At 33.6% G+C, this 230,686-nt stretch carries 215 protein-coding genes, 3 tRNA genes and 1 pseudogene (2 of these 219 cut by a window edge); 141 read left to right on the top strand and 78 right to left on the bottom strand.

Translation table 11 applies throughout. From position 1 onward, the window contains the following. From JS605_RS02115 to JS605_RS02105, 3 genes are all read right to left on the bottom strand, one after another. Positions 1-1,735, bottom strand: partial view of a hypothetical protein gene (locus JS605_RS02115; protein ID WP_203256027.1) — the 5' portion only. The gene continues 1,724 nt to the left of window position 1, outside the view; 1,735 of the gene's 3,459 nt are visible here — the first part of the coding sequence; its start codon is at positions 1,733-1,735; its stop codon lies beyond the left edge, outside the window. Positions 1,736-1,888: 153 nt separating this feature from the next. After that, on the bottom strand, positions 1,889-3,067 hold the full coding sequence (locus tag JS605_RS02110) for an acyl-CoA dehydrogenase family protein (RefSeq protein WP_203256026.1): 1,179 nt from the start codon (positions 3,065-3,067) through the stop codon (positions 1,889-1,891). Positions 3,068-3,176: 109 nt separating this feature from the next. Then, positions 3,177-3,893: a tRNA1(Val) (adenine(37)-N6)-methyltransferase gene (locus tag JS605_RS02105; RefSeq protein ID WP_203256025.1), complete on the bottom strand. Its 717-nt coding sequence runs from the start codon at positions 3,891-3,893 to the stop codon at positions 3,177-3,179. Positions 3,894-4,041: 148 nt separating this feature from the next. Between JS605_RS02105 and JS605_RS02100 the strand changes: the two genes are divergently transcribed. Further along, positions 4,042-4,491 carry a DUF2383 domain-containing protein gene (locus JS605_RS02100; protein ID WP_203256024.1) on the top strand — a complete coding sequence of 150 codons (450 nt, stop codon included), beginning with the start codon at positions 4,042-4,044 and terminating at the stop codon, positions 4,489-4,491. Positions 4,492-4,493: 2 nt separating this feature from the next. Here the strand turns inward: JS605_RS02100 and rimM are convergent, their stop codons facing one another. From rimM to JS605_RS02085, 3 genes are all read right to left on the bottom strand, one after another. After that, the gene (gene rimM / locus JS605_RS02095; protein ID WP_203256023.1) at positions 4,494-5,018 is read right to left on the bottom strand and encodes a ribosome maturation factor RimM; all 525 of its coding nucleotides are present in this window, start codon (positions 5,016-5,018) and stop codon (positions 4,494-4,496) included. Positions 5,019-5,167: 149 nt separating this feature from the next. Further along, positions 5,168-5,683 (bottom strand): 30S ribosomal protein S16, encoded by a 516-nt coding sequence (locus tag JS605_RS02090; protein WP_203256022.1) that lies wholly within the window; start codon positions 5,681-5,683, stop codon positions 5,168-5,170. Positions 5,684-5,827: 144 nt separating this feature from the next. Beyond that, the gene (locus tag JS605_RS02085) at positions 5,828-6,886 is read right to left on the bottom strand and encodes a lactonase family protein (protein ID WP_203256021.1); all 1,059 of its coding nucleotides are present in this window, start codon (positions 6,884-6,886) and stop codon (positions 5,828-5,830) included. A gap of 225 nt (positions 6,887-7,111) precedes the next feature. Between JS605_RS02085 and JS605_RS02080 the strand changes: the two genes are divergently transcribed. The 3 genes from JS605_RS02080 to JS605_RS02070 all read left to right on the top strand — a co-directional run bounded on the left by JS605_RS02080 (position 7,112) and on the right by JS605_RS02070 (position 13,173). Continuing rightward, entirely contained in the window at positions 7,112-7,561 is a 450-nt protein-coding gene (locus JS605_RS02080; protein ID WP_203256020.1) for a ferritin-like domain-containing protein, read from the top strand. A 291-nt stretch (positions 7,562-7,852) separates the two neighbouring features. Then, positions 7,853-12,238, top strand: coding sequence for a DNA polymerase III subunit alpha (gene dnaE / locus JS605_RS02075; RefSeq protein WP_203256019.1), 4,386 nt, complete (start codon positions 7,853-7,855; stop codon positions 12,236-12,238). A 77-nt stretch (positions 12,239-12,315) separates the two neighbouring features. Next, entirely contained in the window at positions 12,316-13,173 is an 858-nt protein-coding gene (locus JS605_RS02070; protein ID WP_203256018.1) for a hypothetical protein, read from the top strand. Between the two features lie 26 nt (positions 13,174-13,199). On the opposite strand, the gene JS605_RS02065 is transcribed toward JS605_RS02070, so the two are convergent. The 3 genes from JS605_RS02065 to JS605_RS02055 form a co-directional block, all read right to left on the bottom strand. Next, entirely contained in the window at positions 13,200-13,514 is a 315-nt protein-coding gene (locus JS605_RS02065; RefSeq protein WP_203256017.1) for a hypothetical protein, read from the bottom strand. A 126-nt stretch (positions 13,515-13,640) separates the two neighbouring features. Then, positions 13,641-13,964 carry an ArsR/SmtB family transcription factor gene (locus tag JS605_RS02060; protein WP_203256016.1) on the bottom strand — a complete coding sequence of 108 codons (324 nt, stop codon included), beginning with the start codon at positions 13,962-13,964 and terminating at the stop codon, positions 13,641-13,643. Further along, positions 13,954-14,385, bottom strand: a complete 432-nt coding sequence (locus JS605_RS02055) for an SRPBCC family protein (RefSeq protein ID WP_203256015.1) — start codon at positions 14,383-14,385, stop codon at positions 13,954-13,956. The genes JS605_RS02060 and JS605_RS02055 overlap by 11 nt, the downstream gene beginning before the upstream one ends. A gap of 385 nt (positions 14,386-14,770) precedes the next feature. Between JS605_RS02055 and trxA (JS605_RS02050) the strand changes: the two genes are divergently transcribed. The 19 genes and pseudogenes from trxA (JS605_RS02050) (at position 14,771) to JS605_RS01965 (ending at position 35,588) form a co-directional block, all read left to right on the top strand. Beyond that, on the top strand, positions 14,771-15,112 hold the full coding sequence (trxA, locus tag JS605_RS02050; RefSeq protein WP_394369018.1) for a thioredoxin: 342 nt from the start codon (positions 14,771-14,773) through the stop codon (positions 15,110-15,112). A gap of 85 nt (positions 15,113-15,197) precedes the next feature. Next, on the top strand, positions 15,198-15,743 hold the full coding sequence (locus tag JS605_RS02045; protein WP_203256013.1) for a ClpP family protease: 546 nt from the start codon (positions 15,198-15,200) through the stop codon (positions 15,741-15,743). A gap of 146 nt (positions 15,744-15,889) precedes the next feature. Then, positions 15,890-16,819 carry a DUF58 domain-containing protein gene (locus JS605_RS02040; RefSeq protein ID WP_203256012.1) on the top strand — a complete coding sequence of 310 codons (930 nt, stop codon included), beginning with the start codon at positions 15,890-15,892 and terminating at the stop codon, positions 16,817-16,819. 140 nt (positions 16,820-16,959) lie between these two features. Then, positions 16,960-17,033, top strand: a tRNA-Asp gene (locus JS605_RS02035). Between the two features lie 414 nt (positions 17,034-17,447). Then, entirely contained in the window at positions 17,448-18,446 is a 999-nt protein-coding gene (locus JS605_RS02030) for a type IV toxin-antitoxin system AbiEi family antitoxin (protein ID WP_203256011.1), read from the top strand. Then, the gene (locus JS605_RS02025) at positions 18,421-19,272 is read left to right on the top strand and encodes a nucleotidyl transferase AbiEii/AbiGii toxin family protein (protein ID WP_203256010.1); all 852 of its coding nucleotides are present in this window, start codon (positions 18,421-18,423) and stop codon (positions 19,270-19,272) included. The genes JS605_RS02030 and JS605_RS02025 overlap by 26 nt, the downstream gene beginning before the upstream one ends. A gap of 43 nt (positions 19,273-19,315) precedes the next feature. Then, a pseudogene (locus tag JS605_RS17755) lies at positions 19,316-19,396 on the top strand (DUF7737 domain-containing protein); the annotation flags it as partial. A gap of 252 nt (positions 19,397-19,648) precedes the next feature. Next, positions 19,649-20,038: a hypothetical protein gene (locus tag JS605_RS02020; protein WP_203256009.1), complete on the top strand. Its 390-nt coding sequence runs from the start codon at positions 19,649-19,651 to the stop codon at positions 20,036-20,038. Positions 20,039-20,334: 296 nt separating this feature from the next. Continuing rightward, entirely contained in the window at positions 20,335-25,203 is a 4,869-nt protein-coding gene (locus tag JS605_RS02015; protein ID WP_203256008.1) for a LamG-like jellyroll fold domain-containing protein, read from the top strand. 134 nt (positions 25,204-25,337) lie between these two features. Next, entirely contained in the window at positions 25,338-25,982 is a 645-nt protein-coding gene (locus JS605_RS02010; RefSeq protein ID WP_203256007.1) for a GntR family transcriptional regulator, read from the top strand. Then, entirely contained in the window at positions 25,975-27,021 is a 1,047-nt protein-coding gene (locus JS605_RS02005; RefSeq protein WP_203256006.1) for an isocitrate/isopropylmalate dehydrogenase family protein, read from the top strand. The genes JS605_RS02010 and JS605_RS02005 overlap by 8 nt, the downstream gene beginning before the upstream one ends. A gap of 11 nt (positions 27,022-27,032) precedes the next feature. Beyond that, positions 27,033-27,665 carry a cyclase family protein gene (locus tag JS605_RS02000; protein ID WP_203256005.1) on the top strand — a complete coding sequence of 211 codons (633 nt, stop codon included), beginning with the start codon at positions 27,033-27,035 and terminating at the stop codon, positions 27,663-27,665. A 3-nt stretch (positions 27,666-27,668) separates the two neighbouring features. Next, positions 27,669-29,078: a four-carbon acid sugar kinase family protein gene (locus JS605_RS17660; RefSeq protein WP_203256004.1), complete on the top strand. Its 1,410-nt coding sequence runs from the start codon at positions 27,669-27,671 to the stop codon at positions 29,076-29,078. Further along, on the top strand, positions 29,075-30,331 hold the full coding sequence (locus tag JS605_RS01990) for an MFS transporter (RefSeq protein ID WP_203256003.1): 1,257 nt from the start codon (positions 29,075-29,077) through the stop codon (positions 30,329-30,331). Before JS605_RS17660 ends, JS605_RS01990 begins: the two co-directional genes overlap by 4 nt. Then, positions 30,324-31,349, top strand: coding sequence for a Gfo/Idh/MocA family protein (locus tag JS605_RS01985; RefSeq protein WP_203256002.1), 1,026 nt, complete (start codon positions 30,324-30,326; stop codon positions 31,347-31,349). Before JS605_RS01990 ends, JS605_RS01985 begins: the two co-directional genes overlap by 8 nt. Positions 31,350-31,426: 77 nt before the next feature. Beyond that, complete coding sequence (locus tag JS605_RS01980; protein WP_203256001.1) at positions 31,427-32,431, top strand: LacI family DNA-binding transcriptional regulator; 1,005 nt, start codon at positions 31,427-31,429, stop codon at positions 32,429-32,431. Positions 32,432-32,797: 366 nt separating this feature from the next. Next, the gene (locus tag JS605_RS01975; RefSeq protein ID WP_203256000.1) at positions 32,798-32,944 is read left to right on the top strand and encodes a hypothetical protein; all 147 of its coding nucleotides are present in this window, start codon (positions 32,798-32,800) and stop codon (positions 32,942-32,944) included. Positions 32,945-33,059: 115 nt separating this feature from the next. Continuing rightward, positions 33,060-34,904, top strand: coding sequence for a tetratricopeptide repeat-containing sensor histidine kinase (locus JS605_RS01970; RefSeq protein ID WP_203255999.1), 1,845 nt, complete (start codon positions 33,060-33,062; stop codon positions 34,902-34,904). A 3-nt stretch (positions 34,905-34,907) separates the two neighbouring features. Further along, positions 34,908-35,588 (top strand): response regulator, encoded by a 681-nt coding sequence (locus JS605_RS01965; RefSeq protein ID WP_239000230.1) that lies wholly within the window; start codon positions 34,908-34,910, stop codon positions 35,586-35,588. Between the two features lie 261 nt (positions 35,589-35,849). Here the strand turns inward: JS605_RS01965 and JS605_RS01960 are convergent, their stop codons facing one another. Then, positions 35,850-36,353: a DUF456 domain-containing protein gene (locus JS605_RS01960; RefSeq protein ID WP_203255998.1), complete on the bottom strand. Its 504-nt coding sequence runs from the start codon at positions 36,351-36,353 to the stop codon at positions 35,850-35,852. A gap of 136 nt (positions 36,354-36,489) precedes the next feature. On the opposite strand from JS605_RS01960, the gene JS605_RS01955 reads away from it, so the two are divergent. The 4 genes from JS605_RS01955 to JS605_RS01940 all read left to right on the top strand — a co-directional run bounded on the left by JS605_RS01955 (position 36,490) and on the right by JS605_RS01940 (position 40,046). Continuing rightward, on the top strand, positions 36,490-36,852 hold the full coding sequence (locus JS605_RS01955; protein ID WP_203255997.1) for a BlaI/MecI/CopY family transcriptional regulator: 363 nt from the start codon (positions 36,490-36,492) through the stop codon (positions 36,850-36,852). A gap of 1 nt (position 36,853) precedes the next feature. Then, the gene (locus JS605_RS01950; protein WP_203255996.1) at positions 36,854-38,356 is read left to right on the top strand and encodes a M56 family metallopeptidase; all 1,503 of its coding nucleotides are present in this window, start codon (positions 36,854-36,856) and stop codon (positions 38,354-38,356) included. Then, the gene (locus JS605_RS01945) at positions 38,357-39,499 is read left to right on the top strand and encodes a tetratricopeptide repeat protein (RefSeq protein WP_203255995.1); all 1,143 of its coding nucleotides are present in this window, start codon (positions 38,357-38,359) and stop codon (positions 39,497-39,499) included. Positions 39,500-39,569: 70 nt separating this feature from the next. Beyond that, on the top strand, positions 39,570-40,046 hold the full coding sequence (locus JS605_RS01940; protein ID WP_203255994.1) for a hypothetical protein: 477 nt from the start codon (positions 39,570-39,572) through the stop codon (positions 40,044-40,046). Here JS605_RS01940 and JS605_RS01935 read toward each other — a convergent pair. Genes JS605_RS01935 through JS605_RS01925 form a run of 3 tightly spaced genes read right to left on the bottom strand, consistent with a single transcriptional unit; the run spans position 40,043 to position 42,907 of the window. After that, entirely contained in the window at positions 40,043-40,777 is a 735-nt protein-coding gene (locus tag JS605_RS01935) for a Bax inhibitor-1/YccA family protein (protein ID WP_203255993.1), read from the bottom strand. The genes JS605_RS01940 and JS605_RS01935 overlap by 4 nt on opposite strands. An 18-nt stretch (positions 40,778-40,795) precedes the next feature. Further along, positions 40,796-41,938 (bottom strand): glycosyltransferase family 2 protein, encoded by a 1,143-nt coding sequence (locus JS605_RS01930; protein ID WP_203255992.1) that lies wholly within the window; start codon positions 41,936-41,938, stop codon positions 40,796-40,798. Then, a complete protein-coding gene (locus tag JS605_RS01925; RefSeq protein ID WP_203256723.1) occupies positions 41,939-42,907 on the bottom strand; it encodes a lysylphosphatidylglycerol synthase domain-containing protein in 969 nt (322 codons plus the stop codon). It lies immediately after the preceding gene. Between the two features lie 31 nt (positions 42,908-42,938). On the opposite strand from JS605_RS01925, the gene JS605_RS01920 reads away from it, so the two are divergent. From JS605_RS01920 to JS605_RS01880, 9 genes are all read left to right on the top strand, one after another. Beyond that, positions 42,939-43,577, top strand: coding sequence for a cell envelope biogenesis protein OmpA (locus JS605_RS01920; protein ID WP_203255991.1), 639 nt, complete (start codon positions 42,939-42,941; stop codon positions 43,575-43,577). Continuing rightward, complete coding sequence (gene ruvC, locus JS605_RS01915; protein WP_203255990.1) at positions 43,577-44,128, top strand: crossover junction endodeoxyribonuclease RuvC; 552 nt, start codon at positions 43,577-43,579, stop codon at positions 44,126-44,128. Before JS605_RS01920 ends, ruvC begins: the two co-directional genes overlap by 1 nt. Positions 44,129-44,200: 72 nt before the next feature. Continuing rightward, positions 44,201-45,076: a hypothetical protein gene (locus tag JS605_RS01910; protein WP_203255989.1), complete on the top strand. Its 876-nt coding sequence runs from the start codon at positions 44,201-44,203 to the stop codon at positions 45,074-45,076. Between the two features lie 58 nt (positions 45,077-45,134). Beyond that, on the top strand, positions 45,135-46,268 hold the full coding sequence (hemW, locus tag JS605_RS01905) for a radical SAM family heme chaperone HemW (protein ID WP_203255988.1): 1,134 nt from the start codon (positions 45,135-45,137) through the stop codon (positions 46,266-46,268). Continuing rightward, positions 46,265-47,014, top strand: coding sequence for a cyclase family protein (locus JS605_RS01900; RefSeq protein WP_203255987.1), 750 nt, complete (start codon positions 46,265-46,267; stop codon positions 47,012-47,014). The genes hemW and JS605_RS01900 overlap by 4 nt, the downstream gene beginning before the upstream one ends. Beyond that, positions 47,015-47,623: a DUF4230 domain-containing protein gene (locus tag JS605_RS01895; RefSeq protein ID WP_203255986.1), complete on the top strand. Its 609-nt coding sequence runs from the start codon at positions 47,015-47,017 to the stop codon at positions 47,621-47,623. Beyond that, entirely contained in the window at positions 47,620-48,024 is a 405-nt protein-coding gene (locus tag JS605_RS01890) for a GNAT family N-acetyltransferase (RefSeq protein WP_317194103.1), read from the top strand. Before JS605_RS01895 ends, JS605_RS01890 begins: the two co-directional genes overlap by 4 nt. Then, positions 48,021-48,395, top strand: a complete 375-nt coding sequence (locus tag JS605_RS01885) for an MmcQ/YjbR family DNA-binding protein (RefSeq protein WP_203255985.1) — start codon at positions 48,021-48,023, stop codon at positions 48,393-48,395. The genes JS605_RS01890 and JS605_RS01885 overlap by 4 nt, the downstream gene beginning before the upstream one ends. A 49-nt stretch (positions 48,396-48,444) precedes the next feature. Next, positions 48,445-49,023: a PhnA domain-containing protein gene (locus JS605_RS01880; RefSeq protein WP_203255984.1), complete on the top strand. Its 579-nt coding sequence runs from the start codon at positions 48,445-48,447 to the stop codon at positions 49,021-49,023. A gap of 156 nt (positions 49,024-49,179) precedes the next feature. Here the strand turns inward: JS605_RS01880 and JS605_RS01875 are convergent, their stop codons facing one another. Then, positions 49,180-49,611, bottom strand: a complete 432-nt coding sequence (locus JS605_RS01875) for a YybH family protein (RefSeq protein ID WP_203255983.1) — start codon at positions 49,609-49,611, stop codon at positions 49,180-49,182. Between the two features lie 218 nt (positions 49,612-49,829). Here JS605_RS01875 and JS605_RS01870 point away from each other — a divergent pair, with 218 nt between their 5' ends. Both JS605_RS01870 and JS605_RS01865 read left to right on the top strand, forming a co-directional pair. After that, a complete protein-coding gene (locus tag JS605_RS01870; RefSeq protein WP_203255982.1) occupies positions 49,830-50,108 on the top strand; it encodes an STAS domain-containing protein in 279 nt (92 codons plus the stop codon). A gap of 153 nt (positions 50,109-50,261) precedes the next feature. Next, positions 50,262-50,543, top strand: a complete 282-nt coding sequence (locus JS605_RS01865; protein WP_203255981.1) for an anti-sigma factor antagonist — start codon at positions 50,262-50,264, stop codon at positions 50,541-50,543. A gap of 3 nt (positions 50,544-50,546) precedes the next feature. Here the strand turns inward: JS605_RS01865 and JS605_RS01860 are convergent, their stop codons facing one another. From JS605_RS01860 to JS605_RS01840, 5 genes are all read right to left on the bottom strand, one after another. Beyond that, positions 50,547-51,647, bottom strand: coding sequence for a DUF4407 domain-containing protein (locus tag JS605_RS01860; RefSeq protein ID WP_203255980.1), 1,101 nt, complete (start codon positions 51,645-51,647; stop codon positions 50,547-50,549). Positions 51,648-51,743: 96 nt separating this feature from the next. Continuing rightward, complete coding sequence (locus tag JS605_RS01855) at positions 51,744-53,447, bottom strand: M56 family metallopeptidase (RefSeq protein WP_203255979.1); 1,704 nt, start codon at positions 53,445-53,447, stop codon at positions 51,744-51,746. A 2-nt stretch (positions 53,448-53,449) separates the two neighbouring features. Beyond that, a complete protein-coding gene (locus tag JS605_RS01850) occupies positions 53,450-53,815 on the bottom strand; it encodes a BlaI/MecI/CopY family transcriptional regulator (protein ID WP_130937182.1) in 366 nt (121 codons plus the stop codon). Between the two features lie 81 nt (positions 53,816-53,896). Further along, on the bottom strand, positions 53,897-54,766 hold the full coding sequence (locus tag JS605_RS01845; RefSeq protein ID WP_203255978.1) for a DMT family transporter: 870 nt from the start codon (positions 54,764-54,766) through the stop codon (positions 53,897-53,899). A gap of 3 nt (positions 54,767-54,769) precedes the next feature. After that, the gene (locus tag JS605_RS01840) at positions 54,770-56,161 is read right to left on the bottom strand and encodes a dipeptidase (RefSeq protein WP_203255977.1); all 1,392 of its coding nucleotides are present in this window, start codon (positions 56,159-56,161) and stop codon (positions 54,770-54,772) included. Positions 56,162-56,333: 172 nt separating this feature from the next. On the opposite strand from JS605_RS01840, the gene JS605_RS01835 reads away from it, so the two are divergent. The 21 genes from JS605_RS01835 to JS605_RS01740 all read left to right on the top strand — a co-directional run bounded on the left by JS605_RS01835 (position 56,334) and on the right by JS605_RS01740 (position 84,824). Continuing rightward, positions 56,334-56,415: transfer RNA gene (locus tag JS605_RS01835), tRNA-Leu, on the top strand. 219 nt (positions 56,416-56,634) lie between these two features. Then, positions 56,635-58,215 carry a hypothetical protein gene (locus JS605_RS01830; protein ID WP_203255976.1) on the top strand — a complete coding sequence of 527 codons (1,581 nt, stop codon included), beginning with the start codon at positions 56,635-56,637 and terminating at the stop codon, positions 58,213-58,215. After that, positions 58,212-59,897: a hypothetical protein gene (locus JS605_RS01825; RefSeq protein ID WP_203255975.1), complete on the top strand. Its 1,686-nt coding sequence runs from the start codon at positions 58,212-58,214 to the stop codon at positions 59,895-59,897. The genes JS605_RS01830 and JS605_RS01825 overlap by 4 nt, the downstream gene beginning before the upstream one ends. Positions 59,898-59,901: 4 nt before the next feature. Next, positions 59,902-61,005: a DUF4238 domain-containing protein gene (locus tag JS605_RS01820; RefSeq protein WP_203255974.1), complete on the top strand. Its 1,104-nt coding sequence runs from the start codon at positions 59,902-59,904 to the stop codon at positions 61,003-61,005. An 89-nt stretch (positions 61,006-61,094) separates the two neighbouring features. Next, positions 61,095-61,508: an HYC_CC_PP family protein gene (locus JS605_RS01815; RefSeq protein WP_203255973.1), complete on the top strand. Its 414-nt coding sequence runs from the start codon at positions 61,095-61,097 to the stop codon at positions 61,506-61,508. Positions 61,509-61,616: 108 nt separating this feature from the next. Continuing rightward, the gene (locus tag JS605_RS01810) at positions 61,617-65,345 is read left to right on the top strand and encodes an efflux RND transporter permease subunit (RefSeq protein ID WP_203255972.1); all 3,729 of its coding nucleotides are present in this window, start codon (positions 61,617-61,619) and stop codon (positions 65,343-65,345) included. Further along, entirely contained in the window at positions 65,342-66,562 is a 1,221-nt protein-coding gene (locus tag JS605_RS01805; RefSeq protein ID WP_203255971.1) for a TolC family protein, read from the top strand. Before JS605_RS01810 ends, JS605_RS01805 begins: the two co-directional genes overlap by 4 nt. Then, the gene (locus JS605_RS01800; RefSeq protein ID WP_203255970.1) at positions 66,562-69,060 is read left to right on the top strand and encodes a heavy metal translocating P-type ATPase; all 2,499 of its coding nucleotides are present in this window, start codon (positions 66,562-66,564) and stop codon (positions 69,058-69,060) included. The genes JS605_RS01805 and JS605_RS01800 overlap by 1 nt, the downstream gene beginning before the upstream one ends. 3 nt (positions 69,061-69,063) lie before the next feature. Next, positions 69,064-70,836 carry an efflux RND transporter periplasmic adaptor subunit gene (locus tag JS605_RS01795; RefSeq protein ID WP_203255969.1) on the top strand — a complete coding sequence of 591 codons (1,773 nt, stop codon included), beginning with the start codon at positions 69,064-69,066 and terminating at the stop codon, positions 70,834-70,836. Between the two features lie 35 nt (positions 70,837-70,871). Next, positions 70,872-71,270, top strand: a complete 399-nt coding sequence (locus JS605_RS01790) for a heavy-metal-associated domain-containing protein (RefSeq protein WP_203255968.1) — start codon at positions 70,872-70,874, stop codon at positions 71,268-71,270. A gap of 147 nt (positions 71,271-71,417) precedes the next feature. Continuing rightward, positions 71,418-71,729 carry a DUF6660 family protein gene (locus JS605_RS01785; protein WP_203255967.1) on the top strand — a complete coding sequence of 104 codons (312 nt, stop codon included), beginning with the start codon at positions 71,418-71,420 and terminating at the stop codon, positions 71,727-71,729. Between the two features lie 97 nt (positions 71,730-71,826). After that, the gene (locus tag JS605_RS01780; protein ID WP_203255966.1) at positions 71,827-76,161 is read left to right on the top strand and encodes a CusA/CzcA family heavy metal efflux RND transporter; all 4,335 of its coding nucleotides are present in this window, start codon (positions 71,827-71,829) and stop codon (positions 76,159-76,161) included. A 4-nt stretch (positions 76,162-76,165) separates the two neighbouring features. Continuing rightward, positions 76,166-77,371: an efflux RND transporter periplasmic adaptor subunit gene (locus JS605_RS01775; RefSeq protein ID WP_069831879.1), complete on the top strand. Its 1,206-nt coding sequence runs from the start codon at positions 76,166-76,168 to the stop codon at positions 77,369-77,371. Positions 77,372-77,373: 2 nt separating this feature from the next. Beyond that, positions 77,374-77,790: a Fur family transcriptional regulator gene (locus JS605_RS01770; RefSeq protein ID WP_069831878.1), complete on the top strand. Its 417-nt coding sequence runs from the start codon at positions 77,374-77,376 to the stop codon at positions 77,788-77,790. A gap of 58 nt (positions 77,791-77,848) precedes the next feature. Beyond that, positions 77,849-78,442 (top strand): mercuric transport protein MerTP, encoded by a 594-nt coding sequence (gene merTP, locus JS605_RS01765; RefSeq protein ID WP_069832103.1) that lies wholly within the window; start codon positions 77,849-77,851, stop codon positions 78,440-78,442. Then, positions 78,442-78,651 (top strand): GDCCVxC domain-containing (seleno)protein, encoded by a 210-nt coding sequence (locus JS605_RS17475; RefSeq protein WP_083253427.1) that lies wholly within the window; start codon positions 78,442-78,444, stop codon positions 78,649-78,651. Before merTP ends, JS605_RS17475 begins: the two co-directional genes overlap by 1 nt. Positions 78,652-78,681: 30 nt before the next feature. After that, the gene (locus JS605_RS01760) at positions 78,682-80,646 is read left to right on the top strand and encodes a heavy metal translocating P-type ATPase (protein ID WP_069831877.1); all 1,965 of its coding nucleotides are present in this window, start codon (positions 78,682-78,684) and stop codon (positions 80,644-80,646) included. 301 nt (positions 80,647-80,947) lie between these two features. After that, positions 80,948-81,784, top strand: coding sequence for a DUF932 domain-containing protein (locus JS605_RS01755; RefSeq protein ID WP_069831876.1), 837 nt, complete (start codon positions 80,948-80,950; stop codon positions 81,782-81,784). 260 nt (positions 81,785-82,044) lie between these two features. Then, the gene (locus JS605_RS01750; protein ID WP_203255965.1) at positions 82,045-83,841 is read left to right on the top strand and encodes a ParB/RepB/Spo0J family partition protein; all 1,797 of its coding nucleotides are present in this window, start codon (positions 82,045-82,047) and stop codon (positions 83,839-83,841) included. Between the two features lie 258 nt (positions 83,842-84,099). Further along, complete coding sequence (locus JS605_RS01745; protein ID WP_165605868.1) at positions 84,100-84,267, top strand: hypothetical protein; 168 nt, start codon at positions 84,100-84,102, stop codon at positions 84,265-84,267. A gap of 11 nt (positions 84,268-84,278) precedes the next feature. Then, positions 84,279-84,824, top strand: coding sequence for a hypothetical protein (locus JS605_RS01740; protein WP_069831874.1), 546 nt, complete (start codon positions 84,279-84,281; stop codon positions 84,822-84,824). Here JS605_RS01740 and JS605_RS01735 read toward each other — a convergent pair. Genes JS605_RS01735 through JS605_RS01720 form a run of 4 tightly spaced genes read right to left on the bottom strand, consistent with a single transcriptional unit; the run spans position 84,806 to position 90,867 of the window. Then, positions 84,806-85,726, bottom strand: a complete 921-nt coding sequence (locus tag JS605_RS01735; protein ID WP_203255964.1) for a hypothetical protein — start codon at positions 85,724-85,726, stop codon at positions 84,806-84,808. The genes JS605_RS01740 and JS605_RS01735 overlap by 19 nt on opposite strands. Before the next feature lie 2 nt (positions 85,727-85,728). After that, entirely contained in the window at positions 85,729-88,854 is a 3,126-nt protein-coding gene (locus tag JS605_RS01730; RefSeq protein ID WP_203255963.1) for a coiled-coil domain-containing protein, read from the bottom strand. Between the two features lie 40 nt (positions 88,855-88,894). Beyond that, positions 88,895-89,584, bottom strand: a complete 690-nt coding sequence (locus JS605_RS01725; RefSeq protein ID WP_069831871.1) for a condensin complex protein MksE — start codon at positions 89,582-89,584, stop codon at positions 88,895-88,897. Continuing rightward, positions 89,554-90,867 carry a hypothetical protein gene (locus tag JS605_RS01720; RefSeq protein ID WP_203255962.1) on the bottom strand — a complete coding sequence of 438 codons (1,314 nt, stop codon included), beginning with the start codon at positions 90,865-90,867 and terminating at the stop codon, positions 89,554-89,556. Before JS605_RS01720 ends, JS605_RS01725 begins: the two co-directional genes overlap by 31 nt. A gap of 746 nt (positions 90,868-91,613) precedes the next feature. Here JS605_RS01720 and JS605_RS01715 point away from each other — a divergent pair. The 10 genes from JS605_RS01715 (at position 91,614) to JS605_RS01670 (ending at position 99,669) form a co-directional block, all read left to right on the top strand. Continuing rightward, on the top strand, positions 91,614-91,970 hold the full coding sequence (locus tag JS605_RS01715; protein ID WP_069831868.1) for a single-stranded DNA-binding protein: 357 nt from the start codon (positions 91,614-91,616) through the stop codon (positions 91,968-91,970). Between the two features lie 76 nt (positions 91,971-92,046). Then, positions 92,047-92,496: a JAB domain-containing protein gene (locus tag JS605_RS01710; protein WP_203255961.1), complete on the top strand. Its 450-nt coding sequence runs from the start codon at positions 92,047-92,049 to the stop codon at positions 92,494-92,496. A gap of 11 nt (positions 92,497-92,507) precedes the next feature. Continuing rightward, positions 92,508-92,705, top strand: coding sequence for a hypothetical protein (locus tag JS605_RS01705; protein ID WP_069831866.1), 198 nt, complete (start codon positions 92,508-92,510; stop codon positions 92,703-92,705). A 387-nt stretch (positions 92,706-93,092) separates the two neighbouring features. Beyond that, on the top strand, positions 93,093-93,485 hold the full coding sequence (locus tag JS605_RS01700) for a BfmA/BtgA family mobilization protein (RefSeq protein WP_203255960.1): 393 nt from the start codon (positions 93,093-93,095) through the stop codon (positions 93,483-93,485). 4 nt (positions 93,486-93,489) lie between these two features. Continuing rightward, positions 93,490-94,518, top strand: coding sequence for a MobB family relaxase (gene mobB / locus JS605_RS01695; RefSeq protein ID WP_203256721.1), 1,029 nt, complete (start codon positions 93,490-93,492; stop codon positions 94,516-94,518). Between the two features lies 1 nt (position 94,519). Further along, positions 94,520-96,115, top strand: a complete 1,596-nt coding sequence (locus tag JS605_RS01690; RefSeq protein WP_203255959.1) for a type IV secretory system conjugative DNA transfer family protein — start codon at positions 94,520-94,522, stop codon at positions 96,113-96,115. 45 nt (positions 96,116-96,160) lie between these two features. Then, on the top strand, positions 96,161-97,525 hold the full coding sequence (locus tag JS605_RS01685; protein WP_028283571.1) for an RNA-binding domain-containing protein: 1,365 nt from the start codon (positions 96,161-96,163) through the stop codon (positions 97,523-97,525). A 3-nt stretch (positions 97,526-97,528) separates the two neighbouring features. After that, complete coding sequence (locus JS605_RS01680; RefSeq protein ID WP_028283572.1) at positions 97,529-98,062, top strand: hypothetical protein; 534 nt, start codon at positions 97,529-97,531, stop codon at positions 98,060-98,062. Positions 98,063-98,076: 14 nt separating this feature from the next. Beyond that, a complete protein-coding gene (locus tag JS605_RS01675) occupies positions 98,077-98,682 on the top strand; it encodes an ankyrin repeat domain-containing protein (protein WP_028283573.1) in 606 nt (201 codons plus the stop codon). A gap of 3 nt (positions 98,683-98,685) precedes the next feature. Continuing rightward, positions 98,686-99,669 carry a hypothetical protein gene (locus JS605_RS01670; protein WP_203255958.1) on the top strand — a complete coding sequence of 328 codons (984 nt, stop codon included), beginning with the start codon at positions 98,686-98,688 and terminating at the stop codon, positions 99,667-99,669. A 54-nt stretch (positions 99,670-99,723) separates the two neighbouring features. On the opposite strand, the gene JS605_RS01665 is transcribed toward JS605_RS01670, so the two are convergent. The 9 genes from JS605_RS01665 to JS605_RS01625 are packed head-to-tail and all read right to left on the bottom strand — an operon-like array spanning position 99,724 to position 106,857. Further along, positions 99,724-100,089 (bottom strand): hypothetical protein, encoded by a 366-nt coding sequence (locus JS605_RS01665; RefSeq protein ID WP_203255957.1) that lies wholly within the window; start codon positions 100,087-100,089, stop codon positions 99,724-99,726. A gap of 7 nt (positions 100,090-100,096) precedes the next feature. Further along, the gene (locus JS605_RS01660; protein ID WP_203255956.1) at positions 100,097-100,924 is read right to left on the bottom strand and encodes a DUF4138 domain-containing protein; all 828 of its coding nucleotides are present in this window, start codon (positions 100,922-100,924) and stop codon (positions 100,097-100,099) included. Then, positions 100,921-101,850, bottom strand: a complete 930-nt coding sequence (traM, locus tag JS605_RS01655; protein ID WP_203255955.1) for a conjugative transposon protein TraM — start codon at positions 101,848-101,850, stop codon at positions 100,921-100,923. The genes JS605_RS01660 and traM overlap by 4 nt, the downstream gene beginning before the upstream one ends. Continuing rightward, positions 101,831-102,454, bottom strand: a complete 624-nt coding sequence (locus tag JS605_RS01650; protein ID WP_203255954.1) for a conjugal transfer protein TraK — start codon at positions 102,452-102,454, stop codon at positions 101,831-101,833. The genes traM and JS605_RS01650 overlap by 20 nt, the downstream gene beginning before the upstream one ends. Positions 102,455-102,465: 11 nt before the next feature. Then, entirely contained in the window at positions 102,466-103,308 is an 843-nt protein-coding gene (locus JS605_RS01645) for a hypothetical protein (RefSeq protein ID WP_133968887.1), read from the bottom strand. A 2-nt stretch (positions 103,309-103,310) separates the two neighbouring features. Beyond that, positions 103,311-103,892, bottom strand: coding sequence for a conjugal transfer protein (locus JS605_RS01640; RefSeq protein WP_203255953.1), 582 nt, complete (start codon positions 103,890-103,892; stop codon positions 103,311-103,313). A 4-nt stretch (positions 103,893-103,896) separates the two neighbouring features. Next, positions 103,897-106,299: a TraG family conjugative transposon ATPase gene (locus JS605_RS01635; protein WP_203255952.1), complete on the bottom strand. Its 2,403-nt coding sequence runs from the start codon at positions 106,297-106,299 to the stop codon at positions 103,897-103,899. Then, the gene (locus JS605_RS01630) at positions 106,286-106,570 is read right to left on the bottom strand and encodes a hypothetical protein (protein WP_083253425.1); all 285 of its coding nucleotides are present in this window, start codon (positions 106,568-106,570) and stop codon (positions 106,286-106,288) included. Before JS605_RS01630 ends, JS605_RS01635 begins: the two co-directional genes overlap by 14 nt. Then, positions 106,570-106,857: a hypothetical protein gene (locus tag JS605_RS01625; RefSeq protein WP_069831856.1), complete on the bottom strand. Its 288-nt coding sequence runs from the start codon at positions 106,855-106,857 to the stop codon at positions 106,570-106,572. The genes JS605_RS01630 and JS605_RS01625 overlap by 1 nt, the downstream gene beginning before the upstream one ends. 175 nt (positions 106,858-107,032) lie before the next feature. On the opposite strand from JS605_RS01625, the gene JS605_RS01620 reads away from it, so the two are divergent. From JS605_RS01620 to JS605_RS01605, 4 genes are all read left to right on the top strand, one after another. After that, positions 107,033-107,686 carry an N-acetylmuramoyl-L-alanine amidase family protein gene (locus JS605_RS01620; protein WP_083253424.1) on the top strand — a complete coding sequence of 218 codons (654 nt, stop codon included), beginning with the start codon at positions 107,033-107,035 and terminating at the stop codon, positions 107,684-107,686. Positions 107,687-107,985: 299 nt separating this feature from the next. Then, positions 107,986-108,912: an SMEK domain-containing protein gene (locus tag JS605_RS01615; RefSeq protein ID WP_203255951.1), complete on the top strand. Its 927-nt coding sequence runs from the start codon at positions 107,986-107,988 to the stop codon at positions 108,910-108,912. A gap of 3 nt (positions 108,913-108,915) precedes the next feature. Next, complete coding sequence (locus JS605_RS01610) at positions 108,916-109,155, top strand: ABC-three component system middle component 6 (RefSeq protein ID WP_203255950.1); 240 nt, start codon at positions 108,916-108,918, stop codon at positions 109,153-109,155. After that, entirely contained in the window at positions 109,148-110,875 is a 1,728-nt protein-coding gene (locus JS605_RS01605; protein WP_203255949.1) for a DUF2326 domain-containing protein, read from the top strand. Before JS605_RS01610 ends, JS605_RS01605 begins: the two co-directional genes overlap by 8 nt. Positions 110,876-110,986: 111 nt before the next feature. Here JS605_RS01605 and JS605_RS01600 read toward each other — a convergent pair whose 3' ends face one another. From JS605_RS01600 to JS605_RS01575, 6 genes are all read right to left on the bottom strand, one after another. After that, positions 110,987-112,108, bottom strand: a complete 1,122-nt coding sequence (locus JS605_RS01600; protein WP_203255948.1) for an exonuclease/endonuclease/phosphatase family protein — start codon at positions 112,106-112,108, stop codon at positions 110,987-110,989. Between the two features lie 13 nt (positions 112,109-112,121). Continuing rightward, positions 112,122-112,778 carry a P-loop NTPase family protein gene (locus JS605_RS01595; RefSeq protein ID WP_203255947.1) on the bottom strand — a complete coding sequence of 219 codons (657 nt, stop codon included), beginning with the start codon at positions 112,776-112,778 and terminating at the stop codon, positions 112,122-112,124. Then, positions 112,762-113,409: a hypothetical protein gene (locus JS605_RS01590; RefSeq protein WP_203255946.1), complete on the bottom strand. Its 648-nt coding sequence runs from the start codon at positions 113,407-113,409 to the stop codon at positions 112,762-112,764. Before JS605_RS01590 ends, JS605_RS01595 begins: the two co-directional genes overlap by 17 nt. 6 nt (positions 113,410-113,415) lie before the next feature. Then, entirely contained in the window at positions 113,416-113,697 is a 282-nt protein-coding gene (locus JS605_RS01585) for a helix-turn-helix domain-containing protein (protein ID WP_203255945.1), read from the bottom strand. 280 nt (positions 113,698-113,977) lie between these two features. Further along, the gene (locus tag JS605_RS01580) at positions 113,978-114,805 is read right to left on the bottom strand and encodes an RteC domain-containing protein (RefSeq protein WP_203255944.1); all 828 of its coding nucleotides are present in this window, start codon (positions 114,803-114,805) and stop codon (positions 113,978-113,980) included. Positions 114,806-114,997: 192 nt separating this feature from the next. After that, positions 114,998-115,912 carry a helix-turn-helix transcriptional regulator gene (locus JS605_RS01575; RefSeq protein WP_203255943.1) on the bottom strand — a complete coding sequence of 305 codons (915 nt, stop codon included), beginning with the start codon at positions 115,910-115,912 and terminating at the stop codon, positions 114,998-115,000. Positions 115,913-116,004: 92 nt separating this feature from the next. On the opposite strand from JS605_RS01575, the gene JS605_RS01570 reads away from it, so the two are divergent. Beyond that, entirely contained in the window at positions 116,005-116,985 is a 981-nt protein-coding gene (locus JS605_RS01570; RefSeq protein ID WP_203255942.1) for a D-cysteine desulfhydrase family protein, read from the top strand. Between the two features lies 1 nt (position 116,986). Here JS605_RS01570 and JS605_RS01565 read toward each other — a convergent pair whose 3' ends face one another. Beyond that, entirely contained in the window at positions 116,987-118,201 is a 1,215-nt protein-coding gene (locus JS605_RS01565) for a site-specific integrase (protein WP_203255941.1), read from the bottom strand. Positions 118,202-118,621: 420 nt separating this feature from the next. Between JS605_RS01565 and JS605_RS01560 the strand changes: the two genes are divergently transcribed. Next, positions 118,622-120,997, top strand: coding sequence for a GAF domain-containing protein (locus tag JS605_RS01560; RefSeq protein WP_203255940.1), 2,376 nt, complete (start codon positions 118,622-118,624; stop codon positions 120,995-120,997). Between the two features lie 8 nt (positions 120,998-121,005). On the opposite strand, the gene JS605_RS01555 is transcribed toward JS605_RS01560, so the two are convergent. From JS605_RS01555 to JS605_RS01545, 3 genes are all read right to left on the bottom strand, one after another. Further along, on the bottom strand, positions 121,006-122,133 hold the full coding sequence (locus tag JS605_RS01555) for a PepSY-associated TM helix domain-containing protein (protein WP_203255939.1): 1,128 nt from the start codon (positions 122,131-122,133) through the stop codon (positions 121,006-121,008). 93 nt (positions 122,134-122,226) lie between these two features. Continuing rightward, complete coding sequence (locus JS605_RS01550) at positions 122,227-124,647, bottom strand: TonB-dependent receptor (protein WP_203255938.1); 2,421 nt, start codon at positions 124,645-124,647, stop codon at positions 122,227-122,229. A gap of 173 nt (positions 124,648-124,820) precedes the next feature. Continuing rightward, on the bottom strand, positions 124,821-126,014 hold the full coding sequence (locus tag JS605_RS01545; RefSeq protein WP_239000228.1) for a Pycsar system effector family protein: 1,194 nt from the start codon (positions 126,012-126,014) through the stop codon (positions 124,821-124,823). Positions 126,015-126,218: 204 nt separating this feature from the next. Between JS605_RS01545 and msrB the strand changes: the two genes are divergently transcribed. The 9 genes from msrB (at position 126,219) to trxA (JS605_RS01500) (ending at position 135,887) form a co-directional block, all read left to right on the top strand. Continuing rightward, on the top strand, positions 126,219-126,668 hold the full coding sequence (gene msrB / locus JS605_RS01540) for a peptide-methionine (R)-S-oxide reductase MsrB (RefSeq protein ID WP_203255937.1): 450 nt from the start codon (positions 126,219-126,221) through the stop codon (positions 126,666-126,668). A gap of 4 nt (positions 126,669-126,672) precedes the next feature. Beyond that, positions 126,673-128,229, top strand: a complete 1,557-nt coding sequence (locus JS605_RS01535) for a protein adenylyltransferase SelO (protein WP_203255936.1) — start codon at positions 126,673-126,675, stop codon at positions 128,227-128,229. After that, entirely contained in the window at positions 128,229-128,480 is a 252-nt protein-coding gene (locus JS605_RS01530; protein ID WP_203255935.1) for a peptide methionine sulfoxide reductase, read from the top strand. The genes JS605_RS01535 and JS605_RS01530 overlap by 1 nt, the downstream gene beginning before the upstream one ends. Positions 128,481-128,511: 31 nt before the next feature. Beyond that, positions 128,512-129,015: a peptide-methionine (S)-S-oxide reductase MsrA gene (msrA, locus tag JS605_RS01525; RefSeq protein ID WP_203255934.1), complete on the top strand. Its 504-nt coding sequence runs from the start codon at positions 128,512-128,514 to the stop codon at positions 129,013-129,015. Between the two features lie 54 nt (positions 129,016-129,069). Continuing rightward, the gene (locus JS605_RS01520; protein WP_203256719.1) at positions 129,070-129,624 is read left to right on the top strand and encodes a peptide-methionine (S)-S-oxide reductase; all 555 of its coding nucleotides are present in this window, start codon (positions 129,070-129,072) and stop codon (positions 129,622-129,624) included. Then, positions 129,581-130,801, top strand: coding sequence for a bifunctional alpha/beta hydrolase/OsmC family protein (locus JS605_RS01515; protein ID WP_203255933.1), 1,221 nt, complete (start codon positions 129,581-129,583; stop codon positions 130,799-130,801). The genes JS605_RS01520 and JS605_RS01515 overlap by 44 nt, the downstream gene beginning before the upstream one ends. Then, positions 130,801-131,763: an aldo/keto reductase gene (locus tag JS605_RS01510; protein WP_203255932.1), complete on the top strand. Its 963-nt coding sequence runs from the start codon at positions 130,801-130,803 to the stop codon at positions 131,761-131,763. Before JS605_RS01515 ends, JS605_RS01510 begins: the two co-directional genes overlap by 1 nt. Positions 131,764-131,806: 43 nt before the next feature. Further along, positions 131,807-135,478: a metallophosphoesterase gene (locus JS605_RS01505; protein WP_203255931.1), complete on the top strand. Its 3,672-nt coding sequence runs from the start codon at positions 131,807-131,809 to the stop codon at positions 135,476-135,478. A 97-nt stretch (positions 135,479-135,575) separates the two neighbouring features. Further along, positions 135,576-135,887, top strand: coding sequence for a thioredoxin (gene trxA, locus JS605_RS01500; RefSeq protein WP_203255930.1), 312 nt, complete (start codon positions 135,576-135,578; stop codon positions 135,885-135,887). Here trxA (JS605_RS01500) and JS605_RS01495 read toward each other — a convergent pair. Next, positions 135,884-136,678 carry a hypothetical protein gene (locus JS605_RS01495; protein ID WP_203255929.1) on the bottom strand — a complete coding sequence of 265 codons (795 nt, stop codon included), beginning with the start codon at positions 136,676-136,678 and terminating at the stop codon, positions 135,884-135,886. The genes trxA (JS605_RS01500) and JS605_RS01495 overlap by 4 nt on opposite strands. 65 nt (positions 136,679-136,743) lie before the next feature. Here JS605_RS01495 and JS605_RS01490 point away from each other — a divergent pair, with 65 nt between their 5' ends. The 13 genes from JS605_RS01490 to JS605_RS01430 all read left to right on the top strand — a co-directional run bounded on the left by JS605_RS01490 (position 136,744) and on the right by JS605_RS01430 (position 146,563). Further along, positions 136,744-137,430 carry a glycerophosphodiester phosphodiesterase gene (locus JS605_RS01490; RefSeq protein WP_203255928.1) on the top strand — a complete coding sequence of 229 codons (687 nt, stop codon included), beginning with the start codon at positions 136,744-136,746 and terminating at the stop codon, positions 137,428-137,430. Then, a complete protein-coding gene (locus JS605_RS01485; protein WP_239000227.1) occupies positions 137,430-138,641 on the top strand; it encodes a BaiN/RdsA family NAD(P)/FAD-dependent oxidoreductase in 1,212 nt (403 codons plus the stop codon). The genes JS605_RS01490 and JS605_RS01485 overlap by 1 nt, the downstream gene beginning before the upstream one ends. A 4-nt stretch (positions 138,642-138,645) precedes the next feature. Continuing rightward, positions 138,646-139,053: a DUF4174 domain-containing protein gene (locus JS605_RS01480; protein WP_203255927.1), complete on the top strand. Its 408-nt coding sequence runs from the start codon at positions 138,646-138,648 to the stop codon at positions 139,051-139,053. Next, on the top strand, positions 139,046-139,576 hold the full coding sequence (locus JS605_RS01475; protein WP_203255926.1) for a DUF1697 domain-containing protein: 531 nt from the start codon (positions 139,046-139,048) through the stop codon (positions 139,574-139,576). The genes JS605_RS01480 and JS605_RS01475 overlap by 8 nt, the downstream gene beginning before the upstream one ends. A 145-nt stretch (positions 139,577-139,721) precedes the next feature. Then, entirely contained in the window at positions 139,722-140,831 is a 1,110-nt protein-coding gene (locus JS605_RS01470) for a diphosphomevalonate/mevalonate 3,5-bisphosphate decarboxylase family protein (RefSeq protein WP_203255925.1), read from the top strand. A gap of 70 nt (positions 140,832-140,901) precedes the next feature. Next, the gene (locus JS605_RS01465; RefSeq protein ID WP_203255924.1) at positions 140,902-141,831 is read left to right on the top strand and encodes a mevalonate kinase family protein; all 930 of its coding nucleotides are present in this window, start codon (positions 140,902-140,904) and stop codon (positions 141,829-141,831) included. Positions 141,832-141,898: 67 nt separating this feature from the next. Next, positions 141,899-142,801, top strand: coding sequence for a geranylgeranylglycerol-phosphate geranylgeranyltransferase (locus tag JS605_RS01460; protein ID WP_203255923.1), 903 nt, complete (start codon positions 141,899-141,901; stop codon positions 142,799-142,801). After that, entirely contained in the window at positions 142,802-143,752 is a 951-nt protein-coding gene (locus tag JS605_RS01455; protein WP_203255922.1) for a carbon-nitrogen hydrolase family protein, read from the top strand. It abuts the gene before it with no gap. Positions 143,753-143,819: 67 nt separating this feature from the next. Further along, a complete protein-coding gene (locus tag JS605_RS01450) occupies positions 143,820-144,653 on the top strand; it encodes a pseudouridine synthase (protein ID WP_203255921.1) in 834 nt (277 codons plus the stop codon). Between the two features lie 181 nt (positions 144,654-144,834). Next, the gene (locus JS605_RS01445; protein ID WP_203255920.1) at positions 144,835-145,182 is read left to right on the top strand and encodes a hypothetical protein; all 348 of its coding nucleotides are present in this window, start codon (positions 144,835-144,837) and stop codon (positions 145,180-145,182) included. A 301-nt stretch (positions 145,183-145,483) separates the two neighbouring features. Continuing rightward, positions 145,484-145,810: a hypothetical protein gene (locus JS605_RS01440; protein ID WP_203255919.1), complete on the top strand. Its 327-nt coding sequence runs from the start codon at positions 145,484-145,486 to the stop codon at positions 145,808-145,810. Positions 145,811-145,830: 20 nt separating this feature from the next. After that, complete coding sequence (locus JS605_RS01435) at positions 145,831-146,052, top strand: hypothetical protein (RefSeq protein ID WP_203255918.1); 222 nt, start codon at positions 145,831-145,833, stop codon at positions 146,050-146,052. A gap of 136 nt (positions 146,053-146,188) precedes the next feature. Next, positions 146,189-146,563, top strand: a complete 375-nt coding sequence (locus tag JS605_RS01430; RefSeq protein WP_203255917.1) for a hypothetical protein — start codon at positions 146,189-146,191, stop codon at positions 146,561-146,563. A gap of 23 nt (positions 146,564-146,586) precedes the next feature. On the opposite strand, the gene JS605_RS01425 is transcribed toward JS605_RS01430, so the two are convergent. Then, positions 146,587-148,065 (bottom strand): mannosyltransferase, encoded by a 1,479-nt coding sequence (locus tag JS605_RS01425; RefSeq protein ID WP_203255916.1) that lies wholly within the window; start codon positions 148,063-148,065, stop codon positions 146,587-146,589. A 187-nt stretch (positions 148,066-148,252) separates the two neighbouring features. Between JS605_RS01425 and JS605_RS01420 the strand changes: the two genes are divergently transcribed. Then, positions 148,253-148,717 carry a hypothetical protein gene (locus JS605_RS01420; RefSeq protein WP_203255915.1) on the top strand — a complete coding sequence of 155 codons (465 nt, stop codon included), beginning with the start codon at positions 148,253-148,255 and terminating at the stop codon, positions 148,715-148,717. A 133-nt stretch (positions 148,718-148,850) separates the two neighbouring features. Here the strand turns inward: JS605_RS01420 and JS605_RS01415 are convergent, their stop codons facing one another. The 5 genes from JS605_RS01415 to JS605_RS01395 all read right to left on the bottom strand — a co-directional run bounded on the left by JS605_RS01415 (position 148,851) and on the right by JS605_RS01395 (position 154,998). Then, positions 148,851-150,341, bottom strand: coding sequence for a cellulose synthase family protein (locus JS605_RS01415; protein ID WP_203255914.1), 1,491 nt, complete (start codon positions 150,339-150,341; stop codon positions 148,851-148,853). Then, positions 150,341-151,030, bottom strand: a complete 690-nt coding sequence (locus JS605_RS01410; RefSeq protein ID WP_203255913.1) for a glycosyltransferase family 2 protein — start codon at positions 151,028-151,030, stop codon at positions 150,341-150,343. The genes JS605_RS01415 and JS605_RS01410 overlap by 1 nt, the downstream gene beginning before the upstream one ends. Positions 151,031-151,202: 172 nt before the next feature. Further along, positions 151,203-152,105: a toxin-antitoxin system YwqK family antitoxin gene (locus JS605_RS01405; protein WP_203255912.1), complete on the bottom strand. Its 903-nt coding sequence runs from the start codon at positions 152,103-152,105 to the stop codon at positions 151,203-151,205. After that, positions 152,106-153,698, bottom strand: a complete 1,593-nt coding sequence (locus tag JS605_RS01400; protein ID WP_203255911.1) for a 4Fe-4S binding protein — start codon at positions 153,696-153,698, stop codon at positions 152,106-152,108. Position 153,699: 1 nt separating this feature from the next. After that, complete coding sequence (locus JS605_RS01395; protein WP_203255910.1) at positions 153,700-154,998, bottom strand: NAD(P)/FAD-dependent oxidoreductase; 1,299 nt, start codon at positions 154,996-154,998, stop codon at positions 153,700-153,702. A gap of 202 nt (positions 154,999-155,200) precedes the next feature. Between JS605_RS01395 and JS605_RS01390 the strand changes: the two genes are divergently transcribed. The 6 genes from JS605_RS01390 to JS605_RS01365 all read left to right on the top strand — a co-directional run bounded on the left by JS605_RS01390 (position 155,201) and on the right by JS605_RS01365 (position 160,850). After that, the gene (locus JS605_RS01390; protein ID WP_203255909.1) at positions 155,201-155,914 is read left to right on the top strand and encodes a DUF547 domain-containing protein; all 714 of its coding nucleotides are present in this window, start codon (positions 155,201-155,203) and stop codon (positions 155,912-155,914) included. A 73-nt stretch (positions 155,915-155,987) separates the two neighbouring features. Further along, positions 155,988-156,902, top strand: coding sequence for a transporter family protein (locus JS605_RS01385; protein WP_203255908.1), 915 nt, complete (start codon positions 155,988-155,990; stop codon positions 156,900-156,902). A 109-nt stretch (positions 156,903-157,011) separates the two neighbouring features. Beyond that, positions 157,012-158,007 (top strand): glycoside hydrolase family 113, encoded by a 996-nt coding sequence (locus JS605_RS01380; RefSeq protein ID WP_203255907.1) that lies wholly within the window; start codon positions 157,012-157,014, stop codon positions 158,005-158,007. Position 158,008: 1 nt separating this feature from the next. Next, positions 158,009-158,752: a hypothetical protein gene (locus JS605_RS01375; RefSeq protein WP_203255906.1), complete on the top strand. Its 744-nt coding sequence runs from the start codon at positions 158,009-158,011 to the stop codon at positions 158,750-158,752. A gap of 47 nt (positions 158,753-158,799) precedes the next feature. Continuing rightward, positions 158,800-160,008 carry a POTRA domain-containing protein gene (locus JS605_RS01370; RefSeq protein ID WP_317194099.1) on the top strand — a complete coding sequence of 403 codons (1,209 nt, stop codon included), beginning with the start codon at positions 158,800-158,802 and terminating at the stop codon, positions 160,006-160,008. Between the two features lie 110 nt (positions 160,009-160,118). After that, complete coding sequence (locus JS605_RS01365; protein WP_203255905.1) at positions 160,119-160,850, top strand: metallophosphoesterase family protein; 732 nt, start codon at positions 160,119-160,121, stop codon at positions 160,848-160,850. Here JS605_RS01365 and JS605_RS01360 read toward each other — a convergent pair. The 7 genes from JS605_RS01360 to JS605_RS01330 form a co-directional block, all read right to left on the bottom strand. Then, entirely contained in the window at positions 160,847-161,569 is a 723-nt protein-coding gene (locus tag JS605_RS01360) for a TIGR04283 family arsenosugar biosynthesis glycosyltransferase (protein WP_203255904.1), read from the bottom strand. The two genes, JS605_RS01365 and JS605_RS01360, sit on opposite strands and share 4 nt — an antisense overlap. Then, positions 161,562-162,434, bottom strand: coding sequence for a DUF547 domain-containing protein (locus JS605_RS01355; protein WP_203255903.1), 873 nt, complete (start codon positions 162,432-162,434; stop codon positions 161,562-161,564). Before JS605_RS01355 ends, JS605_RS01360 begins: the two co-directional genes overlap by 8 nt. A gap of 18 nt (positions 162,435-162,452) precedes the next feature. Continuing rightward, positions 162,453-163,424, bottom strand: a complete 972-nt coding sequence (arsM, locus tag JS605_RS01350; protein WP_203255902.1) for an arsenosugar biosynthesis arsenite methyltransferase ArsM — start codon at positions 163,422-163,424, stop codon at positions 162,453-162,455. 89 nt (positions 163,425-163,513) lie between these two features. Beyond that, positions 163,514-164,326: a purine-nucleoside phosphorylase gene (locus tag JS605_RS01345; RefSeq protein ID WP_203255901.1), complete on the bottom strand. Its 813-nt coding sequence runs from the start codon at positions 164,324-164,326 to the stop codon at positions 163,514-163,516. A 49-nt stretch (positions 164,327-164,375) separates the two neighbouring features. Further along, a complete protein-coding gene (locus JS605_RS01340) occupies positions 164,376-165,005 on the bottom strand; it encodes a TIGR04282 family arsenosugar biosynthesis glycosyltransferase (protein ID WP_203255900.1) in 630 nt (209 codons plus the stop codon). Between the two features lie 26 nt (positions 165,006-165,031). Continuing rightward, the gene (gene arsS, locus JS605_RS01335; protein ID WP_203256716.1) at positions 165,032-166,087 is read right to left on the bottom strand and encodes an arsenosugar biosynthesis radical SAM (seleno)protein ArsS; all 1,056 of its coding nucleotides are present in this window, start codon (positions 166,085-166,087) and stop codon (positions 165,032-165,034) included. Positions 166,088-166,232: 145 nt separating this feature from the next. Continuing rightward, entirely contained in the window at positions 166,233-166,568 is a 336-nt protein-coding gene (locus JS605_RS01330) for an arsenosugar biosynthesis-associated peroxidase-like protein (protein ID WP_130937115.1), read from the bottom strand. 203 nt (positions 166,569-166,771) lie between these two features. Here JS605_RS01330 and JS605_RS01325 point away from each other — a divergent pair, with 203 nt between their 5' ends. The 3 genes from JS605_RS01325 to JS605_RS01315 all read left to right on the top strand — a co-directional run bounded on the left by JS605_RS01325 (position 166,772) and on the right by JS605_RS01315 (position 171,062). Beyond that, positions 166,772-168,256, top strand: a complete 1,485-nt coding sequence (locus JS605_RS01325) for a xylulokinase (protein ID WP_203255899.1) — start codon at positions 166,772-166,774, stop codon at positions 168,254-168,256. Positions 168,257-168,259: 3 nt separating this feature from the next. Further along, complete coding sequence (xylA, locus tag JS605_RS01320; RefSeq protein ID WP_203255898.1) at positions 168,260-169,567, top strand: xylose isomerase; 1,308 nt, start codon at positions 168,260-168,262, stop codon at positions 169,565-169,567. A 64-nt stretch (positions 169,568-169,631) separates the two neighbouring features. Continuing rightward, complete coding sequence (locus tag JS605_RS01315) at positions 169,632-171,062, top strand: sugar porter family MFS transporter (RefSeq protein ID WP_203255897.1); 1,431 nt, start codon at positions 169,632-169,634, stop codon at positions 171,060-171,062. A 58-nt stretch (positions 171,063-171,120) separates the two neighbouring features. On the opposite strand, the gene yihA is transcribed toward JS605_RS01315, so the two are convergent. Next, positions 171,121-171,720, bottom strand: a complete 600-nt coding sequence (yihA, locus tag JS605_RS01310; RefSeq protein WP_203255896.1) for a ribosome biogenesis GTP-binding protein YihA/YsxC — start codon at positions 171,718-171,720, stop codon at positions 171,121-171,123. A gap of 30 nt (positions 171,721-171,750) precedes the next feature. Further along, a complete protein-coding gene (locus JS605_RS01305) occupies positions 171,751-172,515 on the bottom strand; it encodes an alpha/beta fold hydrolase (RefSeq protein WP_203256715.1) in 765 nt (254 codons plus the stop codon). Positions 172,516-172,813: 298 nt separating this feature from the next. Here JS605_RS01305 and mraZ point away from each other — a divergent pair, with 298 nt between their 5' ends. The 22 genes from mraZ (at position 172,814) to JS605_RS01195 (ending at position 198,020) form a co-directional block, all read left to right on the top strand. Then, positions 172,814-173,281 carry a division/cell wall cluster transcriptional repressor MraZ gene (gene mraZ / locus JS605_RS01300; protein WP_203255895.1) on the top strand — a complete coding sequence of 156 codons (468 nt, stop codon included), beginning with the start codon at positions 172,814-172,816 and terminating at the stop codon, positions 173,279-173,281. Further along, positions 173,262-174,164, top strand: coding sequence for a 16S rRNA (cytosine(1402)-N(4))-methyltransferase RsmH (rsmH, locus tag JS605_RS01295; protein WP_203256714.1), 903 nt, complete (start codon positions 173,262-173,264; stop codon positions 174,162-174,164). Before mraZ ends, rsmH begins: the two co-directional genes overlap by 20 nt. Beyond that, a complete protein-coding gene (locus JS605_RS01290) occupies positions 174,165-174,482 on the top strand; it encodes an FtsL-like putative cell division protein (RefSeq protein WP_203255894.1) in 318 nt (105 codons plus the stop codon). It abuts the gene before it with no gap. Between the two features lie 63 nt (positions 174,483-174,545). Then, positions 174,546-176,504 carry a penicillin-binding protein gene (locus JS605_RS01285; RefSeq protein ID WP_203256713.1) on the top strand — a complete coding sequence of 653 codons (1,959 nt, stop codon included), beginning with the start codon at positions 174,546-174,548 and terminating at the stop codon, positions 176,502-176,504. Next, positions 176,501-177,964 (top strand): UDP-N-acetylmuramoyl-L-alanyl-D-glutamate--2,6-diaminopimelate ligase, encoded by a 1,464-nt coding sequence (locus tag JS605_RS01280; protein ID WP_203255893.1) that lies wholly within the window; start codon positions 176,501-176,503, stop codon positions 177,962-177,964. The genes JS605_RS01285 and JS605_RS01280 overlap by 4 nt, the downstream gene beginning before the upstream one ends. Continuing rightward, complete coding sequence (mraY, locus tag JS605_RS01275) at positions 177,965-179,206, top strand: phospho-N-acetylmuramoyl-pentapeptide-transferase (RefSeq protein WP_203255892.1); 1,242 nt, start codon at positions 177,965-177,967, stop codon at positions 179,204-179,206. Between the two features lie 31 nt (positions 179,207-179,237). Next, the gene (gene murD / locus JS605_RS01270; protein WP_203256712.1) at positions 179,238-180,626 is read left to right on the top strand and encodes a UDP-N-acetylmuramoyl-L-alanine--D-glutamate ligase; all 1,389 of its coding nucleotides are present in this window, start codon (positions 179,238-179,240) and stop codon (positions 180,624-180,626) included. Between the two features lie 8 nt (positions 180,627-180,634). Beyond that, the gene (locus tag JS605_RS01265; protein ID WP_203255891.1) at positions 180,635-181,822 is read left to right on the top strand and encodes an FtsW/RodA/SpoVE family cell cycle protein; all 1,188 of its coding nucleotides are present in this window, start codon (positions 180,635-180,637) and stop codon (positions 181,820-181,822) included. A gap of 64 nt (positions 181,823-181,886) precedes the next feature. Beyond that, the gene (murG, locus tag JS605_RS01260) at positions 181,887-182,987 is read left to right on the top strand and encodes an undecaprenyldiphospho-muramoylpentapeptide beta-N-acetylglucosaminyltransferase (RefSeq protein WP_203255890.1); all 1,101 of its coding nucleotides are present in this window, start codon (positions 181,887-181,889) and stop codon (positions 182,985-182,987) included. Continuing rightward, positions 182,987-184,339 (top strand): UDP-N-acetylmuramate--L-alanine ligase, encoded by a 1,353-nt coding sequence (gene murC / locus JS605_RS01255; RefSeq protein WP_203255889.1) that lies wholly within the window; start codon positions 182,987-182,989, stop codon positions 184,337-184,339. The genes murG and murC overlap by 1 nt, the downstream gene beginning before the upstream one ends. A gap of 76 nt (positions 184,340-184,415) precedes the next feature. Then, positions 184,416-185,048 (top strand): cell division protein FtsQ/DivIB, encoded by a 633-nt coding sequence (locus JS605_RS01250; RefSeq protein WP_317194097.1) that lies wholly within the window; start codon positions 184,416-184,418, stop codon positions 185,046-185,048. A gap of 3 nt (positions 185,049-185,051) precedes the next feature. Further along, positions 185,052-186,374: a cell division protein FtsA gene (gene ftsA / locus JS605_RS01245; protein WP_203255887.1), complete on the top strand. Its 1,323-nt coding sequence runs from the start codon at positions 185,052-185,054 to the stop codon at positions 186,372-186,374. An 87-nt stretch (positions 186,375-186,461) separates the two neighbouring features. After that, positions 186,462-188,429: a cell division protein FtsZ gene (gene ftsZ, locus JS605_RS01240; protein ID WP_203255886.1), complete on the top strand. Its 1,968-nt coding sequence runs from the start codon at positions 186,462-186,464 to the stop codon at positions 188,427-188,429. A 117-nt stretch (positions 188,430-188,546) separates the two neighbouring features. Further along, positions 188,547-188,996 carry a GatB/YqeY domain-containing protein gene (locus tag JS605_RS01235; protein ID WP_203255885.1) on the top strand — a complete coding sequence of 150 codons (450 nt, stop codon included), beginning with the start codon at positions 188,547-188,549 and terminating at the stop codon, positions 188,994-188,996. Positions 188,997-189,030: 34 nt separating this feature from the next. Continuing rightward, positions 189,031-189,104: transfer RNA gene (locus JS605_RS01230), tRNA-Arg, on the top strand. A 603-nt stretch (positions 189,105-189,707) separates the two neighbouring features. After that, a complete protein-coding gene (locus JS605_RS01225) occupies positions 189,708-190,826 on the top strand; it encodes a glycoside hydrolase family 5 protein (protein ID WP_203255884.1) in 1,119 nt (372 codons plus the stop codon). A gap of 43 nt (positions 190,827-190,869) precedes the next feature. Beyond that, the gene (locus tag JS605_RS01220; RefSeq protein ID WP_203255883.1) at positions 190,870-193,113 is read left to right on the top strand and encodes a glycoside hydrolase family 3 N-terminal domain-containing protein; all 2,244 of its coding nucleotides are present in this window, start codon (positions 190,870-190,872) and stop codon (positions 193,111-193,113) included. 9 nt (positions 193,114-193,122) lie between these two features. Then, on the top strand, positions 193,123-193,599 hold the full coding sequence (locus JS605_RS01215; protein WP_239000224.1) for a gluconokinase: 477 nt from the start codon (positions 193,123-193,125) through the stop codon (positions 193,597-193,599). 1 nt (position 193,600) lies between these two features. Beyond that, positions 193,601-195,004: an NADP-dependent phosphogluconate dehydrogenase gene (gene gndA / locus JS605_RS01210; protein WP_203255882.1), complete on the top strand. Its 1,404-nt coding sequence runs from the start codon at positions 193,601-193,603 to the stop codon at positions 195,002-195,004. Then, positions 195,001-196,347: a GntP family permease gene (locus JS605_RS01205; RefSeq protein ID WP_203255881.1), complete on the top strand. Its 1,347-nt coding sequence runs from the start codon at positions 195,001-195,003 to the stop codon at positions 196,345-196,347. Before gndA ends, JS605_RS01205 begins: the two co-directional genes overlap by 4 nt. A 300-nt stretch (positions 196,348-196,647) precedes the next feature. Continuing rightward, on the top strand, positions 196,648-197,520 hold the full coding sequence (locus JS605_RS01200) for a zinc-dependent peptidase (RefSeq protein WP_203255880.1): 873 nt from the start codon (positions 196,648-196,650) through the stop codon (positions 197,518-197,520). Between the two features lie 80 nt (positions 197,521-197,600). Beyond that, positions 197,601-198,020 (top strand): CBS domain-containing protein, encoded by a 420-nt coding sequence (locus JS605_RS01195; protein ID WP_203255879.1) that lies wholly within the window; start codon positions 197,601-197,603, stop codon positions 198,018-198,020. Here the strand turns inward: JS605_RS01195 and rpe are convergent. The 4 genes from rpe to JS605_RS01175 all read right to left on the bottom strand — a co-directional run bounded on the left by rpe (position 198,017) and on the right by JS605_RS01175 (position 200,740). After that, entirely contained in the window at positions 198,017-198,679 is a 663-nt protein-coding gene (rpe, locus tag JS605_RS01190; RefSeq protein WP_203255878.1) for a ribulose-phosphate 3-epimerase, read from the bottom strand. The two genes, JS605_RS01195 and rpe, sit on opposite strands and share 4 nt — an antisense overlap. 41 nt (positions 198,680-198,720) lie before the next feature. Next, on the bottom strand, positions 198,721-199,131 hold the full coding sequence (locus JS605_RS01185) for a BLUF domain-containing protein (protein ID WP_203255877.1): 411 nt from the start codon (positions 199,129-199,131) through the stop codon (positions 198,721-198,723). Positions 199,132-199,342: 211 nt separating this feature from the next. Beyond that, positions 199,343-200,206 (bottom strand): sigma-70 family RNA polymerase sigma factor, encoded by an 864-nt coding sequence (locus JS605_RS01180; RefSeq protein ID WP_027137161.1) that lies wholly within the window; start codon positions 200,204-200,206, stop codon positions 199,343-199,345. A gap of 159 nt (positions 200,207-200,365) precedes the next feature. After that, positions 200,366-200,740: a hypothetical protein gene (locus JS605_RS01175; protein ID WP_203255876.1), complete on the bottom strand. Its 375-nt coding sequence runs from the start codon at positions 200,738-200,740 to the stop codon at positions 200,366-200,368. 568 nt (positions 200,741-201,308) lie between these two features. On the opposite strand from JS605_RS01175, the gene JS605_RS01170 reads away from it, so the two are divergent. Beyond that, a complete protein-coding gene (locus tag JS605_RS01170) occupies positions 201,309-202,232 on the top strand; it encodes a LysR family transcriptional regulator (RefSeq protein WP_203255875.1) in 924 nt (307 codons plus the stop codon). A gap of 38 nt (positions 202,233-202,270) precedes the next feature. On the opposite strand, the gene JS605_RS01165 is transcribed toward JS605_RS01170, so the two are convergent. Next, entirely contained in the window at positions 202,271-202,645 is a 375-nt protein-coding gene (locus JS605_RS01165; protein ID WP_203255874.1) for a hypothetical protein, read from the bottom strand. Positions 202,646-202,753: 108 nt separating this feature from the next. Continuing rightward, positions 202,754-203,752, bottom strand: coding sequence for a hypothetical protein (locus JS605_RS01160; protein WP_203255873.1), 999 nt, complete (start codon positions 203,750-203,752; stop codon positions 202,754-202,756). A gap of 178 nt (positions 203,753-203,930) precedes the next feature. Here JS605_RS01160 and JS605_RS01155 point away from each other — a divergent pair, with 178 nt between their 5' ends. Further along, positions 203,931-204,419: a hypothetical protein gene (locus tag JS605_RS01155; RefSeq protein WP_203255872.1), complete on the top strand. Its 489-nt coding sequence runs from the start codon at positions 203,931-203,933 to the stop codon at positions 204,417-204,419. A 93-nt stretch (positions 204,420-204,512) separates the two neighbouring features. Here the strand turns inward: JS605_RS01155 and JS605_RS01150 are convergent, their stop codons facing one another. The 5 genes from JS605_RS01150 to tamL all read right to left on the bottom strand — a co-directional run bounded on the left by JS605_RS01150 (position 204,513) and on the right by tamL (position 212,401). Then, positions 204,513-206,768 (bottom strand): polyribonucleotide nucleotidyltransferase, encoded by a 2,256-nt coding sequence (locus tag JS605_RS01150; RefSeq protein WP_203255871.1) that lies wholly within the window; start codon positions 206,766-206,768, stop codon positions 204,513-204,515. A 326-nt stretch (positions 206,769-207,094) separates the two neighbouring features. After that, the gene (gene rpsO / locus JS605_RS01145; RefSeq protein WP_203255870.1) at positions 207,095-207,364 is read right to left on the bottom strand and encodes a 30S ribosomal protein S15; all 270 of its coding nucleotides are present in this window, start codon (positions 207,362-207,364) and stop codon (positions 207,095-207,097) included. A gap of 216 nt (positions 207,365-207,580) precedes the next feature. Beyond that, a complete protein-coding gene (accD, locus tag JS605_RS01140; RefSeq protein WP_203255869.1) occupies positions 207,581-208,438 on the bottom strand; it encodes an acetyl-CoA carboxylase, carboxyltransferase subunit beta in 858 nt (285 codons plus the stop codon). 251 nt (positions 208,439-208,689) lie between these two features. Next, the gene (gene fbaA / locus JS605_RS01135) at positions 208,690-209,757 is read right to left on the bottom strand and encodes a class II fructose-bisphosphate aldolase (protein WP_203255868.1); all 1,068 of its coding nucleotides are present in this window, start codon (positions 209,755-209,757) and stop codon (positions 208,690-208,692) included. Between the two features lie 127 nt (positions 209,758-209,884). Further along, the gene (gene tamL, locus JS605_RS01130; protein WP_317194123.1) at positions 209,885-212,401 is read right to left on the bottom strand and encodes a translocation and assembly module lipoprotein TamL; all 2,517 of its coding nucleotides are present in this window, start codon (positions 212,399-212,401) and stop codon (positions 209,885-209,887) included. A gap of 168 nt (positions 212,402-212,569) precedes the next feature. Here tamL and JS605_RS01125 point away from each other — a divergent pair, with 168 nt between their 5' ends. Together JS605_RS01125 and JS605_RS01120 are read left to right on the top strand one after the other, a co-directional pair. Continuing rightward, the gene (locus JS605_RS01125) at positions 212,570-213,292 is read left to right on the top strand and encodes a TrmH family RNA methyltransferase (RefSeq protein ID WP_203255867.1); all 723 of its coding nucleotides are present in this window, start codon (positions 212,570-212,572) and stop codon (positions 213,290-213,292) included. A 112-nt stretch (positions 213,293-213,404) separates the two neighbouring features. After that, a complete protein-coding gene (locus JS605_RS01120) occupies positions 213,405-213,947 on the top strand; it encodes a hypothetical protein (RefSeq protein ID WP_203255866.1) in 543 nt (180 codons plus the stop codon). 15 nt (positions 213,948-213,962) lie between these two features. Here JS605_RS01120 and porT read toward each other — a convergent pair whose 3' ends face one another. Next, positions 213,963-214,691 (bottom strand): type IX secretion/gliding motility protein PorT/SprT, encoded by a 729-nt coding sequence (gene porT, locus JS605_RS01115; RefSeq protein ID WP_203255865.1) that lies wholly within the window; start codon positions 214,689-214,691, stop codon positions 213,963-213,965. 2 nt (positions 214,692-214,693) lie between these two features. Beyond that, the gene (gene ubiE / locus JS605_RS01110; protein WP_203255864.1) at positions 214,694-215,419 is read right to left on the bottom strand and encodes a bifunctional demethylmenaquinone methyltransferase/2-methoxy-6-polyprenyl-1,4-benzoquinol methylase UbiE; all 726 of its coding nucleotides are present in this window, start codon (positions 215,417-215,419) and stop codon (positions 214,694-214,696) included. Between the two features lie 147 nt (positions 215,420-215,566). Between ubiE and trkA the strand changes: the two genes are divergently transcribed. Together trkA and JS605_RS01100 are read left to right on the top strand one after the other, a co-directional pair. Continuing rightward, positions 215,567-216,916 (top strand): Trk system potassium transporter TrkA, encoded by a 1,350-nt coding sequence (trkA, locus tag JS605_RS01105; RefSeq protein ID WP_203255863.1) that lies wholly within the window; start codon positions 215,567-215,569, stop codon positions 216,914-216,916. 15 nt (positions 216,917-216,931) lie between these two features. Beyond that, entirely contained in the window at positions 216,932-218,425 is a 1,494-nt protein-coding gene (locus tag JS605_RS01100) for a TrkH family potassium uptake protein (protein WP_203255862.1), read from the top strand. A 4-nt stretch (positions 218,426-218,429) separates the two neighbouring features. Here the strand turns inward: JS605_RS01100 and JS605_RS01095 are convergent, their stop codons facing one another. Further along, entirely contained in the window at positions 218,430-219,086 is a 657-nt protein-coding gene (locus tag JS605_RS01095; RefSeq protein WP_203255861.1) for a response regulator, read from the bottom strand. 504 nt (positions 219,087-219,590) lie between these two features. On the opposite strand from JS605_RS01095, the gene JS605_RS01090 reads away from it, so the two are divergent. Beyond that, entirely contained in the window at positions 219,591-219,851 is a 261-nt protein-coding gene (locus JS605_RS01090) for a hypothetical protein (RefSeq protein WP_203255860.1), read from the top strand. 4 nt (positions 219,852-219,855) lie between these two features. Further along, positions 219,856-220,125: a hypothetical protein gene (locus tag JS605_RS01085; protein ID WP_203255859.1), complete on the top strand. Its 270-nt coding sequence runs from the start codon at positions 219,856-219,858 to the stop codon at positions 220,123-220,125. Positions 220,126-220,173: 48 nt separating this feature from the next. Here the strand turns inward: JS605_RS01085 and JS605_RS01080 are convergent, their stop codons facing one another. Beyond that, a complete protein-coding gene (locus tag JS605_RS01080) occupies positions 220,174-221,358 on the bottom strand; it encodes a pyridoxal phosphate-dependent aminotransferase (protein ID WP_203255858.1) in 1,185 nt (394 codons plus the stop codon). A 32-nt stretch (positions 221,359-221,390) separates the two neighbouring features. Beyond that, complete coding sequence (locus JS605_RS01075) at positions 221,391-222,488, bottom strand: fatty acid desaturase family protein (protein WP_203255857.1); 1,098 nt, start codon at positions 222,486-222,488, stop codon at positions 221,391-221,393. A gap of 146 nt (positions 222,489-222,634) precedes the next feature. Between JS605_RS01075 and rsmG the strand changes: the two genes are divergently transcribed. Beyond that, the gene (rsmG, locus tag JS605_RS01070) at positions 222,635-223,264 is read left to right on the top strand and encodes a 16S rRNA (guanine(527)-N(7))-methyltransferase RsmG (RefSeq protein WP_203255856.1); all 630 of its coding nucleotides are present in this window, start codon (positions 222,635-222,637) and stop codon (positions 223,262-223,264) included. Positions 223,265-223,271: 7 nt separating this feature from the next. Here rsmG and JS605_RS01065 read toward each other — a convergent pair whose 3' ends face one another. The 4 genes from JS605_RS01065 to JS605_RS01050 form a co-directional block, all read right to left on the bottom strand. Then, complete coding sequence (locus JS605_RS01065) at positions 223,272-224,255, bottom strand: tetratricopeptide repeat protein (RefSeq protein ID WP_203255855.1); 984 nt, start codon at positions 224,253-224,255, stop codon at positions 223,272-223,274. Between the two features lie 170 nt (positions 224,256-224,425). Next, positions 224,426-225,376 (bottom strand): tetratricopeptide repeat protein, encoded by a 951-nt coding sequence (locus JS605_RS01060; RefSeq protein WP_203255854.1) that lies wholly within the window; start codon positions 225,374-225,376, stop codon positions 224,426-224,428. 120 nt (positions 225,377-225,496) lie between these two features. After that, the gene (locus JS605_RS01055; RefSeq protein WP_203255853.1) at positions 225,497-226,741 is read right to left on the bottom strand and encodes an RNA polymerase sigma factor; all 1,245 of its coding nucleotides are present in this window, start codon (positions 226,739-226,741) and stop codon (positions 225,497-225,499) included. Beyond that, positions 226,741-227,088, bottom strand: coding sequence for a YciI family protein (locus JS605_RS01050; RefSeq protein ID WP_203255852.1), 348 nt, complete (start codon positions 227,086-227,088; stop codon positions 226,741-226,743). Before JS605_RS01050 ends, JS605_RS01055 begins: the two co-directional genes overlap by 1 nt. A 507-nt stretch (positions 227,089-227,595) precedes the next feature. Here JS605_RS01050 and JS605_RS01045 point away from each other — a divergent pair. The 3 genes from JS605_RS01045 to JS605_RS01035 all read left to right on the top strand — a co-directional run. Then, a complete protein-coding gene (locus tag JS605_RS01045) occupies positions 227,596-228,282 on the top strand; it encodes a GNAT family N-acetyltransferase (RefSeq protein ID WP_203255851.1) in 687 nt (228 codons plus the stop codon). A gap of 96 nt (positions 228,283-228,378) precedes the next feature. Beyond that, complete coding sequence (locus tag JS605_RS01040; protein ID WP_203255850.1) at positions 228,379-230,367, top strand: tetratricopeptide repeat-containing sensor histidine kinase; 1,989 nt, start codon at positions 228,379-228,381, stop codon at positions 230,365-230,367. Between the two features lie 2 nt (positions 230,368-230,369). Next, positions 230,370-230,686, top strand: the beginning of a protein-coding gene (locus tag JS605_RS01035) for a LytR/AlgR family response regulator transcription factor (protein WP_203255849.1). The gene runs 433 nt beyond the window's last position; the window shows 317 of its 750 coding nt (coding positions 1-317); it begins with the start codon at positions 230,370-230,372; the stop codon falls past the right edge of the window.

Raw genomic sequence — 230,686 nt, 5'->3', positions numbered from 1 at the left:
AAGAGCGTACATGAACGGGAATGTTATTTAGCCATTCGTTGAATTCATCGGAGTTGTCATCTGATGGTGTTAAAAGTTTTACAACAGAGCCTAAAGTACGTTTTTCACTTAATAAAGATCTGGATTTTGGACGTTTAATGCTTTTGTCTTTCCATCGTGTAGAATAGTCAAATTCTATAATTTCATCAGCTTTTTTAAAATCTTCTTCTATGTTGTGAATGTTAAAACGGCTGTAGGTTATGGCGTTTTGCATAGATTTGGAAATCTCCGACTTACCACCCCCAGAAACTGTACAGGGTTTATGGCAAAATACGCCCTCTGGATAGGTTTCTACCATGCGCCATAAATTAATCGATGTGTGTTTTTCCAGCCTTAGTTTATTTCCTGATGGGTGCATATAGGTTTTAAAAGGCGATAACTTTAGTTGTTGTTCTTTGCCTTTATGCGTCCAAGTAATACTATTGGTGTTGGTGTTGAAATACGACGACTCTGGGATGTAAACTACATTGGGATATTTTTTATCTACCGCATAGTTTTCTGGTTTTACCTCAATGCGATCTCCTAATAGGGTTTTAACATCTTCAATGGTGTGGTCTAAGCCATAGTACATCTTATAATCCTCGCAATTTACAGTATCTCCCATTACGCGTCTTGCATAAGCAATAGCACCACCAGCATGTTCCTCTTCTAAAACGCCATATAAATTTGCCGAATAACTAATTTGTGTTTTAATCTCCTTTTTAGAATAGCCATAGTAGTTATCAGCAATTAAGGTTACTACCACACCACTATTGTCCCTACAGGTAATTTTAAAAGCGCCACCATCATTATACAATTCATTGGCGTCTTTCCAGCACATGCCATCTTTTCTCTGGCGTTCCGTTGCGTCTTTATAATTAGGTAAGCCTACATCTTTCTTTTTAAGCTTTAACAGTTGAGGTGCAAGTATGATGCATCCCGTATGCCCCGTCCAATGCTCAGGATCTAGTGCAGCATCGTTATGCGCTAGGTTGGGGTTACCTGCATTACCAAAAATATTTTCCACAAAATCTAGGTTGCTCACTAAATTTCCTGGCGCAAAAAAGCGCACTTCTAAGGATTTTTTAGATGCGATACCTTTTACTTCAGGGCATACTGTTGGCCTTAAAAGCATGGAAACCATAGTTTTGGCTTTCTCTTTTTGGTTGGATGTAAATGGCAGTGTATTTAAATCATCCGATGGTTTAAAAGCTTCATTTAAAAAGTGAGCCAGAACAACTTTTGGTACTTCTTTTTTATCTAAAGGCACGGGCAATACTCCTTCTACAATATGAAATGTGCCTTTTGTGGTTCTCTTATCGTGTAAAGGGTTGTTTAAAATACCTTGTTTTAAACGTTTAGAGTTTACCAAATCGCTTTCAAAAGAAGTACCGTCTGGCGGTAAGCTGACCTCTCTTGCTTGTCCTTTTTTAGAAAGGATTAAAGTGTTATTGGGAAGTTTAAAGGATTTATCTATAGTAATATCCTTTAAATATCGGTCTATAAAATTTTGAATTCTAGCATCTGCTGGCGATAAATGATCCGCGAGTAATCTTGACTTCTCCCTTAAACTCATGATGAGTGGTTTGGTAGTTTTTTCAAACTCTGGGTCACAAAATTTAATACTGCTATCGTCCTTATCTTTAAATGTAGGCTGACCTAAAGCAGCGAGTTGTAGATTGGTAAACTGGATAATGTCTTTTCTTGAATCTTTCATGATGCTTAACTATTCAATGGTATAAAAACGCATTCTTATTCAAGACAAAATTAGCTGTAGCATTCATGAAAAAACCTGACAAAAATCACTTTGCAAGTATATTTTTTACTAAAACGATGTAGTGGGGAAGTATGTTTAAGAAATGAATATACTTTATTTAAACCCATTCAATCCCGTAATATCCAAACCGGTAATCAATAAGTGGATATCGTGTGTGCCTTCGTAGGTAATCACGCTTTCTAGGTTCATCATATGGCGCATGATACTGTATTCTCCGGTAATACCCATGCCGCCTAAAATTTGACGTGCTTCTCTTGCAATGGTAATGGCCATTTCCACATTATTACGCTTTGCCATAGAGATTTGTGCAGAGGTAGCTTTGCCATCATTACGCAAAACGCCTAATCTCCAAGCGAGAAGTTGAGCTTTGGTAATTTCGGTAATCATTTCGGCCAATTTCTTTTGCTGTAGCTGAAATTGCCCAATGGGTTTGCCAAATTGCATGCGTTCTTTACTGTAGCGTAAAGCAGTATCGTAGCAATCCATAGCAGCACCAATAGCACCCCAAGCAATACCATAGCGTGCAGAATCTAAACAGCCTAAAGGGGCGCCCAATCCAGATTTATTAGGAAGTAAGTTTTCTTTGGGTACTTTAACATTATCAAAAATAAGTTCACCTGTTGCAGATGCACGAAGCGACCATTTATTGTGAGTTTCAGGCGTAGAGAAACCTTCCATACCGCGTTCTACAATTAGTCCATGAATTCTACCTTCTTCATTTTTGGCCCATACTACGGCTACTTGAGCAAAAGGAGCGTTGCTAATCCATAGTTTTGCGCCATTTAAAAGATAATGGTCACCCATGTCCTTAAAATTGGTGGTCATGCCTCCTGGGTTACTGCCATGATCGGGTTCCGTTAATCCAAAGCATCCCATCCATTCCCCGCTGGCTAATTTGGGTAGGTATTTTTTTCGTTGTGCTTCGTCGCCATATTTCCAAATGGGATACATTACTAAAGAGGATTGTACTGATGCAGTAGAACGCACACCAGAATCGCCACGCTCTATTTCTTGCATAATTAAACCATAACTTATCTGGTCTAATCCAGCACCACCATACTCCATAGGAATGTATGGACCAAAAGCACCAATTTCTGCTAAACCTCCAATAATCTGTTTTGGAAATTCAGCCTTTTGTGCATAGGCTTCAATAATAGGAGAAACGTCACGTTTTACCCACTCTCTGGCTGCATCACGCACTAACTTGTGCTCATCACTAAGTAATTCGTCTACGTTGTAATAATCGGGAGCTTCGAATAAGTCTGGCTTCATGAATTTTGATTTTATTCATATTTAAGCCAAATTTATTGAAAATTTTAAATTAAAAACAGGGGTTTTTGAAGAATTTGTAATGAGTAAAGTTGGTAGTTGTATAAAACCTCTACATTTTTAAGTAAAAGTCTTTAGTAAGGTTGATATACGCATCGGTATATTGATGTCTATCTGTTTCAATAATCAGTTTACTTATTTTTATATCACTTTCGTGATAAGAAAACTCAATAAGACTTCGTTTTACGTTAGAAGTAGGATTGCCTTTAACATGTAGGATACGATTTGGAAAAAGATTAATAAGGCTAGCTTCTTCTATGTATTTTTGTTCTTCTTTATAAGGTATAATAATAGAAAATTTCCCTTGATCTGATAGAAAGTTAATAACTGCAAAAATGATATGTTCAAGTGGCATAGCGTCACTAAAACGTGCTAAATTTCTAGATGTTTCTTGTGTTTTATAATCTTCAGAATAAAAAGGAGGATTGCAAATGATAAGGTCAAATTTTTCATCTACAGCTTCGATATATTCTAGTAAGGAAGCGTGAAAACAAAAGAGTCTGTCATTCCATGGGGAATTTTCAAAGTTTTCAGCGCACTGTTCAAAAGCATCATCATCAATTTCTATAGCTTCTATTTGTGCTGCATTAGTGCGTTGCGCCATCATGAGGCTTAAAATTCCTGTGCCAGCACCAATGTCTAAAATATTATAAGGATTATGCTCCACCGAGGCCCATGCGCCCAATAAAACCCCATCTGTACCAATTTTCATGGCGCATCTGTCTTGCTGGACAGCAAATTGTTTAAATGTGAAAGTTGATGTCTTCATTAAAATAATTTAGAGACTGATCTGGTAAAAATAACTTGAAATTGTCATAAAAAATGTTAAAAATGATTTTTAAGACATACGTTTTCATGATAGTATGCGTATATACATATATGTATGTAATTACGTAACTATTTTAAAGAAAAAGAACATGAGGTCTCTTAAGAGAAATTTAGAAAAACTAAACAGTTTGTTGCAGTTAAACCATGAGATGAAAACCATTTATGAAATGTCTTCCCATATTGCTTTAGGTGCTGAGTTGGAAGCTTTGTTAAAACGGTATAGTTTTCAACGCAGAGAATTTAGTAATGCTTTAAAAGCACAAATTTTAGATATGGGAGGTGTGCCATCAATTCAAGATAGATTAAGCAGCGTAAATAATCAGTTTTTAGATGTCATCAATAGATTAGTGATGGATAACGAAGTAGATAAAATATTGCGACATATATGTAATGTTGAGCAGATGAGTATTGATAATTATAATAATTTTCTACAAGAACTGCATATACCAGTGTCGGTTTGTAAACTGTTAATAGGGCAGCGCGACAATTTTCAAAATAATATAAGTATCATAGAAACGAAAGCAGTTATAGAAGCTTAGGTTTACAAATAAAGATCTATTAAACCTTCTGGAGTTTCAACTAAAATGGTTTTATGCTCTCGGTTTACTTTTAAAATAAATTCATCATTCATAGGGATAAGTATTTCTGTTCCATTTCTATCAATTTCAAAAAGAGCCTGGGCTGTAGTATCATTTATGGTTTTTAGGATGCCAACGTCTCCAAAGTTTTTATCGGTAATGGTAAACCCAATTACTTCATGAAAATAAAATTTATTACCCTCTAGTTTTGGTAGTAAATCAAGTGGTAAGTATAGGCTGCTTTTAATAATGGCTTCTGCATCTGCTTCTGTATCCACGTCCTCAAATTTTAAACGGAGCAATGTAGATTTGTGTAACTGCGAGCGTTCTACAAAAAAAGGCACCAGATTATTTCTTAGCTCCAAGAAAATAGCATCTAAGTTTTCGTAAAGGTCGGGCTCATCGGTATCTAGTTTTGCTAATACTTCCCCTTTAAAACTGTATTTTTTTACAATTTTTCCTAGATAAAAACAGTCTTCTTTTTTCATGACAAATTAGTGATTTGTCATCCTGAACTCGTTTCAGGATTTTATTATTAGAGTTTGTGTACTGAAACACATTAAGTGTTTCAAGAGTTTATTTAATAAAAGAAAAAATCCCGCCATTGGCGGGATTAAAAGTATAAAAAAATTGTTTTTTATTCTTCCTCGTTTGAAGCTTCTGCTTCAGCAGTAGGAGCATCTTCTTCTGTTGCTTCTTCAACAACAGGAGCAGCTGCAGCTATTCTTGCATCATTAACTGCTTTTTCAGCAGCAAGTGCTTCAGCTTTAGCTTTAGCTTCAGCTTCAGATAATCCATCGGCTTTAGCTTGAATTTTAGCTGCTTTTTCCTCTAACCAAGCATTGAATTTCTCTTCGGCTTGCTCTTCAGTTAAAGCACCTTTTTTAACACCACCTGCAAGATGATTTTTTAACAAAGCACCTTTGTAAGATAAAAGTGTTCTTGCTGTATCGGTTGGTTGTGCACCATTTTGTAACCATTTTACAGCACCATCAACATTTAAATCTACAGTTGCTGGGTTGGTGTTAGGATTGTAAGCACCTAATTTTTCAAGGTATTTACCATCTCTTTTAGCGCGAGAATCCGCTGCTACGATCCAGTAATAAGGTTTCCCTTTTTTACCGTGTCTTTGTAATCTAATTTTTACTGGCATAATAATTAATTATTTGAGGTTCCCGACCTCGATTATTAATTGAAAAAAATTCCTTGAAGTTTTTGCTTCAAGGTTTCCGTTGTAATTAAGGGCGCAAATATACCATATTTTTTTAAAAACCAGTAGTTTATTTGCAAACGAATTTTAAAATAATAAACACACGGGTTCTGGTACTTTAAAATCATGTAAGTATGTAAGGGTTCCTGTGTGTTTATCGATACTAAAAACAGCGATATTTTCTGTCTTCATATTGGCTACCAATAAAAATTTACCTGTCGGGTCTATTGTGAAATTACGAGGCCAATCGCCATGAACAGATATGCTCTGTATTTTATTAAGTTTTCCGTTTTTGGTATTACGTTCAAAAACAGCAATAGTATTCTCGCCACGGTTAGAGCCGTAAACAAAACGTTCGTCTTCAGATATGTGGATATCTGCACATTTATTAAAATCTGTAAACCCAGGTTCTAGCGTATTGTCTTCATCAATTTGTTTAAATCCGTTTTTTGTGCGTTTTATAGAGGTAATGGTGGCGCCATATTCATTTATCACATAAATAAATTGTCCGTCTTTAGTATATTTAAAATGTCGTGGACCGGGATTACCTTTTGTTTTTACAAGCCCATCAGATTTTAATTCATATTCTTTATCCTTCAATACATATTGAAATACGGCATTTCTACCTAAATCAGCTACAAATAATTCATCTTTAAAAAATAGGGACGAATGCGCGTGGGACTGTCTTTCATCACTACTTTGGTTAAACACTTGTGTGGCTTCGGCCAAACTACCGTCTTCATTAACGGGATATAGGGCAATACTACCACCTACATAGTTAGATACGGCAACCGTTTTACCATCTTTGCTTATAGATATATGGCACGGGCCTTTACCCATACTGCTCACGCGGGTTAATAATAGCAAGCTGCCATTATCTAGTATTTTATATGAGGAAATAAAACCACTATCGCTACCATTGGTAGAATATAAATGTGTTCTGTCTGGCGAATAGGTTAAAAAGGAAGGGTTGTCAATAGGGATGGCAAGCTCTAGGTTGCTAAGTTCTCCAGTTTCAGTATTAAAGTCCAATCTATAAATGCCTTTGCTGTTCTCTCTTGTATACGTGCCTATATAAAGTGGAGATGTTTGAGCGTAATTATTTAAGCAAAATATAAATGCAATGAGATAGAGTGCTAATTTCATAGTCTAGTTTTGAGTTTTAGAAAACTAAATTATGTAAATTATTCTAACTATTGGTTTTGAAGCAGTTTCATGATACGTTATTTAAATGTTAAAGCATCTTAAAACTATCATAAAGGCTGTTAAATCCCTTGACAAGTACCTGTATTTCTTATATAATGTAGATGCAGATGTGAAACAATACGCATCTTTAAAGAATATATTGAAATTTAAAATGAAAACGATACAATGAAGTACACTGAAAAAATTTCAAACAGTTTAAACGAATTATTAATTAAGAATTATGATGCCGAAAAAGGCTATAAAAATGCTTCTGAGAATGTAGACAGTCATACTTTAAAGCAATTCTTCGAGAGAATGTCCAATGAGCGTGCAGAATTTGCCAAAGAGCTAAAGATTGAAATCTTAAGATATGGCGAAGAGCCGATAGACTCGGGAAGTTTTAAAGGGACGGTACACAGGAATTGGATGACACTTAAAAGTTTGTTCTCAAGTAACGATGAAGAAGCAATTTTAGAGGAAGTGATAAGAGGCGAAGAAAAAAGTCTAGATGCTTACTATGACATTCTAAGGGAAAGAGATTTACCAGCAAATATTGATGCGCTACTATTTAAACAGAAAAGTGCTATACAGGCTACCATTAATTCTGTGAAAGTACATGAGACTTTAGTGTCCTAGTTACAATATTTGCCCAATATATTACGTCTTTACAATTCGTTGTAAAGACGTTTTTTTTACAAGTACCCAGTACAAGGTATTTGATATTAAATTTTTTGTGGTAATTTTACCATGCTATTAATTAATTCTTAGGGAGAATTTAGCAAAGTGTCTCTGCGATAAAAAGTAGAGGCACTTTTTTGTTCACAACTCTTAAAAACTTCACTTTAAAAAAGTAGAAATTCTACCTATTTTTATATGCTCGTTGTTCACGAATCAACGACTATCAGGTCCAATAAATAAACACAAGAAATGTATTTAATCTTCGATACAGAAACCACAGGATTACCAAAGCGATGGGATGCACCAATTACAGATGTAGATAATTGGCCTAGGTGTATACAAATTGCATGGCAATTGCATGATGCTATGGGGAACTGTATCGACCAGCAAGATTATTTAGTGCAACCAGACGGGTTTAATATCCCATATGATGCAGAAAAAATACATGGGATTTCTACAGAATTAGCAGAAGAACAAGGTGTGCCTTTAGCCGAGGTTTTAGAAAAATTTAATACCGTTTTAGGAAAAACCAAATTTGTAGTTGGGCAGAATGTAAAGTTCGATTTAAATATTATGGGGGCTGAGTTTGTGCGTGGCGCTATTGCAAACCCATTACAAGAGTTACCCGTTTTAGATACCTGTACAGAACATACAGCGCAACTATGTAAAATCCCTGGAGGTAGGGGAGGTAAATTTAAATTACCAACCCTAACAGAGCTTCATGAGTTTTTATTTAACGCCCCATTTGCTGAAGCACATAACGCTACTGCCGATGTTGAGGCAACCACACGTTGTTTTTTAGAGTTGGTGCGTTTGGGCGAATACACCAAGGAACAGCTTGATGTTGAGCCAGATTATTTTGAGAGTTTTAAAACAGCAAATCCAGATACTGTTAAAACCATTGGATTGAAGCACATCAACCTAAAGCGGGAAAGTGCTAAAATCCGTGAGCGTATTGAGAAGTCGGAATCTAGTATTTCTAGAGAAGACATTCAGCAAAGTATATCGGATTTAGCGGATGTAGATTTTGTGCATTTGCACAACCATTCCCAGTTTTCGGTGTTACAATCTACCATGAGCGTGTCTGATTTGGTTAGTGCTGCAGCAGAGCACAACATGCCAGCAGTAGCCTTAACAGATCATGCTAATATGATGGGGGCATTTCACTTTGTAAATGCCGTAAATAAAGCCAATAGTGGTATAAAAGCAAAAATTGAAGCAGCAGAGGAAAAAGGAGAGTCTACTGATGCAAAATTGATTAAACCCATTGTAGGTTGTGAGTTTTTTGTTTGCGAAGACCATACCGACAAAACCAGAAAAGATAATGGGTATCAAATAGTGCTTTTGGCTAAAAACAAAAACGGTTATCACAATCTAGCCAAGCTGTCATCACATGCTTTTGTGGATGGATTTTATTATTTGCCAAGGATTGACAAAAAACTCATTCAGCAGTACAAAGAAGATATCATAGTGCTTACGGGAAACCTATATGGCGAGGTACCAAGCAAAGTGTTAAATATTGGAGAAAACCAAGCGGAAGAGGCTTTGGTTTGGTGGAAAAATGAGTTTGGAGATGATTTGTATGTAGAGTTAATGCGTCATAACCAAGAAGACGAAAATCGTGTAAACCCTACCTTAATTAAACTAGCCAAAAAACATAATGTAAAGATAATAGCATCAAATAATACGTATTATCAAAATCAAGAAGATGCCAATGCACATGATATTTTATTATGTGTAAAAGATGGGGAAAAGCAAGCCACACCTATTGGTCGTGGTCGTGGTTATCGCTACGGTTTGCCAAACCAAGAATATTATTTTAAGTCTTCTGAAGAAATGAAGGCGTTATTTCGTGATATTCCAGAAGCGATTTTAAATGTACAGGAAGTTGTAGATAAGATTGAAGCATTTCAACTTGCACGAGATGTTTTATTGCCTGCTTTTGATATTCCAGATGAATTTAAGCATGAAGAAGATTTAGTTGATGGAGGTAAGCGTGGGGAAAATGCATATCTGAAACATTTGGTATATGAAGGTGCAAAAAAACGATATGGTGAGCCACTATCAGAAGAGGTAACAGAGCGACTAGATTTTGAGCTAAGTGTTATTGAAAACACAGGATATCCAGGATATTTTTTAATTGTAGAGGATTTTATACGCGAAGCAAGAAATATGGATGTGTCGGTAGGTCCTGGTCGTGGTTCTGCCGCAGGCTCGGTAGCCGCCTATTGTTTATGGATTACCAATATAGACCCACTAAAGTACGACTTGCTTTTTGAGCGTTTCTTAAATCCAGATCGTATCAGTATGCCAGATATTGATATTGATTTTGATGACGAAGGGCGAAGTCGCGTCATGGATTATGTAATTGAAAAATATGGAGCCAACCAAGTGGCACAAATTATTACCTACGGTACCATGGCAGCAAAATCTTCTATTCGTGATACAGCACGTGTATTGGATTTGCCGTTGTTTGATGCAGACAGAATAGCAAAGTTAATCCCCAATATGTCTAAATTAAATAAGATTTTTGGTTTAGATGAAAAGGAATTGGGCAAGAAGTTTAGAGCAGAAGATTTAGAAAAAGTAAACCAGCTTTTAAACATCTCAGAAGGTAGTGATTTAGAAGCCGAAACTGTAAACACAGCTAGAACACTTGAGGGTTCGGTAAGAAACACAGGAATACATGCCTGTGGTGTTATTATTACACCTGATGATATTACCAAATTCGTCCCTGTTTCAGTGGCTAAAGATTCTGATTTGTACGTTACCCAATTTGATAACTCTGTAGTAGAAGATGCAGGGTTATTAAAGATGGATTTTTTGGGTTTAAAGACACTAACCTTAATCAAGGATACGGTTAAAATCGTTAAAGCCAAACATGGTATTCAGTTAGACCCTGAAAATTTTCCACTGGATGATGAAGAAACCTATGCATTATTCCAGAGAGGAGAAACGGTAGGGGTGTTCCAATACGAATCTCCTGGGATGCAAAAACACTTAAGAGATTTAAAACCAACGGTGTTTGAGGATTTAATTGCGATGAATGCCTTGTATCGTCCGGGACCTATGGAATATATTCCGAGTTTTGTTCGCAGAAAACATGGCGATGAGGAAATTGAATACGATTTGCCAGCCATGGAGGAGTACCTTAAGGAAACCTATGGTATTACGGTATATCAAGAGCAGGTAATGCTACTCTCCCAAAAACTAGCGGATTTTACCAAAGGTGAAGCCGATGTACTCCGTAAGGCAATGGGTAAAAAGCAGATTGCAGTACTAGATAAAATGAAGCCCAAGTTTATTGAGCAAGCCAGTGCCAATGGGCATGATGCTAAAGTTTTAGAGAAGGTCTGGAAAGACTGGGAAGCCTTTGCAAGTTATGCCTTTAATAAATCGCACTCTACATGTTATGCATGGATTGCATACCAAACAGCTTATTTAAAAGCGCATTATCCAGCAGAATACATGGCAGCAGTACTCTCCAATAATATGAATGATATTAAATCAGTTACCTTTTTTATGGAAGAATGTAAGCGTATGAAATTGGATGTTTTGGGGCCAGACGTAAACGAATCATATTATAAATTCTCTGTAAATAAAGATGGTGCCGTACGTTTTGGTATGGGTGCCATAAAAGGCGTTGGTCACGGTGCGGTAATGACGATTGTAGAAAATCGTAAAAAAGATGGGCATTACAAATCTATTTTTGATTTGGCAAAGCGCATAGATTTACGTGCAGCAAATAAAAAGGCCTTTGAGAATTTAGCTCTGGCAGGAGGTTTTGATAGTTTGGATAATACCCATAGGGCACAATATTTTCATGATGATGGCGATGGGATTACCTTTTTAGAAAAAGCCATTAAGTATGCGCAAAAGTATAAGGAGAATGAAAACTCAGCACAGGTAAGTTTATTTGGGGAGAGTAGTGATGTGCAAATTCCAGAACCAGAAGTACCACCCTGTGAAGAATGGGGTACTATGAAAACCTTGAGTAAAGAACGCGAAGTGGTTGGAGTTTATATTTCTGGGCATCCGTTAGATGATTTTAAAACCGAGATGAACACCTTTTGTAACGCCACAGTGGGCATGTTTAATAATTTAGAACCTTATGTAAATAGGGAACTGGTGTTTGGTGGAGTAGTTACTGATGTGCAACATCGAGTAAGTAAACAAGGTAAAGGTTGGGCACTTTTTACCGTAGAAGATTATACCGATAGTTACGAGTTCAGGATTTTTGGGGAAGAATATTTAAAACAACGGCATTTCTTACTGCAGAATAATTTTGTGTTCGTGAAGGCCTTTGTTCGTGAAGGTTGGGTAAATAAAGATACGGGTAAAAAGAGCGACCCTAGATTGCAATTTAACAGTTTTCAATTACTACATGATGTGATGGAACAATATGCAAAAAAACTATCCATACAAGTTGATATTAAAGACTTAACAGAGCAAAAGATTATAGCTTTAAAGGAGTTGTTGCATATGCATCCTGGAAATCAAGCATTAAATTTCTTGGTCTATGATACTAAAGAAAAAATGAAGTTGACCATGCCAAGCCGTAGACAAAAAGTAAAGGTGTCCCAAGAATTGTTGAATGAATTAGAGGCTCAAGATGTTAGGTTTAAGTTGAATTAATTTTTTAGTTGGTGGTAGGTAATTTTAAAGTTCGCCTGTTTTATTAATGAATAAGACAAATAAAAAAATTAATTACCATGAGAAAAATTTTAAGTTTAATGTTTTTAGTTACTCTTTTCTTTGTTGCATGTGATAAAGAAGAGACATCCCAAGATGATTTGAATACTGCTACAGAACTTTCTGTTGAAGCAGAAGTAGCAATTGAAGAAACCGAGGAGGTTTTAGATAATATAGTTTTATATTCTGAAAGTTCTTATGGTATCACTGCATCAAATAACGGATTAACATCTAAAGGTACAGATAGACATGGTTGGTCAGGGTTTTTTAAAGAATGTTCAGATATTACAGTTGTAGAAACTGATACTACTATAACAACTACCATAGTATTTAATGGCGAATGTACAGATAAAGAAGGGAACTCAATTACTGGTACGATTACTAAAGAAAGAGAAAAGACTGATGGTTCTAGAACAAGAACTGTAACTTTTACTGATGTTACTATAAATGGAAGAGTAGTAAACGGTACTAAACAGTATGTATTTACTGAAGAAAATGATAATGGTAACCCTGAGATGTCTGGTTCAGTGGATATTACAATTGAGACTGAAGATGGCACTGTATCTAAAGTAGGTAACAGAACTGTAGAAATTACTGCAGGAAGCGATACCTATTCGTGGTTTGATGACGAAAAAACTATTACAGGCGCTTCTATATATACTAATGCTGAGGGTAATACTTTTACAGTAGAAATTACAACCCCATTAGTAAAACCTGCCGAGTGTAAATATATTGCTTCAGGAGTTAAAGAATATACCAGACCAGAAGGTACTACGGTTATAGATTACGGTGATGGAACTTGTGACAATGTTGCTACAAAGACAGCTCCAGATGGAACAGTTACAGAAATTACCCTTAGAAAAAGAAAAAGGAAATAGTTAAATGTGTGCCCCGTTTATAATCGTCAACTAGTAGTTCTAGTTGACGATTTTTTATTTACATACGATTTTAGTTTTTGTATAATGAACATATCCCAAGTAGTAGAACAAACTTTGTAACATTGTAATAGGGGTGTTAGTCCGATTTGATGAAAATTTAGGAGGTTTTTTTGGTTTTCTTCTTTTATATCCCAATGCAACTCATGTCCAATCCATTCTTTATTGAATTCGGGTTCGCCATCAATACAGATCCAAGTTAATTTTTGGTTGGGCTTAAATTCTGTAATTCTAAACGTCCACCAATAACCGTTATCAAAAGTAATTGTAAACTTTCCATTCACTTCAAAATTAGCATTGCTTACAGCACCCCACTAATTGTTCATGCCTTCGTTTAAAGCTTCAAATATAGTCTTGGGATTGGCATGTATTTGAATATTTTGGGAATAGTTAAGAGGTTTATTCATAATTTAAGCTTTAGAGTCTAAATAATTGCCCAAGTTGCCTAATGTGTCATCCCAGAACTGTTCGTAGAATTTCAGCCATTTGTTTACTTCTTTGAGTTCTTTAGGGTTAGCATTGCAAAAACGTTCACGACCTTGAGCTTCAATGTATACCAAACCGGCTTCCTCAAGTGTTTTTATGTGTTTGGTAACACCTTGGCGTGTCATATCAAACTGGTTTGAAATTTGTGTAATGGATAATGCTGAGGTAGCAATAACCAAGGCGTGAAATATGTCACGCCTAGTTGGATCTGCTATGGCTTTAAATAGTTTTGTGATGTTATCCTGCATTCACTTCGTTTTTTAAGTAACTAGTTAATCCGCTAATACAGTTGTCCCATCCTCCATTAAAATTTTGGAACATGGCTATTGCGGTTTCTCCTGCATAATTAGAAATGCCAGAATGCTCCAAAGTGAGTTTTGTGCCTTGGGGAGTAGATTGTAACTCCCATTTTACAGAGGTTTCAACATCAGAGCTCCCTTCAATCCAAGTGTAAATAAGTGTGTAAGGGGTTGCGCTTACTATTTCTCCATGTATTGTTGTGCAGCCATTATCGTTTGGTGGAGCAGTAAAAACATATTTATACCCTTTTTTTGCTTTAAAGTCAGCCTGGATAAACCAAGTGGAGATTTCTTCGGCTTTTGTTATAGCATTCCATACTTGGTCTATGTTATGGCTAAATACCACTTCTTTAGTGATTACATCTTTCATAATAGTTCGTTTTTGTATTATATGCAACTTATTGGTTGCTAAACTAACAAAAAGATTTTTATTAAGCAACTTTTTGGTTGCGTATTTTTTCGTTTCATTTTAAAATGGTTAAGATATGGAAGATTGTACGTTTAGTAAAAGTGTGTACGGATAAGGTTGCGTTAAGGGATGTAGAGAAAAGCCACAGCGCAGGCGAGGATTAGGAATGGAAAGCCCAGTTGCCAGCAATCATGTTCTATTCGATAGGATAACCTACCTGAGATACCACAGGTAAGTAGGTATCAAAAAAAGAAATAAGCCTAACTAATGCCGTTATAGGGAAAACAAATTGATGATTTGTAAGCTTTGGATTTTTTTTTGACTAATTTTGTGTTATTAAAAAAGAATTAAAAATTTAAACAAATATATCATGGCATTAGAGATAACAGATGCAACGTTTGAAGAAACTGTATTAAATAGCGATAAACCAGTTTTGGTTGATTTTTGGGCAGCTTGGTGTGGCCCATGTAGAATGGTTGGACCAGTAATTGAGCAAATTAGTGATGAATATGAAGGTAAAGCCGTTGTAGGTAAGGTAGATGTGGATGCTAACCAAGAATTTGCTGGTAAATACGGTGTACGTAATATACCTACAGTTTTGGTATTTCAGAATGGAGAAGTAGTGGGCAGACAAGTAGGTGTTGCGCCAAAGAATGCGTATACAGATGCGATTGACGCGCTTCTATAAATAGAAAAAGAAAAGAAAGTATAAAAGGTTTGCCTTATGGTAAACCTTTTTTTATTTTAGATGCTTAATAAATTTAAAAACTACGATGAGTAAAAATAAAGTTCAAGACGCTATTGATAATAAATTATTAGAGCAACGTAAGGTGTTTTTATGGGGGATGGTTGAAGATAAATCGGCGAAACACGTTATAGATCGTTTGTTGTATTTAGATGCACTGGAAACAGCAGATATACAATTGTACATAAACAGCCCTGGTGGTTATGTAACTTCTGGTTTTGCTATGTATGATTGTATACAATCTCTAAATAGTGATGTGTCTACTATTTGTACGGGCTTAGCGGCTTCTATGGGATCTATCCTATTATCAGTTGGCACCAAGGGTAAACGTTTTATACAGCCGCATGCACGTGTAATGATCCATCAACCAAGTGGTGGGGCACGCGGACAAGCGAGTGATATTGAAATTACAGCACAAGAAATTTTGAAAACAAAAGAATTGAGTGCACAAATTTTAGCAGATAACTGCGGACAGAGCTTTGATAAAATAATGAAAGATTTTAATCGTGACCATTGGATGGGAGCGGAAGAGTCTGTGGCTTATGGTATTGTGGATGGAATTACAGCCCCCTAGCCCCCGAAGGGGAAACTCTCACTCTTAACGTATAGAAACGTTTTTTTAAATTAAATATATATTAATAGACCTAATGTATTTCATTCTTTTTTAGATTATGAGTGAAATTCTTCCCCATCTGGGGAGGTTAGGAGGGGCTTTTGCTTATGAACTTACAATCGGAACTTAATAAAGCAGAAGGTTTTAAAAACCTAGAACTACTTGCAAAGCAAGTGGTGGAAGGCTTTATTACTGGAATGCATAAGAGTCCGTTCCATGGGTTTTCGGCAGAGTTTGCTGAGCATAAAATTTACAATCGCGGGGAGAGTACACGCCATATTGATTGGAAATTATATGCGAAAACCGATAAGTTATATACAAAGCGTTATGACGATGAAACGAATTTGCGATGCCATATTATACTGGATAATAGTAGTTCCATGCATTATCCAGAGCAGGATACTTTTTCTATAGATAGCTTAAACAAAGTTGGCTTTTCAGTATTAGCAGCAGCATCTTTAATGCAAATTTTAAAGAAGCAACGCGATGCTGTTGGCTTAAGTATTTATAGTGATAATTACGATTACTATGCACCAGAGAAGGGTAGTGAACGCCATCATCAAATGTTATTAAATCATTTAAGCGATGCCGTAATTTCCAGACCTTTAAATGCTAAAACAGAAACCTATAAATATTTACACGAGATTGCCGAAAAGATTCATAGGCGCTCTATGATATTTCTCTTTACAGATATGTTTCAAACCTCAGAGGATGAAGTAAAGTTATTTGAAGCATTAAGGCATTTAAAATATAATAAACACGAAGTGATTTTATTTCATGTATTTGATAAAGAAAAAGAGTTAAAGTTTGATTTTGACAATACTCCCAAGCGTTTTATTGATGTAGAAACAGGAGAACATATTAACTTATATGCTGATACCGTTAAAGATAATTACAACAGAGCAGTAAACGATTATTTTGATGCATTACGTTTAAAATGTGCGCAGTACAAGATTAAATATGTTGAGGCAGATGTGAATAAAAATTTTAATTCTATTTTAACCACTTATATGGTGGAACGTCAAAAATTTGGATAAGCGCTACCTAACCTCTTCAAGAGGGATGGAAATCCACTCAAATCTAGGTATTCTTGGCTTCAAAAAATAAATTAAAAAACTTAAAAAAACATTTGACATATAAAAAAAGGCGTGTATATTTGCAACCGCAATAACGCAACGGTCTGGTAGTTCAGTTGGTTAGAATATCTGCCTGTCACGCAGGGGGTCGCGGGTTCGAGTCCCGTCCAGACCGCAACTATTGCAAAAAAGCTCTGAGAAATTAGAGCTTTTTTAGTATTACGATGTTGTGTTGTTTCCCAAGGTGTTGGGAAATGTAGTTTAAGATGCTGAAATAAATTCAGCACTTAGCCAATGGAAAGCTTTCCTTTTTTCTTTTTAGAAAATTGGGATGCTTTTTTGTTTTAGAGGTTACTTTCTTCCATACCTAATGAGCAAAATATAACTTGTTGAGATATTAGTTCTACAGATAAATGTTAAGATTTTGAAGAATTTTAATAAATCATAATGTTCAATAAAAATATGTGTTCATGTTACATGAACACATAAAAAAAATGAACAAAAATAATATAAAAGTTTGATATTCAATTAATGTTCAATATATTTGAGTGTTCATGTAACATGAACATAATAAAAAAATGAACAAATAATGGCTTTTTATAAAATAAAAGATTGGTTTGAAAATATAGATTTCGATATACAAATAACTGATGTTAGAGTAAAAGATAGAGGAGTAGATGCAGTAATAGGAATAAACAGTGAAACCGTATATGCTGAGGTTAAAAAAGAAGTAAGACCACGACACGTAGCAATTTTTGAAGCCATGGCCGAACACAAGCGGCCTTTGTTGGTGGCAGCAGATTATATTACTCCAAATGCGAAGATGCAACTAAAAGAAAGTAAGATAAACTATTTGGATAGCTATGGGAATGTTTATGTTAATCTACAGCATTTAAAAATTTATGTAGAGCAAGGTAACTCCAAACCTGTAGTTCGTAATCATTCTGCGCTTTTAACACAAAGTGGTGGGCAAGTTATCTTCAGTTTATTAAAAAATCCAGAACTCATAAATGCGACTCAAAGATTTTTAGCACATATAAGTAACGTATCGTTGGGTAGTGTAAGTAACACTATACAGGGCTTAGTAGATGAAGGTTTTGTAGTAAAATGGAACGGTGACCAAAAGTATCAACTTGTAAACAAAGATACTTTGTTAGAGAGATGGGTTGTTACACTTAATGAAAAAATATTGCCGGCATATAAGCTAGGTATGTTTACATTTTCCAAGACAAATAAAGGGTATTGGAGAAACCAACTAAAGCACCCAAATGTATTATGGAGTGGAGAGCCAGCAGCCGCATTAGTAACAGAGTATTTAAATCCAGAACAGTTTTCACTATTTACACATCTACCAAAGGCAGAGATTATTAAAAATTTAAAATTGCTGCCAGATAGCAATGGAGAAATTACCATATACAACCCTTTTTGGATAGAAAGTGATACTATGGAGCGTCTTGTAAATTATAAAAATCAGCAAAACGCAGTACATCCATTAATAATTTATGCACAATTGGTATATAGTGGTAATAGCCGAAATTTAGAAACAGCACAATTAATATTTAATGAGTATATCGAACCCTACCTATAAAGACTATTCCTTTGCAGATCATGGTAAGGTATATGGGATTTTAGAAACTATGTTTTCTAGGTTCGGTATAGAATACTATTTAATTGGGGCAAATGCTAGAGACGTTCATTTATATAAAGAAGGTATTCAACCAAATCGAAGTACTGCTGATGTAGATTTTGCAGTTATGGTTCCAGATTTTGATGCTTACAACGCCCTTTTTAAAGCGTTGTGCAAAGTAGGTTTTAGAACAGTAAAAGAACCATATCGTTTAATTTTTGATAAAACCGATACCATATTGGATTTAATGCCTTATGGGGAGATTGAACAGGACTATACCGTAAATTTTAACGAAAGGGAATTGACCTTATCCGTTCTAGGCTTTAAGGAAGTAGGAGAGCACATAGAGTTTGTAGAGGTACCAGAAGTAGGTCTTAATATTCCGGTAACACCCATAGAAGGTATTTTTATTTTAAAATTAGTGTCTTGGAGCGATAAACCATATCGACGTCAAAAAGATTTAGAAGATATCGCAGTGTTGTTGAAAAATGCCTGGGATTTGTATGAAACAGAAGCCTATGAAAATCATTTAGAAATATTTGACGATGATGATTTTAAAATGCAAACAGCTGCCGCTCATATCATAGGTAAAAAAATGAGGCCAATTTTGAATACTAATAAAGCATTAAAACACATAATTGTTGGCATTATAGAACGAAGTATAGAAGAAAAGCCAAAAGCTGAGCAACCAGAAATTACTATTGCCCAACAGCTAAATATGAGTATCGCCGAAGTACAAAATATAATGACATACCTATTGGCAGGTATAAAATCCCAAGTAACCTAGTGCCTAATAACTGGAAAATATATTCTTGTGATTTGAAGGCGACAGGGGATTGTCTCTAGTTTTAAGTAAAGCATTTTTATTGGCAGAAGATGATAAGATTACATATCCGACTATTTTGAGTTAGATTGGGGGTAAAAATTACATAGATGTTGTGTCAATATATTAATGAGCTTGAAAAGGTTATCAATGAAAAAAGTTTACAGGAATTGCAAAAGGCTAATGTTATCAACCAAATAAATGAGAAATAATAAGAAAGCTTTCCTTTTTTCTTTACAGAAAATTGGGATGCTTTTTTGTTTTATGGATGGTTTTCTTTACTTTTAAAGAGATAGAACAATCCCATCTACACAATATAACTTGCTTTAAATCAATGATTATGAAACTGCTTGTTATATTTGTTTTTTTCCTGTCCTATAACCTAAGTACATCCCAGGCTTTAGAGCCTTCAACACAAAAAACACCCCAAGAACTGTACGATTTTCATATCAAGAAGAAAAAAATCAATAAAACAATAGCATGGATTGCCCTAGGGGTAGGTAGCACAAGTGTTTTGTTAAATACCTTGTCTAATAGCGTAGATGTTGGGAATAATAACAACTCAGAATGGTTAAATTACGTTGGAGGAGCGGTTACATTTGCGAGTATACCTCTTTTTTTATCTGCAAGCCATCATAATAAAAAAGCTAAGTTCTACCTCTCACAAGGAGCTGTGGGGTTTAACAATAAGTATAAATTCTCTGGGTTGAGTATGAGTTATGCTTTTTAGCTGCTAATAAAAACTTTTCTTTAGTTACCTTAAAACCTCTCTTCATTTATATTAGTCGCGGAAGCGTGATTGGTAAAGGTTTTAATTAAAGTTACATGCCTAGATAATTGTTTTAAACAAGTTACAAATCAATCATTTTTAATAATCAATGAAAATAGATACTCATATGATATTTAAATATAAACTACAATGATTAACTTTTTCTTGCATGTATAAGAAAAATTACATACTTTTACCGAGTAAATTTGCTTTTTATCGATGAAAAATTGAGAATTCATGTTTTTGAATCCTTAATTATGAAAAAAGTTAATACCCTAAACTCTACCATAATAAAAACAATTTGCTTGTTTTTATTTGGAATCTTTTTTGCCAATAGTCAAACACCTCAAGTAGAAATTCTTGGAGGGGCTATTGTAACCCAAGGTTCTACAGTCACTATAAATGCAGGTAACACCATTGATTTTAGAATAACCAATACTTCAGGTGGTTGTACTAAACTTAAGGTGCAAGACGTTGATATTTCTAATACAACAGATTTTGATATAACTCCCAATAACCCCAGTAGAAATATACGTTCATCAGGATGTAGGAACTGGAGAAAATATTTAGATTTTGAAATAGAGAATATAAATACCACCTGTGTTACTACAAGTACACTAGTAACAATAGAGATAAAAGATCAAGCAGATTTTACATTTACCGTTGAGGTTAATTCTGCACCAGAAATTTATATTTTAGGAGGAGATCCTTATGCTGATATTTTACATGGAGATACAACAACCTCTGATACCAATGGGACATACTTTGGTATAGTAGATGAAGATAACACCGTAACAAGGAGATATTTGGTGTCTAACATAGGGAGCTGTGGATTAGACATAACTTCAATTACAAGTTCTAATACAGATTTTACAATATCATCACCATATCCCATTCCATATACAGGACTTGATCCATTTTATTTTATTGTATTTGATGTTACATTTACAGCTCCTGTTGGAGGTACGGGTATACAATCTACCACCATAAGTATTGCAAATACTGACAATACAACATTTACTTTTGTGGCAGAAGCCGAAATGTTTAATGAAAACATTCCAGGGCCAGGAGGTATTACGGCAGACTTTAGGCTTTGGCTTAAAGCGACAAGAGGTATAGTAGAATCGGCTTCAAAGGTTTCAGAATGGCGAGATTTGGGTACCAATGGTCAAGATGCGATACAGCCCACAGGAGCGAACCAACCCACATATTTAGACACTGCAGCAGACAATATTAATTTTAACCCAGTTATTCAATTTGAGAATGATGGTGGGAGTACAGAACAATATCTATACAATACCACCAATGGGTTTTACAGTCAGGATATATTTATAGTCATGATTCCAGATGCAACCATGAACAATGCTTCAAGCAGAAGTACAATTTTTGCAGGGGTTTCATCAGGAAACGCAGGAGATATTACAGGAGTAGGTTTTGGAGATTATTCTACAGAATTTACAGGAGAAACATTGTCCTATAACCAAGATGTAGATGGTGGCGGAAGTTTTAATGGCGAGGCAGAGTTAAATTCAACCTATTCCACCGCAGGTATAATTAACGTAAGGAATAATGCAGCAAGCTCTCCAACAGGACAAGATATTTTATATAATTCCCAAGTGTTAACCACAACATCAGTAAACGATATAGCCTTTGCAAATGTAGGTACTCCAGGACCACCAACTTTAGGAACAGAATATTGGATAGGAAGAAACTTTGATGTTCAAGGTAGTTTAAATGGTCGTGTTGCCGAAATATTCACTTTTGCCGAGCGTGTTACGGATGCAGACCGTCAGAAAATTGAATCCTATTTAGCCATTAAATATGGTATTACGTTAGGCAATGCTACTGAAGCTCAAAAGGACTATATTAATTCTTTTGATACCGAAGTTTGGGATATTTCAGCAAATACAGGTTACAATTACCATGTGGCTGGTATTGGTAGAGACTCTATTTCTGATTTAAATCAAAAACAATCAAAAACGCTTAACCTAACAAACGAAGTAACCATTGGTTTAAACGGAATTTTTACCACAAATTCGGTAAATACTAATGAATTTAATAATGATGGGGACTTTTTGGTTTGGGGTAGTAATGATTTGGCATATACCGCTTCAGGATCAAATACAGTTACCATTAGTTCTGGAATTACAACATCTTTTACGCGAATTCTTAGGCAATGGAAAATTATAGAATCCACAGAGGTTACAAGTGATGTAGAAAATATTTATGTAAGTATTCCGTCTGGAGCATTTAGTAGTTTTGCATTGGGTACAGATGAAGAGTATGTATTGGTGGTAGCCGATGCAGATACCTTCAATGATGCAGATATTATTGATGTTATCCCGCTAAAGGATGATGGTTCTGGTAACCTGCAAACCTGGTATGATTTTGATGGCACTAAGTATTTTACCTTTGGTAGAGCAGCAAAATATACCAATAATAGTGCTGTTAGTATTGGTTCTGGAGATTATCTTGTAGGAGAGTATGCACTCAATTTAAATGTAGACGATTTTACCATTTCCACATGGATAAAGAACAGTACCACTTCTGGTACAAGAACTATTATAGCTAAAGGCGAGAAATTACAATTAAGATTAAACGATAGCGAACAGGTGGAGGTAATGATGGACGATGCAGTAACGCCAAGGTTTACTTCTAATATGCAAATAAATGATGGGAAATGGCATCACCTTACATTAGTGTATGATAGTGGTACAGTATACATTTATATTGATGGTATTTTAGATAAATCAGAACAAGATGTGATACACCCATCTCCAAACTTTAACAGGTTTTCTGTAGGCGTGGTGTATATTGACAAGAACAATATCATCAATCCGTTTTTAGGAGAAATAGATGAGGTATATGTTTGGGATTGTGGTTTAAGCGCAGATCAAATTAGATACTTAATGAATCAAGAAGTAGAGCGATTTGATAATGCAGGTACAGATTTTATTTCAGGAAAAATTATTCCTTGGGCTAGTGCGAGCAATGAAATGAATACCTTGGAATGGTCACACCTTAGGGCATATTACGATTTTAATGCTTTTTATGGTTCAACAACAGAGGGCTTAACAGATGCAAGAAACTTTTTAAGGCTTAAATATTTAGATAAAGACAAAGAAATAACAAATGCACAAACTATTCCAGCACCTTATATAAGTGCAAATGATGGCGCTTGGGATACTGCTGCAACTTGGAGTAATAATGCGGATCAAATCATTCCAAACTCTGTTGGATTGGATGGTACTACAGTTGTAGATTGGAACATTGTAGAAATTGGCCATGATATAACTTCAGGAGATAGGGATATCTCTGTATTAAGTTTAATTCAAACAACAGGAACGCTAACAGTTGCAGATCCTGTAGATCCTCAAGATGAGACAAACTCAGGGCAAGAACTGCGTATTTCCCACTATCTAGAGCTCGACGGAGTAATCGATCTAGTTGGAGAGTCTCAATTAATACAAGATGAAGGTAGTATTGTAGATGCCGATAGTGGCGGATATATAGAGCGCGACCAACAAGGTATAGCAAACGGATATAACTATAACTATTGGTGTTCTTCAGTAGGGCCTATTACTGGTAACACAGCTACAAGAGGTACAGGTGTTTCCGCTACAAATTCAAATTATACTATTGCTGGCGTATTAAATGATGGCTCAAACTCTGCGATTTACCAATCACTTTTATACAGTGCTTCTCCTGATGGTAGTGGTTCTATACCGCCACCTGGTTTTGCAAAAACCATAAGTACCTTTTGGCTATATAAGTTTTATGGGCCTGCAGATGACTATGATTCTTGGCAAAAAATTGAGGAAACCACTGCGTTACTTCCCGGAGAAGGTTACACCATGAAAGGGCCAGCAGGCGCAGCACCTCTTAATATACAGCAAAATTATGTTTTTCAAGGTTTGCCAAACAATGGCGATATTACGCTAGAATTAGATAATTCTTTAGGACAAGTAGATCGATTAATAGGAAACCCTTACCCATCAGCAATAGATGCAACAGAGTTTATTTTGGATAATTTGAGCGTAGCAGACGGAGGAAATAATACCACAGGTACAATATTTAACGGAGCTCTGTATTTCTGGGACCATTTTGGAGAACAGAATTCCCATAATTTGGGAGAGTATGTAGGAGGATATGCCACCCGAAATTTAACGGGAGGGGCAGCGGCTATATCAAACGATACAAGAATTAACACCACATCAAATGGAGGAAGTCCAGCCACAGGAACTAAGGTTCCGGGGCAATATATACCAGTAAATCAAGGCTTTTTTGTAACTACAGCTCTGGATGGGTTTGATAATGGTAATGGCACACCAATCCTAACGGTTGATGGGGGCGATGTTATATTTAAAAATAGCCAGCGTATTTTTGCTACAGAAGATGGAAGTACCTCCCTATTTACCAAAGGAGCATCAAGTAAGTCTGCCAATCAGGTAGAAGAAAAACCGCTATTAAAAATAGTGTATGCATCCCCAGAGGGTTATTTACGCCAAATTGTATTGGGTGCAGATAATAATGCATCACAACATTTTGATGTGGGCTATGATGCTTTTATGATTGATATCGCAAAAGAGGATATGTATTGGATGCTAGAGGATAAAAAACTAGTTATTCAAGGTGTAAAATCATTTGAAAACAATCAAGAGTTTAATTTAGGTGTAAAAGTAAGTACAGCTGGGCTTGCTAAAATTAGTACCGAAGTTATTGAGAACGCAGATGTCTCAGTATTTATTAAAGATTTAAGCACCAATGAAATATTTGATATCACAAGTACACCTTTTGAAATATTTCTAGAACCTAACACTTACCATGAAAGATTTACAGTGATGTTAAGCTCACAGGCCAATCAATTAAGTACAGACGAGCTTAGCTCAGAATCAGATACATTTGAAGCGTATTTTGATAAAGAGAAATCACGTCTTGAAGTCAATGTCATATCAGATGCAATGGTATTAAACGCCGAAATTATCAACATAACAGGGCAATCCGTCCTAAATACAAATGTAAACTCTAATGCGTTCTTTTTACCTTTTGAAGGAAGCTCAGGAATTTATATTTTAAAAGTTGAAACTACAAAAGGTATTATAACTAAGAAAATAATTTTGGAATAGCTTTAACCCAAAGTAAGTCGTAGCTATATAAAGCATAACTTCTTCATCTATAATTTAATCAAAGGCACATACAAGTGTGTTTTGATTAAATTATTGTACTTTTGTATTTTGTATACAAAATACAAAAGTGATTTATGATAGAGTATACCGACTTAAGTCAACCCATATACAATCGTCTCAAAGAAATGATTCGCAGTGGCGAATTAAAGCAAGGCGAGAAAATAGTCCAAGAAAAAATTGCTGAGGAGTTAGGTGTGAGTAGAACCCCTTTAATGAAAGCACTTTTAGCATTAGAAAACGAATACCTTGTGGAGAGTATTCCACGCAGAGGGATGTATCTACGTGTATTGGATTACAAAGAAATTATAGATATATATGTATGTAGAGAAGCCTTAGAAGGCATGGCAGCTAGACTCTTAGCTAATAAAAGGGACAAGGCTATAGTAGAACAGTTAAAAGCGTGTTTTTCGCCATTTGTAAATCAGAAAACAATAGATGAACAGGCGTATGCAGAGGCTGATGAGCATTTCCATTCACTATTAATACAACTTACCGAAAACGCACCATTGGATAACATCTACTTTTTTAGTAACATACATGATAAAGTAGTAGGGCATGGTTTGGTAAGAACACCTGAAGAAACCTTAGAGGAACATTTTGATATCATTAAAGCGATAGAAGATGGAGATGGCGATAAAGCGGAAACATTAGCAAGGTTACACATTAACCAATCAAAAGAATTATTAATAAATCAACATAAAATTCAAAAAAGTGAGTAATTACAAAATTGCAGTTGTACCAGGAGATGGTATCGGAAACGAAATTGTACCTGAAGGATTAAGAGTAATTAAGGCAGTTGCTGAGAAGCATAACTTTTCAATTGATACCGAAGAATTTAATTGGGGTGCTGGTTATTATCAAAAACACAATAAGTTTTTACCAGATGATGGGATAGATACACTTAGAGCATTTGATGCGGTATATTTTGGCTCTGTTGGGCTTCCAGCGGTAGACGATACACTTCCGGCAAAAGATTACACGTTTAAGGTGCGTACGCATTTTAATCAATATGTAAACCACAGACCTGTTCGTACCTATCCAGGTGTTACTAGACCTATACGTTCTGAAAAACATATCGATTTTGTAATTGTAAGAGAGAACAACGAAGGAGAGTTTGTGCAGATGGGAGGGCAATATCTACCAGATTTTGAAAATGGTATGGGTATAGATACCAGTGTTTTTACTAGAAAAGGTATTGAGCGTGTGGCGCACTATGCATTTAAATTAGCAAGAACAAGAAGAAATAAGGTAACGCACATTACAAAATCTAACACCTTAATTAACAGCTTATCCTACTGGGATAGAGTAATAGGCGAGGTTGCAGAACAGTACCCAGATGTAGAGCACCAACAAATGTATATAGATAATTCTACAGCAATGTTTGTGTTGAAACCAGAGCAATTTGATGTGGTATTAACCACCAATCTATTTGGAGATATTTTAAGTGATTTAGGCGGTGCCATTATGGGGAGTCTTGGTTTAGGCGGTAGTGGAAACATCAATCCAGAAAAAGAGTTTCCTTCAATGTTTGAGCCAATCCATGGGTCTGCTCCAGATATTGCAGGACAAAATATAGCTAACCCTTATGGGCAAATATGGTCGGCTGCATTAATGCTAGAACATTTAGGAGAAACAGAAGCAGCAAATAACATTATGGAAGCCATAGATAAATCTACAACTCAAGGTGTTTTAACCGTAGATTTAGGGGGTAGTGCCAGTACTTCTGATGTGGCTGATGCCGTAATAGCTAACTTATAAGATTGAAAAAAATGAGTCGTGTTATTGATCTTACAATGCCGTATCACAATGGTGTCAATGGTTTTTCAAAAGAAATAGCAAAAACTAAAGATAAAGATGGCTGGAACGCTAGCACGCTCACTTTTTATTCGCATGTGGGTACGCACATGGATGCACCTTTTCATTTTAATGTAAGTAATCAAACCATCGATGAAATGCCAGTTTCAGATTTTGTAGGCAATGCATGGGTGGTAGATGCTCGTGAGGTAGGTTCTAAAGGATTGATTGGTGTTGAACATATTTCAGAAGACATCATTAAAAACTTTGCAGTTGGCGATAGTTTAATTATTTGGACGGGTTGGTCACAACATATGGGTACGCAAAAATATAGGGACGAATTACCCAGAATTAGCGAAGCCCTAGCGCATTGGTGTATTCATAATAAAGTAAAAATGATTGGGGTAGAGCCACCATCAGTAGCCGATGTGAATAATCTAGAAGAAGTTACTAAAATTCATGAGATTCTCCTTGAAGGTGTAGTGATCATTGAAGGCCTTACAAATATTGAAAGCTTAAGATCTAATAATGTTGAGCTCATTGCACTTCCGTTAAAAATAAAAGATGGGGATGGTGCTCCAGCACGTGTTATAGCAATAGAGAGATAAATAGTGAGCGTTAGTTTAAAACATATAACCAAAGGATTACCAAGTGTAGATACGAATGATTATCGTACTAAAAACAAAACACTTTTTTCAACCTTAAATAAAATTCTTGTTGTTATAGACGATGACCCAACCGGAAACCAAACAGTATACGATATACCACTATTAAGTTCTTGGAGCGTTGATGTTTTTGTTAAAGAATTTTTAGAAGGTACACCAGTATTTTATGTGCTTACAAATTCCAGAAGTTTAACCCCTGAGGCCACCTTTGAAATTTATAAAGAGATTGCCAAACATCTTTTAAAAGCATCAGAGTTAACACAAAAAAAGTTTATTGTTTTAAGTAGGAGCGATTCTACCTTACGTGGGCACTTTCCTTTGGAGCCAGAAACGCTTCAACAGTATTTAAACTTAGAACATGCTATAACTGTTTTTATTCCAGTGATGTTTGAAGGTAACAGGATAACTTTAAATAGTAACCACTACATTAAGGAAGAAGATGTGTTAACTCCAGTGAATGAAACCCCATTTGCTCAAGACCATTCATTTTCATATTCAAAAAGCAACTTAAAAGAGTACATCGAGGAAAAGTCCAAAGGAAAAATAAAGGCCTCAGAAGTATTTTCTTTTTCAATAGAAGAGATAAGAGAATACGACGTGCAAGAACTTGCAGCAAATATTTTAGAAATACCAGCCACATCCTATTGTGTTTTTGATAGTTTAAATTACAGTGATTTAGATAAAGTAACATCAGCACTTTTGTTAGCTGAATCCCAAGGAAAACACATTATATACAGAACCTCAAGCTCTTTTGTACCTTCATATATAGGTCTAAAACCCAAAGGAGTATTGATGCCAGAAGATATCTTGGATAAACGCAATAATAATGGCGGATTAACCATTGTAGGCTCATACGTAAAGAAATCCTCAGAACAATTAGCAAATGCGTTGTCTTTATTTAACGAAACACAAATTGTTGAGGTAGATGTGTCCAAAGTACTTTTAGATTCCTCAAATGCGTATATAGAATCATTGGTTTCTACCATTGACGATACTATCTCTAAAGGACAAGATGTAATTGTGTTTACAAGCCGTAAATTAATTACAGGAACAGATGCCAATGATACGGTAGATATCGCAAGTAAAATATCCAATGCTTTGGTAGATATTGTAAAAGGGATTACCGCAAGACCAAAATACCTCTTGGCAAAAGGCGGTATTACATCTCATGATTTGGCAACCAAAGGTCTGGGTATGAAGCGCTCTAAAGTATTGGGGCAAATACAACCAGGGATACCAACCTGGGAAATGGGCACAGAAACCAAATTACCAAAATTACCTTATATAGTCTTTCCGGGTAATGTAGGTGATACCACCACACTGCAAACCATAATAACTAAACTAAAAACACCATGATTAACAATTCCAAGCGTTATCGATTTTTCTTAGGTTCTTTTTTAATTACACTTCTATTATACATAGATCGTGTATGTATCTCTTCAGCAAAAGATGCCATTGCAGGAGATTTGAGTTTAACCGATAAGGAAATGGGTTGGGTATTAGGCGCATTTGCATTAGGTTATGCGTTGTTTCAAGTTCCTGGTGGTGCTTTAGGAGATAAGTATGGAGTTAGAAAGGTAATGACCTGGATCATGGTTTTATGGTCTGCCTTTACCTCTTTAACAGGGCTGGCATGGAATTATGTTTCAATACTATTTTTCCGATTTGTTTTCGGAGCAGGAGAAGCAGGCGCATTTCCAAACATATCCAGAGCAGCGTTTTCGTGGGTGCCAACAAAGGAGCGTGGGGCATTTCAGGGTATTAATTTTTCGGGATCAAGATTAGGGGCTGCATTTGCACTTCCTCTAGTTGCGTATTTAATAGCAGATTGGGGTTGGCGAAACATATTTTACTTCTTTGGAGCCGTTGGAGTTTTGTTTGCGGTATTGTTTTATCTATTCTTTAGAAATAAACCAGAAGATCACCCAGGGTTAAACGATAAGGAGAAGGCGTTTATAGTGAAAAACAGACAGCAAGAAGTAGAAAAAAAGGGAGGGAATTTACCTGTAGGTAAAATTTTGGGCTCTAAAAATGTTATACTCACTATGATACAATACATAGGGAGTAATTTTATCTTTTATTTTACGCTAACATGGTTGTTCCCTTATATAAAAGTAAAGTACGATTTAAATCTTGTTACCACAGGATTATATGCCATGTTACCACTTTTAGCAGGAGCTGTAGGTAACTGGACGTCTGGTTTTATGGTGGACGCCATTTATAAAAAAGGCAATTGGAAATTATCAAGACAATTACCAGCAACTATAGGTTTTATTCTTGTTGTTTTAGGGGTTTTATCTAGTCTGTTTATGGAAACGCCATTAGGAGCTGTATTGTGCTTATCAGTAGCCATTTTTGGAGCAGATATGACATTGAGTCCGTCGTGGTCTTTTTGTATGGATATAGGTGAGGAAAACTCAGGGAAAGTATCAGGAATGATGAATATGGCAGGAAATATAGGAGCTTTTATAACATCACTTGCGTTTCCTTATTTACGGGAATGGACAGGAACAGACCAAACCTATTTTTATATAGCCGCAGCACTAGGTTTTATAGCTATATTCTGTTGGTATTTTATGAATCCTAATCAAAAATTAAGCAATGCCTAAATTAAAAGGAGTCGCCATAGGCGCAGGCTATTTCAGTCAATTTCAATACGAAGCCTGGACACGCATACCAGAAGTAGAAATAACAGCTTTGTGTAATTCTAACCTAGGTCGTGCCAAAGGCATTATGGATGCATATGGTGTAAAGAAGCACTATACAGACTATAAAGAGATGATTCTTCAAGAAAAGCCAGATTTTGTAGATATCATTACACCTCCAGAAACCCATTTTGAGATGTGTAAATTCGCTGCAGATAATGGGGTACATATTATTTGCCAAAAACCATTAGCACCAACTTTAGAGGAATCACAAAAGATTGTAGATTATATTTCGCAAAAGGATGTGAGGTTTGTAGTGCATGAGAATTTTAGGTTTCAACCTTGGCATAGAGAGATTAAAAAGTTGATAAATAACGATGAAGTAGGGGAGCTATTCAATTTAAATTTTAGATCCCGTATGGGAGATGGATGGGGAGAAGATGCGTATTTATCCAGACAACCCTATTTTAGAGATTATAAAAAACTATTAATTTACGAAACAGGAGTACACTTTATTGATACGTTTCGTTATCATGCTGGAGAAGTAAAAAGCGTATTCGCTATTTTGAAACGTTTAAATCCAGTAATAAAAGGAGAGGACGCCGGGTTAATGCTTTTAAATTTTGAATCTGATACAACAGCGCTTTGGGATGCGAATAGGTATAATGAAAATAATTTTTCTAACCCTAGGTATACATTTGGCGAATATCTGGTTGAAGGTTCTAAAGGTACTATTCGTTTATACACAGATGGTAAAATAACCATACAAGCACTTGGGAAACCAGAAACAGAGCACATATATACGCATAACAATATAGGCTTTGCAGGCGATTGTTGTTACATTTTTCAAAAGGATTTTATAGATAATTTAATGACAAATACCCCTTTTGAAACCAACGGGCCTAATTACTTAAAAACGCTAAGAGTACAAGAAGCAGTCTATAAATCTGCCGAAACCAAGCTGCCAGTTACTGTAATTTAAACCTCAATTGCCGAAAATTTAGTTTTTTAGGGTTCTATTTTTGTAAATTGCATTCTCGTTTTAATCAATTAGTCCCTATGGTTACCCTAAAACAACTTGCCAAAGAACTAGGTGTTTCAATTTCAACAGTATCAAAAGCATTAAATAATAGCGAAGAAATTGGAGAAGAAACACGAAAAAAAGTTAAGGAATTAGCAGCATCTTACAATTATAAACCAAATAAAGTAGCGTTAAGCCTAAAGCAGAATAGAACAAAAACTATAGGAGTTATAATTCCAGATATTCTTAATCACTTTTTAGCCAAAGTACTTTTTGGGATAGAACGAGAAGCCAATTTACATGGTTACAATATCATAACATGCATCTCTAACGAATCCTTGCAAAAGGAAAAAGACAGTTTGCAGCTTTTGGCCAATGGAAGTGTAGATGGTTTTATTTTAAGCATAGCAGAAGAAACACAAACCAAAAACGAAATAAATCATTTTAAAGAAACCATTAGTCAAGGACTACCAATTGTAATGTTTGATAGGGTTGCACACGATGTAAAATGTGACAAAGTAATTGTTGATGATTTTGAGGCTACCTACAATGCCACAAAAAGCTTGATAGCCAAAAAAAGAAAGCACATTGTGTTTATTAGTAACATAGATAACATAAGCGTAGGTAAGCTACGAGAACGCGGTTACAATAAAGCCATGTTAGAAGAGGGGCTAGGTACTCAAGTACTACGCATAAAAAAAGGAGATGATACCCAGCAAAAAGTAAAGCGACTATATAAAAAGTATAAGGACATTGATGGAGTGGTATCAGCAGATAGTACTTCAGGGGTGGTTGCCATAAACATGGCGAGAGACTTTAAGAAGAAAGTACCAAAAGATATTTCTGTAGTAGGGTTTTCTAGCAAGTCCGTATCGGTGCATTCGGTACCCAAGTTAACAATCATTCGTCAACATGCTAAAAAAATTGGAGCAAAAGCAGCACAATTATTAATAGAACGCCTTAATAATGGGGCCGCATCCAAGGATGATTATACTACAAAAATAGTAAAGACAACTTTAGTAAAAAGTAAATCTACCCTATAATATTGATAATTAATAGCTTATCATTTAAGTTGTTCGTATTTGTCATTATTTATATATAGCATATATATTTCATGTATTTCATCGATAAAAATTACATTTCATCGATTATTTTGTAGTTATTGTATGTATTGAACGTAATTTAGCAGTGCTTTAGAGCAATATATCCCTCCGCTCATAAATAAAGCTTAATTAATCCTTTTTTTGACCCCTCGGTCTCAAATCCCCTCAAAAGAAAATAGCTTCGTTTGCTTCGTTGCATTCGATTTTAATTAATTATCCATTTTTCCCTCAGTCAAGATCAACATGTATTTGGTTTTGACTAAAAAAGTTAAGAGAAAAATTGTATAACCTTAAAATTGAATACATATGAAAGCCCTAAAAATTACATTAATTTTAGCAGTATTATTTGCATCATTAACTTCTTGTGTAAAACAAGATTTAAATGAAGATGATTTATTGACAGACCCAAACACACAACCGAAGATATATACCGGAGGTAATGCGGATGATTAAGTAGAACTTCATCTAAGTACAGATATAAGGTTTCCCTAAATTATTAGGGGAACCTTTTTTATTTTAATTAAAAAATTATAAATATTTTTGATTAAATGTATTAATAGCTATTAATTTGAAATCTTCTCTTTTTTATATATTTATTTTCTTCATTTTTGGTTTTGCAAACTGTCAAAAAAAGAGTTTAGATTTAATTGATTCTATTCAAACACATTATCTTAGGAATAAAAATATACAAGACTCGCTTCTTGTTGCTAAAGCACACTATTCGATTGGAGAGATATACAGAAAGACAACAGGTCAATCGGATAGTGCATATACCTACTACCACAGAGCAGAAAAAATTTTTCGAAAATTAAACAAGGACTTAGAATTAGGTATGACCTTGTATGGTATTGCGGTAATTCAAAAAAATGAAAAAGATTATTTAGGAAGTGAAGTTACTTCAATTGAAGTAATATCTCTTTTAGAGTCATTAGATGAATCTAATAAAGCTAAACAATATATAGCTTATGCTTATAATAATTTAGGTATTGTATATGACGAATTAGAACAATTTGAGGAGTCAATTAAATATTACCTTATAGCACTGGATATCAAACGAAATTTATCTGGAGATTTCAAAGCAAGTATAGATAATTCATTAAATAATCTGGCTAAGACCTACAGACGATCAGGTAAATACGAACTTGCTGTCAATGAGTTTGAGAAAATACTAGCTAATGAGGATTTAGTAAATCAGAGACCTGACTTTTACGCTCTAGTTCTTGACAATTATGCACATACACTTTTGTTATCAAAAAAATATGATGAACTTCCCGAACTCTACTTAAGAGCTCTGAGAATTGCAGAAAGTATTAGTCTCGACAATTATAATTCTATAATTATAAACCAACATCTTGCTGAGTACTATAATAATAAAGGAGAAAAGGATTCTGCTAGATATTATGCTTATAAAGCTAAAAGGATTTCAGATAAATACCATAATGATGACCTTTTAAAATCTTTAATACTTCTATCAAAAATAGAAGACGGGGAAAAGTCTGCGGATCATCTTAGGGCTTATGTTAAACTCAGTGATAGTCTGCAGAAAGCAGAACGAAATATTAGAAACAAATCAGCAAGAATACGCTTTGAAACACAACAAATAGAGCAAGAAAATATTCGTATAGCCAGAGAACGTATGTGGCTCTTTATACTATCTAGTGTTTTACTAGTATCTGGGGTGCTTATCTATATTATCATATCCCAACGGGCAAAGAACAAGGAATTAAAATTTGCAAAGCAACAACAAGAAGCTAACGAGGAAATATACAACTTAATGTTAGGGGAACACGAAAAAGTAGAAGAAGCAAGAACACTAGAAAAACAGCGTATATCCCAAGAGCTTCATGATGGGGTTTTGGGCAGGTTGTTTGGTACTCGATTAAGTTTAGATAGCTTGAATTTAAATAACACAACTGAAGCTATTAAAACAAGAGGACAATACATAAGCGAACTTAAAACCATTGAGGACGATATTAGAAAGGTATCTCATGAATTAAACACAGATTTTGTTTCTGGTGCAGGTTTTATAGACATCATAAAATCTATGGTAGAAACACAAACCACAGTATATAAATTAGACTATGATTTAAATTATGATGATACCATAAATTGGGATGGTGTATCCAATAAATCTAAAATTCACATATACCGTATTTTGCAGGAAACATTGCATAATATACACAAGCACGCTAATGCAAAACAAATAAATATTGGGATAAGACTAGAAAATAACGTAATTTGCTTAAAAGTGAAAGATGACGGTTCTGGTTTTGATGTGAATAAGGCGAAGTCTGGTATAGGTCTTAAAAACATGAATGCTAGAATTAAAGAACTTGATGGCACTTTGCATATTGCATCAGAAAAAAATATAGGAACAACCGTAAGTATTAAGGTTCCAACCCAATACCTATAACTTATGAACCAGCCCGAAAACATAAAAATCTTAATGATTGATGATCACCCTATTATTATCGAAGGGTATCAAAATACACTACAGTTTACCAAAAAAGATCACCAACAGTTAGATATAGACATAGCTAATAATTGTGATGAAGCATTAAACTATATCAGTAAAGCCGTAGATAATAACTTACCCTACGATTTATTGTTTGTAGATATAAGTTTACCGCCATCCTCTGATGGCCGTATGAATTCTGGGGAAGACCTAGCGGAATACGTACGCAAAGTACTGCCAAATGCAAAAATTATAATTCTTACAATGTTTAATGAATCTTTTAGGATCCACAACATCATAAAAAATATAGACCCAGAAGGATTCTTGATAAAGAGCGATTTAACATCAAGTGAATTAGCGAGTGCTTTCCAGGCTGTAATTAACAATCCTCCCTTTTACAGTGGTACCGTAAATAGTTTTATTAGAAAATCGATTACTAGTGATATTGTGATTGATGACAAAAACAGAAAAATATTGTATTTACTATCTCAAGGTGTAAAAACCAAAAATTTAGCATCACATCTAGATATATCTTTAAGTGCTGTAGAGAAAAGAAAAAAGCAATTGAAAGAACTTTTTGATATTGAAGACGGACAGGATGAATCCTTACTTAATGCTGCCCGTAGGCAAGGTTTTATATAATTAAAGCAAGTCTTGTTTTTTTGTTAAAATATTTTTTTCGACAACAAGTAGCTTTTTTAAATCTCTGTAAGTGTTTACATGTCAATACCTTACGATTTCACCGTAACAATATTACGGTTTTTCCGCAGCTGGAAGAAAAAACTTATTGGTATCTTTGATTTGTCAACATATCAGATTAATTAATCCCTCGATTTTTTTGTTGATAATAGCAATTTACAGGCCCTGTGGAGGTGAGAGACCCACAGGGCTACTTCATTATAGCTATATGCCAAAAAGAGGGGTACTATATTCGATTAATTTGCCAACATACAATCCTAGAAAAATCACAGCTACAATAAACTTTAAAAAGGTTGAGGTTAAAAACCCAATAAAGGAACCGAAAGCAGCTTTTATAGCAGTTTTAGAATCGTTTTTATTAATTAACTCACCTACCAAAGCACCAACAAAAGGTCCAATAATAATACTACCAGGAATAGGGGATAATAATCCAATAATTAAACCTACAGTGGTACCAATCATGCCATATTTAGAGCCTCCAAAACGTTTGGTGCCTATGGCGGGAATAATATAATCTAACACCCATATAAGAGCTGCAATTATAAATGTAATTACCAAGTAAGTTGTGTGCATTGGAATTGCATCTGTAAAATGTATAATGAGTAAACCTATCCAACTGGTAATAGGGCCTGGCAATACGGGTAAAAAGCTACCTATAATACCAAGCAACATAAAGAGTGCAGCAATTAGTATTAAAATAATGTCCATAAATGTTTGTTTCTATTAATTAAGACGCATTTATAACTATTATGTTACATTTTAAACTAAAAAATTAGTTGAAACTAAATTTTTAGTTATATTTGTTCAACTAACTTTTTAGTTGAACACTGTAATTCACAATAAAATGAAACAACTTACAAAAGCAGAGGAAGATATCATGCAAATTTTGTGGCGATTGAGAAAAGCTAATGTAAAAGCCATAATAGAGCAATTTTCAGAGCCGAAACCTGCATATAACACAGTATCCACAATAGTTAGGATTTTAGAAAATAAAGGGTTTGTAGATTATGAAAAACAAGGAAAAGGGCATGTTTATTTTCCCCTAATAGCAAAACAAGACTACAGCAACCAATCTATAAATAAATTGGTAGACAATTACTTTCAAGGGTCTTTTAAAAGTATGGTATCCTTTTTTGTTAAAAAGAATGATATGGATATAAAAGACTTGGAAGCCGTTTTAAAGGATATTAATAAAAAGGAGAATTAAAATGCTACATTATATCATACAAACCATAGTATTTCAGTTACTCTTTTTAATCATTTACGATGCGTTTTTAAAGAGAGAGACATTTTTTAATTGGAATAGGTGTTATCTCCTAATAACTCCAGTTTTATCTACACTACTTCCGTTGATTAAAATACCTCAATTTCGTGAGATAGTTCCACAGGATTATATAATTCACTTACCAGAAATATTTATTGGAGCGACCAAAACAGATGCTGTTTCTAAAATTCGTTTGGATGCTGTAGTTCCTGAAACAGCAAATTTTATGTCGTGGAAAACCCTGTTTATATTGGGAACGACTCTAGTTGCTGTATTATTTTTCTTCAAGATTTTTAGAATCATAAAATTGATAATAACAAGTCCGAAACTACGTCAAGGAAATTATACCATTATACAGCTTCCCGATAGTGTATCTGCATTTTCTTTTTTTAACTATGTTTTTCTCGGGGACAATATACCAGCAAAAGAAAAGGAGACCATACTTCAACATGAAACGATTCATATTAAACAAAAACACAGTTTAGACTTGTTGTTTTTTGAGGGGCTTAAAATTATGTTTTGGTATAACCCCTTGGTTTATGTCTACCAAAGAAGAATTCAGACCATACACGAATACATAGCTGATGCTAAAGCATTGCAATATCAGGGAAAACCCCAATACTATCAAAATTTACTATCACAAGTATTTGAGACTAAAAATGTCTCGTTCATCAATCCATTTTTTAAACAATCATTAATCAAAAAACGAATTATTATGTTACAAAAATCAAAATCGAAACAAAAAAATTTATGGAAATACGGTATACTACTTCCTGTAATTTTAATAATGCTTATCTATAGTTCTTGTGCAAAGGAAGAAACAAAAGAAATTGTTAGGCAAGATAAAATAGAAGATAGCCAGATTAAAGAAATCACTAGAGATGGTGTAATAACATTGAAGGTAAGTAGCTTTAAAGAGCTTTCAACTGATGCCAAAACAAAAATATTAGAAGATTATATAAATAGAAAAGTGCCAGGGACTGATAAATATTATAAGATTATTTTAAAAATAAATGGGAAAAGTATAGAATTTGATAGTAATAGGCCTGAAACCAAATTAAATAAAGGAGAACAGATGTTTAATGGAGTTGAAGTGCCCTTTTACGCTATTGAATACGCGCCAACTTTTCCTGAATGTGATTCTGAACTTAATGAAGAACGAAAAAAATGTACCTCTCAAACTATTTCAAGGTTTGTAAATAGAAATTTCAATACTGAACTTGCCAAAGATTTAAATTTAAAAGGCAGACAGCGTATTCATGTGATTTTTAAGATAAGTAAAGAAGGAGATATAATAGATGTAAAGGCAAGGGCTCCACACCCAGAACTGGAAAAAGAAGCTATTAGGGTTATTAACGCTTTGCCAAAAATGATTCCAGGAGAACAAAAAGGGAAAAAAGTAAACGTACCATATACATTACCAATAGTTTTTCAAGTAGTAGATTAGATGAGAATAATCTTTTTATTGTTTCTAACACTATTTTTTAAAACCGAAGCACAAACTTCGGTTTTAAACATTGCAGATAGTTTATTCCTAAATGGAAATTATACTAAAGCTATTAACCATTATAAATTACATAAAAATCAGGATGAAGTATTTGAGAAAATAGCAAAAGCATATGTAGCAATAGGGAATTATGATCTGGCTCTTAGCAATTTTGAAGCTGCTATTGAGGCATATCCCGATAACATTTTATTGAAATACGAATTTGCAAAATTACTTTCAAAGACTAAAAATTTTGAAACAGCTTTGGTAATGTATAAAACACTAATTTCTATACATGGAAACAACCCAAATTACCATTATGAGCTGGGTTTGGTACAAGAGCAAATTAAAGACTCCTTGGCGATTAAAAGTTTTATCAAAGCTTTTAATTTAGATAAAACACATCAAAAAGCTATCTATAAAGTCGCTAAATACAATTTACAAAAGCGTAGATACACTGCAGTAGATTCTTTGATAAGAATAGGACTGGAAACCTATCCTAAGAATATTGAACTCATAAATTTAAAAGCCCAAAAATACTATTGGCAACAAGATTACAGAAAGGCAGGTAAATGGTTCAAACAATTAATAGAACTTGGAGAAACTTCAGAGTTTATTTATGAAAAGTTAAGTCTTTGCTATGGGTATCATTACCAATACAAAGAAGCTTTAAAATATAGATTAATGGCATTAAAGTACAACCCAACTGATACTGATGCGCTGTATACAATAGGTGGTTATTATCTTGAATTGGAAAATTACCCTAAAGCAGAGGAGTTCTTAAGTAAAGCACTTTCTTTTTTAGATAAGCCCTTACACCAAGAGTATAGTACTCTAGCAAAAGCATTTAGTTACCAAAAAAAATATCCTGAGGCTATAAAGGCTCTAAAAAAGGCTATACGTGAATCGCCAGATAATGAATTTCTACATTTTAAATTAGCTGTAATTTTAGGAAAATATTATGAAGATTATGATGCTAAAATAAAAGCTTTTGAAGCTGTGAAAAAGAAATTTCCAAATGGTAGAATGAACGAAATGGTAGACCATTACATAAGTAAATTAAAAGAAGAACAGTTTAAAGACCAAAAAGATGGGACAGACTAAAAGCATATCTTGAAATAAATATTACATATAATTTCAAAAAAATTGTACTTTTCGGTTTCATAAGCTATTAATGAGACAGTGCTATATTATTCTTTTAGTTTTAGTGGTATATTCCTGCGATTACTTTAATGTAAAAAAAACTACGCCAGAAGCTATCTTAAAAGAAGACCTAAAAACATTTAATTGGGATGAGGTAGATATGTACCCAAGTTTTCCTCGGTGTGATAGCCTGATGTCTAAAACTGATAAAAAAGCCTGTTTTGAAAGTACTGTATATGCTGAGATTAGTGCCTTTCTTCAGAAGCAGATAATAGTAGTAACGCAAGATATTAATGATACTTTAATGCTGAAGTTAAGAGCCACAAATACTGGTAAGATTACTTTACTAGACGCTAAAATGGATGTGCTTACAAAGGCCGAAATACCTGAACTGGAAAAATTAATACTGCAAAGTTTAGAGGTGTTACCACAAATAAACCCTGCAATTAAGAGAAGCCAACCTGTGACAACGGAATTTGAATTGCCTTTAATCGTGAAGGTAGATTAAAATCTAATAGCTAGTTTTCGCATTAAACGCAATACTTCTAAGTACAGCCAAACCAGTGTTACCAGTAGCCCCCAAGTGGCTAACCATTCTTTATATTTAGGAGATTTGTTTTTGTGGCGTTCTATATAATCAAAATCCAGTAACAGGGATAATGCTGCAAAAATAGCAGCCACAACATTAAAAATTATTGCGGGCCATGAGGTGCCCCATATAAATACTTTTATTCCAAAAAATCCCAAAATCCAAGAGATAATGTAAATTACAAAGATGCTGGCAGCAACTGTAATTATTATACTTCTCAGTTTTTTAGTAACAACAATTATTCTGGTTTGGTACAGTACAAGCACAACAAAAAAAGTTATCATGGTAATGCCAATGGCTTGGTAAGGAAAATTAGGAAACCTAGCGTGTACATAAGCTGTAGTAGCTCCAAGAAAGAAACCTTTGGCAATAGCATAAAGAGGTACTAAAATATGTGCCCAATGTTGCCTTACCGAAATTACTATGCTAATAATAATGGCAGCTAACATACCTCCCATAGAATACCATTTTATGGTATGACCTTCACTGTAAAGTTTCCAAATACCTACAGAAATGATGATCATTAGGATTATGGACAACATAGACTTGATAAAAATCCCAGTAACTGTCATTGTTTTTGGTGCAGATTCATCGTTATTAAAAAAATAACTTGTAAAAGCAGGATTGGTAGTTTTATCAAATACTTTCATCTTGTTAAATCTAATAAATTATCTTTTAAAAGTTCTTCCTTTCCAATCATAGCTTTTAAAAACAGATAGAAAGACTATGTACACACTAAAAAAGGGATAGAGAAAAAAGCTGGTTAAAAAACTTCGAAATGCCTTTCGTTGATTGAAAAATGCCGAGGTTTTATAAAGTAATAAAAAGTCGATATTCAATTTAATAATTAAAATATACACCCATACTTTAATATTAAAAAATCCAAATAGCGAACCCATAGGGAGAGCAATAAATGTGAAGTTCATAAGGAAAACAATCGCCCCGGTAAATTTACCAAACCAATTGTTGTAATGTCCGGTTTTTGCTGCCCAACGCAAGCGTTGGGAAATTAATTGTTGCCAAGTTGGTTGGGGCCTTGTAGTTACAATAGCATGTTCATGTTTTAAGTATTTTACTGAAGTGGGATATTTTTTTATGATACTTTCTAGAAGGAAAATATCATCGCCACTTGCTATGGTATTGTTGTCATTAAAACCGTCTACCTCTCTAAAAGCAGCTTTTGTATACCCGAAATTCGCACCATTACACAAAAAAGGTTTTTTTATACCGAAACCACCTATTGTAGCACCTTGAAGGCTTAAAAAATCCAATTGTTGAAAACGGCTTAAAAATGTGTTGTCATCAGTGTAAGCCACAGGAGCTACAATACATGTGGGGTTGTGTTGCTGTATAAAAGCATCAAAACAATCCAGCCAAAATTCAGGTAAGATACAATCGGCATCAGTTGTTAAAATCCATTGGTGTGTTGCACTATTTATGGCGGTATATATGGCGTCTTTCTTAGGAGAGTTAGATACACGTTTGTTCTTGATAATTCTGATAGTGACCGTTACAGCATTGCCTCTGGTGGACGCTTCTAAAAATGTGTTTATAATTTCTATAGAATTATCTGTGGAGTCGTCATCCACCAAAAGTATTTCAAAAAGATGTTTTGGATAATTTAATTGATAAATAGATTGTAATAATTGTGGCAGGTTTTTACTCTCATCTCTAAAGGGAATAATAATAGAAAATTTGGTTTTGGCAGGACTATCAGTTAATACACCACTTTTTACTTTATCGAAACCCCAAATAAACCCACCAATTAAGAGTAGGTATAAGATGGTAATGATAATACTTGAAACGGCCATTTATTCGTTTTTAGGCAATTTGAAATTTAGTACATAAAAGCTACCAAAGCAACTTGGGATAACGAAATTTAAAATCCACATCAAGGTAACGGTACATATGATAATAAGTGGGTTGATGTTTAAAAATGAAAATAAAAAAACAGCAACACTACCTTTGATAACAGCATCAAAAATAAAAATAGATGGTATTATAGATGAAATTAGATACATAGAGGTTATAACTGTCATAGCTTCAAAATAATATATGCTTACATTAAATAAACGAAGTATAAAGAAGAATTGAAATGAAAAGGTAACATAACGAAAAAGTGATAATAATAAACCCAATAAGAGTCTGAGTTTTGGGAAACCCTTTAAAAAAATGTTCAATTTTTCAATAGAAAACCCTCTTATTTTAAATCGGTTTTTCTGTATGCCCAAAAGCGCAAAAACCAGAATTAGTAACCCAATTAAAACATATCTGGCAATTTTGTAATAGTCTATTCCAACATCATATTTAGTAACGAATACAGTAAAACCAATAATGCCAAGTATAAAGGTAATACTCATTTGAAGTACATTGCTAATTAAGTTTGTGAGCATGATTTTCTTTCTTAGAGCAGGAATAAAATACATAGCTTTGGCACCGTATTCTCCTATGCGATTTGGAGTAAAAAGAGATGCGGTAAGAGCTCCCAAACTCTGTTCGAGCGCTTTTTTAAAAGAGATGTGTTTCACTGGATTTACCAAGGTTTGCCATTTTAAGGTTTCTAAAAACCAATTAAAAATGGATAAAATCATTAAAAAAAAGACCTGTTTTGGGGTAAAAACACCATTTTTTGATGTAAATTGAATAAAACTTGAAAAACTTAATGTGTTGTTGTTAGTTAGCTTTTCATAAATAAAATATCCCGCTCCAACCACGATACTTAATTTAATAAGTACAAAAAAGAATTGTTTAGTTTTGTATGGTACCGAGTTATATAGCATTTCCAATTGCAAAATAATCATTAAACTAATTATGAACCCAAAAATAAACGTACTTAAATCTATTAGTTTTTTGGTGCTATTATTTGTTGGGGGTTTCAATGGTTTTTCACAAGTCGATACCAGCAAGATTAAAGCACAAATCGCAGTAGGGGTAAGTAGTCCGTCTTCAAGTGGATTTGTTACCACCTTTAAAGGGAAGCCTATTAACTTTCCTGCTGTAAATTTGGGTATGCAGTATATGTTTACATCGCAATTAGGGGCAAAATTAGATTATGGTTTTAGTAGGATCTCAAATGATAATACGTCGCCAGAATTTAAGTTAAACTACTCTCGCATCAATTTACAAGGTGTTTGTGATGCTTCTGGGGTTTTATCGTTTTCGCAAAGAATGGGTGTGTTTCTGCATGCAGGACCTGGTGTTAGTATGATAAAACCATTAGGGGATTATGCTAACAATAATGTCTCATTTATAAATGTTGTAACAGGTTTAGAATTGCACTATGGTGTTTCAGATAACCTAACCTTATATATGGATACATCTTATATTTTTGGTTTCGGAAAAGATTTTAATCCTGTATCTGATGGTTTTGGTGCTTTTAATGGTAATTTACTAACTGTAACTTTTGGTGTATCTATATCACTAAGTGGTTGCTATTTTTGTGGAAATTGATGCAAAAAGAAAGAATAATATTAGGGATAGATCCAGGAACAACAATTATGGGTTTTGGACTCATAAAAGTTGTTGGAAAAACAATGAGTTTTTTACAGCTTAATGAACTGGATTTAAAAAAATATGATGATCACTACGTAAAGCTGAAACTTATATTTGAACGTACTATTGAGCTTATAGATACTCATCACCCAGATGAAATAGCTATCGAAGCACCTTTTTATGGCAAAAATGTACAAAGTATGTTAAAGTTAGGCAGGGCGCAAGGCGTAGCTATGGCAGCAGGTTTAAGCAGACAAATACCTATTACTGAATACTTGCCAAAAAAAATAAAAATGGCTATTACTGGTAACGGAAATGCTAGTAAGGAACAAGTGGCAAAAATGCTACAAGGGTTGTTGGGGTTAAAAACCTTGCCAAAAAACTTGGATGCTACCGACGGCTTAGCCGCAGCGGTGTGTCACTTTTATAATTCAGGAAGAATTGAAGTTGGTAAGAGTTACTCTGGTTGGGCTAGTTTTGTGAAAAATAACCCTGATAAAGTTGGTTAATTTGTAAGACTATTCTTTTTTAAGTTAGTTATTTTGGTATATTTGGGGTAAACGAATTAAACTCCAAATTACATGAAAATTCTAAACGCGTTAAGTGCTCTATTTCTGTTTTTATTTATTGTTTCTTGTTCAAGTGATAGCAATTCTAATGAAATTGATAATAAAGACTCTTTTTTGTACAAATTTGAAAACCAAGATGTTAATATTTCTAATTGGACTGCGTTAAGATCAGAAAATACAATGGAGGTTCTTGGTACTACAGATAGTGGTGATAGTTTTGGTGTTCAATTCAATGTATATGGAAATTTAGGTTCAGCAACTGCACTTGCTAATGAAAGTGGATCTGGTGGATTTCCGAATTCGTACTGGGCTTTCGAATATTTTAAATCTAACTATTTTAATTTTGAACTGATAGGTATTGATGAAGCTAATAAGAGAGTAGCAGCTAAATTCTCTGGAAATTTATATGAAGATGAATATGATATTGATTCAGAAACTCGATATGCCGAGGGTAGTTTTAATGTAGAATATAGAGAAATTATGCCTCAAATATCTGGATTAGAAGTTTCTGCCGTAGTTGATGGGAACAATTGGTATGCTACTAGTTCAAGTTCTTCTGGAGGTTTTGCTGGTAGTCCTCGTTCTTATAACCACTATAGCGATAACGAATATAGTATATCTTATGTTATCATTTATGGTGATGTTGATTCTATAGGGAGTTTCCAGTTTGATGAGAATAGTACATACAATAAAATCTCTTTTTCAAGGTATGATCCTAGCATAGGTGAGTTTATTGAATATAAAACATCTGGGATATTTAAAATTGATGAGCATTTAACAGGTTTTGGAATTAATCAAATTAAAGGTTCGTTCTCTCTTACCGCTGTAAATGGAAATGAAACTATTGAGATTACTGACGGTTACATTAACGATGTATATCCATTTTAATCTAAAAATAATTTTATAAAGTTGTAAAAGACAAGAAGTTTAATATCTTGTCTTTTTTATGGCCGGAATCTATATTCATATACCCTTTTGCAAACAAGCATGTTATTATTGCGATTTTCATTTTTCTACGTCATTAAAAAAGAAAGAAGAACTTATTCAATGTTTAGTTCAAGAACTAATTTTGAGACAAGACGAACTTCAAAATAAAACAGTAGAAACTATATATTTTGGAGGAGGCACACCTTCGCTTTTAACTAAAAACGATATACAGTTGTTAGTTGATGCAGTTTATAACAATTTTAAAGTGGTTAAAGATCCAGAAATTACTTTAGAAGCTAATCCAGACGATTTAACAACCAAACAAGTAAACGATTTAGCAACTACTCGAATTAACAGATTAAGTATTGGTGTTCAATCTTTTTTTGAAAGAGATTTAAAACTGATGAATCGTGCACACAATGCAAATGAAGCAAAGGCAAGTTTGTATGAAGCAACAAAGTATTTCAAAAATATTTCTGTAGATTTAATTTATGGTATACCAGGTTTGAGTAATGCGGAGTGGATTGAGAATATAGAAACAGCACTGTCGTTTAATGTACCGCATATTTCATGCTATGCGCTTACTGTAGAACCTAAAACCGCACTAGAATCTTTCATAAAAAAAGGACTTATAAATAATGTGGATGACGCATTGGCTGAAGCGCAATTTCAAATATTAGTAGAAAAACTTGAAGCAAAAGGCTTTGTTAATTACGAACTGTCCAATTTTGGCAAACCAGACTGTTTTAGTAAAAATAACTCAGCATATTGGCAAGGAAAACCATATTTAGGTATTGGACCTTCTGCACATTCTTTTAACAGTGACCAACGTAGCTGGAATGTGTCCAACAATATAAAGTATATAAAGAGTATTCAACAAAACAAATTGCCTTTAGAAGTAGAAACGCTTTCCTTAACTGATAAGTTTAACGAATATGTTATGACAGGGCTTAGAACAATTTGGGGTGTATCACTACATAAGGTAGAAAAAGATTTTGGTAAGGTCTACAAGGCATACCTACTACAGCAAGCCGAAGTTTTTATAAATGAACATTTGTTGTATATTGATGATGATAAACTTTTAACCACAAAAAAAGGTAAATTTTTAAGTGATGGCATAGCCTCTAATCTTTTTAAATTAAATCTATCTTGATAGCAACAATACAATACAATTCTAGCAAGTTACAGATCGATTTATCTAAACCATTGGATATTTCCATGCCACTTCGCGCATCAAAAGACAATGTAAATGCGTGGTATGTTGATGCGCCTAAAATAACACCCGCTAAAGACGAAAATTGGATAGCAAGTGTAAAAGATGGCGCTTGTATTAACTTTAATAATATTGAGTTTAACCCTCATGCACATGGCACCCATACCGAATGTGTAGGCCATATTACAGAAGAGGTCTATTCCATTAATAAAAATCTAAAACACTTCTTTTTTTTATCAGAAGTGGTTACGGTAGCTCCCGAAAAATTGGGAGAGGACTTTGTGATTTCTAAAAAGCAAATACGATTTGCCTTGGGTAATAAAAAAAGGGATGCGATTGTGATTCGCACTATGCCAAATACTCTAGAAAAACTAACAAGGCAATATTCTAATACCAATCCTACCTATCTGTTGGAAGAAACGGCAATTTACCTAAAACAAAAAGGCATAAAACACCTTTTAATAGATTTACCTAGTGTGGATAAAGAAAAAGATGAGTGTCAATTATTAGCACATAACGCATTTTGGAATACCAAAGGAAAGTTACGTTTGGACGCTACCATTACAGAATTTATTTATGTGCCCAATCCTATAGAAGATGGGAAGTATATTTTAAATTTACAAATCGCGCCTTTTGAAAACGACGCTACACCAAGTAAACCCGTATTATATAAAGTTATTGAGTAAATGGAAATTTTTATAGCAATAATCGTAGCAATTTTAGTTACTCTTGGAGTCGTAACCATTGTAAAATCGTTTAAGAAAAAACAATTGGTTAATGCACAGTCTACTATTTTATTAAATAAGATTAAAAAAGTATGTAAATTTATTACTGTTGAAGGCGATTTTGCAGAGATTTACCATTATGAAGATGTAAAACAAAAGTTTTTAAAATTAATTTCGAGCAAGAAGAAGGCTTTGGTGGTAATTAATGCTAAAGCCCATGTGGGGTATGATTTATCTAAAATTCAGCTGATATCAGATACAGATAAGAAGAGGATAATCTTAGAGAAATTTCCACAGCCAGAGGTACTATCCATTGAAACCAATTTAAATTATTATGATAAATCTGATGGTTATTTTAATAAGTTCGAGGCTAGTGATTTAACAGATTTGCATAATGAGGCCAAGGTACATATTAAGGCGAAGATTCCTGAAAGTGGCTTAATACAAATAGCACAACAAGAAGCCTTAGAAACTATTTTGTTGATTGAAACTATTGTAGAGACCATTGGATGGAAGTTGGACTATTCAGCCTTACAAATTGAGAATAATCATATAAAGAAATTAGGGTGATAGTAGAAATCTCTACAGATAAAAGTAAGCTTCAATTAGATGTAATACATGGTTTTCTAACCGAGAGTTATTGGGCAAAAGGAAGAACTTACGATGAAGTTAAAACATCAATAGAACATTGTTTGTGTTTTGGTGTTTACATTGACGAGAAACAAATAGGATTTGCCAGAGTAGCTACTGATTATGTGGTTTTTGCCTACCTTATGGATGTTTTTGTTTTACCAGAGTACCGTGGAAATGGCTACTCTAAACAATTAATAGATACTGTAATTAAAGATGAGAAACTGCAAAACTGTAGCGTTTGGATGTTAAAAACAGCTGATGCTCATGGTTTATATAAGCAGTATGGATTTACTGAGTTAAAACATCCAGATAAAGTAATGGAGCGATTGTTAAAATGAACATAGAACAAATAAGAGCATATTGCTTAAGTAAAAAAGGAACCACTGAAGATTTTCCTTTTGATGAAGATACTTTAGTATTTAAAGTTTTAGGTAAAATGTTTGCTTTGGCTTCTTTAAAATGGTGGGAACGCGGCGAGGCCGCTATAAACTTAAAAGCGGATCCTGAATATTCTGAAACTTTACGTGAACAACACAATAGCATTCGCCCAGGATACCACATGAGTAAAAAGCACTGGAATACGTTGTATATTCATGAAGGTGAGTTACAGCCACAACTCATTAAAGATTTAATAGATCATTCTTACGAAATGGTAATTAAAGGTATGACCAAGAAAATGCGGGAACAACTTAATACTATAGAAGACTAGGTTTTGTGGATGTAAAAGCCTTATCATTGTAAAAACAAACCAAGCGAATATGAGTGTGCTTCAAACCCTAAAAGATAGAAGTGGTAATTCTTGCGAATTGTGTACTTCAAAAGAGCATCTAAGTCAATATACAATTCCGCCATCTTTAAATAAAAATGCTGATAACGCTATTTTGGTTTGTGAAACCTGTTTAAAACAAATACAAGGAGATGTAGACATGAACCCCAATCATTGGAGGTGTTTAAACGAAAGTATGTGGAACGAACATGTAGCAGTTCAAATCATATCTTGGCGTTTGTTACAAAGACTTAGAAATGAAGGGTGGCCTCAGGATTTGCTGGATATGATGTATTTAGATGGTGAAGCATTAGCACTAGCAAGAGCTACAGGCGAGGATAAAGATGATAGCGAGAAGATTATACACAGAGATGTAAATGGGGTTGTTTTAGAAAACGGTAATGCTGTTGTACTTATAAAAGACTTAAAAGTTAAAGGAACTAGTATGGTAGCTAAGCAAGGAACAACAGTTCGCAATATTCGTTTAGATTACGAAAATGCCAATTATATAGAGGGTAAAGTAGGTGGACAACAAATCGTAATTATTACCGACTATGTAAAGAAAACATAATTATTGATTTTCTTTTTAAATAAACCTACCCCAAATGGAAACATTATAACCAAAAACAAAAACTTTCCCGTTACTAATCCTTAAATAGTTATAATACTAATACTATCATCAATAGTACCTTATAGCTATATTGTTTCATGAATTAATGGATAAGAATTATGTAGAAGTATCTGCAATAATTTTCCAATCTCCATTAATCTTTTTAAACACTAACATAAAGAAGCCGTCGGCATTACCAACCTCCCTTTTAATATGATATTCCCCTAAAACATAATAAGCATCTGGAGCTATATTGTTTACCGCATTTATTTTAAAGCTTAATTTACCAGTGTAAGCTGCCGTAGGATAATAGGTTAAATAATGGTCTAGTGTATTTTCCCAGCCATAGGTTACGCCTTTGTTGCCGTAAAAAGCCAAGGAGTCACTTTTCCAATAGCCTTCCATATACCCTTCAATATCATTGTTAGACCAGGCAATGCGTTGTTTTTTTAATACCTTATTAATAGCTTTTATGTCAGAGTCTTTATTAATCTGCGCATGGGTAATACCAAAAGCTAAAAAACAAAAAAGTGTAATTAATTTTCTCATAACTGTAGGTGTGCAATAGTAATTCTTCGGTAAAAGTAAATAAAAAATCATGCCAATGTTGTATCTCGTCGATGAAATTGACATCAAAGATACTTTCAACGTGAGTAAAAATAGGTTTATCGAAAAATACTTATATGTATGATTTTAGTATCTATATTTACAGCCTAAGTCAATTGATTAATAGCCCAAATTTATTGTTGAATTAAAAATTATGTATTATGGATTTAAGAATTACTAGTTGTAATAATTTCTTCAAATTAAAAGGTATTCTAAACAAAAATAACGTTGAATCATTTCGTTTAGAATTCCAAGAAGCATTCAGGAAATTTGATAGCCTTACTATCAGTGTAGAAGGGTTGGAGAGTGTGGACCGTTTTGGTGTAAATGCTCTAGCTGATTTACATACTGAATCTTTAAAGATAAATAAGCAGTTATCCATCGTTGGTCTGGGATGTAAAGAACTTTATGACCATTTTAAATCTTTCGAGGCAGCATAAGAATGCGTGAATTTTTAAACTTCACGTTGTATAGGAGTATGTTATAAAAACAGGATTCTGTATAAAAAAGTAGGAATTTTAAAATATTTTTTTAACTTAGCAAATAAATTTTTCGATTAAAACCCAAATTTATCGATAAAATACATTTGTTGTATGGATTTAAAAATTACTACTTGCAATAATTTTTTTAAACTAAAAGGAGTTCTAAACAAAAGTAACACCTCAGTTTTTAAAAAGAAAATCTACGATGCGATAGACGCAAACCATAAACTTACTGTTAGTATTGATGCTTTGGAAGCTATTGATGCCCATGCCGTAGAAAGTTTTAGGAACGCTTATTTTTATGCAAAAAATCTTCAAAAAGAATTTACAATTGTGGGGGTAGGCTGTAAGGAGCTTTACGATTACTTTCAGTCTTACAAAGTAGCTTCTTGATAATTATAAAGCCGATTTTTGTTTTTTGTAAAATGCATCGGCCTTTAGTTGTATGAAATCGTGAGCTTTTTTGTGTTTGTATTTATAAAGCTCTTCATCAGTCTTAATATTGGTATATACACGGTCATCAATGGCATTTTCTGTACTTACCATTGCAGTTCTTTGGTTTTTATGCTGTAGGATGATATTTTTTACGGTATCTTCTTGGTCTTCTAAATTAAAATCATAAATCCCTTTGGGCGCCAGTAGCTTTGCGAAAATAGGGGCTGTTTCAATAGCTAAAAATAACAAGAAAATAAAGAATGATGGTAGCCATGGCAATTTATCTAATGCATTAATACGTGCCATTAAACCGTCAAAATTAGATATAATAGGTTGGGTATTGATTACTTTGGTGTTGTAACTGCCTTTTAATTCGGTAATTTTAGTTTCTGCTTCCAGTATCTTGGTTTTGTTTTTTTCTTTTAAGGTCTGTAAATCAAGAAGTGCAGCATCATGTTTTTCTCTTTTTTCTTTGTACACAGGACCTTTTCCTAGTAGTTTGGTACCTGCTGTACCTTCAGCTTCAGAAATATAAACATCGTATAGATTGTTTACTTCAATTTCTTTTGCCGTAATCTCATCTTTAAGGTTTGTTATTTCTGAACTTAAAGCGTCTATTTCTGGAGTGTATTGTGCAGCTATTTGGTTTTGATTAGCCAATGTCATAGCATTTTTTTCTTCTAAAAGGACTTGATTAATTTCCTTTTCAAAAATTTTTAATTCCAAAGGTTTTGCAATTACAATAGCTATAATTATTGCTAAAATTATTCTGGGAGTAGCTTGAATAAATTCATCAATAGTATTATTTGTTTTTTTAATGGTAGAAACAATATATCTGTCTAGATTAAATATGAGCAACCCCCAGATTAAACCAAAGAACACAGCTGTAAATAGATTGTCGAAAACAGTATAAAGGGCATAGCCAGCAGCTATAAATGCCATAATTGCAGTAAAGAAAACGGTAGCTCCAATACCTGCGTATTTATTTTGTTCCCCTTTGGAGCATTGTTGTAAGATGTCGGTATCTGCTCCAGAGCAGATAATAAAAAAACGCTTTAACATATCTGATAGTTTTTTGATTGATTGACTATTAGAACGTTAAAGCGTTTATTTTGTTACATTTTTTTTGGGGAAATTAAAACTCTATGTGAGTTGTGCTTATTTTTTATAGCTCTCGCTATACATACTTATAATACTTACTCCGTTTTCATGTTTAGTTGTTGCTTTTAAGAGTCTGTTATTTTTTATGATGGAAATAGCTTTTTCAGCATCAATTTTTTTATCGTTAAAAAAACAAGTTACACCTTTCTCAATCATTTCGATTATTATTTCTTCATCAGATTTTGGTGGGGTAAGAAAATCTGGGAAAGGTTTGAGATCTGCTTTTTTGTTTTGAGGTATTAAGCGGTACAACTCATGTAACCTTGAAAAATCTGTGACTTTTACAACTTTTTCATGATCAGATAAATTATTAAATTTTTCAACCAAATTATTGTATTCGTTTATATCTTGTTGGTTGATGCTTTTATTGGTGTCAAGATTATTATTTAATGTAAAATCTGCTGTGTTGAAGCCAACTTTAAGTTTCCACGGACCTTGTTTAGTTGAAGGTGTAAAGTTTATGGTCTGTTTATCTAAGATCTCTTGGGCTTCTATTGTTGTTTTACCATTAAATGGACTTTTGTATAAATTAAGATGATTAAAACCATTAACAATTACGATTTGAGAAGACTTAATGTCGCAGTTTAAACTTAAGAAGTTTGAGATTTTTTTTGTGTAAGGATACAACTTGTCATCCTCCATGAGTAGGTATGCAAATAAAAAATACTGTTTCTGTTTATTATCTAACAATGGATTTAATTTATTTACTTCGTCTTTTAAATTTTCAATGGTTACTTTGTTACCATTTAATACTAAATCGTCTTCATTTTTTATAATGAGTTGAATGTCCTTAATTGTTAATCCATTTACAACATTGGAATTATTTGATTTTATAATTGTTTCTTTTTGGCTAAATCCATAGACAGAAATAATACATAGAGGTAGTAACAGAAGTGCTTTTAGAAGAAGTTTAGATTTTGAAGTTTGTGTTTTCATAATTTTAAATCGTTTTTTGAGTGATGAATAATTTATTGGATTGACCAATGTTGGATATTTTATGTTTGATGAAAAAGAAAGGAGTGTCTTTTGGTATTCTGAAGTACTAATTCCGCTAGATAATACTGCTTTATCTGCTAAAAACTCATGATTTAGCTTAATATATCTTTTAAGTAAAATTAATAATGGGTTAAACCAAAATATAACCTGTACAATTTCTATTGCTAATATGTCAACTGAATGCTTTTGTATGGCGTGGGTTTGTTCATGTAAAAAAACTCCTTTATCAATATCATTTTTCTCATAGTCATTTTTATTTAAAAAAATATAATTGAAAAACGTGTGGGGAAGTGAGCTATCCTTTGATAGTACAATACATACATTGCCTACTTTTGTTTTTGGGGATGTTTTTATCTTTTTGACAAGAGTAGATATGTTTTTTAAGAATCTAAATAAAAAAAGTATAGCGCCTAAGTAATATATTGCCCATAAAATAATTGATACATAATCTACTGGATTAGTATAATTATTGATTATCTGTTGCTCTATGTCTTGTTTTATGGGGAATAAGTTTTTAGTATTGAGAGTTATCGAGGGGTCAACGTATTTTACTAGTGTTATAAGAGGTATTGCAATAGATACTGCGACAATACTTAACAAGTAAAATCTTTTTAAGGTGTGAGCATTTGTATTCTCTAAAGCCAGTTTGTAGAATATCATAAATACAGCTAAACAGATAATAGATTTTAATATGATTAGAAGCATAGTTATTTCTTTTTAATTTCACTATCAATTAATCTTTTTAAATCCTCTAACTCTTCTTTGGTTAGGTTCGTTTCTTTGGTAAAAAATGATGCAAATTGAGATGCGCTATCATTAAAAAAGTTTTTTATCAATCCATTTACATGCTTTGAGAAATAGTCTTTCTTTTTTACTAAAGGGTAGTATTGCCTTGATTTTCCAAACAACGTATAGCCTATGAAGCCTTTGTCAGTCATACGTTTTAGTAGTGTAGCTACTGTAGTGGTAGCTGGTTTTGGTTCTGGGTAAACGTCCAATAAATCTTTCATAAAGGCTTTTTCGAGCTTCCAAAGGTGATTCATTAATTCCTCTTCAGTTCTTGATAGTTTCATATTCTACAATGTTAGAATTATTTCTACAAACGTAGAATAAAAATTTATATTCTACAAGTGTAGAGTAAAAGATTTTTAGAATTATGCTTTTTTTGACCTAATACTTTCAATAATCACGGTAGCCAGAATTAAAGTGCCTCCAATATAAGTGTTTGACGTTGGTATTTCATTCAGGAAAAAATATGCCATAATAATGCCAAAAATAGGTTGCGCACTACCTATGATACTTGCTGTACTTACAGAAAAATGTTTTAAACTACTTATAAATAGGGAATGCCCTAGCGCAGTAGTAACTAATCCCAGTATTAGTAAGTAAGGTAATTGTGTTTTGGTTGCTGTTATGTCTAAATTAAATAAAACGGGTATTAGTAATAAGCTTACAATAATACATTGCTGCATCATAAGTACAGTACCGTCATAAGTAGTAACATGTCGTTTTAATATAAGATTTCTTAGTGCATAACAACAAGCAGAAAACACCCCTAAAAGAATACCTTTTAGATAAGTACTCTGGAAGTTAATTTCTGGCGCAAGAACATAAATGCCAAGTAACACCATAAACCCCAAAAGAATGTGTATTGGGTTTAGTTTAGTTTTGGTAAACAAAGGTTCTAGTAACGCTGTGATTACAGGGAAAGTAAACATGGAAAGCATGCCCACAGCTACGTTAGATAGTTTTAATGCTAGAAAGTATGTTACCCAATGTGCCCCCAATAATACACCTCCAATTATAATAGTAGGAGCATCTTTTTTGGAGTGAAGTTTAACACTTAACTTTTTATACTTGCAAAAGAGAAATAGAAATACAGCAGCCAAAACACTTCTAAACCATATAATTATGGGTGCGGGAAGGTTAATATATTTTCCTAATACTCCTGATGTACTTATAAATAAGGTAGCTAAACCTAATAATAGTAGATGGTTAGCATGCTGGTTTTTGAGGTAACTCACAAATTACGTTTTAGATAATTCTGTAAAATATTTATAAAAATAGGGGATAGTTTCTATACCTTTTAGGTAGTTCCATATCCCAAAATGTTCGTTTGGTGAGTGTATAGCATCGCTATCTAGACCAAACCCCATAAGTATGGTTTTGCTTTTAAGTTCTTTCTCAAAAAGGGCTACAATAGGTATGCTGCCGCCACCTCTTTGCGGAACAGGTGTTTTGCCAAAAGTAGTCTCATAGGCTTTACTGGCTGCTTTATAGCCTATATTGTTTGTAGGTGTAACGTAACCTTGTCCGCCATGATGCGGTGTCACATTAACTTTTACCCCTTTAGGAGCGATATTTTCGAAATGTATTTTAAACAGTTGTGTTATGTGTTCCCAATCTTGATTTGGCACTAAGCGCATAGAAATTTTAGCATATGCTTTACTTGCTATAACGGTTTTAGCACCCTCGCCTGTGTACCCACCCCAAATACCATTTACATCTAGTGTGGGACGAATTGAGTTGCGCTCGTTAGTGGTATAGCCTTCCTCACCGTAAACAGCTTCGATATCGAGAGCCTTTTTATAATCTTCAAGATTAAAAGGCGCTTTGGACATTTCGGCACGCTCTTCTTTTGAAAGTGACTCTACGTTATCGTAAAACCCAGGAATGGTAATGCGATTATTTTCATCATGAAGCGAAGCAATCATCTTAGAAAGTACATTAATTGGATTGGCAACAGCACCACCGTATAAGCCCGAGTGCAAATCCCTATTGGGCCCTGTAACTTCTACTTCAACATAGCTTAAACCGCGAAGTCCAGTGGTTATTGATGGAGTGTCTTTGGCGATCATTCCTGTGTCAGAAATTAGAATCACATCGTTTTCTAGTTTCTCTTGATTGTTTTTTACAAATGTGGCTAGGTTTTTACTACCTACTTCCTCTTCGCCTTCAATCATAAACTTCACATTGCATGGTAGCTGATTAGTTGAGGTCATAAATTCTAAGGCTTTTACATGCATATATAATTGTCCCTTATCATCGCAAGCACCACGGGCGAAAATTGCTCCCTCGGGGTGGAGTTCTGTTTTTTCTATCACAGGCTCAAATGGTGCAGAATTCCAAAGCTCTAAAGGGTCTGGAGGTTGTACGTCGTAATGCCCGTATACTAAAACCGTAGGTAGGTTTTTATCTAGGATTTTCTCTCCATAAACAATAGGGTAACCATCGGTTTTACAAATTTCAACATTGTTGCAGCCTGCAGTTTCTAAGCTTGTTTTTATAGCTTCTGCCGTTTTTAATACATCATTTTTATAAGCTGAATCTGCACTGATTGATGGTATTCTAAGTAGTGCAATAAGCTCGTTTAAAAACCTATCCTTGTGGGTTTTTATATAAGATTTAATATTCTCCATGTGAGCAAAAAAGGTTATGCCCAAAAGTATAAAAAAGAATACTTTTTAATGTGATAAGTTTGGAATTTAAAAATCTTGATTATATTTGCAGTCCTTTTGCGGGCGTGGTGGAATTGGTAGACACGCTAGACTTAGGATTTAACCTAATTATTAGTGTTAAAAAAAATAAAATGCAGGCGTGGTGGAATTGGTAGACACGTTAGACTTAGGATCTAATGCCGCGAGGTGTGCGAGTTCGAGTCTCGCCGCCTGTACAAAAGTCGAAGAGAAATCTTCGGCTTTTTTTATTTAAAATAAGCTCGGAAAAATGTTTGGGTACAACATAGGTACAACATTTTGTTTCTTTTTGTCCATTTAATAGTATTTGATATAGTTTGATTTCTTTTGGTAGAATGGAAAAAAACTTTGTTACTCTTTTTCAGAACGGTATCAATTCTTTTTTAACTTTAGTCAAAAATTATAACCCTTTTCATTTGCAATTTCTACAAGACTTATTAGACAATAAAGAGCCTTCCAATCGATGGCAAGATTATAGAACCTTTTGTGACAATATTAAAAATGTTGATATAGACCTTTATGTTAAGGCACTACCAGAATTGCTTAAAAACTTAAAAAGTAACTATCCTGTAAGAAATCTTCAAATAGCCATTACTCGCGAAGCAAAAGAGGATGCTTCTTTTGGTAAAGAAATTTATTTAAAAACACTTGAAACGAAAAATCCTGATTCGTATTTTACATTAATGGATATTCTATCCGGATTATATCATTCAGACCAAAAGTTTTCAATAGATGAAATTAAACGCCTAATCGAAGATGATAACATAAGCTTAAATGAAATAGGAATAAAATCTATCGTCAAAATTGATTTGATAGCGAAAACAACACCAAAAACATTTGTGAGCTGGATTGAGAAACAATTCAATAGTATTATTAATAATAAGACTCTTAAGGAGTTATGGCCATCAGTTTTCTTTACCATTAGAAATAAAAGAAATGAATTAAAAAATACAGATAAAATTATAGATAAGCTATCAAGTATTAAGACTATTGAAATTCAATTAGAGCTCATTTACTTTTTGGATTACAATATAGATTTAGGTAACGAAATACACCTCTTTAAAAAATATCTTCCATTGTTGCTTCACATTGATATAGAACATGCAGGAGCGTATAATCAATTGGCTTATCGATTGGAAAATGTGGCTAAAACCAATTTAGATTTGGTAGTTGGTTTTATTACAGATTGGGTAGGGATAAGTCCAAAAAATGCTAGAAAAATAGAATATTTCAGCCATTTGCTGAATACACTTTGCGATGATTTTTATTCAGATTTCCAAAAGCTATATACAAATTGGTTAAATAAAGACAATCCAAATTTTCATATTGCCATTTTTGAAATGAATAGTGCTAGATATATGAGAGATTTATCAGGATTGACGGTTTCAGAAGTTCTAATAAAGGACTTTTCAGATTACGATATTGAATATATCACGTACAAAATACTTGCCTATGTTTATGATAAAGACACCTCTTTATCTTTGATATATTCCATACTCGAACAAAAAGTAGACAATAAAGAGGTTGTAATTTTCTTAGCTGATTTATTTATTAACCACTTAATTTTTAATTATTATTCAACTATTGAGTTTTTAAATTTAAAAAAGAAGACTGCCAATAGAAAACTTAAAAAAATAATAAAAGATATTGTTGATGAAGGGGAAGATAAATACAAGGCGTATTCAGATCTAGAAAACCTAAAAGAGTTTGCGCCTTCAGAGAGAAGAATGATATATTATAATAAAATACAGAATAGAAAATTTAATAAATCCTATAAAGAGAGTGAGTCAGAAAGTTCATCATTTTTAAGTATGATTACGAATATCAATTACAGAACGGGAAAGTCTACATTTTCAAAATACCAAGGCAAATACACCGAAAAGATGACACCAGCACTTATTTCGCATAGTGGCGAAATGCCAAGAGGCGAATTTATAGACCCCATAGGTCAAGCAACAGAACGGTTACTATGGCAAAATTTTAAAAGAAGGCAATGAGATTTTTACTGAGTGAATATATTAATCTTTTAAAAGAAGATAAAGAACTTGATGTGTTGCTGACTGATCTGCTAGTTGGAATGAAATTTACAACTATCTCAAAGCCAATGAAAGGTCGTCAATTTGGTGTAGATATTTCAGCTGTAGGTATTGATCCAGAAGATGGTATTAAGAAGGTGTTTTTGTTCGCTGTAAAACAAGGTAATCTAACAAGAACCACTTGGGATGGAGATGTCAACGCCATACGCTCAACTCTAAACCAAATTAAAGACACGTTTATTCCAACATCACTTACAAATCGTTTAAAAAAACTTCCTAAAAAAATAATAGTTTGTACTAATGGTGTTATAAATCAAAATGTTTTAGTTGATTGGACACAATATATCGACCAGAATACTACAGATGCTGTTGAATATGATTTTTGGGGTACAGGCGAAATAACTGCAATGCTTGACGACTATCTTGTTAGTGAAAAACTATTTCCACAAGAATATCAATCATTATTAAGAAAGTCTTTGGCATTTTTAGATTTACCAGATTATGATTTATCACATTTCTATACGCTGATTCAAAAAATTTTAGACAAGCAACCCAAACAAAAAAGACAAATATTAAAAAAGTTAAGACTGGTACGATTATGCCTTAACATTATATATAAATGGTCTCAAGACAATAATAATTTGAAACCTTCAATTTATGCAAGTGAACGATGTTTGTTACTAAGCTGGCACTTTATGCAAGAAGGTAATCATTTGGAGAAAAATTTTGTAAGACAGGAATTTTACAAAATCCATTCTTTAAAAAGAAATATAGGTGTCTATTATTTTAACAAAGTTGCTAAACATTACAAAACAGAGCACAGTATATATAAATACAGCAGAAATAGTCTAGAGTACAGTCTTAATGTTTGGGAAGAAATAGGAATTATAGCAACAATAGGGTTAACGGAAATACAAGAGTTTAGAATCCATTATAGAGAAGGTAATGAAGAGCATGCTCAAACATATTACCAAAGCGCTCTTTCAATTAGTAACGGATTATGTTTGTTTATAAAAAACAATCCACCTTCAAAATATCCAGAATACGATGTGCATAGTATTGAAATAGCTTTAGCACTTAACTTAATGAATTTTACAAGAAACTTTAACCCAGCCAAAAAATGGATTTCTGAAATGACTTTAGGTTTTAATAACAGATATAAAATAAATAAGTTTTTCCCATTGTTTAGAAAAAGTTATGATAAGCTGGTGGATATTCATAATGGAGATGAAGAATGTGAAATTCAGTCTTCAATGATAGTTCTTATATTGGCAGAATACACTTTAGTTTTAAAGGATGAAGACCTATATCAGTTTGTCCGCAAGATCCCTACTGAACTTTTTCCAGATTTGAACTTGCAAATATGGTTTCCACTTGAAGAAATGGAAAATAAAATATGTGTTCAGGATTATAGTCGTGGCGAAGGAACACTAAAACATTCTGTAACAATATACGAGAATGTAGAAGAGTACAAAAAAGAAATGGTATCAGAAATGGAACTCTTCGGACCAGAAAAGGACTTTAAAATTTTTAAGCATAGTTTCGATATTGTTGCTCACGTTGCAAGTAGGCACTACAAAAGCCAGCCTTTTCCTTTAACGTGGCGAGTTTTAATGAAACAAGAAGTCTCAACAAAAGAATAGAATAATGTCAAATCCAATAAAGCAACATTATATACCACGTTCATATTTAAAGAACTTTGCAGTTGAAGGAAGAAAAAGAAATCATTTTGTCGATGTTTATAAAATGGACAATGATATGCTTTTAGAGCAAATAAGCACAAAAGATATTTGTTTTGAAAAAAACATTTATACAATTCCTGCCGAATCAGATGAAGTAAAATACGCCTTAGAAAAACATTATGCTGAAAATGTTGATAGCGAGTTTCCAAAAATATATAAATTACTTGTTGATGAAAAGGTATTGACAGTTAGTCAAGAGCAAAAAATTCAAATACTATATGTATGTCTATCATTATATTTTCGTACACCAAGAATTTTAAATCTTCAAAAAGGTATGAATAAACAAATCTTTGATAGGGCAGCTCATACAGCAAATGAACATGGTTTGATAAAAATGAATTTATTTGGAGAGAAAATGGAATTTCATATTGATGAAATAGAGGAGGTTAAAAAACAGTACGATGAACGTTCAAGAACTGCCTTCTTAGTTAACCATCTTGAACAATGGGGAAACTTTGTTAAATACAAATACGATTGTACAATAAATGTAATTAAAATAGAAGATTCAAATGCGCCAATAATTACTTGCGATAATCCAGTTTCAATTAGGCATTTTGAAACTAATAAATTTCAAGGTTTATATGATCCCAAAGCAGTTATTACTTTACCCTTGGATCGTTCACATTATTTAGAGATTCATCCTAATGATTACGCAGATGGACAAACGAGAATTAATAGACTTACTCAAGACAGAGACTATGTATTTACAACAAATGGAGTTACACAACAGAATGCTGAAAACTTATTAGTAGCATACAAAGGAGATATTGATAAACATTTTGATATTCAAAACCATTATGAAAACCCAGAAAATGGAGAAGAGTTTTTGAAAAAAGCTAAATATAGGGCAGAGCAAGCCCTCGTTTTATTTGATGTTTTAAAGAAAAAAGGGTTTGTTTCAAAAGAGTTTATAGGTAAACTTAAAGAACTTTTAGAACATCCATATTGTAAAGACGATATCCAAATGTTGAAGTACAAAAAGGTGCTATCAAAAATGGGTAAGTGGTAAATTGATTATTTGTTTTTTGCAGTTTTATATCTAAACTTCTGTTAAACAAAATTTAGGAATTGTTAAAATTTTATACCTTTGTACTCAATATGAAACAAGTATTCCATAAAGCAATGTCTTTGGCAATGGCTTTTGTAGTGTTACTCTCTACAATGTCATTTACGCTCAGTATGCATTATTGTGGAGATACTTTGGTAGAAACTGCTATGTTCCATAAAGCTGAAGGATGCGGAATGGAAATGGATAATCCTTCAACTGAAGGTTGTTCTATTACAAAAAAGAATTGTTGTAATGATGAACAATTGGTAGTTGATGGTCAAGACGAACTACAATTACAAGTTGACAAAATTTCTTTTGAACAACAAGTATTCATCGCTTCATTTGTTTATACTTATATTAACCTTTTTGAAGGTTTAGATAACAATGTATCTTCTTTTGAAGAATACAAACCGCCACTCGTCATAAGGCAACTCTACAAAATTGACGAGACGTATTTAATTTGATTTTTAAACAATAGACTGATTTATCCTATGACTTTATGTCATAAGGATAATTTGCTGTATTCGGTGTTTTTCTAACGCCAATGTCTAACTGTTTAATAATCAAAGCCAATGCTAAATAAAAGCATCAAATTTTTAATAGAAAATAAACTCGTAGCAGTTCTGTTACTCGTCCTTTTTGTAGGATGGGGAACTGTAAACGCACCTTTTAATTGGGATACAGGATTTTTGCCAAGCAACCCTGTAGCGGTTGACGCCATTCCAGATATTGGAGAAAACCAACAAATTGTATTCACAAAGTGGGATGGTCGTTCGCCACAAGATATAGAAGACCAAATCACTTATCCATTAACGACTTCTTTACTCGGTATTCCAGGAGTAAAAACCATTCGTAGTTCTTCTATGTTTGGGTTTTCAAGTATCTATATCATTTTTGAAGAAGATATAGAATTCTATTGGAGTCGCAGTCGTATTCTAGAAAAACTCAATTCATTACCAAGTGGATTATTACCAGAAGGTGTTAATCCTGCATTGGGACCAGATGCCACAGGTTTGGGACAAATATTTTGGTACACTCTTGAAGGTAGAGATGAAAATGGAAATGTTACTGGTGGTTGGGATTTACACGAACTGCGTAGCATTCAAGATTACTATGTGAAATATGCTTTATCTACTGCAAGCGGTGTTTCTGAAGTCGCTTCCATTGGTGGTTATGTACAGGAGTATCAGGTGGATGTCAATCCAGAGCTGATGCGTCAATATAACATTAGTTTAAACCAGATTGTAAAAGCGGTTAAAAGTAGTAATCAAGATATTGGTGCGCAGACTATAGAAATTAATCAAGCTGAATATTTAGTACGTGGTTTGGGTTATGTGAAATCTGTTGAAGATATTGAAAATGCTGTAGTTACTTCAGAGGATTTTACTTCAATTAAGATTAAAGACATTGGTAAAGTATCATTAGGTCCAGCAACACGAAGAGGTTTATTGGATAAAGAAGGTGCGGAAGTCGTTGGTGGTGTTGTAGTGGCACGATATGGTGCAAATCCAATGGAAGTCATTAATAATGTAAAGGCGCAAATTGAGGAGCTGAAAGGTGGATTACCTTCAAAGGTATTGGCAGATGGACGAACATCTCAATTAACAGTTGTTCCTTTCTATGATCGTACCGAGCTTATTGAAGAAACATTAGACACGCTTAATGAAGCGTTGACACTAGAAATATTAATTACCATTTTGGTTATTATTGTTATGGTTTTCAATTTAAGAGCTTCTATTTTAATTTCTGGATTGTTGCCTGTCGCCGTATTAATGGTATTTGTTACCATGAAACTGTTTAACGTAGATGCCAATATTGTAGCACTTTCTGGTATTGCTATTGCAATTGGAACTATGGTAGATGTAGGCGTCATTCTCGCAGAAAATATGATTCGCCATCTCGATGATGACAAATTACGATTACGAGAAGATGGTACAGAGTTAACTACGAATGAAGTAGTTTATAATGCGACTGCCGAAGTTTCTGGAGCGATTTTAACTGCGGTATTAACTACAATTATCAGCTTCGTTCCTGTATTTACAATGATTGGTGCAGAAGGAAAATTGTTTAGACCATTAGCATTTACCAAAACGATGGCGTTATCAGCATCTTTGGTTATTGCCTTATTTCTAATCCCACCATTAGCAGCTTATTTATTCAGAAAAACATCATTTAAAAAGTCATTTAAATACATCATAAATGGTGCTTTAATAATTGCTGGAATAGCAATTATGGTTACTGGATATTGGTTAGGGATTATTTTAATTGCTTTTGGTATTACTAGTTTACTTGGAGTCTTGGGTAAACTAAATAAGAAAAACAGCAATCTTGTAAATATTATTATTTCGTGTACTGCCATTATTTTTTTACTTGCCGAATATTGGAGACCACTAGGCTTTGACAGAAGTATTTTAGTCAATCTTATTTTTGTAGCTATTATTTGCTTCGGAATTTTAGGAATATTTTCAATTTTTAGAAGTTATTATGGACAGATTTTAAACTGGGCTTTAGCAAACAAACTTTTGTTTTTAATTATTCCAGCAACTGTGGTTGTTTCTGGAGGATGGATTATGAACAATACAGGAAAAGAATTTATGCCATCTTTAAACGAAGGCTCTTTTCTATTAATGCCAACCTCATTACCACACTCAGGTGTTGCCGAAAATAAACGTGTGCTTCAGCAATTAGATATGGCTGTAGCCACCATTCCAGAAATTGAAACCGTAGTAGGAAAGTCTGGTAGAACAGAATCTGCATTAGATCCTGCGCCTTTATCTATGTACGAAAACATGATTCAGTATAAGTCTGAATACATGCGTAACTCAAAAGGAAAAAGACAACGTTACAAAGTAAATGACGATGGTGCTTTTGAGTTGAAAGATGGAACATTTATCGCCAATCCTAATAATTCCGAAAATATTGTTTTTACAAAAGTTAGACATGCTCAACTTATCGAAGATAATGATGGCGAATTCTATCGTAATTGGCGACCAGAAATTAATAGTCCTGATGATATTTGGAATGAAATAGTTAGAGTTACCAAATTACCAGGCGTTACTTCTGCACCTAAATTACAACCGATAGAAACCAGATTGGTCATGCTTCAAACAGGAATGCGTGCACCAATGGGAATAAAAGTAAAAGGACAAGATTTAAAACAAATTGAAGCGTTTGGATTGCAGCTAGAAACCATTCTTAAACAAGCAGAAGGTGTAAAAGAGCAAGCTGTTTTTGCAGATAGAATTGTAGGGAAACCTTATTTACTTATTGATATTGATAGAGAAAAAATAGCACGTTATGGTGTATCTATAGAAGATGTACAAAGTGTGCTGAAAGTAGCCATTGGCGGTATGGCTATTACTCAAACCGTAGAAGGAAGAGAACGCTATGTTGTTAGAGTGCGATACCCTAGAGAGCTACGAGGTAATCCAGAAGATATAAAAGGCATCTATATTCCTGTTGAAAAAGGAAGTCCTATTCCATTAAGTGAATTAGCGACGATTCGGTATGAGCAAGGGCCACAAGTCATAAAAAGTGAAGATACTTTTTTAGTTGGCTATGTGTTGTTTGATAAATTAGATGGGTTTGCAGAAGTTGATGTTGTTGAAAATGCGCAAGCTTTATTTCAACAGAAAATAGATTCAGGAGAATTAACTGTTCCAAAGGGCATCAGCTATAAATTTACAGGTACTTATGAAAATCAGTTACGAGCAGAAAAAACGCTTTCTGTAGTTGTACCATTAGCACTTGCTATTATTTTCTTGATTCTGTATTTCCAGTTTAAATCTGTTACTACGTCACTAATGGTTTTTACAGGAATAACGGTTGCATTTGCAGGTGGTTTTATAATGATATGGTTGTACGGTCAAGATTGGTTTTTCAATTTTAGTTTGTTTGGGGAGAATATGCGAGACCTTTTCAATATGAAAACTATCAATTTAAGTGTAGCGGTTTGGGTAGGTTTTATAGCATTATTTGGTATTGCTACAGATGATGGTGTCGTTATGGCAACATACCTCACGCAAACTTTTGAGCGTGAAAAACCTTCTGATAAAAAGAGCATTAGAGCTTCCGCTTTACAAGCAGCCGAAAAACGTATTCGTCCGTGTTTGATGACTACTGTAACTACCATTTTAGCGCTGTTACCAGTATTGACATCCACAGGAAAAGGAAGTGATATTATGATACCTATGGCAATTCCAATATTTGGCGGAATGGTTATAGATATTACCTCTTATTTTATTGTACCGGTATTATATAGCTGGAGAGAAGAGTTTAAATTGAAAAGAGCAAACAAATGAAAAGAATAATTTATACACTCATAGGTTTATTAGCTTTTAGTGTTTCTAATGCACAAGAATTAGAAACGCTTATTAATGAAGCATTAAATAACAATCCTGAAATTCAAAAGTTTGAATTACAGTATAGTATTGCTTCCGAAAAAGTGAATGAAGTAAATACATTACCTAATACCGAATTTGGTGTGGGTTACTTCGTAAGCGAACCAGAAACCCGAACAGGAGCGCAACGCTTCAAAGTATCAGCAAAACAAATGTTGCCTTGGTTTGGGAACATAACCGCAAGAGAAAACTATGTGAGTGCTTTGGCAGATGCTAAATATGAAGACATTGTTATTGCCAAAAGAAAACTGATGGCTTCGGTATCGCAATCCTATTATAATCTTTACGCTAATAAAGCAAAACAAGAAGTTTTAAGTGAGAATATTAAACTACTTAAAACCTATGAAACATTGGCTTTAACATCGGTTGAAGTTGGCAAAGCTTCAGCTGTAGATGTATTACGATTGCAAATGCGTCAAAATGAAATGCAGCAATTGTTAGATGTTTTGGTTCAACAATTTTTAGCAGAACAAACTACTTTTAATAAGCTTTTAAATCGTAATAAGGATGTACAAGTTTCTGTTATTAATGAGTTAATAATTCCTTCAGAAGATTTTGAAATCAATTCTGGGAATTTATCTCTACATCCTGAATTACTAAAATTCGATAAACTCTATCAGTCGGTAGAGCAATCTGAATTATTGAATCAAAAAGAAAGTAGTCCAATGATTGGTTTCGGTTTAGATTATATCAATGTTGATGAACGTCCTAACATGGATTTTAGTGACAATGGAAAAGATATAATTATGCCAATGGTATCAGTATCAATTCCCATATTTAATAATAAGTACAAATCCCAAACCAAACAAAATGAGTTGCAACAGCAAGAGATTTTGGCACAAAAACAAGAGCGCACAAATGCATTAGAAATACTATTGGATAAAGCAGTAAACGATAAGATTTCAGCAAGAATAAGTTATGCAACCCAAACGAAGAACTTAAAGCAAGCTAAAGATGCTGAAGAGATTCTTATTAAAAATTACGAAACAGGAACGATTGATTTTAATGACGTTTTGGACATACAAGAATTGCAATTGAAGTTTCAAATGAATCAAATTGAGTCTGTTAAAACTTACTATGTGCAAACCACAATTATTAATTATTTAACACAGCAATAATGAAACATACATATCACATACACGGAATGACTTGCAACGGTTGTCGCAGTCACGTAGAAGAAAAACTTTCAAAAGTGGAAGGTGTTTCAAAGGCTTCAGTTGATTTAGAAAGAGCAGAAGCAACAATCGAAATGGAATCTCATATTCCCATAGAAAGACTTCAAGAAGCTTTAGAGAAGGATAGCGGAAATTATAGTATTCATAAATTAGGAGAACACCACCATAACAAAGTAGAAAAGGAAAAACAGCCACCAAAAGCAGGAACAGGTACTTTTTATTGTCCTATGCATTGCGAAGGCGATAAAAACTATGATAAACCAGGCGATTGTCCTGTCTGCGGAATGGATTTAGTTGAAGAACAAAATTTGTCCACATCTTCATCAGAACAATGGACGTGCCCCATGCATCCAGAAATAATTAAAGATGAAGCAGGTTCTTGTCCTAAATGCGGAATGGATTTAGTACCAATGGAAGCAGATAGTTCAGCAGAAGAGAAAACCTATAAAAAATTATTAAAGAAGTTTAAGATTGCTGTAGTGTTCACATTGCCAATATTCTTAATCGTAATGAGTGAAATGTTTTCCAACAATCCATTATACGATATAATGGAACAAAAATATTGGAATTGGATTCAGTTTGTCCTATCAATTCCAGTTGTGTTTTATGCGACGTGGATGTTTTTTGAGCGTGCCTATAAAAGCATAAAAACATGGAATCTTAATATGTTTACACTCATAGGAATAGGTGCAGGCGTCGCTTGGTTATTTAGTGTTTTTGGTATGTTTTTTCCAGATATTTTTCCAAGTCAGTTTAAAACAGAATCTGGAGCAGTACATGTCTATTTTGAAGCAGCAACCGTCATTCTAACATTGGTGCTTTTAGGTCAACTTTTAGAAGCTCGTGCGCATAGTAAAACCAATTCAGCAGTAAAAGAATTATTAAAGTTAGCACCCAATAAAGCTATAAAAATAGTAGATGGCGAAGATGTTGAAGTAACCATCGATGCTATTGAATTAAATGATATTCTAAAAGTAAAACCAGGCGATAAGATTCCTGTGGATGGCTCGATAACAGAAGGAGATACAACCATTGACGAATCTATGATTACAGGAGAGCCAATTCCTGTTAATAAAACAGTAAATGATAAAGTAAGTAGCGGAACAATAAACGGCAACCAATCTTTTTTAATGCAAGCTGAAAAAGTGGGGAGCGATACACTACTCTCTCAAATCATCCACATGGTTAATAATGCCAGTAGAAGTCGTGCGCCAATTCAAAATTTAGCCGATAAAGTATCAGGTTATTTTGTGCCTGTTGTGGTCATTATCTCATTACTAACTTTTGCGGTTTGGGCAATTTGGGGACCAGAACCCGTTTATGTGTTTGCGTTTGTGAATGCTATTGCTGTTTTGATAATAGCTTGTCCTTGTGCATTGGGATTGGCAACACCTATGTCAGTAATGGTTGGTGTTGGTAAAGGTGCTCAAAATGGTGTATTGATTAAAAATGCTGAAGCACTTGAAAAAATGGATAAGGTTACTACGCTAATTGTAGATAAAACAGGAACAATAACCGAAGGAAAACCAACCGTTGAAACAGTAGGGTCTTTTGATACTGATTTTAGTGAAAATGACATTCTGAAATATATTGTTTCGTTGAACAAAAACAGCGAACATCCATTAGCAGAAGCTACCGTTAAATATGGAAAAGAACAAAATGCTGAAATTTTAAAGTCAGAAGCATTTAGCGCAGTTACAGGTAAAGGTGTTGAAGCTACTATTAATAGTAAAAAAATAGCATTAGGAAATCCTAAGATGATGGATTATACTAATGCAGAGATAACCTCGCAAATGGAGGAAGAGGCAAAAGCTTATCAAAAACAAGGTAAAACAGTTTCTTATTTATCAATAGATAAAACGGTTACTGGTTATGTAGTAATAGGCGATAAAATTAAGGAAACTAGCGCCAAAGCCATTAAAGAACTTCAAGACAAAGGTATTGAAGTCATCATGTTAACAGGCGATAATCATGACACAGCACAAGCAGTAGCAACAGAATTAAATCTTACAGATTTTAAAGCAAGTATGTTGCCTGAGGATAAACTCAAAGAAGTAGAGGAACTACAAGAAAAAGGAAAAGTCGTTGCTATGGCAGGCGATGGTATTAATGATGCACCAGCACTTGCTAAAAGTGATGTAGGTGTTGCTATGGGAACGGGAACAGATGTCGCCATAGAAAGTGCCATGATAACCTTGGTAAAAGGAGATTTACACGGTATTGTTAAGGCGCGACATTTGAGTGATGCCGTAATGAAGAACATTAAACAAAATCTGTTTTTCGCTCTCATCTATAACACATTAGGAGTGCCTATTGCAGCAGGTGTTTTGTTTCCGTTTTTCGGAATTTTACTCTCGCCTATGATTGCAGCGTTAGCCATGAGTTTTAGTTCGGTGTCAGTAATAGTGAATGCATTAAGATTAAGAAATATTAAAATATAGAAAATGAAAAAATATATAATTTACATAGGAATATTAGCTGTGGGACTTCTATTAGGATGGTTCCTTTTTGGTGGTTCGTCAAATACAGAAACAGAACACAATCATGATGCAGTAACAGAAACCAATCAAATGTGGACGTGTTCTATGCATCCACAGATTATGCAACCAGAAGCTGGAGATTGCCCAATTTGCGGTATGGATTTAATTCCTGCTGCAAATGGAAGTGAAGGATTATTAGCAGACCAATTCAAGCTTACAGAAAACGCTATGGCATTGGCAAATATTCAAACCTCTATAGTTGGCAATGGTAAAGTAGAAGATAATACAGTTAAATTATCTGGAAAAATTGTAGAGAATGAAGAAGCCAATGCCGTTCAAGTCAGTTATTTTTCAGGAAGAATAGAACGTCTAAATGTGAGTTTTACAGGCGAGGAAGTTAGAAAAGGACAGTTATTGGCAACTATCTATTCGCCCGAATTATATGCAGCTCAACAAGAACTTATTACAGCAGCTTCATTAAAAGAATCACAACCTGCTTTATACAAAGCTGTGCGCAACAAATTAAAATTGTGGAAGCTCTCTGAAAATCAAATTAATCAAATTGAAACTTCTGGTAAGGTTAAAGAAAATTTTCCGGTATATGCAACGGTTTCAGGTACGGTTTCTGAGAAATTAGTCGAACAGGGCGATTATATCAAACAAGGTCAACCTTTACTTAAAATAGCTAATCTAAACACGGTTTGGGCAAATTTTGATGTGTATGAAAATCAAATCGATTTATTTAAAAAAGGACAAGAGATTTCAGTCACTACCAATACTTATGCTAATAAAGAATTTAAAGCTAAAGTAGATTTTATTGACCCTGTTTTAGATACAAGAACAAGAACTGTGAAATTAAGAGCGGTACTTAATAATAAACAGAACGTTTTTAAGCCAGGAATGTTTGTTGAAGGGAAAATTAAAGGAGTGACTTCAAGTAAAGAACAAGCATTAACCATTCCATCCACAGCCGTTTTATGGACTGGAGAACGTTCAGTTGTTTATATAAAAACAGACCCTGCTCAACCTGTTTTTGAAATGCGAAAAATTACATTAGGGAATCAAATTGGCGACAATTATGAAGTGTTAGATGGTTTGAAAATTGACGATGAGATAGTAACAAATGGAACATTTACCGTTGATGCAGCAGCGCAATTACAAGGCAAAAAATCAATGATGAATAAAGAAGGTGGTAAAGTTATGACTGGTCATGAAGGACATCTTGGAATGGAAAATAATCCTTCAGCAAATAACGCGAATCATTCTAATATGAATGAGAGGGTAAAAGTGTCCAAGGGTTTTCAGAATCAATTGAAAGTCGTTTTTAATGATTATATCAAATTAAAAGATGCTTTACTTAAAGATGAATCTAATAATGTAATAACTGAATCGAAAAGACTACTGGGTAATTTATCTAAAGTTGATATGAAGCTATTAAAAGATAAAGAGGCTCATGGTCATTGGATGTCATTAGAAAAAGAAATAAAAGCATCTGCCACATCAATTTCAAATGCATCAAATATTGAATCACAACGAAATCATTTTAAGCATCTTTCATCACATTTAATTAGCACGATTCAGACATTTGGTATCAATGAAAAAGTCTTTGTTGAGTTTTGTCCGATGGTAGACGATAACATTGGTGCGTACTGGTTGAGCAGGGAAGAAAAAGTAATCAATCCATATTTTGGTGGTGCAATGCTAACCTGTGGAGAAGTAAAACAAGTCATAGAATAATAAAAATCAAATAATAACAATTAAATTTTTTAACAATGAAAAAAGTAATTTTAAGTGTAGCTGTAATTATGGCTATAGGTTTAACGAGTTGCAAAAACGAAACCAAGCAAGAAACAACAGAAACAAAAACGGAAGTATCTAAAGACATGGCTATGGTAGACATATCTTTTGGTGTTAGAGGTAATTGCGGAATGTGTAAAAAAACTATCGAAAAAGCTGCTAACAAAGTTGAAGGTGTTGCTAATGCAACATGGGATGTCGATAAAAAGAAAATAGATGTGTCTTTTGATGATGCTAAAACAGATGCAATGGCAATTCACAAAGCAATAGCAGCATCAGGTTACGATACAGAAAAAGTTTCAGGAGATGAAGATGCTTACAGTAACCTACCAGGATGTTGTCAATACGACCACGAAATGATGATGAATCAATAAGGAGATAAAGGAAGAGGATCATTCAGACCATGACTATTAATAATAAATATAGAAGAGCCTTGTTATTTAAGGCTCTTCTATTATAAAAAAATCATACTAACGTTATTTGCAATACCATTGCATTAAATAATTTATATCTTTGCTACGATGAAATTTTTAGCTTTTATATTATCAATTTATATTTTCGCGCTTAATTTAGCACCCTGCGAAGATAATGTTACGCTTGATAATGAGGTTCAAACAGAAATTTCACAAGGAATGGACAAAGACCATCAACATCAAGATTCAGATTTATGTTCGCCTTTTTGTATTTGTCAATGCTGCCATGTAAGTGCTGTGCATTTTGATATACCGGATTTAAAATTAGAATTATCTTTTATTTCCACAAAAGATGTTTTATACCTAAGCGGTTCAGAAAAAGACTTCACGAATTCCGTTTTACAACCACCACAAGTGTAATGAGCACCTGCTACGCAGGTGTATTATAAATCTATGCTACCATCGATACTCTTTGGTAACTATTCTTTATTTATAAATTCATTATAACTATAATTCTATGATTAATAAATTCATTGATTTTTCAATCAATAACAAATTCATTATTGGTTTGCTAACGCTTACCATTGTTGGAGCTGGTATTTGGAGTATGACTCAAGTACCTATAGATGCGGTACCAGATATTACCAACAACCAAGTACAAGTCATTACGCAAGCACCAAATTTAGGAACAGAGGATATTGAGCAAATCATAACCTATCCAGTAGAGGTAGCAATGAGCAATCTACCTAATGTCCAAGAAATTCGTTCAATTTCTCGTTTTGGCTTATCAGTTGTTACCATTGTTTTTGACGATGATATGGGAACGTATCTGCCACGTCAATTAGTCGCTGAAAAACTCAACGACATCAAAGAACAAATTCCCGAGGGATTTGGAGAACCTTCAATGGGTCCTATTTCATCTGGTCTAGGAGAAATATATCAATACACACTTAAAGTCAAACCAGAATACAAAGAGAAATATTCAGTTACTGATTTGCGCACCATGCAAGATTGGATTGTACAACGTCAAATGGCAATGGTAGAAGGTGTTGTTGAAGTTAATGCTATTGGCGGAAAAATTAAGCAATATGAAGTCGCTGTTGATCCAAATGAGTTGCGAGCAATCGGATTAACAATTACCGATATCTTTGAAGCGTTGGAAAACAATAATCAAAATACAGGTGGTGCATATATTGAAAAAAATCATCAAGCTAATTTTATTCGTGGCGAAGGCTTAGTGCGTAGTTTGGATGATATTAAAAAAATCACAGTAAAAAACACCAATAATATTCCTATAACTATTGGCGACATTGCCAAAGTACAATTTGGGTCTGCTATTCGTTATGGCGCATTAACACAAGATGGAGAAGGAGAAGTTGTAGGTGGTTTGGTAATGATGCTTAAAGGCGCAAACTCAAACGATGTTATCGAGAATGTAAAAGAACGCATGGCTCTAATAGAAAAGTCATTACCAGAAGGTGTGATTATTGAACCTTTATTAGACCGAAGTAAGTTAATAGCAGAAACTACATCAACTGTAGCAACAAACCTTATTGAAGGTGCATTAATAGTAATATTTGTACTCATCTTTTTATTAGGAAATTGGAGAGGTGGTTTAATAGTGGCATCCACTATTCCGTTATCGTTGTTGTTTGCATTTATCCTTATGAATGTGTTTGATGTTTGGGCTAATTTAATGAGCTTAGGAGCAATAGATTTCGGTATTATTGTCGATGGTGCAGTAATTATAGTAGAAAGTACCGTTTTTCTTATTGCATCACAAGTGCTAAAAAAGAAGAAACTTACTGCAAAAGAAAGAGATAAAGTGGCTTCTAATGCTTCAAAAAAAATGATGAATGCAGCCTTTTTTGGTCAGCTAATTATTCTAATTGTCTTTCTGCCTATTTTGGCATTAGAAGGGATTGAAGGAAAAATGTTCAAACCGATGGCATTGACTTTCATTTTTGCAATGATTGGTGCAATGGTACTTTGTTTGACGTATGTGCCAATGATGTCTGCCTTGGTTTTAAGAGCACCAAAGTCAGACAAAAAATCTTATGGCGATAAATTTGTGCATTGGGTAGAAGAAAAATACCAACCTTTATTAGTTAAAGCGATACAAAAAGGAAAATGGATTATAGGCATTGCAGTCGTGCTATTCGGACTAACAGTTTTTATGTTTAGTCGAATGGGAGGCGAATTCATCCCACAACTCGATGAAGGAGATATTGCATTTCACGCCATTTTAAAACCTGGAAGCTCGCTTACAGAAACGATTGAAACGACCACAAAAATTGAACAAATTGTAAAAGCAAAGTTTCCAGAAGTCGAAAAAATTGTAAGTCGAATTGGTGTTGCAGAAATCCCAACAGACCCAATGCCAATGGATTTAGCCGATGTTTTTGTGATTTTAAAACCAAAAAGCGAATGGACAACAGCCACTACAAAAGATGAATTAATAGAGAAGATGAAAGAAGCGGTAGAAATGGTTCCTGGTGTTAACTATGAATTTACACAACCTATCGAAATGCGTTTTAATGAATTGCTGGAAGGTGTTAGAGAAGACATTGCCATAAAACTTTATGGAGAAGATATAAATGTCCTGTCTCAAAAAGCAGAAGAAATATCCAAAATCATTGCAGGAACTGAAGGTATTGGAGATATGAAAGCCGAAGCCACAACAGGGTTGCCACAAATGACTATTACTTACAATAGAAATAAATTAGCCCAATACGGACTGCAAATAAACACCTTAAATCAAATTGTGCAATCGGCTTTTGCAGGTGGTACAGCAGGAATTATTTTTGAAGGCGAAAAACGATTCGATTTAGTAGTAAGATTAAATTCCCAAAATCGAAAGGATATTTCAGATGTTCAAAATTTGTACATCAACTTACCGTCTGGTACTCAAATTCCACTTCGGGAAGTTGCAGATATAAGCTACAAAGCCGGTCCAATGCAAATAAGTAGGGATAATACAAACAGAAGAACCTATGTTGGTATTAATGTAAGGGGACGTGATGTAAAATCATTGGTAACAGAAATAAAATCCAAGTTAGATGCTAAACTAGAGTTGCCATCAGGTTATTTTATTCGTTATGGTGGTGCTTTTGAAAATTTAGAACGTGCTAGTAATAGACTGCAAACAGTTGTACCAATTGCGTTATTGCTCATTTTTGTACTTATTTATTTTGCTTTAAAATCATTGCCACAAACCTTAATGATTTATATCGCAATTCCTATGGCAACCATTGGTGGTGTCGTAGCGTTGTGGTTACGAGATATGCCATTTAGTATTTCGGCAGGAGTCGGTTTTATCGTTTTATTTGGTGTTGCGGTTTTAAATGGATTAGTAATGATTAGTGGTTTGAATGAGTTGAAAGATGAAGGTGTTACCAATCTTAAAGATAGAATTATAGAGGGAACAAAACGAAGAATTAGACCAATTATGCTAACCGCTTTTACAGATGTTTTAGGCTTTTTACCTATGGCAATTTCGGCATCAGCTGGTGCAGAAGTACAACGGCCTTTAGCAACGGTTGTAATTGGTGGTTTATTAACATCTACACTATTAACATTGTTCGTTTTACCTATATTATATCATTGGGTAGAAAACAAATCATTCAAGTTTAGAGCAGACAAAAAAGTGATTACAGTTACTGCTATGGTAGCTTTTATGTTTTTGTTACCAATAACAGGAAACGCCCAAGAAGTTAACGATACGTTGCCAATCATTTCGATGAATGAAGCGGTTAAATTATCAAAAGAAAATTTTCCACTTTTAAAACAAAAGCAATTAGAAATCAGCAAACAAGAGCAGTTAAAAAGTACAGCTTATGATTTTGGAACGACTCAAATTTTTACTGGAGGCGAGGAAATTAATAACGGAAATGGTATTTATACAACTATAGGAATTGGTCAAAGCAACATTGATGTGTTTGGTATTTCTGCAAAAAAACGATTGCAAGAACAACGCATTCAACTAGCTCAAAAAGCGTTTCAACTTTCAGAATTAGATTTAGAATTGGAAGTGAAAAAAGCCTGGGCAAATGCCTTGCAGAGTAAAAGGAATTATAATTTATACAGAGAGTTAGATTCAATTTATACCAATTTTGAAAAAGCAGTAGCATTAAATTATGAAGTAGAAGCGATTTCAAGGTTAGAATATTCAGCAGCTAAAAATCAAGCTTTACAGATTCAAAATAAATTTATGCAATCAAAAAGTGAATATAGTATTGCATTACAACAGTTAAACCTATGGTTGGTTTCTGATACATTCTATACCGTTCCCAATGATTTTGAAATCACTAGTGAAATTGATGTTGATACTTTTAACTTAGAAGAACATCCCTTATATGGTATAGCACAATTACAGGTAACAGAAGCAGAAGCCACATATAAAGCTGCCAAAGCAGATAATTTACCCAAGTTAAATTTTCAAGGTGGTTTACAAAACTTAAATGGTAATTCAGGGTTTTATACCTATCAAGCAGGTGTTTCCATTCCTTTTTTGTCTGGTACAAATAAAGCAAAGGTTAAAACCGCAAAAATCGATAAGGAAATTGCTGATACGAACATTCAGTTCAAAAAACAAGAAGTACAATCCAAGTTTGTACAATCAAAAGAGAATTATCAAAAATGGAAAACGTCTTGGTTTTTCTATAAAAATGAGGTGTTACCACTTGTGAAAGAACAAAAATTGGGGGCTTTATTTGCCTATAAAGAAGGAGAGATAGATTATACAGGGTTTACACAACTCATAAAAGAAGCTATTCAATCTGAATTACAAGCTCAAGAAGCATTAATAAATTATTTAGAAAGCACATTTCAACTACAATATTTTAATAAATAAGAAAATGAAAAACACACGATATATAATCTTAACATTACTAACAGTTTCACTTTTAGTAGTTGCCTGTGGAAATAAAGAAAGCCATAAAGAAGGCGATGGTCATGCACACAATGAAGATGTAAAGCCAGAAGCCGAAGAAGCTCATAGTGATGAAGAAGAAGTGATGCTATCACAACAACAGTTTGATGCCTTAAAAATGAAAACAGACACCCTAGCATTGCGTAATATGAGCGGTTATGTAGAAGCCAATGGCACATTAGAAGTACCACCACAAAACGAAGCAGCAATAACTTCTGTAGTTGGTGCAAATGTGGTATCAATAAAAGTTATTGAAGGCGATAAAGTTAATAAAGGTCAAGTGGTTGCATATTTATCTCATCCTAATATTATAAAAATGCAGACCGATTATTTAAATGCTTTTAGCAACAGTAATTTTTTAAAGAAGAACTATGAACGTCAGCAAAAATTATATGATGCAGGAGTTGGCTCTGGTGCAAGTTTTCAAAAAGCCGAAGCAGAATATGATGCCTCTAAAGCTATGGTAAATGGATTGGAAGCTCAATTGAGACTATTAAACATAAACACGTCATCAGTACGAAATGGAACCATTGCTCAAAGTATATCATTACGTAGTCCAATAGAAGGCTTTGTCCAAAAAGTTGAAGTAAAAACAGGACAATATGTAGAACCGCAAACCGAACTTTTTGAAATCGTAAACACGCATCACGTTCATGCAGATTTAATGGTGTTCGAAAAAGACGTTTATAAAGTAAAGAAAGGTCAAAAAGTGATTTTCAATTTACAATCTAATACAGACGAAGATCTTACAGCAGAAATCTATTCGGTAAGCAAAACTTTTGAAGATAATCCTAAAGCACTACACGTCCATGCTGAAATTGAAAACAAAAAAGGGAATCTAATTCCAGGAATGTATATTAAAGGTAAAATTCAAGTTGAGAACGCAGAAACTCATGCATTGCCAGAAAGCGCAATTATAAAAGAAGGCGATAGATTTTATGTCTTTTCAGTAGAAAAAGAAAATGACGATTGGAGTTTTAAGCCAGTTGAAGTGCTTTTAGGAGAAAAAGATGGTAATTGGATAGCGGTTAAATTTGCTGAAGAACAAGATAAAGCCACAAAATTCGCTTATAATAATGCGTATTATTTAATTGCTGAAATGAAAAAAGGAGAAGCAGAACACGAACATTAATTATGCAAACCATAGAACAATTATTAGAGTCAAAAAATATACGTGTTACGGCAATGCGTTTATTAATTTATAAATTTCTTGCTGAGAAACAAGTAGCAGTAACATTAAGTGATATCGAAAATGCTTTTGATAAAGCAGATAGAACTACATTGTATAGAACAGTAAAAACATTTGAAGAAAGTACGATTGTACATCAAATAGATGATGGCACAGGCATTACTAAATATGCGCTTTGTGAAAAAGGCTGTAACTGTGATATTGAAACCGATTTACACTTACATTTTCATTGTAATAACTGCAACGAAACGGTTTGTCTTACCGAGCATAAAATTCCACAAATAAAAGTGCCAAATGGCTTTATTTCCGAAGACATAAACTTGGTTGTAAAAGGTGTTTGTGATAAATGTAGTGGATTATAAATGCACTTCCGTTGCATTGTATTTTAACTCATCTTTGTTTTAATTAAGTACAATAATGATGAAAAGTAAATTAATAGGGACGAGTTTAATTTCAGCAATCGCAGCTTCATTGTGTTGTATAACACCTTTTTTAGCAATGATTGCAGGTACAAGCGGGATTGCTTCAATGTTTTCTTGGATAGAACCTTTTAGACCTTATCTAATAGGGTTAACAATTTTAATTCTTGGTTTTGCTTGGTATCAAAAACTAAGACCTCAAAAGAAAATTGACTGCGAATGTGATACTGAAGAAAACTCGAAATTTATACAGTCAAAAGCGTTTTTAGGAATAGTAACTGTTTTTGCAATTGTGATGTTGGCTTTTCCATTTTATTCAAAATTTTTTTACTCAAATACAGAGAAGCAAATAGTCGTAGTTGACAAATCGGACATTAAAACAACTAAATTTCAAATTAGCGGAATGACTTGTACGAGTTGTGAAGAGCATGTAAATCACGAAGTAAATAAACTTAATGGAATTCTAAGCTCAAAAGCGTCCTACGAAAATGGAAATGCAGTTGTTGAGTTCGACAGAACTAAAACCAATGAAACTGAAGTTGAAATTGCAATTAACGCAACAGGTTATAAAGTAATTAACAAAAAACAGAATTAATGGAAGTCATATTAAAATCAGAAATTACTTGTCCAAATTGCAAACATAAAAAGGTTGAAGAGATGCCAACAAACGCTTGTCAGTTTTTCTACGAATGCGAGAAATGTAAAACGGTTTTGAAACCGAATGAAGGAGATTGTTGTGTGTATTGTTCTTTTGGAACGGTTCCATGTCCGCCAATTCAAAAAGGAAAAAACTGCTGCTGCTAACAAAATAATTTCAATAAGTAAGGAAACCAAATGAAAAAAAAGAAAGTCAATTTACGAGATATAAAACCAAATTCTGAAATAGATCACAATCAAAACGATGGTCACAATCATAGTAGTTCAGAGAACATAGGGAAGTTTAATATTTATTTGCCGGCAATTTTCAGTTTTGTAATGTTAATGATTGGTATTGCAATCGACTATTTCGATATGTTCCCATATTTTAAAGGATGGATTCGCATACTTTGGTATGTTATGGCATATATTCCCGTAGGTTTTCCTGTTATAAAGGAAGGGTGGAAAAGCATTAAAAAAGGAGATGTTTTTACAGAGTTTTTCTTAATGTCTATAGCAACCATAGGTGCATTCGTGATTGGCGAATACCCTGAAGGAGTAGCAGTAATGTTATTCTATGCGGTTGGAGAATTATTTCAGAGTGCAGCAGTAAATAAAGCAAAGGGTAATATTAAAGCTTTGCTCGATGTTCGTCCTAATGAAGCTTTGGTATATCGCAATAATGATTACATTTCTGTAAGCCCAGAAACGGTTGAAATTGGAGAAAAAGTTCAAGTCCGTGTTGGAGAAAAAATCCCTTTAGATGGTATTCTGCTTTCCGAAAAAGGCTCATTTAATACAGCGGCATTGACAGGCGAAAGCAAACCTGATACGATTGCAAAAGGCGAAAAAGTATTTGCAGGAAGTATTAATATGGATGGAGTTATTGAAATAGAAACCACCAAAGAATTTAAGGATAGTTCCATTGCACGTATCCTCGATATGGTGCAGAATGCAACAGCTCGTAAATCGAAAACAGAATTATTCATTAGACAATTTGCTCGAATTTATACGCCAATAGTTGTGTTTCTAGCTATTGCAGTTACATTTTTACCATACTTTTTTGTAGATGATTATGTGTTTAGAGATTGGTTATACAGAGCCTTAATTTTCTTGGTAATTTCTTGTCCTTGTGCTTTGGTTATATCCATTCCGTTGGGTTATTTCGGGGGATTGGGAGCAGCTTCAAAAAACGGAATTTTGTTTAAAGGCGCTTCATTTTTAGATGCCATGACCAAGATAAATACATTGGTAATGGATAAGACAGGGACGGTTACGAAAGGCGTCTTTAAAATTAAAAAGATTGAAGCTATCAATTGGGATGAGAAAGAGTTTATGAAATACCTGATGGCGATGGAAGAACAATCCACACATCCAATCGCAAAAGCCATTTTAGAATATAAAGATGAAGGTACAGATTATGAAGCTTCAGAAGTATCTGAAATAGCAGGTAAAGGCCTAAAAGGTATCGTAAACGGTAAGACTGTTTTAGTTGGTAACAAAGCCCTAATGACAGCCAATAATATTAATGTTTTAGAAGAAACAGAAACTATTGTAGAATCGATTGTTTTGGTATCTATAGACAATACATTTGCAGGCTATGTGGTTATTGCAGATGAATTAAAAGAGGATGCAAAAGAAACGATTACAGCATTACATAAAGTAGGTGTCAAAAATATAATGATGCTCTCTGGCGATAAGGATTCCATTACTCAAAAAGTAGCTTCCGAGTTAAATATCGAAATCGCTAAAGGCGGTTTGTTACCAGAAGATAAGCTAAATGAAGTTGAAATTTTAAAACAAAACCCTAATAATAAGATTGCTTTTATAGGCGATGGCATTAATGATGCACCAGTTTTAGCAGCAAGTGATGTAGGAATTGCAATGGGTGGATTGGGAAGTGATGTCGCAATAGAAACCGCAGATGTTATTATTCAAACAGACCAACCTTCAAAAGTAGTTAGGGCTATTAAAATTAGTCGTTCCACTCGCAAAATTGTATGGCAAAATATCATATTAGCATTCGGTGTAAAAGTAATTGTTCTAATATTAGGTGCAGGTGGTTTAGCAACTATGTGGGAAGCGGTTTTTGCAGATGTTGGTGTTGCATTGTTAGCAATATTGAATGCTGTTAGATTACAGCGCATGAAATGGGTTGATTAAAGCTTATTGAAGCGTATTTTTGTAAACTAAAAACCCTCACAATTGTGAGGGTTTTTAGTTTTTAAATTATACCTGATTTTTATTTTATTAATCTATATTTAGTAACAAGAGCGTTATTAAAAAAAAGAGTTATTCATACAATATGTGAAGCAAGTTAAACTCGTAAAATACACCCATCAAAAGACTACGGCATAAAGCCATTGCAATATCCAACGCTTATTTATTCCGTTTCCTTTTGAGCTGTGATTTCAGCTTCCGTTTGGTTCTAGCTTAAATATTGTTTAATCTAAAATCAAATATTATGTATTTAAGTAATTTACAACAAGATGAGATTTTTGTTTCTTCAGAAATGAAATCCTTAAAAAGCCTCACGCAGATGGAATCTCGTAGAGGACTTGAAAATGCCATTATCTCAAATGGTAAAATCGTTAATGTGGTATCAAACAGTTATGGCCATATTCCCAATCAATTATTCTTCAAAAAAGCGGAACAGATGCTTTTGGATGCTGGACTAAACTATCACAAACGAAGCGTTAATAGAAATGATAGGTCTTTCATAATAGATTTTATCATTGAAGATAGCAATCAGTTTAAATTGAAAAACAAGGAAGATTTAATACTACCCATGCTACGATTTAAAAATTCTTATGATGGTAGTGAGAAGACTTCCGGACATTTTGGTTTTTACAGAAAAGTATGCTCAAATGGACTGCACGTTTCGCAAGCAGAAATTGAGTTTTCCATAAAGCATAGCAAAAATAATACAGAATTGATTATGCCAAGAATGAATGGCTTATTCGATAAGTTCCTGAACAATGAGTTTTATACCATCGTCAAGAAATTTGAAAAGATGAAAGACTTTAAAATCATCGACACAAAAGAATTTGTAAAAGCAATTTTGGATAAAACTAAGCTGTTCAAATATGAATGTAGTGATAAAAACGAAGAGCCTTCAAAGAAATCCCGTGAAGTTATTGAAACCTTGAACTACGAAGCACTACTGCTAAACGAGGAACCGAATTTATGGTTAGGCTACAATGCCTTCAATTCCATGTTACACAATACATTGAAGAAGACATTTTCACAACAAGAAAAGTGGGATAAAAAACTATTCAATGAAATATATGAAATGGTTTAATATCCAATAATTAAAGGTTGCTCTAGTACCTTAAAACTAGAGCATTTTTTAGATTCATACTTTATTTCTGTTAAAAAAGGGGAGAGATATCTATATCAATATTGGTACAAAGATAAACTCGCAAAATATTATCATCAAAAGACTACGGCATAAAGCCAACGCTTCGCCCACAACTCATTTATTCCGTTTCCTTTTGAGCAGAAATTTTGTCTTCTGTTTGGGTTCTGCAAAAATATTGTTTAATCTAAAATTTAAGTATTATGACAACAAAAGCAAGTACTACAAGCAAAAACGGAAAGGCAACAGCCACCATGAAAAATGAAGTCAAGAAGAAATTGACACAAGGCGCCATTGGACTTCAAGTTCAAGAACTACCTATCGGAAGGATTATTCCTGACCCAATGCAACCAAGAAAAACCTTTAACGAGGAAGCTCTAAAACAACTGGCTGAAAGCATCGAAGAACACGGTGTCCTACAACCTATTACGGTCCGAAAATCTGGAAAAGATTACATCATCGTCATGGGCGAACGTCGATATCGCGCAAGCAAATTGGCGAAAAAGAAAACCATTCCGAGCATCGTTAGAGCATTCGATAATAATGATGTTCTGGAAATTCAAATTATCGAAAATCTGCAAAGACAAGATGTTGAACCTACTGAAGAAGCCGAAGCTGTAGCATTCCTGAGCGAAAAATATGCGCCAACGGAGATTTCAAAACGGTTGGGAAGAACAGAAAACTTTGTAAGGCAACGTTTAAAATTAGCAGGTCTAATTGAAGGTTTTAAAGTCTTTGTTCGTAATGGCGAAATGACAATTTCGTTAGGTGTAGGTGTGGCGCTTTTCGAGCCAGAGGAACAGCAAATGATGCTGGAAACAATGGGAGAGGATTTTAATGCCCATCAAATTAATCAGATGATTAAAAACCAGACTTATGATTTGGAGAATGCACCTTTCGATGTGGTCGATGAAAAATTAATAACAAAAGCTGGTGCCTGTACAACATGTCCGTTCAACGCAGCAAATCAAGGCAATTTATTCGGCGATGATAAAATGGTGTGTACAAAATCAGCTTGTTATGAAACGAAGAAAAGCAAGTCATTTTTGAACCTGATAGAAAAATCGAAGAAAGAGAATATGCTGTTGATTCCTGAAATTCGCAAATACTGGGCAGATGACGAGAATAACCAGCTCATTATTTCGCAATTGGAAAAAAATGGATTGAAAGTCTATCTTCTGGACGATGTTGAAATAATCGAGGAACCTATTGAACCTACAATGGAAGCAATTAAGACAGAATACCAACATTACGACTATTCTGAAGATGAGCTGAAAGCTGAACTTGAAGAAGCGGTTGATAATTACAAGGAAGAATTGGAAGTGTATAATTCCGCAAAAGAAAATGGATTCGTAAAAGGTATTATGTTTCATCCAAAAACGTATGTTCACAAAGCAATCTTTGTGAAGGTAATAGAAGATTCAAAAACTGTAAATTCTACATACTCTGAACCGTTAGCAAATAGAAAAATGGCAGAGTGTTCGCCTGAAGAGCAAATCGTTAAAATCAACGAAAGAGAAATCAGAAAGCGACATATTGAGCACAACAAGCAATTTGAAGACATAGTTCAGATGATTCGTCAAACCGATTATATCGAAAAGAAGAAATCACTTTCGGTAGATGAAATGGTAGCTTTCTCATTAACCCTATATGAAAACAATGTGGATTATGTAGGTCGGCAAAAACACTTTTCAAAATTATTGGGTAACACATCTAAAAAGACTGATGTGGAAACTGTCGAGAACTTCAAAAAGAATTTCAAAAAGGAAACCTTTTATAAGTTGATTCGGTATATCCTTACCAAGCAAGTACATTTTGGCGAAAGCAATCACGTTAATAACTTAACGAACATTTCATTCTACAATGCGATGCAAGGGTATTATAAAACTAAAATTGCCAATATTGAAAAGGAATATGCAGAAGAGAGAAACAAGCGTGAAGCACGTTTGAAAGAGCGCATAGAGAAACTTGAAAAGAAAATTCAGGAATTAAACGATTAGCTTTTGTTGTTGGAAGTAAGGGTCAGCATTCGTGCTGGCTCTTATTTTTTTATATAGTTCTTCATAAAAAAGGGAAAGTAGAACCTATTCAATCAATATCAGCGCAAAGGTAAACTCGTAAAATACACCCATCAAAAGACTACAGCATAAAGCCTACGCATCATCCAACGCTTATTTATTCCGTTTCCTTTTGAGCTGTGATTTTAGCTTCCGTTTAGGTACTGCTCAAATATTGTTTAATCAAAAAATCTTAGAATTATGAAACAAGTATCTGAAAAACCCAGCATCTCATTACAAGAAGCAGAAGAACATTATCGAGTAAGTAGTGAAAATTACGATGTCGATAGTGGAGAAAGTCATTTGGCTTATTACAGGGAAAAGCATCCTGAAAATTACCAGGTATTATTAACTAATTGTTTAACCTAAAATCTCACATCATGGAAAATTTAAAAGTAGTTCAGTTCGATTTCGGTTTTGAATGTAAGCCGATTATAATAAAGGAAAAGGTAGTAAAACCAACTAAAAAGGAAAAGAGCGATTTCGTTTTCGATTTTATGGATTGCCTTGCGAGTCCAATAATAGTTTTTAAATGCGCATGGCAAGACACCATACCAAAAGACATTCTAGGTAAAATAAAATTATCAAGAATAATGTGCTCAATGACAGGAGATAAAATGGCATCGCTTACAGAGACTTTAGCCTACATGATGCCAAGAACTTTTGAAGCACCCATGCAAACAGAATGGGTAAATATTTATACATGGCTAGGACTTCAATATGCAATACAGACCAAAAGTAAAGACCAATTAGAAGCTATGATTGAAATAGCACCAAAAGAACTGTCGGATTATGAAAAAGGACTCTTAAAAAATCTGAGATTATGGATTTATGATAAGCGAAGAAAAGCGCTTAAGGGAATTTTGAAAAAGAATAAAGTGTCAAAAGACGATGGTATTTTAGATATTCAAGAGAAACTGTTTTGAATCATTTTTTTTAAGTCGTTAGATTCCTCAATAATCCAATGATTCGTCTCTATAAGTTTTTTAATCTTTGCTTTGTACTTCTCTGAATACAAATGAGAACTTAAATTTGAAAGTGCTTCTGGTTTATCTTGATTTTTCCAATGACTACTATGTTCAGTATCAACAATACTTTTTGATATGGCCGTTGGGAATAAAAGTTGAAGTTCCGGAATTTTTTCTTTGGCTAACTCATAAATTTCTAAACCATCTGCATCCCAATCCGCTGAATAAAAAATGGGAAGTCCTCTCGTATCTGCGTATTTTAATTTGGGAACATTTTTTCCACCTGCGTACCAAAGTTCATAATTATTCTCACGAGGCATTTTGTCTTTTCTTAAAAAGTCTAAATTTTCGCAAAGAACAATTAATTCTGGTTTTTCACATTGAAGTATGTATAGATACTGTTGGTCTTTGTTCTCTACAAGTGTAATATCAAGTATTTGATTAATGGCTTTTATTAATGAGTCTTTTTTATCTAAGTACTTGTCATTTTTAAAAAACATTGTTGAGAACCCTCTAACGGTTTCTTGTGCTTCAATTAATTGTTCTCTACTAGGTATTAGATTACCACTTTGCTTCTTTGATTGTAATTCAATTAGAGTCTTTATATCCTCTTCTTCAAATCGTTTCTTTAAAAGATTATGGGTTTCTAAAAAATCAAAATAAATAGGAAACTGGTTTAAATGATGTTTTTTATAATACGAATCAAAAAGAAGCCCAGGCAAATAGTTTTTACCTACTTCTATAATTTCTTTATTAGATACCAATAGTTGAAAGGATGAATCTTCTTTTAGAGAATGCTTAACTTTAGTTTTTCGGTCTAAAAAAAGCTGATGTAGAGATTTTAATACAGTCCAATTCATTCTTAATTTGATTGTGCTTTTAGATACGTTTCTAAATCTTCCCTGCCTTCATTGGTTTTAAAATAACTATTAGGAATAGGATAGTTAATATTTTTATCGCCAGCACCTTCTATTAAATGATGCAAATACCAACCTTGTTCGGTATCTGAGCCAAATGGTCGTGGTGTCATTGTAAGAATCTGATAACCGAATTCTTCAGCAATATTTGGGAAAGTGCTAAAATTCAAATTATCTAAATTTGAAACCTCTTCTAAAATAAGGAATCGAAGTCCTGGTAAATCAGCATTTAAAACTACGGACAATCTACCTATACCTAGCAGTACAATCGCTGCATAACTTTCGCCAGTACTACCACCAGATTTTTCATTATCAAACTCATCAGTAAATTTTGTCCTTAACTCAAAATACGTCTTCGGGTCAAGCAAATTAGAAAATTTTATTTTTTGATTAAAACTGGTGGTTTTCATGAAAAAATTCTCTACAAAACTCTCGACAGATTCACCTAAGGGAAGTTCACCTGCACTATGCACCTGTTGGGATGTGGCCTGTAAATCATTAATCCAGTTAATATCAAAGTCTGACGGTTTGTTAAATTCCAATTGAAAATAATATTTACCACTAATTTTCTTTCCTTTAAAAAATTTATTTAACGCTTTTATAGTTTCATGATATTCATCAAACTTTCCTTTGGTTTGCTTAAAAATATTTAACATCGTTTCATGGATAGCACCAAACATTCTATATCTACTACTGTTAAGTTGTTTAAGCTCTTCTGAAATATTAGCTGAGTGTTTTATTTTTGGACCTAAAAGGACACGCTCAAGTATTTCAAAGTTATATGTTACTTGTGTAATTTGTTCGTTAATTTCTGGGTCGTTTTTAATTTGTTCAAATGAGCTTATAATTCCTTTATAATCACCTATATAATTAGTTTTGTTGGATTGAAACTCAGTATATAAAGGATTTCTTTCAATACCTGTGTACCTCGATTTATCTATATTCTTGATGTCTAAATCTGGGAAATATTTGTAAAAATCTGTTTCAATTTTTTTACGTTGATTTTCTAAATCTGTAAGCGATTTTCCCAAATCCAAAGGTTGGTTTTTGAGTGATGGTAAAAATCGTAGTTTTTCTTCCAATTTACTTTTATCAGAACTATATTGAGAAGATAGGTTTCGCTCTTTTATGTCGATAGATTCTAACTCTTCTTTAAGTTTTTCTAGCTGATTAGCAAGGTTCTTTTTTTCAATGGGAATATTGATTTTTAGCTCTACTTTTTTTAATAGCTTGTTCTCATTAAAAATTTGAGTATTTAAGCTCTGTTTTTTAACTTCAAGATTTTGAATTAAACCTAAAGAAAGTTTTAAATCTTTTAGTTTAGAAAAGTCATTAATTCTTTGGTCTAACTTTTGGTCAATATGTATTGATTTTTGTTCAAATTTTTCACCTCTAAAAAAGGATTCAATGTGTGAAAGTTCTTTATCGATTAGACTAATTTGGTTGTTCAGTTTTGTTGTTTGATTAGAAAGTGCTTTCCCAAGTTTGTCTTTATCTTTGAATAATTGTTTATCTTTTGTTGAAGATATAAACTCTTTTATGCCACCCATACTAAACCAATAACCATCATTTTCAGAATCATTTTCAATAAATTTTTCATCCATAAATGCTAAACTTTCAACATACCTAATGCCAGCGATTATTTCATTTGGTTTCTTCCAATGAACACCTTTTAAGATTGCAAATAGAATTGCTTCTTGACTTTTAGTTAATGTTTTCTGTTGCGATAAAAGTTGAGCAAACAGAGAGTTTTTCTTATTTTTAGAGAGAAGGTTAAGTAATTCGCGAATGTCCGCTTTATTTGATTTGAGTGAACTCTTTCGATTATCAAGTGTCTCTTTTTGGGATTCAATGGTTTGCTCGATGCTTTCAAGAGAACCATAATCTTCAAAAACAGTTGTAAAATGAGATATTCTACGTTTTATTTCCGAAATTTCAAAAGTTTCGATATTCTTAATAGAGATTTTTGCTTCATTTTCAATTGCAGGTAACTTAATACATTCTAATTCATTCACCTTAGATTCTAATGCTTCTATTTTAGCGAAAATGTCGCTGTATTCTTTTAAGTGCTTTATGGTTTTATCAAGATTATCATGTTCTTTTTTAGCTTTTAGAGCTGCTTTTTTAACTTTTGGGTTATCAGTTTGTAATGATTTAATTAGTTTATTTTCTTCTAATAGTTGTGTGTTTATATCTTTTAATGATTGATTCTTTTTTAAAATTTCATTTTCAGTATGCGTGAATTCTACTAAAAGGTGTTCCTTAAATGAATTGAGGTAGAGGCTGTTTAAAGAACTTAAATTGGTAAGACGTTCTTGTTTATTTTCTATATCTGCAATTAATTCTTCAAGGTCTTTGTAATCATTAATGAGTTTTTCTAAGTCTGCTTTATGTTTTTCATATTCAGATTTAAGGTTGTCTGTTTTATCTTCAAAAAGAAAGCTCTTTAAGCTATCGTCACTATCTGTGTCTAACGTTTTTGCTTTTGAGAACGACTGTATGACTTTCGCAAAAGCGTCAAGATTAGATTCTATAGAAAGGTCGATTGGTAATACTCTATTTTCAAATAGGAAAGTGTAAAGTTCATTTTTTTGATTCTTATCTGAAAAGCTTCTAAGATATATTTGTTTTTCATCCCTTAGTTTAATGGCAAGTTTCTCTATTGGTGGGATACTATTATCATGAATAAAATCCTTAAAAAATGGTATGTTGTTTTTAGCAATGCTTAAATCACTTAATTCATTATTATCATTTATACCATGAGCTTTATTAAGAATCCAAAATGATTTGAGTGGTCTGCTTTTTTTATTGGGTATGTTAACGCCTAAAGTGATAAAGCTATCTTTTTCTACTTCAATATTAATAAAAATATAAGCGTCTGAAGTTTTATAAGGAAGTGTGTGAAGTAATCGCGTATTGTTCTTGAAGCTTTCAGTACCAAACGCTATTTTTTGCTTATCTGAGATAAAAAGAATTTGAAAAAGGTCGGCAATAAGTGATTTCCCTATTCCGTTCTTTCCTGTGAAATCTGTCCTAATAGGGTGTAATAAATAATCTTGGTTAAAATGCATTATGATTCCAACTGTAGAAAAAGAATATATTCGTGGGTATTTAATCATTTGTCTGTAATAAGTAGTTCTCTATAAATTCATCAATGTGGGTTATTTCTTTTTCATATAATTTTTGAAAACGATAAATAGGTTCTTTTAGCTTAAAGTGGATGTCTTCACCCTCGTCTTTAGCCATAGATTCTACCCATCCTAATTTTTCAAAATCTCGTATAGTATTTTTAATATTGGTAATCACACGCTTCCATTCGTTGGGCGAATATTCATCTCTTATTTCTTTAAACCATAATTTTTTGAAATGCTTACTGTTTTCACCAGATAAAATTTCCTTTTTAATATCTGGAAATGTTATTTCCTTAATATTTTCAAAGTACCTGTCATAATACATATTTAATAGCATTATGCCCATTACGGTCTGTAAGCTGGATAATTCTTTATGTCTTCTCGTTGAGCTTAAAGCACCCTTTGAATCTTCTGTAAAATCAAGAAAATAAAATGTGATGTCATCTTTATAGTCTCTTTCTAACTCTAAACCATAGAAGTTGGCATAGTAGAACTTTAGTTCTTCAAAATATTTTTTTAGTAACTGGTAGAGGTAATAATTTGAGTCCTTTTGAATGTGTCTGCCACTTAAAAGTTCTATGTTAAGGTTTGCAAATTTTTCTTTAACATCATTATTTTCTAAAAACTTAAAAGGATGTTCTAAAGAATTTGGTTTATTTTCATGTTCCATACTAATATTTTTTGTTCGGAATATGCCTCTGGCAAATCCTTTGTAATTTCTATTTGATATCTGGGATTGCTGTTTGCAAATTGGAAAAGGTCAAAACCAACGCTTAAAGCTATTTCACTATCATTTTCACGTTCTAGAATTTTATAGAAATGCTCTGTGAAATTCAGTTCTTTTTTCTCTTCGAGAATACTTTTATACTCTCTAAGTAATTTTGCAGCACTCTCTTGCCTAAAAAGGTCTTTTTCTACCTTTTCTCTTTCAGACCTTGCATATTCATTGTCGTAATGAGCTGGTAGTATTTCGTTTCTCTGAATTCCATATGTGTGGTAATAAGGTACTTCTATAAATTTAAATCTCTCAATAGGTATTGATTTTATTGGAAAGGATTTAGGTAAAGTGATAATGTGTTTATTGGAATACGAAGCTTGCTCTAATGTGAATTTCAATAATTTCTTTAAATTTATTCTTATCCTTGATTGGTTTCTAAAGCTATTTTGAAGATTTGTTAATTGGTTATTAGCATATAATGACTTATCCATCAATTGCTTTAATCGATAATCTACATCATAGAAAAAATCAGTTACTTCTGTTTTTATATGCAAAGCCTTTTTGTAGTCATCGTTTAGTTTTTCAAATTTTTCTCGTTCAGTACTATTTTCAGGATGCTTAAACTCATCTATTTCTTTATAGAAAAAATCAACGACTTTTTCAATTTCAATATTTAGAGTGTTTCCTAAACGAAGAGTATATTTTATTTCCTCGGACTTTAGCCCAATTTCATCAAAGATTAATGTAAATTCTTTTGTAATGGTCAAAAGGTCTTCTGATTCATTTTTCAATAAATCATTAAGTCGGCTTATGGATGAATTGACAACATCCTTTAAAGCTTCAAGGTGGTCAATAATGGTTTGTTTACTGTTATTGTGAAATTGTAAATCGTACCATAATTCAAAATCAGCTATAGTTTCAATTTCCGAAGATTTAAAATCTGCATATTTCTGAAACGTTTTCTTAAGTGGAAAATGTTTAAGTGGACTATGAAGTTTTTTATGGATTAAATCGATAAATTTTTTCGCATAGTTGGTAAGCGCAAATTTCAACTCTTCATTTGGTGGTCTTTCAATATAAAAATGAAGTAAGTTTCTAACAATTTTTTCTGTTTGTGGTATAGAGCCAACTTCTATTTTAGCACTTTCATTAATGCACTTCTCAATATCACGATAAGTAAAGTATTTAGAAACTTTACCTGCTTTAATCCTTGAATCTAAGATATAGATTACCATACCTTCTTCTTTAGTAAGAACAAGATGGTCATACAATTGATTTATGTCTAATATTTCGGACTCGATTTTAATTGAATTTAAGTGAATCACCTAATTTAAAAATAAAGATTACTCTTACCTAGAAAGTACAGTAATATTTGACAACATTTTATTTACCTAAGTCATTCAGCACATTTCCTTTCATTCCGTAAAAACTTCATTCCAGAAAAAGAGCTTCATTATAATAAGTCTTGGACATAATCCACACTTTTGACTTTTCATTCCGTTAACCCTTTCCGTTGCTCTGGAAAGGCACACTTCATTTTCAAGTAAAAAGTGCGAATTAAGTCCGCTAAATAGGAAAAAATTATTTGCATTTTGTTCCAATTCCTATGATTTTGTATTTCACAAAGAATTTAGGTTCACTTCCGTAATCCAACACCGTCATACCTTTTTTTGACAGCAAAATAACAACATTCAGCTTTGAACGACAGCATAACCAGGCTCGTACCTCGCACTTTTTATATGTCTATACAAAGCTGAATATTGGACAGCACTAAGCAACAAAAAGAAGGTAACAGCGTCGGCTCTATGGGAAGTAAATCTAAAATGAATCTTATGAAATCTTACAAAATCAATAAAAAGGAAGTAGAACAAAAGTTAAAAAAACAAAAAAAGGAAAACGCTCTGGATATAATAAGTAAATCAATAACAAAGCCTTTCTGAATAGTTTAGATAGGTCAATATTAATCTTTAAATTTTTTATTATGAGTACTCTAAGAAACAAAGTACAGTTAATTGGCAACGTAGGAAACGAGCCAGAAATCACAAATCTTGAAAGCGGAAAGAAAGTTGCAAAATTTTCAATTGCAACCAATGAATCTTATAAAGATTCTAAGGGAGAAAAAGTGACAAACACCCAATGGCACAATATTGTAGCATGGGGAAAGATTGCCGAAATCGTTGAGAAATATGTAGGCAAAGGAAAAGAAGTAGCATTAGAGGGAAAATTGACCTCACGCTCTTATGAAACCAAAGAGGGAGAAAAAAGATATGTTACCGAAGTGGTAATTGATGAAATTCTGCTTTTGGGAATTAAAGGCGAGGATAACGCTACTGAATAATTGAAATTAAAAGAGGGCGTTCCTGTGGAAAGATGCGCCCTCTTTTTCATTCTCACTATAACTAATAATAGAAACAATGAAGAACAAAGTTAATGAAATAAAAATTAGCTACAAAGGCGGTTTAAAATCATCTATGTGGCAAAAAATAAACAGTTCTCAAGATGCAGCCGAATTGTTGTTTGAGGATTGGGATAAAGATACTATTGCACTACACGAAGTATTTAAAATTGTACTTCTAAATAATAGTAATAAGGTAAAAGGCGTATATCAAATTTCACAAGGTGGAATTGTCGGAACGTTGGTAGATTTAAGAATTTTATTTGCGGTCATTTTAAAATCGCTATCGGTAGCAATCATTTTAACGCACAATCATCCAAGTGGAAAATTGATGCCTAGTGAAGCTGATAAAAGCCTAACGAAGAAGATTAAGAATGCTGCAAAATTATTTGATATTAAGCTTCTCGACCATTTGATTTTTGCACCTGATGGAGATTATTATAGTTTTTCAGATAACGGAATTTTATAAAACGAAAAGCTATGATTTATATAAATTTTACCGATTTGAGTGAAGAAGCGCAAGAGCGTTTGCTTAACAATTCTAAAGAAGATGTTAAGCATAAATATGGAAAGGACATTATCGAATATGCATCTGCTAATAATCAAAATTTGGACAAGATGCTAGACGAAGAAGCAATAAGAAATTTGTATAGTTACACATACGTGTTTAATATATAAACGTTCTTTAAAATTGTAAGACCTTTGAAAATTTCAGAGGTCTTTTTTTATGCCCATATTTTATATTCTGCAACAAAAAGAGCGGTTTGTTAAAGATACTTTTAAACTTCAATAATAACACTCTTAAAAAATCTAATTTCAATTTGTATTACAGAAAAAGCCATTACATTTTTGGATGTAATGGTATTTTTTTTGTCCAGCGAGCTGGACGAAAAGGAATAGCAAGAGGGTAACACGCTAGCGCGATGTTTCGATTTTCAGTTTTTCAAAACCCTAGTAAAATCAACACCTTTCGGCGATTGATTGTTTTGATATTTGAATGTGTAACATGGTTTTTTCAGAAAAAATCCTCGCAGCCCAATCAAAACAACAAATTTTTTCAGAAAAATGGATAAAGGATATGAAAAAGAGCGATTTGAGAAGCTCGGGATTAAAACTTCAGTAGCAGAGCGTTTTCGAGTGTTTTGTAAAAAATTATCTAAATCACAATCGATGACTTTGCTTCTGATGCTGGACTTTTTTGAGGACAATGGCATTTCACCAAATGAAACTTTAGGGCCAAATATGCAAACATTGGAGAGTAAAATTAAGAAGCGAATCAATGCTGTAATTGCCATTATAAAGGACATAGAAAAGAACCATGATAAACCCACAACTGCAATGTTGCGATCTTTATTTATGGAGTTTGAACCAAAGCAAGAAAAGTTGATTTTAGAAAAAGAGGTCAAAGAGAAGGAAGTGTTAATTGTAGAAAAAAATGATTCAAGTAATCAATTATAATATTATGTATATCACAATCACAGCTCAAAAATTAGGAGGAGATTATTCACAAAGTTCTGCGGATTTTGCTGAGTATCTGGAGAAAGAAAATCAAGGTTTGGAGCAAGAAGATGTGGAACATTTTTTCAATCAATATGGCGATGAAATTGAAGCCAAAGATGTGGTAAAAGAAATTGATGGCAATGCTGCAAAACTCAAAAAGAAAGAACCAAAATTTTATTCCATTACAGTTAGTCCAAGTAAATATGAATTAAGAAAATTACAGAATAATTCTGAAGATTTAAAGAAATATACTAGAGTCATAATGAACGATTATGCAACGTCCTTTAATCGAGAAATTAATGGTAAACCAATAACTGTTGACGACATAAAATATTTTGCAAAAATTGAGCATCAAAGAACATTCAAAGGCACAGATAAACAGGTTAAAGAAAACCAACCTTTTGCCACTAAAATACTTCAGCTAAAAACTGATATTCGGAAAATTGAACAAGGTCAATTAGATGGGAATATAAAGAAAATGAAATCCCAAATTAGCAAACTCGAAGCCGAGGCACCACATCGACAAAATGGTAAACGGATTGTTCAAGGCATGAAAAAAGCAGGTAATCAAAGTCATATTCATATTATCGTGAGTCGAAAAGATGCCTCAAATTCTGTTAGTCTATCACCAGGATCTAAATACAAAGGTTCGGAAGTTGAGATGCATGGTAAAATTGTAAAACGTGGTTTTGATAGAGATGCGTTTTTCACAAAAGCCGAAAGCACTTTTGATAAAACTTTTGGTTACAAACGCAACTATGCAGAATCCTATAAATCGAAAAAAGAGTTCATTAAAAATCCAAAACTGTACTTCACAACATTATTAGGATTGCCAGCAAGTGAGAAAGCAGTAGCATTTAAAATGCTTGCAAAATCTGGAGTCCCTATGGCGAGTATTCCAACCAATCAAGTGCAGTTAGCACTTAAAACCATAAAGTATTTAAAACGTGGTGTGGACATAGCAATTAAATCGGGTTCAATAGGTATATAATATGGAAATACAAGGAATCACGTTTACTATTGCATTACTGTTTGGAATGAGCTTGGTGTTTTCAAGTCTTTTCAAAATGACGAGATACGCCTTTTTTGTAAACCTGATTTTGATTGTTATTTGTTTAGGGTTGCTTTTTAAATTGAGTCCGTATTTAATGCATTGGGTTATCCAGATTCTTTATATCGGTTGTCCGCTTTTGCTTATCAATACAGTATTATATGTGTTTCTTCACAAGGAGAATGACATTTTGGATTCTAATGATAAGCACCAAGTTCATTTCAAAGTAAAACGAGGGAGTTTCAAAATTAATAACATCAAACGAGGCGCTTCAATTATTGGTTCTGCAGGAAGTGGAAAAACTGAAAGCGTGGTTTTTAATTTCCTTCAGCATTTCAGCAAACATAAATTTTCTGGTGTAATTCACGATTATAAAAACTTTGAAATCACAGAAATGGCATTTCCTTTATTTGAAAAAAATGAGATTGATTTTAAAGTAATTTCATTCGATAACATTCATGACCGAGTGAATCCAATAGCACCAAGATATATGACCAATGAAGAAAGCGTAAATGAGGTCGCTAGAGTGCTTATAGAAAACCTATTAGAACAAAGAGAATCCGGAAGTATAGGAACAACAAAATTTTTTAATGATGCAGCTGAAGGCTTAATTAGTGGATTGATTTGGAAGTTAAGAACCTCGCATCCACAATATTGTACATTACCTCACTTAATAGCTGTTTACCAATATCTCAACACTTCAAGTCTAATTGCATTTTTAAGTAAGAATACAACATCGAGAGCGATGGCTGACGCTTTTATTAGTGGTAAGGATTCAGACAGACAAACGGCTGGTGTAAAAAGCACTTTGGCCAATGCGCTCAAAAAAATAAGTACGCAACGTATTTTTATGGCTTTATCCGCAGATGATGTTCCGCTCGACATAAATAGCCAGGACAAACCTTTAGCGATTTCAGTAGTCAATAATCCAAAATACGAAACAGCTTATTCGCCAATCATTGCGACTATTATTCACACCATTACAAAGCAAATGAGCGTGCGAAATTCAAATGCTTCATTTTTGTTGATGGAAGAAGCACCAACAATCAGATTATTAAATATGCACAGAATTCCAGCGACATTGCGTAGTTATGATATTGCCACGATTTATGTAATGCAAGACAAAATACAGAATGATATGATGTATGGAGATAAGGCGAGTAAAGCAATTTTAAGTAATTTATCATATCAATTCTTCGGAAAGGTAAACGATCCAGACACAGCTAAATATTACGAACGCTTTTTTGAAATTGTAAAGAAAGAAACCACAAGCGTAAACAGAGGTCATAATCTTAATTTTGACACACGAATTACAACAGGAGAGCGTGAGGTTGCAAAAATTAGAGCTGATGTGTTTTTCAGACTGAAAGAAGGCGAATTTATTACGTTCGCAGATGGAAAGGACAGAAAAGTACAATTTAAATTGCCTAAAATTGAAAAGCGACTACCAACAAAGCAGCAGAACTATTCTGATGCTGATTTACAAGCTAATTTTGATAGAGTTTATAAAGAAGTTAGATCGATTTTCAAAAATTAATATCAGTATCTTTATAGCGTAATTAGTTAGACCATTTCAATTTTCATGACCGAGACCAATCGTATAGAATACAAACAAGAGCTTACTGAAGGATTAGAAAAAGAAGTCATTGCTTTTCTGAACTATCGCGAAGGTGGCATTATCTATATAGGTATTGATAAAACAGGAAAAACTTATGGTTTGGCAGATTCAGATAGTGACCAATTAAAGATAAAGGATCGGTTGAAACACAATATTAAACCATCTGCATTAGGCTTATTTGATATTGTTAGTGAAGAACGTGAGGGTAAGGATATCATAAAAATTATTGTAGCAAGTGGACCAGAAAAACCATATCATTTAAGAAAATATGGTATGAGTGAAAAGGGGTGCTTTATACGAATTGGAACTGCTGCAGAACCAATGCCTCAAAAAATGATTGATACGCTTTTTTCTAAACGTACTCGAAATTCCATAAGTAAAATCAAAGCAACGACACAAGACTTGACTTTTAGCCAACTGAAAATATATTATGAAGAATCAGGCTATAAACTAGGCAACGCATTTGCTAAAAATTTAGAACTACTTACTGAAGATGGCGCATATAATTATGCAGCTTATCTTTTGGCAGATAAGAATAATACGTCTATTAAAGTTGCTAAATATTCTGGTACAAATCGAACAGATTTAATAGAAAGTAATGAGTATGGCAATGAGTGTTTAGCAAAGGCAACTAAACAAGTCATAGATAAAATTGCTGTAGAAAATAGAATAGCTACAAAAATCACTTCAAAGGAGAGAGAACAAAGCCACCTATGGAATCCTATTGCATTACGTGAAGCCATTATTAATGCTTTTGTACATAATGATTATACCAATGAAGTACCGCCCAAGTTTGAGATTTTTTCAGATAGAATTGAAATTACATCTGCTGGAGGTTTACCTGAAGGATTGAGTCAGCAAGAATTTTTTGAAGGGTTTTCAGTCCCTCGTAACAAAGAACTGATGCGCATATTCAAAGACTTGGAGTTAGTAGAACAATTGGGTTCTGGTATTCCACGTATTTTAGATCATTATGGTAAAGAGAGTTTTAATTTTTCTGAAAACTTTCTTAGAATGGCTTTTGTTACTAAAGAACTTACTACTAAAGTAGATGATAAAGAAGATAATGGAGAAGGTGGTGCAATAGGTGGTGTAATAGGTGGTGTAATAGGTAGTGAAATAGACGATAATTCTAAATTGACTAAAAGGCAAAAAGAAGTACTTAAACTAATTGCTGAAAATAAAACCATAACTTATAATGAAATAGCTGAAGTTTTAGGTATCAATGAATCTGCTGTTGGTAAACATATAAATGCTATTAAAGAAAAAGGCTATTTAGAACGAAAAGATGGTACTAGAGGGTATTGGGAAATTAATATGAGTAAATAACCAATGACAGGAATTCTACTTATTTTATTAATATTATTCTTTCTCGGACTTCCATTCTATTGGATTTATAAACTGATTTCAAAAAAGAAAAAAGGAAATAAAACTAATGTTCAAAACTTATCGAAAGATGAATCTAAATTTGAAGCTTCAGATTTAATTAGGAAAACGAAGTTTATGTTTATGGACGATTATCGAATGTGGACAAAACTATCTGAGGCTGAAAGGAAAGAACGTTTAAACGATATTCAAGTCATATTTGATTATGGTAAAGACCATATCACAAGAGAAATGATAAAGAAAGGTTTTGAACCTGGCTCAAAAATAATTGATATTAAATATTTTACAGGATTGTCCGAACACGGATTTACAATTTCAACATTTATTATTCAACACAAAGATGGTGGGGAAATAAGAGCTTTAACAATGAATATAGACTTGAAGAAAATGGAATTTAAAGCCACTCGAAATGCTTATTTTAGTTCAGGAAAGGAAAAATATTACTATTTGAAAGATAGAGAAAATTTAATGGAAATATAAGACCTGTTTAATATATGACAGACCAAGAAAAAAGCTTCATAGAATCCTGTTTTGAAGGCAATTTAAGATTTATCAAGACATGTGTAAAACACGGAGTAGATATTCATGTTGCTAATGATTGGTGTATAGATATTGCTGCTAGAAAAGGATATTCTAAAATTGTCACCTATTTTCTAGAGAATGGAATTTCTCATGAATCTGCTGCTAAAAAAATGGTACTTGCATATACTTGTGATGCTCAGGACTTGGAACTTGTAAAGTATCTCATTGGGAAATCAGCAGAATATAAAAATGAGACTTCTGCATTGCAATGGACAGCAGCTAAAGGTAATCTACCAATTATGGAATTGCTACTTGGTTACTTTAACGAGTTTAACGGTATTTTTTGTAGTGCAGCTAGTACAGGTCAAGTAACGTTGTTACAATTCTTAATAGATAATGACCTTCATAATCTTGATAGTGGAGCAGAAAGAGCTGTTTACTGGGCAGGAGAGAAAGGAAAATGGAATGCGGTTGAATTACTACTCGAAAATAATATTGGAACTCTCGATAACTTAGGAGCAGACTATAGTGCTAAACTTATTGATTGGAGAGAGAAAACGAAAAAGAATAAATTATAGATATTGAGGGCACAAATACATTATTTAGAATTAGTATATCCACCCATTTCGAATCAAGAATCTGAGTGGCTGAAAAACGATACGGAGTCTTTAGATTGGTTTAAGAGAAGTAAAATTTATTTTATAGGACAAAGGGCAGAATCAAAATTCATTTTTGAAAATGAAAATTTAGTTTTGATGAATTTGAGTCTTTCAGGTAAAATCAACTTTAAATTTGAATCTGGAGGCAATGAAATGTCCGGAAGTATAGATTTAGTTGAATTGTTTAAAGCTCATGATTTACCACTTATGGAATTTGGAGATTTAGATATAGAACTTGGAGATAAGTTAATTAGAATATGGAAAAAATCTGAAGATCCTGAAGTAATAGATTGGTTCACAACAGAGAAATTTCTTTATAATCTTTCATATCAACCACCATTTTTCTCAGGGTTTGAAAATTACAGAGATTTTACAAAGTACCATTTGCACTACATAGGAATTTCTACGAAGAATGATAGCTTTAGTAGGCTTGTGATTAAACCTCATGACAAGCGACTTAGAATACTTTCAAATGAGCATCCGCATATTAAAGGTTCTAGGGTTACAGATGAAATGATATTGTTTTTTTTCGATATTAATTCATTAGAAATAAAGCAATATTTGCATCCGACAGATTTTAATGAACTTGGGAAAAATGAATTAGAAGATAGATTAAGAATTTTTAAAGATGCGGAGAAAGCATTTGTAAATATTCTTGATACCAACTATAATGAAATTAAATTTAAGGATTACCCAAATTATGCTGATACTTTAATTAATTCTACAGTAGAGCGATATTCTTTCTCGATTAATGAGGATATTGAATTTATAACAGATAAGACAACAATTTTTGGCGCAAGAGAAAATTATGGAATATCAAAAGATCAAGCAGATTTCATTTTTATTGATAAAGATACAGGCTCAGTAGAATTGATGAAATTGAAAGACAAAAGCACAAAGGGATGAAAGTAATTTCATCCCTTATAAGTTAATTTTATATTTAAAAAAAGTATCTAATTTTCACAACGGCGCTTTTTCCTTAGGATCTCTAACCGTAACTTTCCAAACACCATCTTGCTTTACCAATTTAAAAATGCCTGGTGTTTTGTCATAAGAGGTCGAGTATTTTATCCAAGCAACATCGCCTTCTGTAACTTCATCTATAAGTTTAAAATTTGATTCTGAACCTTTAGGTTTAGCAAACATTTTTTGAAGATTGGAAAATGTGGCAAAACCTTCTGGTGTTGTATGCTTTTTAAGCGTGGCTTCTTTGCCTTGATAAAAACTTTCTGCAACGATTTCTGCTACCGATGGAGGATCTGAATTCGTAGTTCCCGCACAAGAAATAAATAAGGCAACAAGTGAGTAAATGGCTATTTTTTTCATGATATTATTAATTTGGGTTATTGATATATTTATGTGATACTTTCATTTCAATATTTCGTTCGCCATCTTTCTCATTTAATTCTAAAACTACTCTTCTGTCATTAGATAACGAAAATTTAGGCATGACATATATAAATCTTACCGTTTCATTTACCACAATTTTAGAAGGCAGATGATGTTTAAAAATAGGCTCTATGTACAAACGTTGTAAAGATTTCTTTTTTCCTTTTTGTCGTGTTTCAACGGAAAGGTTAAGGAAATTCAAATCATAATCCAAAGTAGAATTATTCCTAATTTGAATAACGAAGTAGAGCTCTTCTTTATCAAAAACAATATTTTCAAGCCTCATGATAACACCGCTATTTCGCCTTGTATATCTTCCTAGATATTGTCTTCTATCGAGAAGATAAGAGCAGAATTTTTGATAATAATACGTACTGTTATCAATCTTTTTTTCAAAAGTTTCAGTCTGAATTGAATCTTTGACTTTTGGTTTTTCATTCCCAATACTACTTGTCATCGGGATGAAATAATTGAGCTTTGAAAGCTGCGCTTTATACCTTACAATATACGAAAAAATCGAACCATTTCTATTGATTACCAGTAGATTACTTTCTTTTCCTTGTTTAGCTTGTAGTAAACCAAAATATTGTTCTTTTTCACGATTGTAAGTGAATACAAAATTTTCTGAGCCAGTTATACCTTGACGTATAGGCTCAGGAAAAAAGAGTGCCACATTTTTTGTGTCATTAGCATAAATGGTGTCAAGTATTCTTGTTTGTGCTTCCACGAAAGTTGAAATTATCATAGCTAATATTAATAGTATTGGTCTCATAATTTTGGTTTTAGAATAAGTTTATAATTGTTCAGTACAGTAACCTTCACATTTCGATTACTACGTCTAAGGACTTTAGTGATGCCGCCTACTTGCGGAACAGTTGGAATATTGATATCGCCAATAACATCGTCCAGAACTTCACCTGTCGCTTCAGCTCTAAAGTTATTTTCCACATAAATACCTTCACTACCATCTTGTAAATCGAAAGCTTTGAGTTTTGTGGGATGATGATTGATATTCTCAATTTCAATTAAAGCACGATTGGGTTGAAAGCTGATGAAACCAAATACAAGTGTGTTCTTGGGCATTAGTTTACTGTTGATTGTTGCAGCTTTGGTAAGTCGCATTCTCAATCTGGTGTTTGCCTTTACAATTTGGTCGCCATCAACAACCACGTAAATGGTAGCATCCGTATTGCCAATAATAGAAAGTTCATTGGGTTTTGGTGCAGCTGCAAAAAACAGTTGATGTTCCAAGCCTAATTCTTTAGCTTGAATTTTAAGTTCTCTAAGTATTTCTGAAGAATCAATTTCTATAGGTTGCTTCTTTTCGACTTTCTTCTGTCCGAAGTTTTGATATTTTTTATCTGAGTATTGAATTTTACCTGCATCATAAATACTATCTACAATACGTTTTCTTTCACGTTCTGGAAGATCTGGATCGTAATAGCCTAAAGAATCAATTAATTTTTCATCATAGATGCTGGGTGCATTGTTTTCACGCACTTCTTTTAAATCATTAAGAGCATCTAACTTAGAATCATACTCTTTTTGATTTTCTTCCAAATCTGGTATTAAGGTTTGTTCAAGATTGTCATTCTCGCTTTCGTCATCGCCCATTACCATTACGGAATAGGAAATCAGGAATATGAAAACAATAGCTAATACTGCTATAAATACGATTTTATTCTTTTCTACTTTCATCGCTTAATTTTTTTAGAGTGTTTTCGAAATAATTTGTAATTAAAAGTCCGTGCGGATTGTTTGGGAAGTTTCGGTCAACCATAATTAAGTTTCCGGTGGAAACCAATTCATATGTGTCGATTATAGAACCTCTATTGATTTCAAAAATGGTTGTGGTAGTAAAACTATATGAACCATTATTTTCTGTTATCTGCGACTCGATGCTTAGTACTTTTTGGACTAATGAATATTGTAATAATCGATTATAGACACCATCCGCTTTTTTCTGACGATATAAGTTATCGACTGAACTATTACCAAGCCAAAGTGCCTTTTTAAGATTTTTTTCATAATTGCTTGCATCAATATTATAGAAGTAATTGTGAAACAGTTCTAAATGTGCCAAAGCTTCAACCTTAAAATTTTCTTTTTGGTTGACGAGTTTCAGCGGAATGATACTGCCATCTGTATTAATGGCAAAAGCACTATTCATCGCATTTTTATTTGTATTAAATGCCATCCAAACCGAAAAAGTACTAGATAGCAATGCGCAAACGACTACTGCCAAAACGATAAATCGATTCAATTTTAGAACGTTGTATATGTTTTTGTAAGGTGTTTTCATTGTGAGTTGAATTAGCTGGTAAACAATCTAAGAGTGAAAGATGTAGCGCGTTTATATAACTTGAACTTCAGGAATACGATAAAGCCTACCGAGCCTAATTGAACAACAGGTGCAAAAAAGCCCTGGCCAAAATCGGTACCAAACAAGTTGGTCCAGAAGTTGGTGTTTATTTCAGTATAGATAGCATTGACAAATACATTGACCAGAAAAAATGCTGGCACTAACATATAAACTGCTGCATAGAGTTTGAAAAATGTGTAGGCAAGAGAGCGGAATTTTTCAAATACAGCTAAACTTATAACCAATGGGAAAAATGCTTGCATAATGCCTAAAAGAAAGAAGCGTTCTGCTAAAAATAGAGGGTAGATAAACAGGTCAAGAATCCATAAAATGGTACTCAGCATAAAAGCTAATATCTTGAATCCATAAAGTGGTGTTACTAAAGCTTCATAAAGCAACGTCATTGCCATACTTGCAGCATCTAATAAACCGACTTCTTCTTCAAGCGGTAAATCCTGTAATTGCAATGGTAATAACGCAGGTGCTGTCCCTCGATATTGTCCTTCAATAGCAACTAAAATACCATCGAAAAACCCTAACACCTGCGTTGAAAAAATAACCAATAGCACCACAGCAAAATTCTTTGCGAGTTCGCCTGGACTCAATCCCCAAGAATAGCCATCTTTATCCGCAATACCTTCATTGTATTTTTTTAGGATATTGACCAAGAAAAACAATACAGCAAGCGTTTTCATTCCTGCAATGGTATATTGCGAAAAACTGCTGTTCTGTATGGTTTGAAATACCGTGTCGATATATTCTAGCCCAATTCCTAAAATGATGGTTGCGGTCATTTCTAATAGTTTGTTTCGCGATTATTGACTTTATCCTGCATTTTTCTGAAGGAAATAATGTCTCTGTATCGTTTTGTTTTTGTAGTTATATTAGATACCATTTCTTTGGATTCCTGTTCCTTCTTTTTAAGAACTTCTGCACGTTCGGCATCGGTCATTTTAAGATTATCGCTGGATAAAATTTCGCCCATAAATTCAACGGTGTCCAATGAGTTTTGGACTATCGCATCGAATGATTCTGCAATTCGTGTAACTTCTTCAGGTTTTATATAAGGCGAGTTCAAAATGTCTTGTAAATCATTTTGCATAACCTGAATAAGACGTTGATTATTTTGTGCAATTTCCTCAACCGCTCTAAGTTGTTGTACCACACTAGATACTTTTTCTATGGCTTCTTTTGCATCCTTCAAAAATTTAACAGACTTAATCATTTGAGCTGTCTGTTTACCAGATTCTACAAGTTGTTTTACCAAACTGATAAAATTGGTGTTGTCATAGGTAGGCATTCCTTGGCTAGTTGCCTTTGATGGAATTAATAGCATTAATGTTACTGCCATTACTAAAATTCTGATTTTCTTTTTCATAATATTACGTTTTAGATGTGAATTGAATTATTGCTTTTTGCATATCGTGATGGGCTTCGTAGAGCTTCATAATGTCTTCGTTTTCTTGTCCATCGGTTAAATAGGCTGCATACACTTCCTTCGGTACTTCGAGTCTAAAAATGTTGCTTTCCTTTCCAATTTTGATAAACATTTCGGTGTACTTTCTTGGACCAGAAAGATTGTTTTTAATGGATTTTAATTGGTTCAGATCATGGCTAGATAGATTGAGTCTTCTGACTAATTCGTCATAACCTTTTTCATTATTCAGACTGTAGATAACTTGCGTGTTTTCTAAGATGCTCGCTGATGTGGAATTATTCGGAAGTTGATTAATGGATTGCAGTATAATTCCAATAGCGCCATTCTGTTTACGAATAGCCTGATAATAGAATTCTACACTTTCTAGTACGTTTTCAAACTTCAGTTGTTTGGCAAATTCATCGAATAAAATGATGCCTTTTTCTGCTCTGTTTTTCCAAATAGTTCTTTGGATAGCAGATTTAATCAACTTCAACATTACGGACAAAATTTCCTTGTTGTCCTTTACTTCATCCAGTTCAAAAACAATCAATCGTTTGTCTTCTATTTTATAGGTTTGGTCTTCGCTGACCTCAAATAGAAAACTATATAGACCATCGCCAACATACTCAGACATGACGTGTAAAAAGCTCGTAACATTAAAGTAGTCGGGATGGATTTTAAGAGTAGTCAGAAGATCTTCCTGATTCCTTTCTATAAAGTTGTAATAACCTTCCAAAGAATGATTTTCAGAAGTGTTATTGTAATAATGGCGCAGTATCTTTTTAACGGAAACCGATTGCGCTTTGGTCACTTTCATATCTGAAGCAAACAATTCAAAAAGAAATACTGATAAATCCTCTAAGCGTTCAGGTGTCAAATCTTTTACATCACTAATGTAAAAGGGATTGATACCTAAGTTCTTTCCGCTTTCGTATCGTAATACGGTGTATTTTTCAGGATAGAGTTTTGCAAATTTGGTGTAAGAACCACCTAAATCTATAATGACCAATCTTACACCGCTTTCAAAATATTGACGTAAAATATTGTTTGCTAGAAAGGACTTGCCTTCGCCAGTAGGCGCAAAAATGGCAAAATTTCTAGCTTTGATTCGCTTCTTTTTTTCATCCCAAACATCTTTTAATACCGGAATGTTATGTTCTCTATCATTAAAGATAATGCCTGTTTTATCCGATTTGTAATTGGTGTTATTTATGAAGAGACAAAGTGCATGTTTTAAATCGGTTACGTATAAATCATTGTTTGAAAAATTGGAAGAGAAGCAACAGTAACTATTTAGGATATAATTTTTGCGTTCTTCGCCTCTTGGATAATAAGGAATGATATCTAATTCCTTGAATTCGGTTTTTATTTTAGAAGTGATTTTGTCTAGTTTTTTGACATCTTTCGACCAATAGACAATATTGAGATGACCACGTATAATACGTGAATTGTCATCTGCATTGATTTGATCTAGAATGTGTTGAATTTTTGTAAGAACCACTTTGTTCTGTGAACCAAAATTGGAACTTTTATTAAGTTCTTCTATTTTCTTATCCAATAGCTTGCGCCACTTTTGTTTGTCATCCAAATAAAGAATTTGGTTAACAATATGGTTTTCATTAAGTGTAAGTCCTAAGCCATCAATAAACCCTTGATGAAATACAAAATCGTCCGAAGTGAATTTCTCATTGGTTTTGCTACTTTGAACATTTTCGCCAAAGCATAATTCGCTGTTGATGGCGAGCGCATCAAAGTGGTTTTCGCCAATATTGACGCTTTTCTTTTCCAATAAAATATCGGTATCAAATCCTTCATTGAAACCATTAAAATAACTACTTGTTAATTGCTGAATATCTTCTGCATTTAGCGGAAGAAATTCTATTTTTCTACTATTATTTATAAAGGAAACCGAATCGTTTACAGAATTAGCGAAGCTCTTAATGTTATCATCCAATTCTTGTACAATTCCCTTTGAAATTTTTCTGAAGGGATTGACGTATTTCGGATTGTTGAGTGCTTTGTTCTTAGTTAAAATAAAGAACAAATAACATTTATGTTCTATGTGTCCACGACCTCTAAAATACTCGTGTGTTGCTTTTTCTAAAAAGGTGGTGTTTGGAAGTTTTTCTGAAGAATAAGATTTCTTAAGGTAGATGTCTTGTTTATGGACAACAGTTCCAATAGGTAACGATTTCAAAGCTTGAAACCATGCACCATGCATATCCTCAAAATCCTTTTCGGACAAGGAATAGATTTCTGGTAGATTCCCTTCATAACATAGAATCACATTGCCATTGTTGGCAAATACGATATTGTCTTGAATATCTAAAATGGGTTGATATGTTGAAATATTAATCTTGTTCATAATCGAAGCCGGAATTTCTTTTGTTGCTTATAATTTTTGGAAAGGCTTTTGCCATCTGAAAAAGTTGTGGATTGTTGGTTATGCGAGTCAAGGCAACATATAAGGCTGAATTGAAAATCAGAATGCCAATTATCAACCCAAAACTGAAAGAGAAAATGATGATTAATAATGAGGCAAGAATTGAAACCATCATTAAGGCAAACAGGGAAATGGGCAATCCAAAAATGACTGCCCGTTTCCTAATATTTTTATAGACTTCGTATCGCTTCATTAAACTACGATAGTTATTAAGTAAGTGAAGATGCCTACCACGGCACCAGCGATGAGAACAAATACTAAAACACGAGTAATACCTTTTTTAAGGTCTGCGTTCTCGCCAAAGAAATGACCAGCATTAAATAGGAATCCAACAAGAAAGATGACACCTAGAATGATTGGGAAAATGGTTCTAATGGTATCTGAAACATCGTTTACAGAATCTTCAATACCACCAATTTGTGCAAAGCTTGATGCTGATGTCATCAAGAATGTGAGTAAGATAAAAATTGATTTTTTCATAATTATTTGGTTTAGCCTGTAGAGGCAGTTTCTAATTTTATTTTGTGAAATCTATTATGAAATGAAGATGAAGGAAGAAAATCTCTAAATTTTAACGCTAGATGGTGTTAAACTTTTGAAGATTATTAAGGAAGTGATTGATTTCTTGAATATTGTGTAATCTAAAACGATTATTATGAACACATTAAATCAAATTACACTCTTACTATTCTGTACAGTTTTTTTAAATCTTACTTATGCACAAAATGTTAAAGACCAAGCAAGGAATCCTATTGTAATAATAGATCCTGGTCATGGTGGAAAAGATGCTGGTGCAACGAGCAGAAATGGTATAAAGGAAAAAGATATTACTTTGGATGTTGCTTCTAAAATAGTGGTACTCAATAATACCTTATTTGAAAACCTTTTAATGTTATATCTCACTAGATATAAAGACACATTAATATCTCTAGGCGATAGAACAGAACTATCCAAAAAACTAAAAGCTGATATATTTATTTCGTTACATTGTAATCAAGCCATAAACAGAACAGCATCAGGAACAGAAGTTTTCATTCATCCTAAAAGCGAAGTGCAAGCCGAAGAATCTGCCTATTTAGGATTTATGATACAAAAAGGATTGGCAGATATACTTGGCATTAAAAACAGAGGATTAAAATATGGAAATTTTCAGGTGTTACGAGATAACGACAATAGTAATGCAACGGTTCTTTTAGAACTTGGATTTTTATCTCAAACTGATGAGGCGATATATTTATCTAAAGAAGAGTCTCAAAGTGCTGTTGCTTTGGTTATACTTCAATCGATTATTAAATTTTTGGGGTTATGAGTCAGTTGTATTTAGAGGTTATTATTGTAATCAGAAAAATATTATTATCTATTATTAAATTATTTAAAGTAAGATCATTGTTCTAAATATATAATTATATATAATGTAGTTAAGAAAAGAAATGAATTTAACTTTACGCGATAGTGTTAATACCATAATTTCCGTATTTTCAATGAAGTATAAATGAAGCGATATGAGGTACTTTTAAAACATTGGTTGCCTGTTCAATAAATTTACAATAACAAATTAATTAATATTTATGAAGAACGAAATTTAGAAAAAGTATCTTTACAGCGAAAATGGACAATAGACAAACTTACATATCAATAATTACAAAAAGACTAACATATCTTCAGAAAGAAGTAGAAAATTTTAATTCATTAAATTTAACTGATATAAATGTTTTTGCTGAAAACTTTTATAGAGACCTATTCAATTTAATTGGATTTAAATTTAACAACACAAATTTTGAAAGTAACAATTTTGCCCATATAGACTTAATTGACGATGTTAATAAACAAGCAATTCAGGTTACTTCCCAAAATGATAATACCAAAATTAAAGAGGCGATAGATGGCTTTTTTGCAAAACCAGAAAATCAATACTATAAATTACAAATATTGCTCATTTCAAAAGACGCAAAAAATTACAGAACGAAGTTCGGAAAAAACTTTAATCATAGAGAAGATGTTTTGGACATTAAAAGACTTCTTGCAATCATCAATGACCTTCAAGAAATAGATAAGATTAAAGATTTAGCAGACTTTTTGAACAATAATATATTGACAGAAAGGCAAAAAACAGAATGTTCAGAAGTTGAAACCATAATGGAACTGATTAATTACCTTAGTTTAAATAAAAACAGAATAATTATTGACAAAACAGTAAATGTTGATCCAAAAAATAAAATTGAAAACAGGTTTAGTGAACATTCAGAATATCTCAAACAACAATACGCAGGTTTATATGGTAAATATAATGGTCCTTTAATCGAAGCAACATCAGAGATTGATAGCGTGGAAGCTGAAATAATTTCAGATTTTTTAAAAGATGAAAGTGACATTATTTTAACTAAAGAAAATAACAACCCTAAACTAGCTTTGCATTCACTTGTTGAATTATTTTATGAAAAACTTTCTTCTAATGGAGTTAAGTTTGACAAACAAGCTATTAAGTTTTATTTACTTGATGAATTAATTAATTGCAATGTATTTCCAAACAAATAATTTATGTTATTATCTAAAGACGAAAATATAAAGACTTCATCAATATATGTTGCATCTCTTATTTTGAAACAAATTCAGAAAAAGAAGGTGGATAAAATTTCTATTTTCGATGTTTCTAAAGAACTGAAAAAACATAATATAACTCGTTATCGACACTTGTTTTTTGGTCTTGCATTTTTGTATTCTTCAGGAATAGTAGATTTTCAAGAACCTTTTATTTATATCAAAAATAAAAATGATTAAAATCAATAAATTATATAGTGAGCCTGAAATATTCACACCAATATCATTTGATTTTGGAGTCAATATAATAATGGGAGAGAAATCAGAAAAGACAAATAAGAAAATTGGTGTTGGAAAATCAATATGTATAGAATTTATTAACTTTTGTCTATTAAAAAGGATATCAGATAGTCGGCTAAATTTAATACCTAAAAAAAATGCTGATATTATTGAAAGTCAAATTAAATTAGACTTCGATTTCAATAATAAAAGGGTTATAATTTCTCGCTCGATTAGTAATCCTGAGCAGGTTTCAATTGAAATTGATGATAAACAAATTTATTTTGAGAAGCTAGATGACGCTTCTGAATATCTCGGAAATCTTTATTTTGAGAATTATTCTGCAAAGACTACGCGTCTGAGTTTTAGAAATCTATTACAACCGATTATAAGAGACGAACGATCAGAATTTAAGGATTTAATAAAATGTTTTGACACAAACAAGTCGATTCCACCTGATTATAGTCCTCATCTTTTCTTTTTGAATGTGGGTCTTGAAAAATACAAAGAGATAAAAAAAGTTAATGATGCATTAAAAAAGAAAAGAGCTTTTTTCTCTGAAACTAAAAAACTCATAACAAATAACAACGAAATAAAAATTCAAGATGCTAAAGCTCATCTCAATGAATTAGAAAGTGAAGTTGACAAAGTTAATAAGGCAATTGAAAACTTGAAAACCAATGAATCATTTGAACTAGTTCAGGAAGATTTAGTTAAGTTAGAAGCGAAACTAGCACAATTAAGGACTAAACAACAAGCGATAAAATACGAGATTAAACAAATAGATTCGTTCCCTAAACCTGAAAGTATTAATGAAAACGAAATTCAAATAATTTTTAATCAGTTCAAGAAAGGTCTAGGAAATTTAGTTGAAAGGTCTTTGGAGGATTTGAAAGAATTTAAAAATAAGATTGATGGTTTTAGAAATTCAATTGTAAATGATCGCTTGATAAGCTTAAGAACTGAGCTTTCTGAACTTAATTCAATCGTTAGAAAAATTGATGAAGAGTATTCGGAAAAAATATCATTATTAGACAATGGAGAAGTCTTAAAAGATTTAAAAACATCGATTAATGTTTTCAATGAAAAGAATCGAGAGTTAAATAATTTACGTTCATTAATTCAAAAATACGATGAATCAGAGAGAGACAAGAAAAAAATAGAAGCAGATAAGGCTGTTTTGATTTCCGACTTCGAAGAAGAGTTATATAAAAACGAAAAAACATTAAAGAGTTTTAAAGAGTCAATACTAAACATTCACGAAAGAATTATGGGAAATCGTGAGGCACATTTTGAGATTAAAACAACAAAAAATCAAAGTGTGGTTGATTTTATAATGAGAACTGATGATGATGGTAGTCATTCAACTGAAAGAATGAAGGTGTTTATCTATGACATTGCATTAATGTTGAATGAATACACTCGAACAAATCACCTAGGATTCTTAATCCACGACAACATATTTGAAGATGATGATTCTATTGAAAAAAGTTTAAATTATTTATTTGAATACAATAACAAAACACCAAATGAATTTCAATATATAGTTACGCTTAATAGTGATTTGATTGAATCGGCTTTAAGAAATGGGAAACTATTATTTAAAGTAGATGATTTAAAACGTGAAGCATTTACAAAGGACAATAGATTTTTGGGGATAAAATATAACGAAACAAAATAGAAGACACAAGGTCAGCACCCAAAGCGCTAACAATTCAAATAAATAATTGATTTAATATATTAGGTCTGCTCTATTATCTAATTAATGTGTGCTTTTAGTTCAATTGAATGATTACATGTTTCTAATTCTTCCCCAAACCAAAGGATGCTCACTAGCAGCAACATTTCTATTAGAAACAGATTTATAGATAGACCATTGCGGATGCTTTTCTGGCCATATCGCTTTGCGATTTAAGCCACTATCTTCCATTTTATTGAATAAAGCTGGAGAGAACAACATGTAATCTTTCTGCTTAATATTTACACCCATTCTGTAAGCGCCTAATCTGAAATAAGTACCATCGTTTCCCTTATCAATATCCACTTCAAAAGAGAGATGTTTTGTAATATCTTTTAAGTCTGTGTCTTGAATTAAAGGCGATAAAGAATTACAATAAGATGGTGCGTTAAATGTACCTGCGATGATGACATTAGTTTTGCCTTCAGCTATTAGCTTTTTATAAACTTCAGCAATCTTGTAAACTTGTTTTTTTCGAATACTATCCGATTGTTTTCTGTTCTTTGTTGGCTTTTTTAAATAAGCATTTAATAGCCAAATGGTTTCTTTTGATGGTGTGCTAATTTCATATACAATCAAATTTTTGCCATCATCGTTAGTTGCTGCATTGATATTATGGGTTCTAACAGCTTTGAGATTATAGCCATGTCGCAGCGCTATTCCCATTTCTAAACTATCCATATCATTGCCTTGAATCACAAAAGAGTGTTCAAAAGGTTTACAGTCAAATTCTGGTAGAATGAGTTGGTTAAAGTCCTCAAATGAAGCTCTGTCCTCAATTTCTTGTAGTAGTAAAATATCTGGATTTACATTGGCGATAACTTGGGCTTTATGTTGTGTTGCTTTAGGATGAATGGGAACGGTTTGAAGTTTTATCCATCCATTCCAATCTGTGAGATTATTAGCTTTGCAGTCAATAGAATGGCTAAGGCCTTTCATAAAGAGAAAACCTGCTTTTCGTCTCAAAACTGCATAAGGTCGCGGACTTGATTTTTCAAAACCAATTAAAAATGATAGTTCTCTAATCCGATCCTGTTGAATCAAAGATTTAGAGGGTTCGACCATGAGTTTGTCAAGCTCTGTTGTCCAATCGGAAGTTGAATTTTCGATTAGTTTTTCTAAAAGGTTTCTGTCTCTGTGAAATAAGTTCTGAACATTAAAAGTTGCTATTTTCATAATTTCTAAATTTTTATTTTCGTTTATCGCTGGTATCTTGATCGAATGCTACGAGGTTAAATAATTCTCGCATTCTGCTTCGGACTCTATTGCCATATAAATCTTCCAATTCTTCAGCATTTAGGTTTGTAGTTCCGTGTGTTTTTATATGATGGTTTATAAAAAGTTCGTGTCGTGAGAGTAAGATTTCGCCCATGACGTTGCAATCCTTTCCGTAATGTCTTCCAATAGGTTCAACACCTAAATCATCGAAACAGAAAAACTGCCTACAACCATAATCCTCGATGGTTTTATAGCCAATATGATTAAAGCCAAATACGATATTTCTAGATGGAATTAGGATGTATGGCTTTTGTAACGGAACGATATTTTTCAATAAAATCATTAGGCTCGTTTTGCCACAACCAACAGGTCCAGAAAGTAAAATGCCTTTATTGGGATCAATCTCATTTTTCTCGCAGTTTTCTTTATCTTTTATAAAATAATGGCAGAGTTTTAAAATGATTGGATGGTCTTCTTCGTAGATTTTAAAACCATTTCCAAAGAGCATTTTTCCTTTAACATCGAGATAGATTAAAATTTTTTCAAAATCATACATCACTTCTTTGCCATCAAAAGTACCAATGTCATACGTTTTGTGTTCTTCGACTATTTTACAAGGGTTGACCATAATCTTTGTTTTTATTGGTTCGCAGATTGTCCTTTTTTTGAGGAACTGCATCTGCATTTTCATATTCATTGGCTTTTAACATCCAATTACTTGCTGTAGCATGCCAATCTTCAATTTTTATTTTACCACCAATTTTCCATCCGATGCCTTGGTAGTGGTTGTAGAATTTCTTGGCTTCATTATCAGGCCATTTTTTCTTTTTAAAAAAATCAATCACTTCAATTTCATTTTTTGGTAGCTTAGTTTTATTTATGTTTTCTATTTGTTTATTAATGTTTGTATTACGTATCAATGCTTGTTCAGTACTTGTTTCCAACTCATTCACAGCTTGTTCAGAGGTTGTACCGAAATTGAACAACTTGATCTTACTGCCTTTGTATGGATTATGTGAAGGCATATATTTTAGATAATTCCATGAATCCATTTGTTTTAAACAGCGATGATAAGTTGCTGTCGAACCAATTTTTGAGAGTTCCATAACTTCTTGCCTGTCTATGTAAAATTCTTCTCGAAATCGGTTTAAATTCCAAAACTGAAACAAAGCCATATACAAGCTGACATGAGTTGTGTTTAGCCTTTTGTCTGCATAGAATTTTTGAAATACAGCATTGAGATGTTTTATATAATTCATACATCCTTAATCGATTTTGTGGTGCACGCGATTATTGTCCATAACCTTCTGAATTTCTTCGGAATCATAAAAAATGATGCCACCAACTTTTGTATAGGGTAGTGTGCCTTTAATTCGGAGATTTTGTAGAGTACCAGGACTAATTTGAAGTAAGTCCATGAGTTCTGAAGATTTTAGATATTTCTTTAGTTTACCTTGCGCTTGTTTGCTTAAAAGTTTTTTGATGTCATCGAGCAATTCAAGTTTAAAATCCCTAAGATCATCTGTAGTAATAATTGTTGCTGGCATAGTAGAACTATTTTTAGAAAAGAACTACCATTTTGCTTTCGACTAAAATGATAGCCCTTGACCTGATTTGACTTTCATTCTACAAATTTGAATAGTATTGATGGATTTTAATCACAAGTATGACCAGAGTACGGTCAAATTTTAACATTATTAAATTTGATGCTATTTGGTGCGTTTTGAGGTTGTGATAAGTGAATTTTAGATTTAAAAAAGAAGATAATTGTAACAAAGTTATAAAAGCAGGAGGTCAACCGTATGTGGTTTAAAAAAAGAAGATATTTTATTCTTCTGCGCTATCCATTTGTAGAAGCAAACCATTGGATAAATCATCCAAAAATTTAGTTCTGCTTATTTTTCGAGATTTAATTTCAGAGAATATTTTGTAGAAATCCCCAAGGTCAAATTGTAATACTTTTTGTAATGCAATTGCTATTTCTTTTATATCGACGTTTCCATTATTTATTACACGATTAAAATAAAGTGCATAGATTAATTCTGTTAGTGCAGATTTAGAAGATGTCCATTTTAGATTTGTATTATTTATGTCATTGGTTGATTTTCTGTTTTTGATTTTATCAAGCCTTAATTTTAGGTAATTCATAAAAAGCTTGTAGGCTTTAATCTTACCTAAAAGCATATCACGTGGCGTACTAAAATCAGGATCTTGAAAATAGAATTTTGATGATGAGATTGAAAAACGGTCTAAATGGCCTCTTGTGTAATATTGCTTATCAAAGTGATGGAGTTTAGCTTCAACATATTGGTTGAAATCAATATTGTATAAATAGAACCGATTAAGCTTTCGAAGTTTTTTCTTTAAAGCTTTTTCTTGGTCTTGAACATTTGATTTTGGAAACTGAAGTTCAAAAGAACGTATTTCGGTATAATAGATAAGTTGAATTAAAGAGATTTGCTTTTGGTGTTTAAAGAATTCTACTTCCTTTGGAACTGAAACAAAATCCGTTTTAATAATAGCTTTTTTAAAATCATTTAAAGTGTTGCGAGATAGAATTATGATTTGTCTGGACGTGTCAAGAATGGATAAAGAACTTTGTTCGATTTTTTCAAGTTCATTAGTGTATATAGTATTGCGTAAAGTAAAATCCATCACAAAAGTTTAGTTATACACGCGGTATCCAATAGATTATCTATTGACTTTTAATAGTATTTGGTAGATTTTAGGTTAGTTTAATAAAGATGGTTAGAAATACATAAATGTAGGATAATAAACTGTGTAAATTTTGCGTATTTGCTATGTGAATTTTATACACAATTCATAAATGCTATTGAGATTAGTTTATTAATTCACTTTATCAATAAGTTCTTGTCTGCTCGAACAGTTTGATTTGTTAAAGATGTTAGAAGCGTGCTTTCTAACTGTACCATAGGATATAAACATATTTTCAGCTATTTTTTTATAACTGTAGCCTTCTATTATCTGAAGTACAATTTCATTTTCTCTATTTGTAAGACCGTATAGGTCTGCAATATCTTGATCTAATTTGTAGGTGTTCTTTAATCGATATAAATAGCTATTTACTTCCATTATAGTAACGAAAAAAAATGATGACGTCATTATGGAATGCGTTATGGGCTGAAAATCGCCAAAATAAGTTAATGCGGGAAGCATAACTAAAGAGAAAATTGAACTTAAACCTAGATTCGTTTGAATTTTAAAATAGCGATCTCTTTTAGTTTTCTTTTTAATCACTAGAAAGAAATATACAATAAAAACTATGGAAAGTATAGTAGGGAAAATTAGAAATAGACTTCTAGCGAAATCTAGAGAGCCTGTATAGTAATAGGGGATTATAAAAAGTAATGCAAAACAAAGGGAAAGAATGATAATCAAGTTCTTTATTTTGAAAAATGTATTTGGTGTTTTAATATTGAATTCTTTATATAAATACCAAACTAGATAGATGCACATTACAATTGAAATCGTATAAGTTATAACGTATTGAAGGATTCTAGGACCAGGAAAGTTATCATCTGGTAATAAACCATTCAAAACATTATATAGTAGAAAAATAATAGCTAAAATTAGATAGCGATACTTAGATTTAATGTTTTGATGCTTACCTAATCCAATATTAAAAAGTTGAAAAATAATAATTATACCAATAACTATGCACAAGAAAAGCACCACCCAATGCATAGAAGAAGCGTAGGTGTATTCTGGGACAAACCGATATTTTTGAATTAAGTAAAACATATAACCACATGCACAACAATATTTTAACTTAAAATTCCGAGAGTACTAAATATAACTTATCTTAGTGTGAATCAAAAATTATAAAGCGTAAAATGCTGAATAACAAGTATAAACTAGGTTTTTTCCCTACGGCTTTGGAGAGAATGGATAACTTATCCAAAGTCTATCCAAACTATAATTTGTATATCAAAAGAGATGATAACTCAGGTTTAGCATCTGGCGGAAACAAAGTAAGAAAGCTTCAGTTTTTTATTTATGAAGCTTTAAGTAAAGGATGTGATACGATTATTACTGCTGGAGCCCAACAATCTAATCATTGCCGACAAACAGCAGCAGCTTGTGCTAAAGCAGGACTAGAATGCCATCTACTGTTAGGTGGTAAGAAGCCTAAAAATTACAATGGTAATTTATTACTTTCTCATTTATTAGGAGCTAAAATTCATTTTACTGGAGATAATAGAAAAGGGGAAGATATAATTAAATTAAAGCAAGATTTAGAAGTACAGAAAAGAAATGTTTACGAAATTCCTTATGGTGGATCTAATTTACTTGGAGCTTACGGCTTTGTAGATGCTGTTAAAGAATTGAAGGAACAACTTTTAGAAAATAACTTGAAAATCGATTACATTTTCTTTGCATCAAGTTCTGGCGGAACACAAGCTGGGCTTAAACTTGGTATAGATTTATACGATCTTGATATAAAACTAATGCCAATTAGTATAGATAAAATTGGTTTAGGAGATAAAACACTAGACGATGCTGTTTTAGAGATACTGCATCAAGGTCAAAAAGAATTGAGTATTCAAAAAACGTACTCAATTAAAGATGCAACACTTATTAGAGATTATGATAAACCTGGTTATGGAGTAATTACTGAAAACGAAAAGATGGCCATAAAGCAATTGGCTCAAAGTGAAGGTATATTGTTAGACCCTGTTTATTCTGGTAGAGCGTTTTACGGAATGATAGACCATCTTCAAAATAACAAAATTGAGAAAAACTCTAATGTGCTCTTTTGGCATACAGGTGGTTTACCGGCAAATTTTTATTATTCCGAAGAGCTTTTAAAGTAACTTAAAAGTTGATTACACTTTCCAAAGCATCATCAGCTTCTGTATGAATGAAGTTAGCTTGATAATTAATTGTAGTTTTTAAATCACTATGACGATACAGCTTTTGAAGCATCAATGGGTGGATGGTGTCTCTAGCAATATTTCCGAATGAGTGGCGAGCAATGTGCATTGTTACTTTCTTATTTATTCCAGCTTTCAGAGCAATAGACTTTAAGTTCTTGTTGAATTTTTTATTAGCAGTTTTAATTTTATTGTATAAGTCTTTAGCATCGTCAAGATTAGCTTTTTTTAATTCTGGAAATATAAAGTCATCATCATAATTCTTATTGCAAACATATTCCTCTAAAATTATATCGATTTTTAATGGTATTTTGAGAGAAAGCAATTTGGAATTTTTACCCATTCTGTAATGTAATCTACCATCATAAATTTGAGACCATCTTGTTTTCAGAACATCTGAAACCCTCATTCCAGCAAAGTAAAAACTAAAAAGCCATACATTCAATGAATGACGTTCTACATCAGATAGGTTATCTAAGCTCTCGATGACTTTTAACTCTTTCTCTGAGAGTCCAACTTTGACAGTTTCTGGAAATTTTATTTTGAATTTTCCTGGCCCAAAACAATAAAGCTCTTTACTTACAACCTTATCCTTAATCGCTCTATTGAATAACAGACGAATAAAAACCATGACATTCATTGCGGTAGTTTCGGTAAGAGAACAGTTGCCTTTTAAATATATTTTAAATTTTTTGAGAAACCGTTCATCGATTTCTTGAAAAGTTAGATGTCTTACTTTACAATATTTTTCTATATAACTAACCCAAGCTGAGTCAGTAGAAAGACGATTCATTTTGCCTTCGACTTCTAGAGCTTCAAGGTGTTCATCAACAAAATCAAAAAATGTTAGGTTTGAAGTGGGTTTGTAAATCTCTTTTTTAATTTGATTTGCAGATGCATCTTTATTGTTGGTTTGTAGAGTAATAAGACCTTTCCTAGCTTCAGATAATTTTGATGTTATGAGGTTATTTAAACCTTCAGAATTTGGATGGGATTTTTTTATTTCATTATTTTTTGAATCCCAATCCTCTAAATCTATATAATGACCTAAAAGCTTATACGTAGAGCGTCGATTTTTAGTTATTCGAATTGCAAGTGGATAAAGCCCTTTGGTGTTGGGCTTTTTACGTAGAACTATTTTTGCACTTGCTGACATCGTTGACCTGTTTTGCGAAAGTCAAATCAGGATATCATTTGATTAAGTACTTATGTAAAGATACAAATTATTATCTGCGTTTGGGTACAACATAGGTACAACAAATATCGATATCATATGATATTATATGACTTTAAAGAAAATTGACAAACACTTAAATCATTGAAAATGAGTGTATTTGTGTTTCTTTGGTGCAATATACGCTAGACTTAGGATCTAGTGCCGCGAGGTGTGAGAGTTCGAGTCTCTCCGCCCGCACAAATAAAAAAGCTTCTTGAAATTATCAAGGAGCTTTTTTTAGTTTCAATTCTATAAAAATTTAACACAAATTCTTGTAACATTTCTTGTGTTAGTAAGTCTTGCATATAACGACTAACACAATAATTCGTAAATTTGTTACTTACCGAACTACATAGGATTATGGATATTAACGATAATATCGAATCGCCAATGCTGCTAAATGTTAGCTTTAACAAGCTACTGGAGCATTATGAAGAGCTGGCTGAAAGTAAAGATGAGTTTCTTTCTGCTAAGGCGAAGCGTGTGTTAAAAACAGCTGCACCTTATCCAGAGCTTCGTGAAGGATTCAGCAATATGCAAATATTGCAAGATAGGGAACAGGAAATAGGTGTGATACTTCAAGATTCTTTTGCGCCAGTTTTAACAAAAAATGAAATAAAAACGGCTTCGGTACCTTTTCATGATTTAATTTTTAATTCTTCAGAACGGTTTAAAAATATTATTAAAACTGCAGGAGAAGGCTTTGAATTAAACATCAAAAACATGCCAGATGATCATAGATACATTATTGCATGTACCGTTATTCTTAACTTTTGTTATGGGTATAGTTTAAATTTTAAGCGTCCGTTTTATTACGAGATTCCAGATGCTAATGGTATTTTAAGGTTTTACAAAATATTATATAATGCAGACTTCTGTGAAATAGTACCTACTGAAAAGGCTAAAAAAATTACCGAAGAAGACTATAAACAACTTCTAGATAATTTTGAAAATTTAGATTTGTGGAAAGAAAAGTTTCCGCCAGATAGTTATATTTTTAAAGGTTTTGTGATCTCTAATATTTTTGATGTTACAGAAGACCAATCTATATCCAATATCAAATCAAATTTAATTGGAGAGGATAAGCGGAGAGACGAAAACTTTATGCATGAATTTCATGATGTCTTTAGGTCTTTATTAGGCATCAACGATTTGCAAGTAGGGTTTTCTATATATAACGATGAGGAAAATGTGTTTGAACGCGTTTACGGTGTAGGAATTAATAGTTATTTACTTGGAGATAAAGAGCGTTTGGAATGTAATGATTCATTATGTAAGTGGTCTTATAATCGGTTGATTAAAGAGAATAAATATTTTTCTGTTTCTGATGTTGAAGGGATATATAATAAAGTAAAAGATAATTGTGCGCCTCATATAGAAGTGCTTCATAAACAAGGGTTTAAGAGTGCGATATTTGCGCCTATAGCCAATGATGAAGGCTTAATGGGCGTGATGGAAATAGTGTCTAATACACCTCATGCATTAAACAGTATTAATGCAAACAAGCTTATAGATATAATGCCGTTTATAGTTTCGGCAGTAGAGCGTTCTAAAAAGGAAGAAGAAAATTTAATTGAGGCCATTATCCAAAAAGAATGTACATCTATTCATCCCAGTGTACACTGGCGTTTTGCTAAAGAAGCAAAAAACTATATTAAAGCTGAGTTTGAAGGCGGGGAAGCCTCATTCAAAAAAATAGCGTTCGATAATGTGTATCCACTATATGGACAAATAGACATAAAAGGCTCATCCGAGGCAAGAAATAGTGCAACAAAACAAGATTTAACACTCCAACTTAAAGCAGCAAAGGATATTTTGGAGAAATCCTTAGAGCTAGAGAAGTTACCAATATACGAGCAGTTTATTTATCAGATAAATGAGTTTCAGAGAGGATTAGATGATAATTTTCAAGTGGATAGCGAACAACAGATTTCAGCATTTTTTAAACAAGATGTTGAGCCGCTTTTAGATCATTTAAAAAATAATCATCTTTTAAGTGAAGCTGTAGAAGCTTATTATGAAGATATAGATGATAAAGTAAATGTGCTTTATAGGCATAGAAAACACTATGATGAAACCATCGCTAAAATTAATATTGAAATGGCTTCATTATTAGATAAAAAACAGATGGGGGCGCAGCAAATGTATCCGCACTATTTTGAGCGTTTTAAAACGGATGGTGTAGAACATAATATGTATGTTGGAGAATCCATTACAAAAGAGGATAGTTTTAACAAAATATATCTGTACAACTTGCGTTTATGGCAATTGCAGGTAATGTGCGAAATGGAAAATGCCTATTACCAAATGCAGTCTGAGTTTCCTGTGGCATTAGATGTGGCCTCGATGATATTAGTGTTCAATCAACCATTGTCTATCAGTTTTAGAATGGATGAAAAGCAATTTGATGTGGATGGTACTTATAATGCGCGTTACGAAATTGTAAAAAAGCGGGTTGATAAGGCATACATAAAAGGAACTACAGAACGTATTACCCAAAAAGGAAAAATTACCATTGTATACTCCCAAAAACAAGATGAGCTTGAATATTTAAGTTATATTAAGTTTTTACAATCCAAACACTATTTAGACACTGATGTTGAAATTGTAGAATTGCAAGACTTGCAAGCTGTGACAGGATTAAAAGCTATCAGGGTAAGTGTATTATATCATAAAGATGAAAATGATAAAGCATTTTACACCTATGATGATTTAATGAAAGAATTAAAAGCTTAGTGTTTTTACTAAGCTTTTTTCTTTTTATAATGTCTACCATACCATAATAAGGTTCCCGTTACAGGTAAACTAGCTGTTAGTAAACTTACCAAAAATGCGATTATTTTTCCAGCAATGCCCCCAATAGCTCCAATATGTATGTCATAGTTCATTCTAATTATTTTTTCTGGAAGTTTAGCGTTTTTGTATTTTCCATAAATGCTGGTGGTTTCTAATTCTTCTAACGTATTTTGATCAAAAAAGCGATAATCAGAATCATAGTATAGGTCTTTACTATTTGAAACTTCTACATAGATACTTGAAGAATCAGATTCCGGATAATGCAGCTCAAAACTTTCAGCATGAGGATCTTCTTTTTGAAGTTTTAAGATGAGGTGGTCAATAGGAAGTACATCGTTCTCTTGTGATAGATGAGAACTGCTTGCGTTTTCTGGGATAATAAATTGAGGAGCCATGTCTCCACCAAAAGACTTGTACGTTATGTAATAAAACCAAGTGTAAGACATTATAGAGCCAGTAAAAGCAAGTATAAGCGCTAAAGAGCAGATGTAAAACCCAATAATAGTGTGTAAGTCGAAGTTTTTACGTTTCCATCGCGTAGTAGATTTCCATTCGAATTTTAAACGTTGTTTTAAGTTTTTACGCTTTTTAGGTAGCCATAATATGAAACCTGAAATGATAATTATGATAAATAATAATACTGAAATACCTACAACTTGCTCGCCAATGGCTTTAGGTAACCATAAACGCAGGTGTCCTTTTAATATAAAAGCAAAAAATCCTGATAGGTGGTTGTCTACTTGGATGATTTTACCTGAATATGGATTGAGAAATACACTTTGATAAAACTCAGGTTCTGCATCGTAAAAAATAACTTCAATAGCCTCATTAGGTTTCCCAAATACAGTACCATGAACCGAATTATTTGGGAATATATTTTCTGCTATAGTTTTAGCTTTTGTAGGAGTTAAGATTGGTGTGTTTTGAGGTGTAACTGTTTTATAATCATTATACAAACTTTCTATTTCATCTTTAAAAGCCCAACAACAACCAGTAATGGATACTATAAAAACCACAATACCAGTGGCTAGACCTAAAATTTTATGAAGTGTAAGTATCTTTTTTTTAAAACTCATATTTTTAAATGATTAAAAAGAACCTCCACGAATGGAGATTCTTTTCAGTGAAAAAAACTAAACTCAAACTAAATTGAAATTATAAATACTTTTTTAAAATTTGTAATCTAGAGTTGCTAATATAAATCTTGGTAGTTGAGGGGTTAATGTGCTCCAACCAGAGTAATACACTTCATCAGTAATATTATTCGCTTTAACACTCAATCTGTAAGCGTCGGTTTCATAATAAATAGAAGCATTAAAAATAGTATAAACAGGTAATGTAAAGCCACCAGAATTTGTATAGTCGCTCATAGTGTTATAATCGCTTGCACCGTTAAACCCTAAACCAAAACCTAAGTTTTTAGCAAAACCTTCTTGTATTTTGTAGTCACTCCAAAAATTGTAAAGGATGTCTGATCCAGATTCTGCTGGACGTACACCTACTAAATCTGGTCTTGATCTTGAAGCGGTTACTTCACTATCATTATAACTAAAACCACCAGTTAGGTTTAAACCATCAATAGGGTTTGCACTTATTTCTAGTTCAACTCCATTACTTTGTACGGTGCCATCTTGCTGTTTTCCAGCGCCAAATCCCATAACTTTATCGTCAACTTTTATATTGTAATAGTTAACAGTTGCAACTAATTTATCATTGAATAGATTCGTTTTTAAACCAAATTCAAATTGATTGGCTTGTTCTAAATCAAAAGACTGTATTTCAGTTCCTAACGTTGGGTCATTAATGTCAATAGGAACTAATTCAGGATTTACATAAGAAAAACTATTTTGGTAATTCCCGAAAATAGATAGTTCATTTAAAATAGGCTGAAATACAATGCCAAATTTTGGCGAAAAAGTAGATTCTTCATAAGCTTGAAAATCATCATCAGGATTATTAGCATCTCCTTTATATTCAAATCTGTCATAGCGTACACTTGCCATTGCAGATAAATTAGGTAGAATATTAATAACATTAGAAATGTAAGCACCAAATACATTTTGATTAACATCAGTATCAACATTTCCTAAGCCAGAAATTACGGTTCTTAAATTATTAGCGTTTACTGGAGGTTCTCCAAAAACAAGATCGCCTTGAGCATTTACAGTGTGTAAATATCCCCAATTAGAACTTTTATCAATAATTTGAGAATCTAAGTAATCTACACCTACTAAGAGTTTGTTTTCTAAGTTTCCAATTTTAAAGTTTCCAGTAAAATTCTGTTGTAAGTTTACCGTTTTGGTTCTAGCATCTGTATCTTGAACAAATAATTGGAAATTTGGTGTTGGTTGCGGGTTGCTAACATCTGTCCAATCTGCAGCATTCCATAAATAGGTGTAAAACCCTTTAGATTTTGCTAATCCTCCTGCAATTATGGTTTGAGAAGACCAGTTGTCTGAAATTTTATAAGCAATTTCTCCACGGTAGTTTTGTGTTGGGTTAGTGATAACAACATCATTATTTGTCAATGATAAATCTCTATTATAATTTAATGCTTCAACAGTATTAAAAACTAAAGGAACAGTTCTGTTAAAAAATAGAAATGTTTGGTTGGTTTGTTCGTTTGAAGACGCTTCATAAGCAAAGTTTAATGTTAGTTTATTATTTACTTTATAAGAAGCAGAAGGAGCCATAAATACAGATTTTCTAAATCCAGCATCTTGAAAACTATTTTCTTTTTGATAACCAGCATTCATTCTTAAAGAAAACTTGTCGTTAGGACTAACGTCGACATCTACATTTAGTTTTCTAAAATTAAATGAACCAGCAGAAACAGAAATACTACCACCAGTGCCGCTATACGGCTTTTTAGTAACAATATTAATTAAACCTCCATAAGATGTAATTGTACTACCAAATAATGTGGCAGAAGGCCCTTTGATGACTTCTACACGTTCTACATTAGAAGGATTTATAAATCCATTTGTAATTCCTGCAACACCATTTACGAGTTGAGGTTGAACGGAAAATCCACGAATTGAATAATAACCGGCACCATCGCCACTTCGTCCTGTGGAAGGCCAAAGTTTATCAACACCAACTGCGTTTTTTAAAGCATCTTCGAAACTGTAAACAGATTGAGAAACTAATAGTTGGTTGGTTACCGTACTATACACTTGAGAATTTTCAATGTTTTTTAAGGGCATTTTTGAGACATATGCACTTTTCTTTCTAGAAAACTTGTTTTTACGTTTAGTATCAATAACCACTTCTTGTAACAATTCATTTCCTTCAAAAAGGACTACTTTACCTAAATCTACCGTGTTGTCTTTAATAGAAAAGGCAATTTCCTTGGTTTTAAAACCCATATATGAAATAGATAAAATATAATCTCCATTTTTAATATTTGAGATTTGAAATGAACCATTTTCATCGGTCTGCGTTCCCTTTTGCGTGTTTTTAATAATAACATTTACTCCCAATATTGGTGTTTCATTATTATCAGAGATAGTACCTGTTATAGTTCCAGATTGGGAAAAGCACATCATATTCAGGGCAAAAAAGGTAAAATAAGCTAGTTTTAGTTTCATTTGTTTTTATTTAGACTAAATTTAAATAATAAATTGAGCCGCAAAAATATACTCCGTTAAGGATATATCCAAATTATTTAAAGTGATTCTAAATAGTATTTTACACGAGACTGATACTGTGTGGATTGTGGATAAAAAACCTGAGAAGAAACATAAATAATGCTTACGTGATTTTAAACTACCCCACTAGTTGCAAAAGCAATTCCAAAAGCAATAACACTAATAACTATACCTATCATAAAAACAGTATAGGTAGTTCTTAGTAAGTTGTATTTTCTGTTTAAAACAAGTCCTAAAAAGTATAGGTCTTTGGTTAATGAGCCATATAAATAATCTTTGTCTTTCATCATTTCCCCCATGGCCCATTCAAAATCATTGAGTTTCATTTGATGAAAGTTACCAAAGAATAAAAGGTTTACCTTTTTATTAGCTACATCTTCTTTTGTAAACTGGCCTTTGGTAACATTGGGTCTAGTAGCTAATACAGACAAAACAATCGAAGCAACAGTAAAGGCTAAGAAAATTAATGTTGGATATATTAAATAGCTGTTGGAAGGGTTGTCCAGTTTTGGTAACAAATTGGATAGTGCTACTGAGATTATAATGGCATTTACCGATAGTAAAATATTAGCCTTGGTATCAGCAATATCACTTAACGTTATATGGTTTCTTAATGCTACCCTAAACATGGTTTCAATACCTCTGTCGGGTAATTCTATTTTGCTTTTCTTAAAGTTTAATTCTTCTTTCTTCTGTTTTAATTTTTTAGAGGCAGCATCAATCTTCTTCTTCATTTTTATTAATTCCGAAAGATTTTTGCCTTTGCGTTTATCCCAAACGCCCGAAGCCTCTGTGGTATAAAACCGGTGTTTCGTAGAGAGAAAATTGATGTTTTCCTCTAACCATTCAATTTCAGAATAGGTTTTGTTACACTGTATTTCCCATTCTTTTCGAAGCAATTCAGAAATTTCTAAATAGTTTTTACTCCCTATATGCGAAGCATCTGCATCCCTGATTATTTTTTCCAATTGATTATCAGGAATAGCTTCCATTTTGGTGACAAGAATTAAGTCGCATATTTTATTGATGTCAGCTTCTGGGCAATTCTGTTGTGCTAAAAATGTCTTTGCGATCTTAACACTTTCTTCTTCATGATTCTCTATGGCTTTTGTATATCCTGTGTCGTGTAACCACGCAGCGATTAAAAGTAAATTTTTATCAGCTTCACTAATACCAGACATATTGGCTAATTCTGTTGCGCTCTCTACCACACGTTGTGTGTGCGGGATATTATGATACGTAAATGAAGTGTCTAATTTTTCATTTAGGAGATCAAGTGTAAATTTTTCAACTTCGGTAATCAACATAGAGATAATAGTAAATGATTATGAGTAAAAATACTAAACTTTAGTAACATAAAATTAAGTATGAAAACATATCAATTTGTCGTAAATTTATCTGATGCTTTCAAGTACTTTTTAAAAGTTTAAAAAAGTAATATTTTAAAGTTGTTTTCGACTAAAATTTAACTCGAAAGTACTTACGAATTTAAAGAAGAAAGGAAAAGAAATATGCTAACTTGGAAAGAAGTCATCGGTTTTTCTGTAAACGGAAATCCAACTCCAGACAAACGTGTAGAAAAGACGGAAACAGAATGGCAAACGCTATTATCTCCAGAGCAATTTAGAATTACTAGATTAAAAGGTACAGAACGTCCACATAGTGGTGCTTTGTGTAGTATTCATGAGGCTGGAAAATACAATTGTATATGTTGTAATGCCCCGTTGTTTGATTCTACCATAAAGTTTGAATCTGGCACTGGGTGGCCTAGTTTTACGCAACCCATAAAAGAAAATGCTATTAAATACGAACGCGATACCTCTTTTGGAATGGTACGTGTTGAGGTTATGTGTAATACTTGTGATGCGCATTTGGGGCATGTATTTCCAGACGGGTCTGAACCAAGTGGTTTACGTTATTGTATCAATTCGGAATCCCTACAGTTAGAGGCCAAGGAGTAAAATCATGAAGTTAAATATAAAAGATAAGTTCAATAAAGAATTACCTGCTGATCCCGTTCTTGAAAATTCTAGACGACAAGTATCTGAAGCTTGTTTTTCGTACGTAACACCAAAACAAACAGCAAGCCCTAGGTTGTTACATGCCTCCCCAGAAATGCTTGAAAACTTAGGACTGTTAAAAGGAGATGCCCATAGTCAAGATTTTTTAAATGTGTTTACGGGTAATCAAGTGTTGCCAGATACAAAGCCCTATGCCATGTGCTATGGCGGGCATCAGTTTGGGAATTGGGCTGGACAATTGGGGGACGGACGCGCCATAAATTTATGTGAAGTTGAGCATCAAAATAAAAATTGGGCATTACAGCTAAAAGGTGCGGGAGAAACGCCATATTCCAGAAATGCTGATGGTTTAGCAGTGTTGCGATCCTCAATTCGGGAGTATTTGTGTAGCGAGGCCATGTTTCATTTAGGAGTACCAACAACCCGAGCACTGTCTTTAGCATTATCTGGCGATCAGGTATTACGAGATGTGATGTATGATGGAAACTCTGCTTATGAAAAGGGGGCGATAGTTTGCAGAACAGCAGAATCGTTTTTGCGTTTTGGGAACTATCAAATTTTTGCTGCTAGACATGATGATAAAAACTTAAAAGTATTAGTGGATTATACGATAAAGCATCACTTTTCCCATTTAGGAACACCTTCAAAAGACACCTACATCGCATTTTTTAAAGAGGTTAGTAATCGTACTTTAAATATGATTATACATTGGCAACGTGTGGGTTTTGTGCACGGCGTGATGAATACCGATAACATGTCTATTCTAGGATTAACCATAGATTATGGGCCTTATGGTTGGCTCGAAGGTTTCGATTTTGGATGGACGCCAAATACCACTGACAGACAACATAAACGCTATCGCTATGGCAACCAACCCAATATTGGGCTATGGAATCTGTTACAATTAGCCAATGCGATTTATCCGTTAATTGAAGAAGCAGAACCTTTGGAAGCTATTTTAAACCAGTATAAAACAGATTTTGAACGTAAATCTTTTGAGATGATGAAGGCTAAACTTGGGCTTTGTCAAGATGTTGATAATGATAAATATTTAATTAAAGATTTAGAGGAAAATTTACAATTAGTAGAAACTGATATGACCATTTTCTTCAGGAAGTTGAGTGATTTTAAAGATGAAGAAACAAGTTTTCAAGTACTAAAAGATGCATTTTATGATTTTGAAAACATGCCAAATGATGTTAAAGAGAAGTGGAAAATGTGGTTTTTGCAATATGAGGTTAGATTGCAACACGAATCTGAAGTTCACGTAGAAAGAAAGAAAAAAATGAACTACGTAAATCCTAAATATGTTTTACGCAATTACATGGCGCAATTGGCTATTGATGACGCAGATAAAGGTAATTATGAGTTAATAGATGAATTATTTCAGATGCTAAAAAAACCTTATGATGAACAACCAGAATATGAGAAATGGTTTGCTAAACGACCAGAATGGGCGAGACATAAAGTAGGATGTTCTATGTTATCGTGTAGTTCTTAATGAGTGTACTTAAATATATTGATGCATTACCAGAAGGCTACTCAGAAGGGGTATACAAAGGAGTAAAATATGGGATTACCAAATCAGTGTTTAATAATAACAAATCATTTAAGGTATTTGCAAAGTCACTTAAAGGTGTAGATGTTATAAGTTTGAATTATTACATTACATCTCACGATGAATTTTTAAAACCATGTGAAATGCCAGAACAAAAAGTGATTCATTTTTTACAACATGTAAATTTGCAATAGAGAATATAAAAGAGATATAATATATATTAGAATGACAACATATAAAAAAGCATATTTAGCAGGCGGCTGTTTTTGGGGAATGGAAGACCTTTTTAGAAAACAAACGGGGGTTATAGATACAGAGGTAGGTTATCAAGGCGGGGAAAACGACAACCCCACATACAAAAATCATCCAGGGCATGCCGAGGGCATCGAGATTACCTACGATCCCAATAAAACTTCTTTTAAAGTGCTACTTGATTATTTTTTCAGGATGCATAATCCAACAACAGTAGATAGACAGGGTAATGATAGAGGGTCTAGCTACCGTTCGGCCATTTTTTATCAAAATGATGAGGAAAAACAAATTGCAGAAGAAATGATTGTTATAGTAGATGCCTCAGGTAGATGGGAAAATAAAGTAGTAACTACATTAGAGCCGTGGAGTACGTTCTGGAAAGCAGAAGACTATCATCAGGACTATTTAGTTAAAAACCCTAATGGGTATACCTGTCATTTTTTAAGGTTTGAAGTGCCTTTTGTGAATGAAGTTTAATTTAGGAATAGTTTTGGGTAAACGATAATGCGAGTTCATTAAACATGTTTTAAACTGAAAACATTAACAAAAATAGCATTTGGCGGTAGTTGCCATTGGTGTACCGAAGCTGTATTCCAATCATTGCTTGGAGTCTTAAAAGTAGAGCAGGGTTTTGTGGCATCTACAGATGGTAATAGTGAATTTTCAGAGGCTGTTGTTGTGTATTTTGATGCTGCTAAAATTTCATTGGGAGTACTTATTGAAATTCATTTGCATACCCACAAAAGTACATCAAACCACTCTATGAGGTCTAAATATCGTTCCGCCGTTTATACTTTTTCTGAAACACAAAAGCATGAGGCAAAATCCCAATTAGAATTGTTACAGTTTCAATTTCAAAATACTCTCGTTACTCAAGTTTTGCCTTTCAATAGATTTAAAGCTTCGCGAGTACAAATTCAAAATTACTATTACAGCAACCCAGAAAAGCCATTCTGTGAAAGTTTTATCAATCCAAAGCTACAAATACTACTGATGAAGTTTTCTAAGCATACTGATCACAATAAATTAAAGCACTTAAAAGATGAATCGCGAGAGACTAACCATAACCAACACCAAGGGTCATAATTTACAGGCTTATTTGGAATTACCGGCAGACCAAAAGCCACATTATTTTGCCATTTTTGCCCACTGTTTTACTTGCAATAGTAACTTATCCGCAGTAAAAAATATAAGCAGGTCTTTAACTGCCCATGGTTTTGGCGTGGTAAGGTTTGACTTTACTGGTTTGGGTAGGAGCGAGGGTAAATTTGCAGATAGCTATTTTTCTGCCAATGTAGATGATTTAATTGCTGTTAACGATTACATTGCTAAGCATTATAAAGCACCAGGTTTATTGGTAGGGCACTCTTTGGGCGGTGCAGCTGTGATTGTTGCGGCTTCAAAATTAGATAATATTAAGGCTGTAGCTACGGTTGGCGCGCCCTCTACCGTATCTCATGTAAAACATTTATTTTCTCATGGTATCGAAGCGATAAAACAAAAAGGTGAAGTTGAAATTAATATTGGAGGAAGACCCTTTAAAATTGACAACCACTTTGTAGAAGATTTTGATACTATAGATCTTCCAAAAATTACTAAAAACTTAAGAAAACCATTACTCATTATGCACGCGCCTTTTGATAGTATTGTTGGTATTAACAATGCACAAGAGTTATATTATAATGCGCACCATCCAAAAAGTTTTGTGAGTTTAGATGATGCAGACCACCTGTTGTCAAATTCAAGGGATAGTAATTATGTGGGCAATGTTATTGGTACATGGGTAGACCGTTATTTTGAGCCTCAAGACAATAAGATACTTAGCACACAAGGAGAGCAACTAGTAGCACATTTGAATATAGTTGAAGATAATTTTACCACATCCATTCAAACTAAAAAACATCATTTTATAGCAGATGAGCCAGAGAGCATTGGTGGCGACGATTTTGGACCTTCGCCTTACGATTTTTTAAGTGCGGCTTTGGCGTCTTGTACCGTAATGACATTAAAAATGTATGCAGAGCGTAAAAAGTGGGATTTACAAGAAGTGTATGCTTATATTACCTATTCTAAAAAGCACAGTGATGATTTAATGTTAGATGAAGAAACGCCTAAGCGTATAGACCATTTACAAAAACGATTGAAGTTTATTGGAAATTTAGACAATGTGCAAAAAGAAAAACTTAAAGAAATAGCCTCAAAATGTCCTGTGCATCGTACCTTGCTATCTGAAACTATTATTGAAACTGAAGTTATACAATAATGCATAAAAGCAAAACAAAAATAGGTTTGGGACTTGCAGCTCTTGGGCGGCCAGAATACATAAATATTAGAGATAATGCATCAATTGATAAGTCTGAAAACGCTTTTAAACAAAATACCTTTTCTGTTTTAGACGAAGCTTATAAACTTGGTGTACGTTATTTTGATACAGCACCATCTTATGGCAAAGGGGAAGCTTTTCTACAGGATTGGAATGATGCTAAGCAGTTTAAAGATATATTTTTAGGTACAAAATGGGGTTATACCTACGTGGCTAATTGGGAGTTGGGTTATAATGGAAAACATGAAATAAAAGAACACTCTTTAGAGAAACTGCTAGAACAATGGCAAGTATCAAAGCATCTACTGCCAAATTTAAAATATTACCAAGTACATTCTGCGACTATAGATAGTGGTATTCTTGAGAATGAGCCAGTATTACATCAACTACATAAAATCAAACAAGAAACAGGATTAAAGATTGGTATTACAACAAGCGGTGTACATCAAAAGGAAGTTATTACTTCAGCATTAAAAATTCAAATTGAAAACAAAGCCATATTTGATAGTTTTCAAGTAACATATAATGTGTTTGAACAAGATACCTTACAAATCCTAAAAGAAGTATTATTGCAAGGAAAAGATGCAATAATTAAAGAAGGTTTGGCCAATGGCAGGGTTTTTCCAAGTATAAAATTTAATAGGTACACGAAAGCATATCAGGTTCTAACAAAATTATCAGAAAAGTATAATGTAGGTGTAGATGCTATTGCATTGCGTTTTATAGTGGATACTTTACAGCCAACCTATGTACTTAGTGGAGCCTCTAATGTGCAGCAACTTGAGCAGAATATGAAAGTTTTAAATTTTAGTCTTACTGAAAAAGAGCTTTATGTATTACAAACTTTAAGTATTTCGTCTAACACCTATTGGGAAGAGCGTAGTCAGTTAACTTGGAACTAAATTCAATCCTTATTATTATCTTTAAGGAGTAATCCACTAATCCATGAAATTTCAAAAATTACTATTTTCAGTAGCCCTCATAATGATGCTGCATGCTTGTGCAACCTACAGCCCTCAGTACAATAAAGCAGCTAAGCAACCCAGTTTTCCTGATAAAGCCATTGCACACTCGTTTTACTTAATTGGCGATGCTGGTGTTTCTGCAGAGGCAGAATCATCACAAGCTGTAGCTAGCTTTAAAGCTGAACTATCGAGAGCTCCAAAACAAAGTACAGTAATATTTTTAGGCGATAATATTTATCCGAAAGGCTTACCCAAAAAGGGTCAGGAAGGTAGGGTTTCAGCAGAAAATCAATTAAACGCTCAAATTAGTGCGGTAGAGGATTTTAAAGGAGAAACGGTTTTTATTCCTGGGAATCATGATTGGTATAGTGATGGTTTAAAAGGATTGAAACGGCAAGAGAAATATATAGAAGATGCGTTGGGGAAGCATACGTTTTTACCCGAAAATGGCTGCCCAATAGAACGCGTGAAAATAGGAGAAGATATTGTGCTCATTATTGTGGATTCTGAGTGGTATGTAACGAATTGGGATAAACACCCCACGATAAACGATGATTGCGCTATAAAAACACGAACCAAGTTTTTTGATGAGTTAGAGGGGGAAATTAAAAAAGCACGCGGTAAAACTACCATTATCGCGGTACACCACCCTATGTTTACCAACGGATCTCATGGAGGGCAGTATTCTTTCAAGAGCCACATGTCCCCGCTTCCTATTTTAGGAACATTAAAAAATTTGATTAGAAAAACAGGAGGTGTTGTTACTGTAGATAATCAGAACAGCAAATATAACGAGCTAAGAAAACGCATGATTACATTAGCTCAAGAAAACGATAAAACCATTTTTGTATCTGGACATGACCATAATTTGCAATATATTATTGAGGATAACCTGCCTCAAATAGTAAGTGGTTCAGGCTCTAAAAAAATGGCGACCCGTAATGTTGGTGGCGGACAGTTCTCTTACGGAGCTATGGGATATGCACGTTTAGATGTGTTTAAAGATGGATCGTCCCATGTCCGTTTTTATGTAAATGATAAGGTGGTATTTCAAACACAAGTACTTAAGCCAAATGATAGAAAAGTATTTAACACGTACCCAAAATCTTATCCAGTAGATAAAACAGCATCAGTTTACACAGAGGAAGAAACTACTAAGGGCGGTTTGTATCAATTCTTTTGGGGCGATCGTTATCGTAAAGATTTTAGCACCAAAGTAAAAGCGCCAACAGTAGATTTAGATACCTTATTAGGAGGTTTAAAAGTGATTAGGAAAGGAGGGGGACATCAATCTAAATCCTTACGATTAGAAGATAAAAAGGGAAGGCAGTATGTGATGCGGGCACTCAGAAAAAATGCAGTGCAATACCTTCAAGCGGTGGCGTTTAAAGATCAGTACATCGAAGGGCAATTTAACGATACCTATACCGAGGGTTTGTTACTAGATGTATTTACGGGATCCCATCCCTATGCGCCATTTACCATAGGAACATTGTCTGATGCTGTTGGGATTTACCATACCAATCCAGTACTGTATTATGTGCCAAAACAAAACGCACTTGGGCATTTTGCTAGTGAGTTCGGTAACGAATTGTATATGATTGAAGAGCGTACCGATTCAGGACATGGCGATAAGGCGAGTTTCGGATTTTCTAACAAATTAATTAGTACAGATGATGTACTCAAAAAATTAAATAAAGACGAAGATTTTGTTTTAGATGAAGAAGCCTACATCAGAGCAAGACTATTTGATATGTTAATTGGGGACTGGGATAGGCACGAAGACCAATGGCGTTGGGCAGAGTTTAAAATAGATGGTAAAAAAGTATATAGGCCAGTGCCTAGAGACCGCGATCAGGCATTTTCTATAATGGCAGATGGGGCACTACTTAACTTGGCAACAAAAATAGTGCCTACGCTTCGCTTAATGCAGAGTTATGATAAAGAGTTAAAAAGCCCTAAGTGGTTTAATTTGGAGCCTTATCCCTTAGATATGGCTTTAATCAATCAATCAGGAAAGTCAGTTTGGGATGCCCAAGTAAAACGTATCGTAGAGAATTTAACAGAAGATGTTATTGATAGTGCTTTTAAAAGCTTTCCATCAGAAGTAGATCAAAATACTATTCAAGACATAAAACAGAAGTTACTTGGTAGAAAAGCAAATCTTCAAAAAATATCTGATGCCTATTATCAACACATGAATAAATACGGTGTGATTAAAGGAACCCATAAAGATGATTGGTTTGATATAGAACGTTTGCCTTACGGAGAAACCAAGGTTGTTGCCTACAGAATAAAAAAAGGTAAAAAAGCAGATAAATTTCATGAGCGCACTTATAATGCTACAGAAACCAAAGAAATTTGGATTTATGGTTTAGATGATGACGATCAATTTGAAGTGTTTGGATCGGGCGATAATCTCATTAAAGTTCGTATTATCGGAGGGCAAAATAATGATGTGTACAACATTAAAAATGGAAGACGATTAAAGATATACGACCATAAATCGAAAAAGAATACCTTTCTAACACAAGAAGGTGCAATAAAGTTAACAGATGATTACGAAACCAATGTATACGATTATAAGAAGCTAAAAAATAGTTCAAATCAATTTGTGCCTTCTATAGGAGCCAATCCAGACGATGGTCTAAATATAGGATTTGTAAACACCTTAACCAATTATGGTTTTGAGCGTAATCCGTTTAGCGCGCAACATACCATTTCGGCAGCGTATTATTTTGCAACAAATGGATTTGATTTAGGATATCATGCAGAATTTGCAAATGTAGTTGGTCATTGGAATCTTGCTGTGGATACTAAATTTACTAGTCCAAATTATGCCATCAACTTTTTTGGCTTTGGTAATGCAACAGTAAATCCAAATGCTGAAGATGATGATATGTTCGATTTAGATTATAATCGGGTAAAACTACGAACCTTTAAAGTGGCCCCAGCATTAATATGGAGAGGTAGGTTAGGTGCAAGTTTAAAGGTTGGGGTATCCTATGAATCTAACGAGGTGGATAGGACAGCAGGGAGATTTATTGCAGAGCCAAATGAAATAAACAATTCTGTTTTTGATCAACAAGATTTTTATGGGGCTGATGCCAAATATGAATATGCTAATACGGATAATGCGGCGTTTCCAACACTGGGGATGTTATTCGCAATTCAAGCAGGATATAGAAATAATGTGAGTACCTCAAAAGGCTTTGGGTATATTATTCCAGAATTAGGTTTTGATTATAAGTTGGTGCCCAGCGGACAACTAGTTTTAGCTACAAAACTAAGGGGGCATGTAAATTTAGGTAACGATTTTGAGTTTTATCAAGCAGCGAGTTTAGGTAGAAATAATGGTTTAAGAGGGTATAGGGATGAGCGTTTTATTGGTAACTCTGCTTTTGTGCAAACTACAGATGTACGTGTAAACCTTAGAAAAGTAAAAACAGGATTACTGCCTTTAAATATCGGTTTTTATGGAGGTGTAGACTATGGTAGAGTATGGTTGGATGGCGAAGATTCAAATACATGGAATAACTCTTTTGGAGGTGGTGTTTTTGCCAATGCTGCAGATATGATGACCTTAAACCTTTCAGTTTTTAATAGCGATGATGGTTTGCTCTTGGCTTTTAAGTTAGGTTTTGGGTTTTGACACAAAGTGCCACCCTGAACTTGTTTCAGGGTCTCATTTTTATACTGTAATGTTATCATGATTTTTACGTCTAAAAAGACATAAAAAATGAATAAAAATGAAAAGTAGTTTTAACGATATCATCAATTCAGAAAAAGTAGTATTAGTAGATTTTTTTGCAACTTGGTGTGGCCCATGTCAAGCTTTAATGCCTATTCTTAAAGATGTAAAAGATGAAGTTGGCGATGCGGTTAAAATCGTAAAAATAGATATTGATAAAAACAACCCATTAGCCATGAAATATCAGGTAAGAAGTGTACCTACAATGCTATTATTTGTGGATGGCGAACCTAAATGGAGACAGTCTGGCGTACTTCAAAAGAAAGATGTCCTAAATGTTATACAAACACATTCAGGCATAACCGTTTAGTTAATTTTAAATTCGTAAAGATTACCGCCCTCCCCTTTGGTTTTTTCATCAGTGATATAAACAGTATTGGGGTCTTTAAAACAAATACCTTCTTTTTGGGAATTATGATCGAATTTTAGTTCCTCTATGCGACCTTCAAAAAAATAATCATCATTAAAATTGGTTATTTTCCATAGTTTATCATGATTCAGTAATACAATGGTTTTACCATCATTACTAATGTCGGCAGAAGTTATTCTATGGTTTTTTCCGTCTAGATTAAAACTTTTAACAAGTGTGGCGGTATGTAGTCCAATTTTATTGGGGACCTTAAAGAGCATACTGGTTTTATGCTCTTTGCTGAAGATGTAGAAGTAATCTTTCCAGATAAAAAACGCTTCAAAATCTTTAGGTTTAACATGTTTTGGTAGCATGAAATTAATGCGACCGGCCTTGGTTTTATCTTTATTTAAATTGGATACTTTGTAAATAGTAAAATCGTCCCTATTTTTACTATTATTGCCAAAGTCGCCAATATATAAATTACCGTCTTTATCAGATGTTAAATCTTCCCAATCTATGTTACTGGCATTTTTTATGTCGATATCTCTTACAATTGTTCCTTTTAAATTAACCCCGTAAATATTGTTCTTATTTCCAGAGTCTTCAATGGTCCATAATATATCAGAATGCGTTACCTTTTCAATGGCAGATGCTTCTTTTAAATTTTTGGGTAAATCAGCAATAACCTTGAGTTTGCCAGTATGGCATCCTAAAAAAATCAAAAAAAATATAATGAGAAGTTTATTCATTTTAGGTAATCAAAATTTATAGGGTTAAATTTACGCAGATTTTATTAGTTCGTAAAAACGCATAAATGGATTTACCTGTGTTAAAAATTGGACATAGAGGAGCAAAAGGGCATGTGGCAGAAAATACCTTACCATCTATAAAGAAAGCATTAGCTTTGGGTGTTGATGGTATTGAAATTGATGTGCATAGATGTGCGTCTGGAGAGTTGGTGGTATTTCATGACTTTACTTTGGACAGAATGACTGACGGCTCAGGCGAAATTTCTAAATTCAAATATCGAGAATTGAAGCGGCTGAAAACCAAAGGAAATTTTGAAATTCCAACGCTATCCCAAGTTTTAGCTTTTGTCGATAATAAATGTTTGTTGAATGTGGAGCTAAAAGGTCGCGATACTGCCAAAGAGGCGGCAAGAATCATTACGTTTTATGTAGATAAAAAAGGCTGGGAATACAAAAACTTTATAGTGTCAAGTTTCCAATACGAGCTTTTAGAAACGGTATATAACATCAATAAAGAGATTCCTTTAGGTGTGCTTACTGATAATAATATAGATGCTGCAGTAGCTTATGCAAAAACCGTTAATGCGGTTTCAATACACGTGGATTATACGATGCTAACTGCCGAAATTGTAGAAACACTTAGAGAAAACTATAAGGTATTAGCCTTTACGGTAAACAATTTAAAACCACTGGCTAGAATTCAATCTTACGGTGTAGACGGTATTATTTCAGACTACCCAGATAGGATATAATGAAAAGCGATGTAATTATTGTAGGAGGTGGGGCAGCAGGCTTTTTTGCGGCAATAAACATTGCAGAATTACATCCAAACCTAAAAGTAACCATTCTAGAACGGGGAAAAGAAGGCTTAACCAAGGTAAAGGTTTCAGGAGGGGGGCGCTGTAACGTAACACATGCTGAATTTATTCCCAAAGACTTAACCTTAAACTATCCTAGAGGAGAAAAAGAACTACTAGGTCCCTTTCATCAATTTATGACGGGAGATACGATTGCATGGTTTGAAAAAAGAGGTGTACCATTAAAAATTGAAGAAGATGGTAGAATGTTTCCTGTATCCAACTCATCACAAACCATTATCGATTGTTTTTTGGATGAAGCTAAAAAATTTGGTGTTGAGGTTAAGTATAACCAATCGGTTAGAGCCATTACTAAAGCAAACAATCATTTTAAAATAGAAACAACGCAAGATTTGTTTTTAGCAGAAAAAATCCTTGTAGCAACGGGAAGTAATGTTAAAGTTTGGAATATGCTTGAACATTTAGGGCATACCATTATTCAGCCTGTCCCCTCTTTATTTACTTTCAATATAAAGGATGATCGCATTATTGGTATTCCAGGAGTGGTAGCCAAAGATGTAGAAATAAAGGTTTTGGGAACAGATTTATGGAGTGAAGGGCCGCTTTTAATAACACATTGGGGAATGAGTGCGCCATCCGTTTTAAAATTGTCGGCTTTTGGAGCGTTGGAATTAGCAAAACGAGATTACAAATTTCAAATAGAAGTAAATTTTATTAAACAATCTTTTGATGGGTGTCTAGATGTCTTAAAAGAATTAAAACAAGATTTAGCTAAAAAAACAGTTTTTAAATCTACGCAATTTGATATCCCAAAGCGATTATGGCATAAATTAGTCTTAGCTTCAAAAATTATGGAAGAGACCCGTTGGGCAGATTTAAATAAAACACACTTAGAAAACTTGGCGAGTCAATTAACCCAAGCTGTTTTTAATGTGGATGGCAAAAGTACTTTTAAAGAAGAGTTTGTTACCGCTGGAGGTGTAAATCTTAAAGAAGTCAATTTTAAAACCTTTGAAAGTAAGCATGTTAAAGGACTTTATTTTGCAGGCGAAGTACTAAATATTGATGCAGTAACAGGAGGTTTTAATTTTCAAAATGCATGGACTGGAGCTTATATTGCAGCAAAAGCTATAATAAATTCATAATGTTATGAAGTATCTGGTTTTGGTGTTTTTCTTATCACATACAGTGTGGTCTCAAGATCTAGATAAACATCTATGGGAAAATCGTGTGATTGTAATTTCAGCGGATAAAAACAATGAGACACGTGCCATAGAACAATTTAATATTCTAAAAACAGAAAAAGATAAACTTATAGATAGAAGGTTGGTGGTTTACAAATGTATAGGCGATACATGTAAATACTATGATTTTAACAATGATGCAAAAGTAGTTTTAGTGGACAAAAAACTAACGGGATTTAATAATATGTTGCTAGGGTTAGATGGTGGCAAAAAGTTTAATTCGAATAACGTAGAAAACGCAAATACGTTTTTTAATCTTATTGACAAAATGCCGATGAGACGACAAGAACTCAGAAACAAAAAGAATGACTAAATATATTGCACTTTTAAGAGGTATAAACGTAAGTGGGCAGAAAAAGATTCCCATGGTAGACTTGCGTGAATTGCTTACTAAATCTGGTTTGGAAGACGTACAAACATATATACAAAGTGGGAATGTAATTTTTAAATCTTTAGAAAAAGATAAAGTAGAATTAGAGCATATAATTCATGAAGCTATTACATCTTATTTTGGCTTTGAAGTGCCTGTTTTGGTATTAACACCAGAAACGCTAAAACAAATTTTTGATGATTGTCCGTTTCCTCAAGAAAAGAAAGAGAACAGTTATTTTATGATGCTATATTCTAAAGCAGATAAAATATTAGTTGATAGTGTGTCTCAGTTATCCTATCCCAATGAAGAGTTTAAAATAACAGATAGGGCGGTATATTTTTATTGCTCCACAGGGTATGGGACTGCAAAATTTAGTAACAATTTCTTTGAACGGAAATTAAAAATTACAGCAACAGCCAGAAATTATAAAACAATGGTAAAATTAATGAAGCTTAGTTTATAAAAGTCTGTAAGACGCATTATAAACTATAAGCTGAACTAATCCCGCTCTTTTGCGGGATCTAAAAAAAGCATAGAATTTGTTTTATGTAGTTTCTTAAAGGCTCTAATCAATTGAAACCTTATCTTTGTGCAGTTAAAAAAGATAGATGATAGAAAAAGAATTTATACCAAAATCCTACTCAAATACTGTTGATAAGGGATGCTTTAGCTGGTCTTCTCCTAGTAATATTGCTTTAATTAAATACTGGGGTAAAAAGAAACATCAAATACCCGAAAACCCTTCCATTAGTTTTACCCTTAGTAATTGCAAAACCATAACATCTTTAAGCTTTATAAGAAAACAAGATACTAATGATTTTTCTTTTGATATCTTTTTAGATGGAGAACAGAAAAACGATTTCAAACCTAAAATTGAAACATTTTTTAAAAGGGTAGAAGTCTATTTACCATTTTTAAAAGACTATCATTTTAAAATAGAAACCTCAAACACATTCCCGCACAGCTCTGGAATCGCCTCTTCTGCATCAGGCATGAGCGCTTTGGCATTGTGTTTAATGAGTATTGAAAAAGAACTTTTAAAGCCTGATGTCATTCCGAGCGCAGTCGAGGAATCGCTAAATGAAGAATACTTTATCAAAAAAGCATCCTTTATAGCACGATTGGGTTCAGGTAGTGCCTGTAGAAGTATAGAGGGCGATTTAGTAGTTTGGGGTAAGCATGCCGGCATAGAAGGGAGTTCTGATCTCTTTGGTGTAAAATATCCTTATGATGTGCACCAAAACTTCAAAAATTATCAAGATACCATTCTTTTAGTTGATAAAGGAGAAAAACAGGTAAGTAGCACAGTTGGCCATAATTTAATGCACGGTCATCCTTTTGCTCAAGAGCGTTTTAAGCAAGCCCATGTTAATCTTACAGATATGGTTTCTATCCTTAAGGAGGGCGATTTAGATAAGTTCATAGCTTTGGTAGAAAGTGAGGCTTTAACATTGCATGCCATGATGATGACCAGTATGCCGTATTTTATTTTAATGAAACCAAATACACTCGAAATTATCAATAAAATTTGGAGATTTAGAAAAGAAACTGACTCTAAGATTTGTTTTACCTTAGATGCAGGTGCCAACGTACATGTGCTGTACCCAGAACACGAAACGACTCAAGTTTTAGAATTCATTCAAAATGAATTAGTTGCATATTGCCAAAATGGACAGTATATTTGCGACGTTATTGGTTTGGGGGCTAATAAAGTATAAGGATATAAATTTTTTTGTTTAAAAAAATAGTATATTTGTTAAACATATTTTCTCAAACAAAATAGCCACTATGAAAGGACCTCTCTTTTACTCGAAAATTTTACTCTTTGGAGAATATGGTATCATAAAAGACTCTAAAGGATTATCTATACCCTACAGTTTTTATAATGGAGCCTTAAAAAAGGACGATAACGTTTCGGAGGAAGCTATAATATCAAATGAAAGTTTAAGAAAGTTTACAGAATACATCCAAAGTATTGATGATGCTGTAGTAAGGTTTGACATCGATAAGCTATTGCAAGATGTAAACTCTGGTATGTATTTCGACTCGTCTATTCCACAAGGGTATGGTGTAGGAAGTAGTGGTGCATTAGTTGCAGCTATTTATGATAAATATGCTTTTGATAAAATTACGGTTCTAGAGAATTTAACCAGAGAAAAACTTCTGAAGCTAAAATCTATTTTCTCAGCTATGGAATCTTTTTTTCATGGGAGTTCTTCGGGTTTAGACCCTTTGAATAGCTATTTAAGTATTCCAATCCTTATCAATTCAAAAGATAATATAGAGGCTACAGGTATTCCGGCACAGCAAAGTGAAGGTAAGGGTGGCGTGTTTTTGTTAGACAGTGGCATCATAGGAGAAACTGCCCCAATGGTAGGTTTGTTCATGGAAAAAATGAAGCAAGAAGGTTTCCGTAGTATGCTAAAAAATCAGTTCATCAAACATACTGATGCTTGTGTTGATGATTTCCTAAAAGGAGACCTAAAGTCGTTATTTAGAAATACAAAGCAACTTTCTAAGATTGTTTTAAACCATTTTAAACCTATGATTCCTCAACAGTTTCATGAACTTTGGAAAAAAGGTATTGAAACAAACGACTACTATTTAAAATTATGTGGTTCTGGAGGTGGAGGCTACATTCTTGGTTTTACTGAAGACATAGAGAGAGCAAAACAATCCCTTTCAGATTATAAATTAGAAGTAGTCTATAACTTCTAAATTTCAACTATCTTTATTCCTGTTAATTATTACCCAGAGCCTAGTTGAAGGGTTATAAGTCTATAGCATGCTTTCCAGAAGACAGAAACATATTTTACTCAAATTTTTCAGCATGTTTTCTGTTGTTCGTGGGTACAATATTCTAATAATTGTAATAGCGCAATACCTTACATCAGTCTATATTTTAGCATACAACAAACCCTTAAAAGAAGTTGTGTTTGATTTAAATCTATTAATGCTGGTATTAGCATCAGCAGCAACTATTGCAGGAGGCTATATTATTAATAGTTTTTACGATTCTGAAAAAGATTTGATAAATCGTCCCATAAAGTCAAGACTAGATAGGTTGGTTAGTCAAAACACAAAACTATCTTTTTACTTTGTATTAAATTTTGTTGCTGTAATCATGGCGAGTTATGTGTCCTTTAAAGCGGTATTATTCTTTTCAATTTACATTTTTGGTATTTGGTTTTATTCACATAAATTAAAGAGATTGCCATTTATAGGTAATCTTACTTCGGCCATATTAACCATAACCCCATTCTTCGCGATTTTTATGTACTACAAGAATTTTGAAACCGTAATTTTTGTACATGCGATTTTCTTGTTTATCATGATTTCTATGAGGGAGCTAACCAAGGATTTGGAAAATATCAAAGGCGACATTGCACAAAATTATATTACCATTCCAGTAGCATATGGAGAAAAAATGTCTAAAGTCATGCTTACAGTTTTAGCAAGCATGACATTGATACCAATATACCTGCTTTTATATCGTTTTGAAGTGGGTCACATGTACTTGTTTTTTTATTTAAGCCTGTTTTTGTTGGTAATATTTTTGTTATTGTTATGGATATCTTCGACTAAGGTGCAATACTTAATATTACATAACATTTTAAAATTTATAATTCTTGCAGGTGTATTCAGTATTTTACTGATAGATGTAAGCGTTATTTTAAATAGGATTTAAATGCAAAATTTACTAAAAGTGGCCTTAGCACAAATTTCGCCAGTATGGTTAAATAAAGCAGAGACCTTAAAAAAAGTAGAACAATCAATCATTGATGCTGCTAAAGAGGATTGTGAACTCATAGTTTTTGGGGAAGGATTGGTACCAGGGTATCCCTTTTGGTTAGCCTTAACAGGAGGTGCGGAATGGAACAAAGCAGTAAATAAGGCGCTTCATGCACATTACGTTAGAAATGCTATAACTATTGAAGATGATGATTTAGAGACTATTTGTAAACTAGCCAAAGCCAATAAAATTGCTGCGTATTTAGGGATTATAGAGCGACCACTTGATAGAGGTGGTCATAGTATTTACGCATCCTTAGTGTATATTAATGAAAAAGGAGAAATTAAATCTGTACACCGAAAATTGCAACCCACTTACGATGAGCGTTTAACTTGGGCGCCAGGAGATGGTAATGGTTTGCAGGTACATCCGCTAAAAAACTTTACCGTTGGAGGCTTAAACTGTTGGGAAAACTGGATGCCCCTACCCAGAGCAGCTTTATATGGATTGGGAGAAAATCTACATATTGCAGTTTGGCCAGTGAGCGATCATAATACCAAGGATATTACACGATTTATTGCTAGGGAATCCCGTTCTTATGTGATTTCGGTAAGTAGTTTAATGACCAAACAGGATTTCCCAAAAGATACGCCTTATCTAGAGGAAATATTAAATAATGCTCCAGAAGTATTGGCCAATGGAGGAAGCTGTATTGCTGGACCCGATGGTGAGTGGATTGTTGAGCCTGTATTGCATACATCTGGATTAATTATAGAAACTATCGATTTTAATAAGGTGTACGAGGAGCGTCAGAATTTTGATGCAGTAGGACATTACTCCAGACCAGATGTTACGCAATTGAGGGTAAATACAGAGCGTCAATCTACTGTAAAATTCAACAAATAGATAAATCGTCAATCCAAAACCTTTAATCGTAAATTATTAGGTATATCTTTGCGAAAAATTATTTATAATGAATAGGCAACAAGGCGATAGAAGTAAGGGGAAATCTAATAGAAAAGGTAGTGGGAAAAAGAGTTTTTCTACACACGCCAAAGGGAATACGTCTTCAAAAAAACAGCTCAAAAATCAAAATAATTCTAACGAAATAAGACTGAATAAATATGTTGCCAATGCAGGTGTTTGTTCGCGTCGCGAAGCAGATGTGCATATAGCAACAGGGTTGGTTTCTGTAAATGGTAAGGTAATTACCGAAATGGGCTTTAAAGTTAAACCTAGCGATGAGGTGCGTTATGATGGCTCTCGTATAAGTCCAGAGCAAAAAGCCTATGTGCTATTAAATAAACCCAAAGGTTTTGCTACTACAACTAGTGAAGGTAAAGGTAGAACCGTAATGGATTTGGTGGCTAACGCTACTAATGCTAAAATTAAGCCCATTGGTCGTCTAGGAAGAAACTCAAAAGGATTATTATTATTTACTAACGACGATACTATTCACAAAAAATTCACGAATTCTAAAAATGGTGTAGCACGTTTATTTCACATAGAATTAGATAAAAATCTGAAGTTAGAGGATTTAAAAAGAATACAACATGGATTTAAGTCTGATGGTAAGTTAATTGAAGTTGAGGAAATAAGTTATATAGACGGAGCTAGTAAAAAAGAAATAGGCTTAAAAATTAAAAATACAGGAAACACCATAATAAGAACTATTTTTGAGCATTTTAACTACGATATTCTAAATTTAGATTGTGTAGCTATAGGGCACCTCACCAAAAAAGATATTCCCCGTGGACACTGGAAGCATTTAACAGAACAAGAGTTAAATACCTTGAGGATGCTTTAAGATATTTTATGGATTAGTGTTAAATTTTTGATAAAGGAAGGTACTCTTAAATCTAAAGTTTGTCTTCATGCGTATTTATGATAATTGTATGTTGTTTTTGACGTCGAATGACTTACAATTATGAACTTAACCTAGCAGGAAATTCCTGCGATTTTTTATTTAATCTATAAATTTTATCAAAATGAAAGCAAAATTTTTGTTTATGTTATGTAGTTTCTTGATGATGTTTGTCACATTATCAAGTTTTACAACCGAAGTGCCCTCTAATGAATTGTCTTGTGTAACTCAGGAATCAGAAGAAATAAATGCCATATATAAAGGCAGTAGTAGTGATGGTTTTAATTTTGAAGTTGAAGAGGAAGGTGAAACTATTACCGTGGTTTTTCAGCAAATAGAAGAACCGGTGTTGAGTGTTTATGATTTACACTCTGAAACTTTTATCGATGTTAATTTTAAGGTAACATTCACTACAGGTATTGATGACAATGGTGACGCTGTTAAAACCATTACCAATTTAGAAAAATTGTAGACAGCACTTATTCTTAAGTATTAAGCGTAAAGCCATCTTTTTTAGGTGGCTTTTTTTAGTTTACTTATATGGATCTTAAAGAAGTTTTAAAAGCATATAAGTCTATTACCAATTTCTATTTAATAGTATTAATTTTTTGTTGACATAACGCAAAATTAACCTTAGGCATATAGTTTTATATTTAAAAAAATATTTAAATTAGAAAAAAGATTACTGTATAATAGCCTAGCTTTTGCTACATTTTATTTTTTCCGTATCTTTTTGCTAAGAAACTTTTGACCAAATCAAAATTTAACCAACCATGAAACAAAAAAATGATAACTTAAAGCGGGTTATTGTTGATTTTAAAAAATTAACCCCAGAGATTCTCTCACTGTTAGTTGAAAAGTATCCTGATGGATACGATGATGACCATATCATATCCTTTAGAAATCAGCATAATGAAATTATTGAAGCCGTTGAGGTTACTACCGTAGATACTAAATATCTGGTAAAAGTAAGTTCTAAATTAGCTGTAACCATGGAGAATTATGATGAGGACGATTATGAAGATTTTGATAATGATGATCCAGAAGCAGTACAACCGCCAAAAATGGAACAAGACCCCGAGGATGACAACAATGACTAAACTATTTTTATATTTAATCTATGAGAACAGCTGTTTTTAAGTCTTATAAAAACGGTTACTTTACCTTTTGGTTTGAGAATGGTGAAGAATTGGCCTTTGAGGAAGTACACCCGCGTGTTTTAAAGCAATTTGATTTAAAGAACGATAAAGATCTAATTGATAAGGATTTTAAAATCACATTTGTTGAAGATGGAGATGATGAAGATCCTATTTATAGAGTGGAAAGTTTAAAGCCTCTTTAGAGAGGTTTTTATCCTGCACAATTTAGATGGTAGCTTACCAAATTGGCTTGTGTTTTTAATTTTAAAAACAGCTAAGCAAGAATTGTCGTGGCAATTAATGTTTTATGATACTTAACGAAAATTAGAAAACATAAAAATGAAAACAAAAAATGTGTTGATTGTAACAAGTGTAATGTTCATGGTTGTAGTGCTCTCTAGTTTTAAGTCTATAAGAACTTTTGCTCATGAGTTTGGGGTATATCAAGAAGGTTTTATTGTGTATGCCACTTTTGATGGACATGAAGATTATGGTTATAATTTTTTAACCAAAGGAAAAGATGGGGAAGAGTACACCATAACGTTTCATGATATTGAAGAACCGGTTTTAAGCGTATTTGATTTGAATTCTGATACATTAATAGGTACAAAGTTTAAGGTAACTTTTAATAAACACATAAAAAAATACAAAGATGAAAATGGTATGGACGATGAGGACGAAATAAATACTATTACCAAGTTAGAAAAATTGTAATTGTAAATTTTTATCGATAAAAATCAAGCTTCCAAGGATTTGGGAGCTTTTTTTATAAAAATCTCATAGAGAAAAACACCATACACAATTAAGTATTCAATAGTTATTATCCATAGGTTTTCAGATTTGTCAGCTTTGTTAAGGTTTATATAAGCAAGATAGCTTAGTATTATTACAAAGCTCCATATTAATGGGAATTTATATTTTGTAAATACCGAAAGTATTAACAGTGTGGCAATATACCACGGATGTACCGTTGTACTGGTAAAGTAGTAGAAAGAGAGTACAAATAACATTGCTGTGATAAGTTCTACAATGGTTTTGTTTTTTCTAAAGAATGTAATAATCAATGTAACAACTATTACTACTATTGGAATAACTTTCCCGATAATAGCAATTTCATTATACCCTCTAAAGGAGTATCCTATAGCTCTAGCGATATAATAGATGCTGGCATTAAATTCAAAGTTTTGAAACCAAAGTGCTACGGTTTGCGAATAGTTACTTATAAACTGTGATGAGTAAAATGGAAGAAATAATAAAATGGTTGTTATTAAAACGATGCCGTAAAACCCAATTAACCTTGTCGTTCCTACGAAGGCAGGCATCCATTTTGAAGCTTTTTTATGTAATGTGTTATTCTGGTTGATATTAGGAGTATCCACTTGAGGAGACTTTAGAGGTGCTTCTGTAGAAGTTTTCGATTTATTATTAACAAACCACTGAAAAAATAGAGGTAGAAATATCAAAGGTATTAATTTTACTGATATGGAAAGCCCTAAAACCACAGCGCTCCATATCCATTTACCGCTATAGAGTAGATATAAACTCCAAATCAAAAAGAAAATCATTACGCCTTCAAAATGTAAATTTCCAGTTAGCTCGATAATGATAAATGGGTTTAAAATATACCAAAAGATATTATGGAGGGGGATATTGAGTTTTTCCAACAGTTTTTTACCAAAGTACAAAGTGCCAAAGTCTGCAGCTATAATTAGTAACCTCATTACAATTGCCGAACCTAAAATACTTTTTCCAGCAAATATCCCAGCGATTACAAAACACAATTGATTTACAGGTGGGTAATTAGTATAATGGCCTGCGTTTAGAGCACCCATGCCTTCTCTAAGGTCTTGTGCCTGAGTCACAGGCAATGTGCCTTGACTAATAAAGGACTCTACGGTATGTAGATACGGATTAAACCCTTCCAATATCATACGTCCGTCCCAAATAAAACGGTAAAAATCTTGGGATAAGTTGGGAATAGCCAGAATAAATATTGCTCTAAAACAAAATGCTAAATAGCTTAAAAATTCTATATCAGTTTTAAAAGCTTGAACGAGTTTATAAAACATAAAGAACAAGACAGCGTAAAGAGACACAAGTTTTATATAATCTGTCCTAACTAAGTTGTAAGCGAAAAACCAATATAGTACAACACTTATAAGGGTAATTATTAAGGGAATTTTACGGAGTTTAAAAAAGGTTGAATTTAAAAGCATGGAGTAAAAATATAATATTAATTGTTAGTCGACTTGGAATTGGTATTGCTTACTTGAAAATTGGAGTCTTTTAATCTCTATGAGTTTTAAATATTTATATAAGGTTTAATAAAAACTAAAGTTAGATTTGAGTTTTTACCTCTACAGATGTTTTATTTTCGTATTTTTAAACAAAATACTCTTCATTATGAAAACATGTTTTATTTATGGTTTAGCATTTCTTTTAAGTATAAGTGCCTTTAGTCAGAATTTTGAAGCACTTTCTAAATATGAGTTTAATGAGGTTGAAAGCTATAAAACAGAACAAGATAAGGTATTGGAATGTGCAAATTATTTGTTTAATAATCCTAGTAATAAAGATGAGTTAAACAGATTAACTGCTATACAATATATAATGAAATGGATGGAGGGTACGCCAGCTTACACTTTTGAAATTGGAGATAAAGCTATGGAGCTAACAAAAGGTAATTCTGATTTGCTGGGTCTTTATCTTGCTGGAATGACTAAAGTGGTTTTAGAAAATAAAGGAGAAGCATTGGATAGTTCTCAGATTCATGACAAAACAGAATCTTTACTTGTGAGCTATTGTGCCAATTCGGATAATAAAATGAAGCCTTCAAAAAAGATTAAGAAACTTATAAAAAATAAGTAGCAATTCTGTTATGTACTGCTTTGTATGTGCTAGTTATTAAAACGATACATTTAGTTTCGGAAATATTTAATCTAAACCTGTGTGAAATTATTAGTTGCGATATAAGGGTGAGTCAACTAACAATTTTGATAAGTTAAACTTTAGAAGCTAAAGATTTAAAAAACACGTAACCAAAACCTGCAAATAGCATCAGGTGAAAAGGAAAGAGCCCAAAATCGCCTCCTTGATCGCCAACAATAAATGCGCTGTACATTCCAAAACCAAAATATACCATAAGTATACCTTCTAATATAACGTTGGCAGAAATACTTTTTTTTATGTATTTGTTGTTTTTCCAATTGTCCTTAAATTTGCTTAAGTTGAATTTTGGTGTTCTAACAAACTCACTCTTTTTACCTAAATGCCCTTCTAGAACAGCAATAGAATTATGTAGTGAGAACCCCATGGCAATGGAGAAAAACACAAAAAACATACCTATGTAACCCACAAAGTTTTTTATGCCACCACCATAAATTCTGCGGTACATCATCCAATAGCATATAAAGAAAATTAATGTGCTTATCACGAAGAAACTCATGACAAAAAAATAGACCTTTAAATGTGCATACTCATTTTTAATATATAGCATTGGTATGCTCAATATAGCTACAACGAGAATGCTTAAAAACATGGTGCTATTTAGCAAATGTAACAAACCATGTACTTTGGTTTTTGCAGAAATGTTTCCATTTTTTAAAACACGCCATAGCATTTTTCTGAAATTCTCAGCACCACCTTTGTTCCATCTAAATTGTTGGGAGCGTGCTGCACTTATAACTATTGGTAACTCCGCAGGTGTTTCAACATCTTCTAGATATTTAAACTTCCAATTTTTTAATTGTGCGCGATAGCTTAAGTCTAAATCTTCGGTTAAAGTATCTCCCTCCCAATTTCCAGCGTCTATAATACATTCTTTTCTCCAAACACCAGCTGTACCATTAAAGTTGATAAAGTGGCCCTTGCTATTCCTCCCAACTTGTTCTAATGTAAAATGCGCATCTAAGGCAAACGCTTGTACTTTAGTAAGTAAAGAATAGTTTCTGTTAATATGCCCCCAGCGCGTTTGTACAACTCCAATATCTTTATTTTTAAAATAAGGTACAGTACGTTTTAACCAATCTTTTTTGGGTAAAAAGTCAGAATCAAAAATAGCAATGAATTCTCCTTTTGCAGTTTTTAACCCTTCTTTTAAAGCACCTGCTTTAAACCCAGTTCTAATTTCCCTAGTAATGTGTTGAATATCTAAACCTGTTTGTTGTAATCTTTTAATATGCTCACGGGTGGTTTCAACAGTTTCATCAGTAGAATCGTCTAATACCTGAATTTCTAATTTGTCTTTTGGGTAGTCTATTTGAGCAATATTGTCCAACAAGCGTTCCATAACATACATTTCATTATATACAGGAAGCTGTATGGTAACATAAGGAACCTCATTTGGGTCGTTTAAATCAAATGTCTCAGAAACACTATCTCTTTTTTGTGCTGAAATATAGTTGAAGAGTAGATTGAGTTGAGCTAGTGCATACATTAATATAAGCAATAGCGCGATGGTATAAATTACAATAATAACGGTTTCTAAAATCATTATTTGATACTGTATTTAAAAATCCAACCCAGTATTTTTATGCCTGCAAATATAGCACCTTTTACCGTACCTGAAACTTTTGATACCCCAATTCTGTTTCTATAGTTTACTGGTATTTCTGTGTAACTTAGATTTTGTTTAATTGCTTTTAGCTGCATTTCTACCGTCCAACCATAGGTTTTGTCTTCCATATTTAGTGACAATAACTTATCATATTTTATGGCTCTAAAAGGGCCTAAGTCTGAGAATTTTGCTCCAAAAAAGAGTTTCATTAAAGTGGTAGCTAACCAATTTCCAAAAATTTGAGGAAACGTCATAGACCCCTCTTCCCTAAGTCGTTTTACCCTTGCGCCAATTACAAAATCTATATCATTCTCGATAATCGGTGCTACTATTTTAGTTAATTCTTCAGGGTAATCACTATAATCGCCGTCTAAAAAAACTATGATATCTGGTGTGCTGGTTTTTTTGGAAATATAATCCATGCCCTTTAAGCAGGCATAGCCATAACCCTTTCTACTTTCTGTTAAAACCGTAGCTCCTGCTTTTTTAGCATTTGTTTCTGTTGCATCGGTAGAATTATTACTAACTACTATAACTTCATCAACAATTGAAGGGATATCCTTTATAACGTTTGCTATAGAGTCTGCTTCGTTATACGCAGGAATTATAACGTTTATTTTGGTCATTGTTTGGTGTTAGGTTGTAAAAATACAATAAGCTCTGTCGTTCATCAAATTCTTTGCTAACAAGATTTATTAAAGAATTTTAATAAAAAAACAGAGCACCAAAAACACTCCTTGGTTATAAGTGATTATACAAAAAAAATGAGATTAAAAGCAAAATAAGCCATAAGGTTTCTTACCTTAAATCACTTAATTTATTCTCCTTTTTAAAAGATTCTAAATCAGTCCATTCTTTAATTTTCTTACCTAAATGATATTTTCTAGCAGCTATTAATTCCTCATTGGTATACATCAAACAGTAGCCGTTTTTAATACCATCTTCTAGTTGGCATTTGTGGTTTATTTTGTTCATGTCATCATAAAACAGCCACCATTTGTTTTGTTTGCCATTTACCAGGTGTCCCTCTTTTTCCTTGTTTCCGTTATTTTTAAAGAACACCCAGTAACCGTTTGTTTTGCCATTGTAATAGGCACCTTTTTTCTTGAGGTTGCCAGTGTCAAAATAAAAATGCCAAAACCCAGTTTCCAATCCGTTATTAAAATTTCCATCCTTTTTTACCTTGGAATTAGAATGGTAAAACCTCCAATATCCTACTTTTTTATTATGAAGATAGCGACCCTCTTCTGCCTTTTTACCATTTTTATGATAGTGTATCCAATACTGTTCTTTGTAGTTGTTTAAAAAGTGGCCTTCCGATTCGAGTTTGCCAGAACTGGCATACGTTTTCCAGTAGTTTGTTTTAAGTCCCAATTTGTAGGAGCCTTCAACTTTTAAAAAGGTATTGTTGTGATAAAGTTGCCAGGATCCAGATTTTTTATTGTTTATAAATCTGCCTTTGCTTTTTAAGTTTCCATTTTCAAAATAAAAATGCCAAAAGTTTGTTTTTAAACCGCGTTTAAAAGAGCCCTTACTCTTTAGTTTGCCTGAAGGATAAAAAGAGAACCAAAAACCGGTTTTCTCATTGTTTTCTAGCCAGCCTTTCTCTTGGATGGTTCCATTTTCATAGTAAGTATGCTGATACACTTTTTGTGCACTGGCAATGGTAACGAATAAAAAGAAGATGACGAATAAGCGCATTTATTTTTGATTTACTAAATCCATTAAATCTACATCATTACCCAAAAGCACTTGGTTGGAATCTATTCTACCCTCTAACGGGCCATTTTCTAGTTTTAACACACCTCTTGGGCAAACTGCGGAACAAATACCACAACCTACACAACTAGCTCTAACTATATTTTCTCCTTTTTGCGCATAAGAACGTACATCTATGCCCATTTCGCAATACGTAGAGCAATTACCGCAAGAAATACATTGCCCGCCATTAGTAGTTATCCTAAACTTAGAGAACAAACGTTGTTGTAAGCCTAAAATACCTGCCATTGGGCACCCCATACGACACCAAACACGGTTACCCAGAATAGGATAAAAGCCTGTGCCTATAACTCCAGAGAATATAGAGCCGATTAAAAACCCGTAGAAGCTCCTTAAATCGCCTGCTTCAAAAATGAATATTTTATTATTTTGTGTGCCAGAGAAGTAATGTATGCCAATAAGGGCAATCACAATTACCAAGTACCCTATAGCTCCATATCGTGCATCCTTTTTTAGCTCTTCTTTTTTAAAGTACCAGATCACGGCGAATAATAGCCCCAAAAACACAGCAACACCAATTAAAAATATGTCTTTTGTTAACCAGTATTTTTCAGAATCGTAACCAAGATAAGTACTGATTACCGCTGTAGTCATCACAACCGAAAATACAAGCACAGAGTGAATTACCCAACGTTCTACTTTCCAAGCAAACATACTCTTGTCACTTAATTGTCTAAAGGAATCACCTGCGGTTTCGGCTAAACCACCACATCCGCATACCCAAGAACAGTACCAACGTTTACCGTACTTGTATGTTAAAAACGGAGAGATAACAAACACAGTGAGTATTCCAAAAATTAAAAATGCCAAACCTATATTACCTGCGTTTATAAACTGATCTACCCTCCAACCATCAAAAGCATAATAGTTTAGAGGCCACATGTTTTTCAAATCGTTATAGGGCAGAGAAAAATCATCACTATTTAACCTTGCCATTAACTCTGGAATAATAAAAGCGAAAGCGGTTTGAAAAAACATAACACTAACGGTTCTTAACTGTTCGTAACGGTTGTGTTTATATTTCCAGATAAATTTGATGCCAAATGCCAGTATAGCAACAGTATAAAGTGTACCGTACACAAACCATTGGCTAGCCGGATTACCGCTTAAAAACTTACTTAAGGGATCAAAAAGTGCTATTAATCCTGTGTTGCCGTCAGGGTTTGCCCCTAAAAGCCCTTCAAAAAAATATAGTATTACATAAAAACCTGTTAATGCGATGCCTGCTACCCATGCCCAAAAACCTCTGCTGGAAATGCTTTTAAACCAAACACCATGGTTTTTAATACCTTTTAGTTTATCGTTATACAAACCTTTTGAAAACAAAAGAATACCACCAGCCAGAGTAACTAAGGCGATGGTAAGCCAAAGGGCTTTGTCTTCAATATCACCAAAAAGTGAATAGGTTAATATTCCTAAGCCACCTAAACCTATAATGGTGCCTAGTTTTTGCAGAGGATTTAAATAGTCTGAAGCATCTCCCGTAAGAGACATGTTACGTTGTATAGTTGCCATGTTATGCTGTAATAAGATTGTTTTTAAATGCGTTTAAAATGTCCGTTTCGTAATGCTTGAAAAACTCAGGATCAAAATTAGCCTTTGCTAAATTTTGCATTACATAATCTACATCACGTCCCTCGGTAAGCCATTGGTCAAAAATTTCATGACGCATGCGTATACCAAAGGTGTTAATACCTAAAAATTTGTTTGTATTGGTGTCATAACATACGGTAATACACTTGGTGTCGTCTTTGTGTTTCCAGTGAAAATGTGTCTCGTTTTCTCTGGGTTTGGAGAATACCCACCCGTAGGTTTGATATTCAATATCAAAAAATTTGGCTGAATTAAACCAATGCCCAGGTTTGTATTGAATACGGTTACCGCAAATCGTCTGTGCTACAGTTTCTCCCATCATTCTACCAGTATACCAAACTGCTTCTATGGGTCTACGTTGGCCAATACCTTCATGTTGTTCAGCGCAATCACCTATGGCATAAACATCAGGAATGTTGGTTTCTAAGTACCTATTTACCTTAACACCTCTGCCTGTTTCTATGTCAGATTCTTTAAGGAAATCAATGTTAGGAGATACTCCTGCGGTCAATCCAACAACATCACAAGCTATTTCTTCACCAGTTTCAGCGATAGTAATGGATTTAGCCTTGCCGTTTTCATCGGCTTTAATTTCTTTAAGGTTTACTCCTAAACGTAAATCTATGTGATGATTTTTTATATGTCTGTTTATCATTGCGCTTTCGCCTTCTGGTAAAACACCATTCCAAAAGCTACTCTCACGCACTAAAAATGTAACAGGAATACCTCTAGAGCTTAACATTTCTGCTAGTTCTATACCAATTAAGCCACCACCAACAATAACCCCTCTTTTACATACTTTGTTGTTTGGGGCATATTTTTCCAGATTTTCTAAATCTTGTTTATGGTACATCCCCATAACGCCATCTAAATCTTGTCCTGGCCATCCAAATTTGTTGGGTTTACTACCAGTAGCAATAATCAATTTATCATAGTGAAGGCTGTCTCCATCAGCAAAATGAAGTGTTTTGGAAGCAGTTGCTATTTGGGTTACATAACCTTTTTTTAGATCTATTTTATTTTTCTTCCAAAACCAATTTTCGTAAGGTTGTGTATGCTCAAATTTCATATGTCCCATGTAAACGTACATTAATGCAGTTCGGGAGAAGAAATAGTCAGTTTCAGCAGAAACTATAGTAATTTTTTTATCGGAAAGTTTTCTAATATGTCTAGCTGCAGTAACGCCAGAAATTCCATTTCCTATAATAACGATGTGTTCCATAATTTTGGTTGTTATGTGTTATTAGGTCGCACATAAAGATAAGAACTTAACACAGCGTTCTAATTTAGAAAGGCTTTAAATTGGTTATTGTTTGTAAGGAATTGCAAAACGATAAGACGCCAAAAAACTTTAATTTTTTTTGAAAGTTTCTTGAAATAAGATAGACTTAGGTTTCAGAAAATTGTAATTAAAAGTAATTAACATGAAAAAATATATCTTAATATTAGCCATAGCATCAGTGAGTTTTTCCGTTACAGCTCAAGACCTTAATACTTTTTTTGATAAAGCAAATGCGTTTTTTAAAACCAACGTATCAAATGGAAAAGTGGCCTATGATGCTATTTATAGTAATCCAGCTCAATTAAACGAGGTTTTAAAAATTGCCGAAGGTATTTCGGTAACAAAAGACGATGCAAAAAATTACCAAGCATTTTGGATTAATGCTTATAACTTATCAGTAATAAAGGGATTAATTGATAAGTATCCCACAAAATCTCCGCTAGACCATGCTGGATTTTTTGATAAGACGAAGCATAGTTTAGGGGGTAAGAGTATTACCTTAAACGATATTGAGCATAAACTTTTAAGAGGCCAATTTAACGATCCCCGTTTTCACTTTGTATTAGTATGCGGTGCAGTAGGATGTCCTCCTTTAATAAGTAAAGCTTACCTGCCAGATACTTTAGATTCACAATTAGAAACACAAACCAAAAAAGCCATTAATGGTAGTTTTATTAAGGTAAATACTAAAAAAAATCGTGTGCAAGTATCTCAAATAATGGAATGGTATAAAGGTGATTTTACCATGGAAGGTACTGATGAGATCGATTTTATAAATAAATATAGAACAGAAAAACTGGAAGGGAAATGGAAATTAAGTTATTTTCCATATAACTGGACAATAAATAAACAATAATAAATAAAAACCAAAATACATCATTCTATCAAAATAGCAGAGAATGATATCGAATAAACCAAAAATCAAAATCATGAAAAGAATAATAGCAATAATAGTATTTGTACTTGTAACCTTTAATGGATTTGCACAAGAGGACGAAGATCAAGGGAGTGTTATACAAAATTTAACACCTTCAAAATTAATAGGAAAAGGGCAGGTAGATATAAAGTGGTTCAATAATATTTTTACCAGCAAGCGCCAAATAGATGCTAATGGCGATGCACAAGATATAGACAGAATTAATTTCTTCACATCAACATTAGAAGGTTTCTTTGGGGTTGGCGATAATAAACGTGTAGCATTGGGTGCAATTTTAGAATTTAGATCTAATACTATAGGTGGACGCGGTGTTTTTGATGTTTTTAGTTTTGATGGAGAAAGGGGTACAGCAAGAAGCGGCCTTACAAACATAGCACCAAGTGTTAAATGGGTACCTTTTAAAAATGTTGGTAATTTTTCTGTACAAAGTTCACTGTTTATACCCACTTTTGGTAGTGAGTCTGAAGAAGGTGTTTTTCTAGATCAAGATGGTTTTACTTGGCAAAATAGATTTTTCTATGATACATCTATAGGTGGAAATAAAAGCTGGCAGCTGTTTTTTGATTTAAATACAGAATATAATTTTGGAAAAAAAGCAGTAACTGCTGCTAACGGAGATACCATTGAAGGTAGTTTTGCAAATAACAGTATACGATTTATTCCAGGGGCTTTTGTGAGCTATTTCCCTAACTCTAAATTTACTGTACAGGCCTTATTGCAACATTTCCACTTGGTTGCATTAACCGATGGTAATTTTGAGGGGGATCAAACCGCAGCAGGTTTTGGTGTGAAGTACCAAATAAGTAAAACGCTTAATATAGAAGGGTTGTATACAAATTTCTTCAGAGGATCGGAGTTTACCAATACAGGTCAAACGTTTAATATAGGGTTGCGCTTTGTTAAATAATTTCAAAGTAACAAAAGCGGTAAACTAAACATTTAACATTGGTTTAAGAGCGCTATATTAAAATAGCATAAGGATTAATAGTAAATTAGGGGTTTAAAAGCTAAATTTAATGAAGCATTTTAAACTCCTTTTTTTTATATACTTTTTTTATTCCTGTAGTGCACAGCCTCAAAAAATTAATGGTGTAAGTTTTGTTGCTGCCAACACCAAAGTTTCAGAAAAGCATGTAACTCCCGTTAGTAATATAAATGCGAACTATGCAGCTGTTATGCCTTTTGGGTTTATTAAAGACTTAAAACATCCAGAGATTGTATATGATACGCAAAGACAATGGTTTGGAGAGACTGTAGATGGGGCAAAACAATACATTCAAGAACTTAGAAAAAAGCATATAGAAATAATGCTTAAACCTCAAATTTGGGTATGGCATGGCGAGTTTACAGGTTATATTGAAATGGATAGTGATGCAGATTGGAAACAACTGGAGGATGCCTATTCTAAATTTATTTTAGAGTATGCTATGTTAGGGGAAGCACTAAATGTCGACATATTTTGTATTGGAACCGAACTGGATCGTTTTATTGTGAATAGACCCTTATACTGGAACGATTTAATAAAAAAAATAAAAGCCATTTACAAAGGTAAACTTACATATGCTGCCAATTGGGATGAATTTAAGCGTACGCCTTTTTGGGATGCTTTAGATTTTATTGGTGTAGATGCTTATTTCCCTGTTAGTGATAGCAAAACACCAACCATGGACGAATGTTTAAAAGGCTGGCAAAACCATAAAGTAGTGCTGCAAAATATATCTAAGAAGTACAATAAACCCATTCTATTCACAGAGTTTGGATATAGAAGTGTAGATTTCTCCGGAAAAGAACCTTGGAAGAGTGATGGGGACATGGGAGCTGTGAATTTAGAAGCTCAGACCAACACAACACAAGCCCTATTGGAAACGTTTTGGAAAGAGGATTGGTTTGCCGGTGGATTTTTATGGAAATGGTTTATAAACCATGAAAATCGAGGTGGAAAAAACGATTCCAGGTTTACCCCACAAAATAAACCCGCAGAAAAAGTAATTGCCACATACTATAAGAATTGATATGAGAAAAATAGTGCCCCTAATAGTAATATGCTGTTTTGTTTTAGTGAGTTGTGTTACAGACGATGCGCCAGACATAGTTGGAGATAACGAGATTGTATTGGCAGATTTTATAAGCAATAAGGCGTTTATAGAAGATGAGGTTATTGCCTGTGCGGCGAGCGATAATGTTATTCCAGAGACTGTTAACGTCTATTTTTATCCTGAGGAAGGTGCTACAGATTTCAAACTCTATGAGTCATTTGCTGATGACGGACAAGATTTTTCAAGTTACCAAATAGCTCCAGTAAATTCTCAACCTTTATTTGGAGGAGCTTTGCGTTTTTTTCAAGCGCATTCCAACTGTAAATGGTTTGTAGTTGTTTTTAAAAAAGAGAATCAAATAGAAATCTCAACACCAATTCGTTCAAAGGTTACCGAGCGACCAACAGTTTGGAGCGAAAATACCATTACAATTAATCAAGAAGCATCCTTAATGCCTAAATTTTATTGGGATGTCAACTCCGTGGCAGAAAATGCTATATTCTTTCAAGTAATGGCTACCAAAGACTTAAGTTTTATTTCTGGGACATATACTACTGAAAATAATTTTCAATATTATAAATTAAATAATGTAGTTTTGAATATTACCCAAGGGGTGCCACCTCCACTTGTAAAAGATGAAACATACGTACTAACCATTATGGATGTTAGTCTAGATAATTGGGTAAATGAAGTGATTATGGCACCATTTATAGCAGAATGATGAAGAAAACCCTGTTGCTTTTTGCCTTGTTAAGTCTTTCGATCCACTTGAAATCGCAAAATGCTATAGTTTCTGATGTTAAAGTCCAAGGGAATGAAAGGTTAAAGTCTTCGTTTGTTAAGAAAATAGCCTCTGTAAAGCCAGGGGATAAGCTAGATTCTTTAAAGCTGAATGAAGATATTAAGCTGTTAAAACGTTTGCCATCAATATCTCATGCCTACTATCAGGTGTTCCATTCGCACGATAATGCATATAACGTATTTTATAATATTGAGGAGAATTTCACATTAATTCCATCAGTCAACTTTTATACTACTGATGAGGATGAATTCGCCTATAGGCTTGGGCTGTATGAGTTTAATGCTTTAGGTAGAAATATAATTTTAGGAGGTTTTTACCAAAAGGATATTTACGATTCTTATGCCCTAAACCTTCGTGCACCATTTTTGTTTTCTCGCAACTTAGGTTTAGCAGCAACCTATCAAGATCTAACAACTCTAGAGCCAGTATTTTTTAACGATGAGACCGCACAATACCGTTACAACAATAGAAGCTACGAATTATTAGGACTATTTAGGTTTAATTTTCACAATAGAGTAGAGGTTGGTTTTAATTATTTTACAGAAGACTATGCTTTTAGAGGTGAGAATATCAATAATAGACCAGAGTTAAATGTAAAAAAGTGGTTAGCTAAATTTATTTATGAGTATAATAACCTTAACTATTTTTATCAATATGTGTCAGGATTTAGGAGTCTCTTTAATTTTAAGTACGTAACTTCCACGGACGATACCTTACCAGATTTCCACATTGCATGGAATGATTTTTTCTATTACACCAGAATTGGGGAGCGTGGCAATTGGGCAAACAGGTTACGTTTAGGGTTATCTTCTAACGACGATACTCCATTTGCACCTTTTTCTGTAGATAATAATATAAATATTAGAGGTGTTGGTAATACCATAGATCGTGGTACGGGAGTTATAGTATTAAATACAGAATACAGACATGTCTTGTATGAAAAAAACTGGTTTTGTATTCAAGGAAATGCCTTTATAGATGCTGGTACATGGCGTAATCCCGGAGGGGATTTGGGAGATTTTGGGGAGAGTCAAAACTTAAGGGTATATCCTGGTTTGGGTGTGCGCTTTATTCATAAAAAAATATTCAATGCCATTTTTAGAATAGATTATGGTCATGGCATAACAGCAGATTCTACCAGAGGTTTTGTGTTTGGTATAGGGCAGTATTTTTAGTGTGGCTAACTAACCTCATACATTGTGTAGATGTGTTGTTAATCAAAACTTAACTTTATTCATTTTACTTTTTATTAAAAACCTATAGTTTTGCCAAAAACTACTGGAATATGAGAACTTTTGCTATTGGGGACATTCACGGAGGCTTAAAAGCACTTATCGAGCTATTGAATACGCTAGAGTTAAAAGAAGGAGATAACCTAATTTTTATGGGGGATTACGTGGATGGATGGAGTGAATCTGCGCAAGTTATCCAGTTTTTAATAGAACTATCAGATACCTTTAAATGTGTTTTTATTAAAGGTAATCATGATGTTTGGGCAGAAGAATGGTTACGAAGCGGAGAGGTTAATCCAACATGGTACATGCATGGAGGTAAAGAAACTATGGAAAGTTACGAATTGGTTAATGAGGAAGAAAAGCGTAGGCATTTAGAATTTTTTGAAAGTTTAATCATGTATCATATTGATAATGAAAACAGATTGTTTTTACATGCGGGTTTTACATCTATGCATGGCGTAGAAAAAGAGGTGTTCCAAACCACATTGTATTTTGATAGAACACTATGGGAAATGGCATTGACTATGGATAAACGCATTGAAAAAAACTCTGAATTATACCCAAAACGATTAACGCATTATCATGAAATTTATATTGGACACACACCAACAATAAATTTTGGAAAATATGAGCCTATGAATGCTGTAAATGTCTGGAATATTGATACGGGGGCTGCTTTTTTTGGAAAATTATCAGCTATAGATATTGATACAAAGGAGGTTTTTCAAAGTAGTGTGGTTAAGGATTTATATCCAAATGAAAAGGGGAGGAATAAGCATTAAGTTTTTGCCAAATATTGTGTGTAATATGATTTAAGTTCATTAGGAGAAGCGCCTAGGCGACTTTTTAAATGAATACGCCAAAAATGAAATTGGGTTCTCCAAACCCCATGTTTTTCATAGCATCTTGCTGATGTTGTTAGCCATTTTGGAATTACAACGTACTGATGTCTTGCATAAAGTTTTTTAATTAAATCATTATCCTCATAAATTGTGTACCGCTCGTCGTAACCTCCTATTTCGTTAAAGAGTTGTTGTGTAATGAATTGACTTTGGTCACCACCACGACTTGCTTTAATGGGTAAGGCAGTTAACCAACCAGCTAATTTTAACCACCAATGATTACTGTCAAACCGCATTCTAAAACACCCTGCTTTGTTGCCTTTTGTTACTTCAGCAATAATATATTTGTCAAAGTTTTTAGGGGGAAACGAGTCTGCGTGTAAAAAATAGAGAATATTGCTTTTAGCTGCTTTAGCACCTCTATTCATTTGCTTAGCACGACCTTTTTCAGAAGTTACCAGTTTAATATTGGTTTGAAGTTTTTTAAACAGTGGCAAAGTATCGATAACTACCTTTTCTGTATTATCTATACTTCCACCATCAACTATTATGATGTCTTCTATATGAGTATCCGAGGCATTTTGTACAAGGTGATGGAGCAATGTTTTAATATGCGCTCCCTCGTTTAATACTGGTATTATAATCGAGATTTTATTCATTTAAATCCCAGCTGTAATCCTTAAATTGCTTTTTTGCATTTTTTGAAATCTCTATATGGGTGTATGCGTTTAAAAAATCAATAAGATCACCATTTTGCTTAAAATCCTTAGCAAACCACTGAAATATTTTAGAAAGTTCTAAACTGTTTTTAGAAATGGCGTTTCGTTCTGGATCGTTTAAAAATTCCTTGGTAGCACTGGTTAACTGTTGCTCTAATTTTGAAGCTGTAAAAGCTTCATTTTGTAATTTTGGACAGGAATAAGAAGCACAAACGATAGCAAAATGAATACGGGGTTCATCCATTTTTCGTAAAATTTGATGTTCTATCTCATCTAAATTATACCATTTTTCTCCAAGCTGCCAATAGCGTTGTTTCCATGGGTTTTTTATGTCTTTAATGCTTTTTATGGGGTAATGACGTAAAATCAAATCAATAGTCATAGCATTGTAAGCGTTAATCCAATAGGCTAACTTTTCGTTTTTAGACCAATTATTATCTGGTAGATTTTTACCTAGCTGGTCTAAGTATTTTCTAAGAGCTTTCCAATCAGACTTTAGGCCTTTATAATTCACATTACCGTTGTTCGAGACATATTTTTTAAGCAAAGTATGAAACGTTTCATGGTTAAAAACTATTTTAAGAGGTGTTTCTCTAATAATAGGTTTTTCTATGATTTCAATATCTTTTTTGTCTTGAGGAACCACCAACGAGTCGGTCATTTTAATAACCTTTTTTGTGGTTGTAATAGTATCCATAACTTTTTTTTCTTGTTCAGATGTAGGGCTATCGTTAATGACCTTTTTAGCACCCTTACAAGAAGAAAACACTAGTAGTATTAGTGTAAAGAGATAAAACGATTTCATAGCAATTTGGGTTTTAGATTAACAACAGCCACCACCATCATAGTGATAGGTAGATTCACTAATGAAAATATCATGCCTATTTAAACTTGCCAATGCAGCTGCTGTTTTATCACAAATGGCTAGAGGCTGGTTTTTTAGTAAAACATGTCCTTTTTTGTCATCAAAGTAATCGTTGTCTCCGTAATAAATTGCCGCTTTTCCTGTAAAGATACATGGTCCATCTTCGGGCATTGGATCTTTAATCGCTGCTACTTCTATAGATTCTATATAAATCAACTCATCTGTTGGGTAATGTTTAGGGTCTAAAATACGGTAGGGTTTACGTGCTCTTATTTCTATGGTTCCAAAACCAGCATCTGTTAATGCTTTTACATAATCGGCAATGGGCAAACTACCGCTGAGGCATAAAGCTCTCAAACGTTCGTCGTTACGTAAAGTGTCATTCATAGGTTGTTCACAAGTAGGGTCGCTCATTACCAAACGCCCGTGAGGTTTTAGCACACGATACATTTCATCAATAGCTTTCTTTAAATCATCCGCTTTAAAAATATTGAATAGGCAATTTTGTGCTGCCACATCTATACTGTTGTCCTCTACAGGGAGGTTTAAGGCATCTCCTTTTTTAAGCTCTACAAACTCACTTTTAAACCAATCGTTTTGCGCTTCTGCTTCTTTAAAGTTTTTTCTCGATGCTTCAAGCATTTCATCTACTACATCTACACCTACTACACCTCCTTTTTGGCGGTTAAAATAGGAGAATTGCAACAGTTCCATACCACCGCCAACACCTACATAAAGCATTTTAGGATTGTTGGTTAAATCTCTGGCATGTACAGTAGAACCACAACCGTAGTTCATCTCCTGCATAATCTTTGGGATTTTTAATCCAGGTAGTTCCCAAATAGGATTTGTGGTACAGCATAAACCCACATCTGGTGTTAAGGCTGCTTCTTTATATACATCGTGGGTAGTGTCTAAATATGTGCTCATTTCTTCAATGTTCAGTTTACAGTAAGAAGTACGCAGTTAAAGTAGCAGCTGTGATTTTGCTACATACTGATGACTTGTGTACTGCTTAATTATAGTGTTTTAATTAATTCTTTAAATAGAGTGACCATATCTGGTTCAGCTTTTGCCGCCATAGCTATAATTTCCTCAATATTTACGGGTTCTAGATTATCTGGGTCGCATTCATCTGTTAAAACTGACACCGCAGCTACTTTTAAATTTAAATGATTGGCAACAATAATTTCAGGAACGGTACTCATGCCTACCGCATCTGCTCCAATTATTTTAAGCATTCTGTATTCTGCCCTAGTTTCTAATTGTGGGCCTACTACACTTGCATAAACGCCTTTGTGGAGTGTTATGTTGTTACTTTTGGCGATGTTTTTAAAGTTTGCGTTTATGGTTTTGTCATAAGGTGCGCTCATGTCTGTGAAGCGTTCTCCTAAAAGCTCTACGCCTTTAAAAGCTAAAGGTGAGCTGCCTTGAAGGTTAATATGATCCTCAATCAACATTAATTCCCCTTTTTTAAAGTTGAGATTAATAGCGCCTGCAGCGTTAGATACCAATAAGGTATGTATGCCTAATTTTTCCATGATGCGAACAGGATAAGTCACATCCTGTAAGGTGTAACCCTCGTATAAATGGAAGCGCCCCTGCATAACAATTACTGTTTTGCCAGCAAGTTTTCCAAAAACTAATTTTCCCTTGTGAAACTCTACCGTTGCCGTTGGAAAGTTGGGAATATGATTATAGCTTACCTCTTTTATAATCTCTACTTCATCGATTAGCTGTCCCAAACCAGTGCCAAGTATGATACCAATTTCAGGATTTTCAAAACCTTTGTCTTTTAGGAAGTCGACGGTTTCTGTTATAAATTTTAGCATGTTTAAATTTTAAAATAAAATTACAAACTAGTGTAACTCTGTGTTATGGTTAGTTGTTTAACTGTTTTATTTTGTCTTGTAATTCAAGATTGTTTTTATAGAATTTTGAAGTAACTAAATCTTCAAAAGTATCAATATCATTTAAAGTTTCTAATATACTATAATTGATGTTTTTAGATTGTAATTCTTTGATGGTGTTTTCAAATAAATCAGGTTTGCTCCATGGTTTATTGTTAAAAATACAATCGTGTAGTTTTGAGAGTCCAACAAGGTAATACCCGCCGTCTACAGCAGGACCAAAAACAGTATCAGTATCATTTAATGCATCTAATCCTTTTTCAATATGTAATGCATTAATATCTGGAAGATCTGATCCTATTAACACAATGCGATTATAACCATCTTCGAAACCTTTGGTAAACGCATTTTTCATTCTAATACCCAGGTCTTCTCCTTCTTGTACAAACTTTTTAAAGCCTTCCCATTTACTGTCAATAACCACATCTGAAAAATAAATACGTTTATCTACGGCTATATGTGAGGTTGCTTTTTCGGTAATACCAACTAGTTCTTTATAAACTTCAAAAGCTGCATGGTTCCCGATAGTTTTGGCAAGTCTGGTTTTTACGGTGCCAAGTTTTATGTTTTTTACAAAAACTATTATGAGTGCTTTAGACATATTTTTCTATGGAGTTAAGGGGCTTTTTATGCTACAGTACCTTGGCAGCTACTTCCTGCTCCTGCTGTACAACCATAACAATGTTGTGAAATTACAATGTTTCTGCCTTGTAGTAGCTCTTCATTGTATTCTGAAATGTGTTTTACTTTACTATTAACCGGTAGTTCTAGCATTTGGTTAAAATCACAATCGTATAAATAGCCATCCCAGCTTACGGAAATGGTATTGGTACACATTACATTTGCAACTGCTGAGGGATTGTAGGCCTCTACTAATTGATACATGTAATCTTCGTAATTTTCTGAAGCTATGAGGTAGTCTAAAAACCTTGAAATAGGCAGATTGGTAATAGCGAATAAATTGTGGAATTGAATACCAAAATCATCCATCAATGCTTTTTTAAAATCTTTCTCCATAGACATTTGGTCTCCTGGTAAAAATGCTCCTGAAGGGTTGTATACCAAGTCTAACTTTAATGAACTTTCTGGCATACCATAACCTACACTGTTTAATTGTTGTAGGGCTTCTATTGAGGCATCAAAAACACCATCGCCTCTTTGCTTGTCGGTTTTGCCGCGTGTCCAGTGTGGCATAGAGCTAACCACGTGTACGTTATGTTTTTTAAAGAACTCTGGTAAATCGTAATATTTTTTATTAGCACGTATAATGGTAAGGTTAGAGCGTACAATAAAATCCTTTATTCCTGCTTTTGAGGCTTCTTCTACAAACCACTTAAAATTAGGATTCATTTCTGGGGCTCCTCCTGTTAAATCTAAAGTATGTGCACCAGTTTTTTTGATAACTTCTAAGCACTGTTGCATGGTCTCCTTTGTCATTATTTCTTTTCTATCTGGACCTGCATCTACATGACAATGTTCGCAAACTTGATTACACATGTAACCCACATTGATTTGGAGGATTTCCAGCTTTTTTGCTTTAAGCGGAAATTGATTGGATTCTGCTATTTTTTTTGCAAACGTTGGTAATTCTCCGTTTTGAAAGATGCCATTAGATAGGATTTCTAATTGCTTTTTGCTTTTGGCTAATGCGCTTTCGCGTTTGTGTAGCGATTGTGTCTTTATCTTTGTCATATTCTTTCTAAAAGCTATTAATCTTTGTTGTTCTATTTTGCGTTAGGGATTGAAGTGGCAGCTTTTGGCGAGGCGCGCATCGAGCCAAAACTATTAACGGAAAGCCTGACCCCTTGTGGGTAACGCCCAAGAGGTTTTACCCATCTAATTTATTTACTTTATTCATCATTTGTACGCCATGTACTAAAGTAGCACCACTTTTTATAGCTGCCCCAACATGTATGGCTTCCATCATCTCTTCTTTAGTTACTCCACGTTGAAGGCCGTCTTTGGTGTAGGCATCAATACAGTAAGGGCATTGTTCTGTATGTGCAACAGCTAAAGCGATTAAAGATTTCTCTCTTGCTGTAAGCGCCCCTTCCTCGAATACTTTGCCATAATATTCGAAGAATTTATTGCCTAAATCTTCGCTCCATTCTGTTATTTTACCAAATTTTCTTAGGTCTGCGGGGTCGTAATATGTTTTTTGCATTGTAATGTTTTTAATGTAAATATAAACATCTTAACCTACTATGTCGTTAAAAATGGTAAGTACTTAACAAAAAAATAGGATAATTTTATTACTTAAATTTTTCGTAGAAACCACAATGATATTTTTAAGCTTTATGCTAGCTACAGGGACTATTTTTTAACTTTCCACATTAAAATTTCTGCAAACCAATTAAAATCTAAAACGTGTATTATATTGGATATGATTTAGGGAGTTCCTCTGTAAAAGTTGCTATTGTTGATGCTGGAACGGGAGCGAATATAATTACTCTAAACGAGCCTACCAGTGAAATGGAAATTGTAGCGCCCCAACAGCACTGGGCAGAGCAAGACCCAAATATGTGGTGGGAATATGTATATGCGGCTACAAAGCGTGCTATTAAAGAAGGAAATATTGATGCTTCTAAAATTGCAGGTATTGGTATTTCGTATCAAATGCATGGTTTGGTTGTAGTGGACGCCGCTGGCAACCCTTTGCGTAATTCTATTATTTGGTGTGATAGCCGTGCAGTGGATATAGGTAACGCTGCATTTGAAGATTTAGGCAACGATGTTTGTATGCGTAAATTGCTTAATTCTCCTGGGAACTTTACAGCTTCTAAACTAAAATGGGTAAGAGATAACGAACCAGGGGTTTACGATAAAATACACAAATACATGTTGCCTGGGGATTTTATTGCCATGAAATTAACGGGACAAATTAACACGACTAAAAATGGGTTGTCTGAAGGCATGCTTTGGGATTATGAGGCTGATACGGTTGCAGATTGGTTGTTGGAACATTATAGTATAAGCACGGATTTAACGCCAGATATTGTTGAAAATTTTACTGAGCAATGCTCGGTTAATTTGGCTGGAGCTGAAGCTACTGGTTTGCCAGAGGGTATACCTATTACATACAGAGCGGGAGACCAACCAAATAATGCATTGTCGTTAAATGTATTTAATCATGGCGAGGTGGCTGCAACAGGAGGTACTTCTGGTGTAGTGTATGCGGTAACCAATGTTTTGAAATCAGAGGAGCCTTCTAGAATTAACCATTTTGCACACGTAAATTATTCAAACAGCAATCCCAGTCTAGGGAAGTTGTTATGCATAAATGGTGCAGGGATACAGTACAGGTGGCTAAAGGATAATTTAGCTTCTAATGCTTATGAAAGTATGAATGCCAAAGCAGAGGTTGTTCCTGTGGGAGCTGAAGGTGTTTGCGTGATTCCTTTTGGTAATGGTGCGGAGCGTATGCTAAATAATAAAATAGTGGGTACCCATATTTTAAATTTAAATTTAAATACACACAGCGAGGGGCATTTATGTCGCGCTGCTTTGGAAGGTATAGCTTTTTCTTTTGTGTATGGAATGGATATACTAAAACGTGATAATGCTGAGATAAAAGTAATTAGAGCAGGGAATGATAATTTATTTCGTTCAGAAATCTTTTCAAATACTGTAGCTACTTTAATAGGATACGATATAGAGATTTATAATACAACAGGTGCTGTTGGAGCGGCTAGGGCTGTTGGTTTAACAGATGGCGATTTTAAAAAATTTGGCGATAATATTACTGCTAACGACCATGTGATGACCTATAAGCCTTTAGGGAATAAAACGCCCTATGTAGAGGCTTATAACAACTGGAAAAAAGAATTAGAAATTATATTAAAACATAAATAACAAATGGAATATTTTAAAGGCATTGATGCTATTAAATACGAAGGAAAGGAATCTGATAATCCTTTAGCGTTTAAATACTACAATCCAGAACAAGTGGTGGCTGGTAAAACCATGCGAGAGCATTTTAAGTTTGCTATTGCTTATTGGCATACGTTCTGTGGGCAAGGTTCTGACCCATTTGGGCCCGGAACACAAAACTTTGCTTGGGATAAAGCTAACGACCCTATTCAGGCTGCTAAAGATAAAGCTGATGCAGCATTTGAGTTTATATCTAAAATGGGCTTTGATTATTACTGTTTTCATGATTATGACTTAGTTCAAGAAGCGCCAACTTTCGCAGAGTCTGAGAAACGACTAGCTACTATTGTAGATTATTTGAAAGGTAAACAGGCGGAAACTGGTAAAAAATTACTTTGGGGTACAGCTAATTGCTTCTCTAACCCTAGATATATGAATGGTGCTGCTACCAATCCAGAATTTAGTGTGGTTGCGAGAGCAGGGGCTCAAATAAAATTAGCATTAGATGCTACTATTGCCCTTGGAGGTGAAAACTATGTGTTTTGGGGAGGTCGTGAAGGATACATGTCTTTGCTTAATACAGATATGAAGCGTGAGTTAGACCACATGGCCCAATTGTTAACCATGGCAAGGGATTATGCCAGAGGTCAAGGGTTTAACGGGACGTTTTTTATTGAGCCTAAACCTATGGAACCCATGAAGCATCAATATGATTTTGACGCTGCTACAGCAATTGGTTTCTTAAAAGAATACGGTTTAGAGAAAGATTTTAAAATGAATATAGAGGTAAACCATGCTACCTTAGCACAACATACCTTTCAGCATGAATTAGAAGTTTCTGCTGCTGCTGGGATGTTGGGAAGTATTGATGCTAATAGGGGGGATTACCAAAATGGATGGGATACAGATCAGTTTCCAAATAACATACAAGAAACAACTGAAGCTATGTTGGTGTTCCTAAAAGCAGGAGGCTTACAAGGTGGAGGTGTTAACTTTGATGCAAAGATTAGAAGAAACTCCACTGATTTAGAAGATGTGTTTTTAGCGCATATTGGTGGTGCCGATACCTTCGCTAGAGCCTTGATTACTGCTGATAAAATACTAACGTCTTCAGCTTACGAAAAATTAAGGGAGGAGCGTTATGCGTCTTTTGATGCTGGAAACGGTAAAGCTTTTGAAACAGGAAAGTTGAATTTTGATGACCTATATAAAATAGCTCAGGAAAATGGGGAATTACCATTAAAAAGTGGAAAACAAGAGTTATTTGAGAATATAATTAATCAGTATATTTAACGCTTGCTATATTTCTCATTAAAGTCCCTAAAGAAATATTATAAACATTTAAAACTTAATTATTTTGAAAACAGAAGAACAAGTAAATAAATTATATGTCATTGGAATTACCTTAGTAGCCACTTTAGGTGGATTTCTTTTTGGATTTGATAGTGGTGTTATAAATGGCACGGTAAAGGGACTTGAGATAGCTTTTGAGGCACAAAATATTGGAAGCGGATTTAATGTTGCATCTATGTTGTTAGGATGTGCTGTGGGTGCATTTTTTGCAGGTAAACTGGCCGATTTATATGGAAGAAGGTCTATGCTTATTGTTGCCTCTATTTTATTTATAATATCTGCTTGGGGATCTGGAATTTCAACATCATCAATAGAGTTTATCGTTTATAGGATTCTTGGAGGTTTAGGTGTAGGTGCGGCTTCAGTAATGGCACCAGCTTATATTAGTGAGATTGCGCCAGCAAAATATAGAGGGGCACTAGCTACTACTCAACAAATTGCAATTATTGCAGGTTTGTTTTTCTCATTTCTTAGTAATTATAAATTAGCTGATATTTCTGGTTCTGCCTTAAATCCATTTTGGTGGGATTATGAAACGTGGCGTTGGATGTTTTGGGTGGAATTAATTCCAGCTGCCATTTTCTTTGTTTCGCTGCTATTTATACCAGAGAGTCCGCGTTATTTGGTCGCAAAAAGCCATAAAGGAAAAGCGCAGAAAGTGCTAAGTAAACTCTACGGAGCAGTAATGGGAGAACAAAAAGTGCAGGAAATAGATGCTTCACTATCGGCAGATCATAAACCGCGCTTTTCTGATTTATATGATAAAACACTTGGGCGTATAAAACCGATTGTATGGGTAGGTATTGGGCTTGCAGCATTTCAGCAGTTTGTTGGTATTAATGTGGTTTTTTACTACGGAGCTGTATTATGGCAAGCGGTTGGTTTTGACGAAGGAGATTCGTTATTAATTAATGTGATCTCTGGTGCTTTGAGTATAGCTGGAGTAGTGCTATCGTTGTTTTTGGTAGATAAAATAGGACGAAAACCAATACTTATGATTGGTTCCATAGGAATGAGTGTTACTTTAGCTTTGGTGGTTTATGCTTTTTCTACGGGAGCGTTAGAGCTTAATCCGGCAACAGGACAAGAGACGCTACAGTTAAGTGATGGCATGGGGATACTTGCGCTAATTGCTGCTAATGCCTATGTAATGTTGTTTAACTTTTCGTGGGGACCTGTTATGTGGGTAATGTTAGGGGAAATGTTCCCAAACCAAATAAGAGGACTAGGGTTAGCAATAGCAGGATTGTCGCAATGGATAGCGAATTTTATAGTAACCTTAACTTTCCCTATGTTGCTCGGGTCTATGGGGCTTGCTTTTGCCTATAGCTTATATACAATAGGAGCTATTCTATCAGTGTACTTTGTGTTTAAAAAAGTTCCAGAAACCAAGGGTAAAACGCTTGAGGAAATGGAAAGTATTTGGCAAAAGTAATTTTTTTGCTACTAATGATATTTCACAAAAATGGCATTCTGAAATCTAGAATGCCATTTTAGTTTAAGTTGCTGTTTAGTTGTTCAATATAGTCTAAAACATCATCCTTCCCAATGCCTTTAGAGCTTGAGGTTATAAAATAATTAGGCATCTCTTCCCAATATTCTAAGATCGTAGTTTTGTAGTCGCTAACGTGCCTTTCTATGGCTTTAGGTTTTAATTTATCAGCTTTTGTGAATATAATTGAAAATGGAATACCGTTCTCCCCCAGCCATAGCATAAAATCTAAATCTATAGGTTGGGGTTTGTGGCGAATATCTACTAAAACAAAACCAGTAACCAGCTGTTCGCGATGTGCAAAATATTGGGTAATGAATTTTTGAAAGGTTTTTTTAGAACTTTTAGAAACACGAGCATAACCATAACCAGGTAAATCAACCAAATGCCAATTTTTGTTAATTGAAAAATGATTGATAAGTTGTGTTTTTCCTGGTTTCCCTGAAGTTTTTGCTAGTTTTTTTCTCCCTGTAAGCATGTTGATTAATGAAGATTTTCCAACATTACTTCTGCCAATAAAAGCATATTCAGGTAAGCTGCTTTTGGGGCATTTAGTAACATCAGAATTACTAACTACAAATTCGGCAGATTTAATCAGCATAGGATTTTAATTTGAATATGGATTACTGATTTATAGTTTCCTGTCCATCAGCCAGGAGTGTAAAATCTCATTGAATGTATCAGGGTGTTCCATCATTGCTGCATGTCCACATTTGTCAATCCAAAATAAGTTGGAATCTGGTAATAATTCATGAAATTCCTCTGCAACTTCAGGAGGTGTAACATTATCGTTTTTTCCCCAAATAATGCATGTAGGCGTGTGCATGTTTGGTAAATCTTTTGCCATATTGTGTCGTATGGCACTTTTGGCAATGGCAAGTGTCTTTATTAGTTTGTTACGATCGTTTACGGTAGCATAAACTTCGTCTACAATTTCTTTTGTAGCTACTTCAGGATCGTAAAATACATCCTGTGCTTTCTTTTTGATGACTTCGTAATCACTACGCTTGGTATAACCACTACCCATAGCACTTTCGTAAAGCCCAGAACTTCCTGTAATTACCAGACCTTTTACTTTTTTTGGGTATAGTTTAGTGTGGTAAAGACCAATGTGACCACCTAGGGAGTTTCCCAATAAAATAACGTCTTTAAACCCCTTAAATTCAATAAAATCATGAAGATATTTTGCAAAACTCTTTACATTGGTTTTTAAGAGCGACATGGTATAGATTGGTAGTTCGGGAATCACAACTTTGTATCCGTTAGTGCTAAAAAAGTTTTTAACGGAATCAAAATTACTTAAGCCTCCCATTAAACCATGAAGCACAATTATGGGTGTGCCTTCACCAACCTCTATATAACTATAACCTTTTTCTTTTCTTAAGCTTTCCCCCATTAATCTTGGTTCATCCATTTCGTTAAAAACAAATATAGTTAAATCATTCATATTTCAAGAGGTTATTTTTTTCTGGGGATTTGGTAATGGAATTAAGAGTTGTCAACAGTGGTTGATAAGATGTTTTACCACTTTGTAAGTGGTTGATATTGAATAATAAACTTGTGTGATTAGTTTAAAACAACACTTGAAAAATCCTTGTATTTTAAAAATTATCAACAAAAGTGGGATAAAGTGGTAAATCGTGGTAAATTTTGATATATTTGAAACTTAAACACCAAAAACTGAAATCGTTACAGTGCATTCATTGATAGGGACATACAATTGTAAGGTCGACGCTAAAGGGCGTATGATGATACCAGCAGGTATGAAAAAACAGTTGATGCCCATTTTAGATGATGGTTTTGTGTTACGTCGTTCTGTGTTTCAAAAATGTTTGGAGCTGTACCCTATGGCAGAGTGGCAGCTATTGATGCAAAAGATGAATAAACTGAATAGGTTTAAGAAAAAGAACAACGATTTTATTAGACGATTTAGTGCTGGTGCTAGAATCATAGAAGTAGATGGTAATGGCAGATTGTTGATTCCTAAAGATTTAACGGTTTTTGCTTCTATATCAAAAGACATTGTAATCTCTCCGTCGATAAATATTATCGAGATATGGGATAAAGATTTGTACGAGCAATCCATTGACGATGCGGCTCTGGATTTTGCTGATTTGGCAGAGGAAGTAATGGGTCAAGATGATGGAGACGATGTATCATAATCCAGTGTTGTTGAAGGAAACCGTAGACGGGTTAGATGTAAAACCTGATGGTGTTTATGTAGATGTAACCTTTGGCGGCGGTGGTCATAGCAAAGAAATTTTAAGTAGACTTGGGGGGCGTGGTAGGTTGTTTGCTTTTGATCAAGATTTAGACGCTTTAAATAATGCAATTGATGATGATCGATTTGTATTGATAAATGAAAACTTTAGACACGTAAAACGGTTCTTAAGATTTCACGGAGTTAAGGAGGTGGATGGTGTTTTGGCAGACTTTGGAGTGTCCTCTCATCAGTTTGATGTTGCAGAGCGTGGATTTTCTACACGGTTTGAGGCGAATTTGGATATGCGAATGAACCAGCAAAATGAATTATCGGCATATCATGTTGTAAATGAGTACGAAGAAGAACGGCTAAGACAAGTGTTTTTTCAGTATGGGGAGTTGAGGGCGGCACCGGCAATGGCAAGATTAATTGTGGCTCACAGACAAGATGAGCCTATCGTAACCAGTCAACAATTAAAGCAAGTGTTGCAAAAGTTTCTTTCGCCAAGGCATGAAAATAAAATTTTAGCTCAAATCTATCAGGCGATTCGAATAGAGGTTAATCAAGAAATAGAGGTGTTAAAAGAATTTTTGTTGCAAACACCAGAAGTTTTAAAAGTGGGTGGTAGGCTAAGCTTTATTTCTTATCACTCCTTAGAAGATAGGCTGGTAAAGCGCTTTATAAGAAATGGAATGTTTGAAGGCGAGCCAGAACGGGATGTGTTTGGGAATTTTGAGGTGCCATTAAAAAAAGTAAATGGGTTGATAGTGCCTACACAAGAGGAAATAAAATTAAATAATAGAGCGCGTAGCGCAAAGCTTAGAATAGCCGAAAAAATATAGATGAAAAATAAAATCTATAACATTTTAAAAGGGACATTTTTGGTAAGTGATGATTCGTTTAAGAATTGGCGCATTATACTTTTTATATCAGCATTAGCTATTGTAATGATTGCGAGTTCCCATAGTGCCGATAAAAAAGTACACGAAATAGCAAAGCTTAAAAATGAAGTGAAAGAAATGCGATCTGCATTTGTAGACGGGCGTTCTAGATTAATGCGCTTAAAAATGGAATCTTCGGTTGTGGTAAAAATGCAAGAAAAGGGATTGGTGCCCTCTGTGATTCCGCCAAAAAAAATAAAAGTTAAATCACAAAACTAAAGTTAAATCTTGGCAGTAAGCGAGAAGAACATATTAAATCGATTGTATTTCATAGCAGGATGTATGTTCATCTTCGGGATTGCTGTTATGGTAAAATTGGCAAATGTTCAGTTTGTGCAAGGCGATGAGTATCGCGCCAAAGCAAGTGAACGTATTGTAAAAGACTTTCCAGTTCCTGCTAACCGCGGTAATGTCTACTCCGTTAACGGAAATTTACTAGCGACTTCCATCCCGAAATATGATATTAGGATTGATGCACTTACGCCAAAAACATCAGTTTTTAAAGAGCATTTAAAAGGGCTTTGCGATTCTCTGGCAAAATTCCCAGGAAAGAGAACGTCTAGCCAATACCAGCAGCAATTGCGTAGAGCAAGGATTAATAAAAATAGATATTTTTTGCTAGCCAGAAATTTAGGCTACTCTGAATATATGCGTATGCGCACTTATCCATTACTGGATAAAAGTCCATTTAAAGGAGGGTTGATTGTAGAACAAAGAACAAAACGAGAACACCCTATGGGTGGTATTGCACAACGTACTATTGGTTACGAGCGTATTGATGATAATGGTAATGTAACACGTCCGGGAATTGATGGTGCCTTTGGGGTAAAGTATTTGCGAGGGGTAGATGGAAAACACGCCAAACAGCAAATAGGTAAAAATCAATGGAAACCTATAATTGACTATAATAAAATTGAGCCTCAAGATGGTTTGGATGTGTATACTACCATAGATGTGAATATTCAGGATATAGCGCATCATTCACTATTGAATCAACTTGAAAAGTATAAAGCAGATCATGGGTGCGCTGTGGTTATGGAGGTAGAAACAGGAGAAGTAAGGGCTATAGTAAATTTAGGTAGGAATGCAGAAGGAAAATATTACGAAAGAAGGAACTATGCGGTTTGGGAGTCTCATGAGCCAGGGTCAACATTTAAATTAATGGCACTCGCTGCTGGTTTAGAAGATAAAGTTATTGATACAAGTGATGTTGTAGATACGGAAAAAGGTGTTTTAACCTACTACGGTAAGAAAGTAAAAGACTCAAAGTGGGGAGGGTACGGCAAGATCTCTTTGTCTGAAGCCTTTGAAGTATCATCTAACACGGGAATAGTAAAGGCGATTTATAATGCTTACAAGGATAAGCCAGAAAAGTTTGTGGATAGGCTGTATGATATGAACTTAAATAATAAGCTTAACCTGCCTATTATTGGTGAGGGGGAGGCTATTATTCCAGATCCAAGAATAAAAAACAAACGCTGGAGCGGCATAGCATTACCTTGGATGGCTTTTGGTTATGGTGTGTCATTTACACCGTTGCAAACATTAACATTCTACAATGCCGTTGCAAATGATGGTATTATGGTAAAACCTAGGTTTTTAAAAGAAGTTAAGGAGTTTGATAAGACTATAGTGCCGTTTGAGCGCGAAATAATTAATAAGCAAATATGTTCTGAAACTACTATAAAAAAGCTTCAAAAATTATTGAAAAATGTGGTAGAGAAAAAGCATGGGACAGGGCATAGATTATATTCTAAAAACTTCTCAATGGCGGGTAAAACAGGTACCTGTCAAAAAGACTATAAAGATAAAGAAAAACTGAATTATATATCGTCGTTTGCAGGTTTTTTTCCTGCGGATAATCCAAAGTATTCCTGCATCGTAGTGATTCATGAACCAGATAAAAAAGTAGGATACTATGGCGCAGATGTGTCAGGTCCAGTTTTTAAAACCATAGCCCAAAAAATATTTACAGACACACCAGTGATTGAAGAGATGGGTTCTTTAGAGGTAAAACATGCTTCAGTAGAAGAACAGTTTGAAGATTATTTTAAAACAGCTCAAACCTACAAAACTATAATGCCAAATGTGGTTGGTTTGCCAGCAATGGATGCGGTGGCATTATTAGAAAATATGGGATTAAAAGTAGGCTTTAAAGGGGCAGGAATAGTAAAAAAGCAGTCTATTGCCAAAGGACAAAAAATAAAAAAGAATCAAAAAGTGATTTTAGAAATATCGTGAGTATTCTAAAGGACATATTGTATAAAGTGAATATTAATGCTGTTGTTGGTAATACCAACATAGTTATTAATGCCATACAATTCGATTCCAGAAAAATAGTAAACAAAGATGTTTTTGTTGCTGTAAAAGGAACTCTTGTTGATGGTCACAGTTATATAGATGTCGCAATAAAACAAGGTGCATTAGTTATTATATGCGAAACTTTGCCTACTAATTTGGTTGATGGTATTACCTATGTAGAAGTTAACAATTCAAACAAAGCACTGGCAATAATGGCTTCAAATTATTACGATTCCCCATCTGATAATTTGAAGCTAGTTGGTGTAACAGGTACTAATGGAAAAACCACGGTTACAACCTTGTTGTACCAATTGTTTAAAAATGCTGGGTATAAAGTTGGCTTAATATCTACAGTAAAAGTATTAGTTGATGATGCGGAGTATAAAGCAACCCATACCACTCCAGATTCACTAACCATTAATAAATATTTACAGCAGATGAATGAGGCGGGTGTTGAATTTTGCTTTATGGAAGTGAGTTCTCATGGTATTCATCAAGGTAGAACAGAAGGGTTAAAGTTTGAAGGAGGGGTGTTTACCAATCTTTCCCACGATCACCTTGATTATCATAACACATTTGCAGAATACAGGGATGTGAAAAAATCATTTTTCGATGGTTTGGATAAGCATGCTTTTGCATTGTCAAATACAGATGACAAAAATGGATTGGTAATGTTGCAAAATACTGCAGCTAAAAAATACACCTATGCTTTAAAAGGGTATGCCGATTATAAGTCTCAAATTTTAGAGAATGAATTTAGTGGACTTTTACTGTCTATTGATGGAAACGAAGTGTGGACGCGCCTAATAGGCAATTTTAATGCCTATAATGTCTTAGCGATTTACGCTACTGCAGAATTACTAGGACTTGAAAAAGTTGAAATTTTAAGATTGATAAGTGATTTGCAAAGCGTTAGCGGAAGGTTCCAATATTTAGTGTCTGATGAAAAGATAACTGCTATTGTAGATTATGCGCATACTCCTGATGCCTTAAAAAATGTATTGGAGACCATTAATAGTATCCGTACAAAAAACGAATCGCTTATAACGGTTGTGGGCTGTGGAGGAGATAGGGATAAAACAAAGCGTCCTGTAATGGCGCATATCGCATCAGAGTTGAGCACGAAAGTGATTTTTACAAGTGATAATCCAAGAAGCGAGGAGCCAGAGACTATCATAGAGGAGATGGAAAAAGGGGTGGAGCCTCAAAACTTTAAAAAAACACTGTCGGTTGTAGATAGAAAGCAAGCTATTAAAACAGCATGTCAATTGGCTCAAGCTAAAGATATTATTCTAATAGCAGGGAAAGGTCATGAAACCTATCAAGAAATAAAAGGAGAACGATTTGATTTTGACGATTATAAAACAGTTCAGGAATTTTTAAAACAGTTGCAAAAGTAAATGCTATACTACCTATTTGATTATTTAGAGAAAGAGTTTCAGTTCCCGGGAGCTTCGCTTTTTGGTTTTTTAACCTTTAGAGGCGCTCTGGCGATGATTCTTTCTTTGTTGATTTCTACCATTTATGGAAAGCGTATTATTCGTTTTCTTCAAAAGAAACAAATGGGAGAAACTATCAGGGATCTAGGATTGGCAGGGCAAGCGGAAAAAGCAGGAACACCAACTATGGGTGGTATCATCATTATACTAGCAACGCTCATACCTGTGTTCTTGTTAGCAAAACTAGAGAATGTTTACATTATCCTGCTTATCATTACAACGCTTTGGATGGGGGTTATTGGGTTTATCGATGATTACATCAAAAAATTCAAAAATGATAAAGAGGGTTTAAAAGGACGTTTTAAAGTTTTAGGCCAGATAGGTTTGGGGCTTATCGTAGGTTTAACATTGTATCTTAATCCAAACGTTACCATTAAGGAACAGTTGCCTCAACAAGAGCAGCAAGTACTGCTACAAGAAAACCCTAATTTACCGATAAGTAAACTATTTGGGGAGGAGCATCAATCCACTAAAACAACAATCCCCTTTGTAAAAAATAATGAGTTTGATTATGCAAATCTTATCACATGGATTAGTGAAGATTTAGCAAGTTATGCTTGGATAATTTTTGTGCTAGTGGCCATATTTATCATTACGGCGGTATCAAATGGTGCAAATCTTACCGATGGTATCGATGGTTTGGCAGCGGGAACTTCAGCAATAATAGTACTGACTCTTGGGATTTTTGCATGGGTATCAGGTAATATAGTGTTTTCAGATTACCTAAATATTATGTACATCCCAAGAGTTGAGGAGATTACTATTTACATAGCAGCATTCGTGGGGGCTTTAATAGGGTTCTTGTGGTACAATACGTTTCCTGCACAAGTATTTATGGGAGATACAGGGAGTTTAACCATAGGTGGAATTATAGCGGTTATTGCAATCGCAGTGCGTAAAGAATGGTTAATACCGCTAATGTGTGGCATTTTCTTGGCTGAAAACTTATCGGTGGTCATTCAGGTAAGCTGGTTTAAATACACAAAGAAAAAATATGGAGAGGGACGACGCATTTTTAAGATGTCACCATTGCATCATCACTATCAAAAACTGGGGTATCACGAAAGTAAAATTGTAACACGATTTTGGATTGTGGGAATTCTTTTAGCTATTCTTTCAATAGTAACCTTGAAAATTAGGTAGCAAATTTTAGTGAAAGCGGGAGTCTTAGATGATGAAGGAAAAAAAAATAAATAAGAGTGAGCAGCTCCAATCCTTTGGAGGGGTTGGAGGAGGCTTTCTTGTAATTCTTGGAGGAGGAGAAAGTGGTGTAGGTACAGCGCTTTTAGGAAAAGCCAAAGGTTATACTGTTTTTGTTTCTGATAGAGGAAAAATAAAAACTAAGTACAAAGACGTTCTTATACATAATGGGATTGAATGGGAGGAAGAGCAGCATACAGAAGCTAAAATATTAAATGCAGATGTAGTGATGAAGAGTCCGGGTATTCCAGATACAGTTGCACTTGTAAAAGCGATTAAAGAAAAAGGAATTACGATAGTTTCTGAAATCGAATTCGCATCAAAATTTACATCAGCTAGCATTATTGGGATTACTGGAAGTAACGGTAAAACTACGACAGCAACTTTAACGCATCATTTGCTAAAGGATGAGTTAAATGTGGGTTTAGCAGGGAATATTGGTGATAGTTTCGCAAAGCAATTATTGGAAAAAAATTATGAAAACTATGTTTTGGAGATAAGTAGTTTTCAGTTAGATGATGTTATTGACTTTAAACCAAAAATTGCTGTGATAACCAATATCACACCAGATCATTTAGATAGATATGATTATAAGTTTGAGAATTATGTGAATGCAAAATTTAGGATTGCGATGAATCAAACCAAAGGTGATTATTTGATTTATGATGCAGATGATGAGGTTATAACAAATCACTTAAAAGCCAATCCAGTTCAATCTACATTGTTGCCATTTTCATTAAAAAAGGAGATTGAAAATGGCGCATATTTTAAAAATAATAAACTAATAATAACGATATATAATAACCAAATAATTATGCCAACAACGAACTTAACTTTAGAAGGAAAGCACAATATTAAAAATGCTATGGCTGCCTCTACCGTAGCGCATTTACTAAAAATTAGAAAACAAACCATACGCGAAAGTTTAGAGAATTTTCAGGGCGTGGAGCATAGGTTGGAGCAAGTACTTAAAATTAATAGGGTGCAATACATCAATGACTCAAAAGCAACTAATGTAAATGCTACATATTTTGCTTTAGAAAGTATGGATGCGCCTACAGTATGGATTGTTGGTGGTGTAGATAAAGGTAATGATTACAGAGAGTTGTTTCCATTTGTAAATGAAAAGGTAAAAGCAATTATTTGCTTAGGGGTTGACAATGGAAAACTAATGGATGCATTTGGAAGTATGGTTGATGTTATTGTTGAAACCCAATTTATGAGTGAAGCAGTTAAAATTGCATATAAGATAGCTGAATCCGGAGATAACGTGCTCTTGTCTCCAGCATGCGCAAGCTTTGATTTATTTGAAAATTATGAAGATAGAGGGCGTCAGTTTAAAAATGCCGTAAGAAATTTATAAAGATTATTGTGCAGCAAGTTTTTAAAAACATAAAAGGAGACCGGTTAATTTGGGCAATAGTATCACTATTGGCTATTCTGTCGTTTTTGCCTGTTTATAGTGCTGCTAGTAATTTGGCTTACAAAGGAGAAGGTACAAATACCTTCGTTTATTTTGTAAAGCATTTTGTGTTTTTGCTTTCGGGGTTTTTAATTATGTATGGGGCGCATAAAATTCCTTATCGTTATTTTAAAGGGTTGTCTTTAGTCATGATCCCTGTTGTTCTTGTCTTACTTGCAATTACAGCGTTACAGGGAGAAACTGTTGGAGGGGCAACTGCCAGTAGATGGATAAAAATTGGAGGTGTGTCGTTTCAAACATCAGCATTGGCGGCAGTGGTTTTAATGGTTTATGTAGCGAGGTATCTATCTAAGATGAAAGATAAGGTAATAACACTAAAAGCTTCCATTTTACCACTATGGATTCCTGTGTTTTTGGTTCTGGCACTCATATTGCCGTCAAATTTTTCCACCACTGCTATAATATTTACAATGGTGTTAATATTGGTATATATGGGAGGTTACCCTGTAAAATATTTAGCTGTGATTTTAGGTTCAGGGTTAATTGCATTAACGTTTTTTGTTTTAATAGCAAGGATGACGGAAGGGCCTTTAAAAGTGAAAGTAAATACTTGGGAAAACAGGATTAAAAATTATTGGAACGGTGAGGATACCGAGGCAGATTATCAAATAGAGAAAGCTAAAATAGCTATAGCTTCAGGAGAAATATATGGTGTCGGTCCGGGGAAAAGTATTCAAAAAAACTTTTTGCCCCAAATTTCTTCAGATTTCATTTTTGCTATAATTATAGAAGAATATGGGTTGATAGGAGGTTTCCTAATTATGCTGTTGTATTTGTGGTTGCTCTTTAGGGTGGTTATTGTGGCGCAAAAGGCAGATACCGTTTTTGGGAAATTGCTGGTTTTGGGTGTTGGGTTGCCTATAATTTTTCAGGCATTAATAAACATGGCAGTAGCAGTAGAATTATTTCCTGTTACTGGGCAAACATTACCACTTATCAGTAGTGGTGGGACATCCATTTGGATGACTTGTCTTGCCATAGGCATCATATTAAGTGTAAGTGCTAGACGAGAAGAGGTAAAAGAACAGGAAATAAATAAAGACAACCCTTTAGAAATACTTTCTGAAACAATTTAGGTTGGTAGGCACTAGATGGCTATGGGTTTTGAAATTTAGTTTTTTGGAAATTTAAATAAGATTAGTGGCAAAAGAACATAAATATCGCATTGTATTATCAGGAGGTGGCACAGGAGGCCATATATACCCTGCTATTGCCATTGCTAACGAGCTTAAGTTACGATATCCAGAATCAGAGTTTCTTTTTGTGGGAGCTAAAGATAGGATGGAAATGGAAAAAGTGCCAAGAGCAGGATACGATATTAAGGGGTTGTGGATTTCAGGGATACAGAGACGGATAACCTTAAAGAATATGATGTTTCCATTAAAGGTATTGGTTGGTCTTTGGAAGGCACGCAAAATTATAAAATCGTTTAAGCCAGATGTAGCAATTGGTACAGGGGGATTTGCGAGTGGTCCGTTGTTACAAGTAGCAGCATTCAATAAAATTCCAACATTAATACAAGAGCAAAATTCGTATCCAGGGATAACAAATAAGATTTTATCAAAAAAAGCAGATAAAATATGTGTGGCATATGAAGGTTTAGAACGGTTTTTCCCAAAGGATAAAATTAGGGTGACGGGTAACCCAGTACGACAAGATTTATTGAGTATAGATGGAAAAACTGTGGAAGCAAAAAATCATTTCAATCTAAAACATGGTAAATATACCTTACTGGTTTTGGGAGGGAGTTTGGGTTCAAGACGTATTAATCAATTAATTGAGCAAAAACTTGATTTTTTAAGTACACAAAATGTCGAAATTATTTGGCAATGTGGTAAGTTATATTACCAACAATATAAATTATATGGTAATTCCAAAGGTGTTCAAGTGTATCTGTTTTTAAATGAAATGGATATGGCTTATGCGTCTGCAGATATTATCATATCCAGAGCAGGGGCAAGTTCGGTTTCAGAATTGTGTATCGTTGGAAAACCCGTAATCTTCATACCCTCTCCTAATGTGGCAGAAGATCATCAAACCAAAAATGCGATGGCAATTGTAGATCAAGGTGCAGCCATAATGATTAAAGAGGAGGATTTAGATGCGGATTTTGAAAATAAGTTTTCACAGCTTGTTGCATCACAGGAAAAACAAAAAGAATTAGGTGAAAAAATTAAAGCGTTGGCATTGGTAAATGCAACCAAGGATATTGTTGACGAGATAGAATTATTGCTTAAATAATGGAGTTAAATACATTACATAACATTTATTTTATAGGTATTGGGGGTATTGGTATGAGCGCGTTAGCACGTTACTTCAAATCCATTGGAAAGCATGTTTCGGGTTATGATAAAACACCAACCGAGATTACAGATAATTTGCAAAAATTAGGTATCTCAATTCATTTTGAAGATACAATAACGTTAATAGAAACGCCTTTTAAGCACCATGAAAATACTTTGGTTGTGTATACACCAGCAATACCTAAAGATCATGAAGAATTAAACTTTTTCAAGTCCAAAGGATATCAAGTTATGAAACGCTCACAGGTTTTAGGTTTAATTACAGAAAACACCTTTTGTTTAGCTGTGGCTGGAACCCATGGAAAAACCACGACTACCAGTATACTAGGGCACCTCTTGTATCAAAGCGATGTGAAGCTAACCGCATTTTTAGGAGGGATAAGTGAGAATTATAATTCTAATTTAATCTTAAATGGTAGTGAAGTGTCGGTAGTGGAAGCGGATGAGTTTGATAGATCGTTTTTAACACTATCTCCAAATTTAGCCTGTATAACCTCTATGGATGCGGACCATTTGGATATTTATGGAGATGCCTCAAAACTTATGGCATCTTTTGAGGATTTTTCAAAGAAAATAAAACTCAATGGTAAGTTGTTTGTTAAAAATGGGTTACCGATTGAAGGAATAACCTATGGTATAGAAGACGATGCTGATTACTCAATCCAAAACATAAAAATAGAAAATGGGATGTATGTTTTTGATATGAAAACTCCAGAAACTATAGTTGAGGGATTGAGATTTAATCTTCCTGGAAGACACAATTTATCAAACGCATTAATAGCAATGGCAATGGCTGCTGAATATGGCGTCTCTCACCAGCAGCTTGCCGATGCACTTTCTACTTACAAAGGTGTAAAGCGCAGATTTACATATCAAATTAAAACAAATGATTTGGTGTTTATAGATGATTATGCACACCATCCAGAAGAAATTAATGCTGTACATGGGGCGGTGCGAGAAATGTATCCAGATAAGCGGGTATTGGCGGTTTTTCAGCCACATCTGTTTACTAGGACAAGAGATTTTATAGACGGCTTTGCGAGTAGTTTGGCACAGTTTGACGAAATATTACTTTTAGATATTTATCCAGCTAGGGAAAAGCCGATTGAAGGTGTAAATTCAAATTGGTTATTAGGTAAGATAGATAATCCCAATAAAAAGCTAACAGATAAAGCTAATTTGGTTTCAGAGATACATAAAAGCTCAGCACAAATAATTTTGACAATTGGTGCTGGAGATATAGGAGAAGAAGTAAAACATATTAAAAGAGAATTAAGCGTTGCGAGTTAACTGGAATTACATAAAAATATGTCTGCTATTTATTCTAGTGGGGCTTTTGTATGCTTTTGCTTCAGTAAAAAATGATGTGAGAGAAATATCTAAAACCAATATTTCTTTTTCAGGCGAAAATGCCCTCTTTGTAACACATGAAACTGTTAGTAAATTGTTAATACAAAATCAAGGGGGCGTTAAAAATGTGCCTAAAGAAACTTTAGATTTGAATACATTAGAACAGGCCCTGAATTCTAACCCCATGATAAAGTCAGCTGAGGTATATGTTGCTGTAAATGGAACACTTAATGCTGAAATTGAACAAAAGCGACCTGTTGCCAGAGTGAGTACAAATGCATCATACTATATTGATGATGAAGGTAAGTACATGCCTTTGTCATCTAACTATACAGCAAGAGTGCCTCTAGTTACGGGTTATGTAGAGAAAAACAATTTGAAAAATGTTTTTAAAATAGCTCAAAAAGTACAAACAGATGCCTTTTTAAAACGGCATGTAGTGGAGATTCATCAGAGTTTAAAGGGAGCAATTGTTCTAAAACTAAGACAATGTAGGTTTACGGTAAATCTTGGAAGTTTAGAGTTTTTAGATAAGAAGATAAATAACTTAAAAGCGTTTTATAAAAAGAGCTTAAAAGAAAAAACGCTTAACAAGTATAGTAAAGTGAATTTGCAATTTGATAGTCAAGTGGTGTGTACCAAAACGTAAGATATGGAACATAATTTATCAGTAGGTTTAGATATAGGAACCACAAAAATTGTGGCAATGATAGGTCGTAAAAACGAATACGGCAAACTTGAAATTTTAGGTATTGGTAAATCTAAAAGTTTGGGTGTACATCGAGGTGTGGTAAATAATATTACACAAACCATTCAGTCTATACAACAAGCGGTTCAAGAATCAGAAACCACAGCGGAGTTAAAGATTGAAGAAGTAACTGTAGGTATAGCAGGACAGCATATACGTAGTTTACAACACAGTGATTACATTACTAGACCAAATTCTGAGACAGTTATAGATGAGGAAGATATAGATAGATTAATCAATCAAGTGCATAAATTGGTAATGCTTCCAGGAGAAGAAATTATCCATGTGTTACCCCAAGAATATAAAGTAGATGGTCAAGCCGAAATAAAAGAACCTATTGGGATGTATGGCGGCAGATTAGAAGCCAATTTTCATGTAGTTGTTGGTCAGGTATCATCAATCAGAAATATCGGGAGGTGTGTGCAAAGTTCAGGGTTAAATCTTGAAGGTATTACTCTTGAGCCTTTAGCGTCTGCAAATGCGGTATTAAGCCAAGAAGAAAAAGAAGCAGGAGTTGCATTGATTGATATAGGTGGAGGTACTACAGATTTAGCCATTTTTAGGGACGGTATCATTCGTCATACAGCGGTGATACCTTTTGGAGGAAATGTGATTACGGAAGATATAAAAGAAGGGTGCTCTATTATTGAAAAACAAGCCGAATTATTAAAAATAAAGTTTGGCTCGGCGTGGCCGGGAGAAAATAAAGATAACGAAATTGTATCCATTCCTGGACTAAGAGGTAGAGAGCCCAAAGAAATAACCCTCAAAAACTTGTCGAGAATAATTCATGCACGTGTAGTGGAAATTATTGAGCAAGTATTTGCAGAAATTAAAAACTATGGACACGAAGAACAAAAAAAGAAACTAATTGCAGGAATTGTTTTAACAGGTGGTGGTAGCCAGTTAAAACATTTAAAACAGTTGGTAGAATACATTACAGGAATGGATACCAGAATTGGATATCCTAACGAGCATTTAGCAGGAGATAGCGATGCAGATGTTACAAGTCCCCTTTATGCTACTGCTGTTGGATTGGTGTTGGACGGATTAAAACGAAAAGAACGCAAAAAAGTTGAGCAGCAAGAGCAAGAGTATTATGAGGAGCAGATTAAGGATGCAAATGTAGAAGAAGAACAACATATTGACAAACCTGTAAAAGAGCGCAAGTCGTTTTTAGACAAATTAACCGAACGTGTTAAGGATTTTTTAGACAACGCAGAGTAGGAAAGAACGAAGTTTGCAGATAGAGCGAAAAGGAGACAATTAACCATTGATTAAAATAATATTTAGAACCCCAGAAAAAAAGAATTTATGAGCAGCAAAAACGAATTCGAAAGTATTGCATTTGATTTACCTAAAAATCAGTCCAATGTAATAAAGGTTATCGGCGTAGGAGGAGGTGGTAGCAATGCTATAAATCACATGTTCCTACAAGGTATAAAGGGAGTAGACTTTTATATCTGTAATACAGATGCACAAGCATTGCAAAATAGTGGTGTGCCTAATAAAATTCAATTAGGAGTTAACTTAACCGAAGGGTTAGGTGCAGGAGCTAATCCAGAAATAGGAGAGCAATCAGCTGTAGAGAGCTTTGATGATATTTCCCAAATGCTAGATTCTAATACCAAAATGGTATTTATTACTGCTGGGATGGGAGGTGGTACAGGTACTGGTGCTGCCCCAATAATAGCAAAAATGGCTAAGGATAAAGATATCCTTACTGTTGGGATTGTAACCATGCCTTTTCAGTTTGAAGGAAAGATGCGTTTGGAGCAATCGCAAAAAGGAATTGAAAGGTTAAGAGGTGTAGTAGATTCATTAATTGTAATAAACAACAACAAACTTCGTGAAGTTTATGGCAACCTAGGGTTTAAAGCTGGGTTTTCTAAGGCAGACGAAGTGCTATCCACAGCTGCTCGTGGAATAGCAGAAGTTATTACACATCACTACACTCAAAATATTGATTTACGAGATGCAAAAACCGTTTTAAGTAATAGTGGTACGGCTATTATGGGGTCGTCTATAGCTTCAGGACAAAACAGGGCTCAAGATGCAATCCGTAAAGCTTTAGATTCTCCTTTATTAAATGATAATAAAATCACTGGAGCTAAAAATGTATTGCTGCTTATCGTTTCAGGATCCCAAGAAATAACAATAGACGAGATAGGAGAAATTAACGATCATATCCAAAATGAAGCAGGACATGGCGCCAATATTATTATGGGTGTTGGAGAAGATGAGACCCTTGAGGAGTCAATTTCTGTTACTATTATTGCCACAGGGTTTAATATAGACCAACAGGATGAAATTTCTAACACAGAAACCAAGAAAGTAGTTCATGCATTAGAGGACGATTCAGAGAAAGACAAAGAGCCTGTAATTATAGCGCCAATCGTGGAGCTAGAAAAGAAAGAGCCCAATCCAGTTGTAAGACATACTTTAGATTTAGATGAAGTTGAGGATGAAATTATTTCAGCTGAAAGAGTGGTGGTTGAAAAACCTAAAGTTTCTGAAGAACCAAAGGATACGACTTTAATTCCAACATCAGAGTTAATCAGAAATATGGATGTGGTGTATGATGAAGTGAAGGCACCAGTGGAAGAAGATGATTTTATCATAAAACCAGTAACAACAATGGAAGCAAAGGAGCCTGAAGTTATTGAGCCAGAAGAAGAGCAACAAATTACATTAACATTCGATTTGCCTTTATCTACAGAAAAAGAAGAAGTTAAAACAGAGGTTGAGGAAAAAGTTATGTTTGCTTTAGATGAAGAAGAGGATGTTAAAGATATGCCTGTAAATGATTATGTTGAGCTTATTACTGTAAATGAAACCAATGAAAATGGCGAGGAAGTACGTTATGCACTTGATGATTATATTGAGGCAGAATCGTCAATGAATAGCGCACAGTCCGTTGCTGATAAAGTAAAGGAAGAAGTTCAAGAAGATATCGTTTTTGAAAGAAAAGTAATTGAGGAGGAAACTCAAGAAGAGGTAGTGCAAGATGAAGTTGAAGCTACAGAATTACCAATTTCAGAAATTTTGAAGCAACGTACAGCAGAACGTAGAAGAAAAATGAAAGACTTTAATTATAAGTTTAATAATGCCAAAATTGATGATATAGAAAAAGTACCAGCCTATAAAAGGCAAGGTGTTAATCTAGATGAAGCCAAACATTCTTCTGAAACCGATATTTCCAGAACTAGTGTTGGTTTAGATGATAACGATGATATACAAATAAGAACAAATAACTCTTTTTTACATGATAATGTAGATTAGAAAGCACTTCTGTGTTTAACCTCACTTTAGTTATGATCCCGAAAAGTTTCCCTCATACTTTTCGGGATTTTTTATATCCTTTTTTTATCTTCGCATCTCTTTCGATATACTTAAATTATGAGTTTACAAAATGATATCATGGCAGCTTTAAAAGATGCTATGAAAGCTAAAGACCAAACAGCATTAACCGCATTAAGGGCAGTAAAGTCTGCAATTCTTCTAGCCAAAACTGAAAGTGGCGCTGGGGAAGAGTTATCAGAAGAACAAGAATTAAAAATTCTTCAAAAACAAGTAAAACAGCGTAAGGACAGTGCAGCAGTTTATATAGAACAAGGTAGAGAGGATTTAGCTGCACCTGAACTAGCTGAAGCTGAAATAATAAGTCAGTTTTTGCCAGAAGCCTTAAGTGAAGAAGAAATAGAAAAAGTGGTTGTAGCTACCATCGATCAAGTAGGAGCAGAGGGTATGAAGGATATGGGAAAAGTTATGGGAATTGTTAGTAAACAATTAGCAGGACAAGCAGATGGGAAAACTATTTCTACTATTGTAAAAGCAAAACTATCTTAAAAGAGATAACATCCCTGTTTTAGCAGGAGTACATGGCTGCGTAGTTCAACTGGATAGAATATCAGATTTCGGCTCTGAGGGTTGGGGGTTCGAATCCCTTCGCGGTCACACAATCGGAGAATTTGTCTTCACAAACATGTTCTCCGTTTTTAAATTTTAGACAAACCCTTTGTCTGTGAAGAGTTTTAGAAGAATGTAGGAACCATTCTGTTGGTTTTACGTTACTTTCTCTATTTCTTTTTTCTTTAAGTGTTTTATAGCTCATTTTGGAATTTTACATACCGAGTCATAGGTTATAAAAGAACCATTCAACAATTAACTTCTATCATTTTAATATATTTTAAACAAATAGGTGTATACATTTCCAATGTAAGTAACCTTCTGGTTTATATGTTTTTCAAATCTTCATGCTATTAAAACTATTTTATAAGATAGTAGAAATGTTGTATTATATAATATAAATCTTACATATAGGCTTAATGAGGTGTTTGGACGCTATAATTGTTTTATATTCTGAATCGAAAGTGACAAGTACAACCTTAATGAAATGTTAGATTTGAATATTGTCAATACGTAATTATGAGTCAAAAAAAAGTTAAATACAAAACTATTACTCGAAATTTTATTAATTGGATTTCTATTGTTTTAGGTTTTGTGAATTTTTGATGCTTATTATTAATTAACCAAGAAACATAAAATAGAACAGAACAGATGCAAACAAAAGGTAAAATACAAATATTTATAGTAGTTCCTATAGCGCTATTATTTACAACATTAATAATGTCTATTTCATGTTTAGAAGATGTTGAAACAGATAATTTCAAAGTTTATAAGGGTACTAATGTAGCGCATTGGCTATCCCAAAGTGATAGAAGAGGCATTGAGAGAGTATCCTTTTTTACTGAAAAAGATGTAAAGCGAATTGCTAATATGGGATTTGATCATATTCGCTTACCTATTGATGAGGAGCAAATGTGGGATGAAAACGGAAATAGATATAATGAGGCATTTAGTTTAATGGAAAATTGCATTAAATGGTGTCAAAAAAATAACCTTAGAGTTATTGTAGATTTACACATCTTAAGATCGCATCATTTTAATGCTAAAGAGAAGCCTTTGTGGACAGATGTAACTGAGCAAAATAAGTTTTTTGATTTATGGAAAGATTTATCAAAGACTTTGAGTAAATTTCCAAATAGTTTAGTAGCATACGAACTTATGAACGAAGCTGTTGCAGATGACCATGAATCTTGGAATACTTTGCTTGCCAAAGCTGTCGCTGCCATTCGTGAATTAGAAAGTGAACGTACCATAGTAATAGGCTCTAATAGATGGCAGGCAGTAGAAACTTTTGATGCATTAAAAGTACCTGAAAATGATAAAAACATTCTATTAAGTTTTCATTTTTATGAACCTTTTTTGTTAAGTCATTATGGAGCCAAATGGTTGAGTTTGAGAAATTACAATGGACCTGTAAGCTATCCTGGAACAATTTTAACCAGGAGAGATTTTGAAGTACTTCCAGAAGAAATGAAAATAGAGGTTGAAAAATGGGTAGATATGAAATACGATAAAGACGTATTGCTTGAGATGATGCAAAAGCCTATGCTTAAGGCTAAAGCATTAGGCTTACCATTGTATTGCGGGGAATTTGGTATAATATCTCATGCACCTGAAAAAGAAAGTCTTATTTGGTATCAAGATATGATTCAGCTTTTTAAAGAAACTGGTATTGGATATGCAAATTGGAATTATAAAAGCGACAATTTTGGATTAATATCTTCTGATAGTAAAGAAAATAAAAATCTTATCAAGATAGTATCTAATTAATATGTTGAAGAGTTTCTTTTTTGATTTTTAAATATACATTTTAATGAAATATTATTTAATAATTATTACCCTAGCTTTAATGAGTTGTTCTCAAACTAAAGTTGCTAACTCAGATAATGATGCAGAGGAAAAGCGTATTGATAGTATATTGGCACAAATGTCAATAGATGCCAAAATAGGGCAAACTAATCTTAGAGGAACTTCTAGTGGAGCTACTACATTATCTGAAGCGTTAAAAGAAGATGTTAGGCAAGGAAAGGTAGGTGCATTACTCAATGTAATGAACGTTGAATTTGTTGACGAGCTACAACGCATTGCAGTAGAGGAGAGCCCAAATAAAATACCTTTAATTTTTGCTAGAGATGTTATTCATGGTTTTAAAACTATGTTTCCTATTCCTCTTGGTATGGCAGCTTCTTGGGATGTTGATGTAGCCAAAAATTCAGCTATGGTATCTGCTAAAGAGGCGAGTTCTGTTGGTATAAAATGGACTTTTGCTCCTATGTTGGATATTGCCCGCGATAGCCGCTGGGGAAGAATTGCAGAGTCTCCAGGGGAAGACCCTTATTTGGCCTCGGTTTTGGGTAAGGCTTATGTAGAGGGTTTTCAGGGAGAAGATTTAAGTAGTACTAATAGTATTGCGGCCTGTGCAAAGCATTACATAGGATATGGCGCAGCAATTGGTGGAAGAGATTATAATACCACTTATATACCAGAGCCTTTATTGCAAAATGTGTATTTGCCTCCCTTTGAATCGGCAATTAATGCAGATGTGGCAACCGTAATGACAGCCTTTAATGAGGTAAATGGTGTTCCTGCTTCTGGGCATAAGTACCTTTTAAGAGACGTGCTTAAAGACAAACTAAAATTTGATGGTTTTGTAGTAAGCGACTGGGAATCGGTTACAGAGATGATTCCGCATGGGTATGCCAAAGATGAAAAGCATGCTGCCCAATTATCTGCAAATGCTGGATTAGACATGGAAATGACCAGTAAAGCCTATGAGCATCACTTAAAAAACCTAATTGAAGAGGGTAAAGTCTCTGAAGCGCAACTAGACGCTTTCGTAAAAAATATACTGAGAATAAAACTACGCTTAGGGTTATTTGAAACCCCGTTTCGCGACAAAAACAACACCGCAAACTTTTATAATAAAGAAGATTTAGAACTGGCTAAAGACGCCGCTGTTAAAAGCACAGTGATGCTCAAGAATGCGAATGTACTTCCATTAAACAAGAACACAAAAATAGCACTTATTGGGCCATTAGCAGATGCGCCCTTAGACCAAATGGGTACTTGGACGTTTGATGGTGAAAAAGAACATACCATAACACCTTTAAGTTCTTTTAAAACAGCAAATATTAATTATAACTATGTTGCTGGTTTAACGCATAGTAGAGATTTAAAAAAGACGCAATTCAATAAAGTGTTGGCTGCAGCAAAACAATCAGATGTTGTGGTATTTGTAGCGGGCGAAGAAGCCATTCTTTCTGGTGAGGCACATAGTAGAGCTTCTATAGGTTTACCAGGTGCTCAAGAAGATTTAATTAAAGCCTTAGCAAAAACAGGCAAACCTATTGTTTTGTCCATTATGGCCGGTAGACCAATCAGTATTACCAATATATATAAGGATGTAGACGCGATACTGATGTGTTGGCATCCAGGTACAATGGGGGGACCTGCCCTAACTGATATTATTTTTGGAATAACAGAACCTCAAGGACGGTTGCCGGTATCGTGGCCAATAACTGCAGGACAATTACCATATTTTTATAATCATAAAAATACAGGAAGACCAGCTGTTAAAGAAGATTATGTAGCTATATATGATATTCCTGTTGGTGCATGGCAAAGTTCGTTAGGTAACGATTCGCATTACCTTGATATTGGTTATAAACCACATTTTCCATTTGGTTATGGTTTAGGATATACCAGTTTTGAATACGAAAATATAGCGGTTTCAAAAGACACTATACATTTTGATGAGACCATCAAAATAAAAGCCAGTATAACAAATTCGGGACAACGTGCAGGAAAAGAAGTAGTACAACTTTACATTCAAGATGTTACAGGGAGCATTACTAGGCCTATTAGAGAATTAAAGCGCTTTAAGCACATACAGCTAAAATCTGGGGAAACACAAGAAGTAACATTTACATTATCCTCTAAAGACCTAGAATTTACAAATAGCGAATTAATTCGAGCTGCAGAAGAAGGTGATTTTAATGTTTGGATTGGCCCAAATGCTGCTACTGGATTAAAAGATAAATTCTATTTAGCGCAATAAATAAAGATTATGGTTATTGTAGTAATGGGCGTTAGTGGCAGTGGTAAAACCACTATTAGTAAACAATTGGCTAAAGCACTTAAACTTCCGTATTATGATGCAGATGATTTTCATCCGCAAGCTAATATTGATAAAATGTCTAGCAACAAAGCCTTAAATGATACAGATAGAAAGCCATGGTTGTTAGACTTAGCTAAACATATTAAGTTATGGTCTTCAAATACAGGTGCTGTTTTAGCATGTTCTGCTTTAAAAGAAACATACAGAGCGTTACTCTCCTCTCACTATAAATCTATAGTTTGGGTATATTTATCAGGAACAAAGGATGTAATAAAAAAACGAATTAACCAAAGACAAGGGCACTTCATGAGTTCAAATTTGTTAAGCACACAGTTTGATACATTAGAAATTCCAGATTATGGAATTCATGTTGATATTATGGCGTCGCCAGAACAGATAGTAAAAACTATAATTTCTCAATTGTAATATGAAACAGGCAGAGATAGGAGTTATTGGACTGGGAGTAATGGGGAGTAGTTTAAGTCTAAATTTTGCAAGTAAAGGATTTAACGTATCTGTATATAATAGATTAATACCAGAAGAAAAGCATGTTTTAGATAACTTTTCAAACCGAATAGAAGAAGGGATGTCAGTCAATATCTTTACAGATTTAGAGGATTTTGTTGCTTCTTTAGAGCGTCCTAGAAAAATACTAATGATGATAAAAGCTGGTAGCGCTATAGATGCAGTTACAGAAGTATTATTACCATTTTTATCAGAAGGCGATGTGCTTATTGATGGTGGAAATTCACATTATTTAGACACAAATAGAAGGGTTGCCGTTTTAAAACAAAAAAATATACACTTTATGGGTTGTGGTATCTCAGGTGGTGAGAGTGGCGCTTTAAAAGGCCCTTCTATAATGCCAGGAGGTACTAAAGATAATTATAAACATCTAGCTCCTTTTTTAGAAGCAATTGCAGCAAAAGATAAACAAGGTTTAGCATGTTGTACGCATATAGGGCCTGAAGGTTCAGGACATTTTGTAAAAATGATTCATAATGGTATTGAATACGCCGAAATGCAACTTCTTGCAGAATTATATGGTTTACTCAGTACATCTAAAACAAATGAGGACATAGCTCAAATTTTTAAAACGTGGAATACAACTTATTTAAACAGTTATTTGCTTGAAATTACTATTGATATATTAGAAAAAAAGGAAAACGAAGTATATGTTTTAGATACTATTTTGGATAAAGCGGGTAATAAAGGTACAGGGTCTTGGTCTGCAAAAACGGCTTTTAATTTGGGTACGGTAAATACAATGATGTCTGCCGCAGTTTTTGCACGATATATATCGTCTTTCAAGTCACGAAGAGTAGCTATGTCTAAACGTATTTATAAAAATATAGAGAGTAATGAGAGTTTTGATATAGACATGCTTGAGCGTGCTTATAGATTTGCCAGAATCATTAACCAACATCAGGGTTTTGAGTTGATAAAGGAAGCCTCAAATACATATAATTGGGATTTAAATTTATCCGAAATTGCAAGGATTTGGACGAACGGTTGTATTATACGTTCAAAATTTATGGAGGATTCAATAACTGTTTTTAAAGTACATGATAACTATTTGGATAGTAAATCAATATTAGAGCAGTTAATCTCTGATGAACCAGCAATTAAACAAAGTATTATGCTTAGTATGCTAAACCGTGTAGCGTTTGATACGTTTTGGGCAGCATACAGCTATTGGGTAGCTATGTCTTCAAAAAAGCTTCCAGCAAATTTAATTCAGGCACAGCGAGATTATTTTGGAGCACATACGTATGAACGTGTGGATGCCCCAGAAGGACAATTTTTTCATACAAATTGGTATTCATCATGATAGATGTTTCTCTTTTAACGTCTGTATTAATAGGTGTTGCCTTATTGTTAGTTCTTATTTTACGATTTAAAATACAAGCATTTATTGCATTACTTATCGCGAGTATCATTGTTGGTGTATTAGCTGGAATGCCTCCCTTAACCATCGTTAAAACCATGCAGGAAGGTATGGGGAATACGTTAGGTTTTGTAGCAGTTGTTGTTGGTTTGGGAGCTATTTTTGGTGCTATTTTAGAACACTCTGGAGGCGCAGAGTCTTTGGCAACTTATTTATTAGAAAAGTTTGGTTCCAAACGATCATCTTGGGCGTTAATGTTAACAGGTTTTGTTGTAGCAATTCCGGTGTTTTTTGATGTGGCCTTTATTATTTTAGTGCCAATGCTATATGCGTTACAAAGAAAAACAGGTAAATCATTATTGCTTTACGGTATTCCTTTATTGGCAGGTTTGGCAATTACACATGCATTTATACCACCAACACCCGGTCCAGTAGCAGTTGCAGATATTTTGAAAGCAGATTTAGGGTGGGTAATTCTTTTTGGATGTATTGCAGGGATTCCAACTGCTGTAGTATGTGGCCCTATTTTTGGAAAGTATGTAGCAAAGAAAATACAGATAGAAGCGCCCCCATTGAATGAAGCTGCCGAAATAGAAAAACACAAACCACCTGTTGGTATCATAATTAGTATCATAGTAGTTCCAATTTTTTTAATTGTTTTAAATACAGTAATTAGAAGTCCATTATTTAAAAGCTATAACCTTTCAGAAAGCTTGCTACAATGGGTAGGTATGATAGGACATCCATTTTCGGCTTTAATAATAGCAAACCTTATAGCATGGTATACATTGGGCATACGAAGAGGATTTACAAAACAACAGCTTTTAGATATTAGTACACAATCTATGGGACCTGCTGGTATTATTATTTTATTAACCGGAGCAGGTGGTGTTTTTAAACAAATGTTGGTTAATACAGGAACAGGAGAGATGTTGGCTAATTATTTTGCAGATAAAGGTGTGAGTATTTTATTATTTGCGTTTTTGGCAGCAGCTTTAGTTCGTGTCTTACAAGGTTCTTCCACCGTTGCTATGATTACAGCTGCTGGACTTACAGCACCGCTTTTAACAGCTGCATCTATTTCAGAGCCTCAAAAAGCCTTAATGGTTGTTGCTATAGCATCAGGCGCAAGTATCCTTTCACATGTTAATGATAGTGGATTTTGGTTGGTTGGTAAATATCTTGGATTATCAGAACAGCAGACTTTTAAAAGTTGGACGGTTATGACAACCTTGTTGGCTTTAATTGGTTTTACGAGTGTTCTTGCCTTATCAATACTATTTTAATGATCGATTTTTCTAATTCTTACAATTCTAATAGTATCAAGTTCGATATTTTTATGTGAACTCTAGATGTTATTGTATTAATAGGCCTTTAAAATTATTCTAAATATCCTTACAAAAGTTTGAACTATTACCTCTTAGGATCACAAATAAAAAACTTCATGTTAAATTAACTATGCTTGAATTTATAAGTGTGCTTGTTCTTTTTGAAGCTGAACTTTAAGTATATAATTATCTATTGATAAATAACATTTAAAAACCCAAAATTTACTTTGCATATTTGTATTATTTAGAATTCCTACTATGTTATTAATACTCGAATTTGATGACTATTCTTTTATTGGTAATATAATTCTAGGTATACTTTTATGCGGTGTATTATTTCTGGTGTTTTTATTTATTAGAAAAATTATAACTACTGTTTTAGATGGAATAGAGATGTTGTATGCCTCATTTACGAAGCGTCCTATTTTCATCCATTTTTATCTATTTAAAAGAAAGTTAACGCCAGGTCAGCGTTTTATATTAGAAAGCGAATTTAGTTTTTATAATAAATTAGATGATAGAAATAAGCGTTTTTTCCAACATCGTGTTGCAACGTTTTTAAAGAAGAAGATTTTTGAAGGAAAAAAAGGGTTAGTAATTACCGAAGAAGTTAAAGTGTTAGTCTCGGCAACTGCTATAATGTTAACTTTTGGTTTTAGAAATTATTTAATTCAGTTTGTAAAACGCATTGTAATCTATCCAACAGAATATTATTCAAGATTTAGCAAGACACTAAATAAAGGAGAGTTTAACCCTCGCCTTAAAACACTTGTGCTGTCATGGGATAACTTTTTAGAAGGCTATAGGATTGATAATGATAAGCTTAATTTGGGAATTCATGAATTTGCTCATGCTATTCATTTTAATAGCATAAAAGCCGAGGATATCAACTCTATTATTTTTGTAGATACGTTTAATGCACTAAGAACAAAGTTAAATGAGGATGTAAAACTCAAGCAAGCTTTGGAACATTCAGAGTTACTGAGAGATTACGCTTTTACTAATGATTCTGAGCTACTGGCAGTATTGATAGAAACTTTTATTGAATCTTCGGTTGAATTTAAACAACAATTTCCAAGTATTTATGCTCTGGTAAAACAAATGTTGAACTTTAAATTTTCTGGTTATTAGTGCTTAAATGACTTTTGTCATGCTTTTTTCGTCTTTCTGTTTTTAATTTTAGGCATAGCTAAACTAAAGATATGGATGTTATGATACGAAAAGCACCAGTTTCAATGATAATGACAGAGCATGTTATTACATTAAAAAGCAAGGATAATCTAGAAAAAGCTGAAAAGCTATTTAAACAACATCATATAAGGCACTTACCTGTAGTACAGGATAATGTTATTATTGGTATGCTAAGTTATTCCGATTTATTAAGGTTGAGTTTTGCTGATGTAACTGATGATAATGATAGTGCTGCAGATGTAATGGTTTATAATATGTTTACCATAGGTCAAGTAATGAAGAAAAAAATAGTTTGTGTCTCTCCATCAAATACAATAAAAGAGGTAGCCGAAATATTTGCGCAAAAAGAGTTTCATGCGCTTCCAGTAGTAACTAATAATAAGTTAGTAGGCATAATAACTACTACGGATTTAATAAATTATTTGCTAGAACAGTTTTAAGAATTAGCGATGTGTTTTAAGTTTTTTATAGTTTCAGTTTGATTACTACTTTTAAATACATGGCTTCCGGCCACAAAAACATCTGCCCCGGCATCAACCAATTGTCTTATATTTTTGTCGGTTACACCACCATCAATTTCAATGCGGGTCTCTAAACCTTGTTCGTCAATCATTTTTCTGAGCTTTTTAACACGATTGTAAGTCATGTTCTCAAATTTTTGACCTCCAAACCCCGGGTTTATAGACATTAATAATACCATGTAACATTCTGGCAAAATATCTTCTAAAACAGATACTGGTGTTGTTAAGTTTAGAACTACACCTGCTTTACATCCAGCTGATTTTATTTGCGTAAGTGTTCTGTGAAGATGCACAGTAGATTCATAATGTACCGTAATAATATCTGCACCTACTTTAGCAAACTCCTCAATGTAGCGCTCTGGCTTTTCAATCATTAAATGAACATCTAAAGGTTTGGTAGCATGCTTTTTTATAGCTTGAATTACAGGCATCCCGTAAGAAATATTAGGGACAAAGTGCCCATCCATTACATCTATGTGAAACCAATCTGCTTCGCTGTTATTAACCATTTCAGTGTCTCTCTGTAGATTGCCAAAATCGGCAGCCAACATAGATGGGGCTATTAACTTAGACTTCATAAATAACGATTTTGTGCAAAAGTAAGTTTTTAATACTAGTGTTATCCAACTGTTTTAATAAAGTTTTCCACCATGGTTATTAATTTATTTGCTAATTGGTGATCTGCATTTTTTAACCAGTTTAAGTATTCGTTCAGTTCTTTAAATTCAGTACTGGTTTTTACCACGGTAAAGCCAAAATTGTAGTCTTCGAAAATACGTTCTTCAATATTTGTATTAATGACTTTTATGATATTGCTATGTCTAGTATCATTTTTAATTTTATTGAAAGTTGTATCTACCTGTTCTGCTCTGCCCTCAAGAATTTGTAAAAAATTACCTTTATGAAATATTAAAATACCACTGATATGGTGTTTAAGATTATTAGCTTTTGCTTTATTGTAAATACTTTTGATACTATCAATGGACTCAGTAATGGAGCAACTGCTTACATAGCATATGGTTTTTAACATCAAATTAGTTCTTTCTTAGTTTGTCGTTGGTATGGAAAAACAGAAAAAATCTGTTAAGTAAATATAAAACTCTTTTTGATTTTTTTATATTCTAAAACTAATAGAAAAAATAAACCCGCGGTAATCAGCCGCGGGTTCTTTCATCAATCAAAAAACGAACAGTTATGTGTAACTGTTGTTACCGTAATTTAGTCGTAATTGTTTGTAATTACTATCCTAAATAAGTTTTTAATATTTTACTTCTAGACGTATGTTTTAATCTACGAATAGCTTTTTCTTTAATTTGCCTTACACGCTCACGCGTTAAATCGAAAGTCTCACCTATTTCTTCTAGAGTCATGGGGTGTTGGTTTCCTAAACCAAAATATAAACGAATCACATCTGCTTCACGAGGTGTTAATGTTTCCAATGCACGCTCAATTTCAGTGCGTAGAGATTCGTGTAATAGCTCCTTGTCAGGATTTGGCGATTCTCCAGAGTTTAATACATCATATAGGTTAGAATCTTCTCCTTCAACTAACGGTGCATCCATGCTTACATGACGGCCTGAGTTTTTCATGGACTCTTTAACATCGTTAATGGTCATATCCAACTCTTTAGCAATCTCTTCAGCAGAAGGTGGGCGTTCATGGCTTTGCTCTAAAAATGCAAATGTTTTATTAATTTTATTAATAGAACCAATTTTATTTAGAGGTAAACGTACAATACGCGATTGTTCAGCTAATGCTTGAAGAATGGATTGACGTATCCACCATACCGCATATGATATAAATTTAAAACCACGGGTTTCATCAAAACGTTGTGCTGCTTTAATTAAACCTAAATTACCTTCATTAATTAAATCAGGTAAAGTCAATCCTTGGTTTTGATATTGTTTTGCTACAGATACAACGAAACGTAAATTAGCCTTAGTTAATTTTTCTAAAGCTACTTGATCACCAGCTTTTATACGTTGTGCCAATTCAACTTCTTCATCGGCAGTAATCAAGTCTACCTTACCAATTTCCTGTAGATATTTATCTAACGAAGCAGTTTCTCTATTAGTAACCTGCTTCGTAATTTTAAGTTGTCTCATCTAAAATTCTCCTGTAATTTAAATTGTGAAATATACCACTCAATAGTTATACGTATAAACATCACATTTTGTTACAAAATAGCTAAATTATTTTTAACTCTTTGTTATTTGGACACAAAAGTTATTGAAAAGTCACTTCCATAACTCAATAGTTTTGCATTATATTTTTAATAGGGTTTTGTTGTTCAGGTTAAGGTCTTGTAGCATGTTTTTGGAATATTGTATGTGCCCTCGTGTTGTAATGAGCTTAAAACGTGCAGATTTTAATGTGCTTAGAGTATTTAAAAATAGCCATTTAGATTTTAAAAGCTTAGGTTTTTCTGATTTTAAGCTAATGTCAAAAAAGTATTTTCTACCTTCTTTACTAGCAACTATATCTGGTGTTATTGAGATGTTACTTCCTTTTTTCGTGTAAGATTTCGGGCTTTCATAGCCATCTATATCTGCTTTTAAATTTTCAAAACCACGGTTTTCAAGATAGTTAATGGATTCTTCTAAGATGTCTGAGTATTTTTCTTTATCAGCGTAAATCATTTGTCTTGGTATTTACTTTTAGATTAAGCTATTAATATACAGGTAAAAACGAAAAAGTCAAGTTTTTAACAAGTTTTAACTAAATCCAGATAGTAAAGCACTTTTAAAAAAATAACAATAGGCTAAGGAATCTTACCTTGTAACCCGCTGTCAAACTAGACCAAATTTAACTTGAGTTTCATTAAATAATATTCTGTCTTTTTCTAATGTATAGTCATTAGTACTGGGTTTAATACAAGTATTTATAGAATAACAAATAGTGCAATTCTTATGACAGTATATTTATTTGCTTGAGTTTTGAATCTTAACATTTAAGAGTAAGAGATAAATAATAAAACCACATGCTAGAATCTCCTTGAAAAAAAGCAGGTCGCTTTTTAATGATAGCATAATACAAAACAAATAAAGGGTTGAAAATACAAGCATTCTAATTGAGATTCCTTTTTGTTTTACTCTTTTAATACTGTGTAAAATTTTTTCTTTCATCTTTTTTAATTTTTTACAAATTTCTTATAAATATTTCATATAATTTTATTTATATTTATTATGAAATATATAAACGATTATTATGAATTATACTTTACATCAATTGGAAGTTTTTTTAAAAATAGCCGAATTGCAAAGTGTTACCAAGGCTTCTGAAGCTTTGTATCTTACTCAACCTGCAGTTTCTATACAGCTAAAAAAGTTTCAAGAACAATTTAAAATTCCATTATTTGAAGTTGTGGGGAGGCGTATTTATATTACAGAATTTGGTCAGGAAGTTGCTGATGCTGCTTCAAAAATTATGGAAGAAGTAAAGGCGATAGATTACAAGGCACTTTCTTATCAAGGCGAATTGGCAGGTAAATTAAAGATAGCCATAGTGTCGACGGCAAAATATGTAATGCCTTATTTTCTTTCAGATTTTATTAATGAAAATAGAGGTATAGATTTGGTTATGAATGTTACAAATAAAGCATCAGTTATTAAAGCTTTAGAGAATAATGAAGTGGATTTTGCCATGGTTTCAACCATTCCCAAAAAGCTAAAGATAAATAGAATAGAGCTTATGCCAAATCAATTATACATGGTAGGTGGAAAAGATTACCAATTAAAAGGGGAATACTTATCTAAGGCTGAGTTTCAAAAACTGCCGTTAATTTTCAGGGAACAAGGCTCTGCTACACGTTTGGCAATGGAAAAATTTATAGAATCTAAGAAAATTCCAACATATAAAAAAATGGAATTAATGTCTAATGAAGCTCTTAAACAAGCTGTAATTTCAGGTTTGGGTTTTTCAATTATGCCTTTAATTGGGATTAAAAATGCGATTACCTACGGCGATTTACAAATTATACCAGTAAAAGGATTACCTATTGTAACCAATTGGAATTTAATTTGGTTGAGTTCTAAAAATATGTCTACCATAGCAAAGAGTCTAATCAAGCATATTAACGAAAATAAAAATTCACTTATCGAGAAACATTTTAACTGGTTAGATAAGTATTAGGTTTAGGCCATATTAACATAATAATGCTACCAGTAAGATTAAATTTTTATTAAGTTTTTGTTTGTTAAATTCAAATCTTCTATCATATGCTTAGAGAATTGTATATGACCTCTAGTAGTAATTAATTTAAATCTAGCTGATTTTAAATTGAACAAAGTATTTAAAAGTAGCCATTTAGATTTTAGTAATCTGGGTTTTTCGGATTTTGAACTTATATAAAAAAAATACTTTTTGCCTTCTTTTACAGCAACAATATCTGGTGTTATAGTTATATCGCTTCCTTTTTTAGTGTAAGATTTAGGGCTTTCGTAAGCATCAATATTAGCTTTTAAATTTTCAAAGCCACGGTTTTCTAAATAATTAATAGATTCCTCTATAACGTCAGAGTATTTTTCCTTGTAGGCGTAAATCATTTGTTTTTCTTTGTTTAAATATCAAGCAAGTAATATCAAGCTTGATTTGAAAAAGTCAAGTTTTTAAGAGGGTTAACTAAATTTTAAAGAAAATTATGAATCCAAAGCCTAAAGAAAAGTCATAGCATCTTCTCTTATTATTCTTTGTCTTACAATATCAATTTTTGAATGTATCCTATTGAAGAAGAGCGTACGGTCTTTTTCTCCAGCATTGGCTAACAATTTAGAATTTGACATTTGTTTTTTTAGAAAATCAAACATTAAATCACAAGTTTCTTTGTGCTCTATTTTAAAATAAGTAAGTACAGTAAAAGGAACAAAAAACACTTTTTGAAAAGATGTGACTACCATCAAGCAATTTGTAAGCATATGTAAATCACATTTGTATAGCCTAAAGAAGTTTTTGTTTTTACTACCAGAAATACTTTGATTAATAGTTTGTTTTTCTGTATGTTTAATAACTTCATCAACATCATCACAAATATTAAGTGCTATTTCCTTTGAAACCAAACCAGCTTCAAAGTAATACAATAATTGTTGCAGTGTCCCTGTAATTGTGTTATCGTTCCATAATTCTGTGATGTTTATGTTTTTATACACATTACCTAAAGCAAAAGCGCTATCTAAAAGTGATTTAGGAATGGTTTCTATCCAATCATCAAAAGTAATTTTACTATGAGCCATCTCCTCATTTAAATCTTTAAGCCATACATACATTTTATAACGTGTTAAATAGCTGTCTGTAAGTGTGTGAAATAACGAAATGTCTTTACCTGACCAGATAAATTCTGCTGATTTTACTTTTGTTAACAGCTGTAGATTTTGGAGAGAAACTTTAAACCACATTTCAAGTGACTCTTCATTTTTTGGTTCTGGAGGCAATTCTGTTAGAATGGTATTTGTATTACCAACTTCAAATAACTTATTAAGTGAAATTTTATAGTGTTTAGCCAAAATTACACTTTCTTTTAATGATAGGCTAGTTTTTAGATTAATACGTCTATATGCAGCATCATAACCTATATCTAAAATAGAGGCTATTTCTTCTACAAATGAGGTGTTGCTTAGTGACTTCGCTTTTATAGACTTGAAAAAATCTTTTTGCATTTTTTGAAAAAAATAAAGTAGGAAGAATATTGGTTTTGTGAAAATTAATAAAATTAAAATGAAATAACCATATTGTGGTCTAGAATTAAGTGATTAGTGTTAATTAAGTTTGAGTATATATAACTCTATGTGTATCAGTTTATAATTAAATCTGTATACAATTATAAAACAAAATATTATGAAAACTTTTAAAAACATCTTCATGTTACTAATTTTATGTTTACTCTTTTTTGACTGCAAGAGTAACAATCAATTATTCAATAATCAAATAAGAAATTTTTTTGATGATTTGAACTATTCTGATGTTACAATTTTAAAGCGAGATTTATCAAATCTAAAAACGTTAAAAGGAAAGAGACACGTGAAAGATAAAACAGGAATGTCAATTGAACTAAAATGGTTTGTAATATATAATGACAAAAAGGAAATAGTTAGGTTTGTTCTTGGGGCTCAAAATTTTGAATCCATACATGAGGTTAAGGTTACAGAAGAAGAGCATTGGGAAGGTATTATTGATTGTATAGGAGAACTAAATGGAGAAGATGGGGATTCCGTATCACGTTTTGATTCATGTATTTCAAATTTAATGTTTGACCTTTGGTTAGATTGTGCTTTTGCAATTAATGAAGACGATAGAGAGAAAAACTGTTGGTATAGAAAAGATTAATTTTTTCAATATTAGCGTTCGACTATAAATTAAAAAGCCTCTCAAAATACTGAGAGGCTTTTTAATGTAGTTATTTATATAACTTAAAAAGAATTAGTCTTCGCTGTTATCCTCTCTAGGTTTTCTATCGTCTCTACGGTTATCACGATTGCGATTATTATCACGATTCCCTCTATTTCTGTTATCGCGACCACCTCTGTTATTATCCCTTGGAGGTCTAGGTTGCCAACCTTCTGGTTTAGGTAAGATGGCCTTACGTGACACTTTTTCTTTTCGTGTCTTCGGATCAAAACCAAAATACTTCACATCAAAAACATCTCCCATGTTAACTACATCGCTAACATTTTCAGTGCGTTCCCAAGCTAATTCGCTCACATGCAGTAATACTTCGTTTCCAGGGGCTTCAGTATACTCTACTACAGCACCAAAATCAAGCATTTTTATAACTTTAACTTCGTAAACGCTACCCACTTCAGGCTTAAACATTAAGGCATCAATTTTTGCTAACACTGCATCAATACCTTCTTGTCCAACCCCAAGAATTTCAACGATACCCTCTTCAGTAACAGGATCTTCATTAATAACTATAGTTGTATTGGTTTCTTTTTGTAATTCTTGAATCACTTTACCTCCGGAGCCAATAACAGCACCAATATACTCACCTGGGATGACACGAGTTACCATTTTAGGAGCATGAGACTTAACATCTGCATTAGGTGCAGCTATTGTGTCAGTTAATTTACTTAAAATATGCAAACGGCCATCTCGTGCTTGCATTAAAGCTTTTACTAAAATTTCGTATGAAAGCCCTTTAATTTTAATGTCCATTTGGGTAGCGGTAATACCATCGGCAGTACCTGTTACTTTAAAGTCCATGTCACCTAAATGATCTTCATCTCCAAGAATATCAGATAATACAGCATACTTGTCTCCGTCTGAAATTAACCCCATGGCAATACCAGAAACGGGCTTTTTAAGCTGCACACCAGCATCCATCAACGCCATTGTACCAGAACATACTGTTGCCATAGACGACGATCCGTTAGATTCCAACACCTCAGAAACAACTCTTACTGTATATGGGCAATCTTCTGGTACCATACCTTTTAATGCACGTTGTGCTAGGTTACCATGACCAACTTCCCTACGAGACGTTCCTCTAATAGGTCTTGCCTCACCTGTTGAAAATGGAGGGAAATTGTAGTGTAAATAGAAACGTTCTTCTCCTTCAAAAGAAGGCATGTCAATTTGGTTTGCTTCACGTGAAGTTCCTAGTGTTACAGTAGCTAAAGCTTGAGTTTCACCACGTGTAAAAATAGCAGATCCATGAGTAGACGGTAAGTAATCTACCTCACACCATATAGGTCTTATATCTGTAGTTTGACGCCCATCTAAACGTAAGCCTTCATCAAGCGTTAAATTTCTAATCGCTTCCTTTTGAGCTTTCGCTACATATTTATGAATCAGTTTTCCTAACTCGTCCTGTTCTTCTTCAGAAAAAGATTCAAAAACTTCTTCTTTTATGTTACTAAACGCTTCTCCTCTCTCGTGTTTGGCAGATCCTGCTTTGGCAATGGTATAGGTTTTATCATAAACCATGTCGTGAATTTTCTTTGCCAAATCTTCGTCTTCAACCTCAGGATCATATTCGCGAGTTTCTTTTTTACCAAAAGCTTCAGCCAATTTTAACTGTGCATCACATTGTGCCTTAATCGCTTCATGTGCAGCTTTAATCGCTTCAACCATTTCTTCTTCAGAAATCTCGTCCATTTCACCTTCAACCATCATTACTGAATCTGCCGAAGCACCAATCATCATATCAATGTCTGATTCTGCTAATTGTTCAAATGAAGGATTAATGATAAACTCCCCGTTAATACGGCCAACTCTTACTTCAGAGATAGCAGTTTCAAAAGGAATATCAGATAATTGGATAGCTGCTGATGCCGCTAAACCAGCCATAGCATCAGGCATAACCTCAGGGTCATGCGACATTAACTGAATCATCACTTGCGTTTCAGCATGGTAATCTTTTGGGAAAAGCGGACGTAAAACACGGTCTACTAAACGCATCGTTAAAACTTCCCCATCACTAGGTCTCGCTTCTCTTTTAAAGAAACCGCCTGGGTATCTTCCTGCTGCAGCAAACTTCTCACGATAATCTACTGTTAAAGGTAAAAAGTCTACATCGGCTTGATGATAGTTGGAAACCACTGTACACAAAAGCATACATTTTCCAGATTGTACGACAACAGAACCGTGTGCCTGTTTTGCTAATTTTCCGGTTTCAATAGAAATTTCTCTACCGTCCCCAAGGTCTATAACCTCTTTAAAAGTTTGTGGAATCATAAATTTTTTCTTGTAATTCAAACAGTATTATGCTCGAATAAAGTTAAACAATGGTCGTTGTGTTGTGTGTAGTTGTTGTGTGAGCGACCATAAAAGGTCTCGACCAATGAAAAACTATAATTAGCTTCTTGTAAATAATGCGAAGTTTAAACTCTTTCGCTAGAGTTATATGTTTTGGGCGTTACCCTCAAGGGTCGGGCCTGCCTGTCGGCAGACAGACTTTCACTACTCGTTCCCTCCTTTGGTCGGGGAACTTAAACATGCCGTTCAATCCCTAACGCAAAACGAAAAAAGAGGTTTACTAATGCAAACCTCTTTTAACCTGTTTATTTTCTTAATCCTAATTCTTTTACTATCGCACGATATCTTAAGATATCTTTCTTAGTTAAGTAATCTAGTAAAGCACGACGCTTTCCTACTAATTTTACTAACGAACGCTCTGTGTTATAATCTTTACGATTTTTCTTTAAGTGCTCTGTTAAGTGATTAATTCTGTGCGTAAACAACGCAATTTGAGCTTCTGCAGTACCAGTATCATTTTTTCCTTTACCGTGTTTTGCAAAAATCTCCTCTTTCTTTTCTTTAGTTAAATACATGCTAATATTATTGTAAATGATTGTTATGTACTATGAAAGTCTTTCTTTCAAGCGGCAAATATACATCTTTTTTGTATTTAATAGTTTTTTTATGAAGTTTTTAAAGATAGTGTTTACAGATATGGCGTATTTAGTATTATTTAAAATATAAAAAAAGACCCAGTAACTTTAAAAGTTCTGAGTCTGGATAGATTTTTTTGAATGGATTATTTTGAATTATACTCTTAAAGGCTCATTCAAAATTAAGTCGATATATTGGTTTACCTTGTCTTTTAAATCTTTTCTAAGTGTTATAAAATCTAAAAATCCATGCTCCAATAAAAACTCAGAGGTTTGGAAACCTTCAGGTAATTCTTTTCCAGTAGTATCTCTCACAATTCTTGGTCCTGCAAAACCAATTAATGCTCCAGGTTCACTAATATTAATGTCGCCTAACATGGCAAATGAAGCCGTTGTACCTCCTGTTGTAGGGTCTGTACACAATGATATATATGGTATTTTAGCTTCTGCTAATTGCGCTAATTTGGCTGAGGTTTTTGCTAATTGCATAAGTGATAATGCAGCTTCCATCATACGTGCACCACCAGATTTAGAAATTACCATTAGTGGAATGTTGTGTTTTAAGGAATAATCTGCTGCACGTGCAATTTTTTCTCCAACAACACTTCCCATAGAGCCACCAATAAAAGCAAAATCCATACAAGCAACTACTAAATCTTTACCCTTAGATTTTCCAACCGCAGCCCTAACTGCATCTTTAAGTTTGGTTTTTTCTTGGGCAGCTTTTAAGCGCTCGGGGTATTTTTTAGTGTCAACAAATTTTAAAGGGTCTTTGGATTCTAATTTAGCATCAAGCTCATTAAATTTATTGTCATCAAAGAGAATTTCAAAATATTCTTTACTGCCAATTCTAACATGGTACCCGTCTTCTGGACTTACATAAAAGTTTTGTTCTAACTCTTTTGTGTCTACAATTTTTCCTGTTGGAGATTTATACCACAAGCCTTTTGGCGTGTCTTTTTTCTCTTCAGTTTTTGTTTGTATTCCTTTATTTGTTCTCTTAAACCAAGACATATAGATTTCAGATTTTAAATAAACGGTTTTAGATTAATAGAATCTGCTAATAACCGTTATTAAATTTAAAGTTTGTAGCCTTAAAAAATAAACTAGTTTACAAAATTAACCCTTTTTTTACTTTTGGAGTAATGCCCTATTGATTTTATTGAATTTTAATATATAACTATTTGTCTAGTAGTATTTTAAACAAAAAAGGCTTTGCTTTATGCAAAACCTTTTTCAATATAACTTGTAGTAAATTACCTGTTTTATAGCGTGTTTACATTATTTAAGTCTTCAAAAGCTTTTTTAAGCCTTGTAACAAAAGTTTTTTCGCCTTCACGTAACCATACCCTTGGGTCGTAGAACTTTTTGTTAGGCACATCATCTCCATCAGGGTTACCTATTTGAGATTTTAAATACTCTGATTTATCTCCCATATAATCTCTAATCCCCGTCATGTATGCATATTGCAAATCGGTATCTATATTCATTTTAATAACACCGTAACCAATCGCTTCTCTAATTTCTTCTAATGTAGATCCAGAACCACCGTGGAATACAAAATCGATATGGTTATGTTCTACTCCATATTTTTTCGAAATATACTCTTGTGAGTTTTTAAGAATTTTTGGAGTAAGTTTTACATTACCTGGTTTGTATACACCATGTACGTTACCAAAAGCAGCAGCAATTGTAAATCTGTGGCTTACCTTACTTAATTCTTCATAGGCGTAAGCAACTTCTTCAGGCTGTGTGTATAATTTAGATGCATCTACATCCGTATTATCTACACCGTCTTCTTCTCCACCTGTTATACCTAGTTCTATTTCTAAAGTCATGTCCATTTTAGACATTCTTTCTAAATATTTTTTACAGATGTCGATATTTTCTTCAATTGGTTCTTCAGATAAATCTATCATGTGAGAACTGAACAGGGATTTTCCTGTTTCTTTATAATATACCTCACTGGCATCCAGTAGCCCATCTATCCATGGCAATAATTTTTTTGCACAGTGGTCTGTATGCAAAATAACAGTTACACCGTAGGCTTCAGCTAATGTATGTACATGTTTTGCACCTGCAATAGCACCTGCAATTGCAGATTTTTGAGCATCATTACTTAAGCCTTTTCCAGCATTGAATTGAGCACCACTATTTGAAAATTGAATAATAACAGGAGCATTTAAATCTCTTGCAGCTTCCATAACGCCATTTAAACTATTAGAGCCAATTGCGTTAACAGCAGGTAAAGCATATCCGTTTGCTTTAGCGTGATTAAAAATAGCTTGTACTTCATCTCCAGTTGCAACCCCTGGTTTTATATTATGTGCCATTATTTTGGTGGTTTTAAATTTGAGAAACAAAAATAATCATTTTTATAGTTTTTAACTGTAGGATTTATTATGAAAATAAAATTTTAATTGCTAAAACGTTATAGTTTTAATTAAAGCCAACGTTATACTAAAAAGGATAATTTATACCGATATTATATACCGCATTTTTAAAGTTGTAGTCGTTAAACCAGCGGTTTGCGTCACGATAAGAAGGATCGTAAGTTTTAAAGCCAACATCAAAACGAAAGAGAAAGAAACTAAAATCATATCGCAATCCGAAACCAGAACCTACAGCAATATCTTCTAAAGAGTTTAAGCCTGAGAATGTAGCACGAGGGTCGTTTACATCATCTAAAACGTTCCAGATGTTACCAGCATCTACAAATAGAGCACCGTTTAAATCACCAAATAAATTAAAGCGTTGCTCAGCACTTAATGCTATTTTAAGGTTGGCTTCATTAAATTCATCGGTGCTTTCAGAGCTTCCTGGTCCCAATGCGTAGGCAGTCCAAGCCCTATTGTCGTTAGCACCACCACCAAAGAAACTTTTTGCAAATGGAATGTTGTCTGAATTGCCATAGGGTATGGCAATGCCAAAAAAACTACGAATGGCAAAAATGTTTTGTTTCCCTAGATCCCATCGCTTTACATAGTCGAATTCAGTTTTAATATATTGAGAAAACGCCACATCAAAAATATTAAACCTGTCGTCCGCATCTTTGTTTAAACCCAGTAACCGGGAGGCGTTGGCTAATAGTGTGCCAGCAGATTCAATTCTAAACCTAAAAATAGAAAAATCTTCATCTAACAAACTAGTTCTATTATCTTTTATAAAATTAAAACTGGTAGATAAAATTAAGTTGTCTTCCGTCAATCTATCTTTACGCTCATCGATTGCAGAAACTCTTCTAAAATCTTCATCGTTTGGGGATAGGGATGTGTTGTTACTTAGCACATCTGATATAAACATTTCAGCACCGTCGGGTTTAGATAATTCTTCCCCGTTGGTGTAATTTATAGATTGTGCAATGCTATTCAATCTCCTGAAGGATGTGGTATATATATCAAAATAATTATCAATGTTTAGGTTTCTTACATATTGAATATTAAACAAATCTAACTGATTTGTTACTCTGGTGTTTGGTCTCCAATTGTAACTAAAAACACCACTTAAAGCTTGTTTGTCTAAGCCAATATTAGTCTGTCCAGAGCCAGATAGGGTAATTCTTGTAGATGGTGACATGTATTTTGGAATGATTTTTTCCGTGTTAAATGGGGAAAATAATCTTGGAATCGTTAACCTTAAATCGAGTGCCAATTCATTAATATCAAAAAACGGATCGCCAACTTGTCTATTGGGTTCTACAGAGGAACCAATAGCCGCAGTACCAGAAATTTCAAAGGTTTCTGCCCCTTTAAATATATTTCTAATGGTTAAGCTTGGGTTCAAAGCGAGGCCAACTCTTTGAATATTGCTTGTTGATGCTTCGGTACTAAAACCAAGGCTAAACTTTTTTAAAGGAGTTAGATAAATATTAGCAGTTAATGTAGTATCATTTTCTTCAACATATTCAATATCTGGATATTTAAATGTTCTTAATTCGTTTAAATGCCTGTAGGTGTATGTTCTGTCAATATCTTTAAATAATGCATTAGGGCTTATAAAAATAGCATCTGTAATGGCCTTAGGTTTAAAGCGCATATCTCCATAGCTGTAGAGTTTAAAGCCGTTATGGGTAATAGAATCTTTAATAGGCATTCCGTTATTTGCAAAAGTATGGTCGGTGTAAACATTTACATCTTTTACTTTAAAAATTTTAAACGGTTTGCGTATAATAGAGTCTGGGGTTCTTATGGCTCTATTTTGAATATTAAAATTCACATTAACTTTATTGTTGGTTCCTATGGTGTCTATTTCAACTGTAATGTAATCTTGTTTAAAATGAAATAATCCATAGTTTCTTAGTAAACCAGAAATACGTTCCCTTTCTAATTCAAAATTTATGGTTTTGTATTGCTCTCCTTTTTTTACTAGTGCATTTTTTCTAAATCTGGGGTAGAGTGTCTCTACGGCAGGAGAAGCGATGTTTTCAGAAATTGAATCAATAATAAAAGCGGGGCCTTTTTCTATGTTATAAGTTACTTCAGCGCGTTTATTATCTCCTCTTTCAATATTGTAATTTCCTGAAACATTAAACCATCCATTGTTGATGTAGTATTCCTGGAGGCGTGTCACAGATTTTTTAGTTTTGTCTTCATTCAAAATTACAGGAGCCTCTCCAGTTTTTTTGAGCCATTGGTTAAAATGTAACTTAGACTCTTGCATCTTGTAATACTGTTTGTGTGATAAAAAGCGTTTAAGTCCTGTATTGCTTGAGTCTGCTATTTTAACTGCTAGGATGGAATCTATATTTGGACGTGCCAAATTATAAATGCCAAGACGTAGAGGGACTTTACTATTGGGTTTTTGGTTTAAGAGATTGTTTAAGGTTTCCGATGTGTTTTTCTTCCCATCAACAACGATTGTATTTTTCGTTAGGAGGTATTCGTCCTCGGCAACCCTTTTAACTATATTACAGGATGTAAAACAGCTAAAAAGCACAACAGATGATAGTATTTTAATAGAATGCTGCCTTAAATACACTTGCAATAAAACGGTTATAGATTTAGGTTGAAATTTAGTTGAATTCTAAATAGCTTAATTTACAACTTATAGGGTCAAAAATACACTATTTCAAATTAAATTAGACTTGTAAACCAAAGTAAAGATAGTTTAGCTTTTTCTTTATGTTTGCATAACTATTTTTACCGAATGCTTTCTAAAAACCAAATAAAATTTATAAACCGATTAGGTCAAAAAAAATACAGACTTGCAGAAGGGTACTTTGTGGCTGAAGGTATAAAAACCATCAAGGAACTCATACAGTCTCATTTTAAACTTCATCAGTTACATACGACAGAACCACTCAATATTGATGCCAAAATTGAAAATTTAATATCAGAAGCGGATTTAAAACGTATTAGTTTTTTAAAAACACCTAATAAGGCACTTGCTGTTTTTAATATACCCAAACCTGAGCCTATTACTCACAAGGGATTAATCGTGGCTTTGGATGAGGTACGCGACCCTGGAAATTTGGGTACAATTATCAGATTGTGTGATTGGTTTGGAGTTAAAGATTTGGTATGTAGTAAGCAAACTGCAGATTGTTATAATCCAAAAGTTTTACAAGCTACTATGGGCTCCATATCACGAGTAAATGTTAGTTATGTAGATTTAAATGTGTTTTTAAATACTACAAAGCTACCAGTTTTTGGAGCTTTTATGGATGGAGATAATGTGTATGAAGCCACACTTCCCATAGCAGGTGTTTTGGTTATGGGTAACGAGGCAAATGGTATCTCTAAAGTTGTTGAAAGCACCATTTCAAAACGAATAGCCATACCGAGATTTGGGGAATTACAAGCCACAGAGAGCTTAAACGTGGCTACAGCTACGGCTATTTTGTTAAGCGAATTTCAGCGAAGTATATAGCTTTATTATTGCTGTTGTAGCAATTTGAAAGTGGATTAAACGTTTTATTTTGAAATGATAATTAAGTTTTCCCGACCTTAAATCATGAATGTTTAACCTAAAAAAAATTAAAATGAAAAAGATTCTTTTGCTAACCTTAGGCTTAGTTTTTATAACGGCATGTAATAATGATGATGACATTATAACGGATCCACCTGTACAAAGTTTTGATTATAACGAGAATTTAAGTGGCGATTTGGCAAATACAAATACTACCCCAACAGTCCTAGCTTTTGTAGGAGGCCAAAATACCGTTACGGCAACTCAATCTTCTAGTGATGTAGATTACTTTACCTTTACCGTGCCCATTGGTTATGAGTTGACTCAAATTATTGTAGAAGATTACCAATCGTCTGACGATGCAGGGTTTATTGGGATTGTAAACGGAAATACATTTCCAACCGATGCCATTAATACTAACGCTAGCGATTTGTTGGGTGGATTAGTGTATGGTGTTTCCAACAGAGGGAGTGATATTTTAACAAACATGGGAAGTTTAAACGGAGCTCAAGGGTTTACTGGGGCTTTGCCTGCTGGCGACTATAGTATCTGGCTAAACCAAACTGGGGCAGCCTCTGAAACTACACTTAACTTTAGAATTACTAAATCCAATTAGGATAAGAAATATTGTTTACTGGAATGTAAAATTAAGGAAGATGCCTCGAGTTTGCATTCTGGTAATGTTACTTGTCCAGGGACTATTGGGGTCATTATCCCTTATTAGTTCATCTCCCATTCCAAAAAGACCACGAATAGAAGGTGTGAATTTAAAATTGTAGAGGTAAAAATCGATACCGAAGCCTAATTCGTAAAATAAAGGTCTACTTTTAGTTCTAAACTGGCCTTTACTGTTGTCATCAGGATTATTCTCATTGCTAGATAAATTTATCGCTGTAGAAATGCCTCCTATAATAAAAGGCTTAAAATTATTAATACGTTTTGTAGATACTTTTAAAAGTAAGGGTATGTGTATATATGTAGATTTTACTTCGCGGGATAAGTCAGACTCCCTAAAATCTACACCTTGAAAATATTCTTCGTTGTAAAATAGTTCTCTTGTAGTAATAAAAAGTCCTGGTTCAAGTCTTAAATCTAAAAAACTATTTACCCTCATATTACCAATTAAACCCACACTAAACCCTGGGCTCATTTTTACATAAATATCAGGTAGGTCTTGGTTGTAATCAAAATTAAAATCGTAATTGTTTATTCCCAAGAAGTAACCCCAACGTAAAAATTTAAAGTCAGTAGTACCGCGACCTTGATTAGCATCATAAGTAATTTTTTCTTTTTTAAACAGCTGTGCTTGAGTAGTTTGAAAGGTTAAAAGAAAAACAAAACCAACTAAAATTTGTTTCATAATTACTTTGATGATTTATAAATTGTAGCTACCCCAAAGGTTTGAGGAAAATCTTCAACATTAATAAACCCAATTTCTCGCAAAATATTGTTTAAGGCTTCTCCATAGGGAAAAGCTGAGGCTGACTCACATAAATATTTGTAGGCGCTTCTATCTTTAGAAAAAATCCTGCCAATTAGGGGTAATATATTTTTTGTATAAAATTTATAACCTTGTTTATAGGGTGTTTTTGTGGGTATAGAGGTTTCAAGAATCACAAAAATGCCTCCTGGCTTTAACACTCTAAGAATGTCTTTTAATCCTTTTTGTAAATTTTCAAAATTTCTTACACCAAAAGCTACGGTAATAGCATCAAAAGTATTGTCTTCAAAAGGCATGTTTTCAGAATCGCCCAAAACCATTTCAATTTTATCTGATAATCCTCTTGTGCTAATTTTTTGTTTTCCAATGTCTAGCATTCCAGAGCTGATATCTAAACCAATAATTTTTTCAGCTTTGGTATCGGCCATAGCAATCGCTAAATCTCCCGTTCCTGTGGCAATATCTAAAATGTTCTTAGCATGATGCGCATTAATTAGTTTTACAACTTTTTTGCGCCACTTTACATCTATCCCAAATGAAATTACACGGTTTAAACCATCATATTTACCAGAAATAGTATCAAACATCTTAGTAACCTGTTCTTTTTTACTTTGGTTACTATCCTTGTAAGGTTTAATTTTAGACAAATCGCTATTTTTTTGGCAAACTTACATATTTAAATGATTTTTACCTAGTAGCTTATGTTTAAACAGGGTGTAATGATATTGTAGCATTTTACAGTGCTGGTATTTATTTTATAGTATCTTTGTACTACTTTTTATGATTATTACAGAATGAAAATAATAATTGCCGGAGCTGGTGAAGTTGGATTTCATTTGGCAAAATTATTGTCCTACGAATCTCAGGAGATTACCTTAATAGATATAGATAAAGAGAGTTTAACCTATGCAGATACTCATTTAGATATTAAAGTAATTCGGGGGGATGCTACTTCTATAGGGATTTTAAGGGAAGCAAAAGTAGATGCTTGTGATTTATTAATCGGTGTTACGGCATCGGAGACCATTAATATCACAGTTTGTGTATTAGCGAAACAATTAGGGGCAAAACGTACCATAGCTAGGATATCTAATAACGAGTTTATTAGCAACAAAGAGGAAATTGGTTTTACAAGATTTGGTATTGATGAATTGATATCCCCAGAAGCTTTGGCAGCTTCTGAGATTGAATTATCCTTAAGGCAATCGTCTTTTAGCGATACTTATGAGTTTGAGGAAGGCGCTTTAACCATGGCTGGGTTAACGTTGTCTAAAGAGGCTTCTTTTGTTGGTAAAAACGTAAAGGAGGCTGCTAAAATATTTCCAGAGATCCATTTTATCCCAATAGCTATTCAGCGTCAAGGCACACAATACACGCTTATTCCAAGGGGCGATACTATTTTTAGGGAAGGTGATAACGTAGTGTTTATCACTTCTGAAGGTGGAGCTGAAGAATTATGCCGACTAACAGGAAAAAAGAATACTGATATCAAGAACGTGATGATATTGGGAGGAACAGAAATTGGTTTTAAAGCTGCCCGAGATTTAAGCAAAAAAGGATTTAATGTAAAGCTATTGGAAGGGGATAAAGATCGTGCCTTTGATATTGCAGATCAGCTACCCGATGTACTTGTGATAAAGAGTGATGGTAGAAAAGTTGATGTTTTAGACGAAGAAAGTATTGGAAATATGGATGCTTTTATTGCTGTTGGTGATAACTCTGAAACCAATATTATGTCTTGTTTGGTTGCAAAATCTAAAGGTGTAAAAAAGTCTATTGCACTGGTTGAAAATATGGATTATTTTGAGTTATCACATTCCATAGGTATAGATACGCTCATTAACAAAAAGCTGCTTGCTGCAAATAGTATTTTTAGGTACATAAGAAAAGGTGAAGTTGTGGCAATGACCAAACTTAGTAATATGAATGCTGAATTATTAGAGTTCGAGGTAAAGGCAACATCAGCGATTTGTAATAAGTTGATAAAGAATGTAGACTTTCCTCGCTCTGCAATTATTGGAGGTGTTATTAGAGGAGATATAGGATATATTGCTTTGGGGAACTTTAAAATACAAGAAGGGGATAAAGTGGTTGTTTGTAGTTTATTACGATCTATAAAAGGTGTGGAGAAACTATTTTTATAAGATGAATTTACAACCATGAAACTCAACTATAAAATTATTTTTCATTTTTTAGGCCTCCTTATTTTATTTAATGGAGGGTTTATGTTGTTGTCTACTTTAGTAAGTCTACTTTACAAGGATGGTGTAACGTTAAACCTTCTTTTTGCAGCATTAGTTACCCTAGCACTTGGGGGGCTTGCGATGGTATTTACCAGAAAACACAACAAAGAAATGAATAAGCGTGAAGGCTATATAGTTGTAGCTTTTGGCTGGATTATCATGGCATTAACAGGTACATTGCCTTATGTAATTACTGAAAGTATACCAAATTTTACCAATGCGTTTTTTGAAACCATGTCTGGGTATACTACTACTGGTGCATCAATATTAAATGATATTGAGGCCATGCCTAAAGGGATTTTATTCTGGCGTAGTTTAACACATTGGATAGGCGGTATGGGTATTATTGTTTTGGCGATAGCTATCCTTCCTCTTTTAGGTATTGGAGGTATGCAGATGTTTGCTGCTGAAGCTCCTGGCCCTAGTGCAGATAAATTACACCCTAGAATTACAGATACAGCAAAACGCTTATGGTTAATTTACTTTGGATATACAGCCGCAGAAACCCTTTTGTTGAGTGTAGCGGGGATGTCTTTTTTTGATGCTATAAACCATGCACTCTGTACAGTATCAACTGGAGGATTTTCTACGAAAAATGCTAGTGTTGCGTATTGGAATGGACAGCCCATTATTCAGTATATTATCATTCTGTTTATGTTTTTGGCAGGTACTAATTTTGTATTAAGTTACTTTGCTTTTAAAGGAAAGGTGCAAAAAGTATTGCATGATGAAGAGTTTAAGTTGTATTTTAAATTCATTGCTATATTTACAATAATAGCAGCTTTATTAATTTATTTCAGAGCCGATGTATCGTTATCTTCCATCGATCATCCTATGGTATGGGGAGAAGGCGAAAGTGCTGTGCGACATGCGTTATTTCAAGTTTTAGCTATTGTAACTACTACTGGGTTTGTTACGGCTGATTATACCATGTGGACTCCATTTTTAGTAGTGTTCTTTTTTGGTTTGATGTTTTTGGGAGGTTCCGCAGGAAGCACGTCCGGAGGAGTAAAAGTAGTGCGCCATTTACTGTTGATTAAAAATGGTTTTCTGGAGTTTAAACGGGCATTGCACCCAAGTGCTATTTTACCTGTACGCTATAATATGAAGGCTATTTCGGGAGATATAGTTTTTAATATACTAGCTTTCTTTATTTTATATATGCTTTCTTTTATTATCGGAGCATTGGTGTTTTCAATGTTTAAGATAGATTTTTCTTCGGCAATAGGTTTGGCCGCATCTAGTTTAGGTAATGTGGGGCCAGCGTTAGGAGATTTTGGACCAGTTAATAATTATGCTGCTTTGCCACCTTTGGCACAATGGTGGGCTTCTTTTTTAATGTTAATTGGTAGACTGGAATTGTTTACTGTTTTGGTATTGTTTACACCATTTTTCTGGAGAAATAGATAATTTGTTAAATAAAGCCTAGTTTTTTTGCTTCTTTTACCAGGTTAAAGTTATCGTCTTTATTTACATCAAGAAGGGTTTTTAGTTTGGTCTTTCTTACTTCAATGGCTCTTGTTGACAGAGGAATGTATTTATATAAATCTTTGGTTTTTTCTCCCATAGACAGATGATACAGTATTTGCCTATCAAAATCATCAATGGTTACGCCTTTATAGGTAATTACTTCGGTTATTTTTTTTATGGTCTTGCTATAAAAATGCTTTCCTTGTAAAACGCTATGGATAGAATTCTTAAGATCCTTTACATCAATATCAGATTTAATCATGTATCCCTCAGGATTTATCTCCTTAACGATGTTGAGCACTCTTATTTGATTTGTAATTGAAGTAAGGATAATAATTTTTGTTTTTGATGTTTTTTTTCTTAGAAAAAGTCCTACGTCTTCACCGCTAAGAAATTTATCGTCTTTAGATGTTGGCAATTGTAAGTCTAATATAACGATATCATTCTCATTATTAGATATTTGAAAAACAGCTTCGTCGCAATTTTCCGCAAAATTTATACAGAACTGATAATCTTCTATTTCATTTAAAATGTTTTTATAGGCGCGAGCTATTATTTTATGATCTTCGATTATTAATACATTTAACCTTTTTATGGACATAAGTCACAGTATTTTAGGTAGATAGTTTTTAATGTGAAATTTAATTGTTAAAAGTATAAATAGTTTCTCGGTGTTTTGTGTACGTAGGAAAAATATGTGGAAAAACCACATTGTTGAAAGATTTTAAACCCGGTTATTTGTATATTGTTTTTCGAGTTATGGGCTTTCAATTTTACTCATTAAACAATAAGTTATTATTATTATTATTATTATTATTATTATTAAGGCTACAGTGATTTTGCTGTAGCCTTTTTTAGGACGACTCAATTTTAATATCAATAATTTACATGCTTTGCATGGTTTGCTCTCAGTAGAGGTATTTGCTTTGTGTTTTTAGTTGTTATGAAGAAGATTTGTATAAAACTATTTGTTTTTCATGTAATAATTATTTAGAAAGGTCTTTTTTGAAATGTAAGTAAAATAATAAAGCATATCGAAAATGTAGATTTTGTAACTTTTTTGGGTTAATGGATACCTATAATTGAAAGTTAAATTTATTTCACTATGGGAGGAGAAGGTTCAATGATGGCTGCAAATAGTTCTCTTAAGACTAATAGGGGGCAACTATCAAAACGAAAGGAAAAAAAAGGGTTAGAAGGAAGTTATGCTGGTATTGAGCTGAAGGAGTTTCCCAAGGCTACAGAAGAACAAATACAAGCAGTAAGGGATAACATTAAAGCACAAAATAGAAAGACTCAGTTAAGAAGTATCATTGCTTTTTGTATTTTGATTGTTATACTGGTTTTGCTATTCACTTTATTGTAATCTTATGCCGTTTTTTGAGTCATTTCAAACTACTTTAAAAAGTAACAAGTCTATTCTTCCTGATAAATCTAGGTATTTTAGGAAGACTTTAGGAGGGTTTGAATGGTCTGGGGAAGGCCAGTTTGATTTTCCTGAAGCTACTCCCCAGCAACTAAAAGAAATTAGAAACAGAATGGAAAAACAAAACAGGATTAGAAGCATAAAATTATTTTCTATTTTTTTTGTGATTGTAGTTATAGCCTTGATAGCTCTACTGTATTATATAAATAACTAAAAAAAGCCGCTATAAGCGGCTTTACAATTTATCTTTTAATCAAGATATTTAGCTCACTGCAGCTTCAATACGCTTAATGGCTTCAATAATTTGCTCTTGAGAAGCGGCATAAGAAATTCTAATACAATTGGGGTTTCCAAAAGCATCTCCTGTAACAGTAGCAACCAAAGCTTCTTCTAGTAAAAACAAAGAAAAATCTGTGGCATTATTTATTTTATGTCCTTTTAACGTTTTTCCAAAGAAATGAGTTACATCAGGAAACACATAAAATGCTCCGTCTGGAGTGTTGGATTTAAATCCTTCTATACCTCCTAATAAATCCAAGATTAAATCTCGACGTACTTTAAACTCATCAATCATATATTTTACAGATGAGGGATCTTCGTTTAAAGCAGTTATCACAGCGCGTTGTGCAATACAATTGGCACCACTGGTAGTTTGCCCTTGCAGTTTATTACAAGCTCTTGCGATTTTTTCTGGAGCACCAATAAATCCTATCCTCCAACCAGTCATAGCAAAGGCTTTTGATACGCCGTTTACAGTAATGGTTCTGTCATACATTTCTGGAAAACTAGCAATGCTTGTGTGGCCTTTTCCATAGTTTATGTGCTCGTAAATTTCATCTGAAACCACATAGATGTTAGGGTGTTTTGCCAAAACTTCAACCAAAGCTTTTAATTCTTCTTTGCTGTAAACCGATCCACTTGGGTTACAAGGAGAGCTAAACCACATCATTTTAGTTTTTGGTGTGATAGCTGCTTCTAACTGATCAGCAGTCATTTTAAAATCAGTATCAATCGAAGTTTTTACTTCAACAGGTACACCATCGTTTAATTTTACGATATCAGAATAACTTACCCAATATGGACAAGGTAAAATAACTTCATCGCCTTCATTTAGCATTACTCCAGCAACATTAGCTAAACATTGTTTTGCTCCAGTAGATACTACTATTTGTGAGGGAGTATATGTTAAGTTATTATCTCGCTTAAATTTTTTAATTACGGCATCTTTTAACTCGCCATAACCATCAACAGGTGTGTATGAGTTATAGCCATCATTTACTGCTTGAATAGCGGCTTCTCGAATAAAATCTGGAACTTTAAAGTCAGGTTCTCCCAGACTTAAGCCTATAATGTCTTTTCCTTCTCCTCTAAGTTCTCTTGCTTTTGCTGCCATTGCTAATGTGGCAGACGTAGACATGTTTAAAATCCTATCTGATAATAATTGCATTTTAGTGTATTTTGATCGGTATATATTATTATTTAAGCTAAACTAGGTTTTCGTCCTAGGGTTTTTAATTGATTGTAGTGTTCTGCCACTGCTTGCCAAAACGTATTGTACTCGTTATATGGTAAGCTAAATTCTAAGGCTGTTTCTTTAACTATTTTAGCCAACTTGCTATAATGGATGTGACTTATGTGAGAAAATAAATGGTGTTCTACCTGTCTGTTTAAACCTCCTGTATAAAAACCTACAAGCCAACTTTTAGGAGAAAAATTTGATGTTGTAAACAACTGATGGATTGCCCAGGTATTCTTAATATTACCTTGCTCGTCAGGAAGTGGCATTTCAGTATTTGGCATAACGTGTGCTAGTTGAAATATAACACTTAAAATAATACCTGCAGTATAATGCATTACTAAGAAACCAATTAAAACTTCCCACCATTTAAATCCTAAAGCTAATGGCAGTACTACCCAAATGGAGTAATAGACAATTTTTCCAATAATTAGTTTAGTCCATTGTGTGGCGGGATGTGGCATTTTACCATAAGCCAATTTTCTTTTTAAATAGCGATATGTTTGTGTAAAATCAGTAGTAATTGCCCAATTTGCAGTTAAAAAACCATATAGAAAAAATGCATAAAACTTCTGGTATCTATGAAAGCTGTACCATTTTGCATGTTTTGAAAACCTGATAATTCTTCCTGCGTCTATATCTTCATCGTGTCCTTGAATGTTTGTATAGGTGTGGTGTAATACATTATGTTGCACTTTCCAGTTGTAATCGTTTCCAGCCAAAATGTATATGCTGCTTCCCATTAGTTTATTTACCCATTTTTTACTGGAAAATGAGCCATGGTTTGCATCATGCATTACATTCATGCCAACTCCGGCCATACCAACTCCTACTATTACCATTCCTAATAGTTGTGCCCAACCAGGTAAGCTTTCAATGGTTAGAATTAAAACTACAGGAACAATAAGTAAGGAAAACATAACAATAGCCTTTGTGTATAATTTCCAATTACCGGTACGTTTAAGATTGTTTTCCTTAAAGTAATCGTTTACGCGTTTATTTAACGTTTTAAAAAATTTCGCAGGATCTTTTCTTGAAAATGAAAGGGCTTGCTTATTCATAATTATAATGCTAGTTTAATCAGTTCGTATAAAATTAATCCTCTAAATACGAAAGGCAAAGATAAATATTAATATGTGCAACAAAGAACGTTTTGATGTAAAAAAATGTACTTTAAAGTTCTATTTTTGTGCAAAATTTAACATCAATGGAATTAATCTCTAAGTATTTTCCCAATCTTTCAGAGGATCAAATGTCTCAATTCCATAAACTTGAAAGTTTATACAAGGACTGGAATTTAAAAATTAATGTAGTATCAAGAAAGGATATTGATGAATTGTATTTACGTCATGTTTTACATGCTTTGGCCATAGCAAAATTCATCTCATTTAAAGATAATACACGGGTTATGGATGTTGGTACAGGAGGAGGTTTTCCTGGGATTCCATTGGCTATTATGTTTCCGAATTGTGATTTTCATTTGGTAGATAGTATTGCTAAAAAACTTAAGGTAGTAAATGAGGTTATTGAAGGTTTGGGCTTAACTAACGTAAGAACAACCCATACTAGGGTTGAAGCTATTGATGAGACTTACGATTTTATTGTAAGTAGGGCTGTAGCTGCAATGCCAACTTTTGTGCATTGGACCAGAGGGAAAATAGCTAAAAAACAAAATAATGAACTAAAAAACGGTATTCTTTATCTTAAAGGAGGTGATTTAACTGAAGAATTGAAAGCTTACACTACGGCTAAAATCTACAACTTAAGTGATTATTTTGAAGAAGATTTTTTTAATACTAAAAAATTAGTGTATTTGCCTCAGAAGTTTAAAAATTAGCAGGGAATTAGAGAGCGTTTAGTCGTTCAACATAACTTTCAAAAATATAACCCTCATCTATGCTCCAAGATGCATCAGCAAATAGAGAGATGTCGTTTTTGTATTTATAAAATTCATTTTCGGCAGCTAGTATATTTTTTGCTTTTTTAAAACAAAGTTTCGCCTTGTCATAATTTTTGGAATGGTAATTAGCTACGGCCAAAGCAATAAGGGTTTCATGGTCTACAGAATTAAAGGTAAGTGTGTCTTCAAAACTCTTTGTAGCTGCTTTATAGTCTCTGGCGAATAATTGCGATAAGCCAAGGTAGAAATATGCGGAATCGTTAGTTTTGTCTAAGCTAATTGCTGTTTTAAAATCTTCTGCAGCTTGTTTATAGGCTTTCATATTTAAATATGCAACACCTCTGTTATGGTATGTGTCACTATTGGGTTCTAGTGTTATGCTTTTATTGAGAAAGTAAATAGCTAATGGATTTTGTTTGAGTTCAGCAAGCGTTAATCCCATTTGAATATTAGTATTTACATCATTGGGAAAGTGCTTTATCAAAAAATTAAAAGAACGCAGTGCCTGTCTATATTTGCCTAAATTAAACTGGGTTATTCCCAAATTGTAGTAGGCTTGAAAAAAATCACGGTTATATTCTATAGACATTATGTAATCATCATATGCACCTTTAAAGTCACCTAGAGCAAATTTAGCATTACCACGATTGTAAAATGTATCAGCATCTGGTTTTGTGAATAGTATTTTCGTGAAATCCAAAATAGAGCCCCAGTAATTCTCTAATTCATATCTCGCTAAACCACGGTAAAAGTAGGCATCTAAATTCTCATTATCCAATTCGATAGCTTTTGTGAAAATTGTTATCTGTTCTTTAGGGTTAGAAAGCTTTTTAGCTTGTCGCACTAATTTTTTTGATTGTCCGAATGAAGCTGTGTGACAAAACAAGAAAAGAACTGTGAATGTTGATGCGAAAACGTATTTGTTCATGATGATAAGAATAATCGATATTTAACAAATAAAAAATATTGAAACCAACTAGATGACTTATCAAATAATTGACTTGTAGTGTGTTTTGTGTATTAAATATACGAAATATCTAATTTGTAGATGTCAGTTTTAAGACAAATTTAGGGGTCTGAATGTAGTAGATGTTATGTTTACAGTACATTTAGTTTTCTAAACATTTCAGAAAACATTTGTTTTTCATTAACCTCCCAATATGTGTCTTTAAACACCGAAATGGCATTGTTGCCTTTTGCTCCTAAGAGATTTTTTGCACTTTTAAAACTTAACTTGGCTTTCTCGTAATTCCCTTCGTGATAGTAGGCTATTGCTAAACCAAAATGGGCGTCGTAGTCCATTTTATCCCTAATTACTGATACGGATAGGCTTTCTATTGCCTCCTGAAATTCTCCCAATAAGATATTATTAACGCCTAAGTAGAAATACGCTGGAGTGTTATTTATATTTTCTTTTATTGCTTGTAAAAAGTCTCCTTTAGACTCCTTGTAATAATTAATTTCTAATAGTGCATAGCCACGATTATAATAAGATTTACTATTGGGCCTAATCAATATACAGGCACCAAAATCTTTAAAAGCTAATTTGTAATTTTTTAGTTCCATATAGGCCAGGGCACGCTGACTGTAGGACTTATAGTCGTTAGGAAAAAAACGAATTACTTTTGTAAAGGCGTCTACAGCACCTTTGTAATCTTCTAGATTGAATTTGGCATTTCCTAAGTTGAAGTAGGCACCTATTAAATCAGGATCTAATTTTATGGCTTCCTCGTAATCCACCAAAGCACCTTCGTAATCCATTAAGTTAAACTTACAATTACCACGGTTATAGTAGCTGTCTGCATCAGGTTCAAAGAAAATTATTTTTGTAAAATCTAAAATAGCACCATCATAATCCTCTAAATTGTATTTGGCAATACCTCTGTAGAATAAGGCGTCTAAATGTTTATTGTCAATTTCTAGAGCTTGATTTAACATTTCTATTTGTGCTTTGGGATCATCTAGCCTTAAGGCTTGCCTAACAAATTTTGTAGCTTGCCCAACACTTAATAAAGGCACAAAGAATAAAATTAGTAATGTCTTTTTCATACTTTTAAAAAACGTCAATTCTTAATGGGTATTGTTTTTAACGTTAGTAGAGTATCAAAAACTATTCCACGATAATTGATGTATAAAACTAATGAAATTTTAAAGACAATATTACTCCTTTTACTTTTTTGATAGTAGATTTTGTTTTTTCTTTTCTAAAAAAGCCTTTTCTAAATCGTTAGTCACATAATCTAGGGCTAGGTTAATATATTTTAAAGCTTTTTCGGTGTTAGATATGGCAGTATGTAAGTCAGCTAATGCGCCATAATATAGGTAGGATCGTTGTTCAAAATCCTCAGGTTTTAATTTAGATAAGTAAGATTTAGCTAGTTTGTAATCTTTAGTTTGCAAACATATTACTGCTATGGTAAGTAAGTGAGAAGGCATAGGCTGTAGTGCATGCAGACATTGATACCAATGTAGAATTTTTTTCCAATCGGTATCCTCAAAGGTTCTGGCTTTTAAATGTTCAGCAGCAATAGCAGCTTCGTAGTGGTAGCAAGAAAACTCTTCTGTTTCTACTGCTTTATACATCATAGAATTACCTAATTGAAGTAAAGGAAAATGCCATTTGCTACGATCCTGATGTTTTAGGTCTAGCAGCTCATTGTCAGCATTGGTTTTGCTATCAATTCTAGCAGCATGAAAACACATTAAGGCACAAAGAGCGTAAGTTTCTGGAGTTCTAGTAAGTTCTTTTTTTAAAAGCATTTGCGATAAACGTAAAGCCTCTGTGCATAATTCTTGTCTAATCAATGTCTCTTTTTTATTGGAATGAAACCCCTCATTAAAAATAAGATATAATACTTCCATGACGCTCTCCAGTCTAGAAGCTAAAGATTTTCCTTGTGGAATTTTAAATTTAATATCTGCCTGTTTAATTGTTTTTCTGGCTCTGGATAGTCGCTTTTTTACGGTTTCCTCTTTGGTTAGCAATGCAGAGGCAATTTCTTTAATACTAAATCCAGATACTGTTTTTAGAGCAAAAGAAATACGATCTCTAGGATCTAAGCTAGGGTGGCAGGCAGTAAAAATCATACGCAGTTGTGCATCCTCAATCTCAGAGTCTAAAAACAGATCGTTTATAGCAATGGCGTCCGTTCCTTGATTGATGTTAGGTAGGTGTTTTTGCTCTGTTTTTAGCTTTCTAAAAATATCAAGAACCCTGTTTTTGGCGGCCTGGGTCAACCATGCTTCAGGGTGTTCTGGTTGTTGGTTTCTCCAACTTATACTAGCCTTAATAAAAGTATCCTGTACAGCATCCTCAATAATATCAAGATGTTTAAGCCCAAAAATTCTAGTTAAAACAGAGACCATCTTTCCGCTATGGTGGCGAAAAAGATGGTCTATTAGGTTAGAACTCATTATTGGTCAAATACCATAATTTCACGAATTTCTACCGTGCCTCCCAAATCGTAATCAGGGTAGTCCTTGGCAATTTCCTGCACTTCGTCAAAGTTGTTAGCTTTAACCACATAATAACCCCCTACAATTTCTTTAACCTCGGCCGAAGTTAAATCGGTAACCGTTCTATTGGCACCAGAAACACGACGCACTTGCGGCGTTAAGGCATTCCCATGGTTAACAATGCCAGCCTGTGTCATTTTATCATTCCAAGCAAACCATTTTCCCATACGGTTTTGCAAATCTTCAGGTGACAAACCTAAAGCGGTGTAATCGGCTCCAATAAAAATCATCATAAATTCTTTCATAATTGTAAATTTTAAAGTTTATATCAGTAAGACGGTTGCCAAAAAGTAAAAGGGGACAACTTTTTTCAAAAATAATTAATTAGGGAGTATAATTATATTTTTTTGGGCGTTACCCTCCTTACGTCGGGTCAGGCTTTTCGCTATATCTTTTCGCGAAGTATCCCGAACTTGTTTCGGGGTCTCAGCCACTTAAAATAAACCGTTATCTTAATTTAATTTTTCGTCTTTAAAGATTCGCAAAAAGGATGCCGCTGCAATCCTTAACGCGGGGTGTGTTTGGTCAGGTTCTTTCTCAAACACCACTAGTTGTGTGTTTCAATTGGTGCAATGTTATTGTTTCGTTTACCGCTAACACGGATATGCGCCGTTGCTTATGGCTTATATCCGCCGGTAAACGAAGGTAGTTGAAAATTTTTACAAAGTCAAGCAATTCAAATCAATACCAAATCATACTTTTTTATACCATTTCAACTTTTCAAATTACATTTGGTCTTTGAGTTGTTATGTATGGACTATTTTCAAAAAACATTACAAAACCCAATTTGGTATTCCCTTAAAGAAACACATCAAAACTTTGCTGTGGCTTATGATGAGGTGCTATTTTATCATCCAGAAATATGTCCTTTTGGGGCATTTACCAATGCTGTAAAAACCAAAGCAGCATTAACGGCATATTCTAAATTAACGAAAGATATATTTTTAGTCTCGGAAAGCGCTATTCCAACCTATGATGGAAACCACGTGATACTCAACAAAAAAATGGAAGGTTGCCAAATGGTACTTAATACATTAATTGAAGTTGATATTACAGAAACCATACTGCCATTAACCGAAACACATATCCAAGAGATCTACGATTTAATATGGTTGGTAATGCCAGGGTATTACAAAAAACGCACTTTTGATATGGGCGATTACTTTGGTATTTTTAAAGAGGGTAAACTAGTGGCGATTTCTGGTCAACGCATGCAAACCAACGATTTTATTGAAGTAAGTGGTGTAGTAACCCATCCAAATTATACCCGACGCGGATTAGCAAAACAACTCATTACCCATACTACTAAAGAAATTATAAAATCAGGAAAACATCCTATTTTACATACTACTAAAGGTAATCCTGCTATTCGTTTGTACCAATCTTTAGGATTTCAGCTAACTAGAGCTATGAATTGGTGGTATTTCAGTAGGAAATAATGAGGTAAATTGATCTTTGTTACAAAAGTGATGTATCTGAATTTTATTAATTTTAACCGCAGAATCAGATTACATTAATGCTATTAAGTAATATTTATGAGACGTTGTTTTGTGTTCTTTTCCATAATTTTTTATTTGTCTTTTTATGATTCTTTTGTGTTTGCTCAAGAGGCAAAAGATTTAGATAGCCTTCTAGTGGTATTAAATGAAACGAAAGCTGATACAGTTAGGATAGACATTTACTTAGATATTCACAAAGCTCTGGCTTCTCAAGACACCGTAACGTCATTAAAGTATTTAGACGATGCAATTACTTTGAGTAAACAAATAAAGAATGATGCTAGATTGTCTAAGGCCTATCTTGAAGAAAGTAATTTTAGATGGAGAAAAGGGCAATATAAAAGAGCTAGTGATGCACTTTTAAGGGTAAAAGCGCTAATTCCATCGCTTCAGGATCCAAATATTGAAGCTACTTTTTATATGCAACAAGGCATAATAGATTACTATAAAGAATCCTACGAAACATCAGTAGATAATTTTATAAAAGCAATGGTGTATTATAAAACTATCGGGGATACGCTTGGGGTTGCTAAATGCTACAGTAATATTGGGATGAACTACTGGAAGTTAAAAGCTTATGATGATGCAGTAACCCATTACCGGAAATCTCTTGAAACAAATAAAAACACTCAAGATTATAAGTTTAAATCAGGTATTCTTGGAAATATTGGACTAGTATATAAAGCAAAAAAAGATTACAAAAAGGCTTTGGATTATTATCAGCAGTCTTTGGATATTAATAGAGAGAATAATCAAAAATTAGATGCATCCATTAATCTGCTAAATATAGGAGCCTTGTACTTTGCTCTTGAAGATTATAATCAAGCATTGCGCTATTACCAAGAATCCAACCAGTTGTCGCATAGTATTGATGATAAACTTGGTATACTTTATACTAATCATGGGATTGGTAAAATAAAAAGTAAACTTGGTAACTATAAAATTGCTATTAAAAAGTTAAATGAAGCTTTAGACCAGTCGCTTGAAATGGGAACCAAAGATGAAACAAAAAACATCTATTTAAGTTTTGCAGATTTATATGAAACTACTGTTAATCCTGAGTTGGCCTTAGCCTACTGGAAAAAGTATGAAACATTGAAAGATAGTTTGTCTAAGGAAAATTATCTGAACAAGGTTAAAAAAATGGAAATGAAATATAATTCTGTTGAGCAAGAAAAGGAAATTATGCTACTTACCAAGGAAGCTGAGGTGCAAGAGACAAAAGCTAACAAACAAGCAATACTAAATAATGCACTTACAGGAGGGATACTATTAATTGCCATTATTGGTGGTCTTGTGTTTTATGGGATGCAACAAAAGTTTAAAAGCGAGAAGATGATAGCTGCTAAAAATGAAGAAATAAAAACAACTAAATTTCGTCAACAGCTAGGTGATTTAGAGAATAAAGCACTTCGTTCTCAAATGAATCCGCATTTTATCTTTAATTGTATGAACTCTATTAATAGGATGATAATCAACAATCACAGTGAGGATGCTTCAGCATTGTTAACTAAATTCGCAAAGCTTATTCGATTAATACTTGAAAACTCTGAAAGTGATATGGTTTTTCTTCAAAATGAACTGAATATGTTGCAATCTTACATACAGTTAGAGGCGTTAACCAACCAAACAAAGATAAGTTTTGAAACTTCAATCGATTCAAATATTGAAGTTGATGTCATACAGATACCTTCCATGGTGTTGCAACCTTTTATTGAAAATGCTATTTGGCATGGGTTGATGAATATGAAAGAAGGAGAACGAATAATAAAAATAGCTATTAAACAAGATGGAGACTTATTAAAGTGTAATATTAAGGATAATGGGGTAGGACGTGAGAAAGCACTTGAGTTAAAAAATAGCGCTGTTATAAAAACCAAATCAATGGGTTTAAGTATTACTCAAAGGCGTTTGCAGCTATTAAGTGAAGAAAAATTTGATGAGATGATTAGTTTTACAGATATGAAAGATGTTAAAGGACAGCCAATAGGTACAAGTGTAGATATTCTTATTCCAATATCTTAGATATGATACAATCCATAATTATTGACGATCAATTTGATGGTAGAGAGGCGCTAAGGTTGCAATTAGAGAAATATTGTCCTGAGGTAAATGTCTTGGGGACATGTGAAAATATCCAAGAGGGTATGAAGGCAATCCAGTTGCATCGTCCAGATTTAGTGTTTTTAGATATTCAAATGCCAAATGGTTCAGGATTCGACTTACTTGTTCAAATTAAAGAAATAGATTTCGAAATAATTTTTGTTACCGCATATAGTCAATACGCCATCCAAGCTATTAAATTTAGCGCACTAGACTATTTGCTAAAACCTATTGAGTCTAC

This window comes from Hyunsoonleella ulvae, from assembly GCF_016827605.1.
Lineage (GTDB): Bacteria > Bacteroidota > Bacteroidia > Flavobacteriales > Flavobacteriaceae > Jejuia > Jejuia ulvae.
This window is presented reverse-complemented; position numbering and strand designations above follow the sequence as displayed.

Excerpts from the sequence above, each read along its gene's own strand:
- JS605_RS02110 (WP_203256026.1), bottom strand. The coding sequence starts at position 3,067 with ATGAAGCCAGACTTATTCGAAGCTCCCGATTATTACAACGTAGACGAA.
- JS605_RS02105 (WP_203256025.1), bottom strand. The coding sequence starts at position 3,893 with ATGAAGACATCAACTTTCACATTTAAACAATTTGCTGTCCAGCAAGAC.
- JS605_RS02100 (WP_203256024.1), top strand. The coding sequence starts at position 4,042 with ATGAGGTCTCTTAAGAGAAATTTAGAAAAACTAAACAGTTTGTTGCAG.
- rimM (WP_203256023.1), bottom strand. The coding sequence starts at position 5,018 with ATGAAAAAAGAAGACTGTTTTTATCTAGGAAAAATTGTAAAAAAATAC.
- JS605_RS02090 (WP_203256022.1), bottom strand. The coding sequence starts at position 5,683 with ATGCCAGTAAAAATTAGATTACAAAGACACGGTAAAAAAGGGAAACCT.
- JS605_RS02085 (WP_203256021.1), bottom strand. The coding sequence starts at position 6,886 with ATGAAATTAGCACTCTATCTCATTGCATTTATATTTTGCTTAAATAAT.
- JS605_RS02080 (WP_203256020.1), top strand. The coding sequence starts at position 7,112 with ATGAAGTACACTGAAAAAATTTCAAACAGTTTAAACGAATTATTAATT.
- dnaE (WP_203256019.1), top strand. The coding sequence starts at position 7,853 with ATGTATTTAATCTTCGATACAGAAACCACAGGATTACCAAAGCGATGG.
- JS605_RS02070 (WP_203256018.1), top strand. The coding sequence starts at position 12,316 with ATGAGAAAAATTTTAAGTTTAATGTTTTTAGTTACTCTTTTCTTTGTT.
- JS605_RS02060 (WP_203256016.1), bottom strand. The coding sequence starts at position 13,964 with ATGCAGGATAACATCACAAAACTATTTAAAGCCATAGCAGATCCAACT.
- JS605_RS02055 (WP_203256015.1), bottom strand. The coding sequence starts at position 14,385 with ATGAAAGATGTAATCACTAAAGAAGTGGTATTTAGCCATAACATAGAC.
- JS605_RS02045 (WP_203256013.1), top strand. The coding sequence starts at position 15,198 with ATGAGTAAAAATAAAGTTCAAGACGCTATTGATAATAAATTATTAGAG.
- JS605_RS02040 (WP_203256012.1), top strand. The coding sequence starts at position 15,890 with ATGAACTTACAATCGGAACTTAATAAAGCAGAAGGTTTTAAAAACCTA.
- JS605_RS02030 (WP_203256011.1), top strand. The coding sequence starts at position 17,448 with ATGGCTTTTTATAAAATAAAAGATTGGTTTGAAAATATAGATTTCGAT.
- JS605_RS02025 (WP_203256010.1), top strand. The coding sequence starts at position 18,421 with ATGAGTATATCGAACCCTACCTATAAAGACTATTCCTTTGCAGATCAT.
- JS605_RS02020 (WP_203256009.1), top strand. The coding sequence starts at position 19,649 with ATGAAACTGCTTGTTATATTTGTTTTTTTCCTGTCCTATAACCTAAGT.
- JS605_RS02015 (WP_203256008.1), top strand. The coding sequence starts at position 20,335 with ATGAAAAAAGTTAATACCCTAAACTCTACCATAATAAAAACAATTTGC.
- JS605_RS02010 (WP_203256007.1), top strand. The coding sequence starts at position 25,338 with ATGATAGAGTATACCGACTTAAGTCAACCCATATACAATCGTCTCAAA.
- JS605_RS02000 (WP_203256005.1), top strand. The coding sequence starts at position 27,033 with ATGAGTCGTGTTATTGATCTTACAATGCCGTATCACAATGGTGTCAAT.
- JS605_RS01990 (WP_203256003.1), top strand. The coding sequence starts at position 29,075 with ATGATTAACAATTCCAAGCGTTATCGATTTTTCTTAGGTTCTTTTTTA.
- JS605_RS01985 (WP_203256002.1), top strand. The coding sequence starts at position 30,324 with ATGCCTAAATTAAAAGGAGTCGCCATAGGCGCAGGCTATTTCAGTCAA.
- JS605_RS01980 (WP_203256001.1), top strand. The coding sequence starts at position 31,427 with ATGGTTACCCTAAAACAACTTGCCAAAGAACTAGGTGTTTCAATTTCA.
- JS605_RS01975 (WP_203256000.1), top strand. The coding sequence starts at position 32,798 with ATGAAAGCCCTAAAAATTACATTAATTTTAGCAGTATTATTTGCATCA.
- JS605_RS01965 (WP_239000230.1), top strand. The coding sequence starts at position 34,908 with ATGAACCAGCCCGAAAACATAAAAATCTTAATGATTGATGATCACCCT.
- JS605_RS01960 (WP_203255998.1), bottom strand. The coding sequence starts at position 36,353 with ATGGACATTATTTTAATACTAATTGCTGCACTCTTTATGTTGCTTGGT.
- JS605_RS01955 (WP_203255997.1), top strand. The coding sequence starts at position 36,490 with ATGAAACAACTTACAAAAGCAGAGGAAGATATCATGCAAATTTTGTGG.
- JS605_RS01950 (WP_203255996.1), top strand. The coding sequence starts at position 36,854 with ATGCTACATTATATCATACAAACCATAGTATTTCAGTTACTCTTTTTA.
- JS605_RS01945 (WP_203255995.1), top strand. The coding sequence starts at position 38,357 with ATGAGAATAATCTTTTTATTGTTTCTAACACTATTTTTTAAAACCGAA.
- JS605_RS01940 (WP_203255994.1), top strand. The coding sequence starts at position 39,570 with ATGAGACAGTGCTATATTATTCTTTTAGTTTTAGTGGTATATTCCTGC.
- JS605_RS01935 (WP_203255993.1), bottom strand. The coding sequence starts at position 40,777 with ATGAAAGTATTTGATAAAACTACCAATCCTGCTTTTACAAGTTATTTT.
- JS605_RS01930 (WP_203255992.1), bottom strand. The coding sequence starts at position 41,938 with ATGGCCGTTTCAAGTATTATCATTACCATCTTATACCTACTCTTAATT.
- JS605_RS01925 (WP_203256723.1), bottom strand. The coding sequence starts at position 42,907 with ATGCTATATAACTCGGTACCATACAAAACTAAACAATTCTTTTTTGTA.
- JS605_RS01920 (WP_203255991.1), top strand. The coding sequence starts at position 42,939 with ATGAACCCAAAAATAAACGTACTTAAATCTATTAGTTTTTTGGTGCTA.
- ruvC (WP_203255990.1), top strand. The coding sequence starts at position 43,577 with ATGCAAAAAGAAAGAATAATATTAGGGATAGATCCAGGAACAACAATT.
- JS605_RS01910 (WP_203255989.1), top strand. The coding sequence starts at position 44,201 with ATGAAAATTCTAAACGCGTTAAGTGCTCTATTTCTGTTTTTATTTATT.
- hemW (WP_203255988.1), top strand. The coding sequence starts at position 45,135 with ATGGCCGGAATCTATATTCATATACCCTTTTGCAAACAAGCATGTTAT.
- JS605_RS01895 (WP_203255986.1), top strand. The coding sequence starts at position 47,015 with ATGGAAATTTTTATAGCAATAATCGTAGCAATTTTAGTTACTCTTGGA.
- JS605_RS01885 (WP_203255985.1), top strand. The coding sequence starts at position 48,021 with ATGAACATAGAACAAATAAGAGCATATTGCTTAAGTAAAAAAGGAACC.
- JS605_RS01880 (WP_203255984.1), top strand. The coding sequence starts at position 48,445 with ATGAGTGTGCTTCAAACCCTAAAAGATAGAAGTGGTAATTCTTGCGAA.
- JS605_RS01875 (WP_203255983.1), bottom strand. The coding sequence starts at position 49,611 with ATGAGAAAATTAATTACACTTTTTTGTTTTTTAGCTTTTGGTATTACC.
- JS605_RS01870 (WP_203255982.1), top strand. The coding sequence starts at position 49,830 with ATGGATTTAAGAATTACTAGTTGTAATAATTTCTTCAAATTAAAAGGT.
- JS605_RS01865 (WP_203255981.1), top strand. The coding sequence starts at position 50,262 with ATGGATTTAAAAATTACTACTTGCAATAATTTTTTTAAACTAAAAGGA.
- JS605_RS01860 (WP_203255980.1), bottom strand. The coding sequence starts at position 51,647 with ATGTTAAAGCGTTTTTTTATTATCTGCTCTGGAGCAGATACCGACATC.
- JS605_RS01855 (WP_203255979.1), bottom strand. The coding sequence starts at position 53,447 with ATGCTTCTAATCATATTAAAATCTATTATCTGTTTAGCTGTATTTATG.
- JS605_RS01850 (WP_130937182.1), bottom strand. The coding sequence starts at position 53,815 with ATGAAACTATCAAGAACTGAAGAGGAATTAATGAATCACCTTTGGAAG.
- JS605_RS01840 (WP_203255977.1), bottom strand. The coding sequence starts at position 56,161 with ATGGAGAATATTAAATCTTATATAAAAACCCACAAGGATAGGTTTTTA.
- JS605_RS01825 (WP_203255975.1), top strand. The coding sequence starts at position 58,212 with ATGAGATTTTTACTGAGTGAATATATTAATCTTTTAAAAGAAGATAAA.
- JS605_RS01820 (WP_203255974.1), top strand. The coding sequence starts at position 59,902 with ATGTCAAATCCAATAAAGCAACATTATATACCACGTTCATATTTAAAG.
- JS605_RS01815 (WP_203255973.1), top strand. The coding sequence starts at position 61,095 with ATGAAACAAGTATTCCATAAAGCAATGTCTTTGGCAATGGCTTTTGTA.
- JS605_RS01810 (WP_203255972.1), top strand. The coding sequence starts at position 61,617 with ATGCTAAATAAAAGCATCAAATTTTTAATAGAAAATAAACTCGTAGCA.
- JS605_RS01805 (WP_203255971.1), top strand. The coding sequence starts at position 65,342 with ATGAAAAGAATAATTTATACACTCATAGGTTTATTAGCTTTTAGTGTT.
- JS605_RS01800 (WP_203255970.1), top strand. The coding sequence starts at position 66,562 with ATGAAACATACATATCACATACACGGAATGACTTGCAACGGTTGTCGC.
- JS605_RS01795 (WP_203255969.1), top strand. The coding sequence starts at position 69,064 with ATGAAAAAATATATAATTTACATAGGAATATTAGCTGTGGGACTTCTA.
- JS605_RS01790 (WP_203255968.1), top strand. The coding sequence starts at position 70,872 with ATGAAAAAAGTAATTTTAAGTGTAGCTGTAATTATGGCTATAGGTTTA.
- JS605_RS01785 (WP_203255967.1), top strand. The coding sequence starts at position 71,418 with ATGAAATTTTTAGCTTTTATATTATCAATTTATATTTTCGCGCTTAAT.
- JS605_RS01780 (WP_203255966.1), top strand. The coding sequence starts at position 71,827 with ATGATTAATAAATTCATTGATTTTTCAATCAATAACAAATTCATTATT.
- JS605_RS01775 (WP_069831879.1), top strand. The coding sequence starts at position 76,166 with ATGAAAAACACACGATATATAATCTTAACATTACTAACAGTTTCACTT.
- JS605_RS01770 (WP_069831878.1), top strand. The coding sequence starts at position 77,374 with ATGCAAACCATAGAACAATTATTAGAGTCAAAAAATATACGTGTTACG.
- merTP (WP_069832103.1), top strand. The coding sequence starts at position 77,849 with ATGAAAAGTAAATTAATAGGGACGAGTTTAATTTCAGCAATCGCAGCT.
- JS605_RS17475 (WP_083253427.1), top strand. The coding sequence starts at position 78,442 with ATGGAAGTCATATTAAAATCAGAAATTACTTGTCCAAATTGCAAACAT.
- JS605_RS01760 (WP_069831877.1), top strand. The coding sequence starts at position 78,682 with ATGAAAAAAAAGAAAGTCAATTTACGAGATATAAAACCAAATTCTGAA.
- JS605_RS01755 (WP_069831876.1), top strand. The coding sequence starts at position 80,948 with ATGTATTTAAGTAATTTACAACAAGATGAGATTTTTGTTTCTTCAGAA.
- JS605_RS01750 (WP_203255965.1), top strand. The coding sequence starts at position 82,045 with ATGACAACAAAAGCAAGTACTACAAGCAAAAACGGAAAGGCAACAGCC.
- JS605_RS01745 (WP_165605868.1), top strand. The coding sequence starts at position 84,100 with ATGAAACAAGTATCTGAAAAACCCAGCATCTCATTACAAGAAGCAGAA.
- JS605_RS01740 (WP_069831874.1), top strand. The coding sequence starts at position 84,279 with ATGGAAAATTTAAAAGTAGTTCAGTTCGATTTCGGTTTTGAATGTAAG.
- JS605_RS01735 (WP_203255964.1), bottom strand. The coding sequence starts at position 85,726 with ATGAATTGGACTGTATTAAAATCTCTACATCAGCTTTTTTTAGACCGA.
- JS605_RS01730 (WP_203255963.1), bottom strand. The coding sequence starts at position 88,854 with ATGCATTTTAACCAAGATTATTTATTACACCCTATTAGGACAGATTTC.
- JS605_RS01725 (WP_069831871.1), bottom strand. The coding sequence starts at position 89,584 with ATGGAACATGAAAATAAACCAAATTCTTTAGAACATCCTTTTAAGTTT.
- JS605_RS01720 (WP_203255962.1), bottom strand. The coding sequence starts at position 90,867 with ATGGTAATCTATATCTTAGATTCAAGGATTAAAGCAGGTAAAGTTTCT.
- JS605_RS01715 (WP_069831868.1), top strand. The coding sequence starts at position 91,614 with ATGAGTACTCTAAGAAACAAAGTACAGTTAATTGGCAACGTAGGAAAC.
- JS605_RS01710 (WP_203255961.1), top strand. The coding sequence starts at position 92,047 with ATGAAGAACAAAGTTAATGAAATAAAAATTAGCTACAAAGGCGGTTTA.
- JS605_RS01705 (WP_069831866.1), top strand. The coding sequence starts at position 92,508 with ATGATTTATATAAATTTTACCGATTTGAGTGAAGAAGCGCAAGAGCGT.
- JS605_RS01700 (WP_203255960.1), top strand. The coding sequence starts at position 93,093 with ATGGATAAAGGATATGAAAAAGAGCGATTTGAGAAGCTCGGGATTAAA.
- mobB (WP_203256721.1), top strand. The coding sequence starts at position 93,490 with ATGTATATCACAATCACAGCTCAAAAATTAGGAGGAGATTATTCACAA.
- JS605_RS01690 (WP_203255959.1), top strand. The coding sequence starts at position 94,520 with ATGGAAATACAAGGAATCACGTTTACTATTGCATTACTGTTTGGAATG.
- JS605_RS01685 (WP_028283571.1), top strand. The coding sequence starts at position 96,161 with ATGACCGAGACCAATCGTATAGAATACAAACAAGAGCTTACTGAAGGA.
- JS605_RS01680 (WP_028283572.1), top strand. The coding sequence starts at position 97,529 with ATGACAGGAATTCTACTTATTTTATTAATATTATTCTTTCTCGGACTT.
- JS605_RS01675 (WP_028283573.1), top strand. The coding sequence starts at position 98,077 with ATGACAGACCAAGAAAAAAGCTTCATAGAATCCTGTTTTGAAGGCAAT.
- JS605_RS01665 (WP_203255957.1), bottom strand. The coding sequence starts at position 100,089 with ATGAAAAAAATAGCCATTTACTCACTTGTTGCCTTATTTATTTCTTGT.
- JS605_RS01660 (WP_203255956.1), bottom strand. The coding sequence starts at position 100,924 with ATGAGACCAATACTATTAATATTAGCTATGATAATTTCAACTTTCGTG.
- traM (WP_203255955.1), bottom strand. The coding sequence starts at position 101,850 with ATGAAAGTAGAAAAGAATAAAATCGTATTTATAGCAGTATTAGCTATT.
- JS605_RS01650 (WP_203255954.1), bottom strand. The coding sequence starts at position 102,454 with ATGAAAACACCTTACAAAAACATATACAACGTTCTAAAATTGAATCGA.
- JS605_RS01645 (WP_133968887.1), bottom strand. The coding sequence starts at position 103,308 with ATGACCGCAACCATCATTTTAGGAATTGGGCTAGAATATATCGACACG.
- JS605_RS01640 (WP_203255953.1), bottom strand. The coding sequence starts at position 103,892 with ATGAAAAAGAAAATCAGAATTTTAGTAATGGCAGTAACATTAATGCTA.
- JS605_RS01635 (WP_203255952.1), bottom strand. The coding sequence starts at position 106,299 with ATGAACAAGATTAATATTTCAACATATCAACCCATTTTAGATATTCAA.
- JS605_RS01630 (WP_083253425.1), bottom strand. The coding sequence starts at position 106,570 with ATGAAGCGATACGAAGTCTATAAAAATATTAGGAAACGGGCAGTCATT.
- JS605_RS01625 (WP_069831856.1), bottom strand. The coding sequence starts at position 106,857 with ATGAAAAAATCAATTTTTATCTTACTCACATTCTTGATGACATCAGCA.
- JS605_RS01620 (WP_083253424.1), top strand. The coding sequence starts at position 107,033 with ATGAACACATTAAATCAAATTACACTCTTACTATTCTGTACAGTTTTT.
- JS605_RS01615 (WP_203255951.1), top strand. The coding sequence starts at position 107,986 with ATGGACAATAGACAAACTTACATATCAATAATTACAAAAAGACTAACA.
- JS605_RS01610 (WP_203255950.1), top strand. The coding sequence starts at position 108,916 with ATGTTATTATCTAAAGACGAAAATATAAAGACTTCATCAATATATGTT.
- JS605_RS01605 (WP_203255949.1), top strand. The coding sequence starts at position 109,148 with ATGATTAAAATCAATAAATTATATAGTGAGCCTGAAATATTCACACCA.
- JS605_RS01600 (WP_203255948.1), bottom strand. The coding sequence starts at position 112,108 with ATGAAAATAGCAACTTTTAATGTTCAGAACTTATTTCACAGAGACAGA.
- JS605_RS01595 (WP_203255947.1), bottom strand. The coding sequence starts at position 112,778 with ATGGTCAACCCTTGTAAAATAGTCGAAGAACACAAAACGTATGACATT.
- JS605_RS01590 (WP_203255946.1), bottom strand. The coding sequence starts at position 113,409 with ATGAATTATATAAAACATCTCAATGCTGTATTTCAAAAATTCTATGCA.
- JS605_RS01585 (WP_203255945.1), bottom strand. The coding sequence starts at position 113,697 with ATGCCAGCAACAATTATTACTACAGATGATCTTAGGGATTTTAAACTT.
- JS605_RS01580 (WP_203255944.1), bottom strand. The coding sequence starts at position 114,805 with ATGGATTTTACTTTACGCAATACTATATACACTAATGAACTTGAAAAA.
- JS605_RS01575 (WP_203255943.1), bottom strand. The coding sequence starts at position 115,912 with ATGTTTTACTTAATTCAAAAATATCGGTTTGTCCCAGAATACACCTAC.
- JS605_RS01570 (WP_203255942.1), top strand. The coding sequence starts at position 116,005 with ATGCTGAATAACAAGTATAAACTAGGTTTTTTCCCTACGGCTTTGGAG.
- JS605_RS01565 (WP_203255941.1), bottom strand. The coding sequence starts at position 118,201 with ATGTCAGCAAGTGCAAAAATAGTTCTACGTAAAAAGCCCAACACCAAA.
- JS605_RS01560 (WP_203255940.1), top strand. The coding sequence starts at position 118,622 with ATGGATATTAACGATAATATCGAATCGCCAATGCTGCTAAATGTTAGC.
- JS605_RS01555 (WP_203255939.1), bottom strand. The coding sequence starts at position 122,133 with ATGAGTTTTAAAAAAAAGATACTTACACTTCATAAAATTTTAGGTCTA.
- JS605_RS01550 (WP_203255938.1), bottom strand. The coding sequence starts at position 124,647 with ATGAAACTAAAACTAGCTTATTTTACCTTTTTTGCCCTGAATATGATG.
- JS605_RS01545 (WP_239000228.1), bottom strand. The coding sequence starts at position 126,014 with ATGTTGATTACCGAAGTTGAAAAATTTACACTTGATCTCCTAAATGAA.
- msrB (WP_203255937.1), top strand. The coding sequence starts at position 126,219 with ATGCTAACTTGGAAAGAAGTCATCGGTTTTTCTGTAAACGGAAATCCA.
- JS605_RS01535 (WP_203255936.1), top strand. The coding sequence starts at position 126,673 with ATGAAGTTAAATATAAAAGATAAGTTCAATAAAGAATTACCTGCTGAT.
- JS605_RS01530 (WP_203255935.1), top strand. The coding sequence starts at position 128,229 with ATGAGTGTACTTAAATATATTGATGCATTACCAGAAGGCTACTCAGAA.
- msrA (WP_203255934.1), top strand. The coding sequence starts at position 128,512 with ATGACAACATATAAAAAAGCATATTTAGCAGGCGGCTGTTTTTGGGGA.
- JS605_RS01515 (WP_203255933.1), top strand. The coding sequence starts at position 129,581 with ATGAATCGCGAGAGACTAACCATAACCAACACCAAGGGTCATAATTTA.
- JS605_RS01510 (WP_203255932.1), top strand. The coding sequence starts at position 130,801 with ATGCATAAAAGCAAAACAAAAATAGGTTTGGGACTTGCAGCTCTTGGG.
- JS605_RS01505 (WP_203255931.1), top strand. The coding sequence starts at position 131,807 with ATGAAATTTCAAAAATTACTATTTTCAGTAGCCCTCATAATGATGCTG.
- trxA (WP_203255930.1), top strand. The coding sequence starts at position 135,576 with ATGAAAAGTAGTTTTAACGATATCATCAATTCAGAAAAAGTAGTATTA.
- JS605_RS01495 (WP_203255929.1), bottom strand. The coding sequence starts at position 136,678 with ATGAATAAACTTCTCATTATATTTTTTTTGATTTTTTTAGGATGCCAT.
- JS605_RS01490 (WP_203255928.1), top strand. The coding sequence starts at position 136,744 with ATGGATTTACCTGTGTTAAAAATTGGACATAGAGGAGCAAAAGGGCAT.
- JS605_RS01485 (WP_239000227.1), top strand. The coding sequence starts at position 137,430 with ATGAAAAGCGATGTAATTATTGTAGGAGGTGGGGCAGCAGGCTTTTTT.
- JS605_RS01480 (WP_203255927.1), top strand. The coding sequence starts at position 138,646 with ATGAAGTATCTGGTTTTGGTGTTTTTCTTATCACATACAGTGTGGTCT.
- JS605_RS01475 (WP_203255926.1), top strand. The coding sequence starts at position 139,046 with ATGACTAAATATATTGCACTTTTAAGAGGTATAAACGTAAGTGGGCAG.
- JS605_RS01470 (WP_203255925.1), top strand. The coding sequence starts at position 139,722 with ATGATAGAAAAAGAATTTATACCAAAATCCTACTCAAATACTGTTGAT.
- JS605_RS01465 (WP_203255924.1), top strand. The coding sequence starts at position 140,902 with ATGAAAGGACCTCTCTTTTACTCGAAAATTTTACTCTTTGGAGAATAT.
- JS605_RS01460 (WP_203255923.1), top strand. The coding sequence starts at position 141,899 with ATGCTTTCCAGAAGACAGAAACATATTTTACTCAAATTTTTCAGCATG.
- JS605_RS01455 (WP_203255922.1), top strand. The coding sequence starts at position 142,802 with ATGCAAAATTTACTAAAAGTGGCCTTAGCACAAATTTCGCCAGTATGG.
- JS605_RS01450 (WP_203255921.1), top strand. The coding sequence starts at position 143,820 with ATGAATAGGCAACAAGGCGATAGAAGTAAGGGGAAATCTAATAGAAAA.
- JS605_RS01445 (WP_203255920.1), top strand. The coding sequence starts at position 144,835 with ATGAAAGCAAAATTTTTGTTTATGTTATGTAGTTTCTTGATGATGTTT.
- JS605_RS01440 (WP_203255919.1), top strand. The coding sequence starts at position 145,484 with ATGAAACAAAAAAATGATAACTTAAAGCGGGTTATTGTTGATTTTAAA.
- JS605_RS01435 (WP_203255918.1), top strand. The coding sequence starts at position 145,831 with ATGAGAACAGCTGTTTTTAAGTCTTATAAAAACGGTTACTTTACCTTT.
- JS605_RS01430 (WP_203255917.1), top strand. The coding sequence starts at position 146,189 with ATGAAAACAAAAAATGTGTTGATTGTAACAAGTGTAATGTTCATGGTT.
- JS605_RS01425 (WP_203255916.1), bottom strand. The coding sequence starts at position 148,065 with ATGCTTTTAAATTCAACCTTTTTTAAACTCCGTAAAATTCCCTTAATA.
- JS605_RS01420 (WP_203255915.1), top strand. The coding sequence starts at position 148,253 with ATGAAAACATGTTTTATTTATGGTTTAGCATTTCTTTTAAGTATAAGT.
- JS605_RS01415 (WP_203255914.1), bottom strand. The coding sequence starts at position 150,341 with ATGATTTTAGAAACCGTTATTATTGTAATTTATACCATCGCGCTATTG.
- JS605_RS01410 (WP_203255913.1), bottom strand. The coding sequence starts at position 151,030 with ATGACCAAAATAAACGTTATAATTCCTGCGTATAACGAAGCAGACTCT.
- JS605_RS01405 (WP_203255912.1), bottom strand. The coding sequence starts at position 152,105 with ATGCGCTTATTCGTCATCTTCTTTTTATTCGTTACCATTGCCAGTGCA.
- JS605_RS01400 (WP_203255911.1), bottom strand. The coding sequence starts at position 153,698 with ATGGCAACTATACAACGTAACATGTCTCTTACGGGAGATGCTTCAGAC.
- JS605_RS01395 (WP_203255910.1), bottom strand. The coding sequence starts at position 154,998 with ATGGAACACATCGTTATTATAGGAAATGGAATTTCTGGCGTTACTGCA.
- JS605_RS01390 (WP_203255909.1), top strand. The coding sequence starts at position 155,201 with ATGAAAAAATATATCTTAATATTAGCCATAGCATCAGTGAGTTTTTCC.
- JS605_RS01385 (WP_203255908.1), top strand. The coding sequence starts at position 155,988 with ATGAAAAGAATAATAGCAATAATAGTATTTGTACTTGTAACCTTTAAT.
- JS605_RS01380 (WP_203255907.1), top strand. The coding sequence starts at position 157,012 with ATGAAGCATTTTAAACTCCTTTTTTTTATATACTTTTTTTATTCCTGT.
- JS605_RS01375 (WP_203255906.1), top strand. The coding sequence starts at position 158,009 with ATGAGAAAAATAGTGCCCCTAATAGTAATATGCTGTTTTGTTTTAGTG.
- JS605_RS01365 (WP_203255905.1), top strand. The coding sequence starts at position 160,119 with ATGAGAACTTTTGCTATTGGGGACATTCACGGAGGCTTAAAAGCACTT.
- JS605_RS01360 (WP_203255904.1), bottom strand. The coding sequence starts at position 161,569 with ATGAATAAAATCTCGATTATAATACCAGTATTAAACGAGGGAGCGCAT.
- JS605_RS01355 (WP_203255903.1), bottom strand. The coding sequence starts at position 162,434 with ATGAAATCGTTTTATCTCTTTACACTAATACTACTAGTGTTTTCTTCT.
- arsM (WP_203255902.1), bottom strand. The coding sequence starts at position 163,424 with ATGAGCACATATTTAGACACTACCCACGATGTATATAAAGAAGCAGCC.
- JS605_RS01345 (WP_203255901.1), bottom strand. The coding sequence starts at position 164,326 with ATGCTAAAATTTATAACAGAAACCGTCGACTTCCTAAAAGACAAAGGT.
- JS605_RS01340 (WP_203255900.1), bottom strand. The coding sequence starts at position 165,005 with ATGTCTAAAGCACTCATAATAGTTTTTGTAAAAAACATAAAACTTGGC.
- JS605_RS01330 (WP_130937115.1), bottom strand. The coding sequence starts at position 166,568 with ATGCAAAAAACATATTACGACCCCGCAGACCTAAGAAAATTTGGTAAA.
- xylA (WP_203255898.1), top strand. The coding sequence starts at position 168,260 with ATGGAATATTTTAAAGGCATTGATGCTATTAAATACGAAGGAAAGGAA.
- yihA (WP_203255896.1), bottom strand. The coding sequence starts at position 171,720 with ATGCTGATTAAATCTGCCGAATTTGTAGTTAGTAATTCTGATGTTACT.
- JS605_RS01305 (WP_203256715.1), bottom strand. The coding sequence starts at position 172,515 with ATGGGGGAAAGCTTAAGAAAAGAAAAAGGTTATAGTTATATAGAGGTT.
- rsmH (WP_203256714.1), top strand. The coding sequence starts at position 173,262 with ATGGAGACGATGTATCATAATCCAGTGTTGTTGAAGGAAACCGTAGAC.
- JS605_RS01290 (WP_203255894.1), top strand. The coding sequence starts at position 174,165 with ATGAAAAATAAAATCTATAACATTTTAAAAGGGACATTTTTGGTAAGT.
- JS605_RS01285 (WP_203256713.1), top strand. The coding sequence starts at position 174,546 with ATGTTCATCTTCGGGATTGCTGTTATGGTAAAATTGGCAAATGTTCAG.
- mraY (WP_203255892.1), top strand. The coding sequence starts at position 177,965 with ATGCTATACTACCTATTTGATTATTTAGAGAAAGAGTTTCAGTTCCCG.
- murD (WP_203256712.1), top strand. The coding sequence starts at position 179,238 with ATGAAGGAAAAAAAAATAAATAAGAGTGAGCAGCTCCAATCCTTTGGA.
- murC (WP_203255889.1), top strand. The coding sequence starts at position 182,987 with ATGGAGTTAAATACATTACATAACATTTATTTTATAGGTATTGGGGGT.
- ftsA (WP_203255887.1), top strand. The coding sequence starts at position 185,052 with ATGGAACATAATTTATCAGTAGGTTTAGATATAGGAACCACAAAAATT.
- ftsZ (WP_203255886.1), top strand. The coding sequence starts at position 186,462 with ATGAGCAGCAAAAACGAATTCGAAAGTATTGCATTTGATTTACCTAAA.
- JS605_RS01235 (WP_203255885.1), top strand. The coding sequence starts at position 188,547 with ATGAGTTTACAAAATGATATCATGGCAGCTTTAAAAGATGCTATGAAA.
- JS605_RS01225 (WP_203255884.1), top strand. The coding sequence starts at position 189,708 with ATGCAAACAAAAGGTAAAATACAAATATTTATAGTAGTTCCTATAGCG.
- JS605_RS01220 (WP_203255883.1), top strand. The coding sequence starts at position 190,870 with ATGAAATATTATTTAATAATTATTACCCTAGCTTTAATGAGTTGTTCT.
- JS605_RS01215 (WP_239000224.1), top strand. The coding sequence starts at position 193,123 with ATGGTTATTGTAGTAATGGGCGTTAGTGGCAGTGGTAAAACCACTATT.
- gndA (WP_203255882.1), top strand. The coding sequence starts at position 193,601 with ATGAAACAGGCAGAGATAGGAGTTATTGGACTGGGAGTAATGGGGAGT.
- JS605_RS01205 (WP_203255881.1), top strand. The coding sequence starts at position 195,001 with ATGATAGATGTTTCTCTTTTAACGTCTGTATTAATAGGTGTTGCCTTA.
- JS605_RS01200 (WP_203255880.1), top strand. The coding sequence starts at position 196,648 with ATGTTATTAATACTCGAATTTGATGACTATTCTTTTATTGGTAATATA.
- JS605_RS01195 (WP_203255879.1), top strand. The coding sequence starts at position 197,601 with ATGATACGAAAAGCACCAGTTTCAATGATAATGACAGAGCATGTTATT.
- rpe (WP_203255878.1), bottom strand. The coding sequence starts at position 198,679 with ATGAAGTCTAAGTTAATAGCCCCATCTATGTTGGCTGCCGATTTTGGC.
- JS605_RS01185 (WP_203255877.1), bottom strand. The coding sequence starts at position 199,131 with ATGTTAAAAACCATATGCTATGTAAGCAGTTGCTCCATTACTGAGTCC.
- JS605_RS01180 (WP_027137161.1), bottom strand. The coding sequence starts at position 200,206 with ATGAGACAACTTAAAATTACGAAGCAGGTTACTAATAGAGAAACTGCT.
- JS605_RS01175 (WP_203255876.1), bottom strand. The coding sequence starts at position 200,740 with ATGATTTACGCTGATAAAGAAAAATACTCAGACATCTTAGAAGAATCC.
- JS605_RS01170 (WP_203255875.1), top strand. The coding sequence starts at position 201,309 with ATGAATTATACTTTACATCAATTGGAAGTTTTTTTAAAAATAGCCGAA.
- JS605_RS01165 (WP_203255874.1), bottom strand. The coding sequence starts at position 202,645 with ATGATTTACGCCTACAAGGAAAAATACTCTGACGTTATAGAGGAATCT.
- JS605_RS01160 (WP_203255873.1), bottom strand. The coding sequence starts at position 203,752 with ATGCAAAAAGATTTTTTCAAGTCTATAAAAGCGAAGTCACTAAGCAAC.
- JS605_RS01155 (WP_203255872.1), top strand. The coding sequence starts at position 203,931 with ATGAAAACTTTTAAAAACATCTTCATGTTACTAATTTTATGTTTACTC.
- JS605_RS01150 (WP_203255871.1), bottom strand. The coding sequence starts at position 206,768 with ATGATTCCACAAACTTTTAAAGAGGTTATAGACCTTGGGGACGGTAGA.
- rpsO (WP_203255870.1), bottom strand. The coding sequence starts at position 207,364 with ATGTATTTAACTAAAGAAAAGAAAGAGGAGATTTTTGCAAAACACGGT.
- accD (WP_203255869.1), bottom strand. The coding sequence starts at position 208,438 with ATGTCTTGGTTTAAGAGAACAAATAAAGGAATACAAACAAAAACTGAA.
- fbaA (WP_203255868.1), bottom strand. The coding sequence starts at position 209,757 with ATGGCACATAATATAAAACCAGGGGTTGCAACTGGAGATGAAGTACAA.
- JS605_RS01125 (WP_203255867.1), top strand. The coding sequence starts at position 212,570 with ATGCTTTCTAAAAACCAAATAAAATTTATAAACCGATTAGGTCAAAAA.
- JS605_RS01120 (WP_203255866.1), top strand. The coding sequence starts at position 213,405 with ATGAAAAAGATTCTTTTGCTAACCTTAGGCTTAGTTTTTATAACGGCA.
- porT (WP_203255865.1), bottom strand. The coding sequence starts at position 214,691 with ATGAAACAAATTTTAGTTGGTTTTGTTTTTCTTTTAACCTTTCAAACT.
- trkA (WP_203255863.1), top strand. The coding sequence starts at position 215,567 with ATGAAAATAATAATTGCCGGAGCTGGTGAAGTTGGATTTCATTTGGCA.
- JS605_RS01100 (WP_203255862.1), top strand. The coding sequence starts at position 216,932 with ATGAAACTCAACTATAAAATTATTTTTCATTTTTTAGGCCTCCTTATT.
- JS605_RS01095 (WP_203255861.1), bottom strand. The coding sequence starts at position 219,086 with ATGTCCATAAAAAGGTTAAATGTATTAATAATCGAAGATCATAAAATA.
- JS605_RS01090 (WP_203255860.1), top strand. The coding sequence starts at position 219,591 with ATGGGAGGAGAAGGTTCAATGATGGCTGCAAATAGTTCTCTTAAGACT.
- JS605_RS01085 (WP_203255859.1), top strand. The coding sequence starts at position 219,856 with ATGCCGTTTTTTGAGTCATTTCAAACTACTTTAAAAAGTAACAAGTCT.
- JS605_RS01080 (WP_203255858.1), bottom strand. The coding sequence starts at position 221,358 with ATGCAATTATTATCAGATAGGATTTTAAACATGTCTACGTCTGCCACA.
- JS605_RS01075 (WP_203255857.1), bottom strand. The coding sequence starts at position 222,488 with ATGAATAAGCAAGCCCTTTCATTTTCAAGAAAAGATCCTGCGAAATTT.
- rsmG (WP_203255856.1), top strand. The coding sequence starts at position 222,635 with ATGGAATTAATCTCTAAGTATTTTCCCAATCTTTCAGAGGATCAAATG.
- JS605_RS01065 (WP_203255855.1), bottom strand. The coding sequence starts at position 224,255 with ATGAACAAATACGTTTTCGCATCAACATTCACAGTTCTTTTCTTGTTT.
- JS605_RS01060 (WP_203255854.1), bottom strand. The coding sequence starts at position 225,376 with ATGAAAAAGACATTACTAATTTTATTCTTTGTGCCTTTATTAAGTGTT.
- JS605_RS01055 (WP_203255853.1), bottom strand. The coding sequence starts at position 226,741 with ATGAGTTCTAACCTAATAGACCATCTTTTTCGCCACCATAGCGGAAAG.
- JS605_RS01050 (WP_203255852.1), bottom strand. The coding sequence starts at position 227,088 with ATGAAAGAATTTATGATGATTTTTATTGGAGCCGATTACACCGCTTTA.
- JS605_RS01045 (WP_203255851.1), top strand. The coding sequence starts at position 227,596 with ATGGACTATTTTCAAAAAACATTACAAAACCCAATTTGGTATTCCCTT.
- JS605_RS01040 (WP_203255850.1), top strand. The coding sequence starts at position 228,379 with ATGAGACGTTGTTTTGTGTTCTTTTCCATAATTTTTTATTTGTCTTTT.